Origin of the sequence: uncultured Pseudoteredinibacter sp. (genome assembly GCF_947500695.1) — a bacterium.
GTDB lineage: Bacteria > Pseudomonadota > Gammaproteobacteria > Pseudomonadales > Cellvibrionaceae > Pseudoteredinibacter.
The window spans coordinates 345477-576162 of the sequence record NZ_CANMSS010000002.1 but is presented as its reverse complement, the minus strand read 5'-3'; the positions used below and the strand labels follow the sequence as shown (position 1 = coordinate 576162).

Here is a 230686-nt window from a genome sequence, read left to right as displayed (position 1 = left end):
TAAGGTACTCGATACTTTGATGTTGTCTTATCCACCAACTTGAAATCATGTTCAAAAGTGTACCTCGTCCAAAGATTCCAATCTTCAAGCTGATCCATGTCAGTTTCAAAGCCACCCCAACGCTTATAGATCTCTCGGTGAAACAATACGCACTGTATTGGCAAGTAATTTCTATGCCACATAAGAGGGCGACAAAACTCTTGCTTGTATACTGTTCTAGAATCAAATTCTGTATAAGCAAGAGGCGTGACTGACTCTACATCAGTTGCCACCTCCCAAGCCGTGCCATAAATGCCTTTTGTCTGATTTTCTTGGGCAGACTGCACCATAACCTCTACATGATCACAAAAAAACTGATCATCATCATCTAAAAAGCCAAGCCATTCACCATTAGCCATTGCAAGCCCAATATTACCAGCCTCCGACCTTCCTACATTCTTACCAGTAGCATGGTAGCTAATATTTGCCTCAGAGAATTCTTTTTCAACAAGCTCTCTCGCAGTATCCTCTCCATCTTCAATTACTATGATCTCTAAATTGTTATAAGTTTGATTGACCAGACTTAACAAGGCTTCTCTCAAAAACTCCGGCCTCTTGTGCGTTCGCACAACAATACTGACAAGAGCTTCAAACTCACTAGCATTGCGACGTCGAAACTCAAAGAAAGCTCCCTCCCTATGTAAGGAATAATCCCAATGAACAAAGCTAGGTTTAAAGTTTTCACGAAAAGCTTTATTTGCACGCCGCAGCTTAGGCATTCGTTTTAGCATTCTCGGCACTAACAATGCCATCTGTAATCTTCGCCCAGGAAAAGACTGTGGCCGCCGGGCCTCATTCAAAACACCCAATACCCCAGCACGAATATCTGCCCAACTCCCATACTTCACTCGCATTAGGAGATTATTTAGGGTACCTTCGATGGCCTGAATCGGCTTAACCTCCCCTGCTTCAGAATATGTATCGTGATAGACAGCCGCCCTTGGAATATATTTTAATCTGTATCCACAAGCACGCAAACGCCATGAAAGATCTACATCTTCCGCATACATAAAAAAGTTTTCATCAAAGCCACCAACTTCTTGATATGCCTTACGGCGATACACAACAGCAGCACCCGAATTCCACTCGGTTTCCAAGCTTGATGGGTTGTAAACCTTCGGATGCTCATAAGGGATTTGTCGACACTCCCAAGCCACTACTGTTTCGTCTGAATTTTCAATTTGCCGAGACAGTTCAGCCAACATATCAGGCTCAGGAATAGCATCTTGGTTTAGCAAGAAGATCCATGGAGACGACGACCTTTCGGACAAGCGATTGTTTGCCCGGCCAAAACCCAAGTTTTCCTCGCTAACAATCAAGTTAAAGCTATTGAATCGCCCCTCAAACCCTTCTTTAAGCTGAGCTAAACCTAGCTTGTGATCTTGTTTTAATGAGTTATCCCAAATATGTATATTGATACCATCGAAACTATGCTGTTCTTGAGATAGAAGCGCACTAAAAATCTCATCTAAATCGCTTAATTTCGGATGAAAAACAACCAGAAATATATCCAGCGCTCCTATACTCACAATTTCAATCTCTCTTTAAAATATCTAACAAAGTAACCATATAAGTTATGGCAGATTCTTTTAATAGAATAGCTTGCCATATGAAATTCATATTTCAGCTTTTCTATCTCAACCGCTTTTCCTGCTAATTCCTGTTTTAGCTCTTCTTCCCTAGCTAGCAACTCGTTATATTCGGCATGCAGCTTGGCAATTGCTTCGTTTTGAGCTTCAATATCTACCATCAGCTTTTCTTGCCAAGCTCTATGCTCCCCCACCTGTTCGGCGAGAGCAGCTATTTCCTCATTAGAGTTCTTCAACTGAGATTGTAAAAACTCTTTCGTGTCAGCGAGCTTTTTAAGCTCTTGACGATATGGTAGCTGATCAACACTGAAATACTTCATTTGCTCCTGCAAAGCAAAAAAGTTCTCGTCATCCACCTTGCTTGAGATATTCATTCGCAAGCCCTCAATATAACTTTCAATTTTTTCTCGTTCCAGAGTACTTTCTGTTTGCCCTCTTTTAGAGTGCCCCTCTCTTTCAAGAAAAGCCAATGTACTTGCGACAGCTTCATCGCTAGCCAAAAGGTTAGCTGCGCAATAGTACATGCTAACACGCTCTGCCAGTGCCCCTCGATTATGTGCGATTACTGGGGCATCTATACACATTACATCTGAAAGGGCATAACAATAGGACTCTGGGACTCCAGGAGGAAAATAGATCAAATCAACCTTATAACTCGACAATATCGCCGCTAAACAATCAGGCTCATAGGCACCAGTGACAATGTAGTTCCGCTCAACATTTTTTCCAGTTACCTTTTCCGAGTACCCCACATGCAGCCAGTTTGTTTTCCCACCCGACTTAATGGATAGATCCTTCAATTGCTCAAAGTACTCAAAGCCCTTATGATTTCCAAGCGCCCCCACAATAGCAATCGTTTTGTTATCTGTTGAAAATGCTAACTCAACATTTTGTGCTATCTCCTCCTCTTCTTGAGAACTAAGCTTTTTCAACTGCAAAGGAGGGTCTGGGCATAAAATATCTTCGACACTACTTTTTCCAAGCAAGCCCTCATATACAGACTTTAGATACTCACTTGGAAAGTATATTGCCTTGGCGGCCTTTCTAATTTCAGCAAATTTGTCCAACCACCGATCATCTCTGAGGTCTGATATGCAACTAAAGTCCTTCTTTGCGACATCATCAAAAACACCTTCACTTACAAAGCTTAAATCATGATAAGTTATATACAAGTTTACTCTTTCAAGAGGGATGCGATTAAGCAGATCAATCGATTCTTCGTTTAACCGATGAAGGTGAATATTTTTAAACCCAAGGTCCTCAAGCAATAGCTCTTGGATCTGTTGTTGTGGAAAACACTGGCTTAAATCTAGGCTAACACTTGTCTCTATATCCTGAAGGTAACAGCCCGCCTCAGATATCAGCAATGCAAAGTGTTTAATATTCTTAGGAAGCTCCTTTACTAAGGAATCCACATACCGAAAGCTCCCCCCACCATCTAAGCCAAGTATATGCAGGACAGTTCTTTCAACTTTAAGATTATTTAATAAACTGCTCAATTGGCAAGCCGATAACAATCTAAGTTTATATTGTAGAGACTTATCATCTTGTAAGTATTTTTCTACTTCATCCACGTAATGCGGATGTAGGGTCAGCAACTTTCGCTCGGCCGCTTCTTTTCTTTTGGTCGACTCGATTGAGAAACTAACCTCTCCTTCGTGATGAACAAATACATCTTGGGCCATGATATTTCTTAGGCCATGGTCAAGACAGCGCATACAAAAGTCATTTTCCTCACCATAACCCTTACCAAAGCTATCTTCATCAAAATAACCTACTAGCTCTAAGGCCTCCCGCTTGATATACATGCAAAAGCCCACGCCCGTAGGGACATCCACAAGCACCGACTTGTTTACTTTGGCAGCAACATTATCAATTCTCTCTAGTGGAAATTCTCCATGAACATATAGGTTTTCAATAAGGGGGACCGAGCAAATGCTAGCGTTGTTTGAGAGTGGTGTAGCTGTAGCTATCTCATTACTTCTATATGAAGATGCTTGAATTCTACACAACCAATCATTACAAACTATAGTATCGCTATTTAGCAAAACCACATCACGATCGGTAGATCGCATCGCCTTATTAACACTCGCAACAAAGCCGAGGTTTTGAGTATTGCTAATTAATTCAATATTTTTGATTGTAGACTGCTTTCGGCAATAAGCACTTATCTTTTCTTCCGGCGAAGCATCATCAACTATAATTAGTCTAACCCCATCAAAGCTTAGCGATAGTTTTGCAGCCTCTATGCACCTTATCGTTTCTTCTAAACCACGATAAACCGGAATAATTATATCGACAGGGCATTGCAATCTGCTATGCATGCTGATTACCGCTTTTTGAACCGTAAAGTGACATTGTCATTCCACGACCAGGTTTGATTGATATTCCAAAGCTGCTCAGTTCTCTTAGAAAGGTTGTCAATTACACTTTGCTGGTATGAGAGCTTATCTTCCAATGCTTTGATGTTTTCCAAGTCATAGCTATTCACCACACCTAACTTGAATAGTATTTTCTGCCATAAGCTTCGCTTAGCCATTTTAGGTTTGCTTGATAAGCTATCGCCTGGCAAGGCCTCAGGTTCCTCTGGGAATGGATATATATTATGCGCCTGGTCGTGATAGCTACTCCACTCACAATCAAGGCCATACACTGAAGCCATCGTAGTAATAAGCTCTGGATGATAGAAGCGAACATGTTCAGGATCCCGCCAGAACCCTAGAAGTTGAGATCGAATCGACTCAGGGTCGGGAAAAGTGAGAACCGCGATGCCCCCACGTTTCAATCGATCAGCTACCAATTCAATTAACTTCTCTACCGCCTCTATAGGCAAATGTTCTACAAAGTGTGAGCAATATATGCCATCAACTTCATCTTTGGTCGTACGAAGATGCTCTAAAGCATCTTGGCATACGATCTCAAGCCCAGTGTCACATCCATAGTAAGCAACCGACTCGTTTCGCTCCACACCATAAGCATCAACTCCTCGCTCTTTCAACAACTGTAAAAACAACCCAGCGCCGCAACCCAAATCAAGTACTCGCTCGCAAGATAGAAAATGCTCAACATCATTCTCCTGCATTGCCATAAGTAAGGGGTGATCTCGCAAACAGAATTCGTAGATGCCATATTCGAAGGTGAGCCTGCTACCTTTGTGACTCAAAATGGGTATTTTTTCCTCCCAAACTGAGCATTCAAAGCCTTTCCAAGCTTCTTTCAACTCTGCATTCAGTGTATATCGTCTGGCCGCTTTGTTTATACAGGCCTCTAACCATGACCTATCGCCGGCGTCACTCAGTACAGCTGGTGGCGTATCCATAAGAACGATAGCTCTGACGCCCATTAGGTCGGCAACACGTATAAGGTCAATGGAAGCACCATTCACACCTACGATAAAAACCTGAGATGGTTTAGTCTGCAGGACTCTCTTCGCAAATAGCCGGTTTAATGCTTGCTGCCTGTAGACACCCGCAACAGGTTCGCATGATGCCTTGACCTTAATATGCTCGTCACACTCCCAAGCACTTAAGCCATTTGGAGACTCTTCATCAGTAAATTGATAATCCATATAGTGTAGCGTGCCACCTCTTGCTACACCTTCAGAGAACCTTTTTGATTGCGATACCATTAAGATACTATCATTACAATCAAGCATTCCCACTCCTACATTACATCAGCAAAACCGCTTTTCACACGGTCAAAAAACGCACCAGCAGCAATATAACTTAATATTGCCACGAACCCTGCGATCAACATTCCATTGCTGCTTGGCCAATTTCCAAGAACAACTATCTCTCTTGTAGATTCGATATAGAAACTTAAAGGGTTAATTTGCATAACTTTTGCAAATGACTCAGGCACAGCCTCGATTGGGTAAAAAATAGGGCTTAAAAAGAACAAAGCCGTGGAAAGGAAAGATGCAATATAAACTACATCTCTGATAAACACTCCAAGCGCAGAGACAAACCAAACCATGGCAACAAGTTGTACGGTAAAAATCAGGTATAACGGGATCAAAGCAAAAACGCTTAAACTGAGCCCACTCCCCCAAATAGCGACAAACAAGAATAATACCAGTAGGGACAATACAAAGTGAAAAAGTGAGGATAAGACAGACACCCAAGCTAAGGTATCAATCGGAAAGACCACTTTCTTAACAAAATTCTCATGGCGTAAGACGAGGCTCGGAGCTGACGTAAGCTGCTCTGAAAAATAAACATACACAACTAAACCACTGAAAAGAAGTGCAGCAAAGTTTTCATCCACCCCTGTTGATTGAGGCCAACGAGCTTGAAATATGACGCCAAAAACGAACATATACACAAGCAACAACAGCACTGGGTTAATTATGCTCCACAAAACACCCAACCAAGAACCGCGATAGCGAGATAGCACTTCCCTTTTTGCTAAGTTAATGATTAAGGAACGATGAGGCCAAATATCAAGCCAGCCCAACGTTATCGTATTCGGTTTAATCGAGGACAAATTTTACCCCTTTAGCCTCTCAAGCTTACAAAAGCCCATAGGGATACCAAATATCCCGTGAACCAGGTGATCATTCAGAACATTAATAACTAACGCGTCATGCAACCAACAATGTTGCACATGCTCATCTTGAGTTCCGGATGCCACTCCAACCGATAAAACATATTCATCTGTCGGCAAATAAGGCAAGCTAAGCCCAAACTTTGCACTATAGCTGCCCCCACCTTCAATATCAGTATTCTGGTCCAGCAATGCAAGATAGCTATTGTCACCGAATAAGATTTGGCCTTGCCGGTTCTTTAAAAGAAACCCAACAATAACCTTAGAAATTGATTCTGAAGTCCTGAAACAGACATCGACAACAACCTTGTGACCACCGACAGCATAACTCAGCTTGCTTCCTTGCTGATCACGTATACACACATCACTTATTTTGATTAAGCCCGTACCGAAAGAATTGCTCTTTATATTGAATGGCTGAAGCTTTATGTCGTTGCGGAGGTTTGAACCATTTAAAAACCTATCCCGAAAGTCCTTTCCATCCTCAAAATCGGGCAGCATTACCGAGCTCTCTTCTTCACGCTGTGAAATAGCCCCACTCACATCCTGTTGCTGTGCGTATAAATGCTCCAAGTAGCTTTCGGTAACTTCCTTTGCGCTTCCTTCTTTAACAAGCGTTCCTTTGTCAAGCCATATAGCTCTGTCGCAAAGGCGAGTTACAGCGCCCGCATCATGACTGACAAAAAGAATAGAACCCCGCTCTTTAAAATCTTCAAGGAAACGCATACACTTTTGAGAAAACAAGGCGTCACCAACAGCGAGAGCTTCATCGATAATCAGAATGTCGGCGTCAACATGTACGATTACTGCAAAAGCCAATCGGACATACATGCCCGATGAATAGGTTTTCACTGGCTGATCAATAAACTCACCTATACCAGCAAACTCACAGATTTTTTCATAACGTTCTTCAATTTGCTCATGAGTCAATCCATAAATCGAAGCGTTTAAAAAAACATTTTCCTTACCAGTAAACTCTGGATTAAAGCCAGCGCCCAGCTCTAATAGAGCAGCAATGCGGCCACGACATTGAATCGTGCCTTCACTTGGACTAAGGGTTCCCACAATTGTTTGCAACAATGTTGATTTTCCAGAGCCATTTCGCCCCACAATCCCAACTGTCTCACCCTTGTTCAAACTAAAACTAACGTCTTTCAGAGCTACAAATTTCGTTAACCATCCTATCCTCGGGGTAAAGAAAAAGCTCCAAAGACGGTAAATCGGTTTGCAGTAACTAACATACTCTTTGGATACATTGTCAACCTGTAAAACTCGCAGCTCATGCAAAGCAGCATCCTTTGGCATATTAGTCTGTCTTTCCTTGTATATGCTTATGCTTTGCTAAAACCCTCGAAATAATCTTTAAAGAAGGCTTGGTAGAGGCATTCTCAGCCAATTTGCTTATTCGATCAACTTTATATTTTTGAGCCATATCGTTTTTTAGGCTCTCAATTATTGAGCTTTTAACTTCAGCGAAAGGCTTTATCCCACCACCACGAATATCGCTAACTTTGATGATATGAAATCCAAACTCCGTTTTAACCGGCCCACTTATTTCGCCCTCCTGCATACTAAAGGCCTTTTCTTCAAACGCAGGAACCATTTTACCCTTTGCAAAAAAACCTAAGTCACCTCCATTTCGCCTAGCTGATGGATCTTGTGAGTGAGCCCTAGCCATTAGAGCAAAGTCATGCCCTTTCTCTGCCTTTCCCTTAAGCTCTAATATCTGCTTTAAAACCGATTCCTCATCTTTGTTTTGAGTTCTTAGTAGAATATGGGACGCTCTAACTTGTTTTTCAGTTTCAAATTGTCCCTTATTCTTTTCGTATACTTTCTGAGCCATATCTTCAAAATTCACATTTCTGATTAAGGCCTGCGCTTCAACATTCAAAAGCGCTTCCTTCAATGTTGAATTAACTTGAAATTCACCCAGCCATTTGACCTTTTCATTTTCAATATATGGATTATCTTCAGCAGTCTCTGCTAGCAATTTTGTCACATAAAGCAACTCGGCAATTTGGCCGACAGTAGCTTCATCCAGAGTTTCATATTTTTCCTTATAATTGACAAGCAGGTTATCTATGTAATTTCCCACTTCAGATTCAGTAATCCTTATTCCCTCACCCTCAAACATAACAGCATCCTCGGCATTGGAAAACTGTGAAATAAAAAAAATAAATACTGACAGCGCTAAAACTCTTATTTTCATACTAGTAACCATCACTTGTGATACACCCACCATTCTCCATCAATTTCGATCCACTTTTCTTGCAAAAATGTTGTCACGGGCATCGGTATTCTATGTGACTTAAATACTAACTTAATTGATACTTCGCAAACTGACTCTTCACAACTAACTTTTTCTATGTCTGCTGATTCCCATTGCCCACGCCCTCCATAACGAGCAGCATATTCTTTCTCAGTATTAACACTTCGAAAACTTGGCGTAGTAAAAGAAAGAGCCTTAGCCAGCCCTTCTCGCTTCTTATCTAAAAAGGCCTCAAAACGAGCTTGCGCTTTATCACGGACCACATCTTCAGGCGTCAAACTTTCTTTGACACTGCCTGCACACGCACCCAAAAACAAGGTCATGAAAACCAGATTTTTTTTATTAATTAAATTCACTTTCATTTGTCCTTATTTTGAAGGGTTACCTTCCAATAATGTTAAATCACTAATACGCGCACGCATCTCGCGGCTGATGTCGCGCATATCCTGTTCGTTAAATAAAACACGCGGAGTCAGAATAACCAGCAATTCTGTTTTCACCGATGTAGTTGATTTTTTACCAAATAAAGCACCCACAACGGGGATGCTATGTAGACCTGGAACACCACTTGAGCCGTTAGTTTTGTTTTCTCTGATCAAGCCGCCCAACACAACGGACTCTCCCGAGCGAATGGCTATTCGAGTTTGAAACTCACGGGTTTGAAAACTTCTCTGACCGGAAACTTCATCCTGGGCGCCAACATCTGTTACTTTTTGAGTAACATCCATAGTCACCATGCCACCAGCATTTACTGATGGTGTAACAGTCAGGTCGACACCAGTATCTTTAAATTCAATATTGCTTGTAACAATTCCGTTTGAAGTCGTTGAGCTTCCTGTTTGAACCGGGGTTTGACTACCCACTTTGATAGAAGCTTCATTGTTATCAAGCACCATGATCGAAGGTGTCGAGATTACATTTAGCAAAGAATCGGAAGCCAAGGCATTTAGAACAGCCTTAATGTCCCCGGTTGCATTCACCAGCGAGTATGAAAACCCCGGACGGGAAACAGCTGGCGCATTTTTGGAATTTGCCAAACTACCTAAGCCCGTATCTCCACCACCTAAACCACCACTAAATGACCACTCTAAGCCATACTCCAATGAGTCATTTAGAGTTACTTCGATAATACTGGCCTCAACCATTATCTGCGCAGGAGATACATCGAGCTTTAATAAAGCCTTTTCGATTTTTCGATACTCATTGCTAGTCGCATAAATAAGTAGTGCATTATTATCTTCATCGGCCACCACTTTGACATCGCCTGCGATGGATACACTAGAGCTTCCATTTCTACTTTTATTGGCTGTCTTGTTTTGCTGATTTTGATTACTACCGCTTTTGTTCGCAGAATCACTTACCGATTGACGATTAGAACCTGGTGCCACACCAGAGCGACTAGATGGGCTCGAGCCACCCCCAAACAATTGCCCCAATAGCTCTGCTATATGGCTGGCGGTTCCATTTTGCACAGGGTAAACATACAGCTGAGGCTCCGCCCCACTATCAGGTAATTTGTCTAAACGCTTAATCCAAGTTTCTACCTTTTCCAGCAACTTAGCCCTAGGGGTAATAACCAATAAACTACCTAGGCGCTCTAGCGGTATTAACTTTATTAGCTCGGAAGGACTCTTCGCAGTTTCCCCTGTACTTGCAATAATCTGACCCAAGGCCGCTTCAATCTCAGCAGGGTCGGCATACTCAATCGGGAAAACACCAACCGACATGCCTTTAAGCGTATCAATATCGAAAGAACTGATAATATCTAACCAGCCGGACATTTGAACACGGGTGCCTGCCATAATGAGTATGTTGCGAGCTGAGTCGATTCGAACAAAGGCCTTATCACCCGCTACTGGCTTAAGAATATCTGCCATTTCAGCGGCGCCAATATTTTGTAACGGAATTACTGTAGTGGAGTAACCAGCACCTTTGCTGTTATGGCTTTCAAACTGCGGAACCATAGTTTGCAGTGCTTTAGAGGCAGAAACGAAGTAACGATCATTTGGATCACGCACCATCAAGACACCATTGGCTTGCAATAGCGATTCTAGAACTTCTAACAGTTGGTCTCTGGGTATTGGACTACGAGTCCGAAGAGTAATCTTGCCCTTGATGGGGTGCTCTATCACGTAATCTAGCTTTAATGTGTCACCCAAAATAGCGTGCACAACATCAACCAAAGGAGCACCCTCGAAATTCATCTGCACAGCTTGACCATCTAATCGAATAGCTGAGCGTGCTGAGGGAAACTTCAGCTGTCGATCATTCCCCTTATAAATTGTTGCCTGAGATTCTTTCTTTTCCTCATCCTGAACCTCTACTTTCGGGGCCTCTTCAGCCACGTAGGGCTCATCTGACTGCAAAATTCGATCAAACGAGAACGGGCTTTGCTTATCATCATTATGGGCGCAGCCACTCAGGGCAATAATAGACGCCGCTAGCAATGAAACATGTTTTTTCATAGGTAATTGTCGCTTCTTACTACACTAGGGGCCACTTTAACCCACAGCGGTGTATTTAGAGGCCTAGATAGGCCATTTTTAGGGCGATTAGTCAAAGGGCGAGAGTATACCCTAAATGCATCCGCGGCGTGACTCCCCAACTCGGCTTTTGAGGGCTTCTACGCCATAGCTATTAGGTATTGAATTGATGGAAAGTTCACTGTGAGCAACAAAGCCTTCCAAGCGGGTAAAATCAGGGGTTAAACGGCTTCAATAGTACAGTTATTGTGCAGCCTACTTAGCAAGCAGCCTACCCGGAAGCCAGCGCAAGAAGCGAGCGACGATAAACCATGGCCAACTCGGAATAAAGCGACGCTTACACTTGCTCTCGATAGCATCGACTAGAGCCTTCGCGCCGTCTTCGGGGCCTACTAAAAAGGGGCGACTTGCTGCCCCTTGGTTAATTGGGGTATCGATATAGCCTGGTTTTAACAAAGTCACATCTATGTTTTCGTTCCAACACTCTAAACGCAGGCTTTCTGTGTAACTCGTTAAGGCTGCTTTAGAAGCACAATAGTCAGCCGCGCCAGGCAAGCCACGCTCGCCAGCAACTGAGCTAATGGCCACTAATTGACCGCCCCCGTCTTCTCTCAACAGCGCCACACCGTGATGGAGCGTTGCAAAAGCCCCAATAACATTCACTTCTATAGTGGCACGCACGCTATCGAAGCTACCTTTACCAATTGGAGCACTTTCACCGATACCCGCATTAGCAATAATAATATCTAGCCCAGCGAGATCATTTTTCGCCTGCTGTAAAATGGCCTGTTGAGCCGCTTCATCACAAACATCCAGTGCGTAGCAGTGTACAGAGACATCAGACTGCGTCTTTATCAGCTCAGCCAGCTCATTCAGCTTATCCAGACGGCGAGCGGAAAGAGCCAACTGATGACCTCTTTTGGCGAATTCTAGGGCCATATACCAGCCCAGACCTGAAGATGCGCCAGTGATATATATCTTTGCCATGCCTTTTAGCTCCTGCCTGTGTAGCTAATATCTAGCTGCTTGTTTGTTGCTGACTAAATTCAGCCATTTCAGCAACGGTAATTTTTGCCTCTGGAAAAAATGGATAGAAAACCGGCCAAACATGGGGTTGATCATTCCAAACACGTAGCTCGGCATCAACACCAGCATCTTGGGCTTTTGCAAAAAAGCGTAAGGAGTCATCTTCCAATACCTCTGTACTACCAACATAAATACGAATTGGCGGTAGGCCATTTAAATCGCCGTACAAAGGAGAGATCATCGGGTTTTGCTTATCTTCGTCACCAACATAATGATCCGCACCGTTTCGAATCATATCGCCAGTGAAAAAAGCACAGGCATCGCTATTCGCTTGCATGCTAGCTCCTGTACCGGCCAAATCGGTCCATGGTGATAACAACAATGCGGCCGCAGGCATGGCTAAGCCTAACTCTTTTATCTTTAATAGCAGCGCAGCACTTAAACCACCCCCAGCAGAATCTCCTGAGATAACAATTGATTCTGGCTTGATACCTTCATCCAATAAATACTGATACGCGGCAAGCGCATCATCTAAAGCCGCGGGGTATGGGTGCTCTGGAGCCAAGCGATAGTCCACACTAAAGACCTGCGCTCCAGCCTGTTCTGCCCAAGCCCTAGTCATATTGGCATGGGTCTTAATCGAACAAAAAACATAGCCTCCGCCATGCAAGTAGAGCACAGTATGGGAGCAGCTAGCGGACTTAGGTTTCTGCCACTGCCCTTTTACCCGGCCCCCTGCTTCATTAGCAGGCAACTCAACATCTTCACAAAGCACATTAGGCATAGCCTTAGAGCGGCTGGTTTTTTCGACCGCCGCGCGAATGCGCTCAGGCTCCCATGGCTTACTCGTATCTGCGAATTTTGCTTTAAAATTTTTACGAATCGTCCAACTAAAGAATCGCGATCGCCATGAAGGCGACTGTAAGCGAGCTTGAATAGGGCCCGGATCTAGTTTTGGAGATTCGTCATCTTTTAAGAAACGAGCAATAATTTTAGGGTAGGAAGCAGGCATTAAACGCTGGAAGAAGGATAATAGCTTCGCATCGTTACCTACCAACACTCTATGCTTGCGCTTACGCACCCCGCTAAGGATGATTTCTGCGGCCTTAGCAGGTGGCATAACTAAGTGTTTTTCATTGCTTCGCTTTAAAAGAGCCTCACGATCCTCTGCGCCCTCATCAAACTCTGCACTGTTGGCAATATTTGTATGTACACCACCCGGGTGAACGCTGGTTACATGCACACCAAAGTCGGAAAACTCTTGTCGGATAGATTCATTAAAACCACGCACCGCAAACTTACTCGCGCAATAATGAGTATTGCCCGGCATTCCAATAAGCCCGAACAGGCTAGAGATATTTACGAACACCCCTTGGCGCAGTTTTATCTGGGGTAGAAAAGCTCGAGTTCCATATACAACACCCCAAAAGTTAACATCAACAACTTTTTGAAAAGCTTCAGAGTCAGTATGTTCAAACCGGCCCATACGGGCAATACCAGCATTATTAAACTGCAAATCTGCCATTCCCAGCTGTTGCTCTACCTCTTGAGCAAAGCCTTGCCAAGCTTGTTCATCCGATACATCCAGCGACCAATGCTCGACAGCCTCGGCACCCGCATTGCGTGCCTCCTCGGCAACAGCAGCGAGATCATCTTGATTAATATCGGCCAAAGCCAATCTAGCGCCTTCTTTAGCCAGCGCTAAACTCAGGGCGCGCCCGATTCCAGATGCAGCACCTGTGATAACAGCAATTCGAGATTTAAAACTGATCATATGGGTTTCCAAGCTGTACTTATTATTGTTAATAGGCACACCATACCGAAAACCCAGGGGGCTGTTTAGCCTAGCTTTGACTTATCACGCAACATTTATTGCGACCGTCATTTTTAGCTTGATAGAGGGCTTTATCAGCACGCGAGAAAACGCTGTCGAGATCATCTTCCGTAGTAAATGCAGAAAGCCCGAAGGACACCGTTAGCCGTACTGGCTCATCACGAAATCGTAGTGGCGCGGCAGCGATCATCTCTCGGATTTCATTCAGCAGATTAAGCGCCCCGGGCTCATCAGTTTCTGGCAACAAGATAACAAATTCCTCACCCCCATAGCGGGCCATAAAATCAACTTGTCGCAAGCGCTGATTAATGGATCTTGCGACCAACTTTAAAACCCGATCTCCGACCTGATGGCCATAATTATCGTTGAAGGATTTAAAGTGATCGATATCACACACCGCCAACACCAGGCCATGGCCATAGCGCTTACAGCGTTCTATCTCTTCGGCCGCTCGCTGCAAATAAGCTTCGCGGTTTGGTAAACCCGTTAAAGAATCACTATGAGCTTTCTCACGCTCTTCGCGCAGGGCCTGCTCATGTTGCTGGGCCTCATCTTCTAGGTCTTTAACCTGTCCTAAGAGCTTGCGCATCTGCCCCAACAAACCTTCACCTTGCTCACTTTCACTGTGCTGGCTAAGTGCGCCGCGCAGCGTAGCAATATTGGCGTTAAGCATTCCTTTTAATTCATCAACACTTTCGGCGCTTTGTACCGTTTTTTCGATGGTATCGATTTCATTATTAAGTGTTTCTTGCAAACTATTTTGCGCATCACCTTGCTGCTGTTGAGTCTCAAGCGCCACCCCTAAGGACTCACCGAGTAAAGCCAGCTCGCCATTGAGTTGCGACAGGTAATTTTCGAAATTTAACTCTGCAGCCAAAAACGCCTGCATAATTAAGTCACGAATGTCCTCTAAGGTGGGCACTAACTCATACCAGTTTAAGCCCCTGGCGATTCGATTCTGAGCGCGTAGAGCTTTGGCCGCCACACAAGGCTCCGGCTGCAAGCCATCCAACAACTCTGTTAGCACTCGGGTGATATGATTGGAGATTCGGCTAAACGCAGGCTCATGCCTGGGCCTCTCTAAACTTGCCTCTAACTCAGCCTCGATTTCTACACGGCTTAAAAATTGCCCTTCTAGCTCTTCTTGTTGAAGCTCTGCAACTAAGGGCTGCTCATCAAGCGCATCTTCATCGGCATTCGACAACTCTACAGGCCGCTGCTGATCCAAACCCTCAGACTCTTCTTGAACACCCTCTTCAACCGGAGCGATTTGTCGTTTGTTTTTAAGCTTATCCCAAAAGCTACCGGGGCCTAGCGCCACACTTTCAATCACCAAGCTTTGCAGGTCGGCAAGCTCCGTCAGCATGGCGGAATATTGATGCTGTTGCTCTACCCGCGATTTCAGCTCACGGCGAAATCGTTTCAAGCCTTTATCAGCTGACTTATCCCTCGAGATCGATTGCAGCTGCTCACTAATGCCCTTTAAAGCCTCAAGGCTAACACCCGCCCGCTGATCACGCCGTGCATCATATGCCACTACACTGGAATCCAAGCGGCTGAGTAATGGGCCAAGCGGCTTAGGTTGAGAGCTTCTCAGCTGGCGGCGTAAATCATCCAAGCGCTTATCAAGCTCTTCATCTAACCCTGTTGCAGCAACACTCAAACGGCCCAAAGCTTTTTTCAAGCTGTCTTGCTGCTCGTCAAAACGCTTTTTTTGACGCTCATTGGAGTCGATTAGATTTAGATACTTCTCTTTCCAGTCTTGATCGCTGCTTGTCATCTGCTTGCCGTGGCCTATTGATCCATTTAAAAAGTATAGACGCCCTTATAGGCATAGATAGCGGCTGATCGCAGGAAAGATTGAGCAAGGGAAGCTGAGGAAAATAGCTGATGGGTGTTGATGAAGACTAACTTGCCCCTGTGAATTAAAGCCCCAGAAACAGAGTAGATATAGAAATTAGAAAGAATCATTGCTGCCAGCCCAAAAGCGACCGACAGCAACTGTTAAAAAGCGGCTTTACTTAGCGGCTTTTTCTTGGCGAATTTTATTGACCAGGAAGTCTGTGATCTTAAGCATATTGGCCTGACCACCCGCCTTACGAGCACTTACAACGTAACGACCGTCAACCACAATCTCTGGAGTACCAGAAATTTTCGCGCCACGAGAGCGAGAATGGGCGACGCGAACCTGAGTATTTACTCCAAAGGAGTTGAATATTTTTTCAAATTTCTTAGGGTCTACACCATGCTGCTCGAATATAGCTTTCAGTTCATCTTCATCAGACATATTTTTCTGATTAACAAAGATGCCATCAAAGATTGGCATATGAACCTTATCTAACACCTTCAGAGCTTTAGCCGTATAAAAAGCTTTAGCCAAAGCAACCTGTGCGTAGCCACGCTGGCCTTTATTCACTAATTGCCAAGCAACTGGAGTTTGTACCAGCTCCACATCATCAGCCAAACCCTTTTTCCATTGGGTGATTACAGGCTCAAATTTAAAACAGTGGCCGCAACTGTACGAAAAGTACTCATCCACCTGAATTTTATCACTACCGGTTTTTAGAGGGACCGCCAGTTCAATATAGTCTTTACCCGCCTCATATTGAGCAAAAGCCGACAGGGAAAACAGCATCGCAGCAAAAGCCAGAATGGCACGCATATTTCTTCTCCATAACTGTATAGATAGCATTAGACCGCTAATTTGATTCTAGTTCCAAGGCCTTAACAAAAACTGAAGACCATAAATCTTACAGGCAGCAAAAAGGCGGCCTATAGCCGCCTTCTCAAGAACGCTGGGTATCTTAGTTTAAGCCAGCGATATAGTTTGCCACAGCTTTGATCTCAGCATCAGTCATATACTGAGCAACACCGCGCATAATTTTAGTATCGCCATCGTTTACACGATCACCGTTGCGGAAAGCCTTTAACTGCTTTTCGATATAGTCAGCGTGCTGACCACTTAGGCGAGGATAGCCAGCTGGAGCATTACCTTGGCCGCGTGGAGAATGACATCCAGTACATGCCGGAGTGCCGGACTCCGTATTACCCGCACGGTAAACCTTGGCACCCAAAGCAATTGGGTCTTCAGAACGTAAACCTGACTGCAATTGCACCTCGATCTCTTTAGAGCCACTTAGCTGCATATTCTTGCTGCTAAAATAAGCCGCGATATCAGCCAAATCCTGATCACTCATAGCATCCAACATGCCTGTCATTTCTAAAACAGGTCGAGCGCCAGATTTGATGTCTTGCATCTGCTTAACTAGGTATTTTTCACCCAAATTAGCCAATTTAGGGAAATTCGGAGCAGCGCTATTGCCATCTTTACCGTGGCAAGCTGCACAGATAACAGTCTTGGCTTCGCCCGCTGCGGCATCACCTGCCGCGACGGTGACATTGGCAGTAGATAAGGCTGCGATGGATACTAAGGCGTATTTATATAGATTCTTCATTGGCTAATCCGTAATCCGGTTATGAATCGCCTCTTAGGCGAGACTATCACTTATAAACCTGCTGCAATGGCATGGCTTGACCCTATTGTAGACGGCAAGCTCGCACAGTGCGTAATTTGTCTAAGCTATCACCGCTGTTGCTATAAGAACAGCTAGCTATGGTGCTTTGCCATTGTCATATGGCGATAAAGTGGCAACTTGGTATCCTGCAGCTGACAAGCTACAATGCGCACCCTCACCGAGGCCAAAGCCGCGACATTATATACACAACTCATTGATAACACACTATTTATAAAGGGTTTTGCAGCCGTATATGGGCCAGATCAAGTACAGCGACGCTATTTTTACACAAAGTGCACCAAGTATTCGCCAATGTCCTAGCGACAGCGGTGCCGAGGTTGCATTCGCCGGCCGCTCAAATGCGGGCAAATCCAGCGCCATTAATACCTTGTGCCAGAATCACAAGCTTGCTCGCACGAGTAAAACCCCCGGCCGCACACAGCTAATCAATTTCTTTGCACTTACCGAAGAACAACGTTTGGTTGACCTCCCTGGCTATGGCTTTGCAAAAGTGCCTCTTGCCATGAAAAAAGAATGGGAGAAGCATTTATCTGAATACTTAGCAGAGCGACAATGCCTTAAGGGCTTAGTTTTATTGATGGATGTTCGTCACCCAATGCAAGAGTTTGACACCATGATGTTGAATTGGGCGGTTGAGGGTGAAATGCCCGTACATATACTTCTTACCAAAGCTGATAAACTCAAAAAAGGCCCAGCTCAAAACACCCTATTAAGAGTTCGTAAACATCTTAAAGAAGCCCAAGTAGACGACTTGGTGAGCGCTCAGCTATTCTCCTCTCTAAAGAAGACCGGCATCAAGGAGCTGGAAAGCACGCTGAATAATTGGTTAAAAATCGACCCGATTGAAAGCAGTAGCGAATCACCTGAAGAATAAAAGTTCCGCTGTACAAAATTTCGGCACAGTATTCATCCTAAAAAGTACTCATCATAGCCACTGTTTATTTGCATTTCTTAACAAATCCGGTAATCTCAAACAAGCGTCTAAATAATTTCATAATAAGGACGCAAAAAACATAAAGATTCTCGAAACTGGTAGTTAAAAACCAGTCAAATTCGCTAATAAACATAAAAATGAAGTTGCAACAGAGGATGTCACCATGACACTACACCACCGACCAACCCTGTTGGCTACGGCCATTGCTATGGCAGTAGGCGCAAGCTCTACCTTTGCACAGAACAGCACCGAGCTTGAAGAAGTCGTTGTATATGCTCAAAAACGTGAGCAATCCATATTAGAAGTCCCCGTTTCAGTATCCAGCTATAGTGCCGACTCACTAGATCAGGCCAAAGTTCGCGATATTAATGATTTAACCCAGGTTGCCCCTTCGATCAGCATCGATAACTCGACCGGCGCATCCGATACCTCTATCTACATCCGTGGTATGGGCACCTCCGGTAACAACGCTGGTTTCGAGCAATCGGTAGGTATCTTTATCGATGGTGTATACCGAGGTCGTCCCGGCTCTGCCATGTCAGATTATGTCGACATTGAAGGCATTGAAGTTCTAAAAGGTCCACAGGGAACCTTGTTCGGTCGTAACACTTCAGCTGGTGTTGTAAGTGTGCGTACTGCGGCACCTTCACATGAAGCAGGCGGCACCATGGAAGTTAGCCTAGGTAACTATGGCTATAAGCAAGTTCGCGCTTCCGCGACTGGCTCTTTAATTGAAGACAAGCTGGCCGGCCGTTTGTCTGGCTCTTGGCATGAGCGCGACGGTTACATGGATAACCCATTTACCGGTGAAGAAGCACAGAACCGTGATCGCTACAGCTTACGCGGTCAGTTACTTTGGGATGTCAGCGACGATGCAACCTTACGTGTAATTGTTGATAAATCTCACTCTGATGAAAACTGCTGTGCAGCCACTCCTCTTTTATATGGTCCGGCTCAGAACGCTATTGATTTTGTCGATGGCTCACAGTTCTCTCGCTTGCCAGCCAACCCTATTGACTATAACGGCTTACCTGGTGCGCAAGTTCGTGACGTATTCGATCACCAGTTTGCTTCCAATCAGCCATATGTCGATAAGATTGACGACCAGGGTATTTCCGCCGAACTAAACTGGGATTTAGGCGAAACAGCGCTTACTGTTATTGCTTCTAGCCGTAACTTCGAAAACTTCCAGGCGCTAGATGCTGATCACAACTCAGCTGACATCCTGACTCGTATTCAAACCTTTGATAACGATGAGAAGAGTTTAGAGATTCGCTGGGCTTCTACTGGCTCAAACACCATCGATTGGACGGTAGGTGCTTACGTATTTGATCAGGAGATCCAATACAACTCGCCACTACCTTTCGGTACCGATTTGCGTCCTTATGTGAACGCTCTAACTTCTCTGGATGCTGACCCATCCAATGCCGCCAACCTATTTACCTTGGCTGAAGTAGGTCAGGCCGCCCTAGGCAATATCTCGCCAGCCCAAATTGGCTCGCTATACTTCGGCGCCGATGGTAAAGGTGGCAGTGGTAATGACTATTCTGCAGAGAGTTTCGCATTCTTTGGTCAGGCCACTTGGAATGTAAACGACGATCTAAGCTTCACCTTGGGTCTTCGCTACTCCGATGAAGAGAAGCAAGCCGACTATATTCCAGACTTCAACAACCCTTGGTCTCGTATCGATTCACAGGAAATGTTTAACACCTACCTAGCAGCACTGGCTGTTCAAAATGGTGTATTCCCAATCGGCACTGATCCTGCCATCGTAAATGCTACCTTGGCTGGAATTCAAGCGGGTGCCTCTGCTGGCGACCCTGGTTCACAAGCGCTTGTTGGTGGTGCACAACAACTAGCTGCAGGCGCCCGAGGCGTTCAGCTGGTTGTACCATATGAGCCATTCACAGCAAATTATGATGATGACAACATCTCAGGCACATTAAGTGTGAACTACCAGTTTAATGAAGACATGAGTGGCTATGCTCGCTTCGCGCGCGGCTACAAATCCGGTGGCTTAAACTTAGATCGTGCTGGCCCAAGTACTACACCTGACAGCCAAGTAGTAAGCGACCCGAATGTTGTGGTTTTCCAGCCTGAACTAGTTGATACCTTTGAAGTGGGCTTCAAGTCTCGCTTAATGGACAACCGTTTGAGCTTGAATGCTGCTGTATTTGTGCAAGAGCTTGAAGATTATCAGTTCCAGAGCTTTACCAGCACCGGCTTTGTTGTTCGAAACGCAGCCAAAACCGAAGGTACCGGTCTAGAAGTAGACTTCGCCTTCAAGCCTAGCGACAACTGGTTTATTAGTGGTGGTGCGGTATGGCAAGACGTGAACTATGACGAGTTCCCAGACGGCCCAATTACCATTGCTCAAACTTTGGCAGGCCAAGCTGCGAATACCAATGACCTGTCAGGTCAACGCGTAGTTCAGTCTTCTGACTTCAGCGCTTCTTTATTGATTGCTTACAATCAGCCAATCTCTGAAAGTCTAGAATTCACGGCTAGCCTAAGCGGCAACTATCGCTCTGACTTCTTCCGTCAGTCTTCTAACGAACCGCTAAGTGAGCAGAACGTTAGCATTGTTAATGCCACCATCGGTATTGGCGAGCAAGACGGCGGCTGGGCACTTGAGATTTGGGGCAAGAACCTGACTGATGATGAAGTTTATGCGTCTTTCACTTCTACCTTCCAAACTAACAGCTTGAGCTCGTTTATTCAGCAGCCTCCTCGTACCTACGGTATGACGGCTAAATACAACTTCTAAGCCTTAGGCTCGAAGGACCCAAAACCCGGCCACCGCGCCGGGTTTTTTATGGTCTGGATGACCGGTCGAGATTTGCTCCTGCAATATCGACATTCACCACATCCATGTGGCTCGTATCCTGCGGGCGCCATGACTAATTCCTTTGGAAGGAATTTGGGCTTGGCCGTAGGCTATTCGCCCGGACGGCGAATATCAGCAAGCAGGAGCAGGATATGGTCTGGATGAGCGGTCGAGATTTGCTCCTGCAATATCGGCATTCACCGCATCCATGCGGTTCTACACGCCCACTCCATTTATCTCAGGTAATAAAAAACCCCGTACCAATCGGCCGGGGTTGCTTAAAATTCTAGCTAATACTGAAATTCAGTTAATCAATAGAGAGGAGAGTCACATTAACTGTTAACTATGACTGGCCTCATCAGGCAAAGTTCCAAAAAAGATGAAATATTTTTAATCTTTCTGCCATCCTACTTTTAGAAATTAATGAGCCTCATCCCAGTTATCTCCGACACCAGCTTCTACCAATAGCGGAACATCAAGATTCACCGCTGTGGACATAGCCTCTACCAAGCCCTCCGAGACCTTATCAAGGTCTGACTCAGCCACTTCTAGTACCAATTCGTCGTGAACTTGCATGATCATGCGGGCATCTAGGCCACTTTCTTCTAGCCATTCATCTACCGCGATCATTGCCAACTTTATGATATCGGCGGCTGTACCCTGCATGGGTGCGTTAATTGCCGTGCGCTCAGCAGCTTGACGGCGCATGCCATTGCGCGAATTAATCTCAGGCAAATATAAGCGTCGGCCAAATAGCGTTTCTACATAACCCTTTTCTGCGGCTAAGGCCCGAGTGTCGTTCATATAGTCCTGCACACCGGGGTAGCGTTCAAAATACAGATCCATATATTGCTGGGCATCATTGCGACCAATATGAAGCTGCTTTGCTAAACCGAAGGCCGACATACCGTAGATCAAACCGAAGTTAATCGCCTTGGCGCTGCGACGCTGTTCAGTACTCACCTGCTCAATGTCACAGCCAAATACCTCAGCTGCCGTTGCTCGGTGAACATCCAAGCCCTGAGCAAAGGCGTTCAATAAGCCCTTATCTTGGGATAAATGCGCCATGATACGCAGCTCAATCTGAGAGTAATCCGCCGCAACAATTTTATAGCCCTCTGGCGCAACAAAAGCCTGGCGAACTCGACGCCCTTCTTCAGTACGAATTGGGATGTTTTGTAAATTGGGATCCGATGAGGATAAACGCCCGGTTGCTGTAACCGCCTGATGATAGGAGGTATGTACACGGCCCGTCTTCGGCTGCACCATTTGAGGCAGCTTATCCGTATAGGTCGATTTCAGCTTGGAAAGACCACGATATTCCATTAATAGCTTTGGTAATGGGTAGTCCAGGGCTAGCTCTTGCAGCACCTCTTCTGCTGTTGACGGAGCGCCCTTTGGGGTCTTTTTGATAATAGGCAGCTCGAGCTTTTCAAAGAGAATGGCACCCAACTGCTTGGGTGAGCCTAAATTAAACTCTTCGCCGGCCAACTCAAAGGCCTCCTTCTCTAAAGCCTCCATACGCTCAGCCAGCTCTAGACTCTGCTTGCCTAAACGGTTGCAGTCTAGGTAGGCACCTTGGCGCTCGATCTTTGAAAGCAGTGGCACTAATGGCAGCTCTATCTTTTCAAATACCGAACGAGGGCCTTCATCTTGCTCTAACTGCGGCCAAATCGCCTGGTGAAGACGCAAGGTAATATCCGCATCTTCCGCCGCATAATGGCCAGCTTTATCGAGTTCAATTTGATTGAAAGTTAGCTGCTTGGCGCCTTTGCCGGCGATGTCTTCAAAATGAACAGTATCAACATCTAAGTGAGTTTTAGCCAAGGTGTCCATATCATGGCGGTTGGCCGTACTGTTTAAACAATAAGATTCCAACATGGTATCGAAGGCAATACCCTGCAAATCTACATCGTAGTTGGCCAGCACGCTTTTATCGTACTTAAGGTTTTGCCCAACTTTAGCTTTGCTTGGGTCCTCTAAAATAGGCTTCAGCAAAGTGAGTAAGCGCTCCCTATCAATCTGACCTGGAGCATCTAAATAATCATGCGCACAGGGGACATAAGCAGCTTTGCCCGGCTCAACCGAAAAGGAAACACCCACCAATTGAGCCTGCATATAATCAAGGCTATCGGTCTCGGTATCGAATGCAAATAGCTCTGCCGCTTGCAAAGCTTCCAGCCAGGGCGCCAGCTCTTCTTCGCTTAAAACTGTTTGATAATCCACTTCAGATATTTGCGGCGCAGCTGCTGTTGCTGACTCAGCACCTTCTCCAGCCTCATCTATTTCGGCAACCCAGCCTTTAAACTCCATCTCTTGGAACAAACTAAGCAACTCTTCGCTTTGTGGGGTTGATTGCTTTAGATCCGCTGGGCCAAAATCCATCTCTACATCTAGTTTAATGGTGGCCAGCTCGTAAGATAGAAACGCCTGCTCTTTATTGTCGATCAGCTTTTGCTTCATGGTTTTAGAGCCACGAAAACTTAGCTCTGCAATATCATCTAGGCGACCGTAAATATCTTCGAGGCTACCTAAACCCTGTAAAAGGGCCAATGCGGTTTTTTCACCAACACCTGGCACGCCTGGAATGTTATCGACCTTATCACCCATAAGAGCCAAATAATCGATAATCAGCTCGGGGGGCAAGCCGAACTTGGTCTCTACGCCAGCGATATCCATCACCGTCTCGGTCATGGTGTTTACCAAGGTAACATGCTTATTAACCAGCTGGGCCATATCCTTATCGCCGGTGGATACCACCACATCGATACCCGCTTCGGTGGCCTGCTGCGCTAGGGTTCCGATAACATCATCAGCTTCTACTCCGCTAATGGCGATCAGCGGCAAGCCCATGGCTCGAATAATCTGGTGGATAGGCTCAATCTGCGTCCGCAACTCATTCGGCATTGGCGGGCGATTCGCCTTGTACTCTGGGTAAATATCATCACGAAAGGTTTTGCCCTTCGCATCAAAAATGACAGCAACTTCACTGCCTTCATAATCCTTTTGCAGGCGACGTAACATATTGATTACGCCTTTCACCGCACCCGTATCTTGACCTTTAGAGTTAGTCAACGGTGGTAAAGCATGGAATGCGCGATATAAATAGGAAGAGCCATCCACCAAAACCAGTGGGGCCTGCTGCGTTTCAGACATACGGTGTCTCATCTTCGGACAAAGAGCGAAGCATACACTAGATTCGAAAAACATGGAGCCACAGCATTTCGAATGCTGTCTTTTTGCTTTTGTTACCCTTTGTTACGCCAAATATAGCTTTGAAGCTATAAAATATTGTTTGTACTTACTTACGTTACAGCCCTGCAATATAAACCTAACTAAACTTTACCATTGTCTTTACTAGCGCAATTATTGAACAGCCGCTACAATATGTAACACAAAGTAACAAAACGAATCAGCAGTTAGTAACACATGCTTTTTCGCCAGTAGATTTTGAATTCCAAGTGAGCAGTAGACCAAGCTGCTCACTTTTATTTTTGCCTTTTAAAAAGGAGGGCTACAGTATGAAAAAATTTGGTTTGTATGTTGCCCTAGCACTGTTTGTACCCAGTGTTATGGCCAAGGAAGTTGCGGTATCGAATATCGCCGTTGCCATTGCCGAAGCAGGCGCTAACTACAGTTGGGCGGTTGAAAAAATGAACGCCAACCCTGCTGAGTTAAAACTGCTAGAGCTTGAAGCACAGCACGAAGAGCTAACCAGCAAGCTACATGAAAAGTTGGAAAGCAAATTGGCATTACAAGAGGAGCGTCAGTTCCAAATGCCACCTAAGCAGTAAGATTTACTGTTACAAAAAGGCCAGCAAATGCTGGCCTTTTTTTATGCTTATTTTAGAAAGGGTATACAGTAGCAAAAACAGCCCCTATGGCTTAAAGCAGCCAGAAAGCTGAGTTAGCATAGCCTCCATCCAGGGGTGATAGAGCTGCTCAGCGCTACTATTGGCTAATGGGTCAAGCCATACTAACGGCAAACCTTCCTGCTCAGCTAGCCGCTTGGCGCGATTAGCCTCACTATAAGGCTCAGCCAATAAACAAGGCGCACCTCGCAGCTTCGAACGAAGCTCTAGTCGCTTCGCCAAGCTAATCCCCTTACCTTCTCCGGCAGTCGCCGCCGCTACGATATTAATATCAAAGGCTTCGGCAAGGTGAGAGTAACCATCATGGTAAACCGCGATCGACTTAGCGGCCAAAGGCTCACGCCAGCGCGCGAGCAATTCCTGTTGTTTCTCTTGATAAGCTTGCAATGAACTAGCTGGCAATGCCAACTGCTCAACAATCCCTTCCGCCATCAGCATGGCCTGGAAGGGGCTTAGCCAATAGTGGGGATCTCGGTGAAGATCTGTATGGGCTAGAAGTGGATCCTCGAAGTGAACATCAGCCACACCTATCTTCGCAATAGCGCGCTGTAAATAGGGCTCTAATGCAGGACCATTCCAAATCAACAAAGAAGCCGACTTAATTCGCCCTAAATCTGATATTTTCAAGGCATATTGATGCGGGTTGGCTCCCGCAGGCAGCAGCACCTCTACCTTAGCTCGGTCACCAAGTAATTCCCTTGCAATCTTCGCCAGCGGTTCAATACTAGCAAGCACTACTGGCTTTTCAGCTTCCGCCCAGCTTGCCGGCAATCCTAAACAAAACAGCAGCCAAAGCCGCTGTAAACTACTCCACATTGTAACCGCATACCTCAAAATTCATCGATGTGTTATATTGTAACACGATAAAATTGGACGTTTTGCCTATGCCCAGCAACTTGGATGCCCAAAGCATCGCCCCTCACCCAGATCACGACCACCAAGCCTGTATCGACTCAGCCTTAACGGCCGCTCGAGAACTATGTCGTGAGAAGCAGCAAAAGCTCACCAAGACTCGTGAGAAGGTTTTGCAGCTAATATGGGGCAGCCATCGCCCTATTGGCGCCTACTCCTTAATGGATGCGCTGGCAGAAGGGGAACAGAAGCGCGTTGCACCACCTACAGTGTATAGGGCTTTAGATTTTTTGCTTGAGCTTGGCTTAATTCACCGCATTAACTCATTAAATGCTTATATTGGCTGCCAAGATCCTAGCCATGAGCATCACTGTTACTTTCTAATTTGTACCTCATGCAATCTAGCCGTGGAAACTGACCCGGGCCCTTTCCAATCTGCCGTTGGTCAACTTAAGCAAGAAAGTGGCTTTGAAATACGCCAACAGAACATGGAATTTAATGGCTTATGCCCACACTGTCAGGAGCAGTCTGAGTGAGCAATGCACTCTTGTTAGAAGCCAACGGCCTTTCCATCTATAGACAAGGAAGAACCTTAGTCGACAATGCCAGTCTTCGCCTAGAGGCAGGCAAAGTTGTCAGCTTAATTGGGCCGAACGGCGCCGGCAAGACCACGCTTATTCGAGCGCTAATGGGCTTGCTTAAAATAGACAAGGGCCAAATAGAAAGCAGCCAAGGTTTACAAATCGGCTATATGCCACAAAAATTAAACCTAGACGCAAGCCTACCCATTTCAGTTAAGGGCTTTCTTTCCCTAAATCAGTCTAGTGCTAGCGATCACTTCCTACACTGCGCAGCAAGCTGCGATGTCGAATGTATTTTTGAGCGCCCCATGCAATCTTTGTCTGGCGGTGAGTTGCAGCGAGTTCTGCTTTGTCGTGCGCTGTTAAAAAAGCCGCAGTTACTGATACTCGATGAGCCGGCGCAAGGCCTTGATGTAAACGGCCAGGCCGAGCTTTATCAACTGATCACTCAACTTCGCGACGAAATCAATTGTGGCGTATTAATGGTTTCCCATGATTTGCATTTTGTCATGGCGGCCACCGACGAAGTGATTTGCCTGAATCAACATATTTGCTGCCATGGCCACCCAGAAAAAGTCAGTGCGCACCCTGAGTACTTGAAATTATTTGGCCAAAACCAAGCAGCCAATGTAGCGCTCTACACACACCACCATGATCATCAGCACGGTGTTCATGGTGAGCTTATCGAAACCTGTAATCACAAACACTAATATGCTGGAACTCTTACTCGCGCCAATTTTAAGCGGTGTTATCATCGCACTTTTAGCTGGCCCTTTAGGCTGCTTTATTATCTGGCGTCGCCTAGCTTACTTTGGTGACGCGCTGGCACATTCAGCATTACTTGGAGTGGCCCTTGGTTTAGTGCTACAAGTGTCCACCCAACTCGCTATCGTCGGCAGCTGTGCAATATTGGCCATTAGCCTTGCACAGATAAAGCAGCACGGTGAATTAAGCAGCGATACGTGGTTGGGCGTCTTATCTCACGGCAGCCTCGCCTTTAGCATCATCGCCATCAGCCTAGCTGGAGCTGGGCGCGTGGACCTATATGGTTATTTATTTGGTGATTTACTATCTGCCGATCTAAACGATGCTGCATTGATAGCTGCCTGCGCTTTAGTTTTAGGGATTTACTTATGGCGCTGCTGGGATTCCTTGGTTTGTATTTGCCTCAACGAAGATTTAGCGCTGGTCGAAGGCATTGCCGTTAATCGCCATAAACTTCTGCTGATGATTGCTATAGCCTTTATTACCGCAATGTCGATGAAACTGGTTGGCGCCCTACTAATAACCGCCTTACTAATTATTCCTGCAGCCAGCGCAAGAACATTTGCCAATAGCCCGGCTGGAATGGCGCTTATCGCAATGGCAAGCGCACTTGTGGCATTGATGCTAGGGATTTTTGCTTCCTATCAGTGGGATATACCAACGGGGCCCGCCATCGTAGCAGGGGCTTGTTTGCTATTCGCACTTAGTAAAACTTCGACACTTTTTAGTAAGTGACATTAAATTACCAGCGCTATTAATCAGCAGACTGCATTAGTACTTGCTGCTTAAGACAAGCTCTATTAGACTATTTTCTATGCGTCAGGGTGTCGCATAGAAACGGAGTTCTAAACGTCAAATATTAACGACTTTAGGCTTTCTTTATGAAAAGCGTTTCTGTGCTATGCCTATTTCTTATATGGGCTTACTCTTTTTGTTCTTTTGCACAGGCAAAAGACCAGCCAGCTTTACTTCGATTTAGCACTGTACATTACCCTCCTTTTGTAGTCTGCAATAAAGATAATATCGCTGTTGATGGCCTCGATGTGCGAATATTGTCTGCAGCAACTAAAAAGCTCAATATAGAGCTAATCATACATTGCACACCTTGGCGTAGAAGTTTACATGAAGTGGCCATTGGTAATCTGGACGGTGTCTTCCCGCTCTATATCACAGATGAGAGAAAATCTTGGGCGAATTTCATTATGACTCCGCTGCATTATGAGTCCTATGTACTAGCTAGTCATACAAACAAGCTGCCTAACATTAATAGCTTGGGAGACTTGTTCAATAAAAGACTAGGCTTACATGCGGGTTTTTATGTCAATGATAAATTTGAGCAAGCCGAAAAAGAAAAGCGCTTTTCACTTAAAGAGTTCAACAGTTTAGAGCTAGGGCTAAAAGCTCTACAAAGAGATAGAATCGATTATTACATCAGTAACATCACAACTCTTGGGCATGTTGCCACCCAAATGGGCATAGAGCAGAATCTTAAAATTGAGCCCAAAAGATTTACTATGCCTAAGCCAACCTATTTAGCGCTGTCACTGAAAAGCGTAAATGCTATGAACCTAGCCTCCAAATTAGCCGAGGCACTTGAAGAGCTTAGAGTAAGCGGCGAGCTATTACGTATAAATGATAAATACTTAGATGATGAGCTAAATATTAGTGATCGCTACTGCCCACAACATGTCGAAGCTGTCACCATCGATTGGTAGGTAAGTTTCATTCTAGCTAAATCTAATGGTGTGCTTAAAAAACCGTGATAATCACCACGTGGGTTTATGATGACGACTTGACCACCATGATCCACTGTATAGCTATCACCTTGCGGGACTTTCACAAATGGAACATTCAATTGATTACCCAGTTTCTTGAGCGTAATAAACTCTCCGGTTACTCCAATAAAATCAGGATTAAAAAACGGCACATACTCAGCTAATTTCTCAATCGAGTCCCTTGCAGGGTCAGCTGTCACCATAACAACCTGAGTTTGGTCTAATATATCACCATTGAGCTCTGTCACCAGCTGATTAAGTAGTGCCATAGTAGTTGGGCAAATATCAGGGCAGTGAGTGAAACCAAAAAACACTAAACTCCACTTGCCTTTTAAGCTATCACGATTAAATGCTTCACTGCGGTGATTCTGTAGCTCGAAATCACTGAGTATTCTCGGCTGGTCCAATACAAACAAGCCATTAATCCTCAACTCTTCCGTGCTTAGCACTCTCGGAGAGTTAATCTTGTGGATAAACATCATTAGCATAACCGCTATCGCGACGACTATCGCAACAACCGTTTTGATGATCCCAGACCTTTGCTCTTCCGTATGTAAACTTTCATTATTATCAGTGCTAACTTCGCTCACCAAGTGCTCCTCAATGTGGCTCAGATTTTTTCAGTATTTGGCCTTGTAAATACTAAATAATTATAAGTTTTACTAGGGTGCTATTACCATTCTTACTGGCAGAGCATAGTGATCAACAAGCATAACGACAAATAAACACATTAGATAAATTATCGAGTACTTGAAGGTTTGCATACCGGCATTTTTTCGCTCAGTGAATAGCATCACCAAAGCCCAGTAGATAAAGCCCAAACCTAAAGCTACGGCACCCAATAAATAAAACCAATTCAGCATGCCTGTCGCAAAGGGAAGTAAGCTGACAGCTAATAAAATAATGGTGTACAGCAGAATATGAATCTTGGTGTAGTGCTCACCATGAGTAACTGGCAACATTGGAATATCCGCTTTCGCATACTCATCTTTACGATGTACCGCTAAAGCCCAGAAGTGTGGTGGCGTCCAAGCGAATATAATCAACATCAACAATAATCCATGACCGCCAACCTCACCGGTTACCGCAGTCCAACCCAATAACGGTGGCGCAGCTCCAGCTATTCCACCAATCACAATATTCTGGGGGGTAGCGCGCTTAAGAAATAAGGTATATACCACAGCGTAACCTAGCAAAGATGCCAGCGTTAAATAAGCGGTTATGGCGTTGACATACAATAACAGTAAAGCCATGCCAGTAGCGCCCAATACAAACGCAAACAGAGCTGCGTTAAGCGGCTCTACCCGCCCTTTAGCAACTGGCCTATTCAATGTGCGAGCCATTTTTTGGTCGATCTGTCGATCCACAAGGTGATTCACAGTCGCAGCCGAACCAGCACAAAGAGCAATGCCGAGATTGCCGATCAAAAATATATCGAGCGGCACTGCACCAGGAACGGCCAGCAGCATCCCGATCACACTGGTTAGTATCATCAGCAATACCACACCAGGTTTGCACAGCTCGAGGTAGTCCCTCCAAGAGGCGTTTTGGGTTTTCGCAATTGCACCTGCACTCATTAGACTACCCTCGATTCGTTCAGTTGATTATTTTTATAGAGCTTATAAATGATGCTGATCAATACCAGCAGTAGCACAGCACCACCAATGTTATGGGCGACAGCGATCGTCAAAGGCAGAGCAAAGAAAACGTTGCTGAGCCCCAGGCCAACTTGGAAACCCAACACAGCCAGCAGCGCTAGCGCTGAGCCCAAGAAATGATTTTGCAAGAGCCTAAAGATAAACGCTAAAGATACTATCGTGACGATAACCGCTCCCAAACGGTGGGCAATATGGATCGCGGTTCTTGCCTCTATCCCTAAGATACCACCCTCATAATTTGGGCCAATCTCATTATTTAGAGAGAAACCTTTAGCAAAGTCTACTGACGGCCACCACTGCCCTTGGCATGTAGGCAAATCAGAACAAGCTAAGGCCGCATAATTGGAACTGACCCAACCGCCCAAAGCAATTTGCACCACCACCACACACAGCAACACAAAGGCCAGCTTTATAGGCCCTCTGTTCTGATACGCTTTTATATCAGTAAATCGATATCGAATACGCAGGCTTAACAGCCAAAGCAGAGATAGGGTACAAAACCCTCCCAATAAATGGGCGGTCACTACCTGCGGTAATAATTTAAGGGTTACAGTCCACATCCCAAAGGCGGCTTGTAAAGTCACCAGCGCGATTAATGCGACAGGTAATTTCATGGGTACATCAAGGCCGCTTTTTTTCGCCCTATAAGCAAAAATCGTTATCGCGACAATTAACAAACCAAGACTGCCTGCAAAATAGCGATGCACCATTTCTGGCCAAGTTTTTTCAGTATCCACCGGTGAATCGGGAAACAATTGAGCCGCTGCTTGTTTTTCCGCAGAGGTTTCCGGCCACATCAAATGCCCATAGCAGCCGGGCCAATCTGGGCAACCCAAGCCCGCATCAACTAAACGGGTAAACGCACCTAAGCCAACCACAACAAAAGCCAAGGCGACCGATGCTAACACCAGCCTATATTGCCAAAGTAAACCATGATTATTTGTTTGCATGGGGTCACCTACTCTTCATTTGTGAATTTCAGTACACGCTTTAAATCTTTCAGCAGCTGATTGCCTTCATGCTCCGTGTTGTAAGCCATCATTGCAAAGCCATCTTCATCGACGAGTAGATAGTGCTTCATAGAGTCGGTAGCGCTCGACAGCGAAGACTCACTTAACCATCGACTGAAATCGCTGGCTTCAACATTCATTACCCTCATACGAGGGTGTTCACGCAATAGACTTTCCACTGCTGTGTTGTCAGCCCCAAGAGACAATAACACTCGCTCAACTCGTCGGGCTTTCTCTCCAAGCCTAATATGTACCTGCCTAGTAATATAGAGATTGGATTCACATGCTTTATCACAATTTTGGCTATAGGGGATCACCAGCCGCCACTTTTTGCCAGTCGCTAGCAAGCTATGGCCATCGTTATCGGCTTTCGCCAAAACACTTATCTGTTTTGCAGGGCTCAGCATTACCCCTTCATTAATCGTACCGCTTGGCATGCCCAAACCGGTCTTATAAATTAACAATGCTGATATCATCGGCAGTGCAATAACAGCAAATAATAGAACAGCCTGCCAATTTCCTACTCGACTGGCCTCAGTGTTTTGAGAATCGGTACTTTGTACTTGTGCAACCATAAGATACTACTCAGCTCTTTGTCTTTATTGTTATATATCTGAGTCACTGGCTTTGCTGAAGCCAATCACTCTTAAAATATTCGTGCTGTAGATCAAATACATCAGCAACAGCGCCAATGCCATTGCGAACCACTGAACTGCATAGGCAGTATGCTTTTGCGGTAGGACATTTACCGCGGGCCAATCACTAGGTAACACTGCTGGGCTATCACTCTGTAAGCGAATGATATGATCCAGATCTGCCTCAGCAAGATCTTTCATCATTTCTTCGGTACTTACTCGACTAATTACTTTTGGCCAAGTCGAACTACTTTGATAATCGATCAAGACATTGTTACTATTTTTATGTACTCGACCAGTAATCGTCACTTCCTGTAGCGGCGTTTTAAGCTTGGGCAATTTTCGCCTGGCTAGATCGCCTTGTACCCAGCCTCGATTTACAAGAGCCACTTTGCCTTCGGTATGAAAAGGCATGATCACTTCAAAGCCTACTTTACCGCGATAGATTTTATTGTCTAATAACCAATACTGCTTTGAATTAAATTTACCTATCGCCTTAACAAGGCGACCGCTTTGTAAGCCTTTAGTTTCCCAACTAGTCGCTGGCAGTTGTTTTATTTCTGTCAGCTCCTTCAATATTTCCGTCTTTTCCTCTGCTCTATTTAGCTGCCAGAAACCAAGACTTATTAAAATTGGAAATAAGAGCAAAAAGATAAAGCTTAGCGGTATATTTAATTTAAATGTTAAACTTGTCACTAGTGTTTACCAACGGAGTGCAGACCAATGGCGATCAAAATTATTATAGTGGTACTGTTTATTGGCGTACTACTTTCTCTTTCAAGTGGGCTTTACTTTTTACTCAAGGACTTCGGCAGTACAGAGTCTCAGCGTCTTAGAGTAGCCTTGGGCGTTCGTGTTGTATTGGCTGCCGCCTTGCTTGGTTCTGTTTATTATGGAATATCAAGTGGTCAGCTGAGTAATCAAGCCCCTTGGGATAAGCGCCTGCATCAGCAAAACAACGCTGGTGCAGGTCACAATTAGCGATCAACCAAAAACATAAACATAAAGGAATAGACCAACCCAGACCACATCAACGAAGTGCCAGTACCAGCTTGCTGATTCGAAGCCAAAGTGGTCGCTAGATTTAAAATGACCTTTCAGCACTGATCTTAGCAACATAACTAACAACATAAATGTTCCCAAGGTTACGTGCGCACCGTGAAAACCAGTTAGTAAAAAGAAGGTCGCACCGTAGATGCCCGACTCAAGAGTTAAACCCATCTCATTGTAGGCATGCACATATTCTTCAATTTGAAGAATAATAAATCCAATGCCCAAAAGTACAGTCAATCCCAACCAAAGGTTGAATTGGCGACGATTATCTTTTTTCAATGCACCGTGAGCAATATGGCAAGTGACACTGGAAGTTAACAGTATCGCGGTATTCCAAAATGGTAACCAACCCAACCAATTGGCTAGACCTGGGTTACTCATGTTTTGCTCAGGGCCGCGCATGGTGGCTGAATCACCATTTGCCGCCATGTCCGGAGTGGTCATCACCGGCCACTCATGCTCATAACCAGGCCAGAGTATATCGTTTCCAAGCCCTTGTTCGCCTTCACCAGCCAACCATGGCCCCGCTAAACTGCGAACATAGAATAAGGCACCAAAGAAGGCGGCAAAAAACATGACCTCGGAAAAAATGAACCAAGCCATACCAATGACATAGGATTTTTTAAGCTGAGGGCTATTTAAACCTTGAATGTTTTCGCTGATAACAATGGAAAACCAATTCCAAAGCACAAAAGCAAACATGAGTGAGCCGCCAAAAAAATACATTGGCCCGTTGGCATTACCATTCAACCAATTTGCCGCGCCCCAAACCGTTAGGAACAAGCCTATCGATGCAAAGATCGGCAGCTTACTCTGTTCTGGAACATAATACTCTTCATGCTCTACAGCGTTATCTTGATTACTCGACATAATTTCCCCGCCTTTTCAGTTATTTATTGGGGTGGCCTTATTTTGGCCATTAGTTTTGGGCTAGCGTTTGTTCGGTTGCTGCCCCAGTAATATCAAAAATGGTATATGACAGTGTAATGGTATTAACCGATTTCGCGACACCAATATCCACTATGAAACGCAATGCCATTTCCGTACTCCCACCAGCCTCTAAAGGCTGATTGTTAAAACAGAAGCATTCCGTTTTATGGAAATACTCTGCCGCTTTGAATGGAATCACACTCGGAACTGCTTGTGCCACCATATCTTGCTGCGTAGGATTGCTAGCGAAATACTTAACCTCAACTTCTTCACCAGGGTGCACATAAATTTCACTTTGCATCGGCTTAAACTGCCAAGGCATAGATTCATTGTTGGTCGCTAAAAACTGCACCTTGACCTTTCGACTGGTATCCACTTCAGCCGAAATCGCCTGGTATTGGTTACCGGTCTTTCCATTCAGACCAGTGATTTCGCAAAACACGTCATATATAGGCGGCATAATAAACACAGCAAATATAAACATCGCGACTACTGTAAACAGTAGTCGCCAGGTTACTCGCATGTTTTCTCTTGCCGCCACAACCTTCTCCTTAGCTTACCTGAGGGGGTTTGCTAAAGGTGTGGTAAGGTGCTGGCGACGCAACAGTCCACTCCAATCCTTCCGGGTTCTCCCACACTTCATCAGTGGCTTTCTTACCGCCACGAATTGTTGCTATCACATTAAATAAGAACAAGATCTGGGCTGCACCAAATAAGAACGCACCGACGGACGAAATCATATTCCAATCCGCAAACATCATATTGTAATCAGGTATTCGTCTTGGCATACCAGACAAGCCAGCAAAGTGCATTGGGAAGAACGTCAGGTTCAAACCAATAAATGCTGTCCAGAAATGTGTTTTACCCATCGTTTCGTTGTACATATTTCCACACCATTTAGGCAGCCAGTAATAGACTCCCGCTGTGATCGAGAAAATTGCACCAGGCACTAACACATAGTGGAAATGAGCCACCACAAAGTAAGTATCGTGATACTGGAAATCCGCTGGTGCAATTGCCAACATCAGCCCAGAGAAACCACCAATGGAAAACAAGATTACGAAGGCTATCGAAAACAGCATAGGTGTTTCGAATGTCATCGAACCTTTAAACATGGTGGTTACCCAGTTAAACACCTTCACCCCTGTTGGCACGGCGATTAGCATGGTCATGTACATAAAGGCTAACTCGCCGGCCAGCGGCATACCCACCGTAAACATATGGTGTGCCCACACAACAAAGCTTAAAAATGCGATTGATGCTGTGGCGTAAACCATCGAGGAGTAACCGAATAGAGGCTTGCGCGCAAAAGTAGGAATAATTGCACTCACAATACCAAAGGCCGGAAGAATCATGATGTACACTTCAGGGTGCCCGAAGAACCAAAACACATGCTGGAACAAAACGGGATCACCGCCACCTGCAGCATCAAAGAAGCTGGTTCCAAAATGAATATCAAACAACATCATAGTAACCACGCCTGCTAGCACCGGCATTACGGCAATCAAAAGATAAGCCGTGATAAACCAAGTCCACACAAACAAAGGCATTTTCATATAGGTCATGCCAGGTGCGCGCATGTTCATAATGGTCGCAATAATATTAATTGCCCCCATGATGGAAGATGCACCCATGATATGCACAGCAAAGATAAAGAAGGTTACGCTCGGCGGCGCATAAGTTGTTGATAGCGGTGCGTAGAATGTCCAGCCAAAGTTAGGCGCTCCACCCTCCATAAATAGTGTGGAGGTCATCATTGCGAAAGCGAACGGAAGTATCCAGAAACTCCAATTGTTCATTCTTGGCAGTGCCATATCGGGTGCGCCAAGCATCATTGGAATCATCCAGTTAGCCAAACCCACAAAGGCTGGCATTACTGCACCGAAGACCATCACCAAACCGTGCATAGTGGTCATTTGGTTAAACAGTTCAGGCTCTACAATTTGTAGGCCAGGTTCAAACAACTCGGCGCGAATGACTAAAGCAAAAACGCCACCGAGAAGAAACATCGCGAAGCTGAACCATAGGTACATGCTGCCGATATCTTTGTGGTTGGTAGTGTACAACCAACGAGTAAAACCTTTTGCAGGGCCGTGTGCCATGACGCGCCTCCTTATTGTTGTTTTGCTTTAAGCACATCTATGGGCTGAATGGTATCGCCCATATTGTTGCCAAAGGCATTGCGTTGGAAAGTAACTACAGCCGCAAGGTCAACTTCAGAAAGCTGATCTCCAAAAGCTGCCATGGCGGGATTTGTGCGGCTACCATTGATAACCATATCCATATGCCCAGCGAGTGGCCCTGTGGCAACAGGGCTACCTTTGATTGCTGGAAATGTCGGTGGAATACCTTCACCATTAGCCTGATGGCAGGCGGCACACACAGTGTTATAAACCTGCTCACCTTTGCTGTACAACTCGTCAAAGCTGAACGTTTGATTGGCCATCGCTTTGAGTTTGGCCGCCATTTCTCTACGCTCAGAAATCCACTGATCGTATTCCTCTTGAGGAACTGCTTTCACCACAATCGGCATAAAGCCATGATCCTTACCGCAGAGTTCAGCACACTGACCGCGATAAATTCCTGGCTCGTCAACACGAGTCCAAGCAGCATTCATAAAGCCTGGAATGGCATCTTTCTTTACTGCCAAATCCGGTACCCACCAAGAGTGAATAACGTCGTTAGCCGTAATAAGAAAGCGAACTTTTTTATTGATAGGTATTACTAAAGGCTCATCAACCTCAAGTAAGTAATTTGGGTTTTTCTCTTTCAGGTTTTGAATTTCTTCAATAGGCGTACTTAACAAGGAGAAGAAACTGACATCCTGCCCGAGATACTCGTATTTCCATTTCCACTGATACCCAGTGATCACAACATCCATGTCTGCTTCTTCAGTGTCATAGATTTGTTTTAGGGTAGTGGTGGCGGGTATCGCCATGATAATGAGAATAACAAAAGGGATAACCGTCCAAATAATTTCCAGTGTTGTGCTTTCATGGAAATTTTCAGCCTTAGCACCTTTTGACTTTCGATGGGCAAGCATGGTGTAAAACATCACGCCAAATACCACTACGCCGATGCCAACGCACCACCATAGGATATTCATATGCAGGCCAAAGATATCACGACTGACGGTGGTTACACCTTCAGTCATATTGAGCCCCCATCGCTCGACTTCTTTTTCAGCCATTGACTGCATAGGAACAGCTGCCATCAGACAGACAGCCAGCAGCCGGCTTAACAAGCTGCGCGCTCGATATAACATTGCTTTTAATCTCCGTGTAGTCTTATACGTTTTTATTACTACTTCTGGAGATGCCCATGCGACTAGAACTAGCGACTTATCACTCGCTAACGGCACCCCCATTGGTCCGGAGCAGTTGTTGTGGCAACTACGACCAACTGGAGAACAAAGGTATTCATTCAGTGTCGGCTAAACACTGTTAACAACTTTAGTTGCTTTTTGGTTTATTATTTTATGTTGCTGCGTGGCTGTTAACTCGCTTCTATCTAAAAAATGAAGCGGAATACTTAACTCCCGGCAAACCCCAAACCGTTGCTTTCCAGAAGGCAGAACCAATGCTATGCGACAAATCGCCGCAACTACAGCATGGCCTAGAAGGCCACAGCCTAAACGCAATGTCAATGTTTGATATTTAATTAATTCCTTTAGAAAGGGCCTTTGATCTCGTTTTGCTATAGCGATCAAATTACATTCAACTTGTCTAATTATTGTATTTTTAACGATTATAATGACTAAATTTTGCACGTTTAAAGTGGTTCGGAGAATTTATTGTTAAATACACTTGCTCACCGTAAGGTTTTTAATCTTGCGATCCCCATGCTGCTTTCCAGCATCAGTGTTCCGCTATTTGGCTTGGTGGATACCGCTATTTTGGGTCATTTAGACACCCCTGATTACCTCGCCGCAGTGGCTGTTGGAGCATCCGTCGTTAGCTTTTTATTGTGGGCGTTTGGCTTTTTGCGTATGGGCACTACCAGTTTGGCCGCCCGCGCTTTTGGAGCTAATGAGCTGGATAAACTAAAACTCTTATTAGGGCAGTCGTTGGTTTTGGCTCTAGGTATTGGCCTACTTATAGTTTTGCTGTCACCTTTGCTGGTCCCTCTAGCGGTTAATTTGATGCAAAATGATCAAGCTCTGGGGGGGCTAAGCAAAGAATATATCCACATACGTTTATTGGCCGCCCCTGCCGTCTTGCTTTCCTACGGAATTATTGGCTGGTTTATTGGCTTACAGAATACTCGCGTGCCTTTATACATGGCGATCTCGGCGAATGCCGTCAATATCGTAGGGGATGTTATTTTAGTGCTATGGCTAGATATGGGCAGCCGTGGTGCTGCCATAGCCAGTTTATTTGGGGATCTAACTAACCTTAGTATTGGCCTGTATTTTTGCTTTAGACAGCTGCAACAACATTTCCCTGCTGGAGGCTTTACCTTAGCGGCACTGGCCCAAGCTGGACCGTACAAAGAACTATTACAAGTTAATAAGCATTTGTTTGTTAGAACCCTAATTCTTTTGGGCAGCCTTAGTTTTTTTACCGCTCAAGGGGCCGCACAAGGCCCTCTTATCTTGGCCGCCAATGCGATACTGCTGCAGCTGGTTCACCTAGCCTCCTATGCCTTAGATGGATTTGCCCACGCCACAGAAGCTTTAGTCGGCAAGGCTGTAGGGCAAAAGAGCCCCGAGCTGTTTAAGCAAGCTTGCTTAAGTACCGGTTGTTGGTCGGTCCTAGTAGCACTGTTTATATCAGCACTCTTCTATCTTGCACAGTCACCGCTTATCGCGCTATTTAGTGATGACCCTTTGCTTAGGCAACAGGTAGAGATCTATTACTCTTGGGTATTGCTCTTACCCATAGTGTCAGCGACATGTTATTTCTTAGATGGGGTGTTTATTGGAACAGCACACACCTTTGATATGGAAATAACTATGATTCTGTCCTCTTTTGCGGTCTTCCTGCCCCTCTGGTGGCTCAGCCAAGGCTACGCAAATCATGGCCTTTGGTTATCATTTTGCGCCTTTAATGGCGCTAGAGGCTTTTTTTTGGCATTGATGTTTTGCTATCGACAGCGTAATAATTGGGGCATGAGCAAATAATGGGAAATAAGTAGGAAAGTAATTGTCTATAATTACCAAAGCACGATATACGATATGAGCAGTCCATGACTTTACTCTGAATATCACCTCCACCATTTGATTTGTTTGAAATTGTGTCTATGTTTATCTGACTGATGTCGTCAGTACTAAGAATTACGAAAAGAACTGATAATGAATGACGAACTGGTTTCACTATCCGAATTAAGGTTAGCTATAGACGCTGCCTTTAGCGAGAGCAGCAATGATGTTAGCCTTCATCGCTTCCTCGCTAGTCGCGCGAAAACCATGCATCGCGGCATTGGCTTTGGTGATGGCGACCAGGTCGAGCTGCTGCAAGAGTTTGTTCACCGCTATATCAAACAGGTACCCGATGTTTTAGCACACTTCCACAAGATATCATTGGCAGCGGGTGTCGAAGACGAACTAGAAGCTTTTTTACATATTGCGATAGATTACTTTTTGCAACCTCTAGAAATAACGGCAAGCCACCGCGGCTTACTGAAAATCATGGACGCTGCCTATTTAGCCCATAGGCTAATTGAAGAAGTGAATGATCGTTTTATAGGAAATGCCGGTGTTTCGATATCACCCATCGATAACACCGAAGATAATGTAGTGATGCATTTTCTAATTGGTGAGAGCCTGGCGAACGAATTGGATCTTGCCGTTCATTATTCCGTAGAGATGCTGATTAGCCAAAATGCCCTGTTCAGCAAGCAATCCTTAATGCTCTACGTTGAAGCCCAAAAACAGAACCAAAGAAAACAGCAATCTGTCTATAAAGAAGAGAGTGCTATTCGCCTAGCTCTGAACCGCTATTAGTGCTTTTTCCCTAAAGGCTGTAATTCAATTACCTGAACCTCTTGGGCTTTTTCTACCTCAGTAACGTTTACCCGAGTTTCTAGCTCTCTAGCTTTAGTCTGAAAATGCATTTTATCCTTGAAGCCGCAAGCCACACACTCTCGCCAATCACTATCATCTTCTTTGTACATAACAACCTTATCCATTTGCGAACACTTTGGGCAAACGGCTCCGGCTATAAATCGCTTTTTCATATTAACTCCTAAGCCATGCCATTGTGACGTAACAAGGCTTCACTGCTTGGCCCTCTACCACGAAAGCGTTTGTACAAATCAGCAATGTCTTCACTACCACCACGACTTAAAATCGTTTCTAGAAACCATTGTCCAGCCTGCTCACTGAAAATGCCCTGCTCTTCAAAGTATGAGAAGGCATCAGCTGAAAGTACTTCAGCCCATTTATAGCTGTAATAACCGGCCGCATAGCCACCGGCAAAAATATGCGAAAAGCCATTTTGAAATTTATTGAACGAAGGCGGAATAATAAGTGCGACTTCTTTACGAACAGCATCCAGCACTTGCTGCGGATCCATTGGCGATTCTGCTAGGTAGTCTTTGTGCAAAAGAAAATCAAATAAGGCGAACTCTATTTGCCTCAGCATTTGCAAGCCAGCTTGAAAGTTCTTCGCAGATAGTAATTTATCTAAAAGATCTTTCGGCAAGATCTCGCCAGATTCATGATGCGAGGAAATCATCGCAATAGACTCAGCCTGCCAGCACCAGTTTTCTAAAAACTGGCTGGGCAACTCAACCGCATCCCAAGGTACACCATTAATTCCGCTCACCGCGGCTACATCAATGCTAGTTAACATATGATGTAATCCGTGACCAAATTCATGAAATAGCGTTGTTACTTCATCATGACTTAATAAGGCAGGCTTATCGGCTAGGGGCGCTGTGAAATTACACACTAAATAGGCAACGGGAAGTTGTATGTCATTATTATCTATACGGCGCACACGACATTCGTCCATCCATGCCCCGCCACGCTTTTTCTCTCGTGCATATAAGTCCAAATAGAAATACGCTAATACTTCCCCGCCTTTTTCAATTCGGTAGAACTTTACGTCTTGATGCCATAATTCATCGTTCGACTCTTCTTTCACCTCAATGGCGAATAGCTTACTGACAATATCGAACATGCCTTGAATAACATGGGGTGCTGGGAAGTAAGGTCTCAGGAGTTCATCAGAAATATCGTATTTTTCTTGTTTGAGCTTTTCACTGTAGAAGTTTAAATCCCATGCTTGCAATTCTTGCTCTAAGCCTTGCTCTGCGGCAAAGCCCTTCAATTCCTGCAGATCTGATTCAGCAACAGCACGGCTCTTGATCGCCAGCTCACGTAGGAAGTCTACAACCTCTTGAGTTTCTTTGGCCATTTTTTTAGCGATGGAAAGCTCTGCATAATTTGCAAAACCCAAAAGCTCGGCGAGCTCATGGCGTAAAGCCAAAGTCTCTGCAATTAAGGGGCTGTTATCCCAAGGACCAACCTGCGCATCAAGTCGAACCGTGTTTTCGCTAGCACGACTAACATAAGCACGATACATGGTTTCACGTAGCTTTCGGTTCTCAGCGTACTGCATAACAGCAAGGTATGAAGGGATATCGAGAGTGACCACATAACCACTAAGCCCTTTCGCTGTCGCGGTTTGCTTAGCGATCTCCAACTGCATCTTTGGCAAACCAAGCAACTCGGATTCATCTTCTGTGTGGTAATACCAAGCTTGATTGGCATCCATTACATTATTAGAAAACTGGGTACTTAGCTCAGATAAGCGCGACTTAATTTCTCCAAAACGGGACTTTGCCGCATCCGGCAAGCTCACCCCCGCCAACTTAAAATCCCTTAAGGCATGCTCGAGCGTAGCTTGTTGAGCGGCTGTCATATCTTTATACGCAGGGCTATCAGCAAGCTGTTGATAGGCTTTATAGAGCTCCGCGTTCTGCCCCAGGGCTGTGCTGTATTCGGTCAACTGCCCAATACATGCCTGATAAGCTTCGCGCAATTCATCATTGTTAACTACTGAGTGCATGTGGCTCACAGGAGACCAAGCTTTGGCCAAACGATCTCCTCGAGATTCTAGAGGCTCAATCAGGGACTGCCAGCTGATATCCGACCCCAAACCCGCCAGCTGAGCTTTCAGCTCGGTATTAGACTGTTCAATCAATGAACGAATGGCAGGCTCGATATGTTGATTTTCAATCTTGGAAAACGGCGGTAAACGGTGATCAGCTAATAGTGGATTGGCGCTCATAGAGGACTCATATCTTAAATCATGACAATCCCTCTATTTTAACTCAATTCATAAGAGGCTTGTTAACCCTTAGGCATTTGCTGATCATTCTAACTGCTAGCCAGGTATAGCGACGGGTTAATCCCCGTCCAGCGACGAAACGAACGTTTAAAGTTGTGTTTGTCATGATAATTTAGCTTTTGGGCAATTTCTTCGGTACTCAGCTGACCGGCATGCAAGTAGTAGATCGCCATATGACGTCGAACACTATCCAAGATAGTTTGGTAGCTGCCCCCTTCTACCTTCAAGTGGCGCTTAAAAGACGCAGGGCTTAGCTCTAAGCGCTCCGCTAGCTCCTCTAGGCCAGGAGCTTGGGATAGCTCGTCTTGCAAGCTCTGATAAACCCACAACGATAAACTTCTACTCGACTTCTCAGGTAGGTTTTTTTGTTTGCAAAGCTTGCATGCCAAATCAAAGCGAGCCCTTGACCCTCTGGGTAACTGTTCAGACAAGCTTGCTCTCGGGATAATAATGGCATTGATATGGCTGGCAAACTTTGGCCTCAGGCCATAGTGAACTAAAAACTGCTCTTGATACTTAGGCTCTTTAAAGGCATGCAAGCAGAACCAAGAAGAGGTATCGACACCCAACCAGCGAGAGAAGGAAAAAAAAGCACTGCTTATCGATTCGATCAAGAAATCATTAGCGTAATCATCAATATCAACTGGCAGTAATTGCAAATAGAGGTTTTGATCATCATAAACGCTTTTAAACTCTATCAGGGGCTGGGATAAAAACCCAAACTTCTGTAAGAATTCTATTAAATCAAGAAGCGTTGGTGAGGCAAGAATTGCGCTAGCGAATTGCGGGTGATTTCCCGGCAGTAGATACTGACCTAGCAGAAAGCTACCATCATCTGCACCAAAGCTGCGCTTGGCATTTTTAAAAATGGCCAATAGCTGTTGTGCTGATAGCATTGTACTGGCATCTTCGATATCCTCAGAGAATATGCTACTACCCTTTAATAGTTTATCCGGGTGTACTCCGCGACTCTGAGCGAGCTCTAACAAGCCCAGCAAGTTTTCTTGTGCGAGAAAACGCCTTTCTGCCAATGCATGATATAACTTGTGCATCAGGCAACCTTTAGCAAGCGCCTTTCTTTAGCCTTTGCTAAGCGATAGTTTGCACGCTCCAAAAGCTTATCTACAACGTCAGATTCTTCTATTGAAGCATCTAGACCGTCGGTTGCCACCGCGGTGCTAACAGTGTGAAATTGTGCACTGTCACTATTACGAGCTCTAAATGCAAAGTGGCGGCACACATCCTCTAACTGCTGAGCAACAAGCACTGCCATTTCTTGGCAGGTTGCCGGCATTACAATAGCAAAGCGATCACCAGCATAGCGACAAAGAAGGTCTCTTCGGCGTAAATTTAACAAGATCAACTCGGTCAATTCACTTAATAATCTGTCCCCTTCCGTGATTCCAAGCCTGCGATTAATGTTTCTAAACTCATCGATATCCAACATCAAAATAGATGTCGGCAAGCCTTCTGCACGAGCTTTTTGAAGTTCAATCGACAATTGAGTGCGTAGGTAATGAGCATCAGCCAGACCGGTAATCTTATCCAAGCGTCGATGATCTCGGCGACCTCTCTCGCGCTTGAGCAACTGCTCATTAAGTGCTTGTTGTTCACGGTACCAATGTAATAAGCCGATGCTCATTAGCAACATGCCAATCGGCATAGGAATTGACTCTACGGCGTGACTCCAAATAGTTGCATCAGGAAGGCGAATAAATTCATCCAATAAATCTTGTCCACTGGCAATTAAGAAGCAGCTAAAGCCCCAGAACAGCAAGCTCGTGACAGGACCATGAGGCCGGCTTGCCAACAGTACAATCAACCACACCATGCAAAGCCATACCGCCCCACCTTCACCAGCAATATCAAGCCAATCAACTTCTTGCCATTGTTTACTTTCACCTAGCGCAAGAGTAATTAATATCTGTGCGCTCAATAGCAGTAGAATTAACAAAAGCTTGCTTGTGTGTTTTTTTAGCTGTTGCAGCATGTCATTACCTTTTTCACTGATGACAATAAAACAGTTTCAGGTGACAGCTTTATGACAACAAGTAACCGCTCTATCTTAAGCTCTGCTCATTAGCTCATAGAAATTGAGACTTTTTGGATTTTCTTTTACGAAAAAGGCTATTTATACTGCTCTGGCGTTAGGAAAGATCGTGTTTTGAGTTGTTGCCGTAGTCCTAAAAGCTCAAGCTGCTTACAAAATAAGCGTTTCGATGCCCATAATATTGAGAGTACAGCCTTTCGACGACTTGACGTCACTAATCTGTCACATAGACTTTCTAACGTTCGCCCCAATTCCTTCGGGACTTTATTTAAGGGGAGCCACCATGGCCACAGTAGTACGCAAAGTCTTTAAACATAGTCAGCTTGCTCTGGCGATTACAGCAACAATCGGTGCAAGCAATCTAAGCTTTGCTCAAGACAGCGAAAAGTTAGAAGAAATTATCGTTTTCGGTAATGCCGCAAGTTTGAATCGCGCACTCGAGAAGCAGCGCATGGCCGACAACATTAAAAGTATTGTCAGTGCCGACTCTATTGGGAAACTACCCGACACTAATGTTTCTGAAGCTTTGCAGCGTGTGCCTGGTGTTTCCATTGAGCGTGACCAAGGTGAAGGCCGCTTCGTCAGTGTGCGGGGTCTTTCTGCTGACTTAAACTCTGTCAGTATTAATGGCATGAGCACGCCTTCACCGGAGTCAGATCGTCGTGCAGTGGCCTTGGATGTTATTCCCGCCGACCTCGTCGAAACCTTAGAAGTCACAAAGTCCATAACCCCAGATATGGACGCTGATGCCATCGGTGGCTCGGTTGAAGTCAAAAGTGTTTCCGGTTTCGATCGCGATGGCCTGTTCTACTCTTTAAGCAGCGAAGGCAGCTACGATGATCTTAGCGGTGAAAGCAGCCCTAAGCTTGCCGCCAGTGTTAGCAATATTTTTAGTGTCGGTAAAGGTAGCGAAAATCTTGCCATTGCGGGAGCGGTCAGTTGGTTTGACCGTGAGTTTGGCTCTAATAACAGTGAAACTGGTGGCAAGTGGGAAATCGAAGAGGGCGAAGCCAAACTAGAAGAGTTTGAACAACGCAATTACGCTATTGAACGCGAGCGCTTAGGAGCAGCGTTTAATATCGATTACAAAGTTAGTGAAAACCATCAAATATTTCTGCGAAGTTTATTTAGTGAATATACCGATACAGAGCAGCGTCTAGCGAATATTATTGAGTTCGAAGACCCTCTCGCGTCAGGAGAGCTGGGCAGCTTAAAAGAAGATGACTACATAGATGGCGAAGGCAATGAATTCGAAGACCGTCCTATCGCGGTGCGTGAGTTGAAACAGCGCCTAGAAACCCAGAAGATATTTTCGACGGTATTCGGCGGAGAATACAAGGCCAATGATTGGACCTTAGAGTACAATTTAGGCTACAGCAAATCAGAAGAAGTAGAACCAGAACATATCTCCGAAGCTAAATTTGTGGCTAATGTTGAAGGAGACGTTGGCTTTGAAGACTCTCAGCAACCAAAGCTAATTGCACCCGATACCTTCTACAACCCGAACTTATATTTTTTAGAATCTGTTGAGCTCGCCAAAGCCCAAGCTGAAGACGAAGCTAGCAGCTTTAAGCTTGATATATCTAAAGATATTAAGCTCGGCGCCTACCCAACAGAAATTAAATTTGGCGCCAAATTTAGCCAAAGAGAAAAACAGGTCGACGAAACGGTCAGCGAAATCGAGGAAATGCTCAACCCTTTAAGTGATTTTGCTAATAGTGATATCAATTACAAACTGCAGCGCTTTGGCCCAGGCATTAACTCTTCGGCAGTACTGGCCGCTGCACAAAATCAGGATCGCGAACTCAATATTGAAGAGTCTAACGCAGGTGATTGGGTAGTTGAAGAAGATCTGCAAGCTGTCTATGCCATGGCCACTATGGATATTGAGGATCTACGCTTAGTCTTTGGTGCACGTTATCAAGAGGTTGACTTCAAAGCGAATGGCTTTGCCTATGATGACGACGCTGAGGACGATCAGCAAATCACAGCGCGTCAAGCTAGCCGCAGCGACTCTCATTTTCTACCCGCGCTGCATTTACGCTATATCGTTAATGACAATACTCAACTTCGTGCCGCATGGACCAACTCAGTGGTTCGCCCTACTTTCGAACAAGCTCGTCCAGGTTATATTTTGGAAGACGATGGCGAAAAAGGTGAGTTCGGAAACCCCCAACTTAAACCCTGGGAGAGCAGCAACTTAGATGTAGGTATTGAGCACTATATGGGTTTTGCCGGTGTTGTTTCAGCATTCGCATTTTATAAAGATATCGATACTTTTATTTATGACACCATTACAGATCAACTGAGTGGATTTGAAAATATCGAAGAAGCTGAAATCGCGCTGAATGGTCAGGACGCAAAGCTCTATGGTGTTGAATTCGCCTGGTCTAAACAACTCAGTGAGTTGCCAGAACCTTTTAATGGTCTACTACTTTCTGCCAACTTAACATTGGCAGAATCTGATGCCGAGATCGATACCATCGAAGGCTCTCGCACTATTCGACTGCCACAGCAGTCAGATACTACAGGAAACTTTACCGTCGGTTACGATAGTGACAAATTAAGTTTACGCCTAGCTGCAAACTATAAATCTGATTACCTTGATGAAATTAATGCCGAAAGCCCCGTTAACGATATCATTGTCGACGACCACTTTCAGCTTGATTTTAGTGCACGCTACTTCATCAAAGACAATATCCAAGTGTTTTTTGAAGCCATTAATATCAATGACGAACCGTTTTACGCTTACGTAAGTCAGCCTCGTTGGAATGCACAATACGAAGATTATGGTCCGACCTTCAAACTAGGCGCTACGATTACTAATTTTTAATTGTCCAGTTTTTAGTGGTGTTGCCCAGCCCCCCTATAGCTGGGTGGCACTGCTAACTTTAAGTAGAATACTATGCATAAATTGATGATGTACAAAAACAGCTTTAACAAAACTCTCGCCTCCACCATAGCTTTATTAAGTTTGATCGCTTGTGCCGATCAATCTGAGCCAAAAAAATCCAGCATTAACCAGAAAAACACTGAGGTAGCTGCCAGCTATACGGTAGATTCCGCCCAACAAATTATTCCTCTTGATAATTATACGATCGCTATTAGCGAATCTTTTGGTTTGCGCTTATTAGATAGGTCTGGAAGCACACTTCATGAAATACAAGGGAAGTTTGAATTGGCTGACTTTCGCAAGCCAGGCGGATTTCTTCGCTTGCTGATAGTCGACAAAAATAAAAATACTCCAATTTTGTATACCCAAGTCGATGAAGAAATCCGTGAGCTCAACCGCTTTGCTAGCCCTGGCTTTAATATTGATGGTTTGTGCTTAAACGAGTTTGAGCAGCAGCTTTTTGCGTTTTATTTGGATGGTGAAGGCCGGGCTCAGCAGTGGCTAATTAACGATCGGGGCCCATCTCAACAGGTCCGCCAGTTTACGACAGCACCAGGAAGCTATTGTGCGGTCGATGATAGCGAACAAGCTCTTTATGTAAGTGAGGAATCTACCGGCGTGTGGGCCTATGAAGCTGAACCCGAAGCTGAAAGTGGGCGTGAGCTCATCGCTTTAAGTAGTGTTTGGGGTGGCATTCTTGGAAAAGATATTAGCGCTATCAGTGCAATCGATGGTGGCTTTGCAGCTCTATCTACAACTGAGGGCAGCGTTACTTTAGTTTCTGGTGGTGAATTTAAAGCTCGCTATCAGCTAGCTGGCGCCACCGAGGCTGAACAGCTAGCTCTCGCTCAAGACGGAGAACAGCTTAAGCTTGCAAGCGTGGATGAGCAAGGTCAAGTCTATTTATGGCAAGACAATATCGAACTGAAAAGCCACAGTGCTGAGAGCATGCCACAGCTTAAAGCAGACGGCGAAACTCAAGCCATGCCTCGTTATGGAGATGTCGCTGATGACCCAGCCATTTGGGTAAACCAAAATTCACCCACTGACCCGCTAATCTTGGGTACCAATAAAACTGCCGGCTTGCATAGCTATAGCTTAGACGGAAAAGAACAACAGTTTTTACGAACGGGCCGCTTGAATAATGTCGATATCGTCTATCAGATAGCATTGGATGACGGTAATTCTGATATCGCTGCTGCGAGCCTGCGTGACAATAATAGCATCGCCATGTTTCAGATCTCCTCAGATGGAGTTGTGCGTGAGGCCGGCCAGATTGCCACATCCATGCATGAAATTTATGGACTTTGCATGTTCCAAACAGATGGTAAAGCTTATGTTTTGGCCAATGATAAAAGCGGCCTCTACCAACAATATTTAGTAGGCGGCTCAAGCCGCAATATGACTGGGAAGCTGAGCCGTGAATTTAGCCTACCAGGCCAGCCGGAAGGTTGTGCGGTCGATGAGAAACATCAGCGCCTCTTTATGGGTGAAGAAGACGCAGGCATTTGGGTAATAGATAGCAATCCAGACAGCCAAAGCCAAGCTGAGCTCATCCACAAAGTGGGTGGCCCACTGAAAGATGACGTTGAAGGAATGGCTATCTATCAAGGCAAAGATAAAGACTACTTAGTGGTTTCTAGCCAGGGTAATAATAGCTATGCCGTTTACGATACGCTTGCACCTTACGAGTATCGCGGATCATTTAAAATTTCCATGGATCCATTAGCTGGGGTAGATGGAGCATCAGAAACTGATGGCCTCCATGTCACGAGCGCCAACTTAGGGGGTAGGTTCAGCGAAGGCCTACTCGTCGTACAGGATGGGCATAATGTACTACCGAGCGAGCCACAAAACTTCAAGCTGCTCTCTTGGTCTGCAATTCGTGAAGCCCTAAACCTGCAATAGCACAGCAGCTCCACACTTAGTGCCCCCTCCGCCATTTTGTTAACTTGAGGTTAACAAAATGGCCTCTTTCCTCGCTTGTTCCCTTTGCTGAAAACTTGTAGCGTAAGCTAATCGCCTTAGGGAACTATTATGAACAAAACCATCCTTAACAGTCTTTTAACCGCTCTTAGTTGCAGCGTGATTCCATTCCAGCAAAGCGCAACAGCCGAACCAACGCTGAGCTGGCAACCAAGCCAAGAGAAAAGCTCTAGCTATATTTTACGCTACGATAGTGTCCACCACCCTGTTATTGGCAAGCGAGGTATGGTTGTTAGCCAAAATATTACCGCCAGTGAAGTCGGGCGCGATATTTTGGCTAAAGGTGGTAATGCTGTTGATGCTGCTGTTGCCGTAGGCTTTGCGCTTGCCGTGACGCTACCAAGAGCCGGCAACCTAGGCGGTGGTGGTTTTATGCTAATGCACTCCGCAAAAAGCGGAGACACCCAGGCTATCGACTATCGCGGAGAAGCCCCCTCCTCAGTCACATCTGACGACTTTATCGAAGATAGCAAAGTGAACCGCAGTAAAACCAAACTCGGTCATACTGCCTCTACGGTGCCAGGCACCGTTGCAGGCTTGTTCGCTGCCCACCAAGCTCAGGGTAAATTACCTTGGGCAGATCTACTTAAGCCTGCTGTTAAGCTGGCTCGCGAAGGTATTACGGTAAGCCATGATCTCGCTTGGGCCCTCAAGGCAAAATCCTCAGTGCTCACTAAAAACGCTGAAAGCTGCCGAATTTTTTTCAAAAACTGTAGCGGCTATATGGAAGCAGGTGAAAGGTTTGTACAGGAAGACCTAGCAAAATCTTTAGAAAAAATTGCCAAGCACGGCGCCGATGCCTTCTACCAAGGAGACATTGCTGACAGTCTTGTTAAAGATATGCAAGCCAACGGAGGTTATTTTCAAGCGCAAGATCTAGAAAGTTATAAGGCTCGCTTAGTCAAACCATTGCAGACTTCTTATCGCGATCATCAAGTACTTACTATGCCTCCACCGGCAGGTGGCCTGCCTTTACTGCAGATTTTAAATATTCTCGAAAATTTTGATATCCGTAAAATGGGTGCCGGCTCTGCAGAAAACCTCCACATTTTATCGGAGGCTATGAAGCGCTCTTATGCTGATCGATTTAAGTATTTAGGTGATCCGCGCTTCAGCGATATTCCGGTTGAGCAGCTACTGGACAAATCTCTAGCCAAGCTACATAGCGAGAGCATAAACCTGAACAAAGCTAGCGACGCACGCAAAGTAAAAGCTAGTGTGTTACAAGGGCCTGCTCCCGGCCCAGATACCACTCACTACTCCATCGCCGACAGTGAAGGCAACGTGGTTTCTAATACTTACACCCTCAGCGCTTCCTTTGGCTCCGGTGTCACCATTAAAGGCACCGGTATTCTGATGAACAATCAGATTAACAATTTTGTTATCCGCCCCAGCCATGTTTACAAAAACCAGCAGCGTGAGCCGAATGCCATAGCTGGTGGTAAGCGCACCAAGAGCACCCAATCACCCACCTTGCTCTTTAAAGACGGTAAAGCCGTGCTTGCCACTGGTACACCTGGTGGACGACGCATTATCACGACTGTTGCCCAGCTGATTTCCAATGTGGTGGATCATCAAATGAACATTGCCGAGGCGACGGCCTACCCTCGTATTCATCAGGGCTGGGGAAAACGTGACTATAAGCTGGAATATGAACCTGGCTTTAGTCCAGATACCTTGGCCTTGTTGAAAGCCAAAGGGCATAAACTAAAAGCTGGCGCCACCATGGGTAGCACCCAATCGATTGCCATCACAGGGAATCAATTGCTTGGTGCCGCTGATAGCCGTCGTCCAGGGGCCAAGGCGATCGGGCTGTAACAATTCATTTACATCCTGTTACAACTTAGCACATAGCTGCAGCAGTTGGTTTACTCCTAGGCGCTACTATGAGGGTGCTGAATAGTGCCTATGGCAACAGCGTGAGAGTGTCATCCAATAATGCTGAACAATAATAAAGCCCGCGATAAGTGGAGCTAACTATACCGGAGAGTCCATATGTTTAAACCGCATCCTTTAAGTATTGCGATTATCGCAAGCTTAAGTGCAGGGACTGCAATAGCGCAAGAAAATGCAGCCCTAGAAGAAGTTATTGTTACGGGAACCCATATTAAAGGCGTTGATATAGCCGGCGCCCTGCCTGTTAGCCAGCTTAGTAAAGAAGACCTGGATTTAGCTGGCGCTTTAAGTACCGAAGAGCTTATTGGTGAACTACCCCAAGCCGGACAGGTTGAATTTAACAGCTCCAGCGAAGGCACCTCCTCTAACAATGTTCGCGGCGATGTAGCCTCCATCAACCTTCGCGGCCTAGGGGCAGACAGCACCCTAGTGCTCGTAAATGGTCGCCGCATGGTGCTCAACCCATCTTCTTCTACTCGTGACGGCGTACCGATTCAATTCGTTAACAGCGCCATGATCCCAGCATCTGGATTGGATCGCGTTGAAGTGTTACGCGATGGTGCCGCCGCTATTTATGGAACCGATGCAGTAGCCGGTGTTGTTAACTATGTACTCGATACAGACTATGAAGGTTTTGAAATCAAAACTCGTTATGGTTCTGGACATTCCGATAGCTTAGGCGAGACTTCTATCCAGTTCCGCGGTGGCTTCGAATTCAATGAAGGCGCTTCCAACCTAACCTTCTTCGCCAGCGACTTTAATCGCTCTGGGGTAACCGCCCAAGAAATTGATTACACTCAAAACAGTGATTACCGCGATACCGACCGCACTCCGGCCTTGTTCGTTGGTGATACCTCGTTGAGAAACCTGTCTACTTTTACTCCATGGGGTCAGTTTAATCTAGGTACCGTTAACAGTGATGGTAGCTTTTCACCTGTTGGGGTTTCTGGTGTTGCTCGCAGCAGTGATGGACGCTTTCACCTTCAGCCAGATACAGCCTCTGGTGGGGTGGAGTACAAAGACGGCTTAGCGATCGACGACGGCACGCTGAATAGCGATCTGCGTTACAACATTAATGATCTCCGTATGATCATTCCTAATCTAGAACGTCGCCAGTTCTTTACGACTTTTACCCATGAGTTTGATAGTGGGATAGAACTATTTTCAGAAGCTTCGTACTACGAATCTGAGTACGATACCTTTTTCGGGCCTAACGTTATTTCTGATGTTAATAAGATGTACATTCCAAAAACGGCCTATTACAACCCATTTGGAGCTGTTGGTAACCCGAACCGCTTGGCAGGTTTAAGTACAGATGATGTGCCTGAAGAAGGACTAGATGTAAAAATTGATCGCTTACGTTTGTACGATACAGGTCCACGTAAAATCGCCACTGAAAGTGATTCACACCGCTTCCTTGTAGGCTTCCGTGGTACTTGGGATGACTGGGATTGGGAATCAGCCGCTTATACTTCAGCTGCCAAAGCCGAAGATAGCCAGCTAAGTGTTAGTCGCAGTAAATTCTACGAAGCGGTTTCACGCTCAACACCCGATGCTTATAACCCATTTACCGGTGGTAACTTTGCCGACCCAGCCAATGGCGACCCAAGCAGTGGTGGCGACGCTTCTGAGTTTACCGTTAATGTTGAGCGCAAAAACAAAACCGAAATCAGTGGTATAGATTTTAAGGCCTCCACCCCTAACTTAGTGAGCTGGGCTGGCGGTGATATTGGCGCCGCTTTTGGTGTAGAACAGCGCCGCGAAACCTACCGTGATGATCGTGACCCACTACTTGATGGCACAGTAACCTTTACTCACCCTCTTAGCGGGGAGTTCTTTAGCAGTGATGTTATGGGTGTTAGTGCTACCCCAGACACCTATGGTGCTCGTGAAGTCTATTCCGCTTATGCTGAATTCCTAGTGCCTATGGTTAATGAGGGCATGGACATACCTTTAGTTAAAAGCTTAGATGCACAAATCGCAGTGCGCGCCGAAAGCTACTCGGATGTCGACGAAGATATTGTTAAACCAAAGTTTGCTCTAGCTTGGCGCCCTGCTGATTGGTTGCAAGTTCGCAGTGCTTTTTCTAAAGGCTTCCGCGCTCCTAATCTAGAAACGCTGAACCTAACCGTGCAGGAACGTTTCAATAATAACCAGAGCGACTTTTTGCGTTGCGCTGCCGGTCAAGCCGCCGGTACGCCAGAGACAGATGTTGATGCCTGTCAGCAATCGATTAATACTCGCCGCCTAGGTAACAAAGATCTACAAAGTGAAGAGTCTGAAAACTTAACCTTTGGCTTTGTTGTAGAACCTCTTGAAGGCTTGGTTTTTACTGCTGATTGGTGGCGTATTGAGCAAGAAGGTGTGGTTGGTTTATTCGGCCGCGATAACCACCTTATTCTTGATCAAATCATGCGCCTAAACGACAGCAGTAACCCTAACGTAATACGTGCAGCCGCTACTGCTCAAGATCAAGATGAAATCGATGCTTACAATGCGGCAAATGGCACCAGTTTAGAAGCCGTTGGCCAGCTTTTGCATGTCAATGATACCTTCTTAAATCTACAACCTCGCACAATTGAAGGTGCCGATTTTAGTGTTGCCTATGACACCGATGAGTTCAGTATCGGCAGTTTTACACTGAAGTTTGATGGTGCCTATATCGCAAAATGGGATCAAGAGGCCTCCCCACAGGTTGAAGAGATTCAAGCTGCTGTGAATTCCAATCCATTACTTACAGGCTCTGTATCATCTTTCAGTAGCGGTTCACGCATTCAAGATGAAGCGACACCACGCTGGCGTGCAAAAGCCAGTGTCACCTGGAGAAAAGACAACTGGCGCGCGGGTCTGAGTGCTCGCTATGTGGGTAAAGTTTACGACCCAGACGTTAAGCAAGATGACGACCCTAGTATTATTCTAAAGATTCCTTCTTGGACTACTGTAAATACTTATGTGAATTACAAGTTTGAAGAAGGCGTATTAGATAACACCAACATCCGTTTGGGTGCCAACAACCTATTTGATGAAGAACCGCCATTGTTTGATTCTTCTCGCGGTTATAGTCCGGCGCTTCATTCAGCCAGAGGTCGTTACGTTTATCTTGATGTAAGCAAGAAATTTTAGGGGCCCGATGGCCCCACCCCTCACTCTCGTATAGCAAATGAGGCGGCTACCCGCATGCTTGATCTCAACTGTCAGTGCAGTTTATACGAGTTTTTGCCCGTCTCTGCTACGGGCTTTTTTTCCTTTTTCTACTGATTGATTATGAAAATATCGATTAAAAAAGTTTGTTTACTAGCCTGCAGCAGCATTGCACTGTTCCATAGTCAGTTGCCTAGCGCCCAAGCTCAAAGTGCACACGGCTCAGAAGCCATTATCGACTTAGCAGGACAATTTCATCCCGTTATTGGACGTAAGGGTATGGTTTCTAGCCAAGAAGCCTTAGCCAGCCAAGTGGGTGTGGATATCCTCAGACAGGGCGGCAACGCCGTCGATGCAGCAGTTGCCGTCGGCTTTGCATTAGCGGTTACCTTGCCAAAAGCAGGCAATATCGGTGGCGGTGGCTTTATGCTAGTGCACGATTCAAAATCGACCGAAACCCATGCAATCGATTACCGAGAAACGGCTCCAGCAGCCGCTCACCGCGATGTATTCTTAAACAGTGATGGCAGTGTTAATAAACAAAGAGCTCGCAATAGTTTTCAAAGCGCTGGTGTTCCGGGTACCGTTGCGGGCCTACTTTTGGCTTTAGAGCAACACGGTACCATGAGCCCCAAGCAAGTCATTGCTCCTGCGATTAAACTCGCCCAAGAAGGCTTTGTAGTATCAGAAGAGCTCGCACTTGAGCTACAGCAACGCCATTCGCAGCTCAGCCGCTCTAAGGCCGGACAGAAGATTTTTTATAAACCCAATGGTCGCTTCTATAAAGCAGGGGAAAGACTAATTCAAAAAGATCTGGCCAATACCTTAAAAAAAATCGCTGAAACTAATGGACAGTCCTTTTACCAAGGCGAAACCGCCAAACTGATTGTGCAAGATTCAAAAAAACAGGGTGGCCTGATTCGTTTAGATGACCTGAAAAACTACCAGCCGGCACTAAGAAAAACTGCCAAGGGTAAATACCGAGGCTACGATGTAGTTACTATGCCCCCACCAAGCGCTAGCGGCATTCACATTATTCAAATGCTCAATATATTGGAAAATAGTCAGCTCCATGACATTCCCCACAACAGTGCAGCACATTTACATTTACTCAGCAGCGCCATGCAGTTTGCCTTTGCCGATCGTAGTGAGCATTTAGGTGACCCTGACTTTTATGATGTCCCTATTCAAACTATTACCAGCAAACAGTACGCTAAAAAGTTAGCCGATAGCATTGTTCCAATGCGCGCAAAGTCGGCCGCCGAAGTTAAGCCTCTGAACCTTAATCAATGGAAGGAAAGCCCCGATACCACCCATTACTCGGTTATCGACAAGTACGGGAATGCAGTGTCCAATACCTACACACTTAATTTCAGTTACGGTTCGGGTATTGTCGTTGAAGGTGCCGGTTTTATTCTGAACAATGAGATGGATGACTTTTCTGCCAAGCCCGGTGTACCAAACGCCTTTGGCTTGATTGGCCGTGAAGCCAATGCAATTAAAGCAGGCAAACGTCCCTTGAGTTCGATGGCACCGACGATTATCTTCAAAAATGATAAGCCGTTTATGATTACGGGTAGCCCTGGGGGCAGCAAAATTGCCAATGCAGTTTTACAAACTATAAGCAATGTTATCGATTATGATATGAATATTGCGCAAGCTTCCTCGGTACCACGTATTCATCATCAATGGCTACCTGATATCCTGAACCTCGAATCTGGAATCAGTGCCGATACCATCTCTATACTGAGCAATATGGGCTATACAACAAAACCAAGCAAAGGCATAGGTAGTACACAATCGATAGTAATAAAAAGTGGTATTGTTTACGGGGCATCTGATCCAAGAAGACCTGGCGCGGCAACGATTGCGGAATAAGCCAGACTTTGTAAACCGTCACTGATTGATGGCCAGAGCCCACATCTTTATGTGGGCTTTTAGGTTTCTATAGAACTGTATTTCAGAATTGTTCTAGAAAGCGATCCTTATCCTGCTCATTCATCCGCTCTCCCATTATTTTTCCTAGCAAGCCACTCTCTTCAATAAGGCCGTAGGCAGCTTTTAGCCTAGCGACAATTTCATCTGGGGTATCTAAGCTGGCCGCAATATAAAGCCCTTTTGAGATACCTTCTAGCTTTAGTGCCGGCACAAATTTTTCGCAATCAGTCTTTTCTTGCTCGCAAAGCGTTAGCAGGCCCGCCGAGCTAGACGCAAACAGCTCGACCCGTTTGCGTAGCAACTTATGGAAGTTCTGCCGATTAGAATTCACGGGCTCTAGGTTAGCTATACCTTGAGATTTCAAATAGACATGGTGCGCATGGAAATTAACTACGCCGACTTTGTAACGATTTACATCAGCTAAGCTATCCACGGAGATATCACTACGTTCCAGTAATCGAAATAAATAGTAATGAACTGGGGTTATTTGTCCTATCCAATGAAACTTATTTTCCCTTTCTGCGGTTCGAGCCAGTGGGTAAATGATGACATTAGATTCCGTTTCAGCTCTGCGGTAGGCTCTTTTCCATGGTGAGAAATATAGCTGATACTCAAAGTCCGATTGCGCTATGAGCTCATGAACCAATTCCGTCGCTTGCCCATCGGCTAAGTTATCATTGCTACGGAAAGTAATTGGAGTTCTTTCAGTTACTACATCTAGAGTCACTTGAGCTTGGCTGTTTGCTGCATTGAAACCGCCCCATAAGGCCACTAGAAATACAGATAAACTCAGTGTTCTAAGCTCCATAATTACATCTTATTCGGCTGATATTGATTTATAGCCCCTTGGGTTATTCTCATGGTTTTTATCCACAGGGCATATGTAGCGGGGCTCAATATACCATCATCGTCATCAAACTCGTCAAATAAATCCAGCATAGCCTGCAGACCAAAGTTTCCGGCTAGGCCCCTTAGTTTATGTAATTGCTCATTACTCAAGGGTTTTCCTACTAGTACCCCCTCCTCTGCCGAGATATTTTTACGAAGCTCCTGCAAGGCTTTTTCATACAGTTGTGCCGCCGGCTCAATACCTAAATTATTGAAATGTTCATGAATGACAGATTTGTTCAAAGCAATACTTTGTTTAGCGAAATCTTGATTAATACTGTTCAAAAGCTCGCCGTAGTCCACGGGCTTTTCAATTACGTCATCCATGCCAGCGGCATAACACTTTGTTTTTGTCTCGGGGTCGATATGTGCAGTCACGCCATAAATTGTGCCGCTATAATCAGCCTGTCTTAACTTTTCAGTTGCACTAATACCATCGAGCTCTGGCATATTGACATCCATAAGCACTAACTGGGGCTGCTCGGCTTCGCAAAGGGATATCGCTTCTAGGCCATTTTCGGCCACATAGACCTTATGCTTATTTTGTTCAAAATATATCTTGGCTAACTTTAAATTCATTTCTACATCGTCAGCCACCAAAACTCGCAGTGGGCTCATACTTGCAGTGCTGTCCTCCTGACTCAGGGCTGGCATTTTCTGGGCTATCTTGGCACTAACTTTAAACCAAAATTCTGCGCCTTCACCCTCTTGACTGTTAAAGTCTAGCTGCCCATCCATTTTGTCTACAATAGCTTTGCATATCGCCAGTCCCATACCCGCACCACCATAGAGAGCATGAATGCTTTTATCGGCTTGCTGGTAGGGGGAGAATATTTTTTCTTTGGCTTGTTCTGCTATGCCCACCCCTGTATCACTCACCAAAAACCTTAGTAAGCTACGACCATCTTTCTTTTCTAAACAACTAACCTCCAAATGTATTTCACCGTCGCGGGTAAACTTAATAGCGTTATTGATTAAGTTTAAAATTACTTGGCGCAACCTCTCTGAATCTAATTCATAGTAACGATCGACATTATTCGCAATTTGATAGCTAATCTGGTTCTGGTTCTTCTTAGCAGAAGAGCCCATTAAGAAGATAATTGAGCTAATCAGCCTTTCAAGATCAAACACTTTATCCACTAGCTCTAACTCACCTTGCTCATTACGGGTGTATTCCAGAGCATTGTTCATTAAGCCTAAAAGCGACTCACAAGCGTCATTGATTGAATCAACGTACTGGGCTTGAGCACTGGGTAAACCACTATCTGAAAGAAGCCTTAGCAATCCCAAAATGCCATTCATTGGTGTTCGAATCTCATGACTCATAACAGCTAAAAAGTCTGATTTTGCTTTACTGGCCTCAAGGGCTGATTGCTGCTCTTTTTTAAGTTCGTGGGTGCGCTCAAGTACTTGCGCTTCAAGGTTTTTGTTTGCGGCTAGAATTTGCTCATGCTGAGTTTCAATGGTTTTTAATTGCTGATTAAAAGCATTGAGCAACATACCAATTTCATCATCGCGATGTGCACTGGGGATATCGATATTTTTCAGCTTTTCAGGTTTGCTTGCTTGTTGGCTAGCTAGTAGCACTGATTTCGTAACACCAAAATAGAAAACCAGCATTATGCAAGCGGCGAGGATGATGTTGCGAATAATGCCGAATAGAAAGGTCAGCAATGAACGCTGTATAAAAGCTTGAGATTCATTTGCGGGATCTACTTGGATATATAGAACACCGACTTCCTCTGTAGCAGCATGCAGCAAGGAAACCTGTATATCTTCTAAGTCACCAAACAGCCAACGACCTACTCCCGAGACTTTTTCAGCTGCCTTGCTAGCATGCGCTAATGTGTTTTTATAATTGTCTTTGATACTCGCCTTAACAATAAACCTATTGTTCAAAAGCCCCGCAACGATTTCGCCCGCGGTGGCATCATCTAGATTATAGGCCGCGAATTGTGCCGATTTGATTGCGGTACTAAGAATACGCTCAACATCGTTATCGTGATTGTTCTTTTGTTGAAAGTAATCGGCCATCAACTGGCCACCGGTCAGCAATAGGCCAATTAAAAAAGCCACCAAAACAATATTTCTGGTTTGCTTATACGCCAAACGTTGGCGCAGTGGAGGTTGGCCCTTACTGAATGGCACAGTTATGACTCATTCGAGTTTATTTCCGCAATAAACAGGTAGCCTGCGCCATGAACGGTACTAATATACTTTGGGGATCCTTTATCGTCTTGTAGCTTTTTTCTCAGCCTTGCTACCATCACATCGATAGTACGATCTGTAGGATACCAATCACGGCGTTGCATTTTATTCATCAGCTGATCCCTACTCAGTACCATTCCTGGATTTGCTAGCAGGGCTGCCAATAGTTTGTACTCACCCTCGGTAAGACTTACCTCTTCCCCATTTACATGCATTAATAATCGACGGCCAGGCAAAAAAGACCAACAATCAAAGTTTATTTGCTCGGCTAAATCTTGGCTGTTATTGAGTGTTTCTTGATGCAGTCGTGATGCAAGGTTTTTAACCCGTACCATCAATTCCCGAATATTATAGGGCTTAGTGACATAATCATCAGCACCCAGCTCAAGACCCACAATACGGTCAATATCATCGGAGCGCTGGGTGACTAAAATAATCCCCATATTCGAGCGGCCCCGTATCTCCCTAGTTAGAGCTAAGCCATCGCCGTCTGGCAGAGTAATATCCAGCAACACAATATCTATTGTCTTTTGCGCTAGCAGTTCTCTTGCTTGACTACAGTTGTGAGCCTTATACACCTCATAGGGTGCTTGATTGAAATAGCTGTATAACAGCTCCATGCTCGCCAATTCATCTTCCACAATAAGTAAAGTGATGGCTTTGGAATTGGCTTTATTGGAAGGGTTCATGATTTATTGGTCTGCATTTTTAGAACTGTTCAAATTATAACCCAGACAAGTCTGGCGCCAATGTAAATCTCCAGTGTTTTTTGTAAACCAAAGATTATCCTATAAACTGCGGCGGATAATATTAGATATACAGCCTAGAGATAGCCCTATGAGTTCCGAGCCAAACAAAATCTATAGTACCGCCATTCGCAGCCACAAAGGCATCAGCCCAAGCCTGGGGCAACGAGTTATGATCGACCCCTCTGCCGTAATCATAGGTGATGTGGTTCTAGGTGATGACTGCTCGGTATGGCCCTGTGCAGTGATTCGCGGCGATATGCACTCTATCCGAATTGGCGATCGCTGCAGTATCCAAGACGGCTCAGTTTTACATATTACTCATGCTAGTGACTTCAACCCGGGCGGCTGGCCCCTGACCTTAGGCGACGATGTTACCGTAGGACACTCCGTCAATCTCCATGGCTGTACACTAGGCAGCCGAATCCTAGTCGGTGTTGGCTCTACCATTATGGATGGTGCAATCGTTGAAGATGAAGTCATCATTGGAGCTGGTAGCCTTGTACCACCTGGTAAACGCCTAGAATCCGGTCATTTGTACGTTGGCTCCCCAGTAAAGAAAGCTCGCCCACTAAAAGAAAAAGAGCGTAACTTCTTCCCTTACACTGCCGGGAATTATGTGAAGCTGAAGGATGAGTATTTAGCCGAGGCCGAAGATCAGAATAGCTAACGTATTCGCTAGCAGGGAATGCCGTTATTTGAAAAGGATAAACGTTCGAATACAAATAATAGTTTGAGAATGAAGCCGGCTCTATGAACCGGCTTCAACAAGATTAGCCCTTGCTGGCGATATACTGGTCGACTTGCTCTTCCAAGATACCTAATGGCAACATGCCATTGCGCAAAATAACATCGTGGAATTCACGAATATCAAATTTTTCTGCTAGCGCCTTCTTGGCCTTAGCACGCAATTGCATAATTTTGATTTGACCAATCTTATAGGCAGTCGCCTGTCCAGGCATAACAATGTAACGCTCGATGGCTTTTACAACGTCTAGTTCAGGACTAGGTGTGCTATCACGTAAATATTTAATAGCCTGCTCACGTGTCCACTTCTTAGCGTGAATACCAGTATCAACCACTAAACGACAAGCACGCCATAGCTCCATTGATAAGCGACCAAAGTCAGAATAAGGGTCCTGATAAAAACCAATCTCCTTTGGTAGCGTTTCAGAGTACAAACCCCAACCTTCGGTATAGGCTGTGTAACCACCTACCTTACGGAATGTTGGAATACCTTCTAACTCTTGAGCGATCGCCAGTTGCATATGGTGGCCAGGAATACCTTCGTGATAAGCCAAAGCTTCTAGCTCATACACTGCCATCTCATTCATATCAGCTAAGTTTACGTAGTAACGTCCAGGGCGAGAGCCATCTAAAGATGGACGCTGATAAAATGCACGGCCAGCCGAGTCCTCACGGAAAGGCTCAACACGGGTAACTACCAAATCAGCTTTTGGCTTAGTAAGGAATAGCTCATCTAAGCGGGACTTCATGACATCGATGGTTTTAACGGCATCATCTAAGTACTTCTGACGACCTTCATCGGTGTTGGGTAATTTAAACTGGGCATCATTGCGCATAAATTTGAAGAATGCCTGCAAATCACCTTTAAAACCGACCTTTTCTTTAATCGCACGCATTTCATCGTGAATACGAGCAACCTCAGAAAGGCCTAGCTTATGGATTTCATCCGCAGTCATATCTGTGGTGGTCATGTCTTTTAGGCGATACTTGTAATACTCTTCGCCTTTAGGAAACTTCCAAACACCATCACGCGTATCAGCGCGCTTTTCCTGACTTTCTAAGAAGCCAATCAAAGCAGCATAGGCATTTTTAAATTCACCCAATAAAGCCGCTTTCGCTTCTTTTCGCAATTTTGCTTTTTCTTCGTCAGTAGCTTCTAGCTTTTCAATTTTGCCTTGGATGTCTGCCCAAACTGGGTTGTCTTCTTTGGCGTCTTTTTCAAAAGGCTTACCGGCAATGATATTTTTACTGTCGCTGATCACCATCGGGAAAACAAACTTTGGCGGCACTACACCTAGTTTTTCGCTGCTTTGCATGCGCACAATAAGTTGATCAAAAAGTGGCTTGGCTTTTTTCAGGCGGGAGATATAAGCCTCAGCATCGCTAACATTATCAACGCGATGCATGTTGATCAGAAACGATGGAAGCTGGGACTGAAGGCCAAACATTTGATTAACTTGGTAGCCATAATCACGATAACGATCCGCAAAGATCTGATCTTTGGCCTGTTCTTCAAATAAGCGATAACTTAGCTTTTCTTGCTCGCCCAATTTGTCGAAATCAATTTTCTTAAGTTCGGCCAATTGCTTCTTAACAAGTGCTATATCTCGATCATCTTCCGCTGCGGAGATATCACCCCACTCGCCGTACTTTTCCTTCATACCTAAGTAAGTAAGGTACATCGGCTTATTAGCCAAAGATTCTTTAAATGAGCTTTCGAAAAACTCAGTAGCCTTTTCAGACTCGGTTTTTTCAGCAAGCGCCCATGTTGCGCTGCTTGCAGCTACGAGCGCTACCGCTAAGCGCGTCGCTTTAGTCATCAACTTCATGGTATTTCCTCATGACGAATGTGTAGTCTGGTTGAGTAATATCAGCCGCCATACACAGATATTGTTGTTTTACGGTAGTTAGACGAACAACGGCCAATGAAAATCATTGGCCGCTGATAAAATAGGAATTAAGAACTTTGGGGGGGTCTATACTTCAAAAATGCGAGTTCGGTCATTCCACACAACTAGAGCCGCTACAGCTAGCATGCTAAGACCTAAGCCCAGCAAAGTCGCCCAGTTTGCGCTTGGCTGGGTGAAAATTGAGGCAAAGCCCTGCAACATAGCCTGCAAAGGCAGGATCGCAGCAACGAGTACCGTCGACAAAATCGCGGCCCATACCACCAAGCGGTTTGGCTTGGCTTTTTCTCGGTCGGGCTTGGCTGGCAACTGAGCCATCAAAGCATCAGTAAAGCCATCATCCGCAATGTAGTCATTTTGGGCCTTCAGCTCTCGCTGAAGAAATAGTTCAAATTCTTGATCATTCATAGTCTTCATTCCCCCGCTACTTGAGCGGTTGCGGGTGCAGCCAAGATAGCCTTGAGCTTCTGTTTAGCCCGCTGAACATGGGATTTTACCGAACCCACAGGACACTGCAAGATTTCAGCAGCTTCACTGTGGCTCATCCCTTGAGTATAACACAGGTCAATGGTTTGCCTTTGAATATCCGGCAGCTGGGCTAGGGCTTGATCAAGGTCCCTGCTATTACCCACATGCTCTAAATCAGAGCCCGCTGCCGAGTGAACATTATCAATGTCCTCAAAAGTATCCTGGAAGTTGTTCTTCTTGATCTTCTTATAATCGAGGAAGGTATTATAAGCGATCCGGTATAACCAGGTACTCAGCTTAGCGTTTGACTGAAAACTGTCTAACTTACGGAAAGCCTTTAAAAAGGTTTCCTGGGCTAGATCATCAGCCAAGGCATCGTTCTGGCACCATTGGCGCAATGATGCGCGCAAGCCAGATTGATGGCGATTAACCAAGATAGCAAAGGCGCGTTGGTTACCCGCCTTTACTACGAGGTCAATCAGTTGTTGGTCGCTAAGCTCTATCACAAAGGTGGCCTAAGTTACTGTTTTTGTTATACGGATTGGCTGTTGTTTTCTTTTTCTTGCTGAGCTTGCTCAGTCTTCCAGATGTAAAGGTGAGCTACACCAATCAGCGCTGGGATTAAGCCTACCGCACCAACCTCACCGGCAACTGCACCTAAGAAGCCCATCAAGCCAACACCTACAGCGATCAGCATGACGCCTTTACTCTGAGTGCTCTTCTCAGACTTACCGGTTGCCTCTTGGAACATTTCAGGCGGAATCTCTTGGCCTTTCTCAAGCATCTTATCAATACTCTGATTGATCAGCTCGCGGCGCTTATGACGACCATACATAACCACACCTACGATCAATACCGGCATGCCAAAGATCAAAACAATGGCGACAACTGCCACTAAAGCTTCGAGAAAATCGCCGATTGAGTCGGTAAATGCATTTCCACCCTTTTTATACACCACCCGGGATTTGCTTTCGCTTTGGCGCTCGCTTTCCATTTCATCTTGGTGCTCGGCCTCTCTTTCAAGGACGATTTTGCCGTCTATCTCAACACCTTCTTTTTCTAGCTCATGGGCAATCTCTTTAAGGACGTTCTCGCCGATAAAAGAGCCCAAGTTGATGGTGACTTTCTTCTGCTCGTCGCTGCCATCACCGGTGCGGACCACAATTTCACCAGATTCAACATTGAGATCGATGGTTTTTTCAACATCACCATCTTTCACCACAATCACTTTACGGTGACTATCAGCTTCGCTTTCGGCCGTTACCGCCGCTGCACCCACTATGGTGCACATCATCAGCAGCGCGGCGAACAGCTGCTTTAGGTTTAAATGATTCATATTCATATTCCTCGTAGTGTTTCATTGGGCAGTGATCTTCTGCCCTGCTATTGCTAAGCGAATATCGCTTGGTATTGCTTAAGACGGCGCAAACAGCCGAATGGATGCAGGCGCCAGAAAAACTTTGAGATTAATTTAGCTAGACAGCAACTGCTGACGCAATTGAGCTAAGATTAGAGCGGTGTCGGGGCGCTTGCCACGCCACAAATAAAAGGATTCAGCGGCCTGTTCGACCAACATACCAAGACCATCAGCTTCAGCTCGAGCACCATTATTCTTGGCCCAGCTCATAAACATCGTGGGCTCTGCGGCGTACATCATATCGTAGCAATAGCAGCCCTCAGCGACCCTATTGGCCAGTGGCAAGCTATCGCCTTGCAGGCTAGCCGCACTGCCATTAATGATGATATCAAACTGGCCCGGCTCAATATCTGAAAAACCAGAAGTTGTAATCTTGCCAATATCGGCAAATTCATCGGCTAGCAGTTGAGCCTTAGAAGCCGTACGATTTGCTATATGCAGCGCCGCAGGGCTCAAGGCCAATAAAGGCTGAATGACGCCACGCACAGCCCCGCCTGCACCTAAAAGTAAAACCCTTTTGCCAGCTAAGGGCCAAGATAGGTTTTGCTCAATATCGCGCACCATACCTACACCATCGGTATTTTCGGCGCAAATACGGCCATCTTCCTGCAAAATCAGGGTATTACTGGCGCCAGCTCGATAGGCTCTAGGGCTAAGCTCATCAGCAAACTCCAGCGCATCCAGCTTAAAGGGTACGGTGACATTCATTCCCTTGCCCCCTTGTGCAAAGAATTTACCTGCCTCCTCTGCAAAATTTTGCGCGCAAATGGCTTCGTAGCTAATGGTTTCAGCACATTGCTCAGCAAATGATTGGTGTATCAGTGGCGATTTGGAATGGGCTATGGGGTTACCTAGCACCGCATAACGATCTATCGTCGAATTAGTCACGGTAACCTCGCTCAGCTGGCCAGCCAATCTCTATGGGGTAAAAACTTCTCTGTCAATTGCGCTTCAGCAGTGCCCGGCTCAGGCTGATAGTCATACTCCCAGCGCACCAATGGCGGCATAGACATTAATATCGACTCGGTACGGCCACCGGTTTGCAAACCAAACAAGGTGCCACGATCCCAGACTAGGTTAAATTCCACATATCGACCTCGGCGATACAACTGAAACTCTCGTTCACGTTCACCGTAGGGCTGATCTTTGCGGCGCTCTACAATAGGAACATAGGCCTTACTGTAGCTTTCACCCACTGCCTGCATAAAGGCGAAGCTCTTTTCAAAACCCCATTCATTCAGATCATCGAAGAACAAGCCACCTACTCCGCGAGCTTCATCGCGATGTTTAAGATAGAAGTAATCATCACACCATTTTTTGTAGCGCGGATAGACATCATCACCAAAAGGATCACAGGCGTCTTTGGCCGTTTGATGCCATTGGCGACAATCTTCTTCATCACCATAATAAGGGGTTAGATCATAACCACCCCCAAACCACCAAACCGGCTCGGCGCCTTCTTTCTCAGCAATAAAGAAACGGACATTGGCATGGCTAGTGGGTACATAAGGATTGCGAGGGTGAATCACTAAGGACACCCCCATGGCTTCAAAAGACCGGCCGGCAAGCTCTGGGCGATGAGCCGTTGCTGAAGCCGGCATCGCGGCCCCGCTCACATGCGAGAAGTTCACCCCACCTTTTTCAAAAATATTGCCGTTTTCAATGACTCGCGAGCGGCCGCCACCGCCCTCTTCGCGCACCCATTGATCTTGCTTAAATTCGGTGCCGCCATCGGCTTGGCTTAGATCGGCGCAGATTTTATCTTGCAGCGCCATTAGATAGGCTTTTACCGCCTCTTTATCAACCGAGCTCATAGATGTTTCTTCGTGTCATTATTGGGCTTGGCATAGTAACAAAAGCCCATGATCACTGCAGTTGGAAATATCTTTTAGCTATTAGAGCAGAGCCCAGCTAAGGCAAGGCTTAGGCGCGAATAATGTCGCCCGTGCGTAAATCACGAATGGTGGAAGGTTTGGCCTTGGTATTCACAAGCCCTGGAGCCAAGCCGGCAAGACAGCCGTGAAAGTAGCGCTCAGCATGCATAGCACTAATGGCCGGTGGTAAACCCTGGGGGTTTGCTGAGGTAGAAACAATCGGGCCGCCAAAAGCTCGGCAAAGGCCAGCGACAACCGGGTGAGCACTGACGCGCAAAGCAACAGAGTCAAAACGACCGCTAATCCAGTTTGGACAATAGCCATTAACAGGCACCAGCCAAGTATTAGGCCCAGGCCAAGTCTCTTCTAATTTAGCGTATTGATCACGGCAGATACCCGCAAGAAAAGGCTCGAACTGCTCAATATCGGCCGCAACCAAGATAAGCCCCTTGGCTTGGGCACGACCTTTTAAGAACAGGATATGCTCAACGGCCTCCTGCTGAAAAGGATCGCAACCTAGACCCCAAACCGCTTCGGTCGGATAGGCGATAACGCCTCCATCATGCATTTGCTCTGCAAGACGGCGAATACGAGGATTTAGGGCCCAGTTCACAGTCTAATTAGCGCTGAGCTAATTTTTCCTGCAAAGAAGCATCTTTAGCGATAACGGCATCAGCATTAGCTTTACGCTCGTCGATCAACTTCTGGTGCAACTCAGCGTCTGAGGTACCTAGGATCTGAGCCGCTAAATAAGCTGCGTTCTTAGCACCTGCTTTACCGATAGCAACGGTAGCTACTGGGATACCACCAGGCATTTGAACAGTAGACAACAATGCATCTAGACCGTCCAAAGAAGAGTTAATTGGCACGCCAATTACTGGCTTTAAGGTGTTTGCAGAAACAGCACCAGCCAAGTGAGCAGCCATCCCAGCGGCACAGATAAAGGCGCCAGCACCACGGGCATCAGCATCTTTAACATAAGTGTGGGTAGCTTCTGGGGTACGGTGAGCGGAGCTAACTTTAGCTTCGAAAGGTACGCCTAGCTTGTCTAGGGTATCGAAAGCGGCTTCCATAATAGGTAGGTCTGAATCAGAACCCATCAAAATAGCAACAAATGGTTTGCTCATCGGCTTAGTCTCTTGTGCGAAAAAGCGGCAAATTTACCCGAACTTTATGCCGTGCTCAAGCATTTTTGAAAAACTTAGCATTCTTCCCAAAGCCCCTATTTAACACGCTGATATAGCCCGGCCTGCTGGCAAATATGACCATTTAGCTCTAACTCCATCAGCTGTATCGAGATTTCCTCGACTCGCAGCCCGCTACTAAGCTGAATTTCATCAACACTAAGCGGGTCGTAGCCGATAAATTCCAATAGGCCATCACGACTAAGAATAGGCTCGGGCTCTTTCTCTGCTTCAGCTGTAGCCGTTTTAAAATCCAACTGACCTTGGATGGCCCCACTTAAATGTTGGGCGATATCTTCAGCACCTTCCACCAACACCGCGCCCTGCTTTAACAGCTTGTGGCAACCTCGGCTCAACGGGTTATTGATGGAGCCAGGTATTGCAAACACCTCGCGATTTTCCTCAAGGGCCAATGAAGCGCTGATCAAAGAACCGCTTCGCTCAGCGGCTTCCACGACTAGTGTGCCCAAGGCTAGGCCCGTCACTATGCGGTTTCGCTTAGGGAAGTTCGCCGCAATGGGAGGCGTACCAAAGGGGTACTCGCTTAGCACGGTGCCTCCTGAGTTAATAATCTGCTGACTCAAGTCTATATTGCGACGTGGATAGAGTTGATCGAGGCCACTACCTAATACCGCAATTGTCCTGCCGCCCGCGGCTAGACAGCCACGGTGCGCTGCAGAATCTATCCCGAGAGCCAGACCACTTGTTATCGCAATCCCTGCATCACTAAGCTCCCTTGAGATCTGCTCTGCTTGCTTAATTCCCGAAGGACTTGCCTTGCGACTGCCTACAATAGCTAGCTGTGGCCAATGTAGCACCTCCAAGCTTCCCTTCACAAATAACAGTTCTGGAGGGTCCGCTGTCTCCTGCAGCAGTTTCGGGTAATCAGCATCAATTGAGAGTAGCAAGCGTACCGATTGATCATCACAATAGCTTATTAGCTGTCTTAGTTTCGCTTCTAAGATTCCGCCTTTCTGACCTTGTTTATGGCTTTGTAGAAGAGAATGGGCCTCTTCCCCAATCCGCTGTATTTGCTCTTTAGTACTCAAACCAAAAAATTCATTTGCAGATTTTAGGCCGTGGATCGCACGACGTAGATACCGACCCTGCCAATGCTGACACATTAGCAACAAAATACGACTCTTACTTTCTGAGCTGTGCTCCATAATGACGACCTAATAAAGCAGGGTTTAATTTGGGCAAAAGCAGGCCGAGCTGGTGAAAAAAACACCCAAGCAAACTCCTCCCTTAGAGTGAAAACATAAACTGCCTCACATAAATTGAAACAGGCCAAATTTCTTATTAGTCTTAAAACCTTGAAATAGACTAAAAATAAGATCTAGATTCGCTGCCAGGCCCACTGTTGAAGGGTCAAAAAAAGAATTTAGTGTAAAAAGCTCATTCCGATGTGCACTGCTAAATAATGTCGTCTAGTATGAAAGTAGACGCCTTAAAGGAAGCTCCAATGCCTGAGTACAGTTTTCTAAGTAACGAAAAATCTAGCTTCGAGCCAACGCAGGTTCAAGGTGACCCATGGAAGGTTCTCGTTGTTGATGATGAGCCAGATATCCACACTATTACTGAGCTAGCACTAAGTGATTTTGAGTATCAAAACCGTGGTATTGAACTATTGCACGCAAATTCTGCGGCCGAAGCTAAAGAAATATTGCAGCAGGAGGACGATATCGGTCTGATATTGCTCGATGTTGTCATGGAATCAAGAGATGCCGGATTACTGCTGGTTATCTGGATTCGTGAAGAATTAAAAAACAACCAAGTCCGTATTGTTTTGCGTACTGGCCAACCTGGTGACGCTCCAGAGCGACAGGTGGTTCGTGACTACGATATCAATGGTTACAAGGAAAAGTCCGAGTTAACCGCCAATAAGCTCTACACAGTGACTTGTAGCTCCCTGCGTTCCTACCAAGACATCCATTCCCTAATGGCCCATGAAGCCGGCATGAAAAAGGTCATAGAATCTACCGGTGATATTTTCGGCAAGCGCTCCTTAGGCTTATTCGTTGAAGGTGTATTAGAGCAGATCTTTTCTTTAAGCAAGCTAGAGCGCAGTATGAACCTAGTCATTGAGGATAACTCAATTGCTATTCAGCGTAATCATGGTGACTATGAAGTGGTAGCCGCGACAGGCTGCTACCGCGGTATCAGCGATATCGACGTACGCGCTGAGTTTGGAACCACTGTTGAAAAGCTACTTGCTACCGATGAGCGCATTGTTAATCTTCCCAACAATAAGCTGGCTATTATTTTGCGTTGCCCGTTCTCCGACGCAACAGTCTTGCTGCTAAACAATATGACCTATAGCAGCGATGAGAAAAACCAGTATTCCTTGCTGAACCTATTTATCAGCAATGTGAATATCGCTTATGAAAACCTTTCATTGCAAGCCCAAACAGAGCGCACTCAAAAAGAGATTGCCTATCGATTAGGCGAGGCCATCGAAAACCGCTCCAACGAATCGGGTAATCACGTAAAGCGTGTTGCAATGACTTCAGAACTACTCGCTTTAGGCTGTGGCCTCTCAGCAGCCAAGGCGCAAATTATTAAGATTGCCTCACCTTTGCATGATATTGGCAAGATTGCCTGCCCAGATGCGATTTTGCATAAAGAAGGCAAGCTGGACGCCGATGAATGGGAAACCATGAAGCAGCATGCCCTTATCGGTGAGGAGATGCTGTCAGGATCTGACCTGGAGATTATCAAAACAGCCGCCAATCTAGCTGGTGGACACCATGAACGCTGGGAAGGTGGTGGCTATCCACGTAATTTATCTGGTGAGGACATTCCACTAGAAGCGCGAATTACCGCCGTAGCGGATGTTTTCGATGCGCTAGTTAGCAAGCGCTGTTATAAAGATGCTTGGACTATAGAAGACGCTTTAGAGCTCATTAAATCTGAAAAAGGTAAACAGTTTGATCCTAAGGTCGTAGATTCTTTGCTGGAGAATCTAGATGATATCTTAGAGATTTACAAAAACTATAAATAAAATAGCTACTATTAAAACCTATAAACAAAAACAGGGCTTTAAGTCCTGTTTTTTTATACTGCTTTTCGCCACCTCTATTTGCCGTTTCCAATACAACAAAGCAATGCCATAAAGCTTAATTCATTCCGAGATGCTCACAAGGAATTACCATGGTGAACACTACACCTTTTCCTAGCGTACTTTCACAGTGAATTTCGCCACTTAAACTTTCAGTAACAATATCCCATATAACACTCATCCCCAACCCCGTTCCACCACCGTCCCGGTTGGTTGTGTAGAAAGGATCAAAGATTTGTCGTTTTTGCTCTTCGCTGATACCTTTGCCAGTATCGCGATACACTATATTGAGTCTCTCATTCGAAACTTCAACTTCAATAGTTATCGCTCCTTGCTGCCCCTCTTCAAAAGCATGAATTAGCGAGTTCATAACCAGGTTGGTAAATATCTGGGAAAACCAACCTGGATGTGATTTCACAATGATATCTTTCGCTTGCTTTAACTCTACTGTAATACCGCGCTTACTATACTGGCTGCTGAGGCTCAATAAAATCTCATTGATATAATCGATAAGATTGAATCGGCTCGCATGTTCATTTGATTGATCTGCTGATATTCGTTTAAAGCTTCGAATCAAGTCAGCTGCTCTCAATAAGTTTTTAAAAGTAATTTCAGCCGCTTGCTCTGAAGAATCAAAATAGAATTCCAGCTCTTTTTGAGTCATCGATTGATTGTAGTAGTTTTTCTTTATCTGTTTTGTTCTATCGATAAAATGGCTCATACCAGTGATACTGATACCAACTGGAGTATTTATTTCATGGGTAATACCTGCAACCAAACTTCCTAAAGCTGCCATTTTTTCTGATTCGAGTAGACAGTTTTGTGCCTCCCAGAGTTCTTGCTTAAGCTCATTGATAGTTCTTTGTTGATCAGCGAGCTGGCTCTTTTTTTGGCCAACTTGATTTTGTAGCGCCTGGTTGATGCCAACCATAAGCTCATATTGCTTTAGACTTATAGAATCCTGATCTTTCGCATCTTTACAGTTATCATGAACTTTATGAAAAAGCTCATCACTTTCACAAAGCTTGCCGTTTATCGCCAAGATCTCTCCATAACTTTGATACAGGGCATCACATAACTGATGTTCGTCCTGCAATTGATAAATCTCCAGCAGATGCATTGCTTGGCGAATATAGTTCTCTGCAGCTAAGGGAGCACCAATCTCTCTGCAATATTCAGCGAACTGGTAGTTGTGCTCTAGAAGTTGTAGCTTAAGATTATTATCTTTTATTAAATGCTGCACCGGGTTTAAACAGCATATCCAATCTTCTAAACTTGAAGTTTCTAAACTTCTAAGCAATTCCCATAGAGATAAATGAGCTTCGAGCAGGTTTTCATCACCCCAGTATTCGCTGGTTATTCTCGATATAACGTTATCTTTAAAGAAAAACTCTTGATCAGAGCTGTACATTAAATTTTTTGATAAGACCTCACTAAAGGCCTGGCCCTGATCTTTACTGAGGGCTTTTAATATAGATATATTTGATGTTGCCATAGTGCGATAAACAAGCTCGGCATACTGCATTGTTGTTATCGCTTGTTGCGGCAGCGTGCTTAATCGATAGGTATAGAATTCGTAAATATTTACATCTTGCAATGTCTCTATTTTTTTCAGGTCTACCTTATCCACAGAGACATATCGGTCTATAATGTTTTTTTCCAGAATCAACAGGCAATAGTGCTTAAAAAGTTTTAAGTTACCTCGGCTAAACATTAGCAACATATCTGCTAGTCTTTTTACCTCAGTGGCATTGCTTAGACTTGGAAAACTGTTTTCACACAGTTCAATTGCTTCAGTTTCCTCTAGTGCAAATAGCTCTATGGTTTTACTGTTTACTGCATTAGGTCCAATAATTTCAATTCGTTCAATACGCCCAGGATTAAAAGCAAGAACCGCCAACATTTTTATCGGCGGTAATTCCCAGAGGGACTGCAACACTTGCAGGCTGTCAGGGTCTAAGTTTTCTGCGTCATCAATAATTACAGCACTTGTAAAACCGTTTTGACTCAGTGTATTAAAGAGGCTAAAGACGCTCTGCTGTATAAATCGACTATGTAAGAAGGCAGACTTTGTATCAATGTCTTCGGCCGGCAACAAAGCTTTAAACTCCGGTAGAACCTGACATATATACGCCCCCCCCAAAGGCAAGGCTTCAACAAGCTCATCCCCCCAATCCTTAAATTCTACATTGGATATAAGAAATTCTCGTAACTGACCCAGAAGCTGCTTGAGCCCGTAATATGGCCTATTCTTTTGAGAGGCTTTGCAAGTAATATGAATTACTGCGGTAAACTTGCTAGCAATATTAATTGCCGCACTTTGACAAAGAGTTGATTTACCATTTCCAGCGCTGGACTCAATACTAACAATACGAACACCTTCACCCGCTTTGCTAGCCTGTTGCATAATCTGTTCAATTTCGCTCGAGCGATCTACCTTGCAATGCAGCTTAGATAGCAAAGTTGGCTCATTATAGGGCTCGCTTTGAGCATGATTTCTGGTGAGTTGTTTTAGGCTTGAGATAATATCCAAAACTGTCTGGGGGCGCGCCAGCGGATGGATACAGAGCATACTCCGCAACAGATAAATTAGCGGCTTTGATACCCTTGAAGAGCTAAAGTTATTGATCGCTTTTATTTTATTATCTAAGTGTTCAAGGTATTCAGAACAATCCTTACTGGTTAATCCCCTTGGTATAAGCTCCTGCCCGCATAATACGAAATACCAACATAAGCCTAAACTAAAAATATCTGATAGCGGGCCTTGCAACTCAGCTATAAGTGCTTTTTGTTCCGGTGCCAAATAGCTATCTTGGCAAAACCTGTGCACATCTTCTTTGTTGGCGTATTGCTTGAGATCACTTTCTTTCGGTCGAATGTTAATTAAACTCAGGTTTTGAAAGTTTCTATCGCATAAGAATTTTTCTGGCCGTAGGCAGCTATGATACACACTCTCATCATGCAATTTAGACAAGCTTGTTGCCATATCAATTGCAAGGGGATAAAAAGCTTCTTCATCCAGCCCACCTTTTGGGATTAGACGAGTTAAGTCCAGCAAGCCCAAACTGGGTTCGTTGGCGATAACTGTATCTTCTACTTTCTCCATAAATCGGCTATTGCCCATCCAAAGCTATACCAGATTTCGCACGTACTAATTTAGCCTGCCAAAAATATATTCAGGCTTATTTATTTAACGCTAGCACATAAGCGCTGATTCTGTAGTCAGAAAAGACAATTCGATAAAGAAATATGACAGCTAAGAGAAAAAGACGCCGATATGGGTAGCCAGGCTACTTGAGCGGGCAAAGAGTTTGTTTATTTGAACGGTCTATATCATTGAAATAGTTTTGTTTTAGGTACAAATAAAAAACCCAGCTAATTGTGGCTGGGTTTTTTAAGGGGGCCATACGATCTTTGATTAAGGTGATCTTAACTCATCACCAGTACGAAGAGGTCTCTCGGCTTCTAATACAATACCGTATGACATTTTCTCGAATACACTAAACACCATAAGCAAACCCGACTTTTCCGCTGGCAGCTGGACTAACTCGTTAGTAACTCGATCGCGGATGGTGTCACCTTTTTTATAAATAAGTAAAACATCACCAACCTGTAACTCTTCTCTCGTACCTCTATTCAGAGCTACTACATCTAGCTTGCCAACCTGATTAACACCACCTTCAACACCAATTATTTCAGCTTTGGTATCTTGGCTAGGTGGTCTAGGGAAGAATGTCGAATCAATTGATCGTTCTACTGTTTTCAACAGGCGGTCACCCAATCTAACCTCTTGGGTGGTCCGCATAATATCAAAAGTGCCAATATCACCATTTAGAGCTCTTTGTTTGATCGATGCAATATCGATTGCCTGAACACCAAGCGGCTCTTTGGTTTGCGGATCTATGTATACCTCGCCCTGACGGTATACACCATAAGCTTTGGTTTCGCTGTCAAACTTACCGCGCGCATATAAGCTGTCCCCAGCACCTGTAACAATATGCTCATCACCCCCAGCCAAAACATAGGGCGCAGCATCCAATACACCCACATCTACTGCGCGACTACGGGATAAAAAGGAGTTAATGCGATCTAAGGGGATTGTTGTAATGGCCTTTTCTTTGGGAACAACGTGTATTTCAGGCCCCAATTTAGCTTTATAGGTACGCCCAGCCTCGCCTCTATCTAAAGTTAAACGCGGCTTGCCATCCAAATACACCAGACGAATACGATCACCAGGGAAGATTAAGTGAGGATTGGCAATTTGGTCATTGGCATGCCAGATTTCAGGCCACATCCAAGGATTTTCTAGAAAACGCGCCGAAATATCCCATAGCGTATCGCCCTTAACCACTGAGTAGGTGTCCGGGTGGCTATTCCTCAGGCGGGGCTCGTCAGCCCAACCGAGCAACGGTGCGGCCAAGGCAGACAGGCTGAACAAAGATGCCAGCAGTGTTTTTTTCATAGAAAATGCCCTTTGTAGTCGGCCCCTTTACAGATTCTCGGTATAATAAACCGCTCAATGCCTGCTTTTTGCCGATTTAAGTCGATGTTAAGTCACTAATATAGCAGCTTCGGCGGCAAGACGGCAGGTAAAGGGGACGATAAATCGTCCAATATTTGCTGCTTGATCATAATGTTAGCAGCGCTCCTTACATTTTTACTAGAAGTTTGTCACAGGCAGTTAACACGCTCACATGGCCATATTAGAGATATTAGAATTTCCAGACCCAAGGTTACGCACTACCGCCGAGGAAGTGGATGAAGTAAACGACGAAATACGCACCTTGGTGGACGACATGTTCGAAACCATGTACGACGCGCCAGGGGTTGGTTTAGCTGCCACCCAAATCAATGTGCACAAACGTGTTGTTGTTATTGATGTTAGCGAAGAACAAAACGAGCCGCTGGTATTTATTAACCCCAGTGTCGAAGTACTCGACCAAGACAGCTTGCACGACTACGACGAAGGCTGTCTTTCTGTACCAGGCTTCTATGAGACGGTTAGCCGTCCAGATCAAATTCGAGTAACCGCCCTAGACCGAGATGGTAAAAGCTTTAGCTTAGAGCCAGATGGCCTTTTGGCGGTTTGCATACAGCACGAGCTTGATCATTTAAACGGTAAGCTGTTTGTTGATTACATCTCCAATATGAAGCGCCAACGTATTCGTAAGAAGCTGGAAAAACAGCATCGCAGCCAAGCCTAAGTTCGCGGATTTAACATGCCATTAAAAATTGTATTTGCCGGTACGCCGGATTTCGCCGCTGCTCATCTGCAAACCTTGCTTGATAGCGAGCATGACGTTGTCGCCGTCTACACGCAGCCCGATAGACCTGCAAACCGTGGCAAGAGCCTGCATGCTAGCCCCGTTAAACAGCTGGCCCTGCAACACGATATTGATGTTTACCAACCACTGAACTTCAAAGAGGCAGAAGATCGAGCTGCCCTCGACGCTATCGGCGCCGACATTATGGTGGTTGTGGCCTATGGGCTCTTGCTGCCTCAAACTGTCTTGGATACTCCAAAATATGGCTGTATCAATGTGCACGCCTCCCTATTGCCTCGTTGGCGCGGCGCGGCGCCTATCCAGCGTGCGATTGAAGCAGGTGATAGCGAATCGGGTGTGTGCATCATGCAAATGGATGCTGGTTTAGATACTGGCCCGGTATTAGTCACACGCCGCTGCGAAATAGAGAGCGATGAAACTGGTGGCAGCCTACACGATAAATTGCTGGAAATCGGTGGCCCGGCACTCTTACAAGCGCTGGCAGCGATTGCTGACGGCAGTGCCTCTGCCCAAGTTCAGCCAAGTGAAGGCGTAAGCTATGCCCACAAGTTCAGCAAAGCCGATGCCGCGATTAATTGGCAGAAGTCTGCTCAGCAAATTGAGCAGACTGTACGCGCTTATAACCCCTTCCCTGTCGCCCACTGCGGATTCGAAGATAAAGGCAAGGCTCAGCGACTAAGAATCTGGCAGGCCAATGCTTTAGAGGAAAATATCACAGATCCAGCAGGGACAATTGTAAAGGTGGACCAAAACGGTATCTGGGTGGCTTGTGGTGACAATAAACAGCTACACATCAGCCAAATCCAACTGCCAGGCAAAAAGCCGATGAGCCTTAAGGACTTGTTAAATGGTCGTGCCGATCTCTTCAATGTCGGCGAGGCCTTGAGCTAAGCATGGCACTGGACACCCGTGCAGCCGCAGCAAAAGCTATTGCTCAAGTATTCAAACAACAGGGCTCTCTCGCCAGCGCCCTGCCGCCTTTGCTGAAGCAAGTTAAGCCCCAAGACAAGGGGCTGCTACAGGAGCTCTGCTACGGTAGCTTACGATACTTCCATCTGATCAATCAGCATTTGCAGAGCTTGTTAAAACAGCCGCTTAAGCCCAAAGATCAAGATATACAGGCGCTACTAATTATTGGCTGCTATCAGCTGGACTATAGTCGTATTCCCCCGCACGCAGCTGTTGCCAGTTGTGTCGAGGCATGTCGAGCACTAAAAAAGAACTGGGCCTGTAAATTAGTGAATGGTGTATTGCGCAGCTATCAACGCCTGGAAGATCGCGATATTAGCTCTCAGCCTTGGCTAGAGCAGAGCCACCCCAAATGGCTCTACAAACAAATCCAACAGGCTTGGCCAGATAAAGCCAATGCTATTCTTGAACAAAATAATCAGCACCCGCCTTTTAGTTTGCGAGTGAATCGCCAACGAGTAAGCCGTGACGATTACCTTAAGCTTTTAGACCAGCAAGGTATCGATGCTAGCGCCTGCCAATTCAGCCCAGATGGTATTACCCTAGCCAAACCCTGCCCTGTTGAGCAACTACCCAACTTTATGGGTGGCTGGCTAAGCGTGCAAGATGAAGCCGCACAATTCAGCGCCGGTTTACTGCAAATCGAAGACAATCAGCGAATATTAGATGCTTGTTGTGCTCCTGGCGGTAAAACAGGCCATATCCTTGAGTGTGCAAAAGGTATTTCCCTTACAGCGATAGATACAGAAGCAAAGCGATTAAAGCGTGTTGAAGAAAACTTACAACGATTGAGTTTGAGCGCGAAGTTAGTCTGCGATGATGCAGGCAATATTGATGCTTGGTTTGATGGTCAAGCATTTGATCGTATTTTGCTTGATGCTCCCTGTTCAGCTACAGGTGTCATTCGTCGTCACCCTGACATCAAGCTACTTCGCAAGCCAAACAACATTATCGAGCTGTGTGAAATACAACAAGCGCTGCTAGAAAAGCTATGGGCTACACTCAAGCCGGGTGGAATACTCGTTTATGCCACTTGCTCAATTTTACCGCAAGAAAATGAAGAGCAGATTTCAGCCTTTTTAGAGAAACACAGTGATGCACAAGAGCTAAAAATCGATGCACACTGGGGCTGCAAAGTGAGCCATGGCCGCCAATTATTTCCTCAGCCAGGTGGCCATGATGGTTTTTACTACGCACGTCTGCAAAAAACCGGATAAAAGGCGTAGAATTAGCCGGCAATGGCCTTATAAGCCGCAATGGATTAGCTAAGCTGTTCAACCTATGAAAATTATTATACTCGGGGCAGGCCAGGTCGGTGGAACACTCGCCGAAAACCTCGCCAACGAAGCTAACGATATTACTATTGTCGATACCGACGAGAACCGCCTTCGCGAGCTACGCGACCACATCGATATTGGCGTGGTTACTGGACATGCTTGCCACCCCGATGTTTTACTACGCGCAGGCCTTGATGAGGCCGATATGTTGGTTGCCGTTACCAATAACGACGAAATCAATATGATCGCCTGTCAGATCGCCTACAGCTTATTTAAGACCCCAACTAAAATCGCCCGAATTCGCGCCCAGTCCTATTTGAATAAACCCGGCTTATTTGCTGATGAAAATATCCCCATTGATGTTTTGATCAGCCCGGAGCAGCTGGTATCCAATTACATCTTCCGATTAATTGAGCACCCCGGCGCACTGCAGGTCGTAGATTTTGCCGACGGAAAAGTACAGCTGGTGGCCGTGCGGGCCTACCATGGCGGCCCATTGGTAGGTCAGGAGCTGCGCTTTTTGCGTCAACACATGCCATCGGTAGACACTCGCGTAGCAGCCATCTATCGTCGCGGTCGCGCCATCACGCCTGAAGGCTCCACGGTTATTGAAGTGGACGATGAAGTCTTCTTTATTGCCGCCAAGGTTAATATTCGAGCAGTGATGAGTGAGCTACGACGATTAGAGACTCACTACAAACGCATTATTGTCGCCGGTGGCGGCAACATTGGTTATCGCTTAGCTAAGAAATTAGAAAGCCGTTATGCCGTAAAGGTTATCGAGTTTTATGCTCAGCGCTGTAAGTTTCTTTCTGAACAGCTAGAGCGCACCATTGTTTTACATGGCTCGGCTTCTGACCAGGAAATGCTGCTGGAAGAAAATATTGAAAACACCGATGTGTTTTTAGCGGTAACCAATGACGATGAAGCTAATATTATGTCGTCCATGCTCGCCAAGCGCTTGGGCGCTCGAAAAGTTATGGCTTTAATTAGCAATCCTGCCTATGTCGATTTGGTGCAAGGCGGTGACATTGATATAGCTATCTCACCCCAACAGACAACACTGGGCAGTTTGCTTACCCATGTGCGTGAAGGCGATACCGTTAATGTTCACTCTTTGCGACGTGGAGCGGCCGAAGCTATCGAAATTATTGCCCATGGTGATAAAGAGAACTCAAAGGTTGTTGGTAAGGCTATTGAAGATATTGACCTGCCCGACGGAGCAACTATTGGCGCTATCGTGCGGGAGAGTAGCCGCGGCAGCGAAGTACTAATCGCCCATGATCACGTCATCGTAGAAGATGGTGACCACGTCATTCTGTTCTTAGTAAATAAAAAGTATACCCGCGATATCGAACATCTGTTCCAAACAGGTATTAGCTTCTTTTAGCGGCATAATAAATAGGCAATACACAAACAGCTATGCACTTTTCGGTTATCTTTCGTGTACTCGGTATTTTGCTCATGCTATTTAGCATGACCATGCTGCCGCCTATTTTTGTATCTATTTATTACAGCGACGAATCCCTAATCGCATTTATTTCAGCAATGGCATTAATTTTTGCCAGCGGATTTATGGTCTGGCTACCTAGCAATAAAACCAAACACGATTTAAGAACTCGTGACGGTTTTTTAATTACCGTTTTATTCTGGGCGGTGCTGGGAATAGCCGGTTGCTTACCTTTTATTTTCTCCGAGCAGCCGGGCTTGAGCTTTACCGATGCGATGTTTGAGTCGCTTTCGGGTTTAACCACTACCGGTGCTACGGTAATTACAGGCCTAGACGATCTTCCAAAGTCGATCTTATATTATCGCCAACAACTGCAGTGGCTAGGCGGCATTGGTATTATTGTAATCGCCGTAGCTATTCTACCCATGTTAGGCATTGGGGGCATGCAGCTGTATCGGGCGGAAACTCCTGGCCCCGTAAAGGACTCGAAACTTACTCCACGAATTACAGAAACAGCCAAGGCCTTATTTTTAATTTACTGCACCCTAACCATTACTTGCGCATTGTCCTATTGGGCTGCAGGCATGACCTTATTCGATGCAATTGGTCACGCCTTTTCGACCGTGGCAATCGGTGGCTTTTCCACCCATGACGCGAGTATGGGTTACTTTGATAGCCCAATTATTTTAATCGTATGCATGTTGTTTATGATCTTGTCGGGTGTGAATTTTGCGTTGCATTTTTATACCAGTCGCAACCGCTCCATTGCTCATTACTGGCAGGATCCAGAATTTAAATTTTATATCAGCTGTTTAGCTATAGGCATCCCTATCACCGTTGCCTATCTAGCCCACACCGATACCTACGATTTGGAAACCAGTGCCATTCACGGTAGTTTTGAGTTTATTTCAATTTTAACCACTACCGGTTTCGGCACAGCTGATTTCACTATCTGGCCAGGCTTTCTGCCTTTCTTTATTTTCCTATTTGCCTTTATGGGTGGCTGCGCTGGCTCTACCGGTGGCGGCATGAAAGTGATCCGCGTGCTACTGATCTGTAAGCAGGGTATTCGCGAAATTAAAAGGTTGATCAACCCTAATGCGGTTATCCCCATTAAGCTTGGTCAGACTTCGGTATCCGATCGCGTAGTGGAAGCCGTTTGGGGCTTCTTCGCTGTATTTGTGATCAGCTATATGATCATGTTTATCTTGTTGATGGCGACGGGTTTAGATTTTCTTACTTCGGTATCGGCTGTTGGTGCCTGTATATCAAACCTAGGCCCAGGAATGGGCGATGTTGCGTTAAACTACACCGATATTAATAACCCCGCTAAGTGGATACTGTGTTTTGCCATGTTATTGGGTCGCTTAGAGATTTTTACTTTATTGGTATTATTCTCACCGAGCTTCTGGCGCCGCTAGCCGTTTAAAAAGATATGACTATGAAAAAAAACTTATACACAGCCGCTATTGTTTTAGCAGCTTCCTCACTGGCTAGCACTGCAGCTTATGCTGATAACGCGCTCAACAAACTCCTGGAGCGAGCACTAAGTAAACAACTCCCTCAAGTATTGTTTGCCGCCAAAGATGTTCCCTGGGAATACGGGCATTACAATCTACATATTGCTAAAGCAGGCGAAGCTGATATTAGTAGTGCTAGCGAAACCATTACCGCACAGCTGCCCTTAAAGATAAGACTCAGTGGAAAGGTTAAGCAAAAGCTATTTGGTCAAGAAATCGATATCGCCTGCGACACTGAGTTTGAAACTCCTAGCGAGATGATTTTTAAGCCCTTGTTTGCAGAAAGCTTGAGCAGTGAATTAGAGATGGAAATTCCTATTCCAGAAACAGAGTTAAACTGCCAAGGCTTAAAGCTGCCCATCAAGTCAGCTCTTGAGCAGCTGATTGCCAAAGAAAAACCAAGCTGGGAAGCCGAAGCGACAGTAGAGTTAAATAAGCGCTTGGCTGAACTAGGGCTGTAAACAGAGTTTCAGAACTTTCATAGTACCGGCTGCACTAACTTTATAGTTCGGCAGCCTTATTTCTTATATAGACCGGGTATTCAACGCTGAGCAAAAAGCTTAGCTCATGTTGGTATAAGGGTCCTGATAGCCGTCTTCGAAGCATTTATAGCGCTTGTATTCCCATTGATACTGCTCAGGAAGCGCTGTAATGGCATCTTCTACACTGCGATTTAAAGCACGCAGAGATTTATCGCAATCTTCGCTATAAAGATCAGGACAAGACTTTTTAAAGACAAGCTTGAAACCACCAGGTACTCGTTCGGCATAACTCACCAAAGCTTCACAACCCGTTTTGCTGACCAAATTACATAATAATGTCATGGTGTATGCTGGGCGACCGAAGAACTCAACCAGCTCACCTGCACCATCGCCAGGTACCTGGTCTGGCAATATGCCGGAAATACCTCCCGCTTTAATCGCCTTTAATAGCTTCATGACACCGCGGCGATCTGTTGGCACCAGTGTGGCGCCCGATTTTTCCCGCGATTCTTGAATAATAGCGCCTACTTCGGCGTTTTTCGGTGGCTCAAACAAACTGGTAATTGGTCCAAGTGTGGCAGCGTACAGGCCAACCACTTCCCAATTACCTAAGTGCGGAGCGATGAGCACCATGCCTTTGCCCTTGGCCAAGGCCTCATCAACTAACTCGCAGCCTTCGGTTTCAATGACCTTGCTACGTAGCCAAGCCATATCCCGCATCCAAACAGCGGGCGTTTCCATCAGCATTACACCAGTTTCTTGCAAGCTACGCTTTGCAAGCTTCAAGCGCTCTTGCTCGGGCATTTCGGGAAAGCAGATCTCCAGGTTGCGCTTGGTGACCTTCGCTTCACGACCATTGATAACCCACAATAAACTCCCCATTGCCCAACCAATACCTCGGCTCATGCCTAGGGGCAATCGGGATATGGCGGCCATAAGAAAGTAAATGGGTCCTCGCTTGGGAGCGGGCGAGTTGCTGGCGTCTGTCATAGTTTCGCTGTACTTCAGGTGTATCAAGGGCGCAGCTTAACGTAAAGCGCTATAACTCCCAAGCGAAATAGGGCTTTTAGGGGCTTAGAGCCCTCTTCTGCCATAGAGTTATTGTGCTTGCAGCGATATAATCCGCCCTTTTGATTCATTCTGCCGGAGGCAATTTCGCGGTGTCCGACCCCAAAGCTGATACAAGTACTTTTCAAGGGCTAATTCTAGCCTTGCAACAATATTGGGCCCAACAGGGCTGTGTGGTTTTACAGCCTCTGGATATGGAAGTCGGTGCCGGTACCTTTCACCCTGCCACTACATTACGCGCAGTAGGACCAGAAAACTGGAATGCCGCCTATGTGCAGCCTTGCCGCCGCCCAACTGATGGCCGCTACGGTGAAAACCCTAACCGCCTACAACATTACTACCAATTTCAGGTGGTCATGAAGCCAAACCCTGAAAACTTCCAAGAGCTTTATCTGGGTTCTTTGGATGCCCTTGGCATCGACACCACTGTTCACGATGTGCGATTTGTTGAAGATAACTGGGAATCTCCAACGCTTGGTGCATGGGGCCTAGGCTGGGAAGTTTGGCTAAACGGCATGGAGGTCACCCAATTTACCTACTTCCAACAGGTAGGTGGCCTAGAGTGTATGCCGGTGATGGGTGAGATCACCTATGGTCTAGAGCGTATTGCCATGTATCTTCAAGGTGTCGATAGCATCTATGACCTAGTTTGGACCGTTGGCCCCCAAGGCCCTGTGACTTATGGCGATGTTTTCCACCAAAATGAAGTAGAAATGTCGCGCTACAATTTTGAAGAAGCCGATGTCGACTTCTTGTTCCAGTGTTTTGATAAGTACGAGGGCGAATCCGCTCGCCTGGTCGAAGCAGGCCTACCACTACCCGCGTATGAAATGGTAATGAAGGCTTCTCACACCTTTAACTTGTTGGACGCTCGCCACGCTATCTCGGTAACAGAGCGTCAACGTTATATCCTCCGTGTAAGAACTCTCGCCCGGGCGGTTTGCCAAGCGTATTACGATACCCGTAAAGAACTCGGCTTCCCGTTAGCTGAAGAGGGTTTACGCAATGAGTTTTTAGCCCGGGAGGAGGACGCCTAATGAAAAAAGATTTTTTAGTTGAACTGGGCACCGAAGAGTTACCACCAAAAGCGCTTAAAACCTTATCAAAGGCTTTTACCCAAGGTATCGAAGACGGACTGAAAGATTTAGAGCTTAATTTCGACTCTGTAAAATCCTATGCCGCGCCAAGACGTCTAGCTGTGGTAGTAAACGGGCTAGATGAGCAAACCGCTGTAAAAGAAGTTACCGTTTGGGGACCACCGGCCAAGATTGCATTCGACGCCGATGGCAACCCAAGTAAAGCTGCAGAAGCCTTTGCGAATAAAAACGGTATTGATGTTGCTGAGCTAAAAACCGAAAACGATGGTAAGCAAGATAAACTGGTTTACCGTAAATCCGCCGGCGGTGAATTAACCACCGGCAAGCTAGAAGGCATTATCCAAAACTCTCTAGCTAAGCTTCCTATTGCAAAACGTATGCGTTGGGGTGCCCGTCGTGATGAATTTGTGCGCCCAGTGCAGTGGCTACTCATTCTGTTCGGAAATGAATTGGTAGAAGCCGAAGTTTATGGCGTAAAAGCGAATCGTGAGACTCGCGGCCATCGCTTTCACTATGATCAAACTTTAATCATCGAATCTGCGAGCGAGTATGCTGATAAGTTAAACAGTATTGCCTATGTCAATGCAGACTTTGAATCGCGAAGAGAAACCATTAGACAGCAAGTTTTAGCCGAAGCCGATAAAGTAAACGGCCAAGCGATGCTTGATGAAGAGCTATTAGACGAAGTAACCGCACTCGTTGAATGGCCAGTAGCCTTAATGGGTAAATTTGAAGAGAGCTTTTTGGAGGTACCTTCCGAAGCTCTAGTTTACTCAATGAAAGAACATCAAAAATATTTCCCTGTGCAAAACGCCGCAGGTGAATTGATGCCTTACTTCATTACTATCAGTAATATTGAGAGTAAGGACCCGGCGCAGGTTATTTCGGGTAACGAAAAAGTTATTCGCCCTCGCCTAGCGGATGCGGCTTTCTTCTATGAAACCGATAAGAAGATCAGCTTAAGCGATATGCGCGAGCGCTTAAAGCCCATCGTCTTCCAAGCCCAACTCGGTTCTATTTACGATAAGACCGAGCGTGTTCGCAACCTAGCCCAAATGATCGCTCAACAAGTCGACGGTGACCTGGCGAAAGTACAGCGTGCCGCTGAACTATGTAAGAGTGACCTAGTCTCTGACATGGTGGGTGAGTTTGACAAGATGCAAGGTGTTGCCGGTTACTACTACGCTAAGCATGCTGGCGAAGATGAAGAAATAGCCCTAGCACTACAAGAGCAGTACCTGCCGAAGTTTGCTGGCGATAAATTGCCTAGCAGTAAAACCGGTACCATCATTGCACTGGCAGATCGCCTAGACACATTAAGTGGCATTTTCGGAATCGGCCAGAAGCCTACTGGCTCTAAAGATCCTTTCGCACTGCGTCGTGCTAGCGTAGCGGTTTTACGTCTGTTGGTAGAAAAAGAACTGCCTTTAGATTTGGCCCAGTTATTAAAGCTTGCCACTATTAATCACGGTGACAGCATTAAGGACAGTGACGCTTCAGTTGCAACCGCTCTTGAGTATATGCTGGAGCGCTTCCGCTCTTGGTACGAGGAAGAGCAAATCGCTGTAGAAGTCTTTATGTCGGTGAGTGCGAAGAACTTAACAGTACCTTTAGATATTAATCGTCGCGTTCATGCCGTACATGCTTTCAGTCAATTGTCAGATGCTGCTGCACTGGCAGCTGCCAACAAGCGTGTATCTAATATTTTAGCCAAATTGGATTCAGCTGTGTCCGATAAGGTTAATGAAGCACTATTGCAAGAAACGGCAGAGAAAAATCTAGCACAAGCTGTCGCTGAAAAAGCCGAACAAGTAGCACCTCTATTTGCCGCAGCTAATTATACTGAGGCCCTTAGTGCTTTGGCGGATTTGCGCCCAGTTGTCGATAGCTTCTTTGACGATGTGATGGTAATGGCTGATGATTTAGAGCTACGCAATAACCGCCTAGCCCTATTGAATAAGTTACGCCAGCTGTTCTTGCAAGTTGCTGATATTTCTCACTTGGTTCCGGCCAAATAAGGAGCCTTGGGTGAAGCTGGTCATTCTCGACAGAGATGGTGTAATCAACCACGACTCTGATGACTATATTAAGTCTGTAGAGGAGTGGCAGCCCATTGAAGGTAGCCTTGAAGCCATCGCAAAGTTATCTCGCCTTGGCTTCACGGTGGTCGTCGCGACAAATCAATCGGGCTTAGCTCGAGGTTTATTCGATCTTGACGATTTAGAAGCCATGCACAGCAAACTAAGCGATATGGTGGAAACTCGTGGCGGAAGTATTGCCGCGATTTTCTACTGTCCGCACGGACCTGATGATAATTGCAGTTGTCGCAAGCCCAAAACAGGCCTAGTTGATGCAATTGAAGTTGAATTTGATATTTGTGCAGATGATGTACCTTTCGTGGGTGATAGCCTGCGAGATCTAGAAACCGCACTGGCTAAAAACTGTCGCCCTATTTTGGTTAGGACTGGCAAAGGGGAAAGAACACTCGCCAAACTCGCCGAGCAGCCCTACCCCGGATTAGAAAATACGCCTGTATTTGAAGACCTTGCAGCAGCAGCTGCTTATATTGCAGATAATTTCGGTTAAGGATAGTAACTTTGATTGCAAAGCTACGCGCAATAATTTTTTATATCGGTTATGTTATCACTGGTATCTTATATGGTGCCCTGGCGCTACCGTTAATGTTACTTCCCTATTCATTACGTTCTAACTTTATAGTGAGTTGGAATCGCTTTTGTTTATTTTGGCTAAAGATCTGTTGCGGTGTGAGTATTGAGATAAGAGGCAATAAAGGCACACTAGAGCGCCCTTGTGTGATTTTGGCCAACCACCAAAGCAGCTGGGAAACACTTTTTTTACAGGCCCATTTTAACCCCGTTGCTACTATTCTAAAGCAAGAGCTTTTGAACATTCCTTTTTTCGGCTGGGGCTTAAGGGCCCTTCGCTCAATTCCTATCAATAGAGGCAATCCGAGGGAAGCCCTTAAAAAAGTCCGTCGCGAAGGCGTGTCTCGTCTTGAGGACGGTATTTCGGTTTTAGTCTTCCCTGAAGGCACTCGCAAAAAACCTGGTGAGCTTGGTAACTTCGCCCGTAGTGGCGCCGATATTGCCATTGCGGCTAATGTACCTATTGTGGCCGTCTCCCATAATGCCGGCGTGGCTTGGGCCCCACATCAACTCGCCAAAAAAGCTGGCATCGTCACAATCACAATTAGTGATATGATCAGCACTGAAGATCGCAATAGCAAAGAACTTACCCTAGAAGTACGAAACTGGATCGAGCAACACAGCGTCTAATAATATTATGGCTGTTCGCAGCCTAGCTTTGATCCATTTGTAATTCCAGCGCCCCAACGAAGGGGTGCTGCCCAATCATAAGGAGCCAGCTATGGGCTTGTCTTTTCGTAAAACTCTGATTGCGTCAGCCATCATTGCCGCCGGTACTTTGTCTCAAGGTATCTTTGCAAAACCTGTAAAAGTCACTGAAGTAGAAGGTATCAGCGAATATCGCCTCGATAATGGTTTACGGGTTTTATTATTCCCTGATGTCACTCAAGAGACCGTCACCGTAAATGTTACCTACCAAGTAGGCTCTAAGCATGAAAATTATGGTGAAACGGGTATGGCTCATTTACTAGAGCACCTAGTATTTAAAGGCAGCCCGAAACATAAAGACATTCCTAAAGAGCTGAGCGAGCACGGTGCTCGTCCAAACGGAACCACCTGGACCGATCGCACCAACTACTTTGAAACCTTTAACGCTACTGAAAAGAATATCGATTGGGCTTTAAGCATGGAAGCCGATCGTATGGTGAACTCTTTTATCGCGCAGAAAGATCTCGACAGCGAAATGACCGTTGTTCGCAATGAGTTTGAGCGTGGCGAAAACAGCCCATTCGGAGTATTACTTAAACGTCTACTCGCGGCATCTTACAGCTGGCATAACTATGGTAAATCTACCATCGGTGCCCGTTCTGATATCGAAAATGTATCGATTGATCGTTTAAAGGCTTTTTATAAAAAATACTATCAGCCTGACAATGCCACTCTGATTGTTGCAGGTAAGTTTAAGCTGAAATATATGCTGAATAAGGTAGAAGATGCCTTCGGCCCGATCCCAAAACCAAATCGAAGCTTACAACCACTTTACACTAAAGAACCAGCTCAAGATGGTGAAAAGCTTGTAACGATCCGTCGTGTTGGCGATGTTCAGCTTTATGCCACAGCCTATCATGTACCTGCAGGATCCCATGAAGATTTTGCAGCTTTAGAAGTGCTTTCTGGCATTTTAGGTGAAACTCCGCGCGGACGTTTACATCAAGAAATCGTAGAGCAAAAACTTGCCAGCAGAAGCTTTGGCTTTAATTTTCAGTGGGCCGAACCTGGCTTAATGATGTTTGGTATGGAGGTCGATCAATCCGCCGACTTACAAAAGACTATCGAAGCTAGCCATAAGGTTTTGGAAAACATTGCCAAAAACCCAGTGAGCAAAGAAGAAGTAGAACGCACCAAACGTAAGCTTATTAAAAACTTTGAGCTCGGCTTTAACTCCTCTGAAAGCGTTGCCTTAGAGTTAAGCGAATGGCTAGGTATGGGCGATTGGCGCCTATTGTTTTTAAACCGCGATCGAATTGAAAAGGTTACCGTAGAAGATGTTCAGCGTGTTGCTGAAAAATATTTAACTCGTAATAACCGTACTGCAGGACGCTTTTTGCCCGCCGAAAACCCTGAGCGAATTGAGATTCCCGCAGTTGCAAGCGTTGCAGATATGCTAAAAGACTATAAAGGTCGTAAAGCCGTTAGTGCCGGTGAGCTGTTTGATGCTTCCCCTGATAATATTGATAAGCGCACCAACAGTTACACTCTTGCCAACAATCTAAAAGTATCTTTGCTCCCTAAGAAAACACGCGGTGAATCCGTAGAGTTTTATTTAAGCCTTAACCTAGGCGATGAAAAGTCGTTAGTAAATAAGGCACAGATTGGTAGTGCTGCCGGAACCCTACTGATGCGAGGTACCAGCAAATATACCCGTGAGCAATTACAAGACGAGTTCGATAAGCTAAAAGCGGGTGTTTCAATCAGTGGTAGTGCCAGCTCAGTCAGTGCCCGGGTTAAAACCAAGCGCCAAAACTTAGCTAAAGCAATCGACTTGGTAGCACACGTTCTCAAAGAAGCTAATTTTGATGAGAAAGAGTTTGAGCAGTATAAGTCCACCGCCAAAGTCGACTTAGAGCAGCGCTTACAAAACCCTCAAGCCCTTGTCTTCCGTGAGTATAGCCGTCGCCACCGTCAGGTGCCTGAAGATCACCCCTATTATGTTCCTACCTTCGATGAAAGTATCAAGCGTTTAGACAATTTAAAGCTAAACGATATTAAAGCTTTCCATAATGAGTTTTACGGTAGCGCCAACGGTGAACTGGCGATAGTGGGTGATTTTGATGAGCAAACTATCCGCAAGGCGTTAAAGAAGCATTTTGCAAACTGGGAACCGAAAACTGGCTATACCCGTATTGCTCGTGACTTTAAGGCCGTTGATAGTAGCCCACAGCAATTCAACACCCCTGACAAAGAGAATGCTGTTTTTGCAGCCACCATATCTTTGCCGGTATCAGATAAGCATGCCGATAGCCCTGCTCTAGTTCTGGGTAACTATATGTTAGGTGGTGGCTTTTTGAACAGTCGATTAGCCACTAAGCTACGACAGGAAGACGGGCTGAGCTATAGCGCCGGTTCATTTTTTAACCAGGGTTCTATCGACGAGCGCAGCGCTTTAGGCATCTACGCGATATGTGCACCACAGAATCTTTCTAAAGTAGAAGCTGGCGTTAAAGAAGTACTCCAAAAAGTTGTGGACTCAGGGTTCACAGCTGAAGAAATCGCCAGTGCAAAATCTGGTTATCTACAACAACGTAAGATTTCTCGATCCAAAGATAATGAGCTTGCACCAATATTAGGCAGCAATGCCTACCTTAAGCGAGACATGCAGTGGTCCGAGGCTTTTGAAGAAAAAATCAACGCCTTAACAGCGGATGATATCCATAAGGTAATGAAGCGCTATCTCGAAATCGACAAGTTTGCCATTCTAACAGGTGCAGATTTCAACAAGACCGAGTAGCGATTAGGGCAGCCTTTCTATTACAGAGCCGCCTAATGGCGGCTCTTTTTTTGACCGTTCCTTGTTCACATCAGGACTTCTCAACCCTATAAGCCCCCTCTCCTAGTTAAATCCAAATCTTTTCTCACGTATCCAAAATTCTGATCTATTCTCTTTTATATTAATCTTTTTTGATAAATGCCGATAAAAAACCATACTTTGATGGATCAGGGAAGAAAATAACTAATAACTAGTACTGAGCAAGACCTTTAGCTAAGCACAGGGAAATAGTATTTGCTTGGCAACAGTACATTGAATGTAAGAGCAAGGGTCAATGTTTGTATTAAAATCCACGTATTATGAATTAGAGCTAGAGAATGAAACACTGCGAAAGCAGTTACGTCAACTTGAGCAAGAGTACCAACAGCTTCAGCCTCAAGCTTCAGAACAAGTAGAAGAAGACAATAGCGCACAAACCAGTGCCTTTGAGTCTATGTTACTAGCTTGTACCTTAGAGTGTTTGGGTCAGATAGAGCGCATTCGCGAGGCCGTATTGTCCTCCCATCAATCTATCGAAGCTGAAAGTCAATCCACTGACAAGATTAATGATTTACTCGATATTTCCAACGAGTCCTTAAATCAGATAGTCAGCGAAATGAAAGGGCTCACCAGCAATATGGGTGGAATGACTGAGAATATTTCAGGTCTTTCTGAGATGGCCGACAACATTAACTCTTTCGTTGAGACGATATCTAAGATTTCAGATCAGACAAACCTACTTGCGCTTAACGCTGCCATTGAGGCTGCACGCGCTGGTGAAGCGGGTCGTGGTTTTAGTGTTGTAGCGGATGAAGTTCGCTCACTTGCAAATAATACTAACACTTCAGCGAATGAAGTCTCTGAGTTAGTGGGCCAAATCATTCAATCAACTTCAGAAACGGTTCTATCGGTAAATACTATTCAGAACAGCAATAATGATTTATCAAACGGAGTTGCTCGTTTAAACGAAGATTACGGCTCCATCATCGGTTGCTGCAACACAATGAAGTCAACGATTAATAATGCTTCGTTAAGGACCTTTATACAGACTGTTAAGCTTGACCATATTGTTTGGAAAAGTGAAGTCTATGAAGTTGCTGCCGGTAAAAGTGATAAATCTATAAATGATTTTGCCAATCACCTTAGCTGCCGACTTGGCCAGTGGTACCAGAAAGAAGGCGCCAAAAAGTACAGCAATATAACAGCATTTAAAAACATAGACCCTCCCCATCAAAAGGTTCATGACAGTGGTTTAGCTGCATTGAAGGCCTTAGAAGATGACGATAAAGATAAAGCCATTACCTTTTTTGAGGAAATGGAGCGAGCCAGCCACCAAGTAATGGATTGCCTGGATGACCTCAGCCATCAGTGTGACTTTTAAACTGACGCTAAAATCATCTTAAATTAGGGTAGCCCTGCTAAAGTGCTACCTTTTTTGTATCTGTTATTATTTCCAATGAACTTGTGACCTTTTCTTTATAAAGAGGTGACCGCCATGTTTTCACTGCTGGTTAGTTTATCGACTCGATAGTCACCAATCAGTCAGCAGAGGAAAGATCATGTTTTCAATAAATCTAAAGAGCCTAGGTAAGGCAGCTGTTGTTACAGCAGGTATCGCACTGAGTATTTCAGCACAAGCACAACGAACTTTTGAGTACACCGTAAAAGTTACAAATATTACCAAGGGCATTTCTTTCACACCGGTACTTTCTGTAGCACACAATCACAACGTACGTTTATTTAATGTTGGCGAAGAGGCTTCACCCGAAGTAATTCGTATTGCTGAAGGTGGCGATATCGCTCCACTTCAAGATCAACTAAACGCAGACGATGGTGTTAGCGCTACCGCTCACAGCGAAGGCCTATTAAACCCAGGTGAGTCTGTGGAGATTACTTTGAGTTCGACTAATGCTTTCCCACGTCTTAGCTTGATCAGCATGGCGTTACCAACAAACGATACCTTGGTAAGCCTTTTGAATGCTCGCTTACCTCACTACCCAGGTTTCACACTCACTCACTTTATGCGCGCCTACGATGGCGGCAGCGAAGTGAACAGCGAACTTTGTGCTGATATCCCAGGCCCTCGTTGCGGCGGCGAGCCGTTCTCAGAAGATGACCAAGGTGAAGGTTACATCTATCCTAGCCCTGGCATCCATGGTGAGGGCGATCTAAGCAGAGCGGCTTATCAGTGGGCAGACCGCGTAGCCAAGGTAGAAATTACTCGAGTGCAGTAATACGGCAAACTGGAAATTAAGTTTTTCTCTTCGAAAAAAAAGGTGCCCAAGGGCACCTTTTTTGTTTGTAGCTAACAGTGTTGTTTAGACATCCAAATTGGCTACAGACAGGGCATTTGTCTCAATAAAGTCTCTACGAGGCTCTACTTGATCACCCATCAAGGTATTGAACATCTGGTCAGCGCTGATTGCATCTTCAATGGTTACTTGCAACATACGACGAGTCTCAGGGTCCATTGTGGTATCCCACAACTGTTCCGGGTTCATTTCTCCCAAGCCTTTATAACGCTGTACATTGTATCCACGCTTAGACTCTTTCATTAACCATTCGAGGCCAACTTTAAATTCTCTAGTCTCAAGCTTGCGCTCGCCTTTGGAGAAATATGCCCCCTCTTCCATCAAGCCATTTAAACGCTTACCAAGTTCCACCATTGATTGGTATTCACCAGACTGGAAAAAGTCATGCCCAAACAGGTAATCGGTATCGACACCATGTGCGGTAATCGTAAAAGTAGGAAGATAAACATGACGCTCGCTATCTTCAGTTACAGTAACGGAGTATCGGTGACTACCAGCTCGGTTTTCATCTTGCAGCTTGGTCAGTAAGGACTCACTCCAGGCTAGTACATCTACCTCATTAGTCAGTTGTTCCGAGCTAATGGCATCTTGATAAATCATCTGCTCTAAAACTTCAGCTGGGTAAAGCCTAGACAGGCGAGCTATTGTGGACATCACAGTTCGATAGGCAACAACTAACTCTTGCAGTGAGCCACCGGTAATACCCGGTGCATCTTGATTCACGTGCAAGGCACCTGTCTCCAGAGCCACATTAGTTAAGAATTCTTCTAGAGCAGCCTCGTCTTTCAAGTACTGCTCTTGCTTACCCTTACTAATTTTATACAGCGGAGGCTGAGCAATATAAACATGACCACGCTCAATGAGCTCTCTTGTTTGACGGAAGAAGAAGGTCAATAGTAGCGTACGAATATGCGAACCATCGACGTCCGCATCCGTCATGATGATAATGCGATGGTAGCGAAGCTTATCAGGGTTAAATTCTTCAGCGCCAATACCACAACCCAAAGCAGTGATAAGTGTTCCCACCTCCGCACTGGAAAGCATTTTGTCAAAACGTGCTTTTTCAACGTTTAGGATTTTACCTTTCAAAGGTAGGATAGCTTGAGTTCGACGATCGCGGCCCTGCTTAGCAGAACCACCAGCTGAGTCACCCTCCACTAGGTAAACTTCTGATAAAGCTGGATCTTTTTCTTGGCAATCCGCCAGTTTTCCAGGTAGTCCTGCAATATCCAGGGCGCCTTTTCGACGGGTCATTTCACGCGCTTTACGAGCAGCTTCACGTGCTTTCGCCGCCTCGATCATCTTGCCGACAACTGCTTTCGCTTCTTGTGGGTTTTCTAGCAAGTAATCGCTAAAGGCTGCTCCCATTTCTTGCTCAACGGCGCCTTTTACTTCTGATGAAACCAGTTTATCTTTGGTCTGGGAGGAGAACTTAGGATCAGGTACCTTAACGGATATAATGGCTGTTAAACCTTCACGAGCATCATCACCCGTTGTCGAAACCTTTTCTTTCTTACCCATTCCCTCTTTTTCGATATAGTTGTTTAGTCCACGGGTAAGCGCTGAACGGAAACCAGCTAGGTGCGTACCGCCATCTCTCTGTGGAATATTGTTGGTATAACAGAAAATACCTTCCTGGAATGAGTCGTTCCACTGTAAAGCCACTTCAACACCGATCCCGTCATCACGCTGGATATCAAAGTGCATGACTTGGTTTACTGTGTTTTTGTTCTGGTTTAGATACTCAACAAAAGCTTTTAGACCACCTTCATACTCAAAGACATCTTCTTTCGCTGTACGCTCATCTTTAAGAACAATTCGAACACCTGAGTTTAGGAATGAAAGCTCTCTCAGACGCTTTGCCAGCTGGTCATAGTTGTACTGTATATTGCTGAACGTCTCAGCTGAAGGCACAAAGTGTACTTCTGTACCGCTAACTTCAGTGTCACCCACGATCGTTAAGGGCGCTTGAGGCACGCCATGATGGTAAACTTGCTCGTGAATCTTTCCTTCGCGGCGGATAGTAAGCTTAAGCTCTGCAGATAGTGCGTTTACTACCGAAACACCTACACCGTGTAGTCCACCGGATACTTTGTAAGTATTATCATCAAACTTACCGCCAGCGTGCAGTACAGTCATGATAACTTCAGCTGCCGATACACCCTCTTCGTGCATTTCAGTTGGAATACCACGGCCATTATCTGAGACAGATATAGATTCATCAGGGTGAATTACGATTTTAATCTCGGAGCAATGACCGGCTAGGGCCTCATCAATCGAGTTATCAACGATTTCAAACACCATATGGTGCAAGCCGGTTCCATCATCCGTGTCACCAATGTACATACCTGGGCGCTTACGTACAGCATCCAGGCCCTTTAGTACCTTGATACTGGACGAATCATAAGATGATTCTTCTGACATAGCATACTCCGTTGTTGTATAGGCAAAGGGTTTACCTATATATCGAGCCTCTTAGACTCTTGTTTTACTTGTTCCACATCACCATGTTTCACGTGAAACATGGTGATCTTATCTTGTTCTGCTTCTTTCCATGCCTGCAATAGGCTTTCTAACTCTATCGCCGTGACGAAAACCTGAGCGCCTATGACATTTAACCAGCTTGCCAAACGACGCTGGTTCTCAGAGTCTAGTTCAGCTGGCAAGTCATCAACTAAATAAATGCACTGTTTACCGCTAAGTTCGCTGTAGGTCTTACCAATGGCGATCTTCAGAGCACAAACCAACAGCTTTTGCTGGCCTCTCGACAGCGCTTGATCAGCGGCATGCCCCGAAACCTTGATCTTTAAGTCTGCTTTTTGAGCCCCATACCAAGTGTAACCAAGCTTATAGTCGCGCTCTCTACCCATCTCAAGCTGTTGTTCAAGCGTTTTGTCTTTATCCCAACCCTTGTATAGCTCAAAAGTAACTCCCTCTAATGGGACAAAGTCACTTATAACTGTCTTTAAGTTGTCTTTTAAAAGCTCGAAACATTCCACCCTCATCGCCTCTAATCGATGTGCCTTATCGCACATCTCAAGCTCCCAGGGGCGAATTTCAAAGCCTTCTATTCTACCACGTCGTAGCAAACTATTCCGTTGTTTAAGCGCTTTTGAATAGCCCTTCCAAGCATCGTGAAACCCATGTTTCACGTGAAACACCAACCAATCTAAAAAAGAACGACGTTCCTTAGGACTACCTTCGATTAAAGAAAAACTGTGTGCATCAATCATTAAAGTAGGTAATAAAGAAGCTAAGGAGGAAGCCGAATTGACTGATCTACCATCGACTTTCGTTCGCGATTGACTACTAGAAGCGGTTCTTTCAAGACCGATTTTATGTATTGTTTCGTGGGAGCAAAGCTCTGCGAAAAGCGTAAGCGACTCACTACCGTGATTAATAAGGGGTCTAATTTTATGACTTCGAAAGGACCTGCCGCTACCCAATAGGTAGATAGCTTCAAGAACACTGGTCTTACCGCTACCGTTAGCGCCATAAATAAAGTTTAGACGAGAACTTGGATCCAGCTTCACTGAACCCAAGTTTCGAAGATGACTAATAGAAATTCGTTGAAGAGGCATCGAAAATCGACAGGGTACCTACTATAGGCGCATAGGCATTACGACATAAACAGCATTACTGCCTTCTTGGGCTTCCACCAGGGCAGAACTATTTGAATCGGATAAAGTAAATTTCACATTGTCTGATTGCAATACATTAACCACGTCCTGCAAATAGCTTACGTTGAAGCCGATTTCTAAACTATCACCGGCGTAATCTACCGTTACCTGTTCCTCTGCTTCTTCCTGCTCAGGGTTATTAGCGGTAATAGTTAGCTGTCCATCGCTTAGAAGTAGTCGTACGCCTCTATACTTCTCGTTAGATAAGATAGCGGTACGGGCGAAAGCTTGTTTTAACTCTGCACGCTCACCGATTACCGTCTTGTTACCATTCTTAGGCAGCACTCGCTCATAATCCGGAAACTTACCGTCTACAAGTTTAGAAGTGAAGGTATAGAATTCGGTAATAGCTCGTACATGGTTACTACCCAAGCTAACAGTTACTTCATCGCTGCTGTCATCGAGTAAACGAGAAAGTTCGACAACACCTTTACGAGGTAAAATAGCATGCTTGGTTTCAGGGCAACTGATAGCTATATCTTCTGTGCTCATCGCTAAGCGGTGGCCGTCGGTGGCCACAAAACGAAGCTTACCTTCACTAACTTCCCAAAGCATACCGTTTAAATAATAGCGTACGTCTTGTTGAGCCATCGCGAAGCCAGTACTGTCAATCAAAGTCTTAATAATTGACTGAGCACAGGAAAACTGAAGATCCTGAGCGGAGCCTTCAACATTAGGAAAATCATTAGCTGGCAAAGTCGCCAGACTAAAGCGGCTACGTCCGCTTTTTACAATAACTTTTTGGCCGTCTTCAATGAAGTCTATTAACGCTCCGTCTGGCAATGAGCGACAAATATCAAACAACTTACGAGCTGGAACGGTAATTTGACCAGATCCCCCCGCCTGCTCAAGTTGTACGCGACCAACAATCTCAACTTCTAAATCAGTTCCGGTTAGGGATAACTGATCCCCTTCTAAAACAACCAATACATTAGCCAATACAGGCAAAGTCTGCCTGCGCTCTACGACACCAGCCACTAACTGAAGGGGTTTTAAAAGAGCATCTCGAGAGATAGAAAATTTCATCAATTTATCCCAAATCCTAATGGTTTTATATTAGTTTTATATTAGTTTTATCTTATATAAATAACTTTGTATTAAGTCGTTAAAGAACGCAGTAGATTTTTAACATCTTCGCGAATGTCCGCGTCCTCTTCTCTTAACTCTTTAATTTTACGGCAGGCATGCAACACCGTGGTGTGATCCCTCCCGCCAAATGAGTCACCGATTTCTGGCAAGCTATGATTGGTTAGCTCTTTAGCTAAAGCCATAGCAACTTGCCGAGGCCTTGCGACTGAACGGCTGCGCCTCTTAGATAATAAGTCAGCAACTTTGATTTTATAGTATTCCGCCACTACGCGCTGGATATTATCAATACCAACCTGCTTATCTTGCAGGGCTAAAAGATCTTTTAATGCTTCCCTTACTAAAGGTACATCGATATCACGACCAGTAAACTGAGCATTAGCAATGACGCGCTTTAAAGCACCTTCTAATTCACGAACATTCGATCTGATTCGCTGTGCGATAAAGAAAGCAGCATCGTTAGGCAGCAACATATTTGACTGCGCAGCCTTTTTCATCAAAATCGCTACCCGCGTTTCAAGCTCAGGGGGTTCTACAGATACCGTTAAGCCCCAGCCGAAACGACTCTTCAAACGTTCTTCTAGACCTTGAATCTCTTTCGGATATCGGTCACAAGTGAGAATGATCTGTTGACCGCCTTCAAGCAAGGCATTAAAGGTGTGGAAAAACTCTTCTTGTGACCGCTCTTTACCCGCGAAGAATTGAATGTCATCAATAAGTAATGCATCGACAGAGCGGTAAAAACGCTTAAAGTCATTAATAGCATTAAGCTGCAGTGCTTTTACCATATCTGCAACAAACCGCTCCGAATGAAGGTATACCACTTTAGCGTGCGGGTTTTGTTCAACCAGGTGATGCCCTACAGCGTGCATCAAGTGAGTTTTACCTAAACCCACACCACCATAAATAAATAATGGGTTATAAGAACCACCAGGGTTTTCTGCCACCTGCCTTGCCGCCGCGAGACCAAGCTGGTTCGATTTACCTTCTACAAAGCTTTTAAAAGTAAAGCCCGCATTAAGATAAGTTCGGTGTTTAAGACCACCTTCTACTTCAATATCACTGCTAGGTTTAATGATTTCAGGGGCAGCTTCTGCCGGTCTTATTACTTGGTTGCTATCTTGAGCAGCTGAAGACGCGCCGGATAGACCAGCGTTAGGCGAAACAAGCTGAGAACTTGATGTAGAGTTATGAGCTGATAACTGCCCAGAAACATGGTTATGGTTATCGGAGCTTGCTAACTCAAGCTGTTCGACGGGCTCTGGCTCCTGTTGATACGCAGGAATACTTGGGCTAACCGGAACAGGGTTCATGGTCGGTGTTGCATTAGCAGTAGGTATTGGTTCAGGGGTTGACCTTTGGCTACGTCTCTGAAAACGGCTGGCTTGTCGATTGGCAACGACCACGCTTACGCTGATTCGCATCCCTTCTGAATAGTCATTGGCCAATTCAATAATGCGAGACAAGTACTTATCATTCACCCAGTCATGCACAAATCGATTAGGCGCCAGCAAGCAAAGGCCGCCAGCCTCATCATTTTGAACCTGCAACGGTTTTATCCAAGTATTAAATTGTTGCGATGGCAACTCCTGACTTAAGCTGCTTAGACATTTGTCCCAAATAAGGCCCGACAATGAATCCCCCAATAAACCTTTAGGTCTAACTCTTTCTAACAGTAGCGAAACCGAAAGAGAATTAAGCCACTAGTGCTTTGGCAGTTTGAGCAGCACTAGTAGATTTCAAAATATGTATATATAGAAGGAAGACTTTAAATCCACGAAATAATTGCGATCATATAGCTTGCATACGATACGCTTTGCTTTCAATCTAGCCTGGAAGCAGATGTGTATAAGTATTCCCAAACGCGCTGTGTTTGTTTAAATAACTAGAGTTAACCACAGCAATGTGCGTAGATTACATTATCAGGGGAAAGTTATCCACATAAAAGAAATCTATTTTAAGGCTTAACAAGAAAACCCTCGCAATATCAACAACTCCGCTAGGTATAAGAATAAGAGCTAAGAAAGAAGAACCCATCATTATCTGTGGATAAAACTGTTGAAAAATTGAATAAAGCCTGTATAAACGTCGTTTAAAAACTTGTACAAGAGGAAAAATTGATCATTTTCTAATTAAGCATTGCAATTTCTAGGAGTATCCATTAATATCGCGCCTCATTTTTCCACGAGCTCGGCTGTTCAATGGGTTTCAGTTAAGCTCTAAAGCCGACATGATTGAACACGGGTATTATCATGAAAAGAACATTTCAGCCAAGCGTATTGAAGCGCAAGCGCACTCACGGTTTCCGCTCTCGCATGGCGACCAAAAACGGTCGTAAATTGCTTGCTCGCCGTCGTAGCAAGGGCCGTAAAGTACTAGCTGCATAATCAGCTCAGATACTGCCCTGTAAACTGGAGTTTCCGCTTGTCGCAGCATTTAGATTTTGATAAATCCTTGCGGCTGCTGAACTCCAGTGACTTTAAGCCTGTCTTTGACTCGCCCTCTTTTCGCGCTTCTCATCAGCACTTTCTCATTCTCGTCCGTAAAAACCAATTAGACCGCCCTCGACTTGGCCTAGTAATCGCCAAAAAGAACGTACGCAATGCAGTTGATCGCAATCGATTAAAACGTCTAATTAGAGAATCTTTTCGGCTACAGCAACACCAATTACCGCCATTCGATGCTATAGTGCTCGCTCGCCGTGGCATGGACACATTGGATAATGCGGCGTTAACACGCCAGCTGAATAAGCAATGGCAAAAGCTGATTCGCAAAGCGACGAGTGAATAATGAAAGCACTGCTTTTAGGTTTGATAAAAATCTATCAATACCTTGCTAGCCCTTGGGTTGGCAACCAGTGCCGCTTTTATCCGACCTGCTCTCATTATGCGAAAGAGGCAATAGAAACCCACGGCAGTATAAAAGGTAGTTATCTTACCGTTCGCCGCTTAGCTAAATGCCACCCATGGCATCCTGGCGGCTTTGACTATGTGCCCGGTAAACCCTCAACTTCTCAAGACCAAGAATAGATATTATGGATTGGCAAAAGTATTTATTGATCATCGCAATGGCTGTGGTCTCTTATCTTTTGGTTCTGGAATGGAATGACTTCCAAGACCGCAAACAAGCAGCCAACAAACCCGTAGCAGCCAGCCAAGAGACTTTGGCCTCGCCTGTTGCGGCCAGCGAAATACCAACTGCTGCGCCTAGCAAACAAACTTTAGCGAGTGACCTGCCCAGCACAGTTGCAGAACAAGCTACTGTAGAAACTCCAAGCAGTTCCCAACTTATTCGTGTTAAGACCGATGCCCTCGATCTTATTATCGATACCCATGGTGGTGACATTGTTAAAGCAGCACTTCCACAACACTACGCTGAACTTAACCGTCCAGAACTGCCATTTGTTATCCTCAACCGTACTGCGGATAAAACCTACATTGCTCAAAGTGGCCTAATCGGACCAAACGCTACCGACACCGCTAAAGGTCGCCCGGTATTCCAAGCTGACCAGAGCGAATATGAGTTATCCCCAGGCAAAGACAATCTCGCAGTAGATCTTGTCTTGCAGCAGGGTGAAGTAACCATCACCAAACGCTTTAATTTCACCCGCGGTGAAAACCTAATCAATATTGAGTATTTGATTGATAATAAAAGCAGCAGCAACTGGAAAGGTAACTTCTACGCTCAAATCAAGCGAGATCGATCTCCAGTGGCTACTGGCAGCAGCGCCATCGGCTTACAACCTTATTTAGGCGCGGCATTAACTACTCCAGATGAAAACTACAAAAAAGTTGATTTTGATGACCTAGATGAAGAGTCACTAAAAGTAGAAATTGAAGGTGGCTGGGTTGCCATGGTTCAGCACTACTTTATTAGTGCCTGGGTTGCAGACAAAGAACAGAACAATACTTATACCTTGCGCCGAATTCGTAACAGCCAGATGTACACCTTTGGCTATACAGCTCCTCAAACACTAGTAGAGCCAGGTACATTAGGCGTAATCAACTCTCAGTTTTATGTAGGGCCTAAAGACGTTTACCGCTTAGAGGAAATTGCTCCACACCTAGATTTAACCGTTGATTATGGTTGGCTCTGGTGGGTGGCAAAACCACTCTTTTATTTACTGACTTTGATACAAGGTGTGGTGATTAACTGGGGTTGGTCGATTGTTGTTCTTACTATCTTAATTAAAGCTTTGTTCTTTAAGCTAACCGCTACCAGTTATCGCAGCATGGCGAATATGCGCAAGCTGCAACCTAAGATGCAACAATTAAAAGAGCTCTATGGCGACGATCGTCAAAAGATGTCCCAAGAAACCATGAAGCTCTACCAGAAAGAAAAGGTTAACCCCTTAGGTGGTTGTTTACCGATTCTAATTCAAATGCCTGTATTTATTGCTTTATATTGGGTGCTTTCAGAATCTGTAGAATTACGCCACGCCCCCTTTATTTTATGGATCGAAGATTTATCAGTGAAGGATCCTTACTTTATCTTGCCGCTGATTATGGGTGCTACCCAGTGGTTTATGATGAAGATGAACCCTACTCCGCCGGATCCAATGCAAGCTAAGATAATGAGCTATATGCCGATTGTCTTTACCTTCTTGTTTATGTGGTTCCCTGCGGGCTTGGTATTGTACTGGGTGGTTAACAACACCATTTCGATGATTCAGCAGTACATCATCACCAAACAAATTGAAGCAGAAGCCTAAGCTTTTCGCTTTACGGAAAGGGGCTTAGAGCCCCTTTTTTTATAGAGTTTTTTTGGAAAAAACAATGCAAGAGCCTTATCAATTTAGCGATACCATTGCAGCAATAGCAACGGCCCCCGGACGAGGAGGCGTTGGAATTATTCGAGTCTCAGGTAAACATGCGGCACAAATAGCGAAACAAATTTGTGCAAAAGAGCTAAGTCCAAGACATGCACACTACTGTGATTTTTTATCGAGTGAAGGTGAAGTTTTAGATTCTGGTATTGCACTTTTTTTTCCAAACCCCGACTCATTTACCGGCGAAGATGTATTAGAACTGCAAGGTCACGGTGGCCCCGTTATTCTCGATTTACTGCTCGCAGAGATTTGCAAACTCGGCGCTAGAATGGCTAAACCAGGTGAGTTTTCAGAACGCGCTTTTATCAACGACAAAATGGATTTAGCCCAAGCCGAAGCGATTGCCGATTTAATTGAAGCAAGCTCTGCACAAGCCGCTCGTAATGCTCTGCACTCTTTACAAGGTGTATTTTCAACACAAGTTCACGACTTAGTTGAAGCGCTGATACGCTTACGCATTTATGTAGAAGCGGCCATCGATTTTCCAGAAGAAGAAATTGATTTTCTAAGCGATGGCAAAGTTGCTGGCGATTTACAGCAGCTGCAAGAACAATTGGCAAAATTACTGGCCGAAGCAAAACAAGGCGTTTTAGTACGCGAAGGTATGAATGTAGTCATTGCAGGCAAACCCAACGCCGGTAAATCAAGCTTATTGAATGCCCTTGCTGGAACTGAAAAAGCCATTGTTACTGATATCGCTGGCACCACAAGGGATATTCTTCAGGAACAGATTCATATCGATGGTATGCCACTGCATATTATTGATACCGCTGGTTTACGTGAAAGCCCCGATGAAGTTGAACGTATTGGCATCGAGCGAGCCTGGCAAGCTATCGAAAAGGCGGATCGGGTATTGCTCATGGTTGACGGCCAGGCCGTTGATACAGCTTTTACCCCTTCTTCTATATGGCCAGAATTTACAGAAAAACTACCCAACCCAAATCAGCTTACTGTGATCCTTAATAAAGCCGACTTGAGTGAGCATGGCGTAGGGGTGCTACAAGAAGAAGGGGATAATAAACAATGCCTAGGAATTAGCGCCAAAACCGGAGCGGGCCTAGAAGAACTTAAACAGCATTTGAAATCCGTCATGGGCTATCAAGGCGCCAGCGAAGGAGGCTTTACCGCTCGTAGACGCCATCTAGATGCCATCGAAAGGGCACAAGAAGCCTTGGATAATGGCGCACTGCAACTGCACGATATGGGCGCAGGCGAACTCCTAGCCGAAGATTTGCGCGCCGCGCAGGAATCCCTAGGGGAGATTACCGGAACATTTACACCGGATGAGCTACTGGGACGAATCTTCTCCAGTTTTTGTATTGGGAAATAATAATAAAGCCTACTAGTGCCCTGTCTGTTCAAACCTGTGCAGGGCTTGCATCGTACTGATGCCTCACAAGGTATTCAGGCCCTCTTCCCCCTTGGGCAGTTACCACCCAGTCAACCTTCGTTTGACCAAACCCCAGAACTCTCCAAGAATTATACTCATTCGGCTAATCCCGTCTGAGACATAAGCTGCCTAGCGCTCCACTATGGCTTTTTAGACGGAATTTTTATCCCCCCTAAGTAGAAACATACTTTAACGTCATAAGCTTTCTAGGCTCGGCGCCTATCCATATGACCCCATAAGGAAGCAAGCTAGCATGGACGCAGCCTTTTGCGCCCCAAGACCAACAACCACATGGAATGGCGGTCGTTCAGACCAGCAAAATCTATTACTAAATAACACTAAAAAATCACCTAGTCATATCTGGCCAAAAAAAGTTATCCCAACTTACCCACAGATTTTTTGAATAACTACCGACACTTAGAATAGCTTATCCACAATTACTCACAGCTTTGCCACATAAGTGCCTAATTTTGAAGGTTTTTTGTTCGATCATTAGAGCAATTTTGTCAAATGTGAATAACTCATAGCAGAAAGCGTGCTCTAGCTCGGCGCAAAAATGTGGATAACAGCAGTTTGACCACAAGACCCAAAGTTATCCAGAAATCATTCGACCTTAAAACAGAGCTTTTACCTATGCCAAATAAAGGGTTCTATACACCGTTATCATATCTGTAAGATGCTGATTTAAAAGGAGTAAAGTGGCTTATCCACAGAAAAACGCCGCACTATATATAACAATAAACATAATCTTATATATCTATACATATATATAAATATTTATTTATCTACTTATATATTAATAATGAGTTTTAAATTTTAGAAAAATCAACTGTTTAAATAATAAACAAGTTTTGAACTCTGCTAGAAACATCCCTATAATGCCTGCCCTTTTTCTAACCCCTGCCCTTTGGGCAAAGGCGATACCGTGGATTACAAGAAGACCTTTGATGTCATTATTATTGGTGGTGGACATGCCGGCACCGAAGCTGCATTAGCAGCCGCTCGCATGGGTAGCTCTACCCTATTGTTAACCCACAATATTGATACCTTGGGACAAATGTCTTGTAACCCAGCTATTGGCGGGATTGGTAAATCACACCTAGTAAAAGAAATCGATGCGCTAGGTGGAGCAATGGCATTAGCTACCGACAGAGCTGGTATCCAGTACCGTGTTCTAAATAGCCGCAAAGGCCCCGCTGTTAGAGCTACTCGTGCACAAGCCGATAGAATCCTCTATAAAGCGGCGATTCGTGAAACCTTAGAAAACCAGAAAAACCTGCAAATATTTCAACAATCAGTTGATGACCTAATATTGCAAGGCGAAGAAGTCCGAGGGGTTGTTACCCAAATGGGCTTAAAATTTTATGCCCCTGCGGTAGTGCTAACTGCTGGGACCTTCTTAGGTGGCAAAATCCATATTGGCTTAGAAAATCATTCGGGGGGGCGAGCTGGTGACCCACCATCTATTGCCCTAGCAGATAGATTAAGAGAATTACCTCTACGCGTTGAAAGACTTAAAACTGGAACCCCACCGAGAATCGATGCTCGTAGTGTGAACTTTGAAGGCTTAGCTGAGCAATGGGGTGATAATCCAGCACCGATCATGTCCTATATGGGCAAAGCCGAAGATAAACCTGAGCAAACTTGTTGTTGGATTACCCATACCAACAGCAAAACCCATGACATCATCTTGTCCGGTTTAGACAGATCGCCGCTATATACCGGCGTCATCGACGGCGTTGGCCCACGATATTGTCCTTCTGTAGAAGATAAAGTTAAGCGCTTTTCTGATAAAGACTCCCACCAGGTGTTTATCGAGCCCGAAGGCCTTACCACCCATGAGTTATACCCAAACGGCATCTCCACAAGCTTGCCCTTTGATGTTCAGCTGGATCTAGTGCATTCCATTAAAGGCTTTGAACAGGCTCATATCACGCGCCCGGGTTACGCAATCGAATACGATTTCTTTAACCCGCAGGATTTACAGTACAGCTTGGAAACAAAACACATCAAAGGTTTGTTTTTTGCGGGTCAAATTAACGGCACCACAGGTTATGAAGAAGCTGGGGCTCAAGGCCTATTGGCTGGCAGCAATGCGGCGCTATTAGCTCAAGGCAAAGCGGCGTGGCATCCGCGTCGAGATGAAGCTTATCTTGGCGTTTTGATTGATGACCTGATTACCCTTGGTACTCAAGAGCCGTATCGGATGTTTACCAGCCGTGCCGAATACCGTTTGCTGCTGCGAGAAGATAATGCCGATGCTCGCTTGACCGAACAGGGGCGCAAACTTGGTTTAGTAGATGACAATCGCTGGCAGCACTTTTGCGATAAGCAAGAAGCTATCGCCCAAGAAGAGCAACGCCTAAAAAGCACATGGGTGCAGGCCGGTAGTGATGAGGCCAAACAGCTGGAGCCCAAGCTGAAGTCACCACTGGGGCGCGAGTATAGTTTGATGGATTTATTGCGCCGACCTGAATTGGAATATGGCGATATTGCCGAGCTGCCATATGCGAAACCCAATATTGCCGTCGAAGTATCCGAGCAGGTGCAGATCAGTGCGAAATACGCTGGGTACATTGAGCGTCAGTTGGTAGATATCGAAAAACTGCGCCAAAACGAAAATACCCTGATTCCTGCAGACTTTCCGTATGATTCGGTAGAAGGCTTATCCAATGAAGTTAAGCAAAAACTGAAGGAATCATTACCTGGAACCTTGGCCCAAGCTTCCAGAATACCTGGGGTTACCCCGGCTGCAGTTTCTCTGCTATTGGTTTATTTGAAGAAACATGGCCTATTGCGTAAGCAAAGTGCCTGATCTCGCCGCTAAAATCGAGGAAAATGGATAAAAATGTCCACGCAGCTACGAAATCGCTTGGAAACTGGAGTCACAAAACTAGGTTTAGAGCTAGATAGTGACCGCATTGATGGTTTATTAGCCTATATCCAATTGTTTGATAAGTGGAACAAGGCCTATAACTTGTCCGCTATCCGAAATATCGAGGATATGGTCTCTCGCCATTTGCTCGATAGCCTAGCAATCCTGCCATTTGTTGAAGGCCAGAGATTGATCGATGTAGGTACTGGCGGCGGCTTACCAGGAATACCCATGGCGATCTGCCACCCTGAGCGTGAAATTCACTTGCTGGACAGCAATGGCAAGAAAACGCGCTTTTTGTTTCAAGTAAAGACCGAACTGAAGCTGGATAATGTGCAGGTTCACAACTGTCGCGTCGAGAGCTACCTGCCAGAAATACTGTTTGATGGCGTTATGAGTAGAGCTTTTGCTAGCTTAGAGGATATGACTCAAGGTTGTCGGCACCTGCTGAAGGAAAATGGCCGCTTTTGGGCGATGAAGGGAATTTATCCCACAGATGAATTGAAGCCACTGCAAAAACACTATATCGTCGCTAACTCCCATGCATTAATGATTCCGGGTGAAGAAGGCGAGCGCCACTTACTAGAGATACACCCTCTCAAGTAGAGTCTCTCCCTATTGACCCGAATAGCGACAATACACTTGTTAGCGGCCACTTATTTGCCGTGACAAGTCATAAGGATAACGACATTGAGCACCCAAGGCCCCTGCCACCTATACGCTATTGCTAATCAGAAAGGTGGCGTAGGTAAAACGACAACCACAGTGAATCTAGCGGCTTCATTGGTAGCTACCAAGAAGCAGGTCTTACTGGTGGATCTAGACCCGCAGGGCAACGCCACCATGGGCTCGGGTATCAACAAAAATGAACTAGAGCTATCGGTATATGATGTTTTAGTGGGTGAAGCCACTGCCAAGGAGGCGTTGGTGGACTCTGAAGAAGGTGGCTACTCGGTTTTACCCGCAAATGGCGATCTAACCGCTGCCGAAGTAGAAATGCTGAGCTTGGATCAAAAAGAGCGCCGTCTGCAGTCAGCTTTGGAAAGCTTGAAAGATGAATTTGACTATATCTTGGTCGACTGTCCACCGTCTTTGAATATGCTGACTTTAAATGCTTTGGTAGCTTGCGAAGGTGTAATTATCCCTATGCAGTGTGAATATTATGCACTGGAAGGATTATCGGCACTGATCAGTACCATCAATCAGATTCAAAGTGCACTTAACCCCGAGCTTCAGATTGAAGGGATATTGCGCACCATGTACGACCCGCGTAACAGTTTGACCAATGATGTGTCGGCACAATTGGCAGACTTTTTTGGGGATAAGCTCTACCGCACTTGCGTACCACGTAATGTTCGATTGGCAGAAGCTCCAAGTTTTGGCCAGCCTGTATTGGTTTATGATCGTCAGTCAAAGGGGGCCATCGCCTATTTGGCTTTGGCTGGTGAGCTGATTCGCCGCAATGAAATCAGCCAAAGAGAATCGGCTGAAGCCTAAGACTAAAGTTGTAAAGCAAAAATAATTAAATAAAAACATAGATATTTGAGAAGTAGGAATCACAATGGCGGGGAAACGCAAAGGTTTAGGTAAAGGCTTGGATGCCCTATTGGGTAGTGGTGGTGCAAGCCAAGTTGAAAATGCTACACAAGCAATTGCTGCTGTTTCCTCCCCTGAGCCAGGCAAAGACGGAACCTTAAGCGAAATCCCCGTTGAGTTTATCCAACGCGGCAAATACCAACCTCGCCGTGATATGCACCCCGAAGCCCTCGAAGAGCTTAGTGAGTCCATTAAGGCGCAAGGAGTAATGCAGCCTATTGTTGTTCGCCCGATAGATTCTGGCAACGACACGGTTAAATACGAAATTATTGCTGGTGAGCGCCGTTGGCGAGCAACACAATTAGCCGGCTTGGATAAAATACCCGCTGTCATTCGAGAAGTTGCTGATGAAGCAGCTATCGCAATGGCATTGATTGAAAACATCCAGCGTGAAGATTTAAATCCAATCGAAGAAGCTATCGCTTTAAAGCGGCTGCAAGATGAATTTGAGCTAACCCAGCAAGAGGTAGCTGCGGCCGTTGGTAAATCTCGTACTACCGTAACCAATCTACTGCGCTTAATCAGTTTGTCTGAAGAAGTGAAAAAAATGTTGGAGCATGGTGATCTAGAGATGGGACATGCCCGAGCTTTACTTCCGCTGCCTAGTCATGAACAAAAAGATGTGGCAAGACAGGTAAGCTCAAAAGGTTTATCAGTCCGTCAAACAGAAGCTTTGGTTAGACGCATTCAACAGCTTGAGCAAAGTGAAGATAAATTTACCACAGATAAAGCCATAGACCCTGATATCAAAAAGTTACAGGATGGTTTGTCTGAAAAAATTGGCGTGCCAGTTATGGTTCAGCATGGTGCCAAAGGGAAAGGTAAGTTGGTGTTGAGCTATTCAAGTCTCGATGAGCTAGATGGAATTTTAAACCATCTTAATTATGAGGTGTAAGGACTAGAAATCTAGTTCTAATTTCTGGTTTTCATCGTTTTTCCGAGCCTTAACCCCCAAGGCTCGAGTTTCCTACGCATTAGATTTCCTTTTGACACTTGATTGTTTATCAATCTTGCGCAACTATTGTCTTTACACCTAAAAAAAATAATAAGTCTTTTAGATCAATTTGTGCCATTTTAGATTGGCTGTTTTTAGTATGTGAGGCCTACCAGAGAAGCTTAGTTTTTCATTATCAAGACAGTCTCCTAACAGAAAAACTAAGACAACAATAATGCTGCTTTGTGAGGGATCTATGAAACAGTGGTTTTTACCGATGCTACTGGGGCTATTGTTATGCTGTGGGAAGAGCCTAGCGGATAATGCTCTTGACATACACTTCTATCAAAAACCACTAAATGAATTACGTGGACATGCCTATGACGTGGAAGAGGATAAAAATGGATATCTTTGGGTTTCAACGGCCTATGGCATTAAACGTTATGATGGTCAGAATCTAATAGATTTCGTACCAAGCGGTGCCGAAGACTTAAAGTCACGCCAAACTCATGAGTTAACGATTGTAGACAACACTCTATGGATTAGCACGACTATGGGCGTTGCTAAAGTTGACCTAGATACTTATGAATATGCTCTTGTAGAAAAAGAAGATAAAAAACACACTATCAGCGACAACGTTATCTTAAACATGAAAAAAGATAATAGTGGTCGATTATGGATGACCTCGTACAACGGCGTTACTCTGTATCAAAAACATCTAAAGCAATTCACTCCATTTCCAATTAAACATGGCGATATAGATCCAAATAAAAAAATAATCACTACCAATATAGCCGATAACAACACAGGAAAAATATGGGTAGGTAGTGCCTATGATGGTCTATTTCTATTAGACCCTAAATCGGGAAATTTCGAGCGCTACTTATCGAGTTACACTGACCGCAATGGAGTAAAGTTTGAATTTACAAAAAACGCTAAAATTAGCGACTTGTATGTAAATGGAGAAGGGGTTCTGTTGATAAACGTTCAGGATAAATTGGTCAGTATCCTTGGAAATAAAATAATCGGAGTTCGAGACTTTAGTTACAAAGGTGAAAAACTTACGCCTAATATTATTCAAGACGACGCCGCTGGAAATATTTGGGTTACTTTTAAAAGCCGGGGCTTGGCCAAAATTGACGGTGATAGAACCGAGTACTTAGTGGAAGATGTTGAACAGAATGGATTGCCCAATAAAAAAATTTACAACTTTAGCAAAGATAGGTTGGGTAACCTAGTTGCTATTTATATTGATGACTACCCAAGGTTTTATAATTTAGTCAATGAAGAGTTTGAAAAAATAGATTTTAAGAAAAAAGGTCTGAACGAAGCTGTAGACAAAATTATCGAGGTGGAGAATAGTTATATCTATGCCTACGGAAACAATTCCATTTACAAGTATGATTATCCTAGTGGAGAGATTAGTTATATCTATCGTGGTAATCATCAAATAGATGATGCGATCTTTATAAACGACAAAGAGATTTGGGCTATTGTAGGTCGAGAGATCTTAAAAATAAATGTAGAAAACGGAAAAACAAATAACGTACCGAATAATGTGAACTATATAGACTACCATCCAGATATTGGTATATTCGGTATTATGGTTCGGTCGCTATTTATGATCGATAGAGAAACACTTGAGACTCAGTCGATTGAGCTTCCAAACGATGATAGTTCAATCTCAGAACCCTACGCGGACGCAAATACTGGTATCTGGTTTGTGGCCAGTAACAATATATTTTTCATTGATAAAGACAAACAACTAAAAGCTATTCCATACAAAAGCGAGTATAGCTATTCAGGGGCGCCGACTATTTTTCTTGACGGTACTCTTTGGGTTTTTGGTAATAATGGTTTTGAAAAGATCATACTGTCTGAAAAATCAGGGGGGTATGAGGTTATAGGATCTGAAAAATTTCCAGTACTTAAAAATAATATAATTGGTTCTGCAGTACGATCGCGTAAAAGCATTTGGTTTTCTAGTTTGGACGGAAAGAGCTTATTCAAACTAGACATAGCAAGCGGAAACTATAAATCCATAGGGGCGAGGTCTGGCCTTCTAGGTGGAAAGCCCACCAATAGCATCGCCTATTTTGGAAACTATTTATATTTGACGCAAGATAAATCAATTTACCGAATCAATGAAAGTACTGAAAAACTCTCTACAGAGAACCTTCCCCTAAAAGCAAGCAGCATTGTTATTCAAAACAACGACCAGAAAGAAAGACAAATCTATAATGTAAATGAAAAACTTACACTAAGCCCAGAGGATAAGTTTATTACCATAAACTTTTCTGATAACAGCGTTGAGAACCTAGGGGCGCTGGGGGTTCAACTAAAACTTGAGGGAAGAGATGAGGCCTGGCATAACGCTTCGGGAAATTATGCCAGCTACTCTTCGCTTAGCCCTGGTAATTATATATTTAAACTTAGATCAAAGTTTCTACGTCAGAAAGAGTACCAATTGGATATTGAAGTTCTCCCTCCTTGGTGGAGAACGGTTTGGGCTTATTGTCTGTATTTCTTGTTAGTTGGTCTTATATTGTCTTTATATTACTACCTTTTGTTACAGAAAAATAAAATTAGAAAAGAGTCATTTAACAAAATAAAAATATATGCGCAGGGCTTTGAACATGCTGCTGAAGGATTTTGCGTTGTTGATAAACGCGGTGAGATAAAAGCCAAAAACTTGGCTTTCGATAGCATCACAAGACCAGGTATAGAAAATCTATCGGAGCTAAGACCTAGGAGCTACGAATCAGAATACTTTAGTAAGCTTTGGCGACAGCTTTTAGAAACCGGCTACTGGTTTGGTCAAACCCATATTCGCGGACGATACGACGAAGAAGTAGCTGTGGAATGTGTGGCTAGTAAGGTAGAGCAAGATCATAACTATGAAAATCGCTATGTGATATTGATAAGCGATATCACGGTAAAACTAAGGCAGGAAGAAGAGCTACGAAGACTCGCTAATTATGATCGCTTAACGGGTTTGGCTAATCGAAAATTGTTTAATGAAAACTTAAAGCAAGCAATTAGAAATGCTGATCATCTTACCTTTAGCAAATTTGCACTATTTTTTATAGACATAGATCGATTTAAATCAATCAATGATTCTTTTGGACATGAATATGGAGATGAACTTCTAAAAGTTATCAGTCAGAGAATCAATTCCTGTATCCGTGAGCAAGATTCCTTGTCACGATTAGGCGGAGATGAATTTTGCGTGATTCTAGAAAATGTAGAAGATGTTACGCGCTTGGCTCAACTCGCGAAGAAAATCATTGAGGCTGTTGAGGCACCGATTGACTCCATAGAAGAAGGGGCAAGCATCAATGTTAGTATCGGAGTTAGTATTTATAAAACAGATTCATTAAGTCCCGAGACGCTACTAAGTCAAGCGAACGCCGCTTCACAAGTTGCTAAAGAATCTGGCGGAGGAAAATTCCAATTTTTTACTGAAAGTGTGAATTCTAGGTTACAAAATCATATTCGACTCGAAAATGATATGCGCAAGGCAGTTAAAAACTCCGAGTTTATCTCCTTCTTTCAACCAAAGATTTGCATGAAAAGCGGAAAGGTAATCGGAGCTGAGGCTCTAGTTCGCTGGCATAGAGATAAAGAAAAAATTCAGTCTCCAGATAGCTTTATAGAAGCCGCTGAAAAATCTGGAGTGATAAGCAAAATTGGTCGATTAGTTATAAAGGATGTTTGCTTACAGCTTCAAAGATGGTGGAAGGCAGGGATTAAAATACCTATTGCGGTAAATCTATCAGCACAGCAACTTATTCAAGATAACTTTCTTGAAATGATTGATGAAATTATCATGCAATATGATTTTGATCGGAATCTATTGGAGTTTGAGATAACCGAACACTTATTGATGAATGATCGAGAGAAATCAATTGCTGTACTAAAAACCTTACGTGACAAAGGACACTCCATTTATATAGATGATTTTGGTACTGGTTATTCCTCATTATCTTACCTTGCGGATTTTCCAATTGACTACTTGAAGATAGATCAGGTGTTTATTAAAGATCTCTTGCTTGATGAACGTAAAAAAAGCATCGTTCATACGATAGTCGAACTTGCTAACAACCTAAATCTGAAAGTGGTAGCTGAGGGGGTAGAACAGAAAGATGTGCATCAATACTTAAAGGCACTCGGTTGCCAGTATGCCCAAGGCTTTTATTACTGCCACCCATTGGCCTCGAAAGACTTGATAGCCACTGATTTATTTATATCGTCTTTCGGGGACCATATAGAGCCATCCTATGACGCTTGATATTCAAGTTAATTACCACGACATTTTACTAATACAAAAGTTAGAATTTAACCAAAAAGAGATGGCTGTCTGAGCAATATTTAACTTACTCTACTAGACTTGCTAGCTCCAGTGATTAATTAATGCAGTACACTGGCGGTAAGCGATTATGTCGAAGCTCTTTCATATCTTCCGTCTTTTTAGAAAACGCGGAAAAAGTAACCCATCCATTGGCTTAAACTACTTTGCCACTTGGTATCTATTATCTGATGCTCAGATGTTCTTGTGGTATTTTTGCATATCACTGGTTATAGCAGCAGGCTTCATTTTCTATTTTCAAAAATCAATACTATTTGAAAATAGAAAGCGCAGTAAAGTCCTTGAGGAAATCCAGCTATGCATAGATAACTCCTCTAGCCCCTTGGCCGTTGTTTACAGCGACGGAGAGATCCTTTATGCCAATAAGGATTTTAGAGAATTAGCTTCAAGAAATTTGGAAAATATATTTTCTTTTTTTGATAAAAATAGCGTAGCGAGAAGTCGGTACTCTGCAGAGCAGGCGATACAATCCAGGTTGTCATGGTTGGGGGTTGTAAAGACAGGTGAAGATAGAAGACTTGAACAAGCAAACTGCTTATGCACTATTACACCAATAAAAAAGCAGAAAAGTTATCTATTGGTTCAACTCGACAAACTGGAAAATAATACGATTAAAATAAGTGAAGGTTCAAGGCACTGCAAAAACTTTCAGCAATTGGACAAGTCTGGACTAAAAAAACAGCTAAAATCCTGGAATAGTGAAAAGACAAGGCCGTATAGTTATTCGGTCATGATGATTGAAATTGATCAGTTTTCCTATTTTAGGAGTGAGCTAGATGATGCACATTGCAAACTGATATTGCAGACTCTGATCATAAGGATTACCGCTAAACTGCCACAAGAATCCATTGTCTGCTGCTTGGAGAGCGATGAAATTTTCATTTTGATTTGGCATAAAGCCGAGATAATCAATATGAAGTCCTTTGCAAAGAAAGTGCAAGATGCTTTAGAGGCGGCTGTTGATATCGAAGGCAAGCTTTTATATTTTAGCGCTAACATAGGTATTAGCGGGCGCAGTGACAGTATAGATGAGGAATTAGTTTACCAATCCAGGCAAGCACTTCATGAAGCAAAAAATATAGGCCCTGCTTGTTATGCAACGTTTTATCCAAATCCAATAAACTTAGAACATCACCCAGTTTTTCAGCAAGCTAAACTTAAGCGAGGTATTGAAAAACTAGAGTTCACGGTACACTACCAAGCAAAAGTCGATTTAAGAAGCAGTCAACCAGTCGGGAGTGAAGCGTTGATTCGCTGGAGCCCCAGGAATACTGTTGCTCTTTCGCCAGAAGAGTTTATTCCCCTGGCGGAAAGGACGGGGCTAATTTCAAAAATTGGTCGTATTGTTCTAGAACAAGTCTGTGCGCAATTAGATCGCTGGGCCAACGAGGGAGCTGATCAGTTTGCTGTCGCACTCAATGTCTCCCCTTTTCAACTACAAAATACGGACTTTATCGAGCAACTCAATAGCACTTTAAATTTCTATGATTTTGATCGTCAACTACTGGAGTTTGAAGTCACCGAAAGCTTGTTGTTAAGAAATCCAAAGGCCGCTATCGAAAGCTTGTCGGAGCTACGTGCACTTGGGCATAAAATTTACATTGATGATTTTGGGACCGGGTACTCTTCGCTTTCCTATCTCGCGGATCTACCTGTAGATTGTGTGAAAATTGACCGCTCCTTTATTCGACAGATACCCTCCGATCGACGTCATATGCACATAGTGGAGACGATTGTGCAGTTGGCCCAGCAACTTGGTATTGAAGTGGTTGCCGAAGGGGTTGAGACTTTGGCTCAGTGTGATGCCTTAAAACGAGCTGGTTGCCATATTGGCCAAGGTTTTCTCTATGGTAAAGCTGTGCCAGCGAAGGTATTCACGCAGCAATATTTACAAAACAATGGCTTAGAAAAGGGAGCTAGACGATATTTGCTTTAGATAATAACGCTACAAGCATCATAATTTATATGAATATTCTGAATACACTGAGCTGAATTGCTGAGTGTTTTTTGAACGTGGTTTCCAGCCCTAAGGTCTTGCTGATTAGTAAGTATTTACATATCTGCAAATTGCCAATTTTAGGGGATTTAATCGCCTTGAATGCAAAGTCTCTTAACACTATAATGCGCGACGCCTAACTGCGCCCAAAATAAGCGCAGATAGAGGCATATTCGGTGCTTAATGTGGGGCTTATTGGAAAACGGCGTTGCCATCATGCATAGCAATACCATCGATAAACCCGCAATTTTGCGTGTGATGCTACAGCTTTTCCTGCTTAGTGGGGTGGTTTCCCTACTGGTGTATGGGGTTTGCCCTATTTTGGGGCAGTCCATCATGGCAGGTGCTTGTCTCTATATCATCCCGCAGAGCTATTTTGCCCTATATGCCTTTCGCTTCCGTGGCGCCCGAGCCAGTCGTTTGATTGCTCAATCGTTTTATCGGGGCGAAGTAGGCAAGTATGTATTAACCTTGGTTGGTTTTGCCTGTCTGTTTAACAGCCCGGTAAGCTGGTCAATCGCCACAGTATTCCTAGCCTATGGGCTTTGTTTGGTACTGGGCAATATTTTACAAACCCGGGTGATTAACCAGGTGCGTTGGTAAGACGAGGCAAAAGCCTCGGTTAGAAGTTCTAAAAGCGCTTTTAGGCTCAAGAGTGTTTTTACAACTTCTATCTTTTAGCTTTTAAATTTAAGGTGCTTGAGACATGGCAAGCGAAGGTCAAACTTCAACGGAGTATATCCAACACCACCTGCAAAACCTTGCTTATGGCAAGCTAGAGGCCGGTTACACCCGCGCTGATGGCTCTGTGGTTACCCAGGATACTTGGACTATTGCGCATTCTGCCCAAGAGGCAGCAGATATGGGTTTTTGGGCGATCCACCTAGATACTTTAGGTTGGTCAATTGCTCTAGCTCTGATTCTAGGTTTTGTATTCCGTAAGGCAATTGCGGGTGCGAATACCGGTACTCCAAAAGGTGTTCAAAGTTTCGTCGAGCTTATCGTCGATTTTGTTAACGGCACCGTTACCGACATTTTCCATCATAAAAATCGCGTGATTGCCCCGATGGCATTAACCATCTTTACCTGGGTATTCATGATGAACTTGATGGATTTGATCCCAGTTGACTGGTTGCCACAAGTGGCTGCCGCAGCCGCTGGCGACCCGCACTTCTACTTCAAAGTCGTACCGACCACCGATCCAAATGCCACTATGGGTATGGCCCTAACGGTGTTTGCTTTGATGGTGTTCTACAGCATTACCCAAAAAGGCTTTATCGGCTTTATTAAAGAATTAACTATGCACCCTTTTGCACCACCAACAAAAGGTGCGGCGATTGTGTTAGCGCCGTTGATGATTGCCATCAACTTTATTCTAGAAACCGTTTCTTTGATTGCTAAGCCTATCTCTCTTGGCTTGCGTCTATTCGGAAACATGTATGCTGGTGAGATGATCTTTATCTTGATCGCATTGATGTTTGGTGCTGGCGCGCTAATGGCAGGTATGGGCTTCTTCTTACAAATGGGTTGGGCAATTTTCCACATCTTGGTAATTACCCTACAGGCTTTTGTATTCATGGTTTTGACCATCGTATACATGGCCATGGCTCACGATGTAGAAGAACACTAAGCACTAAAAAGAATTCAGCGCAGCGCCTTGGCGATGCGCTAATAATTTAAACCTAAACTTTTAATTTTAAACTTAACTACTCTCTTAAGGAGAAAACAATGGAAGCACTTGGTTTAGTATATGTTGCAGCAGCTCTGTTGATCGGCTTGGGCGCTTTGGGTACCGCTATCGGTTTCGGTACTTTGGGTGGCAAGTTGCTTGAAGGTTCTGCGCGTCAGCCTGAGCAAGGTCCTGCTCTACAAGGTAAAATGTTCCTAATGGCTGGTCTATTGGATGCGGTTCCAATGATCGGTGTTGGTATCGGCATGTACCTGATCTTCGTTGTTGCTCCAGGTTTGGCTGCTTAATTCACCGCTTTTTGCTGAATTTAACTTTAACTAAGCAAGAGGTGTTAGTGTGAATATCAACCTAACTCTGATTGGTCAATCGGTAACTTTCATTGCGTTCATTTGGTTCTGCATGAAGTTCGTATGGCCTGCGTTGATTTCCGTAATGGAAGAGCGCGAAAAGAAAATCGCCGACGGCCTAGAAGCTGCTGATCGCGCGGACAAAGATTTAGAGCTGGCTCAGAAAAAAGCCGGTGAAACTTTGACCGAAGCGAAGCAACAAGCCGCGGAAATTATTGAGCAAGCTAACAAGCGTGCTAACCAAATTGTTGATGAAGCCAAAGATCAAGCGCGCGCTGAAGGCGATCGTTTGAAAGTGGCTGCTCAAGCTGAGATCGAACAGGAAGCTAATCGCGCGAAAGAAGAATTGCGTGCGAAGGTTGCTACCTTGGCCTTGGCCGGTGCTGAAAAAGTACTGGGCAATACTATCGATGCGAACGCACACAACGACTTGGTAGACAAGTTGGCGGCAGAGCTTTAAGCGAGGATTATCATGGCTGAACTAATAACGTTAGCCAGACCATACGCCAAAGCTGTATTCGAATTTGCCGATGCGGCAGGTGACTTGGCCACTTGGTCAAACACTTTAGCCGTATCCGCAGCGGTGGCCCAAGAAGGTGCCATGCAAAAAACCCTGGCAAACCCAAGCCTAACTGCAGCACAAAAAGCAGAAGTTTTTGTGAATGTATGTGGCGATGCTATTTCTGAAAAAGCGGCAAATCTTTTGCGTGTTTTATCAGACAATAAGCGTTTGGAGCTTTTGCCGCAGATTGCTGTTCTGTTTGAACAGTTCAAATCTCAAAGGGAAAAAGCAGTCGACGTTCACGTCGAAACCGCTTTCGAACTGTCTGGCGACTTGGAAGCAAAATTGGCGAAAGCATTGAGTGCCAAACTGGACCGCGAAGTCACTGTACAAAGCTCTGTTGATCAGGGTCTTTTGGGCGGTGTTGTGGTACGCGCCGGCGATACAGTAATCGATGGTTCGGTGCGAGGCCGTTTGGCTAAGCTGGCCGAAGCAATGAACTCCTAACACGTTTTAGGAATAGAGGAACAGAGCATGCAGCAACTGAATCCTTCTGAAATCAGTGAAATTATTAAGCAGCGAATCGACAATCTCGACGTTGCAACTGAAGCACAGAACGAAGGTACTGTAGTTTCCGTAACCGACGGTATCATCCGCATCCACGGCCTAGCCGATGTGATGTACGGTGAGATGATCGAGTTCGAAGGCGGCATCTACGGTATGGCATTGAACCTGGAGCAAGACTCCGTTGGTGCCGTAATCTTGGGCGCCTATGAAGGCGTTGCCGAAGGGCAAAAATGTAAGTGTACTGGCCGTATCTTGGAAGTACCTGTTGGTAAAGAGTTGCTAGGTCGCGTAGTTGACGCCCTAGGTAACCCAATCGACGGTAAAGGTCCATTAGGTAACAGCATCACTGAGCCGGTTGAAAAAATCGCACCTGGCGTAATTGAGCGTCAATCAGTAGATGAGCCTGTACAGTTTGGTTTGAAAGCGGTTGACTCCATGGTACCCGTGGGTCGTGGTCAGCGTGAGTTGATCATTGGTGACCGTCAGACTGGTAAAACCGCCATTGCCGTTGATGCCATCATCAACCAGAAAGGCAAAGGTATTAAGTGTGTTTACGTAGCCGTTGGCCAGAAAGCTTCTTCGGTAGCTTCTGTAGTACGTAAGTTAGAAGAGCACGGCGCAATGGAGCACACCATTGTTGTTGCCGCTACCGCTTCTGACCCAGCTGCGATGCAGTTCTTGGCACCTTTCGGTGGTTGTTCAATGGGTGAATACTTCCGCGACCGCGGTGAAGATGCCCTAATCGTATATGATGATTTGACCAAGCAGGCTTGGGCCTACCGTCAGATCTCTTTGTTGCTACGTCGTCCACCAGGTCGTGAAGCTTACCCTGGTGACGTTTTCTACTTGCACTCACGTTTGCTAGAGCGCGCATCTCGCGTTAACGCTGACTACGTAGAAAAATTCACCAATGGTGAAGTGAAAGGCCAAACCGGTTCTTTAACCGCACTGCCTATCATTGAAACCCAAGCTGGTGACGTATCGGCATTCGTACCTACCAACGTAATTTCGATTACTGATGGTCAGATCTTCTTGGAAACTGACTTGTTTAACGCCGGTATCCGTCCTGCGATGAACGCTGGTGTATCTGTATCTCGTGTTGGTGGTTCTGCACAGACTAAAGTGATCAAGAAGCTATCTGGTGGTATTCGTACCGCTCTGGCTCAGTATCGTGAATTGGCGGCGTTCTCTCAGTTCGCTTCTGACCTAGACGACGCTACTAAAGCCCAGCTAGATCACGGTGAGCGCGTAACCGAGCTAATGAAGCAGAAGCAGTACTCTCCTCTGTCTATCGCAGAGATGGGTGTTGTACTTTACGCTGCTAACGAAGGCTACTTGAACGATGTTGCTGTGAACAAAATCGGCGACTTCGAAGCCTCTTTGCTGTCCTACATGGGCGCAGAGCACGCTGACCTGATGAACAAGATCAACGATACCGGTGATTTCAATGGCGAAATCGAAGGCGGCTTTAAAGCAGCCTTGGATAAGTTCAAAGAAACTCAAACCTGGTAAATTAATCATGCCTTCAGTGGCCTAGGCTAACTGAAGGCTTTGTTCGAGGGCCGGTTATGGCAGGCGGAAAAGAAATACGTACTCAAATATCGAGTATTAAATCTACGCAGAAAATCACTAGCGCCATGGAAATGGTTGCGGCGAGTAAGATGCGTAAAGCCCAAGACCGCATGCAGTTAGGCAAACCTTACGCTCAGCGTATTCGTGACGTTGTTGGCCATATCGCCAACTCAACGCCTGAATATAAGCACACCTATATGGAAGAGCGTGAAGTTAAGCGGGTTGGATATATTTTAGTGTCTACCGACCGTGGCCTTTGTGGTGGCTTAAACATTAATTTGTTTAAAGCCTCTATTAAGTCCATGAAAGAGTGGGCCGACTTGGATGTGGGTATCGACCTGTGTTTGATCGGTGCAAAAGCCCAAGCATTCTTTAACAGCTATGGTGGCAATGTCGTTGCAGCAGTGCGCGACTTAGGTGAAGACCCAGCCATCGCCGATTTGATCGGTAGCGTAAAGACAATGCTTGATGCCTTCGCCGATGGCAAGATCGACAAGCTTTACTTAGTGGGTAATGAGTTCGTGAATACCATGACTCAAAACCCAACGGTTCAGCAGTTGTTGCCTTTACAAGCGCAAGAAGACACCGAGAAAAAACATGCTTGGGATTACATCTACGAGCCAGATGCACGTGAGCTACTAGACGGTCTATTGACCCGCTATGTAGAGTCTCAGGTCTATCAGGCGGTAGTAGAAAATGGTGCTTGTGAGCAAGCTTCTCGTATGATCGCAATGAAGAGCGCCACCGATAATGCCGGTGACCTTATTGACGATCTTGAGCTGGTTTACAACAAGGCTCGTCAAGCCGCCATTACCCAAGAGTTGTCTGAAATTGTGAGCGGTGCCGCGGCTGTATAAGCCGAAGCATCCAAGGAATTATTTTTTAAAGAGGATCCGGAAATGAGTAGCGGACGTATCGTACAAATTATTGGCGCCGTTATTGACGTGGAATTTCCCCGTGATTCCGTACCTAAGGTTTACGACGCACTGACCGTTGCTGAAAAGGGTTTGACCCTTGAAGTTCAGCAGCAGCTAGGTGACGGCGTGGTACGTGCAATCGCCATGGGCTCATCAGAAGGTTTGAGCCGTGGTTTAAGCGTTGATAACACCAGTGCCCCTATCTCTGTACCTGTAGGTACTGAGACTTTGGGTCGTATTATGGATGTATTGGGCAACCCTATCGATGAGTGTGGCCCAATCGGTGAGAAAGAGCGTAGTGCTATCCACCGTAAAGCTCCAGCTTACGATGAGCTGTCAGCCTCTAGCGATTTGCTAGAAACTGGTATTAAAGTAATCGACTTAGTATGCCCATTCGCCAAGGGTGGTAAAGTTGGTCTATTCGGTGGTGCGGGTGTAGGTAAAACCGTAAACATGATGGAGTTGATCAACAACATCGCTTTGGAGCACAGTGGTTTGTCTGTGTTCGCAGGTGTTGGTGAGCGTACTCGTGAAGGTAACGATTTCTACTACGAGATGCAGGAGTCTGGCGTTGTAAACGTTGAAGACCAAAGCAAATCTAAAGTAGCGATGGTTTACGGCCAGATGAATGAGCCACCAGGAAACCGCTTGCGTGTTGCCTTGACTGGTTTGACCATGGCTGAGAAATTCCGTGACGAAGGTAAAGACGTACTGTTGTTCGTTGACAACATTTACCGTTACACCCTTGCGGGTACTGAGGTATCTGCACTATTAGGTCGTATGCCTTCTGCGGTAGGTTACCAGCCAACTCTAGCTGAAGAAATGGGTGCTCTACAGGAGCGTATTACTTCAACTAAGACTGGTTCTATTACCTCGGTACAGGCTGTATACGTACCTGCGGATGACTTGACTGACCCGTCTCCAGCTACCACCTTTGCGCACTTGGATTCAACTGTTGTATTGAGCCGTGATATTGCTTCTAAGGGTATTTACCCTGCGATCGATCCACTAGACTCTACTTCACGCCAGTTGGACCCGCTGATCATTGGTCAAGAGCACTACGACGTAGCTCGTGGCGTACAGACTGTATTGCAGCGCTATAAAGAGCTGAAAGACATCATTGCGATCTTGGGTATGGACGAACTATCTGAAGAAGATAAGTTGACTGTATCTCGTGCTCGTAAGATTGAGCGTTTCTTGTCTCAGCCTTTCCACGTAGCTGAAGTATTTACCGGTGCACCTGGTAAGTACGTACCATTGAAAGAAACCATTCGTGGCTTCACTGGTCTTCTAGGTGGTGAGTACGACGATCTGCCTGAGCAGGCGTTCTACATGGTTGGTTCTATCGACGAAGCTATCGAGAAAGCCAAAAACATGTAATGGGCTTGGGGGTTAGAGAATGCTCTAGCTCCCTACCATACACCCGAAAGAGGCTAGAACAATGGCAATGACTGTCCACTGCGAAATTGCAAGTGCAGAAGAGCAGCTCTACTCCGGTTTAGTAGAAATGGTAATTGCTGCAGGTACAGAAGGTGATATCGGTGTCGCTTACGGCCACGCCCCATTACTGACGTCCCTACAGCCAGGCCCAATCCGCATCATCAAACAAGGTGGTGAGGAAGAGATCTACTACATCTCCGGTGGCTATTTGGAAGTGCAAGCCAGCCAAGTATCTGTATTGGCCGATACGGCATTGCGTGCTGATGATATGGATGAGTCCAAAGCATTGGCGGCGCAAAAAGAAGCTCAGCAAGCACTGACCAATCAGTCTGGTGAGTTTGACTACTCGGCGGCAGCCGTACAGTTGGCGGAAGCCTCTGCACAGCTACGTACCTTGCAGGCCATTCGCAAAAAACTGGGCAAATAAGCTCTATTTGCCCAGAGTTAAAAAAGCAGCTTCGGCTGCTTTTTTTTCCTCTGTAAGTTGAGTATTTATTGGCATTAAACTGTCAAACTCTCCGTGTACTGTAAACTGTTGCGGTAACTGCTTAAAAACTTAGTGGCAAATGAATTGGCGCTAAGGCAAAACAACAAGGAACCCCTATGTTATTAGACATCGTAATTCTCGCGGCCGGTAAAGGGACACGGATGAAGTCCAGCCTGCCGAAGGTGTTGCACAAGGTTGGCGGTCACAGCCTACTATCTCATGTACTGGGTGCAGCGAAGGCGCTTGAGTCCGACAATATCAATATTATTATTGGTCACGGTGCGGAAATCGTTAGAAGTGAATTCAGCGAAGAGTCGGTTAATTTTATCGAGCAAACCGAACAGCTAGGTACTGGCCACGCCGTACAACAAGCCCTGCCCTATCTACGTGACAATGCGACAGCCTTAATTCTTTATGGCGATGTCCCATTAACACCCACAGCGACTTTAAGGGAGCTGCTAGAGCAAGTTCGAGAAGACGCGATGTCCTTGCTGACTGTCGAGCTAGATGACCCTGCAGGTTATGGCCGCATTATTCGCAATGCACAAGGTAATGCCAGTGCCATCGTAGAGCAGAAAGACGCCAGTAAAGATCAGCTAGCGATTTGCGAAGTGAATACCGGCATTATGGCGGTACCAACGGCACTGCTTAAAGAATGGCTGCCAAACCTTTCCAATGAAAACGCCCAAGGTGAATATTATCTAACCGATGTGGTTGAAATGGCGAGCAGTAATCATATCGATATCAATATCGTACAAGCCGACGACGAGATGGATGTACTAGGTGTTAATAACCGAGTGCAACAAGCGGAATTAGAGCGCTACTATCAGTCTGTACAGGCGATGATTCTATTGGAAGAAGGCGTAAGCCTACTAGACCCAGATCGCTTTGATTGTCGCGGTGAGCTAACTGCGGGAAGCGATGTTACGATTGATGTTAACTGTGTCTTTGAAGGCAAGGTAGAAATTGGTAATAACGTTTATATCGGCCCTAACTGCGTTATCACTGACAGTAAAATTGGCGACAACACAACTATTAAAGCGAACAGTGTTTTAGAAGATACTGTGATTGCCGGCGACTCCGACATCGGTCCTTTTGCTCGTTTACGCCCCGGAACAGAGCTAGGCAAAGGCGCTAAAATTGGTAATTTTGTAGAGACCAAAAAAGCTAAAGTCGGTGAGGGCTCAAAAATCAATCACTTAAGCTATGTTGGAGATGCAGAACTCGGGACTGACGTTAATGTAGGTGCGGGTACGATTACCTGTAACTATGATGGTGTGAATAAATCAAAAACAACTATTGGTGATGGAGCTTTTATTGGCTCCAATACATCTTTGGTAGCACCTGTAACCGTCGCTAGCGAAGCTACTGTGGGGGCTGGCTCAACCGTTGCGAAAGATGTTGCAGAAGGTGAACTTGCTGTCGCAAGAGCTAAACAAAGAAATATAGCTAACTGGCAGAAGCCAGTTAAAAAATAAGCGCTCGGCGTGCATTAAAAAAGCTAAAACAAAACTAGAAAGTAGGAAAGACTATGTGTGGAATTGTCGGTGGGGTAACACAACGGAATGTGTTGGGTATTTTAGTCGAAGGTTTAAAAAGACTAGAGTATCGTGGCTATGATTCAGCAGGTGTCGCTTTGGTTGAACCCAATGGCGACTTGAGTGTTCGTAAAGCACTCGGCAAGGTCAGCGAGCTGGAAAAAGAGCTAGCTGACAACCCTACCCGCGGCAATCTAGGTATTGCACACACACGCTGGGCAACACACGGAAAACCTAGCCAAGCCAATGCCCATCCACATTACTCTGATCATATCGCGATCGTCCACAATGGTATTATCGAAAACCATGAACCTTTGCGCGAGCAATTAAGCGCTGATGGCTATGAGTTTATTACCGAAACCGATACCGAGGTAATTGCTCATTTATTGCATAAAGTTTACGAGCAAGAGCAGAATTTATTCACGGCCTTACAAAAAACCGTTTCACAGCTTGAAGGTGCCTACGGACTAGCGGTTGTTTCCAGCAAAGAGCCAGATCGTATTGTTGCCGCTCGCAGCGGCAGTCCATTAGTTATCGGTATCGGTATCGAAGAGAACTTCCTTGCCTCTGATCAAATGGCACTTCGCCAAGTTACCGATCGCTTTGTATATCTTGAAGAAGGCGATATGGTCGACGTGCGTCGAGAGACCTTCAGCATTGTTGATACATCCGGTGAAATCGTAGAGCGTCCAATTACCAAAATTGCCGAAGCCGATGAGGTTGTGGACAAAGGCCACTACCGACACTTCATGCAAAAAGAAATCTTCGAACAAGCTCGTGTTATTCGAAATACCCTGCAAGGTCGTATTGGGCAAAACAAAGTACTGGAGCAAGTCTTTGGTACCTCGGCCGCTGATATTTTTGATCAAGTGCAACGTGTGCAAATTATTGCCTGTGGTACCAGTTACCATTCTGGCCTAGTTTGCAAATATTGGTTAGAAGATTGGGCAGGCATTCCCTGTGATATCGAAGTAGCTTCTGAATATCGCTACCGCAAAGTAGTAGTTAGCTCAGGTACCCTATTTGTAACTATCTCTCAATCAGGTGAGACAGCCGATACTTTAGCGGCATTACGTTTAGCCAAAGAGTTAAATTATTTAGCATCACTGACTATCTGTAATGTACCCAATAGCTCATTAGCGCGTGAATCTGACCTGGTACTAATGACCCAAGCGGGACCGGAAATTGGAGTAGCTTCAACTAAAGCTTTTACCACCCAATTAGTTTCATTGCAGCTACTTACCATCGTGCTCGGTCGTCGCCATCAGCTAAGCAGCGAAAAAGAATCAGAGCTGGTAAAAGCCCTGCACAGCTTACCTTCATTATGCGAAGAAGTACTGGCATTGGACCCTGAAGTACTGGAAATGTCAGAGCACTTCTCAGAAAAGCATCATTCGCTTTTCTTGGGCCGTGGACCACAATATCCAGTGGCAATGGAAGGCGCCCTTAAACTAAAAGAAATCTCCTATATTCACGCCGAATCATATCCTGCAGGCGAGCTAAAACACGGTCCGCTAGCACTGGTTGATTCCGATATGCCAATCGTAGCAGTTGCCCCAAATAATGATTTGCTTGAAAAGCTAAAATCTAATCTAGAAGAAGTTCAAGCACGCGGCGGAATGCTATACGTATTTGCCGATAAAGATGCCGGCTTCCAAAACAATGGCAGCACTAAGGTGATTAACCTACCCCATGTACCAGCTAGCCTAGAGCCAATAATTTATACCTTACCGCTACAACAGCTTTCCTATCATGTCGCTGTATTGAAAGGTACGGATGTGGACCAACCTCGTAACTTGGCAAAGTCGGTCACTGTGGAGTAACTGCAAAGGGAGCTTAGGGTGAGGCTGTGGGTGAACAATAAAGTTGTTAATAAAACAATGAAGTTATTAACAAGCAATAGTTAGTCTATCTTTTCACCCTTATAGGAATGTCAAAACAGCAATTCCATTCTGATATTAAAGCAACAGCATCCACCGCTACTGGGCTGTACCCTTCTTTTTCACGAGATCTGTACCTATAAGCAAAGTAACTCATGAGATAGCATAATCAAACAGACCACACATACGTGGTAAAACAAGCCGAAGAGCAGTGACTATGCGTAAAACGCCAAGAGACTTTGTCCATATCGATGAAATGTGGGATGCCGATCCCAGTTGGGAGAGCTACTTTCTAAAGACCAGTGTATGGGTATATGCCGACACCTTCAGGGCGGAACTCGCCGGCGATAGCGACTATGCCAGAATTGTAATCCAGGGCGGAGACGACCTTATCTGGATTTACAGCGTCCCTTTAAACCAAAGCCAGCGGTTATTTGAAGTATTGGATAAAATTGAAAAGCCGGTAAAACAGGGCCAGCTTGAACTATTGGGGTTCAATCGGAGTGAAGAATTATAAAGGTGTTTGCAATACCGGCTGCACTATTCAGTGTAATTAGACGTGGGCATTTCCGTGAAGGTCGCGCTATTTAAAAGATAGCCTGAAGAACGGGCTCATCTCTCAGCACCGTTCGTAAATACCTCAATAGCAAAAATTGCTGATGATCAGGAAGTCGAGGCAAGTCTCGAAAAAGCAGCACAGTGTCGCCTGTCCTACTAATGAGTCGCCTCTACGAAAATCAAGTTACTTATGTGGCTGACTCAAAACCAACTCCACTCGCCTATTCTGAGCCCGCCCTTTCTCAACCTTATTAACAGCTATTGGAGAAAGTGGGCCTACCCCTTTTGCAATCAACCTTTTTTGGCTTATACCCATCTCTACAAGCGCTTTTACAACGGCTAGAGCTCGTTGTTCAGAGAGGTTTATATTGAGGCTAAGACTGCCAGTATAGTCAGTATGACCAACCACATAAGCGTTTATATTGGCATTAGAATTTAAATAAGCCGCGATCGCGGAGAGGGATTCCTTAGATGAATCTTTAACAATGGCCTTTGCGGTATCGAAGTGAATACCTTTTAAGACTATTCTACCCTGATTTTCGATACCTTGGCTGATGTCTTTAAGGTTTAGTTTTCCAAGTGCCATAGTGGCTTCTTCAAGAATAACGAGCTCGTAGCGCGTATAGTCTTTAAACTGGCCCGCTATAACGGCTACCCAATATTGATTACCTTTCTGATTTAAAGACGCGGTTAGCAAGCCAAATTTTTGATTTTCATGGGAAACAATATTGGCTCTATGATGGCCGAATACATGTAGTGGGTGATAGTCATCTTGGCCAATACATTCTTGGTTTATACATCTAAACTCAATTTTAGCCCCGGCATCCTGTAGAGCTTTTTCATAATTTCTCATGACCTGAATTGCGCCGGCACCAGCGGCTTGTTCATAGGCCAGTCGCTCGAGAGCCCCCTCTTTTGTATATTGCTTGGAAAAGGATTCGTTATTCAGGGGGGGAGCCAAAGGAAAAATAAATTGAGAGTGCTCTTCGGATTGTTTCTTCATCAGCGAGAAACCTGGATAGCGCTCTAGCAAGGGGTGATCTTCAGTGTTTGCGACTAGATTGCCACTGTGGGCAATTAAAGCAATAAAAACTAATAGACAAATTCGCATCTCTCAATCCTTTTGAGTGTAATGTCAAATTAGAGCCCAGTATAGCTAAGGCCACTATCTATATTGTTAATGACTGCTGTAAGTTTCACCATAGCCTATATTAGTGAAGGAGATCTTAAGAGCTAAGAGAAGGCTTAGCTCATACGCCAAGATTGGAAATTATGAGGCTTAGCTCTTATTAGCTCTCAACAGACGCCCCATTGGAATCTGTCCAAGCTCTTCACTATGCTTATTATCTTGCCAGGCAATATGACCACCCACCATTACCAGTGGTACCACATCATCTGAGCGATTTACGAGTTGATGGTGTTGATACTCATCACGTAGGACACGTTGAATATTGCCTTCACCGTCATAACTGCTTAGCGCTTTAGGGTCAATTAGAATCAAATCGGCTTTATCGCCGATATTAATACTGCCGCCTTCTACGCCAAATAAATCCGCTGCATCTTTACTCAGTCTTTTCACCATATAGCTAACATCCATATCGCCGCCTTGTGAGGCCAGTTGTAAACAACGTAGGTTTACATCATAGAAGGCCATATTATTTAGGTGTGCGCCGCTGTCGTTAAAACCGGGCATCAGTAATGGATCCATAATCAAATCGCGAGTGGTTTTAGGATCACGGTTTGCAGTGGTGGTGCACCAGCTTAATTCAAGATCAAAGGTTCTTAAGGTTTGCAATACAAAGTCGGCCTCGTCACTTACCCAGAAAAAATCCCTGGCGACAATGATGGCTTCTTCATCGCTTAAGCTTGCGACTTCAACGCCTCTTTTTATATCGAGTACTCTCTCGAATAGCTGTTGGAAGTCTTTACCCTGCCAGTATTCGATGGGGCAGCGCTCTACGAACATATCTTCCATACTGCGGTTAAAGGCGTAATCTTCCATGTTGATGATTCGCTTTAGCCTGGCGACATTAAAGCCAGATTTCCCTCTAAGCCACATCTCTTTAAAGGTTTTTATGTACTCTGGATCATTAAGAATTTTTAAACGGCTTTCTTTGTCTTCCAAATCGGTTTCGTTTAAGCGACGTAGCTCTGGAATCTCTTCAGCCAGTGGTGTCACGGCGCCGTCGGACCAGGTTTTAAAAGGCGCACCTAAGGCTTGTAGATGGAAATCACCTTTAAGCAGCTTAGAATTTAAACCTCGCGATAATAAACGGCCTAGCTTTAGAATTTTAAAATTGTTAAATACATCCAGTGCGGCTACCACAGTGGTTTTTAAAGGTTTGCCATGGAAAAAGGCACTGGACAACATAAAGGTTTTAAGTGTGCCTATGGCACTATCTTTTGGCGGTGTGGCTTGCCAGAGCGCATCTTTTTCTCGTAACACCGAGGTGAGTTCTTTAATCTCGTCATACTTGGCAAACTGCGTAGGAATAGTTTTATCACAGTGTGCCGCACTGGCTAGATAGTGGAATGGTAAGGCATCGGTAGACATACCCACATAACCCAGATCGACAGCCTCCGCTAAGGTATTTTTCATGGCGCTAAGTTCACTAGCGCTTGGATCACGACTAATACTGTCTTCAAAACCCATTGCATCAATACGCAGCATAGAATGTGGTAACAGGGTTGCAACATTAGGCCCGAGTTTTAAAGTATCTAGATGGTTTAAATATTCCTCTGGTGTTTCCCAGTCGACTTTATCGGCGCAGCTTTTCAATATAGATTTGGGCAGGTTTTCTACTCGTGCGAAGCAATCAACAATAGGATCGTTGCGTCCGTCTCTTTGGTTACCAAAGGCTAAGCCTAGGCTACAGTTGGCGATAACCACTGATGTTGTACCGTGACGGATAGATTCCGGTAGCCCAGGTGCAACCTCTAGCTCCAAATCATAATGAGTGTGTATATCGAATAAACCAGGCATCAACCATTGCCCTTCGGCATTTATTACGTTGGCTGCTTTAGTACTATCAAGTTCAGCTCCGCGTTCTATGATCTGCCCATCCTTAATGGCGACATCTTCGATGATGGGGGCTTTACCTTCGTTAAAGACTTTCGCGCCCTGTATTAGGGTGTCATAGGCTGAGGTTTGTTCACTCATTATATTTCTCTTTTTATAGTGTTTTTATGTTGTTGCTAAATGGGCTTAGAGTATTCAATTTCGATATTGCTTAACGGTGCTCGCATTCGAAATAACAGGCCAGCATCTTGGCCCCTAAGTCTAGGGTGTCTTCTTTGCTGCTTAAGGGTTGGCCGAATACATGGCGGTGGACTAAACCCTCTGCCATCGCAAATAGGTTATAGGCCACGGCTTCCGGGTTTTCTTTGTTGTGGGCCTTTACATAGGCCAGCACCTTTTCTTCCAACACGGCTTCAGATTTTAATAGTATCTCGTCAAGCAAGGGGTCGATAAATCGGCGTTGTTCCAGCACCTGGTGCAATTCTGCCTCGCTTTCATGGTAGTGATAAACAATTTCCAAAACCTTGCGAAACAGCACTTCGGTGGAATGCTCCAAAGGGTTTAAGCGGCTTTGCTTTGTTTCTAAACCGGGTACGGCATGGAAGATTTCATCGCGTTTAAGCTGGGCGATTACCCTTAACAACTCATCTTTGTTCTCAAAGTTTTGATAGAAGGTTCCTGTCGCTACGGCGGCATCTTCTGCGATTACCTTGGCAGTACTCTGCTCGTAACCACGACGAGCAAAGCTTTCTCGGCCTGCTTGAATCAGCGCGGCACGCTTTGCGAGCGCCCGTTTTTGGGTGGGGAGTGTTTTCATTACATAGCTTCTAGCAAGTATTAAGATTTAATCTAAATAAAACATGAACTGGAAGTCAAGTTCGATTATGTTTTAGACTAGAGCAACTAGAAAGGACATTCTCAACTATTAAAACACCATAAAAGCCGAGAAAATGACGATAAAAACCAATTACTTGAAGCTAAATGACGAGAAAATAACGAATACCATCAAAAGTTGGCGCCAAAAAGGCCAGCTGCGTCAGCTCTGTAATAGGCAGATATTTACTATAGATAGCCCATCAATTGAGGCTGAAAAAGCCACTGTTGTTCTCATTCATGGCTTCCCTACTTCCAGCTGGGACTGGTTGCCTATTTGGCAGGCACTCAATAAGCACTACCGCCTAGTAAGCCTGGATATGTTGGGTTTTGGCTTCTCTGAAAAACCCAATCACCGCCGCTATACCATTCATGGTCAAGCCGATTTGTTTGAAGCTCTGATCGATGAGCTTGGGCTGAAGGAATATCACATACTGGCCCACGACTATGGTGATACCGTGGCCCAAGAGCTGCTGGCACGCCAATATGAAGCTAAGAGTAGCGGGCAATGCTTGTCTTGTTGTTTTCTAAATGGTGGCTTGTTTCCAGAAACCCATCGAGCACTGCTTACCCAAAAACTATTGCTCTCCCCTATCGGGGCTTTTGTAAATCGCTTTAATGGTTACGCTAGCTTTAAGAAAAACTTCAGCAGTGTTTTTGGTCCACAAAGCAAACCCAGTGAATTTGAGTTACAAGTGTTTTGGCAGTTAATCAACGAGAATGACGGCAAGCACCTTTTCCACAATTTGATTACCTATATTAATGATCGCAAGCAGCATCGCGAACGCTGGTTAAAACCACTGCAAGATTCAGCTATCCCATTGGCCTTAATTAATGGCTCAGTCGATCCCGTTTCAGGCAAGCATATGGTCGAGCGCTATAAGGAGCTGGCTTGTCGCTTGGACTATTTAAAAGAGTTAGCGGCCATTGGTCATTACCCGCAAGTAGAGGCCCCACAAGATGTTGCAGAGGCGTACTTAGAGTTTATGGCTCAAATTTCAATTGGGTCGAGTGAAAACGAATGAATGAGATAGAGCTATCCTCAAGCTTCGAACTTCCCTGCGGACAAAAGATAAAAAACCGATTTTTTAAATCGGCTATGAGCGAGCAGTTAGCCGATCATGAGCATAACCCTAGTGAAGGCCTCAATGCCTTATATAGCCTTTGGGCACAAGGCGGTGCGGCTGTAGTTCTTAGTGGCAACATCATGGTAGATCGCGAGCACCTAGGTGAACCTCGTAATACAGTTTTAGATGCCCATAGTGATCTCGAAAAGTACCGCGCTTGGGTGCAAGCAGCCTCTGCAAATGATACTCGGTTTTGGGCACAGCTAAATCACCCAGGCAAACAGTCACCCAAATTTTTACAAAAACTTCCAGTAGCCCCATCGGCTGTTGCTCTTGAAGGCTCATTGCAACTGAATTTCAACAAGCCACGAGCCCTTAAGGAAGATGAAATATGGCAAGTGATTGCGCAGTTTGCTAATAGTGCGGCTTTATCGAAGCAGGTGGGCTTTCAAGGTGTGCAAATTCACGCGGCCCATGGTTATCTAATCAGCCAGTTCTTATCGCCCCGCCATAATATGCGGGATGATCAATGGGGTGGGCCTTTAGAAAACAGAATGCGCTTTCTGCTAGAAATCTATCGCGCCATTCGAAAGGAAGTGGGCGATAGCTTCCCGGTAGCTGTAAAGCTTAACTCCGCTGATTTTATGAATGGTGGCTTCAGTGAAGGTGACTCTATTACTGTAGCTCAAGCATTAGCCAAAGAGGGTATCGATCTTATAGAGGTTTCAGGTGGCTCCTATGAAGTACCTGCTATGGCTGATGGAATACAAAAAGAAAGCAGCAAAAAACGCGAGGCGTACTTTTTAGACTATGCAAAAGAGCTACGTCAATCTGTTGATAGCCCCGTTGTATTAACGGGTGGTTTTCGCTCGGCATCAGCAATGAATGAAGCTCTAGCCGAAGAAGCTTGCGATTTAATTGGTATTGCACGCCCTCTTGCGGTAGAGCCCGATCTTCCCAACAGAGCTATGGCCGATAATAATTACAAGATTCATCTTCGCCCTCTCTCCACAGGAATTAAAAAGCTAGACGAGATGATTTTATTGAATATGAGTTGGTACGAAGCCCAGTTTGATAGAATTGCAAAAGGCCAATCGCCAAAGGCGAATTTGAATGAGTGGTATGCTGCCTGGAAGGTTTTTAAAAACCTCGGGGTTTATGCGTTTAAAAAGCGACGAGCTTAAAGCGTAAGCTGCTTTTTACAGCCCATATCTTTTCTTGAACGCTTTGAGGCCATCATCGCTAAAGCGCAGCGCTCTTGAGTTTAAATCTCGTTTGGCCCACTTTCGTTGTATAACATCGCTAAGTACCCATTTGCCAATACTACCGGCCAGATGACTTTTACGTTCGCTCCAATCTAAGCAAGGTTTACAAAGCGGTCTTTTGAGGCCGGCCAATTCGCTTAGGTCGGCGCCGAGATCGAAAAAGAACTGCCTTCCTTCCTCGCTCAATGTTGATTCTGATATGTTATCTTTTATGAATTGTTTATCGACTAAAGATTCATAGAGCTGTGTGGAGAGCTCCCCTGCCATGTGGTCGTAGCAGATACGTGAGGCTCTCAGGTTTTTATCTTTGGGGCCAGTAAAGACCGACTCTTCAGAGAGCGAGCTGCTGATATTAAGCATATTCTCAATTAGCCCGGCCACTTCCTCCCCTTTCAATTGAAAGTATCGATGACGTCCCTGTTTTCGAACAACAAGCAAACCACTTTCAACAAGCTTTGCCAGGTGGCTGCTGGCAGTTTGAGCACTTATATCGGCCTCTAGTGAAAGCTCGGTTGCTGTTAGAGCTTTGCCCCCCATTAATGCAATCAGCATTTTGGATCTGGCCTGATCACCGACAAGACTTCCTATAGTTGCAATATTGGGTTCCACGTTAAGGTCTCTATGTTTTATGGTTATCTGTTCTATAACAATTAATCGTACAGCTATTAGTTCGATGGCTATCGAAGTATTGGCTAAGTTTAGTAAGTAAAGTGCCTAAAGATTAACAAAGAGGCAACTGTTTTGAAAATTACCTGTTTTATTGAATACCAGATCGATCCAAACAAAATCGGACTTTTTGAAGATTACGCCAATAATTGGGCAGAGATTATTCCACAATGCGGTGGCGAGCTAGTTGGCTATTTTACCCCTCATGAAGGGACAAATAATATTGCTTATGGTTTGATATCTTTCGATTCCCTAGCGGACTATGAGCGATATAGATCTGTACTGAAAGAATCCGAAACAGGCAAAAGCAATTTTGATTTTGCCAGTAAAGAGCAGTTTATACTTAGTGAAAAGCGAACCTTTCTAAAGGTAATTCCCGCCACCTATCAAATTCAGAAAAAGGTCTAGGCCTTATGATCGCTGTATTATTTGAAGTTAAACCAAAAGCTGGTGCTATGGTCAGCTATCTTGATCTTTCAGAAGCACTAAAGCAATCATTGGGGAAAATAGAAGGCTTTATCTCTGTAGAGCGTTTCCAAAGCCTGGTTGAACCAGAGAAATATCTTTCATTATCTTACTGGGAGAATGAATCAGCAATCAAAGAATGGAAGACAAACCTTAAGCACCAGTCCGCCCAGAAAAAAGGAAAAGAAGAGCTATTTAATTTCTATCGAATTAGAGTAGCGACGGTACTTAGGGAATATGACTCAGAGAGTTAGGCTTCCCCTGTGTATTAAGGTCTCGAAAACATGGCCCAGAGGTTAGTAAATTTTAAGCGAGCTGCCTACTTCGATATTCGCTAGGAGAAATATCGGTCCATTTTCGAAAAGCGTTGGTAAAGCCACTGTTTTCCCGATAGCCCAGTAATAAGGCGATATTGGTTATTGGGAATTCCTGGTTCTTAAGTAGCTTCTGAGAAATATCCAGTCTTACTTCATTAAGTAGTTTTTGAAAACTACTGCCTTCTGCCTGTAGATGGCGTTGCAGTGTGCGTTCATTCATATGCATCAGCTTTGCGACTGATTTTATATTGGCGTTGCCATTGGGTAGCTCTTGAATGATAAAGCGACGAACCTGCAGGCTATTCCACATGGAATCTTTTTTGTAACGCAGGCGGCTTTCGGCCAGTTGGGATATTTGATCAACTAAACGAGGGTTACTTGGTTTACCTGTGTGTAAGGCATCATCGTTACGGAAGGTCAGCTTTATCTTGGGCTGATTAAAAACGATGTTCTCACCAAAAACCTCATGCAGTGCCTCTAAGTCGTCAGGCTCTGGGTAATGGAGTTCTGCTTTAATGGGGGTAAAATTATCCTGGTAGCTTTTACGCCCTAGATTCACCCAACCGGATAAAATAGCATCAGTAAGATAACGATCCTGTAATAGTTCTGACGAAAGAGGCTGCCATTCAAAGCTCGTCGATCCTTCTTGATAATGAACCTTAGAGTTGCCGGTATGCATCAGCACACGCCGAATTGGGATCATTGTCTCGAAGGCTTGAGCAAAACTTTCACAGCAACCTACTAGTACCCCAAGTAAACCAAATGAACTCGGACTGGTGCTCATGCCGAAAGTTAAACCAATATTAGGGTTGTTTGCTTGCTGATCAATTCGCTGGAATAAGGAGAGTAAAGCACTGAGTGGCACATGTTTATCGGCATCGGCTATGTCCTGTTCTTTCAAGCCACACTGGGCTACTAGAGCTTCGCTATCAAGCCCTAGTTTATTAGCTGTATTTAACAGTGTTTTGAAATAACTGACTTGTACCGTCCAGTGTTTATTCATTGTCTTTATTTGTCGTTCTTAATTCGTAACTTAGGTGGCTTAAGGCAGCCTTAACTGACTTAGCTTACACTCCTGCCCATATTGCCTAGTATAAAGACCGCCCAACAACATGCTAGGGCCAGCGATGCTTTTTGTCGTAAATTCGCAAGCGCGTTAGCCAATTGGCTGGATAATGCCACCCACTAAAACAATAGAAATAAAGTGGAGCACCGCGAATGAAAGCCATCACTGTATCAAGCTGCCTATGCCTTAGCACAGCAATAGCCTTAGCCAACACAACCTTTGTACAAGCCCAAGCTCTGGAAGAAGTCATCGTTACCGCACAAAAGCGTAGCCAAGATTTGCAAGATGTACCTGTGGCGGTTACGGCCTTATCGGAAGAATTTATTAAACAAACCGGTATCGATGATATGAAGGGGATTGCTCTTCGTACACCAGGCTTTAGCATGGGTAACTTTACCGCGAGCCAACCGCAGCTGTTTATCCGAGGCATTGGTAGTAACGGTGATGGGGCAGCCAACGGTGAATCTTCTGTAGCGGTTTTCCTAGATGGTGTCTACATCAATCGCAGTGCTGGCGCCGCTACAGAAATATTTGATTTGGCGAGCATTGAAGTATTGCGTGGTCCACAGGGAACACTGTGGGGCAAAAACGCTATCGGTGGTGCAATTAACTTAAGCTCTAAAAAACCTGCGGACGAGTTTACTGTTAATCTTGAATTAGGCGCAGGCAATTTATCCCAACGCAGTTATCGCGGACTTATCAGTGGCCCTTTAAGCGAAGACCTTAGCGCAAAAGTAACTTTCAGCAAAAAAGACCGCGATCCATACATGGAAAGCGTCGTTGATCCTAGCGTTAAAACTATGGACGTTAACAGCGATAGTGTAAGAGCTCAGCTACACTATGCACCGGAATCCAATTTTGAAGCGATGCTGACATTGGATTATGCGACGGATAAAAGAACCGGTGTAGGTACCAGGCCATCACGTGAATACGGCTTAATAGGCCAAACCTTGGCTGAGATGCCCGAAGTAGGTTTCCATCAAAACCACCTGGAAGATCCAGGTTTTCAAGATTCCGATACCAAGGGTATTTCCTTGAAAGTAGATTGGGATTTAGAAATCGGCACCTTAACATCTATCACGGCTTATCGTGAAGGTAATGCCGGCTTTGATAACTATTTACTGGGTGTCGGCCCGCAAACCTTTGGCTATCTAACGCTGAATAACTTTATGGATGAAAACACCGAAATGCTCAGCCAAGAGTTACGCATTGCCGGTGATAGCGATAATCTTAAGTGGCAGGCGGGTGTTTATTTAAACAATGAAAAAACCCATCGCTTAGAAGGCGGTGAATTCTTTAGTACGGTATTGCCTGCAGCTGCGCTAGTTACCGCCTCGGCAGATCAAAGAAATGAAACCTCAAGTGTGGCGCTTTTCACCCAAGGTACTTACAGCATAACTGAAGATTTAGATTTAACCTTAGGCCTTCGTTATACCCGTGAGGAAAAAGACTTCAGTAATATCGGCACCCCAGGTACAGCTTATGTTAGCGAGCCTTATAATGTTGCCGAAACAGAAACCTGGTCGGCAGTTACACCTAAGCTTATTGTTAACTATCACTTAAATGATAGCAGCATGCTGTATTTTAGTGCAGCTACCGGCTTTAAAAGTGGTGGTTTTGATGGCGTAGTGGCAACCGAGATTGCCGCGAAAACACCGTTCGATGAAGAAGAAGCACTAAACCTAGAGATCGGTTTGAAATCCATGTTGCTGGATGATCGCGTACGCTTGAACGCGGCCTTGTTCAACGTTGATTATGAAAACCTACAAGTTCTACAGACCTTCGATTGTGGTGGCTGCTCAGTACCGCCACTGGTTACCAAGAATGCCGGTGAAGCCGAATCTCGCGGTTTAGAGCTAGAATTAACCCTAGCCGCTACAGATAACTTACAGCTTTCAGCGACCTATGCCTACTTAGATACTGAGTACAAAAAGTTAGATGGTAATCTTGAGCAGTACGAAGGCAATAAGCTTCGAAATGCACCAAAGAATGCCTTTAGCTTAGCGGCAGTATACGAAAAAGATCTTGCCATAGGCGGCGCTATTAATGGCCGTATTGAATACATCTCGAAAGATAAAGCCTATCAAGATATCGAAAACTTTGAATACTCCGCGATACCGAGCTACGAGCTAACTAATATGCGCCTAGCGTATATGAGTGACGATGAGCAATGGGAAGTTGCAGCTTGGGTGAATAATGCCTTGGATGAAGAATACTTTATCCACAATTATCAAATCGCTCCGTTTGGTGCCTTCCCTCTTCCTGGTTTGCCAAGAACTTATGGTTTAACAGTGTCTTGGTCTAATCTGTAAACCCTTACAGCACATGTTTAAAGTGAAACTTTGAGCATGTGTTTTTTTGATCAAGGTTTGTAGAGCTGATGGCGATATTGAGAAGGCGAAACCTTATGCCGCTGGCTAAACGCTTTTGAGAGTGCTGAGCTATCGGCAAAGCCACATTCGCTGGCAATTTGTTTAATGGGGATGGTCTTGTCGGCCAATAATGACTTGGCTTGTTCTAAGCGAAGCTCATTAAATAAACGTGCTGGCGATAGCTGGAAGCTCTGTTGGCAAAGGCGGTGTAGGCTGCGAACAGAGGTGGCCATAAAATCGGCCATTTGCTCTACGCTGATGCTTGTGGCTAAATTTTCCTGTAACCATTTTATAAGGTTCAGTAAGCTGCTACTGGCAGCTTTTTCTTGCAAGCTAATTGGCATGGAAAGCTGTGGTTGGTGCCCTTCTCGAAACATAAAGGCTAATAAATTTTTGGCCACCTTTAAGGCTAGAGATCGATCGTGATCTAGGGTGAGCAAAGCGAGGCTCATGTCGACGCCTGCTAATACTCCCGCCGATGTCCATAAATGACCATCGTTAACATAAAGGCTGTTCTCCAACACGGTGCTATCAGGGCAAAGATTTTGTAAGTGAGACAGGGCCGCCCAATGGCTGGTAATCCGTTTTCCTTCCAGCAAGCCTGCCTTGGCTAATAAAAGACTACCGCTGCACACTGAGCATAGTCGTGTTGCTTTTGGTGCGTTTTCGCTGATCCAGTGCATGAAATTAGAGTTTTCGCTCGCAGCGAGAAGTGGCTCGGCGTTGGCCCCTGGGATCAGCAAATAATCAATTGGTGCTTGGCATGCAGTTAGGGGCTCACAATGAATCGGTAGGCCGGAGGAGCTACTTAGCCTGCTTTGCTCGGCAATATATCGAATCACATAAGCCTGATAGCCAAGCTCTTCATTAGCTTGGGCAAACACGTCAGCCGGGCCGGCGACATCAAGTAGCTGAAAACCTGGGTAACAGGCTATATAGATTATTTTGGCAGAATTTGACATCTGTTTATCATAACGGCCAGTTTTTCATATTGCTATGGTGTCTTTTAAATCAAGAACGTAAAGGAAGGCCGCATGAAGATACTGATGTTGATATACCCAGGAATGACACCACTGGATTTTTTAGGGCCTTTGCAAGTGTGGTCGCAATGGCCGGAGGCAGATATTCAGGTGGTGTGGCAGCGCAAGGAAGTGGTTTCTACCGATACGGTAGCGGGCATTATGCCCAGCCATAGTTTCGAAGACTGTTTTGCCGAGCCCGATATCGTCTTTGTACCCGGCGGCGGCTTGCCGACACTAGAGCTGATGGAGAACCAAGCGGTGCTGAAGTTTTTACAGCAAAAAGCACAAAAAGCGAGCTGGGTTTGCAGTGTTTGCACCGGTTCCTTAGTGCTGGCAGCCGCGGGCTTACTTGCCGGTAAGCGAGCGACAACTCATTGGGCAGCCCTTGATGCTCTTGCCACTATGGGTGTGGAGGTTATTAAAGAGCGCTATGTAATTGATGATGGGGTCGCCAGTGGCGGCGGTGTTACCGCTGGCATTGATTTTGGCTTGGCTATGCTAGATACCGTAGCTGGCCGTGATGTTGCCGAAGCTGTGCAGCTGGCCTTGGAATACAATCCGCAAGCGCCCTTTAACTCTGGCACGCCAGAGCAAGCGCGCCCGGAAATTGTCGATATAGTGTTAAATCGCTATTTGAGTATGACGCAAACGGCTTAGGCTAAGGAGATTGTGAGAGGTGGGGTCAGATCCCAAGGGATCTGACCCCTTTGCGTTTGCTTTGTTGTGGGGTTATCTGAGGCGAACTGCAGTTCCGCTGACGCTGACCATCATCATGCTGCCACCCTGGCCAACGACCTCATAATCAATATCGACACCAACAATCGCATCTGCCCCTAGGCTTTGTGCTTTGGCTTCCATTTCTTGAAAGGCGATTTCACGTGCTTTACCCATTTCCTGTTCATAGGCATTAGATCGGCCACCTACTACATCGCGCACCATGCCAAAGATATCTTTGAAAATATTGGCACCTAGGATGGCCTCGCCGACTACGATATCTAAATACGTATCGATGTTGCGGCCTTCAATATTGGTGGTAGTGGTCTTTAACATGGTCGACTCCTTAAATGTCTGATTCCCCATTTTAGACGGCGAATCGCGGCATTTAGAGTCAAGATCACATAAGTTTACACTTGGGCTAACCGGCTCGTTTTAATTCGGTTAGTAATTCACCACTTTTGAAGATCTGGAAGGGAGCTTTACCGAAGCGCAATTTGCCGCGTTTACGTTCGACCAGCTTATTGATGCCGATAAGGTCTGGCATGGTGTCTCCCAGCTGCTTTCTAAGGCGATACAGCTGAATATTGATATGGGCTAAATCCATGCCCATTTCGCGGCATAGAAGATCATTATCAATCCAGCCTTGGTCATAATCATTCAGGCCTTTGGCTTCGTCTAGGGCCCGGCAGCGGGCTAGATGGAGAAGAACATAATGGTGACTGCGTTCACCGAGGTCACACAGGTTACCGCCATTACTTAGTGCAAGACTGGTGTTTTCTTCATCTTGGGTGGTATTAAAGCGGAATAGGAAGTTATCCACAGCCCAATCGGCATCGATAACGACGGTAGGTGAATTGGACTTATCAGTGAGGTGCAGAACCCAACGTAAATCCCCTAGGCTGATTTCATCGCCGTGTTTAAGCTCTTTTACCTGTGAGCTTTCATCTAACGTTTCCAGTAGCCACTGGTGATTATCAGGGGACAGGTGCAACGCTAACTTCGGGTTTTCATCATCGGGTAGCAGCATTAGCTCACGTAGGGGGATGGCACCTACTTGGCTATGTTGAGGCACGATAAAACTGTCAGGTGCTGAGGTGTCTTCAACTAAGAAACGCAGCTCTTTGCTAACAAACTGAATCAGCTGTCCAGCTTGGATTGGGTAGTTTTGCTGGCTTTCGATCTTTTTACCATCAACCCAAACACCGTTGCGACTGATGTCTTTTAATAACCATTGGCTGCCATCCCATTCAATCGAAGCGTGAATCTTCGAGATTTGAGGGGAATCCAAAAAGGTATCTACCTTATCTTCACGACGACCAAAGGTGTGATGTGGTAATAGGTGACAAAGCTGTTTGCTTTGTACATTGATCAGGCTAGCCATATTGTTATTGCATTTTTCTTAGTTAACACAGGCGGCTCCCATCTACAGCTCTTCTGGGTGGCAATTAGGCTAAAGTCTACCAGAGTCACTATATAAACGGTTAGTGATATGAGTGCCGTGTTTCTCATTTTGATGCGCTATATAGCTAAAAGCCTTTAACTTATGGTTAAAGGTCATTTTGTTTCCTTGTTTTCTTGGTTTACCATCCTCCACCTTGTTTTACTAAGGTATGAGAATCATGGATCTTCAGGCGATCAACCAAGAATTAGCCTCGGCAAGCCCTGCTGAGATTGTTAAGTGGGCACTTGGCTTAGGTAAAAAATCGATATTAACAACTAACTTTGGCCCTGGTGAGGCTTCTATCATTCATGCTGTTTGTGAGCAGGATGCCAAAGTACCTGTGGTTTGGATTGATTCGGGTTATGCCTTAAAAGCGACTTATCAGTTTGCGGATAAAGTAATCAAACGCTTTGATTTAAATTTAGATGTTTATACCCCAAAGGTTAGTGCGGCTCGCCGCGATGCCGTCATGGGTGGAATACCGATGGTGGATGAACCAGAGCATGCTGAGTTTACGGAGCAGTTTAAGTTAGAGCCGTTTAATCGCGCAATGTCTGAACATCAGCCTGAGGTTTGGTTCACCAATTTACGCAAGCATCAGACGGCATTGCGACAGACTTTAGATATTGTGTCTATGAGCAGTGATGGCGTTATTAAGGTTTCCCCATTCTTTCACTATGACGATACAGAGCTAGAGAAATACCTACAAGATAATGATCTTCCCAATGAAGAAAAATATTACGACCCGACTAAGGCATTGGCGAATCGAGAATGCGGTTTACATACTCGATAAAGCTAGCTATTTAGTAAGCTTGGTAGCAAGCCACAAAAAGCCTGCGATAATTTAGCGGGCTTTTTTGTGGGGGTGATGTTTGTACCTTTTAAGTATGTAATATCGTTACACCTGGCTCAGTGAGATCAAGAATCTTGGCTGTGCTACTTAGCTCAAGTACGACGGAATTGAAATTGCTGGCTTCGTTGATTGTTAAGCTAACATCATCAGGTTTTGCATCGTTTAAGAGATCGGTAGTCGCCATTGTTCTGGGGATTTTGCAGTATATCTTTTAAAGGCACGAGAAAAAGCACTAAGCTCACTGTAGCCAATTAATTCCGAAATTTCAGTGAGAGAGATATCAGAGTTAAGTAGTAGTTCTTGGGCAATATCCATCCGTGTTTTAAGCACGAGCTTTTTAAAGCTCAGCCCCTCTTTTAATAAGCCTCTTTGTAGTGCACGCGGATGCATTTTGAGTAGTGCAGAAATTTTATCCAAATCGGCATTGCCGCTGCTGAGTCCCTGTTGAATTAGTTTGCGGACAACAGGTTGAAGATCAGCACCTAACTCAAATGTTTTCTTAAGTTGCTCGGCATGGCTTTGTAGAATATCCAGTAGTTCTTCGTCTGAACTTTGCAGCGGTTTATAAAGATCTGGCTCTGGAAAACAATAGCTATCGGCCTCGCGATTAAAGTAAACCGGTGTGCCAAATAGACGTTCATAGGGCCCTGGCCCGGGTTGGCTAAACGAAAAGCTAACAGATTGAGGGCGCCAAGAATCTTTTAATAATAACTGCCCTAAAACAAAGGCTCGTGTCAGGGTAAAAAAGCGGTGTTGCCTAGTATCAAACTGAAAAGGAGCGTTGTACAGGCGATGCACAATGGCCAGACCCTCTTCTACGATGAGCTTAAAGGTAGTGACCTCTGACTCTAACCCCCTATAGCGGTCTGAAAGCTCTTGGGCCGCAGCCAGATTTGGACTTCGCTTTATTATCTGCAAAAAAGTATCGAAGGGTGCATTTTCGTGCATTTTAGCGCATAAAACCCCGAAATAAGGGCAGTTATAGCGCTCTGCACCTAGGTTGAGTAGGCGATTAAAGTCGATAAAGGCAAATAGATCGTTTGGTCTTTCTAGCAGTGTCGGATCTAAACCTACCTCTTCGAATAAGGGGCGGTGATCACCACCTAAGCTGCGTACAGCTTGGTCGAATCCAAATAGATTACTCGCTCTAACCTGTAGGGGGCTGATGATTTGGGTTGTCATGGTCTTAATTGTCAAGTGGTGGTGTTTAAATGTCAAACGTTACAGCCTTAGCTTGCTTAAGATTCAAAGCTATCAAATTGTCGATTGCAGTCGCAGTGATTACGCCAAAGCCTTATTGATAACAATAATGAAAGGAACCCAGCATGCGCCTTACAGCTAAAGCCCTTATCGCCCTAGCTATCAGCGGTATCGCTCTTTCGCCTACCCAGTTAATAGCAAAACCCGAAATTACCATTACCGATAAAGCGGGCAAGCCATTAGCAACCGCTATGGTTAGCCGTATTTTGGAAAATAAGCCAGCTCAGGATTTAAGTGATAACGGCTATAGTCCCCATGGCGTATCTAACAAAATAGCCTTGGAACATAACCGCTTTAGTAATAGTGGCGGTAAAGTGCTCTTCGATAGCCTGGCTGATGATATAGGCACAGTGAGTTATCGGGTACGTAAACCAGGTTTTAAAGATCAGCTGCTAACTCAACAAAATGCCGATGCTGAATTAACCGTCGCTTTAGAAGCGATTGTTGATCCCAAAGAGCTGGCCGAATCCAAGCCCAGTAACGTTTGGATTAATAATATGGACTTTGAGGGTGACAAAGATCTGAAGAAACATTTTCAGTTAAATTGTGCTTTCTGTCATCAGCAGGGTTCTTCATTTATGCGCGCTGAGCGCAGCCCCGAGCAGTGGCTGGAGATTATTGAGCGCATGCAAAAATATGGCGCACGGGTGGCTGATGAAGACAAAGAGCGTTTAGCTGGTGTTTTAAGTCGACAGTATAAAAAGCTTAATGCCAATACAGACAAGCTAGCTGAGCCTCGCCCTTGGTCCGATAAGTTAGCAGGTGTTGAGATTATTGAATACCCCATTGGGGATGCGTTCTCCCAGATGCATGATTTCCTGGTACACCCTAATGGTTTTGTCTACGTGGGAGACAATCTGCAAGATCGCATCTACGAGGTGAACCCAGAGACAGGTGACTACAAGGTTTATGTAGTACCCCACGAAAAAGATGCCAAGCTTGGTGGCATTCTAGGAAACCGCTTCGGCGCCATGTTCCCTAAGTTGTACAACTATATGGGTGTGCACTCTTTTGCTGTTTCCCCTAAAGATGGCCATATTTTTATTACACCATCTATGCAGCAAGCCTTGATCGAATTTAATCCTCATACCAAAGAATTCACCACTCACAAGATGGATGACGGCTACTACCCGCATACCATCCGTGCTGATGGCAAAGGCCGAATCTGGTTTACTTTGGCTGTGTCTTCACAAGTGGCTAGTTGGGATAGAAACAAGAAGGAATTTAAAGTTTACGATTTACCGGCGCGTTCATTTAAGGAGTGGATGATTATTAAATCTATCCCCTTTATTTTGAGCATGGATGTTGAAGATCGACCACTGCCGAAAGTAGATCGTAAATCGACAGGTGTACCTATGCCTTATGGCATTGACGTAGCACCTGATGGAAAAATTTGGTTTGCTCGCCTGTATGGTGATGATATTGGCTTTATCGACCCAGAAACCGATGAGGTTTCTATGATTCAAACGCCTTTTAAAGGGCCGCGCCGCTTAAGGGTAGATGCTGATAATAACCTGTGGATTGTCGCCTTCCAGGATTCGCAATTGGCTAAATACGATCCGAAAGCGAAAAAATTCACTATGTATGATTTGCCGGTAGTGAATGAGCTGCCTTACTCGCTCAACATCGACCGTGAAAGAAAAATGGTTTGGGTGAATGGCAACCAGTCCGACACAATATTTAGTTTTGATATCGATAGTGAAGAATGGTTAGTTTATCCGCTACCACGCAAGCGTAGCTTTACCCGTGATATCGAAGTCGGTGAAGACGGATCTATTTATACCTCCAACTCACACTTCCCTAGCTGGCAGATTGAAGATGGTCAGCCAACCTTGATTCGTGTAATGCCAACGGATGGAAAAAGGGTAGCTGCAAATAAAACTGAAGTTGCTGTGAAGTGATTGGCTAGTCTTTAAATAGGATAACGAATAATGAAAAAAGTTTTATTGTTAATAAGCCTGTGCTTCAGCCAAATTATCTGGGCGGCGGAATCTCCATTTTTAGGTATTGGTGTCGCGGTTAATGATATCCCAGAAAAACTCTCCCATTACCAAACTATTCTGGGAATTAAGCAGTGGCAATATATCGATCTTAATACCGAGGGCGGTGCTATTCGCCTGGCTAGAGGTGAGTTCAAAGGTAAGAGCGTTGATTTAATGCAGCCTCTATACGGTAAAACCAAACTTGCGGAGTTTATTCAACAGCGTGGCGAAGGTATTTTTCATCTCTTGGTTGATCAGAACTACCTAGAAGATAAAGCCGCCTACAAACTTACTGCTTTAGAGAAAGCATCGTCCGATATTAGTCATATACCTAATGCTAAGCCCTACCAACAACAATGGTTGGATAGTTACGATGCTTTGGGTGTGAATCTAAGTTTTGCGCCTGCGCCTCCAACAAAGCAACATTACTGGGGTGTTGCTGATTTAGATTCACTTAAAAAAGACGCTCCGCTCAATACCGCGAGCATTGCTCAAATTGGTATTGTCATCGAATCTGCTGAAAAAACTGCTTTGCAATGGAAAAAGCTTCTAGGTTTATCACCGTGGGTCTTCGTAGACTTTAAACCACCAATGACCACTAGTGGCCAGTACTTAGGCGCTGCGGGCTCTGGATATAGCGAGGTGCATGTGGGCTATGGTCAGTGGTTCGATCTTCAAATCGAGCTACTGCAGCCGGTAGCTGGCCCTACTCCCCACAGAGACTACTTGCGCCGCTATGGCGATGGCGCACACCATTTCAGCTTGGGACGTTTGCTAGAGCATGATCAACTACTGCAATACTTGCAGGAAAATGATATCGCCCTTCAGATGCAATCGGATAATGGCGGCCCAAATCGCACCGCCAGTTATATGGGCAGTGAAAAACAATTGGGCTGGGTTTTAGAGTTTACTAAGGCCTTTAAAGGCCTTGGCAGCTTAAAAATTGTAAAGCAAATCCAATAAAGCACTGCTGAATACTAGAACGAGTTTTGTATGTATCGTTGTTTAATTATTAAAGCGGCCTTTAAAGCGACACTTAAGGCGACATTGTTGCTTGTTTGGGCTGGTGCAGCTCAAGCGGAAAAAAATGCTGAGGAACAGTGGCTGCACTATCGGGCAAATGAAGGCGCCTCGGCGTTTTCCAGTCTGAAGAAAATCAACAGCAGTAATGTGGACGAGCTGGAGCTAGTCTGGCAATTCAGAACCGGCGACAGCGAGAAGATGGCTGAACATATGGGCCGCACCTCCACCCAAGTTACTCCAATTCTTTTGCCTAAGGAAGCTGGTGGCCATTTAGCATTTTGTACGCCTTTCAATAGGATCATTGCTCTTGATCCAAAAACTGGGCAGCAGCGTTGGTCCTTCGATCCTAAGGTAAATATGGCGGGTACGCGTCCTATGCGCTGTCGAGCGGTTACCTATTGGCAACATGCCAATACACAAGAGCGCGAGAAATACTGCGGCCGGCGTTTATATGTCGCCACCCATGATCGTCGTTTAGTTGCCATCGATGCCAAAGAAGGTTCTTTGTGTAAGAGCTTTGCCAAAAACGGTGAACTGCTTTTATACAATGAGAAATCTGGCTACCAGCCAGATTATGTAAATAATTCTTCTTCGGCAGTTGTGGTTGGAAATAATATTGTTGTGGGCTCGGCGATTATTGATTTCGCTGAATCTCATGCGCCCCAGGGTACTGTTGTTGCCTTCGATGCATTGAGTGGTGATTTTCGTTGGAGCTTTGATCCAATTCCGAAAAGCAATGATCACCCTATGGCGAAAGATTGGCCTCGTGTTGATGGTAAAAACCCACAGGATTTCGCCGGTGGTGCTAATGCTTGGGCTCCGCTTTCTGTCGATAATGAACGTGATCTGGTTTTTATTCCTACCAGTAGCCCGTCGCCAGATTTCTACGGCGGTATGCGCCCGGGTGACAACCGCTATGCTAATTCGGTTGTGGCATTACGTGGTGCTACCGGTGAGGTCATTTGGCATCAGCAGTTGGTGCACCATGATCTTTGGGATTACGATGCGCCTGCGGCACCGGTATTGGTAGATATTAATCAAGGTGGTAAAAAGCGCGCTGTTGTTGTTCAGGTGACCAAGCAGGGTTTGGTGTTTACTTTTGATCGTGAAACTGGTGAGCCTGTGTTTGGCCAGGAAGAGCGCCCTGTTCCGCAATCGAAAATTGCAGGTGAGTACAGTTCGCCAACTCAGCCTTTCCCGCTGAAGCCGCGTCCGCTTATTGATGCCAATATCGATCCGAAGAAAGATGCTTTTGGTATGTTGTGGTTCGACAAAAATGCCTGTGAGAAGCGTTTGGCGTCTTTGCACAGTGAGGGGCTTTTTACTCCGCTGTCTTTGCAGCGTACTTTGATGTTGCCGGGTAGTTTGGGCGGTGCTAACTGGGGTGGTGCGAGTTTTTGGCCTAAGCGTAATCTTTTGTTTGTGAATTTAAATACGGCGCCTTTTGAGGGTGAGTTGCGTCCTATTAACCCGAATAATCCTGGCGATCATATTGTGGCTCATGGCAGTGAGATGAAGGTCACGATGAAGGGTTCTCCCTATATGGTCATTACGGATACGGTGACCTCGCCTTTGGGGGCGCCCTGTACGGAGCCGCCTTGGGGCAAGATGGTAGCTATTGATATGGGCTCGGGTGAGGTTCGTTGGGAATCTGCTTTGGGTTCAATTCATGATATGGCGCCCTTTCCTGTTCCTTTTGATATTAATTGGGGTACGCCGAATCTTGGTGGTTCGATGACGACGGCTGGTGGTTTGACGTTTATTGCGGCGACGATGGATAAGCGTTTTCGGGCTTACGATAGTTTAACGGGCCGTACGCTGTGGACGACGAAGTTGCCGGTGGATGCGACGGCGGTGCCGATGACTTATGAGTTGGATGGTAAGCAGTATGTGGTTTTGGCTGCTGGTGGGCATAAGATGTTTAATCGTGGGACGGGTGATTACATTTTGGCGTATGCATTGCCGGATTAAATCTAACGCGTTACCTAGAGTGTCTTCATTGGATAAACCGGTTTGAAGTAGGGATGAGATTCACAAAACTCGCCGTGAACCCATGGACTCAAACCGTCCGGGTTTTCGGCCTGCGGCCAAGCCCAAATTCCCTCCGGGGGAATTGGTCATGGGGGCTCCCCAAAAACGTCCCTGTTTTTGAGGGTTTTGTAACTCACCACCCCACTTCAAACCTTACTAACGTGAATTTTTCGAAGCCCCGAGTTTTAACTAACACTATAAATAAAACAGCTAATAAAAAGAGAAGAACAATGAAAATCATAAGCCGATTAGCCTATACGATCAGTGCGGCGCTAGGTGTGAGCCTGAGTAGTGGTGTTTTAGCTGCTGATTTAAGTAATGCTCAAAAGGGCGAGCAGTTATATAAAAAACACTGTGCAGCCTGTCATGAGCAAGGTGTGGATAAAGCGCCTAAGGTGGAAGATTTAAAACGACTCAGTCAAAGCCAAATTATGATGACGATTTCGATTGGTCGTATGCAGCCACAAGCGGCGGCTATGTCTAAGGATGAGCGTAGTTGGGTTTCGGAGTATTTATCGGGTGGCGGTGAGGTTGATAATACTTGGTTAGAAGCAAATCGCTGCGATAAGTATCCTGTAGTGACAGAAACAGGTAGTAAGGTGATTAGTGCGGACTGGGGCTTTGGTGAGTTTAATAATCGCTTGCAGACCGAGAGTGAGATTACGCCGGAGAATGTGCATAAGCTGAAGTTAAAGTGGGCCTTTGGTTTTCAGAAGGTCAATGATATGCGCAATCAGCCGGTGTATACCGAGGATGCGCTTTATGTGGGCAGTAAAAGCGCCCATGTGATGGCGCTAGATCCGGAAACCGGTTGTATTAAGTGGCAACAGCAAACCGCGGCGGGTGTTCGCTCTAGTTTGGTGCTGGGTGAAATCGCTGGTGAGCGTGTGTTGTTTTTTGCCGATGAGTTAGCCAATGTTTATGCAGTGCGAGCGAAAGATGGTAGTCGGATTTGGAAGGAAAACTTAGGTGTGTTTCCTACCTCTTTAATTACCGGTACGCCCTCTTTTTATAAAGGTAAGGTTAAGGGCCAAAAAGAAGAAGTTTCCCAGTTAATAGTGCCTATCTCCTCTTTTGAAGTGGCCGCTGCGGGCATGCCGGGTTATCCCTGCTGTCGTTCTCACGGTATGGTAATTGCGCTTGATGCTAATACCGGTAAAACCCAGTGGCAGTGGCATGCAACTGAGCAAGCGAAGCCTTTGGGTAAAACCAAAAGTGGTGTGCCGATGTTTGGGCCGTCTGGTGCAGTGGTGTGGACGACGCCGACTATCGATGCTGAGCGTGGTTTGATTTTTATTGGTACCGGCGAGAATACGTCCAAGCCTGCTACGGATACCAGTGATTCGGTTGTCGCTTTGGAAATGGCTACGGGCAAGATGCGTTGGAAGTTTCAAGCTTTGGCCAATGATATTTGGAATGCGGCATGTTTAAACGGTGGCGAAGCTTGCCCGGAGGATATGGGGCCAGATTTTGATTTTGGTGCGCCGATGATTCTTCATAAGATGAGCGATGGTCGTCCGGTATTGTTAGCTGGGCAAAAGTCTTCTGAGGTGTTTGCTCTAAACCCAGATACCGGTAAGTTGTATTGGCGTAATCGTTTAAGTATGGGTACGACCAACGGTGGTATTCACTGGGGCATGACGGTTTACAAGAATTCGGTTTATGTTCCGTTGGCCGACCCTGAGCGTGATATTCCAGGTTATACACCCAAGCCTGGTTTGTATCGTTTGAATATCGATAACGGTAAAGTTGAATGGGCTAAACCCGTGAGCCGTGGTTGTGATTTCGATATGGAGTATGCACCTAAGATTGGCTTGGAGCAGGTACGCAGTGGTAAAAAGCGTAAGCTAGAAGATCGCTATGCCTGCTCTTGGTACTACGGCCTTTCAGCGGCACCAAGTGCTGTTCCTGGTTTGGTTTTTGCCGCAGGTTTAGATGGTAAGCTTTCTGCTTATCGCATGAAAGATGGTGAAATCCTTTGGCAAAGCAAAACGGCTGTACCTTTTAAAACCGTTAATGGTCTATCTGCCCATGGCGGTGCTATCGATGTAGATGGTGCGGTGTTAGGTAAGGATAAGCTCTTTATTAATTCCGGTTACAGTATGTTTGGCCAGCTACCAGGCAATGTGCTGTTGGCTTTTGAGCTGGAAAAATAAGCACTGACTATGAAGCCTGTTGTTGTTCTATTGATATGCTTAAGCTACGCCACCTTGCGCTATATTGTGTTTGGTGACGTCGCTATAGAGCAGTGGCCTGTTTTTATTGTTAATAAAAGTGTTAGCTTTTTTGTGGCTGCCGGCATGGCGGCCTCAGCTTATTATTCTTGGCGCCTTAAAAGAATCAGCTTGTTAAATACTATTTCTAGCGATGAGCTTTATTCTAAATATGAAGCGAAGCAATCAGCTATCTGGGGCCGTTGGGCGTGGCATGCTTTGATTTTGCATGTCTTGCTTTCTATTGGATTACTGAACCCTGCGTATTTTTCGAAGTTCTATGATGGCGCAAAACTCAATTTACTAGGTAACATCATGTTGCTTGCGGGTGCATTGGGTAGCTATGCGTTCTATCGCTTACAGTCAGAGCGCTTAAACAACCTGATTAAGATGTTGGCTTCTTTGGCCTTATTGGGGCATTTTCTGCCCATGTGCAGCTCTTGGGCGAGCCCTGAAAAGTGGCCGGCCTATTTTCCGCCGATCTCTCTTTTAAGTGCTCTGCTAGCGGTTTATGCAGCGCTAGGGTTTTGGAGTTCTATCAGTAGTCGCCGCTAAGCATTCACAGCGGCGACTATCGATTTAAACGTAGGGATATTATTTGTGGTTACTTTTTACGGTTCGAGTGATTGAATTAATCGAGCGTAAAATAATACCGCCAATCTCATATTCTCGATGCTAATTCGTTCGTTATTTCCATGGAAGCCGCTGATATCTTCTTTACCGATAACCATAGGATTAAAGCGAAAGCTGTCTTTTGCAACTAGTTGGTAGTATTTGCTGTCGGTGCCGCCTACGGTAATGCTAGGGGTAACAATAACGTCGCCGAAGTTTTCTCTACTGGCATTCGCAAGCAGTTTAAAACCTTCGCTTTGGGTGCTGGCTACGGGTGATGCTTCCTGAGCTTCTTTGCTCTGTATCTTGACCCTTGGGTCATCGATGACCTTTTCTACATGATCAACTACATTTTCTACGCTATCACGGGGGTGCAGTCGAAAATTAATATTCGCCGATGTGTAAATAGGCAAGACGTTTTCTTTTACTCCGCCGCTGATCATAGTCGGTGCGGTGGTTGTGCGCAGCATGGCATTGGCAAAAGAGATTTCGCTCATCTGCTTTTCTAGAGCGCTATTAAATAACCAGCGGTTGGCAAAAAAGAATCGCTGTCTAAAGGGCATATAGCGTGACAGCACATCAAACATTTCGGCGCTTACACCTTCTAGGCCACCTTCCATTGGAGCATTTTGTACACGGCTTACGGCCTGAGATAGAACGCCAATCGCGGTTTGTTTAGGTGGAACTGAGCTGTGGCCACCCTCCCCTTGTACAGAAAGCTCAATATTTAAATAACCTTTTTCGGCAACGTTAATGCTGGCCACTGGCATGGGCATGCCATCGATCATATCGCTCAATACGAAGGAGCCTTCATCTAAGCTCCAGGCCAGTTTGATATTATTTGTCTGTAAATATTCAGCGATGGCTTTTGAGCCTTTTTCACTGCCTATCTCTTCATCGTGGGTAAAAGCTAGGTACACAGTACGCTTGGGCGAGATACCTTGTTTTAACATCAAGCTGGTTGCTTCCAATAAAGCGATTACGGCGCTTTTGTCGTCCAATGCGCCACGACCCCAGATGTGGGTGCTATCGACATGCCCACTAAAAGGCGGTTGCTGCCAGAGTTTAGCGGTACCGGGAATCACTGGAACCACATCATAATGCGCTGATAAGAGCACGGGCGAGTTGGTGCTCTGGCCTTCCCAGCGCAGTAATAGGGTGTAGTCGTTAAGGACCGTTAGCTCTAGCTGTGCAAAAACCTCGGCGTAGTTAAGCTTGAGCCAGCTAATAAACTCATTGAACTCAGGGCCGGGCTTATGTTCCCTAGAATAAGAAATCGTCTTTATCTGGATAGCTTCGGAAAGACGTTGGGAAATAGCCTCTATATCGAGCTGCGCACTATCTAGTTCTGCTGTGGCCGCTGCTGACTGCTCAGGAAGCTGGTCTTGCGAATCGGCTTGGTGAAGCCAAGTACGTACTATGGTCAGGGAGAGTACGCCCAGTATTATTACCGCCAGAAGCGTCAATAGTTTTTTCATTTTCTAATCCTTAGCTTTACAATCGCCTTTTACACCGATCTATATCAAAGGCGCTGCAGTGATGAGAGCTAGGCAGTATCTCAAATAGAGCAGGCTCAATACAGAGTGAGAAGTGCATGAGGACTATGTAAAGTTGTCAAGGCTAAGAGCACAATGACTAATTCAATGAATGCTTCTATGAAAAAGGCCATTAGCCGATATATACAGGGCAAGGATCACAACAAGCCCAATTTATTAAAGCAGGCCTTCGCGCCGCATGCGACGTTGAGTATGCGGGTGAAGAGCGAGAACATAAGCTTCCCGTCAAACACTCGGGGCTTAGCGGCTATCACCCAGCTATTGGTGAGCGATTTTAATAAGCAATATGAGAATATCTATACCTACTGCATCACTGATACCCTGCGAGAGGCAGACCAGAGCCTGAGCTGCGGTTGGCTGGTTATTATGACGGAAAAGGCCACCGGCAAAGTACGCTTTGGCTATGGCGATTATCACTGGGAGTTTTCAAGCTCAGGGCCGCACCTATTGGCTGATCGTTTGGAAATTATCATTGATGTGATGAGTGTTTTAGATGAAGGAACAAAAGAGCCCTTCTTAACGTGGACCGAGGCACTGCCCTACCCTTACCTTTCACTGAGCGAACTGCTCAGTAATAGCCCGGCACATGAAGCGGTTGAAGCCTTAGAGGCTAAGTTATTAGTTAAGAAAAAATAGAACAATAAAGAGAAAAAGAGATATAAAACATGAAATCACTGGCGATATCTTGGGTCGGTTTGTTTGCAGAAGATGTAAAAAAGCTTAGCGATTTTTATCAGCAGGCTCTGGGCTTGTCCTTGAGAAGTTACCGCGATGATTGCGCCATAATGCAGACTGAGAATGGCGACTGCTTTGAGATATTTGATGGTGGCAAGGCTAGCGGGCAACGTAAAACAACTGAACAGCAATCAATGGTTTTAGCCTTTGAAGTCGATGATATACATATCGCCATTGAGCGTATGCAATCGATGGGCTATAAAGCCGATTCAGAATTAGGTCAATATGGTGGGCATCGCTGGATCTACTATCTTGACCCAGAGGGTAATCGCTTTGAAATAAAGCAATCGGGCGAATTACCAACAGATTAGGAAAGACTATGACAATATGGGTAGACGCCGACGCTTGTCCGGTAGCCATTAAAGAGATTTTATTCAGGGCTGCGAATCGCTCAGAAACTGATTGCTGCTTAATCGCCAATCAATATATCCCTGTACCTAAATCTAAGTTTCTTAGCAGTGTTCAGGTATCTCACGGTTTTGATGTTGCCGATAATGAAATCGTACAACGCTGTGTTGAAGGCGATCTTGTAATTACCTCTGATATCCCTCTAGCCGCCGAAGTTATCGAAAAAGGCGCAAAGGCGTTAAGCCCGCGTGGTGAGCCGTACAGCAAAGCCAATATTGGTGCTCGACTAAATATGCGCGACTTTATGGACACCATGCGAGCCAGTGGTATCCAAAGTGGTGGCCCGCCACCTTTGGGGCCAAAAGAAAAGCAGGCTTTTGCCAATCAGTTGGATAAGTATTTGGCTAAGCTTAAGAGGTAATATCCGAGACTGCGGCTACTTTTCGGCAAAGCGGGCTTCTCCTGAAACAGGAAATGATTTTCGAATAATTTTCTAACGGGTAGTCGCAGGGTTCATTTGGGGGTTGTTAAGAGTTGATTCTCGTAGGTAGAGCCATAACGCGATACGCTAATACTGATCCATTAGGGATGTGTATACCTTATAGTGATGGCGTAAACTGTGGCTCGGGTCTATTAATAATAATGGATAGAAGTTAGTAGCTCTTCTTCAGGTTACTGATGTACAGGAAAGGAAAATGGGTTTTAGCGCTAATATTTCTCAGTGTGGAGTTTATGAATTGGTAATTGTGTACTCATTTTGTACCGCTTTTATAACCTTTACCATTAGCTTTATCTGGTTGCAATTTCTGTTAAAAGAAGAGTATAACAACTGGGTATTTCCTTGGGTTGTGCATGCTTTCAATAAAAATGCTTACCGTCACCCTGGTAACTTTATTCGATACATTTTCCTTGGTTCAATTATTATTATGGTGATGTTAGTTTTCCCAATAGTAGGTGCAGCTGGTGTAAACGGGAACCAGTGTATACAGCTTACTTGGTAAAACCAGGAAGGCACCTACCTTTGTCTTTGGCGATTGCTTTTAACAACTGGGTGTGAAGCCTATGCTGGAATGAGTAATTGATATTCTCGTGCAGAATTAGCGATTAAGGCTGGCGCATACAGATGCTTGACAACTGCTCAATACTCAACCAATATCCACCTATGAACAAAATACTTAGCACTCAAGCCGTCATTATTACCATCATTATCAATCAATGGTGGGTTGGCTAGTGCATAACTAATTCTTAAACCCGCCCAAGAGGCGGGTTTTTTGTTTCTGCCTCCTGGGTTTATATACGGAGGCAATATGGCTAAACAAATAGGTACTCTGAGTTTTTTCTGTGGAAAGATGGCGGCAGGGAAATCTACACGAGCTAAACAAATCGCAGAGCAATGCCAAGCGGTGCTTATATCGGAAGATCTATGGCTGGAAAAATTATACCCTGCTCAGGTGCGTTGTTTATCGAGCTACATTGAGTATTCAACACGCCTGAAGCCTATAGTGAAAGAGCTAGTGCAATCTATATTGACTACAGGAAGCGATGTTGTACTGGATTTTCCGGCAAATACTGTAAATCAACGCAATTGGTTTCGGAGTATCTTTGCAGAGATCGCTGCGCCGCATCAACTCTTCTATCTGGCTCGCTCCGATCAGCACTGTCTAGATCAGTTGGCTACTCGCCGTAAAGCTCAGCCTGAGCGAGTTGAAACAGATACAGAAGATATGTTCTGGAAAATGCACTCCTTCTTTGAAGAACCTTCCCTCGAAGAGAGCTTTAGCTTGCTGGTTGAGGGGCGTAGTTAATGTATGGCTATAAGCGGTACAATAAGGGCTGTGCCTACTTTAAAAAGAGTAAGTTGTAATGACGGTAGAGGAATTTTCAAAGGAAAGCACCTTCTTATCTAAAACCTTTTCAGATCAAGATTTTTCTGGAATCAGTTTAGAAGGGAAGGAGTTTGATGATTGCACTTTTAAAAACTGTAACTTTAGTGAAGCGGACTTTTCGAGGGCCAGTTTTATAGAGTGTGAGTTTAATAGCTGCAACCTCAGCTTGATTCGGGTCGATGCTTGCAAGTTTTCCGATGTGTCATTCAACTTATGTAAGATCATTGGGGTGAATTGGAGCAAGGTGCATTGGCCTCGAATTATGTTTGAATCGCCTATTAGATTTAATCAGGTAGTGCTAAACGATAGCTCATTCTATGGAGTGTCTTTACCTGGATTGATCATCGAAGACAGCAAATTGCATAATGTCGATTTTAGAGATGGTGATTTTACAGACGCCAAGCTTTGTTATTGCGATTTTACTGGGAGCTTGTTTCAACACACGAATCTAAGCAGCTGCGATATGACAGAATCAAGCAACTACGATATTAACTTGAGTGAGAACACGACATCGGGCGCAAAGTTCAGCCGCTTCGAGGCCATACGGTTGCTGGACCATTTTGATATCGAATTGGTTGATTAGATAGCTTGAAGCTGTGTTTACGGCTGAAGGATGTACTAATTGTGTGGCTCAGGGGTTCCTCGCTGTCATATCAATAAGCTGGGCAGGAGTCTGTCTTGTCTGGGCAAATTGACAGGTTTGAATTGTCGCTCTATACCTTAATCCAGACCTAAAATTCAGGTCTGATTTATATTGAAGTATTAGAATGCTCCGCGATATTGGTTGAGCTACGCGACTTATGAAGTAAAGCTTGCTCAGCGACACAAAAGCGTCATATAAGCTCGTATATACTCGCGCCGCTTGCTGGATTTGTCTTAGGAAATTGTTTTGCGAAAAGTGCTCATTACCGGAAACTCAGGTTCTGGAAAATCAACATTAGCTAATTATTTGGCGACTAGCGAGGGGCTGGGCTATCTGGACCTAGATACTGTCGCTTGGTTGCCCGAGTTGCCCCCCAAACGCATGCCATTGGATGAATCCATGGGCTTGATTACTGAATTTGTAGAGCAGCATGAGGGCTGGGTAATTGAAGGTTGTTATGCAGATTTGTTGGAGCTCTTAGAAGAAGACGCCAATGAGCTGATCTTCCTAAATTTACCTATTGAAGATTGTGTGGCCAATGCTCAAGCTCGCCCCTGGGAGCCCCACAAATACTCCAGCAAAGCATCCCAAGATAAAAATCTAGAGATGCTCACCCAGTGGATACATGATTATGGCCACCGGGATGATGCATGCTCTCTTGCCGCGCATCGGGCTTTTTATGAGCGTTTCGATGGCAAGAAAACTGAGCTGACTGGGCGCCCGGCTATCCGTACTGAAAACGAGCAGGCCGCTAAGCCAGAAGCTCTTGTGAGTTAGCCAAATGCAGGAGTGCGGCTCAGGCAGAAACCTTGGCCGATAGCTCTTTGAAATAGCTTAGTGCGATAGCGGCATTTTTAGTGACCCCTAGTCGCAAGCGCTCTTTCCAGTCGGCATCTGGGCTGGCTTCAAAAATATTGTGTAGCTGACGTCGTAAGGCGCGAATATGCTCAACGGTGCGGGCGCCTTTGCTAAAGTCTTTAGTGCGCTTTTCCAGCAGGAAATTACCCTTATTTTGCCCACGTACTAACAGTGCAGATTCGGGCTTACCAATCTTTTTAGCACTGGCTGCAACATAGCGTATCGCTAGGCCGATTCGTCGATCATCGCTTTGATTCGGATCGGAGCCATGCACCAACATAAAGTGGTGTAAGGACATTTGCCCTGGCTCTAGCTCCATGTATACCTGCTTTTCAGGCTCCAGCTCGTTCTCTGGGATTGCTTGGCCGCGGGTCAGTAGATTGTCTTTGGCATAGGTATTCACTTGGGAGCGCTCACTAGTATGGCTACCCGGCTCTACCTTCATTACACCCGATTCAGCGGTAGCGGGACTTAATGCTATCCAGGCAGTAACCACATCATCGGCATCGACACCCCAGTAAGCGGCATCTTGGTGCATAGACACATAGCTGCCGGTGCCCGCTTCCTTGGTGAATAAATTGCTCATATAGCAGAGAATATCCGGGCCAATTAAGGCCTCTACGGCATCCAGTACTTTGGGGTGGTGTACCAACTCGTCGGCCCAGTCGTACAACAGATAGGTTTTATTACATTGGATGCGATCCATAGGTTTGCCCTGCAGCTCTTCCATGGCTTCCAATTTGGCGCGGCTTAGGGCGGCCTCTTCTGGGTTTAGAATAGTCACCGGGCAGATATAACCCTGTTCTTTGTACTGTGCGACTTGAGTGGGGTTTAAAGTGCTCATGGCTATCTCCTAAGCGCTGATCAAGGCTGTTATTTCATTGGCCGTCAGGCCGGCACCGATAAGTGCGCAAACCATTAATACCGCCAAGGCCCCTAAGCGCTCGCGAGTCCCGCCATTTGGATCCATGCGGGTAAACAGCATGGCGTATAAGTTGCCGGCCATAAATGACCAAGCCAGTAACATCAAGGCGAGCCCAAAACCACTATCCAGATTAAATGCGCTGAAGGCTAATAAGCCACACACTGCATAGTCATCCACGGACAGTGGCCAGTATTTATCGGTTTTAACAAGGACTAAGGTTTCACCAATAGTGAGAACAATGGCAATAAAAAGGGCAAAGTAAAATAGAAAATCTGTCATCTGATCCACCGGCTAGTATTCACTTTTATATTTATGGGAAACATTGTTTCCCATGTGTGCCAGTGTGTCAATAGCTAAAAAATAAAGCCTCTTAATCTAAAGGTGATTTTGCAAGGGTTAAACTAATAGGTCTTTACAACCTGTGTTCACCAAGAAGGTGTCAACTTGAGTTTGTTCGCTATCGTCAAGTCTTTGATATTCCTGACGAATCCAGTTTAAGCATTTGCTTTGATAGGGGAAACTCGCTTGCTTCCAAAGCTTGCCATCAATCTGAGTCTGCCATTCTAAATGGTGATGTTTGATCGCTTCAGCGTTGGCCAGTAAGGCGGGTACATAGGTTTTTGCCAGCTCCCTTAAAATATCCTTTAAGGTTTCAGGAAGCTCATCAAGCTTACTCCACTGAAGCTTGTCAGCCTCTAAGCCACTTTGGTCTTCCATTATGCTCACCCAGGCCACCGTTCTTGGGGATAAATCATAAGCAATAGCGCGGGGAGTTGGGTCGAAACCAATAAGTTGGCTGAGTTGACCGAACAAAGCGAAATCAGCTGAGCTAGGTTTATTACCGAGAAGGTACGGTAGCTGGGCAAAGTGAGCTTCTAAAAGCTGCAGTAGGCGGCGAAAACTCGCATCAATTACCGGAGCGGTAATTTCATTGGAACCGACGTATCCTAGTCGCCCAATTTGGCGTTCGCTAAAAAACGCCTTGAATTGCAGCAAGCTATCTTCCGCTAGGGTGACGCCCATTGATAGTGGTAGCTGAGTTCCGGCGTTATCGGCATCTTCGCTAAAGTGCCAACGATAGTGGAACATAAATTTAGTGCACCATTCGTCAGCATAGTCTTCCAGTAAATAATTAATAAAGTTCAGTGCCGGGTCGTCAGGTAATACAGAGCGTTCCCTAGATAGCTTTTCTAGCCGTCGAAGAATAGGTGTGGAATCACAAACGGCCTCTGCTTCACCGTTTTCATTATCCAAAATAAAAGTAGGCATAAAGGCGAGCTTGGGCTTTGGAATCCCAAGTTTGTCTAATTCAGCACTTGGGTCACCCCAGGTAATCGCGTGTTCAATACGACGATAACGCAATAAGGACAGCATCTTGCGGGTGTATGGCGAGCCAACATTACCAATAAGTTGGATGGGCTTTGACATGGTGATTCCCCTGAATTGTATAGCTCTATTGTTTCAGCTATTACCATGAGCTTCCAGGGTGTTTATGTCGATAAATTGTGTTTATTTATCCGGCCAGCCTATTTGGCGAATGCCTTGTCCTACCCAAGGGTCAACATTCAGGTCTTGATCCTGAGCTTGCTCTGCTTGTAAAGCTTGTAAGTTGCTTTGAGTAAAGGCTGTTGAACGGCGGCTTGTTTGATCGACATTGATTACCATACATTCATTGAGAGACACTAGCTCCCGAGTTTTTTCGGTCATCATTTTGTGGAGGTAGTGTACCTTATTGTGATCAAAACCTAATAGCTGGGTTTCGATAATAAAGCGCTCGCCTAAACGTAGCTCTTTTCGATAACACAAGCGAGACTCAATAGAAAAGATGGTATGACCATCATCTAAATCACTGACGCCGCCAATATTCAGATCGCGATAGTAATTCTCGGTGGCAAGATCAAAGACCACTAAATAGTAGCCCATGTTCATATGTTGATTAAGATCTATCCAAGCCTCTTCGACTTGACCACGGTAACTCTCTTTCACCCTACCCCCTTTAAAACTTGTTGAATGCGCATCGCTTAGCTGAGTTGACTCCAGCTGTTTAGCATATGCTCTGCACCCATTAAGCTCAAGGCTGTAACTGTGTAGGTAGGGTTCACAGCTCCGCTACTGGGGAACAAGCCGGGCCCGGCCACGAATACATTGGCTACATCATGTAGCTGCCCATATTTATTACATACGGAGTCTTTGGCAGTTTTCCCCATAATGGTACCGCCCATAATATGCATGCCGGCTCGTGGTCCGGTCCAGCTTTCGCTGGCGCCGGCCGCTTTAAAGACTTCTAAACCTTCTTTCACCATATGCTCGGTAAGCTTGGCAACACGCGGATCGATATCGTGATGAGCTTTCGCAAGCGCTAAGCCACTGCTGTCTTTTTTGCCGCTCAAGGTTATCCGGTTTTCGGCTGATGGAATATCGTCACAAATACCCACCATGGTGCCGAAGTGTTTACTCGCCTGCTGCATAAAGCGATCTAGCTTTTTACCAAATAAATCCGCCCGTGAAGTTGCAATACCCAGTAGATCATTAGGTTTACAGGCATTGGCGATGAGCCACTGATAACTGCCGTAACTTTCAGGTATTGCTTGTTTGTTAGCGTAGCCATCTTGGCAAATTAATTGGCCGCCACTCAAGCCCATATGGGGCTGGGTTTCTTCTTTAAATACGCCCCAAATAGTATGAGCTGGGTGCGTCATTAAATATCGGCCCAGTAAGTCGTGATTATTGCCTAAACCTTGGGGGTGTTTGCTGTGCTGAGAAAGCCAGAGTAGACGAGCGTTCTGCACAGTAAACGCTGCGAGCACAACAACTTGTGCTTTTTGGATAAAGATCTCGCCATTGGAGTTTTGATATTCAACGCCAGTAGCTTTATCCCCCGCTTCATTGAGTAAGACTCGACGAACCAAGCAATTGTTAAGCACTTTTGCGCTAGCAAGCTTTGCTTCAGCCAGCGTGGTAACAAGTGGGTTAGCCAATGCACCTGTTGGGCAGCCAGCATCACACCAACCATCAAAAATACAGGATTGGCGATTGCCTTGTGGAATTGAATTTACCGCGTAGGGTATTGGCGCGGTGTGCAGGCCTTTAGCTTTAAAGCCTTTGGCGATGACGTTTCCTTGATTCAAAGTCGGCAACGCGGGCATTGGATAATCATCAGCGGCTGGGCGCCAGCGCTCTGCCTTAGCATCACCGCTTAAGCCGATATGTTTTTGAATGCGGTCGTAAAATGGACGTAACTCGTCGTACTGGATCGGCCAATCAAGACCAATACCATATTGGCTTTGAGTGTTGAAGTCGTTCTCGTGCAATCGTGGCCACACTCCATAATGGTGTACTGCACTGCCGCCGCTACCGAAGCCGGAATTAAAATTCTGTCCTATTTTATGATTGCCACTTTCTTCAACAGGACTGCCGGCCCATTTAAGCTTTCGCGCCCAAATCTGAGAGCTTTGCAAGTCACTCAATTTTTTTTCTGGGCCGGCTTCTAAAATTAACACTTGCTTGCCGGCTTTAGCGGCCGTCGCTGCAAATAGGCTCCCCGCGGCACCGGAGCCAACCACTAAAACATCTACTTCATCACTTTGAATTATTGTACTCACAGTATTACCAGGCTGTTGTTGGTTTTATATGGGCCATATAAGGAACGCCGAGTTTTGCAAAACCTGGCTCGGTGCCGTATACAACATCTACCGCATCAGCACGCAAAACAAAATAGAAAAAAGAGGCTGGCGGTCCCTGCCAGCCTTCGAGAGCATCGCTTGCCATATTAGAAATAAAACTTTCTATCTCACTATCACTCAGCTGCACGATGGGTTTGCTAAAATTTTTAAGTGAAGCTGCTTGAGCAGCGTTCAGACCTGCTTGATAAAAATTACTAAAAGGTGGTGCTACACCAAGATAACGGATCATCAATAAGCAATCTGCTTGCCCGTCTCTTTGTAACTGTTGATCGATAAAATGCGCGACCCCAGCTTTTTCTGCACCAGTAGCTAGCCCTTCTCCTAGCCTAGCCAAGTCCTGTGCATCGGGTTCACTGAAAACTTGATAGGGAATTTTTAACTCAGCAGCTTGTGAACAGCTTAAATTGACGAGGCTGCCAGCGACATTGAAACCAAATACCAGCGCACTGGCTTGGAGAAATTTTCGGCGTTTAATCATGGTTCATGCTCACATCCTAGATAGGCTAATCTGAAAAAAGATAATGCCAGTGAGTGTAAGAATGCTATACGTTATTATTGTTTGAGGTAATGGGGCTTGCTTGTAGCTAAGCCCCATTTAAGCTTTATTAAAAACGATATTTTACATTAACGCCAGTCCAGCGTGGGTCACGGTAAGAAACTTCGTTACAACCACACAGCGTTGCTAGGTCGAAGCCCTGCACACCTGCACGCTCGTCGGTGACGTTACGCAGGATAAGAGACGCTTCCCACTTATCGTCTGCGCTTGCCCAACCAAGACGCGCATTGGTCATGACGTAGCTATCGAATTTATCAGCGTCAAAATTACGCAAATTGTAATAGAACTCGTCCGAATAGCTGACATCAGCCGCTACATGCATCATGCCACCCATTGCTTCCCACTCATATCGTACTAAAGCGGTAGCCTGAACTTCCGGCGCATAAGTTGGACGGACATCGCGTGGTGGTAATGGAGAGCCAGAGCGCAGTAATACGTCTTCTACAGTGGCATCCAAGTATGAAGCGCTTAATAAAATATCCCAACCTTCTGCAGGGCTAGTAATTAGCTCAAGCTCGATACCTTTGTTGACGGCATCGGCATTGATAACGACACCGCCTACACCCACAAACAAAAATGCTTGATAGTCGCTGTAATCATAATAATAAGCCGATCCGTTTAGGCGGGTATTGCCATCACCCAGAGTCGCCTTAAAACCGGCCTCGTAGGCCATTAAAATCTCTTCGTCGTAAGGTAGTGCAGCTTCGCCGCCTGAGCCTAAGTAGGCACCAAGTAATGGCGCATTAAAGCTACCCGCTTTCACTCCACGATTAATACCAGCATAAATCAGTAGATCATCTGTTGGGCGGTAATCTAATTGCACTTTACCGGTCCATAGCGTGTCAGAGCTTTCTAAGTCATGGTTAAACGGAGAACCAGCGCCAAAGGCGTTTGGAATTGGGGAGCCCTGGTTAACTGTATGATTGCCTTCAGAAAGATAAACACCGATTTCAACATCGTAATCTTTCTTTTCTTCCATCACACGTAAACCTGCGGTCAGCATAAGTTGATCGCCGATATCGTATTCTACCTGACCAAATACGCTGTAAGAGTTAGTCTCCAGGTTTGCTTGCACACCGATATCTACAGGCGGAAACAAAGCATCAACGATACTGTTTACAGGGGCCTTCAAGCCATTGTCGGAATGGTTGTCGATATTCAGATAGAACAAACCGGCAACCCAGCGACTGCTTTCACTTTCACCATTAAAGCGAATCTCTTGTGAGAAACTACTGGCATCAACGCCGGCGTAGTTGGCAAGCTGGTTTATTGGCGCGGCGTCGACATCAATAAATAATAATTTTTCATAATCTTTGTAGTCGGTTATCGCCGTCATAGTGACGTTTTCGTTTATTTCTTTAGCGATATTAAAATTTAGGCCCCAAGTATCAGTAGAGCCTTGGTCTTCAAAAGCAAAGTCTCCTGAGAAAGTGAAATCAGCGCCGTCTTGATCGACGTAGCCAAAGAAATCACCGCCGGGTACAGGGCGACCCGCTAAACCAATAGCGCCACCGGGAATAAACTGGTCACCATCGATAACATCCGCTCCACCATCGCCATCACCTTGAATCGTTAAGCGAGTTTCGCCAGCCGGCGTATCAATCACATTAATTAGCTCACCATTGGCATCAAGCACTGCAATGGTGGATTTTGATTGGTATGGGCCGGTACTGCTTTTTGAGCTAGCGTAGTTAGCTGAAAAGTTTATCGTGGTGTCGTCACTGGCTTCGTAAGTAAGGTTAAGACGTGCGGCTTTGGTATCGTCGCCACCTAGATCTGCACCAGCGCCGTTACCTGGAGATCCGCCACCAGGCAAATCTGAATTGGCACCCTGTGGGTAGAGATTTTTTAGGTAGCCGTCTTGCTGATTAGTTTTGAAGGCAACGCGAGCGCCAAGCTTTTCAGTCAAAGGGCCGCCTACAGCACCTTCTAAGGTCCACTTATTGGCGTTAGCTGGTGTATCGTACTGACCAAAAGTCAAATCAATATAACCTTCAACTTCCTCCATATTGGCTTTGCGCGAAATGTAATGCACCAATCCACCGGTAGCGTTGCGGCCAAATAAAGTGCCCTGTGGGCCTTTCAAAATTTCCACTCGATCAACATCAAATACAGCGAAAGTCTGTGCCTGTGCGATCGCTAGATAACCCTCATCGAGATAGACCGCATTTGGCGCTTCAACGATATCGTTAAAATCATTTTGGGTTACACCACGAATGGTGAACTGGGTATTCTGGCCGGCCATGTTGCCGGAGATATGTACCCCTGGGCTAAATGTAGCGATATCGTGGCTTTGAGTTACCCCAAGGGCTGACATCTGGTCACCACTGAAGGCGGTTACAGCAATGCCTACATCTTGTAGGCTTTGCTCACGTTTCTGAGCGGTTACGGTCACCTCTTCAAGAACAGAGGCTTGGCTAGAGTAACTAATGACGGCGGTACTGAGTAAAGCGATGGTGGAACTAAGGGCGTTCTTTTTGAAAGTCATCGTGCTGTCCTATTTTGGATGCTCTGGTTTTTATTATGTTCTGGCATTAACGCTGCCTGGATTCAAAGCAATTTGAATATAAATTACAGGTTAATTTAAGCGTTACAATATTAATTTAAACATAAGTGTTTTATATGTAAACAACTAATTTTTAGCTATTTGCATTTTTGGCCCGCTCTAAATATATGAATTTTCATGGGTTTTTGGTGGTTGGGTGATTGCTGGAACTTACAGCCGATGGAAAACAGCTGTCGCTGAAGGTCCATGATGCGGACATTATTGAGTAAAACACTATGAGAGTTCGAACGAAGTAACGCGGGTTTACTCGATGATTAATTGTCTAATTTGACAGTCCCTTATAGATTTACATCCTAAAAAATAACTAAAACCTGAGATAAAGAAATTAAAAATAAGAAATATATATAAGTAGAATATTCGCTATAACTAATGTCCTCTAAATCATCCGCCCGTCGCAAAAAATAACGCAAAATTTGCCGCGCCAACTATTTTATAAGTACCCAAATTTAGGTACATTCTTTATACATTCTGGCACTTTAGTGCCAGCTGTTGACGCTCTAACATAGGCAAAGCATGACGCGCCCTGAAGCTAACACCCACGCATCAAATGGATTTGTTGTTAATAATCAAAATAGCACTGGTGAGGTCTTTGCTGAGGTAGACCAGCAGTGGTTAGCTTGGCAATGCCAAATGTTGGCATCGTGCACCTCCGCGTCGCTTCTGAAATACCCTGTAAAAAATAATGGCCAACTAGAGTGTGTAGCTAGTTGGCCTCAGTCCGCTCCTGAACCAACGCTTGTTGAACTGCAAAATCAGCTTGGTGCGGAGCCTGGGTTGTTCAATAAAGCCAATTGCTGTGAGATAGCGGGAGTGTCACAAGACCTGATTGCCTGCTCCATCAAAATTTCTAAGCAGGAATACATGCTATGGGTTCTTTCCGAACATCGACCGGCAAGTCAGCGACAAGCTATGATTCATTTGTTGCAGTGGGGCGGTAATTGTCTCGCTATTCTAAAAGGTCAACAGCACAAGTCTAATGCTAGACTTATGTATGTAGAGTCTTTAGTTAGCTCGGATAATCTTGAACACTGCCTGTTAGAACTCTGTAAGAACATTAGCCAGCAGTTTGACTGTGAGTCTGTCTACTTGCTGAATACTGGCCGTACCACAGTCACTAGTGCCTTAAGTTATCCACCCACAGATGTACTGCCCAATAGTGATTTAGATCTTCAGCTCAAAAAAATACGAGATGAATCTTTTGCTCAACAGACTCTGATAAGTTTCCCATCTATTAACGATACTCCAAATTTCAAGCGCGAACATCAAAGGTTTGGTCAAAGTAACCAGAGTGCGCTCTGCTCTGTTCCATTTATTGAGAATGGAAATCGTATGGCAGTTTTACTTTTGCAAAAAAAAGAAGTGTTTACATCAGCGGAAATTGCAAGTATTTCGTTGTTACCAAACATTTTAAACCACGCTTTGGAAAATCGAATAAAAGGCCACAATGAAAAAAAGTCTGCCAAAACAATATTTTCAAAAATAGCTAACTTAAGAGCTATAGCAATAGCGTGTATGCTTTTTATAACACTGATGATAGCCGGAAATATTGATTCAACACTAGAAATCAAAGCTGCGGCTGAAGTAGAGGGAAGGAAAAAGCAACTGATCGTAGCACCTCATGACGGCTATATTAAAGAAGCTTTTTATCGTAGCGGAGATACAGTGAAAGCCGGTGATATTTTGGCTCAGCTAGATGACCTAAACCTAGACCTAAACAAGAAGCAGCAACTAGCGAATATGGCATCGCTGAAAAGCCAATATCAAGCGGCCTTATCTGAAAGGGATAGGGTAAAACTGGCTCGTATCAGAGCTCAAATGGATAGAGCTCAGGCAGAGTTAGACATTATTGACTATCAATTAAGCCAACAAAAGCTCAGCGCAGCCTTTGACGGTGTAGTATTACAGGGGGATATGAGCCAACGTATTGGAGCCCCGGTTAAAGCTGCAGAGGTTTTGTACGAACTTGCGGCAATAGATGACTATAAAATTGCCTTGTACGTCAGTGAGTACGACATAGCCGAACTGACAACCGCTAGAAAAGGTAAGATAAGATTCACCGCCTTTCCTAATAAGGTTTGGGGCTTCAGCTTGCTGTCGTTGCACCCTGTCTCTGAAATTCGAGATCAAAAAAATGTTTTTAGAATAGAAGCAAAACTGGATGATGATAGTAATGAACTAAAACCTGGCTTACGCGGGTACGCTCAAATCACTACTGGTGAACACTCCCTGTTATGGGTATGGACGAGAAATACAATAACTCGTATGCGCTTGTGGTTTTGGCAAGGAGCTGGATGGTAGATGGAAACCACCCCGTTTTTCGAAGATCTGGCAAGTGAAATCTCACAATGGAACAGAATTGCGAGTTATAAACCAAAACTCTATGCCCACATAGAGGTCAGTTTTCATGAATTTCGTGGCGAGCCTTGGTACGTCCTATCTGATTCCGCGAGAAAGCAATCTATACGAGTAAACAAAAAAACTTTTAGTATTCTTAGCCAGTTTGATGGTGCGAGAAGTGTAAAAGATATTTATAGTTATCTGAGTAGCTACAAACAAGAAGAAAGCTACAGTCAATCGGATATGATTGAAACTATATCTCAATTACTGGAGCTTAAAATTTTAGCTCCAGGGGTAAACCTCAATACTTCTGACTTTCTTCAGCAAAAGAAACGTGAGAGTCAAAGCGACAAGGTCGCAAGTATATTTAACCCTCTGGCTATAAAAGTACCTCTGTTTAACCCGAATCGCTTATTTGAGTGGTTCACAGAAAAAATGCCATTTTTAATGTCAAAGCCACTCCTATGGGGAGGTTTTGTTTTTATGGTGCTTGTTTGTCTGCTTTCAGCAGCCAACTACACCGATATAAAAAGTGATATTTACGACGCAGAAAACTATTTGGGAAACAATGCTTTACTGCTTATATTGAGTTATATTTTTCTAAAATTTATTCACGAATTGGCACACGGCGTGTGCTTGAAATGGTATGGCAAGCCCTCCGTAGAATGCGGATTGACCGTGATGGTGTTTATGCCGATTCCCTACGTCGATGCAAGTTCTGCATGGAGTTTAAGTAGTAAATGGCAGCGAATAATCATCAGTTTAGCTGGTATTTACACTGAACTCTTACTTTCTTGTATGGCTTTGAGTATCTATTTACTTAGCTCGAATGAACTTATCCAGCATGCTTGCCTTGGTGTGGCTTTGGTGGGTTTCTCTTCCAGCATTTTATTCAATGCAAACCCACTTCTTAAATTCGATGGCTATTTTGTACTTGAAGATTCTATCGAAATACCTGATCTCTTTGATAGGTCTAGAAAATACTGCAAATCCTTTTACAAAAGGTTGTTGTTTGCAAAGCCAGTAGTATCCAACGAACCTGAAGATATAACAAAGATATTGCTGATATATGGCCATAGTTCGATAATATTTAGACTTTTATTGTCATATGTAATTGCCCTATATCTTATCGATGCGTTTTTCTTGATTGGCGTAATATTAGCTAGTTTTCTAGTCTATCAACAGCTCGTTAAACCTCTAATTGACTTCTTTAACTTTCTTGTTAATGAAGCTTTGGGGGGAACAGGGTCAAATATAGCCCTGTTTAGAATCGGATTTCTTGTGATAAGCGCTTTACTTATCGTTTTTTACCTACCGATAAACAACAGCAAAACCATTCAGGGGGTAAGTTGGGTTGATCACAGTTCAAAAATAATTGCACCGCAGTATTCGCGCCTGAACTCAGTCTATGTGAGCGATGGATCAGAAGTGTCCACTGGTGATTTGTTGTTCCAGCTAGAGTCAGAAGATCTAAAACGTAAAATTACCCTGGAAAGGTCAAAGTTGAAAATTCTGGAAACAAACTATTTTGCATCATTTAAAGAAAGAAAACAGGACCTAGATTTTTCTGAAGAAATTAAAGCTCAAAAAGAGAAGCTAGAAGCCTTGAAAAGTTTGCTGAAAAAGCTGGACGTAAAAAGCCACAATAATGGGACGATAGTATTCGCCGATGACTATCTTTTGCAAGGACGTTGGCTGGAAAAAGGTGAGTTAATCGCTTATGTACTCGAAGATAGGGATATTTTGATAAGGGCAGTAATTAATCAAGATTATTTAGAGTTAATTAAGACCAGGCTTGAGTCAATAACAGTTAGATTAGCGAGCCGACCCTTTGAAGAACATCGAGGCGAACTGAAAAAAATACTCCCGAAGGCAACTTTAAACCTACCCCATGGCGCATTATCTTATCAAAACGGGGGGCAAGTAATATCCAAATTTGATGAGACTAAGGATAGCTACACAAGCAATAGAGAGATCATTGTTTTGGAGGTGGCGCTACCGTCGGTTCCGCAAAAGCAAATTGGAGATCGTGCATATATAAAGTTGAACTTTGAAGCAAGCTCTCTATACGAGTTGTTTACTAGGAAGTTTAAACAAGTATTTTCAGAGAAATTACTAATAATATGAAGATGAAGAAATTTATAGCAATCATTATGTCGATCCCGTGCGTGGAAGCTGTGGCGCAGTTTAAGCTGCTGGACGAAGAGTTTGATTGTATGTTAGAGCCAAGTCTTATAAGTGATATAGGAAGCTCAGTCCCCGGAGTGCTAGATAAAGTAACGGTAGATAGAGGCCAGACTGTTAGTCGAGGACAGGTTATTGCAAAGCTAGAATCCAGTGTTGAACAAAAAGCTATGCAGCTTAAGAGGTTTCAAGCGAACTCAAAAACTTCCATGAGCCTACATCGATTGATGTCAGAGTTTGGTAATCGAACAGATCAACGTAACAGTGTACTTGCGAGTACTTCGGCAATATCTGAGCAAGATTTAGATCAAATCAGAACTGACTCTAAAATAGCGGAGCTTCGTCTAAAACAAGAAAAAGAAAACTACCATCTTGCACAACTCGAGTACGATCAAGCGAAAGCTATTGTTGATAGAAAAACGGTATTGAGCCCTATCGATGGCGTTGTTATGGAACGATATAAGTCAGTTGGTGAGTTTGTCGATGAAAACCCTATTTTAAGGGTAGCTCAGCTCAATCCATTGCACGTGCAGGCAATATTGCCGGTAGAGCTCATGGGGAGTCTGGCTATTGGTCAGCTCGCTTCAGTAGGCTTAAGTGTGGATGACTATCAACCTAACTATGAAGCAAAGATTAGTTTACTAGATCGTGTCGCGGATGCGCCCAGTTCGACATTCAGCGTTCGACTGAGCTTACAAAATGATGAACTTACTATTCCAGCTGGTGTTAGATGTAGAGTAAGGTTTTCTACAGTTATCAAACCAGAGACGCATATAGCAGAAACAAATAGACAGGGGCCAAAAGAAAAAGTGTCTGTTGCACAAAACCGTGCCGTATTAAATTCTTTGACAGCTGAAAAGGGTGAAAAATCAATTGATAATCTGGCTGCTGAAAAGTCGTCAAAGCTTATAACAGGCGAAACCACTAACACAGTGGCTGAAATACAGCTTGTCAAAACAGATTCGAGACCAGAGCAAATTGACTCCGCCGAAATTTGTCATCGATTTGGTCCATTTAAAACTACTGATGAGCTGAAAGAAGCAAAACAAGCTTTAGAAGATTATGGCCTTGAGGCTAAGTTGAAAGCCCAAGCTTCAGATATTCAATTTATGGTTCTAAGCACAGGTAACAGATATCGCCTCCCAGATGTAAGAGAGCTTAAGTCTAGGGGGTTGAGCGATATGTTTTTGATCGGTAAAGGTGATCACTCGGGAAGAATCTCTTTTGGTTTGTACAGCCAGGCATCTGCGGCAAAGTCTAGGTTAGAGGAATTAACGGCAGGGGAAGTAAGTTCTGAGATTGTAGAGCGATATAAAACAAGGGATTTTTTGGAAGCTACTGCCCTAAACAAAATTCAGAAAAGTTGGTTGTCCACAATCGTAAAGAATTCAGATGTTCCAGTTAGTAAATGTCCATTGTAGGCATCGATATGAAAATAACGAAAAGCTGCACACACAAGAAGGCAATTATTGAGCCGTTAGGAAAAAGGCTCCTGTACTCTGCTGATACGGCTTTTTCTGACTTGCTAATGTCGCCGAGTGAGGATAGGGATCATCAGCTTGTTACCGAGGAAATGCTAGACTTGATAACTGCTGATGATAGTAAAAAAGAACTGGTGCTTATCAACAGCGATGTAGCAGACATAGAAATTATTATTGATCAACTAGAAAGCAGCCCGAGAAATCTTGAATATCTAGTGATCGATGTTGCACAACAAGGCTCAAGCTTTGTGGGTCAGTATATAGCGTCAATGAACAATATTGATGCTATCCATCTTATCGGCCACGGAGAGCCTGGTAGTTTTCAGCTGGGCTCAGACACCATCAGTCAAGAATTCATTACTTCAAGTGCAGAAGAAATATCAAACTGGCAAGCGTCCCTATCTGAAAACGCGGCCATTCACTTATACGGCTGCGATATTGCATCAGAAAATAGCTATTTCGTCGATAGCTTGGCAGGAATTATAGGGCGTCCAGTATTTGCTAGCGAGGATACTACCGGGTTTTCAGAACTTGGCGGCGATTGGGTTCTAGAATATGGGAAAGACCAGCCTGCTTACAAGAATCTTTTTGATGAAAATTTCGCTCAGGTTTACGCCTCTGTTCTGGCGCCTAATACGAGCCCTACTTTTGATGTCCCAGATGGTCAATTGCTGGTAAATACTAGCGGGGGTATAGACATTATTAATGATGGTCTGGTCCAGGCTGATGGCAAAATCGTGGTAATGGGCCATGCCAATGATGGAAACTGGGATTACCTATTATCTCGTTATAACAGTGATGGCACGTTGGATGAGACATTTGGAACCGATGGTGCCGTACGATTGGATCTTGGCTCAGGACGGGAGCAGGGATTCGCGCTTGCTCAACAAGCAGACGGAAAGTTAGTTCTTGTCGGTAGTAAAGATGGACTTGATAGTAGTGGAAGTGACGTTTCTGATGACTTTGTCGTAGCTCGATTGAATACTGATGGGAGTTTAGATAATGGCTTTGGTAACTCTGGGTATATTCAGGTAAATTTTGCTGACGAAGGCGACTATCCTAGAGATGTCATAATTCAATCGGATGGCTCGATAGTAGTAGTCGGTGAAGTAGGGAGGGATGTCGGTGTACTCAAGTTGAACAGCAATGGTCAGCTTGATACTGGTTTTGGCACGAACGGTAAGCTTACTATCGATGTTAGTGGCAATACTGATTTAGCGAAGGCGGTTACTCAACTGGACGATGGTAGCCTGGTGATAGTCGGACACTCTATCGATACTAGCTATGACTTTCTGATGATAAATCTGTCACAAGACGGTAGTGCGGGTCCTAACTTTCATATTGTACGGCAGGATTTGGGTTCCAATAGTATTGATGCTTTCTATGCTGTTACTCAGCAAAACGATGGAAAAATAGTCGTTGCTGGTGCTTCGACGCTCAATGGTCACTACAACTCGACATTGGTACGAACGAACCTGGATGGCAGTTTTGATTCCTCATTTGGAAATAATGGTGTAGCCAATGAACCTGTGCTCTTAAGTAGCGATTATGCTAAAGATGTAGAGATACTTCCCGATGGTAGCTACATTACCGCCGGTTGGATTGGTAATGATTTCTCAGTTGTTAAATACAATTCGGCGGGTGCCTTAGACACTAGCTTTGCGAACGGCGGCGTCTATAAATCTCCGATTGGAGGTTACTCTGTCGCTGAAGCTGTCGAAGTTTTGCCAGACGGTAGCATTATTGCGATAGGACACTTCTCGGAAAACTCTGAATCCAAAACATTGGTATTTAAACTTGATGCAAATGGTGTCTTAGATCAAAGCTTTGCACCGAGTAGTACCATCAATGATAAGCCGACCTATGTAGAAGGTGCGGTACCGATAGTATTAGATTCAAGTATCGATATTGTCGATACGGAGCTTGACTCCCTTAACTCCGGCCAAGGTAATTATGCTGGTGCTAGTCTAACAGTAGAGCGTGTTGGAGGCGCTAACGCAGAAGATCTACTGGCGATTGCTGGGGCCAGCCTGATTAAGAGTGGCCAAGTAATAGCGACAGTTGATAACTCTATAGCGGGTAGAATCTCTATTAGCTTTACCGATGCCAATGGCGAAACTCCTACATCGCAAGATGTCGATGCCATATTCAGCCAAATCACCTATGCGAACAATTCTGATGCTCCACCTGCGAATATTCAACTCTCGTGGACCTTTAGCGATGGCAATAGTGGTGCGCAGGGTAGCGGAGGTGCGGCCACGGTGGTCGAGCAAAGTACAGTAAATATCACGGCTGTTGATGACCGTCCTGTTAACTCGGGCACCCCATTAGATGATGTTACCGCCTTTCTTAATCAGGACTTAGCTTTGGACCTAAGTGGTTTAGAGGTTAGTGATGCCGACTACGCAGGTGAACTTGTTAGAGTTGTTTTAAGTTCAACAAACGGAGAATTTAGTGGCCTCGCTGGAACCGGAGTAAGCGTCCAGACCTTCGCCAATGGGTTTATTGTCAACGGTAATATTAACGATGTTAATGCCTACCTAAATACGGTGGGAAACGTAACGTATAACAGTGATACTGCCGGCAATGATCAGATCAATGTGAGTTTTATTGTTGGTACTGTCACAGTCTCAGACGTAGACAGCTTTAATGTAGACGTTCTTGAGAATACCGCCCCAGTTGTTATAGCACCAACAACTATCTCGGTAGATGAAGATAGCGCTTCAAATTCGGTTACTGGCTTATCCATCACGGACGATGCTAGCAATGGCAATATCGAGGTGGAGCTAACTACAACAGGTGGATCACTAAATCTGGATCTTAATGGCCTCACCGTAGTCGCTGGAAGTAATGACTCTACAACGATTACAGTGATGGGCAGCTTGCCGGATGTAAATACAAGCTTGCAGACACTTAACTACAGCCCTGCTAATAATGTTTTTGGAGCCTCGGTTGATAGTATCGCTATCAGTGTAAACGATTTGGGCAGTAGTGGTGGGCCAGCTCTGACCACTACCGGTCAGATTGTAGTTGATATTAATGCTCAAAATGACGCGCCCACGGGTAGTGGCAATTACTCAGACACCCTATTGGTTACAGAGGGACAAAGTACTAATATTGATTTCACAGGGTTTACTGTCGATGATCTTGAAGGCGGAGATTTAACGCTGACTTTGAGGCCAATAAGTGGTGGTCAGCTGAGCTTTAATAATACTGCTAATGTATCGATAAATCATAATACAGCGACCAATGTCTACTCGATAATAGCAGATAAAGATACCTTAAATTCCTTCTTGTCCTTGGTAGATAGCATTCAGTATAGCCACCCAGATCTAAATCTGAGTGGTAGCAATGTTGACCGAATCTCTATACAAATTACCGATCAAGATATATCGGCTGGAAATTCGGGCATAACAGTAGTTTTACAAGCCATCGATGTAAGTATACAAGCGGTAAACAATGCGCCGACGATTTCTCTTTCGGATAATTACACGCTGGATGAAGACTCCACTTTAAATATTACAGATATACAAATCGCCGATTCAGATGCCGGTAACGCGGATGTGAGTGTCACCATTGAAGCACATTATGGCAGTTTGTCGCTTTCTCAAGTTACAGGTGTTAGTAGTAACGGAAGCCTAGTGACTCTGCAAGATGGCAGTACGATATATAGGCTCATTGTAGTGGGCTCTGTCGATGCTATTAATAATGTTATTGGTAGCCTGCAATATACGCCCGATCAGGACTTTTATGGTAATGGCGCTGATTCTATAAAAGTTAAAGTCGATGACCAGGGAAATACCGGCGGCCCCGCTGGGACAGCTTCTAAGGTTGCGACGCTAAATATAATACCCACTCCAGACCCAGCTACAAATACCGGAGCTGTACCCAGTACACTTGTTGTAACTGAAGACCAATTAAGCACCCTGGATTTAAGTTCGCTTGAGTTTGCAGATCCAGATTGGGACGTCGCTACTTCGCAGTATACCTTGACCTTAAGTACTTCTGCAGGAGGAAACTTAAATGTAAATAGTGCACTGCCTGTTAACATTCAAAATAGCGGGTCCAACTCAGTAACAGTCTCAGGCAGCTTGGCTGAGCTCAATCAACTATTGAACGAAACAACGGCGATTACCTACTTGCACGGTGTAGAAAACACCAATGGTTTAGCCGCAGATAGTTTGTCGATAAGTCTAGAGCAAGTAAGCTCGGACAATTTGGCTGCTCAGCAGATAGCGAATATCGATATCAACATAGCGGCTCAAAATGACGCCCCTTCAATAACAGTTCCTTCTCAAATTTCTGCAACAGCCGATCAAAATCAACCATTGGTTGGCATTAGCATTGCAGATGTAGATGCAGGCTCTGAAACTGTTTCGATTAGGGTTGCTGTCGAAACGGGTAGTTTATTCCTGGCTCAAACAACAGGATTAACAGTTGTATCGGTGGTGTTTACAAATGCCAATGGAGAGACAGTAAATGGCACTGAACTAGGCGGTAGTATTGCGGATATTAACCAAGCGCTAAATAGTTTGAGTTACACGGCTGCGAGTAATGTAGTGGGTGCAGGCGCCGACTCATTAAGTATCGTTATTAATGACGGCGGTAATACCGGTGGTGCAGCATTAGAGGCAAGTCGCGTAATAGATATTGATGTATCCCCTCAAGCCAGCAACCCAAGTAACAGTGGCACCCTACCCGCAAACTTAATGGTTGTTGAAGACACCTTAAGCCCACTGGGTCTAAGCAGTGTAGTGTTGGCAGACCCTGATGGTAGTGCCAGTAACTATCAGCTAACACTGAGCACTAATAATGGTCAGCTCCAAGTTAGTGGCGCGACTGGTTTGACGGTTAATCTTATAAGCCCTGGTACAGTGCAGCTAAGTGGCAGTATAAGCGATTTGAATACGTGGTTATCAAATAGTAGCGGATTGCTGTATCAGCATAATACAGAACACAGTTTTGGTGATGCGGCTGATAGTTTGAGTTTAAGTATCAGTGAAGGGCCTGGTTTCAGCACGAGCTTTGATTTGGGCTCGAGTGCTATCAACATAAGCGCCATTAATGATTTAGCGACGCTATCCACGCCTAGTTCAATTAATCTGCCTGAAGACGGCAGTCAGGCGGTTACAGGTATTGTTATAAATGATGTGGATAGCGATAGCTTTCATATAGAACTTAGTGTTCAGCAGGGCAGTTTAAACATCGTTGGTCTAGATGTGGGGCTGCTTAGCGGTGGTAGTAACGGCAGTGACTTTATTCGATTAAGTGGCAATCAATCTGACTTACAGCAGGCACTTAACAACTTAAATTATAGTGGCCCTGAAAACTTAAATGGTAACCAAGCCGATCAGATCACTGTGAAGCTCAGTGAAGAAAACGGCGGCACGATTGATAATGTGCTCAGCCAGAATATCGATGTCAATATCAGCACCGACAATGATGCCCCAGTCATTACTGCACCAACCTCTGTCTCGGTTACCAGCGGTGATTCGATAGTCTTAAATGGTATTAGTATCAGCGATGCTGATGCGGGCAGTGCTCAAGTCAATGTCAGTGTGGGTATTGCCCAAGGAACACTACAACTTGGGCAGTCTACAGGAGTTACTGCAAACCCTGTAAGCTTCACAGATGGAAGTGGCAATACGGTAACAGGTATCGAGCTGACGGGTAGCATAGATGATATCAATAATGCACTGGCGAGTCTAAGTTTGGCTACGCCAAGTGGCTTAAGCACTGCTGTCACAGAAACCCTCACTATTATTGCCAATGATTTGGGTAACAGTGGCGGTGTTGCTCAAGAAGCTGCAGCAACGGTATCCGTAACGATTAATGCTGCAGCTATTGGGGCTGACCCTAATAACGTTGGCAGTTTACCTAATCGATTTACTGTTGTAGAGGATGTGCTGAGTCCTTTGGACTTGAGCGCAGTTGAAATTCAAGATGCTGACAATAGCGCTAGTACTTATCAGCTTACTATTCAAACATCCAATGGTGATTTAAACGTAAGTGATGCCACAAATTTAACTGTAGTATTCACTAATGTGGGGACTGTTCAGCTAAGTGGTGCCCTTGTAGATATCAATAACTGGCTAAACAATAGTAGCGGCCTGAGCTATATGCACAGCATAGAGAATAGCTATGGCTCAGCCGCGGACAGCATCAGTTTATTCATAGCTGAAGGTCCGAATTTCACTACAGAGATTAGTTTGGGTTCGGTAGTTGTTGATATTACGGCGGTAAACGATGTAGCCACTATCACTGCCGATACCTCGATAAGTTTATTTGAAAGTAGCAGTAGAGATATAGCCCTAAGTCTAGCTGATGTCGATGGTGAAAATTTCAATGTTCAGATAAGCAGCCAACAAGGCGAAATCTACATAAAAAACTTAAACTCGACTCTGATTACTGGCGGCGAAAACAATAGTAAACAAATCAGTCTTAGTGGCAACCTAGCTGATATACAGGCAGCGCTAAGTAATTTGAGCTATATTAGCCCATCAATATCAGCCAATACCTTACAAGATCAAGTAACAATAAGTGTCACAGAAATAAATTCCGGGTTCTCGGTTAATACAATAAATGAATCAATTAATGTTTTGATTCTCTCTAGTAATGACGCGCCACAAATCAGTGGCCCAAGTACGATAGAAATTAATACGGAATCTCAACATATTACAGGAATCACAGTAAGTGACACTGATGCCGGCCTGTCAAATTTAGAGCTTAGCATATCTATTAGCAGCGGGAGTTTGAATATTAGTCCACAGGGGCAAGCTTCGATACAGCCCGCCTCAACAGAAAAAGCCATTGTCCTGCAAGGTACAATTACTGATCTGAATGCGACCCTTCAAAGTTTGATTTACGAAAATAGCTTCGAGCATCTAGAAGGTGACAGTCTTGAAATCTCGATAAACGATTTGGGGTCGACTGGTGGCCAAGCAAAAAGTGATAGTTTAATCATTAACCTGGACCTAAACCCTACGAATGTAGCACCATTGAGCGAAAATAGCCTTATTGTAATCGATGAGGATCAACGCTATACCCTATCTCTGAATCAGTTTACATATATAGATAAATATAATGATTCATTAAGCGTGATTGAAATTGATAGTGAAGCTATATCCGGACAGCTCTTCTTAAACGGTGAAAAGATATTAGCTAAGCAAACTATTGATCCTCAAGAAATTATCGACGGAAACTTAATTTACCAGCCAGCTAAGGATCAAAACGGAATCGCTTTAGATAACGTTAAATTCCGTGTGGCTGACAGTTCCAATGAATGGTCAGAGACTTACACTATTCAAATTGATGTTGAAGCAGTGAATGATCAGCCAAGCAATACCGGAGCTTCACTAGCAGACAGAGAAGAACAAGCCCTTAGTTGGTTTGATGTCAGTTTGGAAAAAATAACAGCCTACGATATAGATGCGTACGATACAGAGTTACAGCTAAGGATTGCACTCGTAGGAAGTGGTGAGCTTGAGGCGGAGACAGGCCTGAATCTTACCTTGATAGAAGAGTCACCACAAACTATTGTACTGAGTGGAACATTAGAAGCGATAAATACTTTCCTTGATGATCAGACATCTCTAAAGGCTAGGTCTACAGATAATATCGAACAAAATATACAGATTGTTGTGGAAATCAATGATATGGGTAATACCGGTAAGGGCCAGAGTGATTGGGTTTCTTTGGCTGAGACAAACATATCAATAGAACCTTTTTTGGCACCGGTTGTTGAATTAACGCCAAATTTTAATGAAGATCTATCTCAAGAGATTCCCGTAGAGCATAAAAATGCTATTCCACCACTAGATCAAATTGAAAAGCCTGATAGTGAGAACGCTCAAGAAGAAAAAGTTGATCCACAAGAGCATGTAAGCACTGACTTAGACCCAGAGCTTAAGCTTGTCGCTACTGGTTTTGATATAGATGGAGTGGAAGCAGTTATTGCCACCCCCTCATCTTTTGATGATCAAGAGTTTGATAGAGATAATCAACAAGAACAATATGATCAACTAACGAGCAGGTTGGCTTTGAGCAAGGCTATGGCACAGGATGTTGCCGATTATAACAAAGCCGCCTATCAGTTTAAAAGCGATGGTGACCTGGATAGAAATAGTACTAACACCGAGAATACCCAAGAGGTGCCTTCTGCAGCGAAAATTGGACAGGTATTTGGCGCTGGAGCTGGCTTGGGTTTACTTTGGTGGCTTTCGAGGGCAGGTTCTCTACTAGCGGCAATGATATCAATTCGCCCTCTTTGGAATGAAATTGATCCGTTACCAATCTTGAGCAAAAATAAATCAGCTTCAAAGGAACGCGCTGAGGTGCTCAAGGATGAAGAGAGCAAGGATGAAGAGAGCAAAGATGATTAAAAAGAGCGTAGAGAAGATAATAAAAGAGCCTATTTATAGGATTAGCTTTGGCTTGGCTCTGTTAAGTTTGGTGCTTTTTTTTGTAGCTGATAGTTTGGGGATCAAGCCCCACACTTCTGTGGATTTAAATAAAGCTCAAAGATCTTTTGAAAGGCTTGCTGTACATGAAATAGCTCAAACTATCATATCGGGTGATTCAAATTTAGCAAATGCAATTGCTAAGACTGAAGAAAGTGTAGCCGTATCTTATGCCATACTATTAGATCCTTCTGGCGACGTTTTAGAAGTCTATGGGGATTACAAAAATACAACTGATAGCGCAACTTACAATGTGCCGTTGGTACTTGCCAGTTGGATCGGAGATGGTGAGCTCAAAATCGGTTTTGAGCAGGCCTCTGAAAGCAGTCGATTTGACCAGGCCTTAATGTTTATAGGCTTTATAGTTTTAAGCGGGTTTTTTATATATATTCTTTTTTTGCGTCGTGTAATGGAAGGCATAAACCCTGAAAGTGTGATCCCTGAGAGAGTTAAAATCGCACTAGATACGTTGTCTGAAGGCTTAATGATTGTCGACACAGACAATAAAATCGTGTTCGCTAATGAGAGCTTTTGCAAAACAGTGCACTTACCAATGGAAAAGCTTCTCGCCAAACAAAGTCAACAGTTGGCATGGGAAGTCGATGAAGCCAATAGAGAAGTAGGCCTGCCTTGGTTAAAGACTCTAGCTAATGGCGAGAGTGTACGTTCAGTAATGCTGTCATTTGTTGGGAAATCTGGACTAAAAACCCCCCTTTCTACTAATGCTTCTGCCATCCTTGGGGTCAATGGAGAGCTCATGGGAGCACTGGTCACAATCGATGATATATCAAAAGTCGAAAAAACAAATCAAGAGTTAACCAGATTAATATCTGAACTCGATAAAAGTCAGCGTGAAATTAATAGGCAAAATAAAGAGCTAAAATATTTAGCGACGAGGGATTCCCTGACGGGGGTGCTAAATCGTAGATCACTTATGCAGAATCTCGACGCAAGCATGATCTCTGCCTATGATTCCCATGAGCCTATATGTTGTTTAATGATTGATATTGATCACTTTAAGCGAGTGAATGACAACTACGGGCACTTGGAAGGTGATAATGTCATTAAGCTTTTGGCCAATACCCTAGTAAAGCACAGCAGGCCTAATGATCTCGTTGGTCGTTATGGAGGCGAAGAGTTCTTACTTATCCTTCCTGGCTCTAACGAAGAAGCCGGTTTTGCTACTGCTGAACGCATCCGTGCAGCGATTGAAACTAGCCACCATAGTCAGCGCGATAATCATATTCCAGTTACGGCTAGTTTTGGTATCAGCTGCTGTTTTACTGGTTCTGAAGATGTAAGAATCGACGCCGCGGAGTTTATTGACCGAGCGGATATGGCTCTTTATAAGGCCAAACAAACGGGGCGTAATAAGGCTATCTGCTGGTCTAAAGATTTAGAGCATAGCTCAAGGTCGGAAAGTTCAAACATTAAAAAAGAGGCCATCAAGTCAAAGCCTAGACTTGAATATAAAGTCGCTAGCTCCGGAACGACTGAAGTAGCAAAGAAATCACTTGTTGGAAGTTCCTTAGGACGAACTGTAGAGACTACAGTTTTCTTGGATAGAATCAGTCAAGCTTTAAAGTCCTCGAAGCGTGGAGAAGATACTAATGCCATCGTAGTTTTTAACTGTGATGAAATTCAATATGTGTATGAAACCATGGGGATCAGCCACGCCGAAAACTTAAGCGATAAACTACTTAGTAGAATAAGCAAAATGCTTAGGGAAACTGATACAGTTGCGATTAGTGACGATGAACGTGGCAACTTTAGTGTTTCACAAATTAGTACTAATGATGTTGTTGTACTTCTTCCTGGAGTGGCCGCTGAAACAGATATTAGCAATATCATGCATCGGATTTTTGTGGACCTCAAGCGCCCGGAACATGTTAATTCTCACGATGTATTTCTTGACTGTTACGCGGGTATTTCAATTGCAGGTGTAGATGGTGACAACCCTGAGGATCTCATTCGATTTGCCAGTCAAGCGATGTTAGAGGCTAAACGAAGCAAATTGAAACAACGGTTTTTATTCTTCTGCCAGGAAATTGATGCTAACTGTAGGCGCCAGTTTACTTTGGAGTCTGATCTATATAAAGCTATAGAACAGGAGCAGTTCTTCTTGCACTACCAACCTAAAGTTATTGTAGGTTCGGGGCAGGTATACGGCTTAGAAGCTTTAATACGCTGGAAACACCCTGATTTGGGGATTGTATCCCCTGCCGAATTCATTGGATTATCGGAAAGAATTGGATTAATAGGATCTATAACTGAGTGGGTAATTCGAAAGGCGGCAGAAGATTTCCATCACTGGCAATCGTTGGGCCTAAGTGTCGATAAGATTGCAGTGAACCTGTCGGCAAGCGAGTTTCATGACCAGAAACTCGCTACTAATCTAATAACCTTGCTGGATGAGGTAAAAATTCCAAAAAACAATATCGAGTTTGAGATTACGGAAACAGTTCTTATTTCAAACAAGTATGCAGCGGTTTGTTTAATGGAAACACTATCTGAGGCAGGCATTCAAATTACGCTTGATGATTTTGGCGTTGAGTATTCTTCGTTGGCGTATATTAAGCACTTCCCTATCGAGTCTATTAAAATAGATCGCTCTTTTATTAGCGAGTTAAACACAGATCGTTGTAATGCCGCTATTGTTAAATCAATGATTTCACTGGCCAAAAGTTTGGGTTTATGTGTGATTGCTGAAGGTGTAGAGACAGAAGAACAACTAGCTTTCCTACATGCTTTAGCTTGCGATAAAGCGCAAGGATTTTTCTTGGAAAAGCCAATTTCTGCTGAACAAGTGATCAAGCTTTTAAAGAATAAAACACTTTATGATAGCAATAAGCTTTACTACGAAAGCGAAGACATTATTCGCCCTTATGTCGGTGATTCTGTAGAGCCACTTAGCGGTATTATCTAAGTGGCTCTTCTTTGTTTTGAAGCTACTTCCCGGGTGTGCTGTCATCCGGACATTGTACCAGCTCTACTTCTTTGAGGTCTTGATCACATAAATTTTCAAGGCTGTGTAATTGGGCTGTTTCGTCTGGGCGCTTACTACCACCACCAAAGACTAAGAGGTCACCTTCTAATAGACTATCTACGCTTCCTTCGTCACCTTCACCTCCCGAGGCTGTTGGGCCAAGTGGAAGGCCTAGGCCACTAGGCCCAGAAATCTGCGGAGGAATTGCTCCTCCAGGGGCGACAGGGTTATTTGCGCCTTCGCCGTTATTTGAAGCAGCGCTAATCTCTAAGTTACCGTCTACATAATTGATATCATAGTTTTGCGAGTCAAAGCCGGAAATACTGATGCTATAGTTCCCAGGGCTTGCAGCTCCTTGGGAGCTGCCTCCGTAGCTAGCTTCTCCGTTTAAGTTGGCTATCGATTCTCCATTCACAAAGCCAGTAGCGGTAAATCCATTGCCACCAGAGTACGTCGGCCCCGACTCTTTGCTGTCATCGTTTGCAAGAATGGTAAGGTCTGTCGGTGTAACGTCTGCTGTACTATTGCTATCCGTATTGCTTAATACATAGTTGCCGGCGTCTGTGCCAGAAAGCTCAATGTCAGTACTACTAACATTAATACCGGTAGCTGCATTGGCATCGTCAAAGTTATTGCTAGTCGAGGACGCGCTAACGGTATCGCCCTCTTCTAAGCCCGTGAGATTAAAATCTACAGTTGCAACAGTTGTACCGTCGTATATTTTATCGCTTGCTGTTGTGCTTACCGAAATTTCCTTTGCAAATATATCGGCGCTGTCAGTACTACTATCGCTTACTAAAACATAGTTTCCACTATCCAAGCCCGACAGCACCAAGCCTTCCGTGGTCACTGTCTTGTTAGAGCCCGCATTTTTATCGTCAAATGCACTACCGCTGGCACCTACCAGCACCGTATCACCCGCAATAATACCGTCCAGCTCTAAGCTCACGTCAGCCTGGGTACTACCATCATAGATTTTGTCACTTGCTGTGCTGTTAACGGTAATTGTTTTAGCGTTGATATCTGCACTTGCGTCAGTATTGGCAATGGTAATATTGTAGTTGCTTGCATCATTGCCTGATATGTTCAGATCACCGAAGCTCACGGCCTTGTTTTGACCAACATCTTTGTCATCAAAGTTTGCAGTACCGCTACTGATACTGACATCATCTCCGACGATAATTTCGCCGTTACTATCAATATTAAAGCTGGCGATAGCTGTGCCGTCATATTCTTTATCGGCTACACTCACATTGACACTGACATCTTTTACATTGATATCGGCTGTGTCTGTGATGGTGGTATCAGCTAGGACATAATTCCCGCCATCGTCACCCGATAAGGTGATTCCCGTTGAGGTAACAGTTTTGTCGACTCCCACGTTTTTATCACCAAAGCTATCGGATGATGAACTTACGTTTACAGTATCTCCGCTGATGACTCCAGAAAGCTCTAATTCAACGTTTGCCGATGTGTTGCCATCGTAGATTTTATCCGCTGCCGTGCCGGTGGCGGTGATTTGTTTAGCGGTAATATCCGCTGTGACATCGGTATTGGCGATGGTGATGTTGTAGTTGTCTTGGTCATCCCCACTGATGGTGAGATCGCCAAAGGTAACGGTTTTTCCGTCTCCAACATTCTTATCAACAAAGTTCGCATTGCTGCCGGCGATGGTGACATCGTCGTCACTAATGATGGTGCCGCTGCTATCGATATTAAAATCAGCAGTGGTGGTGCCGTCATAGATTTTGTCTTCGACGGAGGCGGTTACGGTGACGTCTTTTTTAAAGATGTCCGCCGTATCGGTGAGTGTAGTTTCGGCTAAGACATAGTTGCTGCCGTCTGCTCCACCCAAGGTCACGCCGGATGAGGTAACGGTTTTACCGTTACCAGCGTTCTTATTGTTAAAGGTGTCGCTGCCAGAACTTACGGTGACGGTATCGCCGGTGAAGACGCCGCTTATAGCAAGATTCACATTGGCAGTATCGTTACCGTCATAGGTTTTGTCATCAGCAGTACTGCTAGCGGTGATCTCAAACGGGGTGATATCGGCTTGAACCACAGCCGTGCTGTTGGCAATTTCATAGTTGCCTGCATCAGTGCCGCTTAGGCTATAACCGCCAATGGTGACATCTTTGTCATCGGCGACATTTTTATCGACGAAGCTGCCGCTGGCGCCGGTGAGGCTAATGTTATCGCCGGCGATAAAGTCGGTAGTGCCTGCGGTGACATCAGCATTAACGGTGCTGTCGTAAATTTTGTCGGCCGCTGTACCGGTAACGGTGATTTGTTTGGCGGTGATGTCGGCAGTATCAGTAACTGTTGTATTGGCAAGCACATAGTTAGTGCTATCGCTACCGGACAATGTGACGCCGCTTGAAGTTACGGTCTTATTTTCGGCGACATTTTTATTGTCAAAGGTATTATTGTTTGTTGTCGCACTTACTGCATCCCCGCTTATAACACCTGTAAGCGAGAAGTCCACGGTAGCACTATCATTGCCATCGTAAACTTTGTCATTGGCGCTTGCAGAAGCACTAATTTCCTTTGGGGTAATATCCGCTTGAGCGTTGCCTATCGAAACGGTGTAATTTCCTGAATCATCTCCGGTAAGGTTTATGCTGGATATATTTACGGTTTTGTTATCGCCCACATTTTTATTTAAGAACTCAGCGGTACCGCCATTAGCAGTTACATCATCTCCCGAAACCAGGCCATTGATATTTAGAGAATTAATAACAGCGCTAGTGTTGCCGTCATAAATTTTATTGTCTACAACAGCAGCAATCGTTAGCTGCTTTGGATCAATGGTTAAGGTTATTGGGGCTCCCGCTACGTTAATGTTGTACTGAGATGAATGAATATTGTAATTTAAGTCTAATCCGCTATAGCTTCCTACATTTTCCGAATTAGTACTTACAGTATTGCCTTCAACCAAAAGATCACTTGCTAAAACACTGTAAATGAAACTTAAGCTTGTCGATCTAGTTTCCCCATTGTAGGTGAATGATGTGCCTCCATTGCTTAAGATGGTAATGCCCACATTTCGATATAGAGAATTGATTCCAGGAGTGGTATTGCCTTCTGATATACACCAGATGCCAGCACCGCCGCAGGCAGAAAAATCGAAGCCTTGATAACTGCTTTGCGAATTGAGCAATGCCTCCGTACTTAAACCGATACTATTACTGATGTTAGCCGAGCCGCCTATTCCTCCGCTGTTATCCAAGGCATTCCAAAAGCTATTACTGATCGAACTATCGGCACTGGAATCACCAACTAGCCCGAAGCTGCCGGCAGCGTTGACTTCGCCTCTGGCGTAGCTAGTGTTTATTGAAGAATTATTCGTTAGTGTGCCAATTAGTCCTCCTGCACTTGAACTAGAGGCTTCAATATCACCTACTGCATAGCTATCGCTTATTTGACTGTTATTAGCATTGCCGATAAGGCCGCCAATATTATCGTCACCGCTGATGCTTCCGATGCTGTAGCTGCTACTGATGGAGCTGTTAGTGAATAGCCCTGCTAGCCCACCAACACTATTGCCAGAGCTAACATTCATCAAGGAGAAGCTGTTTTGAATGCTGCCATCTTCTGAATTGCCGATTAGCCCGCCGGCGCGGGATTCGGTATTACTAATGCTACCGTAGGACTCGGAATTATTAATGTGGCTGTTTTGACCAAAACCAATTATGCCACCGGTCTCACCCGTATTTTTAATCTGGCCATTGAATAAGGCATTATTTACAGTGGTATCTTTGGCTCGCCCGATGATACCTCCGTGTCGCCTACGCTCGCCTTCGATATTCCCTGTATATTCAGCGCCATTAACCGTGACTCTTATGCTGTAACCAATAATACCGCCGGTTGCTTGTTCACCATCGATAACTTGAGAACTACGGACGTTATTTAGAACTACATCCGTAGCGATGCCAAACCAGCCGCCCACGCGGTAATCACCAGTCACGCTATTGTTTAAAGAAATATTGCTAAATGTGGAACTGGGAGTGCCGTTGTTTGAAGTTAGGTAGCCAACTAGGCCTCCGATAGCTTGCCGACCATCTCGCCCTGTGACTGAGCCATTTGCAGTAATGTCGTCGAACTGTAGGTTTTTGCCTTGACCTAAAATGCCACCGCTGCTTTTGCCACCAGAGATATCGCCGCTAAATTGAACGGATTGCAAATTAAGCTGATCAGAGAATCCGACTATACCACCTACGTATTTTGCCGAATTAAGCGCAGTGATATTTGCATCTACTTGAGAGTTACTGATACTGCTTCCAGTCGCAGAACCCGTTAAGCCACCAATATTCTCACGTAGATTGTCGGCTTCCCTTACGGTGATATTGCCGCTGTAGCTAGATGAATCGATGGTGCTGCCATCGGCATTACCGACCAGCCCTCCCAAACTGTTTGCGTGTGCTGAAATATCACCTGCGAAACTGCTATCGCTTATTGTCGATGATGTCGCTCGTCCTGCCAGTCCTCCAACTTGTGAGCGATTCTTACCCGCCGAGCGTATGTTGCCCTGGCTATGCACATTACTGACAAATGAGTTATTCGTCGCGCCTATTAGTGTGCCGACATTAGTGCGGCCAACGATATCAGCATTTTCGATGCTGAAGTTTTTGAAATAGCTACCGGATGCAGCTCCCTGGCCAATTAGCCCGATATTACTCTCAGAATTACGATCTATGGTTAAGTTATCAATCTTGTGTCCAAGACCATTGATTCCACCTGCAAAGTTAGCGATTGGATCAAAGTTTTTGCCTGTCCCATCAATATCGTCACCAAGCACATAGTGACCATTTCCAATGGCTTCAAGCTCGTCTATCGCTGATTCAGCTGTAGCAGAGCCAACACTGGAATTATTACCATTAATGACTTGGAACTGTACACCATCTTCTAGATAAACAGCATCTGCACCGGATAAGGTAATGGTGACATCGTCCGCAAGTTGAATTTTGTTGTTACGAGCAAATGTATCAAAATCAAAACCGCTTCCGAGAGATTGACTCCAGTCATTAGTTACTGAATCAAAACTTAAGCCGCTATACAGTTCAATGCCGGAGTTATCACCACTGCTGCTAATATTGGCATTTATATTTATTTCGTTCTCAGCCTGTAGGGTCAATACGGAGTTATCCGAACTCCAGCTGATCTCAGCATTGACGGAAATGTCGCCATTTCCACCAGGGCTGCCTTCATTGGTGGTTTGAATGCGCACGTTTCCACCTGAATTTAAAGTACTGCTAAGGGTATTGGCATTAACGTCTGCGTCTGCGGCGTTGGAGATGACAATATCGTTGGGATCAATTAGCCAGTTGCCATTTTCGTCTTGCCCGCTCAGATATACTTTTGTGTCTTGCGAAATATTCACTTTAGCTGCTGAGGTTTCTATAAAGCCGCCGCTGCCATCGCTGCTTGAAACGTCTAGTGTTCCGCTATTCTCTAATGTGCCGCTCCTCATATCAGCCAGTAAAACAATCTTTCCGTCTTTTTCTGCTAAGCCTTGAGCTTGTACAATGCCTTCGTTGTTTACTGTTGCAGCGCTTAGTTCATTAGCCGCTTGGGCTAACATTAGTATTTGTCCACCGTTCGCTTCTATTATCGACTTGTTTTCTACTAACGCATCATAGGTGCCGCGATCGACCTCTAAATCCAATAAGCCCCCAGCGCCGAAACTCAAAACAATACGATCACCCGCCGCCATAGCGACGTTTGCTCGCCCAGAATCGGATGTGTTTGCAACTAGATAGCCTTGATTTGAAACTTGATTGCCTAGAAGGGCAATGGTGCTAGCATGAATACTTCCCTGATTGATAATTTTAGACCGGTTATCATCGCTGTTGGTGAACAGCAAGGTACCATCCATAAAATCATTATCAGTGATATCCAGTGTAGAAGCGACAATGGCGGCAGCATTGACTTGAGACCCTGGTGCGAAAGTAACGCCATTTGTATTAACTAGAAAAATTTGACCGTTGGCATTGAGTTGGCCGAATATCTGGCTGGTATTGGAGCCAAAAATTCTATTTAAGGCTACTGAGCTTTGATTGGGTTGATTGAAGTTGACAGTCTCATTGCTATCAATATCGAAGCTATTCCAATTAATAACCGTACGTTGACTTTCTTGGTCAACGGTCATGACGCTGCCGCTTTCTGATATTTGTGCGCTGCCTTGTACGATTGTCCCCCCGGTTGGTAGCGCCAAAACCAGTTGGCCGTTTGCAAGAAGAATAATTGTACTAATCGATTTGGCGAGGGTGCGTTTTGTGCTACCGCTACTATTACGCTTCTGCTTTGCTTGTTCCCCGGCGACTTGCCATTGGCCCAAAGAAAAGTTCCAGATGTGCTGAAAAGTACGGTTCATGATGATTCCCTCTTCTATTGTCTTGCCTTGGCGAAAGCAGCCTTCCGAGCCGCTTTTGATAGGCCGAGGATTAGTTAGTATCTAGAATTGCCAAATGATTTGGGCCCAAAGCCTTGGGGTTTTATCTTCGTCGCTAAGTGGTGCGCTATCGGTTCTCCATGCACTACTCAAGCTTAAGAACCAATCTTCGTTCGGTCGCCACTGCAGAGCCAAGCCCGCACCAGAGAGCTCGCGATCGTTGTTGATATCACCTGGCAGAGGATCGATATATCTTTCGCCCATAGCGGCTTCAAAAAAAGCAGATAATAGCCATTGAGGGCTATAGTGATAAAAAATCTCTGTTGAAATGAGAGCGCCTTGATCGACTAGCGATTCGCCTTGGGGGTAGGCGCGAATACCTTGTGGCCCGCCTAATAGCAATTTTTCGCTACTGTTTAGATTATCTTCTGAGAACTGTGCGATGCCTTTTACTTGTAGGCGCCAGCTATCGTTCAACCAGCGACTGTGCTGTCCGGTGAGTAATAAATGGGAAAAGTTATCTTTTATATTGTAAAGGTCAGAGCTGTCTGCAAGCATGTCATCGCTAACATCGCCTAGCGCAAGGCTTGCGGAGAACTGGCTGAAATTCGATTCTTCATCGATATAGTCTCCACTGATACTAAGTTCGACGGAATCTATTTCTCGGTCACTAAACTGGCCAAGATTATTGTTGCTATCTTGATAGGTGGCGCGCCTAAAACTAATCGCACTATTTAAGTTATAGCTCAGGCTGTGTACCCAAGGGTGTTGATAATTGATGTCGAACTGAGTGTTGTCGCCTTCTGCTCCAAGTGCTTTAAATTGCTTTTGCAATTCATAGTCACTGCGCTGAACGCCAAGATTGATTCGGCCGCCGTAAGTACCGACAGGTAAGCCAGCTCTAAGCTGTGCAAATTGATAACCCTCTTCGCTGCTAGCAAGCCGCATTTGAAGATATTCGCCATAGCCAAAGGCATTGTTGCTTTGGAGTAAAGTGCCAAGGCGAGTAGCATTGGTGAATCGGTTGCCGAGGTTATCGAGTGATATATTGCCGTTAAAAATTGGCTTATCGGTAGTGGCAAGTTTTAATACGCTACCACCTAATTTTTCACCAGGAATAAGTCGAGCTTTGGCTTTTACGCCAGGCAAGTCATTTAAAAGGCGTAGCTGCTTTTCAAGTTCATCCGTTTTAAGGCTAGCGTCTTGCTGAATTCGATCGATAAATCGACGTGTGACTTTGGGCTTTAGTCGGCCTTCGTTCTCAACGATAATTTCTTCAATCTTTCCTTCTAAAACAATAATCACCAATTCGCCATTGGCTATACTCTGTGCGGGAAGATAGGCCCAGGCTGTAAAATAGCCTTTGTCGCGATATTGCCGAGTTACACGTAGAGCAATTTGCTTTAGGCTCGCGAAGTCATGCTGCTTTCCAATCTCGTCTTTTAGATTTTCAAGAATGTCGTCTTGGCTAATTTGCCTTGCGCCTTCGATGCGAATTTTTCGAACCTTAACCAAAGGCCCTTGGCTCGCTGGTTCTTCCGCTTCATCATTAAATTGTTCGAATACACTTTCTTTTGCCTTAGATTTTATTTCAGGCAAAGATTCGTTTTGTTTATTGAGGCTGCCCGACGTAGGCAGAACTTGTTGTGCGTATAGGGAAAAACTAGAAAAAGTACAAAGTGTCCCTACCGTAAAACAGCCAATCATTTTGCTGTATGAGGAAAACATGTGAGATCGCTCCATGACTCCATTTTTAATGGTTAGTCAAGGAATACTCTCACAGCGGTTTTGCTTAAACAAAGCCGTCCAAGCAAAACCAGCCAAACATTCTAAGGAGGGATTATTTGGCTCTGTCTTCAGGCTGAATTCGAAGTGATCGGAGGCCCTGCTTTAGTTTGAATAAGTGGTCGTGAAGTTCAGGGCCTTTGCGTTGCGCTACACCGATAGCTAAAACGTCGATGATGACCAAGTGAGCAATTCGAGAAGATAGCGGTGTATAGATCTCGATATCTTCTTCGACATCGACTTCGATAGGTATGCTGGCATTTTTTATTACAGGTGTGCCGCTTGGTGCTAGACCAATCACAATTCCACCCATAGCTTTAACCATTTCCATCGAGTGCAATAGCGCTTTTGTTCGCCCGCTTTGAGAGATCGCTACTACCACATCACCAGGCTGCATACTCATCGCTGACATATTCTGAATATGATGGTCCGAGTGCGCCGCTGTAGCCAATTGCAAGCGGAAGAATTTATGCTGGGCATCTGCAGCTACCGCACCTGAAGCGCCAAAGCCATAAAACTCCACTCGATTGGCAGCACATAAGGCGCTAACCGCTTGGTCGAGAATTTCCGGGTTTAAACGATCGCGAACCTGTAGCAGGGTATCTACTGTGGAATCGAAAACCTTTTGGGTAAACTCCTCCACCGCATCAGTTTCAGTAACGGCAATTTGACCAAAACTCGGGCTAGATGCCAGTTGCTGGGCCAGCTGCAGCTTAAATTCCTGAAAGCCATCACAATCAACCGCGCGGCAAAAGCGTACTACGGTAGGTTCGCTAACCTCAGATTTGGCCGCCAGATCGACGATTCGCATATGAATTATGTCGCCCGGGTGGCTAAGCACATACTCGGCCACTTTGCGCTCGGATTTGCGCATGTCATCTAAGGCTTCGGAGATTCGTTGTGTTAATTCAGCTGGCTTCACGGTGATTTCAGCTCCATCCTACGTTCAATATTGCTGTTATTGGGCTTTTTATCGTTCTATTTAGTAACGGGTTTTTAAGCTCTGGAAAATAGTAGCCAAGATATGTAGTAAATACAGCAAAAATATGTAATTTTTCTACATAAGCTGATGTATAGCAGCTAAAAGCCCCCATAACTGCCTGAAATACAAACAATTAGACCTTATTGGTGATCTCGTGAAGCGAACTTTTATGCAAAAAGCCCTAGTGGGCGTGGCGTCCTTAATAGCCCCTGTGGCGCTAATGGCTGCGCAATTTAGCCCGGAAAATCTTCAGCAGGCCAAGGCCCTAGCTGAGAAGGCAGGAAAGTCTGAGTTGGCCTATGAGCTTGATGAAAGCCTCAGTACAGAAGTGGGCCCTCGCCGCGTGGGAACGCCAGGTGACAAGGCCGGAATCGACTGGGCGGTAGCCAAGATGAAAGCTCTGGGTTTTGATCGGGTTTGGACTGAGACAGTTACCACACCGGGCTGGGAGCGCGGTGAGATCAGTGTTGAGGCGGTATCGCCTTTTCCTCAGCGTTTGGTAGCCATTGCATTGGGTGGAAGCGTGCCAACTCCCGCTGAAGGTATTGAGGCCGAAGTGCTCGCGTTTGAAAGCCTCGAAGCACTAAAGCAAGTAGAGGATGAGAGCCTTAAAGGTAAGATTGCCTATATAGGCTATCAGATGAAGCCTTCCATTGATGGCGCCGATTATGGCGTAGCGGGTAAGCAACGTTACTTGGGCTCAGAAGTAGCAGCCAGCAAAGGTGCTTCGGCTGTACTTATTCGCTCAGTGGGTACGGATAATGACCGTATCGGCCATACTGGTGCCCAAGGCAGCAAGTCTACTATCCCGGCAGCGGCCCTTTCGATTCCCGACGCAGACTTGTTGGAGAGCATGCTAAAGCGCAGTGAGCAGGTTACGCTAAAAGTGAAGATCAGTTCAAAAACGACCCCAGACGTGCAAACTGCCAACGTGATCGGCGAAGTTACCGGCACTGAGCGTCCAGAAGACTTTGTCGTTTTGGGCTCTCATTTAGACAGCTGGGATGTAGGTACTGGCGCTATTGATGATGGTATGGGTGTAGCCATTACCATGGCCGCTGCCAAGCATATTATCGATAGTGGCAAGAAGCCGAAACGCTCTATTCGGGTGATTTTGTTTGGCGCCGAAGAAATCGGCCTGATAGGTGTGAAACAGTACTACGAGAAAAACAAAGGAATCTTGGGCAATCACATCATTGGTGCTGAGTGGGATTCCGGCACCCGCATGATTCATCAGCTGCGCCCAGGTGTGGGTGAGCAGTCTTTAGCGGCTATTAAGCAAATGGCGGAGCTATTAAAGCCGTATGGGGTGGCACTGCATCCTTCAAACTCCGCAAAAGGTCAGTCGGATATTTCCGTATTGGGTAAAGCGGGCATGCCAGCTATCAATTTTGATTCGGATTTAACCGACTACTTTGACTACCACCACACTGAAAATGACACCATGGCGAATGTCCCGCCAGAGACCATGCGTCAAGCTTCCGCTGTGTACACCGCTTTTGCATGGTTAACCGCCAACAGTTTGATTGATTTTCGAAAGTAACTTGATGCTGCTTGGTAGTTCTACCGGGCTCTGAGCCGTTGCTTTTCTCGCCGCACAGAGGGCGAGAAAAGCAATTGATCTAGATTGGGTATTTCCCGAGCAATAATGCGATAATGCCGCCGACTATGGGGCTAGCCCCATCGCTTTATTGGAGAATGTTATGACTACCCGTATCGAGGCCGTTGATTACCAGGCCCCAGATGCTCAAGCCCGCTTTGTGCAATCCCTAAAAGACACCGGTTTTGGTGTACTCAAAAACCACCCTATCTCAAAAGATCTGGTGAGCTCTATTTATAGTAATTGGAAGCAATTTTTTGATGGTTCCGAGAAAGAGCAATTTCAATTTAATGTGGATACCCAAGACGGCTTTTTTCCTAAATCGGTTTCCGAGGTGGCCAAGGGTCATGAAGTGAAAGACATTAAAGAGTACTTTCACTATTACACTTGGGGCCAGTGCCCTGCGGAATTAAAAGACGAAATTCACAGCTACTATGAACAAGCCAATAGCTTAGCTCGTGAGTTGCTTACCTGGGTAGAGGGCAATAGTCCTGTGGATGTAGCTAGCCACTACAGTGAGCCGCTGACCGATATGATCGATGGCAGCCAAAAGACCTTATTGCGTGTTCTACACTACCCTGAGTTTCAAGGCGATGAAGAGCCCGGTGCTATTCGCGCAGCGGCCCATGAAGACATCAATTTGCTGACAATTCTTCCGGCCGCAAATGAGCCAGGTTTGCAAGTGTTGACCAAAGAAGGTGAATGGCTAGATATTCCTTGTGAGTTTGGTAACTTGATTATTAATATTGGCGATATGCTGCAAGAAGCGTCGGGCTATTATTTCCCATCGACCACCCATCGAGTCATCAACCCTGAAGGCAGTGATAGCCGCCGCGCGCGAATCTCCCTGCCATTGTTTTTACACCCACGCCCTGAAGTAAAATTATCTGAGCGTTATACCGCTAAAGAGTACTTGCAAGAGCGCCTAAGAGAACTGGGTGTAATGTAAAAACGGCAACAGTGGGCTACACTGCTGAGCAACCTTAATAGTTTATTTAGGAAGCTTATGGAATCTCCAAAATACGCAGGCTTTTGGATACGCCTTGTAGCCCATATTGTTGATGGTTTTGTATTCTCTTTGATTATTGTTCCTCTGGCATTGTGGCTGGTAGATTTTGATTTAAGCCGCTACAGCGAACAGGGCAGTGGCACCTCTATCGTAAGATTTGTGCTGCCGATGTTAGCCGTCTGGCTATTTTGGTACTACAAGTCAGCTACTCCGGGCAAAATGATTTTTCGTATTAAAATTGTTGATGCCCAAACTCTTGGCCGCCTTGGCATTGGTCAGACGATTGGCCGCTATTTTGCCTATATGGTCTGCATCATTCCTTTGTTCTTGGGCTTTATCTGGGTCGCATTTGATCCACGTAAACAGGGCTTCCACGATAAGTTGGCAGGAACTTTAGTGATTATTGAAGAGCCTAAGCAAAACGAAAACCGTTAGATTCCTCGTCTAACGCAGTAATAGGTCACTTACGCAGTACTTAAATTCTAAGGCCTTATCAATAGGAAGCTTGCATGCGACTAGAGTTAAAAATACCGCCACTATTGTTGATGTTTATTTTTATAGGCTTGGTATTTCTACTGCATTTGTTTTTGCCAATGCTATCGATTGGTTTTTCAGCCCAGGCGGGCCTAGCGGCTTTATTATGCTTTATGGCGGCTGGTATTTGTGCAGTCGCGGTATTGCAGTGTCACTTCGCAAACACCACCGTTGATCCTCGAAACCCAAGAGCAACGAGCGATCTTATCTGCAGCGGGGCATTCCGCTTAAGCCGCAACCCAATGTATCTGGGCTTTACTGTGTTTATCGCTGCGGCGGTTCTGCTGACAGGAAGCCTGCCCGCGATTGCGGCCGTTCCATTGTTCATTTGGTATATGAATCGCTATCAAATTAGCCCGGAGGAAAGGCAGCTACAGAAGAAATTCCCCGAGGCTTTTGCACAATACCAAGCGAAGGTACGCCGCTGGCTCTAATCCTCGTCTTCGGCACCTTCGCGCCAACGCAAATCATCTAATGGGTAGCCCCCCATCCATTTAGGGGTATCCATTACGATTCTCGTATCGATACGCTGAATGCCTACATCTTGAGCAAGTAGCTCTTCACACAGCTCATTGAGCTCGGCGACTGTAGAGCAGACAGTGAAAGCCATGTAGTCAGAGCCACCTGACATTCGCATACAATCAATAATATTGTTGTGCTCTTTCATGGCCTTCTCGAAGCGCCTTAAAGTGGGCTGCTCGTGATGGCTCATGGTGATGTCCAGATAGGCTGTCACGTTTTCACAGATCTTATTAAGGTTCACTACAGTGAGATAGCTATGGATATAACCGGCTTCTTCTAAGGCTTTGGTTCTTTGTAGGCAGGCACTCGGCGAAAGCCCGACATCATTAGCTAAATCGATATTGCTGATGCGCGCATTATTCTGAAGAAAGGTCAGGATTCGTCGATTTAAACGATCGAGTTTGATACTGCGTTTCATGGCTTTGCCCTCATTGCTACAGGCTTAGACTAGCGGGCTTTTCCCTTAGGGGTCAACTCTTGGCGATATGCAGAATAGGCTTTGGTAGCGAGGATTGATAAAAAATATCCTGCCGCTTAGTGCTGTGCTAACAAAATCATATGCAGCGCTATCTTGATACCGTATGACTATCGATTAGTTAGCTTAGGTATGATGAGAAGGTAAGCGATGAAGCTACGTGTAGCAACAGATGTTGGGGGCACATTCACCGATTTGGTGTATATCAGTGAAGGTGAAATCCATGCGGTAAAGAGCGATACGGTATACCCCAACTTTGATCAAGGGGTTATTAATGCTGCGGCCAAGGCCAAACTCAATTTGGCCGATGTGAGCTTCTTTGCTCATGGCACTACTGTTGTTATTAACGCCCTAACAGAACGGAAGGGCGTGAAAACTGCTCTTATTACTACTTCAGGTTTTCGTGATGTTTTAGAAATTGCCCGTGGTAATACGCCGGATATATTCAATAACTACTATCGCAAACCGGAACCTTTTGTGCCGCGTTATTTGCGTCGTGAGCTATCTGAGCGAGTAGATTATCAAGGGCAAGTATTGCAGCCGCCGCGTTTAGAGCAGCTGGATGATATTGTCGGAGATTTTCAGCAAGAAGGGGTTGAGGCGATAGCTCTGTGCTTCCTCCACGCATATTTAAACCCACAGCATGAGCAATTAGCAGCCAATTATCTGCGCGATAAATGGCCTACCGTCAAAGTGATTTGCTCCCACGAAATATGTTCAGAGTGGCGAGAGTATGAGCGCAGTAGCACTACGGTGTTATCGGCTTATGTTTTACCTCCTGCGCAAAACTATCTGGATACTCTAAAAACCCAACTGTCGGCAAAAGGACTAGCGAGTGATCCATTTATCATGCAATCAAACGGCGGCATTGCGACACTACAGGCGGCTAAAAATAATCCGATTAGCCTCGTAGAATCGGGGCCGGTTGGAGGAATGTTAGGCGCAGTTGCCTACGGCCAGTTAATCAATGAAGCCAATATTATGGCCTTGGATATCGGCGGCACGACAGCTAAGTGCTCCTTAGTTCACAATGGCCGAACCCGTATTACTACAGAATATATTATCGAAAAAACAGCTAGTACCGCGGGTTACCCCATTAAAACACCGGTAATTGATATTGTAGAAATTGGTAACGGTGGTGGCAGCATTGCTCATCTTGATGCCGCGGGCTCACTGCGGGTTGGCCCTGAGAGTGCAGGCTCTACCCCTGGACCTGTCGCCTATGGTCGTGGTGGTAAGCAGGCGACCACCACGGATGCCAATCTTTTCACTGGCAAGATTAATCCTGAAAATTTTGCTGGCGGCGAGATTAAACCTGATATGCAAGGGGTCGAAGCCGCATTTCAAGCATTAGCCGAGCCCTTAGGCGTAAAAGCTATCGATGTTGCGCATGGTGTTATTCGTATCGCCAATGCCAATATGGTAAATGCTCTAAAACTGATTTCAGTTAATCGCGGCTATGATCCTAGAGACTTCGCCTTGATGGCTTTCGGTGGTGGTGGTGCGATGCATGCTTGTGCGTTGGCTCGTGAGCTCAACGCTCGAAAGTTGATTATTCCCCCTATGGCGGGGGTCTTTTCGGCATTTGGGATGTTAATGATCGACTTGCGTCGTGATTATATTCGCACTCAGCGATTAGAACTGAAGGTAGATGCGCTCGATGATATTCAACAAGCCTTTGCACAACAGATAAACAAAGCTGAGTCAGATTATCAGAATGATGGCTTCAGCACTGATAAGTTATTCCACGAATTATTTATCGATGCCCGTTACCAAGGCCAGGAACACACCGTAAAAGTCAAAGTGGACAGTTTGAATCAAGAGCCAAAAGAATCGATCGCTAGTATATCTGCACAATTCCATAAAGCTCATGAGCAGGAATATAGCTTTCAATTACCTGACTCAGATATCGAAATTGTTAATTTCCATTTGGTCAGCTATGCCGTTTTAGACAAAGCCAATTTAAAAGGGCAAAACAAGGTGGGCGCTGATGCGAGCGCAGCATTGATTGAAGATCGCGCAGTTGACTATGACGATCTAGGGGTTCATCAAGCATTCGTTTATCAACGTGAAAAGCTTTGTCATGGTATGAGCTTTGAGGGGCCTGCCATTATTGAAGAGAGTACTACAACGACAGTTGTTGAGCCTGGAGCTCGAGTTGAGGTCGACGGTTTTGGCGGATTGCATATTTACTTGGAGGGCAGAGCGTGAATCAAGCGATGGATATATTTACAATAGAGGTGATTAAAAATGCTCTTGTCGCCATCGGTGAGGAAATGTTCCTCGCGCTAAAACGAAGCAGTAAAAGCCCAATTATCTACGAATCACTAGATTATGGTATTGGCATTACTGATGCTAGGGGCCGTTTGATTGCCCAAGGTAATGGTATTCCAGGTTTTATTGGGACTTTGGATGGGGGTGTACAAACACTGTTGGCAAAGTTTTCCAATGATGAAATTTATCCTGGCGATGTATTTATTTTAAATGACCCTTATGCCGGTGGTGGAACACATTTATCGGATGTCTGTATGATTCGACCAGTGTTTTACAAGCAGCGGCTACTAGCTTGGACGGCCAACAAAGCCCACTGGACTGAAATTGGCGGCAAGGACCCAGGCAGTTATAGCGCCGATGCCAGTGAGGTTTATCAAGAAGGTCTGCAGTTTCCGGGTATTAAAGTTTTTGATCGGGGGGTTGCTAATCAAGCGCTACTGGATTTAATAGAAGCGAATGTCCGCTTGCCCGATATGACTCTTGGTGATTTGCATGCCTGTGCAGCTTCATTGCAGGTAGGTGAACAGCGATTTCTTTCGGTTGTTGAGAAGTATGGTCAAGATATTACCTTGCAAGCCATCGATAGCTTATTGGATCATGGCGACCGAATGGTGTGCGAGCGCTTTAAAGCGCTACCCAAAGGTAGTTGGTGTGCAAAAGATGTTATCGATGAAGATGGTGTTGGCAATGGCCCTTTTAAAGTCAAAGTAAAAGTTACCATCAGTGATAATGAATTTATACTGGATTACAGCGGAACTGATGCGCAAGCACCGGGGCCAATTAATTGCTCTATGGGTGTTTTGATCTCAGCGGCTAGAGAAGTATTTATGGGGGTGGTACAGCCCGATGTTCCCGCCACAGAAGGCTGCTTTCGTCGTTTAAAAGTTATTTGCCCAGAAGGAACATTGCTTACGGCGAAGCGCCCTGCTCCAGTTTCTTCTTATTTTGAAGCTATGGTTTGCGCAGCAGATGTTGCGCGCAGAGCGCTTGCATCAGTTTTGCCGGGGGTAGTTACCGCTGGACAATTTGGTTCGGTATGCACAATTAATCTATCTGGCCGCCTGCCTAGTAGCGATGAAAACTATCTATTGGTTGAGCCTTTGGTTGGCGGTTGGGGTGCTGGCGTGGACAAACATGGAGAGTCCGGTCAGTTTTGTGTTGGCAATGGCGAGACTAGTAATATACCGGTAGAAATTCTCGAAGCCCGTTATGGCATCCGTGTTGAACGTTATAGCTTTGATACGGATTCGGCGGCAGGAGCAGGAGAATATCGAGGTGGCTTAGGTGTTGTGCACGAATATCGAGTTCTAGCAGCACCGGCTGATATTTCTAGCTTCTTTGGTCGTGCCGAAACGGCCCCATGGGGTATTGATGGTGGTAGAGATGGTTCTTGTAATCGAATTGAAGTCTACGATTCAAGTGGAAACCTAAAAGGCTGCTTCGCAAGAACCAGTCGTTTCGAGTTGTCCGAAGGTGATCTTATAAGATTAATCACTGGCACAGGTGGCGGCTGGGGCGATCCGAAAAACCGTTGTAGGGATTCGCTATTGGGCGATATAAAAAATGGTTACATCAGCCAAGAGCATGCTGAACAGGCTTACAACCATACAATAGCTTAGCGTTGAGAATATTCTATGAGTTTTTCTGCAATTCGAGTCGAGAACTTAAAGCCTGGTTTAAATGGAACTATTTGTGCGCTAGTCGGGTATTCCGTTATTTTCTTGTTGCCCTCATTTGTAGAATCTGCAGCGCAGGAATACAAACTTAATGAGCAGCAGCTCGGTTGGCTAGGAGCGGCAGATACTGCAGGCTTAGCCATATCCACAAGTATCATGGCTTTTGCTCTGCACAAATTTAATTTGTCTCGCCTTCTTTTATTAGGTTTATGTGCGGCCGTTCTTGGCAATATTCTAAGCCTATTCTCGAAGGAAATAGTAGATCTGCTTTGGTCCCGCCTAATAGCCGGCCTTGGGGAGGGCTTATTAGTAGTGTTGGGCATGTACTGCTTGGCAAAAACACATGATACTAATCGATGGTTCGCTATTTATACGGCTGCAGCTGTGATTCTTCAGGCTATAGGTTTGTTTCTACTTCCTCGGCTTATCGAACATTGGGGCTTTGTCGCGGTGATCTATAGCTTTATGTTGTTATTGATTGCGCCGCTGCTATGTTTAAGGCCCTTATCAAGATTCTTAAAGGAGCTAAGTACGCAAGCTGAAAGCGATACAGATAATAGTTGTTCAACTGTACTCGACATCTATAAAAAGCCCTTATTTTTATCTTTGTTAGCCGTGTTATTTTTCTATATTAGTATTGGTACTTTCTGGACCTATGCCGCAACCATAGGAACCTCCGCAGGTTTTAGTTTTGAATGGGTTTCCGAAGCCTTAAGCCTCTCTATGATTGGAGGGCTTGCCGGTGCACTTTTGCTGGTGTACTTGGGGCCATCGGCTAAAAACTATCGTATTTATGTAATTTCTGCCGCTTTCATGGTTGGCAGCTTATTAGCGCTGTTACTTAATTTCAGCGATAACCTCTATTTGGTCGCATTGATAGTTTACAGCATTGTCTGGAGTATTATTGCTTCCAAGCTCTACTCGGATGTTGCAGAAGGCGATTCATCAGGGCGATTTATTACCGCTTGTCAGCCCTTAATCAACATTGGTTTTGCTCTCGGACCTCTGCTAGCCTCCCAGTGGGTTTTGGAGCATGGCAATAGTAGTGTCATCTATATCGCAGTCGCCGCGCTGCTGTTTAGTATGTTATGTATTTATCCTTTGGTTAAAAATCTATCCCAAACTGTAGGAAACTTAACTTCTTCCAGCTCTGAAAAAAGAGCTGATCTATGAATCCCAAGGTTTCAATACAATCTTCGAAAGGCCAAATGGTATTCGAGTTATTTGCAGATAAGGCAGCTATATCGGTTGCTAATTTTTTAAATTATGTTGACGCCGGGCTTTTTGATGGCAGTAATTTTTTTCGTATAGTTATCGAAAGCCACCCTCAAACTGAAGATCCCGTTAAAATCGAAACGATTCAAGGTGGTTTAAATATCGATCATCCAGATCTAATGGATAGCATCCCGCATGAATCAAGCGAAAAAAGTGGCTTGTCTCACTTTCGTGGTAGCTTGTCCATGGCACGCTACGAGGTAGGCAGTGCAAATGGTAGCTTCTTTATTTGTTTTCGCGACGAACCGGCCTTAGATTTTGGAGGCGCACGTCAGCCAGATGGCCAGGGCTTCGCTGTGTTTGGCCAGTTATTAACAGGCTATGATGTGCTGGATGCCTTGTACGATCGGGCCGAAGAAGGTGAATATCTAAAATCTCCTGTTCTAATAGAGTCTATAGAGCGAATAAAAATTTAATTAAGCCTATACCGCGAGAATGCCACCCACCGACTGTTCAGCATCAGCAAAATAATTCATAGCTTTTGGGTCTACCCAGGGTGCTTCCAAACTATGTTTATTACTGGTATGCCAGCCAAATAGCTGCTTATTGTTAGCGGCTAATTTAGCTTGGCTAAGCGCAGCCAGTGCTGGATCAATAACTGGGACCGCTATGTGTTTTTGCAGCTCTCTATACATACCTAAATTTGCAGAACAGCCAAGGATGATGGATTCGGCGCAGTCTTGTTCTATGGTTTGTTGGGCCAGTGAGATAAAGTTTTCTAAGCTGCCCGGCTGATCTGTCAAGTAATCGCTGACTCTATTGTTGCTGCTTTTCAAGGAGGCGACAAAATGGTTGTAACCGTAACGTTGAATATTATCTGAAATGCAATGGCGCCATTTATCTCGACCAATAATAATACTGCACTTGTTGGAAATCTGGCTTGCGCACAGCAATGAACTTTGACAAGGAGCGGTAAGCACCATTGATTGACAAACTTCCCGAGCGGCATGCAAAAATGGATCGTAAAAGCAACCGATAATCGCAGCATCGTAAGCCTCTTGTTCGGCCCAATAGACAGCCTTGATCAGATCAGCTGCTACTAAGGCTTCATAGCTATGATATTCCAAATTATCCCATGGTAGGCCCTGGCGCAGCGATATGACATCAATCTCACAAGCCGAGTCCTTCATGCACTTAAACTCTTCGCAGAGTACTGGCAGAAATTCTGTGCTGCTTACCGGATCGATATAACACAATCTGATTTTTGACCCTTGCTTGAGTTTTGTTGAAGTCTCTGACACGGTTTTATCCTATTGAATATTTATTGCCTTACAAAAAAAGCCGCAGGTAGTGCGGCTTCAAGAGGGTTTGCAGATTTTTACAACGCCTACCTAAGGCTGCATAGGTCAGCCTTAGTGGAAGTTAAAGCTCACTTCGATCCCATAGCTGCGTGGTTGTTGGCGATAAAATTGAGCACCTGCATAAAAGTTAGCCGCGGAATAGATTACATCGCGACTATCAGCAAGATTTTTACCCCATAGCGATACTTCCCAATTTTCCGCACTGTCGCCAATGCTGAGACGAGCTGAGCTATTATTTATAGGTCCATATATGCCACTTGGATCGGCTAAGGCTGCGGCCTGCTCTTCCACTCGGCTGAAGCTGGTAAAGGCTCGAGCATAGAGATCATCACTTAGCTGCCAGCGATAAGCCATGGCAAGGTTGTAACTCCACTGAGGCGCCTGTGCCAAAGTTGTACCCGGGGTAACCGGAGTAAACAAAGTTAAACCACGTAGGCTAGTTGGCGCTACGGTCACCTCAGCATCTAAATAGGATATCCCTGCGCGAATATCTAGGCCTTCAAGTGGTAACCACTCTAATTCGATCTCCGCTCCATCAATCTCGGACTCTGGAATATTATCTAGGGTAACAATGAAGATATTGTCTGCTGTGGCACCAAGCAACAAAGATTGGCGATTATCATAGTCGTAATGAAAGTAAGCACCATTTAAACGTAGGGTTTGATCCAGTAAATCGGCCTTAAAGCCAAGTTCGTAAGAAAATACTTCTTCTGGCTCAGTGTAACCCCAAACTTCGGCGGCTAGAGCAGGGCTTCCGTAGAATACGCCCGTTTTATAACCAGTAGCGACATTGATATAAAGCAAAGTGTTGTCATTTAAGTCATAGTCCAAGCCAACTCGATAAGAAACGTCGGTTTCGGTACGACTGTCGTTGAGCGATGCGATCTCAGCGCCAACTTCGGTGAAAATAACATTACCATCTACATCGATGGTATTGCCGTTAAAGCTACGCTCGTCGCGGGAGTATCGTAAGCCTACAGAAAGATGGAGTTGATCGCTCAAATCGGTCTCAGTGTGAATAAAAGCACCAAGAGAATCTGTTTCTTGAACATAATCCGCAGCAGCCTGAGAGCGCGCAGGAAATACTCCAAAGGGTACTGCCGAGTCACTTATATCCCTCACGGAGATTTCATCATTGGAAAAACTGATGCCGGCAACCCAGCTGAAGTTATCATGCGCATCTGAGCTTAAACGAAACTCCTGTGAATACTGACTGACTTCACTGTCTTGAAAGAAATCAAAAGTGGGAAAGGGGTCGCCATCGAGATTATCAACGACCTTGCGCTCATAGTCGTCCCAGGCGGTTATTGAAGTCAGAGTCATACTGTCGAACTCGTACTGCAGGTTCAACGATGTGCCAACACCTTGCTCATCGCGCATTACATTTAAATCACCGACTCGAACTTTATCAGCAGCTTCGCTGCCTGTAGCAATATCAAAACCGGACGGGGCAAACGGCCCGCCTGTGCTTTGTGGTGACTCAGGTGTGGAGTCGTCTTTTGAGTAATGAATATTAAGCAGGCCTGATAGGCGTTCACTCATGTCGAATGCAAACAAGCTACGCATTGCAAATCGATCGACCAAGCCAAATTCCCGTCCGGTATCGATATCTTGTTGCCAACCTTGGTCGGACTTTTCATAGTCAAAGGCTACACGAGCTCGGACATCATCACTCAAAGATCCGCTAACGAAACCGCCTGCGCTTGAGGTGCGCCAATTGCCATAACCCAGGCGAATAGAGGCTTCAAATTCTTCAGTGGGTTTATTGGAAATAAAATTGATGGCACCGCCTGTGGTGTTCTTACCATACAAGGTGCCCTGTGGCCCTTTTAGAACTTCTACTCGTTCAATATCGAAAAGCTGCCCGCTAAGCAATGCGGGAGAGCTGGCAAAAACCTCATCGGTATATACCCCAACACCGCTATTATTGTTGATATTAAAATCATCCAAACCGATACCGCGGATCGCAAAAATAGGCGTGCCGCCTGAAGTTGCATTGGCCGTACTGAGGCCAGGTGTGAAAGAAGCAAGGTCTTTTGGTGAGTTCAGGTTCATATCTTTCACCTGTTCACCATTAAAGGCACTGACAGTTACGCCTATATCTTGTACAGACTGCGCACGCTTCTGAGCCGTTACAACCACTTCTTCAAGGGTTTGTTGAGCCTGTAGCTGACCGCTTATGGCCAGTGGTAAAGCGGCTAGTAAAAGATTGCTGATTCGCATCGCTTGGTTTCCCCTCATCATTTTTATCATCTGGCAATCTTGTTAGATGCCTATTGATGGATTTCTAAGCAGTCTATCAACAGGCCGCGAAACAAGACGCGTTACTCGGGGGTGGTCGATAAACATTATGCGGTAATCCCAGTTGGCGCTGAATATCATGCGGTGCGCTTAGTTATGTGAGGTTTTACATCCTGCAATCTACAGCTCGAGTCTGTTAGACTAGGGCCATGGACGTATCCCCTATTTTAGATCAATTAAACGATGCTCAGCGTCAGGCGGTTTCAGCGCCGGCGGGCAATCAACTCATTTTGGCTGGTGCAGGCTCGGGTAAGACCCGAGTGCTGGTACATCGTATTGCCTGGCTTATTCAAGTTGAGCGGGTGTCACCATTTTCTATTATGGCGGTGACCTTTACCAATAAGGCAGCGCGAGAAATGCGAGGCCGTATTGAAGAGCTCTTGGGCCTTAATCCGCGTGGTATGTGGGTTGGTACCTTTCATGGTATTGCTCATCGCTTATTGAAAGCACATTGGCAGGAGGCGAAGCTACCGCAGAATTTTCAGATTCTTGATAGTGATGATCAGCTGCGTTTAATAAAACGTGTCAGCCAAGGCTTGCAGCTTGATGAAGAACGCTGGCCTGCGAAGCAAAGCCAGTGGTTTATTAATCACAATAAAGACGAAGGCTTGCGCCCAGATTATATTCAAACCCACGGCGACCCCCACCAAGAAACTTTGGTACGAATCTATCGCAGCTATGAAGAAGCTTGTCAGCGTGGCGGTATGGTTGATTTTGGTGAACTGTTGCTGCGAGCCCACGAGCTTTGGCTAAACAATCCTCGTTTATTACAACACTACCAAGATCGTTTCCCATTTGTTTTAGTGGATGAATTTCAAGATACCAATACTATTCAGTATGCCTGGCTTAGAGTGTTGGCCGGTGATCGCTGTGCAGTGACGGCCGTGGGTGATGATGATCAGTCTATTTACGGTTGGCGCGGCGCTAAGATCGAAAATATTCAGCGTTACAGCCAGGATTTTCAAGGCGTAGAAACAGTCCGCCTTGAACAAAACTATCGCTCCACTCGCACCATTCTAGATGCAGCCAATGCTGTTATTGAAAACAATGCGGGTCGCTTGGGTAAAACACTGCGTACTGATGGTGACGACGGTGAAAAGATTTCGCTTTATGCTGGTTTTAATGAGCAAGATGAGGCTCGCTTTATTGTTGAGCGTATCGAAGATTGGCAGCGCAAAGGTAATAACTTAACGAACTGTGCCATTCTTTATCGTTCCAATGCCCAGTCCCGCATCTTGGAAGAAGCTTTGCTCCGCGAAGCGGTCCCCTATCGCATATACGGTGGCCAGCGTTTCTATGAGCGTTTAGAGATTAAAAATGCTTTGGCTTATATGCGCCTTATTATTAATCGTAACGACGATGCGGCCTTTGAACGGGTAATTAATACGCCTACTCGTGGTATTGGCAGTAAGACCGTTGATGGCGTTCGTTTGTTTGCTCGCGAGCAAGGTTGCTCCATGTGGGATGCTGCTGAGCAGATGGTCAACAATAAGGGCCTTACAGCGCGAGCTGCCAATTCTGTTGGTGCCTTTTGTGCGTTACTCAATGAATTGGACAATCAAACCCAAGAGCTTAGTTTAGAGAAAATCGCATCAGCTGTGATTAATAGCTCAGGCTTGATTGAGTTTCACGAAAAAGAAAAAGGTGAAAAAGGCCAGGCTCGTGTAGAAAACCTGCAGGAACTGATCAATGCCTGTCGTGCGTTTAATCCGGAAAATGATGAGTTAAGCCCACTAGAAGAATTCCTAGATGGCGCTGCATTGGATGCCGGTGAGGCACAAGCCGATGAGTTTGAAGATGCCGTTCAGTTAATGACATTGCACACCGCGAAAGGCCTAGAGTTTCCTTTAGTCTTTATGGCGGGTGTCGAAGAGGGTTTGTTTCCCCATCGCATGTCAGCCGAAGAGCCGGGGCGCTTAGAGGAAGAGCGACGTCTTTGCTATGTGGGCATCACCCGGGCAATGCAAAAGCTCTATATTAGCTATGCTGAAAGCCGTCGTATGTATGGCTCCGAGACCTTTAATCAGGTATCGCGTTTTGTTAAAGAGATCCCTGATGGTCTAATTGAAGAGGTTCGCCTTAAAACGGCAATTAGCCGCCCTGTAAGCTTTGGAAGCAATTATGGAGATGCTGCCCAGAGTCGATCGCGAACTGGGCAGCGCAAACTAGCTGGGCGACTTTCTGATGACGGTGGTGATTCCGGCTTAAGTTTAGGGCAACGAGTTTTGCACCCAAGCTTTGGTGAAGGCATTATTCTGCATTTTGAAGGCAATAAAATTCAGATTAATTTTGACGATGCTGGTACCAAGTGGCTAATCGCTGGCGCCAAGCTAGATCCAATCTAGCCCCGCTCATTAAATTACATACTTTATAGTCCTGCTACAGCTTTGTGGCAGGGCTTATTGGGTAATAAACGAGCTTTGCCGCATTTTCCATTGAATACTAACTCTATACCTATTACCCGCTCCTATTGGGTCAATTCAATTCGTCTAAGCAACAGAATAATAAACTGCGAATCGAGTTGTATCGCCATTTTCTAATTTACTCAAGGGGGCTCCATGAGTGCTAAGCAAGATTATGGTTTACCAGAAAGTGTGAAGATCATTAAACATGCCGGTGGAATAGAGCTAAAGCGTTACTGGCGCAGCTGGAGGTCAGTGAGTTACCTAGCTTTTGGCATTTTATGGTTTGGCTTTCTGTATCGAGAAGGGCCAATGGCCTTACAAGACATCCCTTATGCAGAGCATCTTCAGGTATTGCTACTATCGGTAGGCGGTATCATTGCCTATTACGGATTGGCTCAAATATTTAATTACAGCTCAGTTCGTACCTTCTCTGATCGCCTAAAAATAACACACCGTCCTTTACCTTTGCTGCTAGGTAAAACCTTTAAGCGAGCCGATATCAAACAGCTCTATGTCAATCGACATCACCGCCGAGGCGAAAACGGCACCATTATTACTTACGAGCTGCGTTTGCTGAGTCATGGCGGCAAGGATTACTGCTTACTTAAAAATGTGCCTGAAAAACAGAGTGTGAAATATATAGAGCAGGAGATCGAACAATATTGGGGAATTAAAAACGAAGCTGTGAAAGGCGAGGTATCGAACTAGCGCTTTGGCATAGCTTGGCTGTACCAGCTACACAAACTGAAGGCAAAAAAAACGGGCCAGAGGCCCGTGCTTAAGCAGTTGTGTTCTTTACAGATATGGCAGGTGGATAGGCCTAGCGGCCAAATAACTTACCTGCCAAATTGAGTGCGCCAGAAACGCCCCCAACCATATCCAATAGGCTACCATCATTTGAGGATTTATCCACAATATTTGGTATTGCCTCCTGCAAACCGCTAATCGCCTGATCTTCATTCAGTGATAGTTGGGATGCGAAGTCGGTGATTTTATTTTGTCCTAAAATCTGGGTCAACTGATTTGCTGAAATTCCTTCATTAGAACCATTACCCAGCCAAGATTGAGCAATATTCAACATATCACCAGCGTCCATATTAGAAACTAAAGAGCCAATATCGACTTTGCCATTACCGTCGGATAGTAATCCAGTCAAAGCCGGTAAAATAGCGCCTAGGTCTAAGTTTTGGCCTTGCTCTGACAATTTACTCTGAAATAGCTGTGCGCCGATTTGTAAAATACTATTGATGTCCATGGTAAACACCTTTTATGAAGCTTAGGTTAACAGCCCGCAGCTAGTCTTGCTTTGGGATACGAATTTTTTGACCTGGATAGATCAGGTCAGGGTCTTTAATCACTTCGCGGTTGGCTTCGAAGATGGCCTGATACTTAGCACCATTACCATAGAACTCAGAGGCTATTTTCCAAAGAGAGTCACCGGATTGGATTACATAGTATTGAACGTCTTCGACAGCTGGCTCCGCAGCGGGTTCACCTTGTACGGTCATTTCTTCCGCTTGTACTGAGCTAATGCCTAGAGCATTGCCCACCATTAAGATGGCCTTTTCGAAGGCGCTGGGTGATTCAGCCTCACCACTTACTTTGGCTACGCCACCTTCTACTTGGACTTTAAGGTCTTTTACACCAGGGTTGTCACTTTCAACATGTTCTTTGAGCTTATCACCAGCTTCTTCCTCGCTGCCGAACAGTTTTTTACCCAGGTCGCTGGCAAAATCAAATAATCCCATTTCTATTTACCTTTGTTGTGATGATGGGGGTTCCCCCTAAAACAGCGCCTTTTAAGCGCAAATTTAAAATTAACTTACTTTAAAAGTGAACCGAGTACGCCACGAATCAGCTTACGGCCAATACTTGAGCCGATGCTGCGGGCGATGCTTTTCATAAAGGCTTCACCGACGCTTTGGCGGTTGCTGCTTTTACGGCGGCTAGGTCGCGAGCTTTGCTCTTCTTGTTCTGCGGCCGCCTCTTCACGAGCATTTTGTTCCGTACGTCGCTGTAGCATCTCTCTGGCGGAATCGGGATCGACCGAATCCTGATACTTACGGTGGAATGGGTTGCCATTGATAAGCTGCTGTCTTTCTTGCTCGCTTACCGGGCCCATTCTTGATTCCGGTGGGCGCACCAACACCCGTTCAACCTGGCTGGGTACACCACCTTCTTGCAGCACAGAAACAATGGCTTCGCCGATACCTAGCTCGGTAATCACCTCAGCGGTATCAAAGTTTGGGTTAGCCCGAAAGCTCTGGGCCGCAGCTCGCACAGCTTTTTGGTCTTTAGGTGTGTAAGCCCTCAATGTGTGCTGAATACGATTTCCTAGTTGCCCAAGAATATCCTCTGGAATATCAGCGGGGCTTTGGCTAACGAAGTAGATGCCTACGCCCTTAGAGCGAATTAGGCGGGCGACTTGCTCGATTTTTTCCTCTAAAGCACGAGAGGCATTTTTGAACAGCAAGTGCGCCTCATCAAAGAAAAACACCAGTTTAGGTTTGTCTGGGTCGCCGATCTCAGGAAGGCTTTCAAACAGCTCAGATAGCAGCCATAAGAGAAAAGTGGCGTAGAGGCGTGGGCTTTGAATGAGTTTATCGGCGGCCAAGATGTTAATGATGCCTTCACCGCGACGGTTGTGGCTAATAAAGTCATCCAGCTCTAAAGCGGGTTCGCCAAAGAATAAATCGCCGCCTTCTCTCTCGATCATGATCAGGCGTCTTAAAATCGCATTTACTGAGGCCTTGGAAACCTTTAAGCCAACGCCTAAGTCGCGGCTGTTATCGCCAAGGTATTCCAGCACAGCACGTAAATCGTTTAGATCTACCAGCAGTAAACCTTCATCGTCAGCGAATTCAAAGGCTAGGGTCATGACACTTTGCTGGGTTTCGTTAAGATCCAGAAGCTCAGAAAGTAACTGTGGTCCCATTTCTGAAATGGTCGACCTGACCGCTGTACCCTGTTTGGCAAAGACATCCCATAGATTTACAGGGAAAGGTAAATGCTCAAAGTCTTCAATGCCTATTTTATCAATGCGCTCTTGAATTTTAGGGTGGGCGCTGCCTGCTTGGCCGAGACCTGCTAGGTCACCCTTCACGTCGGCCATAAACACTGGTACGCCCAGCTTGCTAAAGCCCTCGGCAAGAATCTGCAAGGTTACCGTTTTACCACTACCTGTTGCCCCTGCTATGAGGCCGTGTCGGTTGGCGTAACGGGGATCGATACTGACTTGACCGTTGTCGCTACCGCCAACCAATATCCCTGCTTCTTTCATTTTTGCCGATTCCTTATCGCGTTATAAAGGCCATAACTTAAAGCAAACGGCCAGCGGGATCAAAGGAAATAATTTCAGCCAATTCAGCAAAAATTCAGATAGCAGCTAACAAGCTAGAGGCCAGAGAGTTCGCTATCTGTAGCTGTGCGAAGTACACTGGCAGTTGCCTCTTAGAAAGCTTGTGTTGGCGAGTATGCAGTGAAGCTTTTTGGGTGCGGGCGTTTCATCTAAGCGGGCGTTAGAGTGGCAAAACTTGATCGCCTTTTAATCAATTTAATGGAGTAGAACATGGCTAAGTTGTCAGATATTGAAGGTATTGGTGAAGTATATGCGTCCAAATTAGAAGCGGCTGGCGTCACTTCTTTGGAAAATCTATTGGAAAAGTGCGCCCAGAAATCTGGTCGTAAGGATGTCGCTGAAGCTTCAGGCTTGAGCGAAAAGCAAATTCTGAACTGGGCTAACCGTGCGGATTTGGCGCGAGTTAAAGGCGTCAGCACTCAATATGCCGATTTGTTAGAGTTTGCCGGTGTAGACACTGTGCCTGAATTGGCCCAGCGTAATGCCGAAAACCTTGCGGTAAAAATGGCTGAAGTTAATGAAGAAAAGAATCTAGTTCGCCAAGTGCCTTCAGCGTCACAGGTTGCGGATTGGGTGGCTCAGGCTAAAGATCTTCCTCGCGCCATTCACTATTAAGTTGTTCTTGGGGGTGTCTGTCACCCCCGTTTCTCTTGTATCTAAGTCTTCCTTAGCGCCTTTCTATAGCCTTGTTTGTTGATATCTATTACCCTAATTGCAAACGATAACGACATAGCGCCTTTCAAATGACTAAAAATGTGTATTGGTCCCCGCTGATCATCATTCTTCTGCTGCTAGCTTTAGTTGCGGCTATCTCGCAGCTTGTTATAAAAAAATCTGATCAAACACCTCAGCAGCAAGCTACCACTGCTAGCCATCAAAAGCACTATGAGTGGAGAATGGTGACGACCTGGCCTAAAGGCTTACCGGGCTTGGGCTTAGCTGCAGAGAATTTTGCTCGCATTGTCGAACAGTCCAGCGCTGGCCGTTTGAAGGTTAAAGTATATGGAGCTGGTGACCTGGTGCCGGCACTTGGGGTTTTCGATGCTGTTTCCTCAGGCAGTGTAGAAATGGGGCACGGTGCGGGCTATTACTGGAAGGGTAAGATTCCGGCGTCACCATTTTTTACCTCTGTGCCTTTTGGTATGAACGCCCAGGAAATGAACGGTTGGTTATTTTATGGTGGAGGTTTGGAGCTATATCGTGAAGCGTATGCTCCATTTAATCTTATGCCTTTCCCCGCTGGCAACACGGGTGTGCAAATGGCGGGCTGGTTCAACAAGGAAATTAATAATATCTCCGATATTAAAGGCACAAAAATGCGTATTCCTGGTTTAGCTGGGGAGGTTTGGAACCGCGCAGGAGGTGTTGCAGTAAACATTCCGGGGGGGGAGCTGTACACCGCACTGCAAACTGGCGTTATTGATGCCACCGAATGGGTGGGCCCATACAATGATTTGGCCTTGGGTTTTCACCAAGTAGCTAAATACTATTACTACCCAGGTTGGCATGAGCCAGGCCCGACTTTAGAGCTTTTGGTTAATAAAGAAGCATTTGAATCTCTACCGGCTGACTTACAATCGATTGTAGAAACTACCGCTAGAGCCATTAACCAAGATATGTTGGATGAATACACGGCTCGCAACAATGCCGCTTTGAAAACCTTAATCAACGAGCATGGCGTACAGTTGAAACAATTGCCCAAAGAAGTGCTTGCTGAACTTCGTAAACACGCCGATGAAATGTACGGTGAGTTTGCAGAAAAAGATCCTTTTTTCGCCAAGGTGTATAAAAACTATCGCGAATTTGCCGATCAGGCGGCGCAATATCACGATATTTCCGAACAGGCTTATTACCAAGCAAATTAAAACTCTTGCGGGCAGATGAGATTAAGCTGCCCTCGCTTTGCTACCGTTGGTCGCGTCTATTCAATGGGCTGGCTGCTGCTGTTGTCTAAGACAGTGGCGTAGTACTCACTTTCTAATTTTTCTGCTGGCGCTTAAAACCTCTCCAAACTAGAATGCTTATTAGTAGCAATAAGGCGGTTTTATTGCTGAGCTAGATAGTTAGATTGAGATTGCATGGAAAGCCAGGAAATTTTCTCTGCGGAGAATATTGAGTTTATGGGAGTCCTTTGGGCTGCCAAAAGTTTTAAAGAGTGTTTTGAGTTGTTGGCCACCAAACTGCAAGAGTTTGGTATTCGTCATATCTTTTACGGTATGGGGGTTGGCCGCTGTGATCGAATAGAAACCACCTTTGGAACCCTATCTAATCACCCCCCTGAGTTTTTAGAGTTTTACTCTCAAGCCGATGTTTTTGAGCACGATGAAGAAGTTCAGTGGGGAGCCCATAAAACTGAAACTCTAATTTGGGGTGAAGAAAAAGCTAAGGAGTTCGATTCGCCGGGTGCGCAAAAAATGGCCAAGTTCCAAGTGAAATATGGTGTGAAGCATGGCTTAACGATTCCCCTTCCGAATACTCACCCAGCTGTTTTTGCGGCTATTGGGCTGAGTGCAACAGGGATGGACCCGGATGAGTTTGAAAAGCGAGTATTGCCAAAACAAAAACAAATAGAGTTGTTGTGCCGGGTTTTTGCGCGAATCACCGAATACCACAATATTTATCAAGAGCTCTCAGGCCCAGGTCGTTTACAGTTTCCACAACTAACCGACAGTGAACTTGAGGTTCTTAGCCTTATTTCCAAAGGGCTGGAGCTAAAGCAGATCGCCGATATTCGAAATACCGGGATTGATAATATCAATATTTTTTCCCGTAACATTCGAAAAAAGCTGAAAGCAGAGAATCTTCCTCAGGCTATTTATAAGGCTAGCGCCCTGCGAATCATTTAATTCGCAGGGCTCAATTTGCTCTGCATCAAGCTATTTCGGCTCAACTACTTCGGCTCAACTACAGTTATCTGTAGTACTACCTTAAGTTATGAGGCTCTATACTAAATCCGTGTTTTGCCGGCACACAGCACTGACTTAGTGTTAGCTAGTACTTAAGTATCCAAGGACTGGACTTAGAATATCGTCACAATATTCGAAGTATTGGCGCTTTAACGCATTGGAAGCTGGGCTGTGATAGTTCGTCACAAGCTATTGCAGCCCCTTGTCATCCGTTTCCTCGTTAATCTGCTCCTAAGGCTTTCCCATTGTCTCTATCTTCAAGGCTATTACTGGTTATAATGCTATGTAGCAAGGTAATCCGAGTTTTAAGCTCGAGTGCTCTTAAACAACAATAGCAATAAAAAACAAAGGTAGCTTATGCCCTTGGCCATTCGGGTTTGTGCCTATCTGGCAGATTTGTTGGATAGCGTTTCTGATTTTATCGGTCGCAGCGTTTCTTGGCTGACTATCATCATGGTAGTGATCAGCTGTATTGTCGTGGTGCTGCGATATGTCTTTGAGGTGGGCGCTACAGCATTGCAAGATAGCGTTACTTATATGCATGCTACGGTTTTTCTTTTGGGGGCCGCCTACGCATTAAATCATTCGGGCCAGGTTAGAGTGGATGTTTTTTATCGCAACTTTAATCGTCGCCAAAAAGCTTGGGTTGACGCTATTGGCAGTATTGTCTTTTTGTTGCCAATGTGCGGTTTGATTTTCTTCACCAGCTTGGATTACGTAGAGCAATCATGGGCAGTAAAAGAAACTTCTAGAGATCCCAGCGGGTTACCTTTTGTTTATCTGTTGAAAACCCTACTGCCTTTAGCTGCAGCCCTATTGGCAATGCAGGCGATAGCGGAGTGTTGCCACGCCTTAGCGACTTTGATGAATCCACACTCTGAGCAGGATGGCGAGGTGGACCATGCTTGAGCTAATTCCCCTATTCATGTTCGCCGCGGTTTGCCTTGCTTTGATGGCGGGTTACCCAGTTGCCTTTACGCTTGCGGGCGTTGCACTGATATTCGCCTCAGCTGGGATCCTTGCTGGCCATTTTGATGCCAATCTTCTACTCACAATGCCGGATCGCCTGTTTGGCACCATGAGTAATATCACTCTGATTGCTGTGCCCTTATTTGTTTTGATGGGAGTGATGCTGGAAAAATCTCGCCTCGCTGAAGAGCTATTGGAAAATATGGCCAAGCTTAGTGGTAGTTTGCCCGGGGGCTTGGGCATTGCCGTAGTGATTGTGGGGATGTTGCTAGCGGCCAGCACCGGTATTGTAGGTGCAACGGTGGTAACCATGGGCTTAATGAGCTTACCCACCATGCTTAAGCGTGGTTATAGCCCTAGTTTTTCCACCGGTACAATTTGTGCGACAGGCACCCTTGGCCAAATTATTCCGCCGTCAATCGCTTTGGTTTTATTGGGTGATACGCTGTCAACGGCTTATCAGAAAGCTCAGTTGAGCGCTGGAGTATTTAACCCTAAGCCGGTTTCTGTGGGAGACTTGTTTGTCGGTGCGCTGATACCTGGGCTGATCTTGGTGGTGATGTATCTTTTATACGTGTTTGTCAGCGCCAAACTAAATCCGGAAATAGCGCCCGTTCCAGAAGAGACTGAAGACGTAGATCGTCGCGAGGTTCTTTTAAGTTTAGCGCCACCGGTGTTATTGATTGTTTTGGTGCTGGGCTCAATTATTTCGGGCATAGCAACACCTACCGAAGCTGCGGCCGTTGGTGCCCTAGGTGCTACTTGCTTAGCGTATTTTAAAGGGCAACTGAACTGGAGTCGCTTGGCGGAGGTGTGCCACTCGACCACTTTAGTTACCGCCATGGTATTCACCATTTTGATCGGTGCTTCGATTTTCTCTTTGGTGTTTAGAGGCTTTGGTGGCGAGGAGCTGATTGAACAGTGGTTCTCTGGGTTGGGTGGTAATGTCGCACTAGCTGTATTGATTGTGATGGTGTTGATCTTCTTGCTGGGCTTTATCCTCGACTTTATCGAAATCACTTTTGTAGTGGTGCCTATTATCGGCCCGGTTTTATTGGCCATGGGGGTGGACCCGGTATGGCTGGGGGTGATGATTGCGATCAATCTGCAAACATCGTTCTTAACGCCGCCCTTTGGCTTTGCCTTGTTTTACTTGCGAGGGGTGGCGCCAGAGGAAGTGCGTACGGCGGAAATTTATCGTGGCGTTATTCCATTTATTATGCTGCAATTGGCGCTGCTTTGCGCCTTGGCCCTGTGGCCAGAGCTGGCGACTTATTTGCCTGAGGCCTTAAACGCCAAAGACTGATTAATGCCAGAGCGCGAACGAGCAAGCACATTTGATAATATTTAAAAGAATTAGATAAGGTTTACATAGCGATGAGTTCCTTGGACGAAGAACCAACCCCAACGGGCAAATTAACCCTGCAAACTCTAACGATGCCTGCGGCCACCAACCCAAATGGAGATGTTTTTGCCGGTTGGCTAATGTCTCAAATGGATTTGGCTGGGGCGATTTTGGCTCAGCAAATCGCCAAAGGACGTTGCACTACGGTAGCTGTGGGCAGCATGGCCTTCCTACGTCCTGTGCCAGTTGGTGCCACGGTGAGTTGCTACTCGGAAGCCTTAGAGGTTGGCCGTTCTTCGATTCGCACCTTGGTGGATGTTTGGTTGACTGATGTTGAGAGTGGTGAGTGCAGCAAAGTTACCGAGGGTGAATTTGTTTACGTAGCCATAGATGATAAGGGCCGTACCCGACCCATTCGACTCTGATTTATTCAGCTATTGGCAACTGCTATTCGTTAGCAAGCGCTGTAGCTCAATCTCTCCGCTCAAGCCTAAGCTCGGCATATCGTATAGGGCGGTGCCTTTCTTACAGCTTTCTAGATTGAGCTCTAATGTACCGACCTTATTGGTGTCTACAGTATTAGTGGCATCAAAGCGGCCGTTGCGAGACTGGTATAAGTCCAAAACTGCTTTGCGGCCCGAGTATTTTCCTTGGGCTGTAAACCAGCGTTGTTCCGCTCCCGGAATTTGACCATTATCACTGCCAGCTTGGTCGTTATAGGTAAACCAAGCAACAAACAGCTGTTTGCTCACATCATCTAGGTCTATTAGCATCCCCTGCCCACTGCTGGCCGGCTCATACCAGCTGCCCATGCTTTTGGGAGAAAAGCTGTGTTGGGAAACGTTATCGATCCAGTCGTACATCGTTTCGGCAATTGTTGAACCACTCTCAAGCGTTACTGTAAAAGGATCGATGGCAACAAAACCGTGCCCCCCACCATCGATAACATGATATTGATAATCAAGCCCCACTTCCTCCGCTCGTTGGTCTAGTAGCACCGAGTAATTGAAGGAAACAATAATGTCGTTGCTGCCGTGCACTATAAATAATGGAGCTTCGCCTTTATCTACGCTTTGGACAGCTTGCGTTGAATTGTTCAAAGGCAACAGGGCGCCGCCCCAGTAATCGACAACAAAGCTGATTCGATTTCTATCTGGCAGCTTGATACTAAAGTCGTCGCTGATGTAAGCGAGATTAATGGCTGTAATCGCGCCAGCGGAGCTTCCGATGATTCCAATATCAGAAATTTTGTAAAAGTCTTCTTGGCTAATTAGCCACTCAAAAGCCGTGATGCTGTCGTCTAGCGCTGCTTGTGCCGCAATCTGTTGTTCTAAGGGAATGGCCACTCCGCTTTGGGTGGGAAGGTGAGAGACGCGGTCTGAGGGGATAGGCTTATCCCCCTGCAGGCGATAATTGATAACGGCTGCTACATATCCTTTTAACACCAAGTCGCGGGCCATGTTGACTAAGGTCGGATCTTCCTTGCTGCCGGTCTGAAATGACCCTCCATGTATCAGAATGACTGCGGGGCGCTTTTCAATTGGCAAGCTGGGGTCGTCAACACCAGGGGTATATAGATCCAAAAGCAATTGTTTAGAACCATTTTCAGTTTCAGCTCGGCCATACACAATATCCGATTGCACTACCACGGCAGGTGGCACTGGGCTTAGCGCCAACGCGAATTGGCTGAAAATTAGACAAAGGCTGGTGAATATGATCCTTTTGAGGGTCGACAAGTTAGCTCTCCTTAGCGAATGTTCATTCGTCCTACATTATGGGTAACTAATGTAATACTACTGCAATATGGCCTCAGCAACTATATATAGGGTCTCAAAAAGCAACAACATACAATTTGTGTACTTGTATATTTAAACGCCAGCTTTGTAACACTTCTGTCATATTTCATTCATAGAATTGTCACCCGTTAAATCTAGTATCGCCCTTGATTGAACATTCGGCTCAGTAGCCAGTTCATTAACATAGCGCGCATACAGCAAACAGCGCTTCGACTAGAAAAACACGATCCTCAGGAGGATAACGTGAAAAAGACTCTCATGACCGCAACACTGGCTGCTGCAGCACTGGCTGGTACTCAAGTAGCTTCTGCTGCCCGTGATTACATCACTGTAGTAGGTTCTTCAACTGTATACCCGTTCGCAACTGTTGTTGCTGAGCGTTTCGGTAAGTCTACCCAGTTCAAAACTCCTAAAATCGAATCTACTGGTTCTGGCGGTGGTTTGAAGTTGTTCTGTCAGGGCGTTGGTACTCAGCACCCAGACGTAACTAACGCTTCTCGTCGCATCAAGTCTTCTGAAGTTGATCTATGTGCTTCTAACGGCGTTAAAGACATCGTTGAAGTTCTAATCGGTTATGACGGCATCGTAATTGGTAACGCTAAAGCAGCTGAAACCATGAAGCTAACTCGTCGTGATCTATTCTTGGCTTTGGCTAAGCAAGTTCCAAACCCAGACGGTTCTGAGAACTTGGTTGATAACCCATACAAAACTTGGAAAGACGTAAACCCAGCGCTTCCAGCTCGCGCAATTGAAGTTCTAGGTCCTCCACCAACTTCTGGTACTCGTGACGCTTTCGCCGAATTGGCAATGGAAGGTGGTTGTAAGAAGTTTGGCTGGATCAAAGACATTAAGTCTCAGTCCAAAAAATTGAAGAAAGCTGGCCAGAAAGCTGAAGCTAAAGCCATGAAGAAGAAGTACAAGGCTATCTGTCACAGCGTTCGTGAAGACGGTCCTTACATCGAAGCCGGTGAAAACGATAACCTAATCGTTCAAAAGCTAAACGCTAACAAAAACGCTTTGGGTATCTTCGGTTTCTCTTTCCTAGACCAGAACTCTGACATGATCCAAGGTTCTTTGGTTGACGGCAAGCAGCCTACTTTCGAATCTATTGCTGACGGTTCTTACCCAGTATCTCGTCCGCTTTACTTCTACGTTAAGAAAGCTCACATCGGTGTAATCCCAGGTATGAAAGAGTACTTGGCTGAATTCACCAGCGAAAAAGCTTTCGGTGAAGAAGGTTACCTAACTGAGAAAGGCATGATCCCACTAGGTGATTCTAAGCGCTCTCAGGTTGCTGCTGATGTTAAAAACTTGAAGAACCTAAGCATGTAATTCGGTTCGGAAAGCAGCGAATCGATAGCCCAGCCTAGTGCTGGGCTATTCGTTTCTACCCTAAACCTTGAAGTTATATAGTGAATAACTTTTGGGTAAATAAAAAGAAATGGGTGCTTTTCGATTTAGGCTTTTGGTGTGCAAGGATGCACTGTAGTCCAAGAGTCTAAATCTGAAAGTACCCGAACCAACGATTGCAGAGACTCGGTGATATGGACACCTCAACATTATTTGCCTTTTTAGCACTGCTAATGGCTGGCGCATTTATGCTAGGGCGCGGTCGCTCGCTTGCTCAAGCTTCTAACGCTGGCGGTGTGCGCGCCTTAAACTCCCTGCCTTCTTACTATGGCATGCTTACCCTGTTGTGGTGTGGTATTCCAAGTTTGGCGGTTTTGGGGGCTTGGATTATTTTTGATGATTTAATTATCCATCAGCTACTTATCCAATCTCTACCAGAAGAAATTCGTAACTTAGAGTCAACTGAACTAAGTTTGCGCATTAATACTATCGAGAATATGGCAGCTTCCGGTATGGGAGCGAATGCAGAGCCTTATATTCAAAACGCGATTGCAACTTTAGAGCGTTTGCAAAAAACCAGTGGTTACGCCTTAACTGGTGTGGCACTACTTGTCGCAGTTATGACAGGTTTGTGGGGTTGGACTCGCATTCAGCCTCAGCTTAAAGCACGCAACCAAGTAGAAAATGCTTTTAAAATTATTCTTTTGGGCTGCTCCTGCTTAGCGATTTTAACAACAGTCGGTATTGTGCTTTCGGTTCTATTTGAATCGATTCGATTCTTCAGCATGATTCCTATTACCGACTTTGTCTTTGGTTCCGAGTGGAGCCCACAGATGGCGATTCGCGCCGACCAAGTGGGTGGCTCGGGTGCCTTCGGTGCAATTCCGCTATTTGTTGGTACCATGCTGATTTCCTTAATCGCTATGATCGTAGCGGTGCCGGCGGGTTTGATGGCGGCAATTTATCTTTCAGAATATGCCAGTTCTAGGGTTCGTTCATGGGTAAAACCGGCCTTAGAGATCTTGGCTGGTATTCCAACGGTTGTTTACGGTTTCTTCGCAGCATTAACCGTTGCCCCAATGATTCGCGATACCGGTGGTGTTTTGGGGCTTAGCGTTTCTTCAGAAAGTGCTCTTGCTGCAGGTTTAGTCATGGGCATCATGATTATTCCTTTTGTATCGTCTTTATCGGACGATGTGATCAATGCAGTACCGCAATCTTTGCGTGATGGTTCTCTCGGTCTTGGATCTACACAATCAGAAACTATTCGCCAGGTAGTAATCCCAGCAGCCTTGCCGGGTATTGTCGGTGGTATTTTGCTGGCGGTTTCGCGCGCGATCGGTGAAACCATGATTGTAGTGATGGCGGCGAGCTTGGCGGCTAATTTAACTGCGAATCCGCTTGAGCCGGTAACTACTGTGACAGTGCAAATTGTTACCTTGTTGGTTGGTGATCAGGAATTTGATAGTCCGAAAACACTGGCGGCATTTGCCCTGGGCTTAATGCTCTTTATCGTGACTTTGGGCTTGAACTTCCTTGCCCTTCACGTAGTGAAAAAATATCGCGAGCAGTACGACTAAGCGTCGGCTCGATTGTCCTACTGACTTGCTAAAGAGTGAATAACACAATGAACTCAACAGAAAAAATGAACACCATCGATTTGGTGAACAAGAACCTAGCCAAGCGCTATCGAGCTGAGAAGCGTTTTAAGGCTTACGGTATTGCTTCAATTGGCTTCGGTTTGCTTTGTTTGGTGTTTTTGTTTACCGATATTATTGGTAAAGGTTACACCGCTTTCGTGCAGAGCTATATCCAGTTAGAAGTGAACTTGGATGCTGACACCCTAGATATCAGCGACCCAAGTGACCCGAACCAAATAGCTGGCGCGAACTATATGGGTGTGGTTAAAAAAGCACTGCGAGAGCGCTTTCCTGATGTAAGTGGTCGTCGTGATAAGCGTAAGCTGTATAGATTGGTGAGTAATGGTAGTGGCTTTGATTTACGCAAAATGTTGGAAGCCGATCCTTCAATTTTAAACACAAAGCAAACCATTTGGCTGATAGCTGACGATGATATCGATACCTACATTAAATCAGCCTCAAAAGATGGCAAAGTGTTCACTGGCCGTGTAGACGAGCAGGCTCAAGGCTGGGTGAAAAGCTTAATCGATAATGATGAAGTTGAAACTCGTTTTAACACTGTCTTCTTCACCAATGGTGATTCCCGCGAGCCTGAACAGGCAGGTATTCGTGGTGCCATCATGGGTTCTTTGTTCACCATGTTCGTAACGCTAATTTTGTCCTTCCCAATTGGTGTAGCTGCGGCGGTTTATTTGGAAGAGTACGCACCAAAGAATAAGTGGACAGACTTAATTGAAGTTAACATCAACAACCTTGCAGCCGTTCCTTCAATCATCTTTGGTTTGCTAGGTGTGGCGATCTTTATTGGTATGTTTGGCATGCAGCGCTCACTGCCTTTGGTGGGTGGCATGGTGCTTACTTTGATGACCTTACCGACTATCATCATCTCAAGTCGCGCCGCGATCAAAGCTGTACCCCCTTCAATTCGTGAAGCGGCTTTGGGTATTGGCGCTTCTAAAATGCAAATGATCCTACACCATGTATTGCCATTGGCAATGCCGGGTATGTTGACTGGCGCCATTATTGGTCTGGCCCAGGCTTTAGGTGAAACGGCACCGCTACTGATGATTGGTATGGTGGCCTTTATTGTGGATATCCCTGGCGGGGTAGCCGATCCGGCAACTGTATTGCCGGTACAGATTTTCTTGTGGTCTGACAGCCCTGAGCGCGCGTTTGTTGAGCGTACCTCGGCTGCTATTATGGTGCTGCTTGGCTTCCTAATCATTATGAATGCCCTGGCAGTCTGGTTGCGTAAACGTCTGGAGCGCCGCTGGTAATCCCGGCCTTACAGCAAAGAATGAATACAGGTGATACTATGGAAGCCACTGCAAGTGTAGATAACGCCGCGCAAGCGGAAGAAAGCAAGTTAAAGACTATGAAAGAAGAAGTTATAGCGCAGCCTAGCGTAGATGATGTCCAAGGTACGGTAGGTACCCCATTTGTTGAAAACGCTAAGATGTCCATGCGCGATGTGAATGTTTATTATGCCGAGAAGCAGGCCATCTTTAACGTTGGCTTGGATATTGGTAAAAATGAAGTCGTCGCCATGATTGGCCCATCCGGCTGTGGTAAGTCTACTTTTTTACGCTGCTTGAACCGCATGAATGACACCATTGATATCTGTAAGGTTGAAGGCTCCTTAACGCTTGAAGGCCAAGATATCTACGATCCTAAGTTGGATGTTGTACCACTGCGCGCTCGTGTGGGTATGGTCTTTCAGAAACCAAATCCATTTCCTAAGTCTATTTACGATAACGTAGCTTACGGCCCTCGCATTCATGGCTTAACTAGCCGCAAAGCCGAGTTGGATGAAATCGTTGAAACGAGTTTACGCAAAGCCAGCTTGTGGGATGAGGTTAAGGATCGCTTGCAGGCACCGGGTACCGGCCTTTCTGGTGGTCAGCAGCAACGTTTATGTATTGCACGTACAATCGCCGTTAGCCCAGAAGTGATCTTGATGGATGAGCCTTGCTCCGCGCTTGATCCAATTGCAACGGCTAAGATTGAAGAGTTGATTGCTGAGTTGAGTGAAAACTTTACTATTGCCATCGTTACTCACTCTATGCAGCAGGCTGCACGAGTATCTAATCGCACTGCTTACTTTCACTTAGGTAAGTTGATCGAAGTAAACGACACTGAAAAGGTGTTTACTAACCCAGAACATGAACTGACCGAAGCTTACATCACTGGTCGATTTGGTTAATTGCTGGTTGAGCTAAGATATAGGAGCTTAAACGATGGATAATCTAAACTTAGACCAGCATATTTCTGGTCAATTTAACGCTGACCTAGAAGAGTTGAAGACTCAGCTGTTGGAAATGGGTGGTGTTGTACAGCAGCAAATTATCGATGCTGTAACGGCTATCGAACAAGCCGACAGTGAGTTAGCTGAAAAGGTTATGGTCATTGAAGACGATGTTGATATGCGAGAAGTGCGTCTAGACGAAAACTGCACAACAGTTTTAGCTCGACGCCAACCAGCAGCTTCAGATCTACGTATGGTCTTGGCGGTTTCCAAAGCGACCCGTGACCTTGAGCGCATGGGTGACGAAGCCCAGAAAATCGCCAAAATGGCGATTGCGCTGAATGAGGAAGGTCAGGCCCCTCACGGTTATGTAGAGCTTCGCCATATTGGTGACATTGTTGAAAAGATGGTGAATTCAACTTTAGATGCTTTTGCGCGTTTTGATGTTGATGCAGCGGTAAAAGTTGCTCGTGACGATAAAGCCGTTGATCGTGAGTATAAGTCAGCTATGCGAGAATTAGTGACTTATATGATGGAAGATCCTCGCTCAATTGGTCGCGTAATGAATATCATTTGGGCTTTACGCTCTTTAGAGCGTATCGGTGATCACGCTCGAAATATTGCTGAGCATATTGTGTATTTGGTAAAAGGCTTAGATGTTCGCCATACCTCGGTTAAGGAAATGGAACGCCAGGTAAAAGACGCTTAAATCTTTCTACACTTAAGCCCTGCTGCACTTCATCAGATTTTGGCGCATGAAGCAGCGGGGTTTTTTGTCCTTATTGACCAATATCATTAAAAAGTGTGGGTGATTTGGGCGACATAGCCTATACTTTCTGACAATCTACCGTGGCTTAATTGAATTTATCAAGCGACCTGAATTAAACACTAGCTTGAGTCATGGTATCTACAATAGCGATTGCCTGAGTTATAGAGTTTTCCCATGTCACAACATACGGTTAAAGATATATTGCAGTCCGTATCCCCTGGCGATCAGGAATTCTTCCCTTCTATAGTTAAAGCGCTAGCGCATGCATTAAATGCGGATATGGTATTTATTGCGCGTATTGATAATGAAGAAAATAAGTCCGAAACCTTAAGTGTATATAGCCCAAGTAGTGACGTAGATAACTTTGAGTATGATCTAGAGAATACTCCCTGTTGCCAAGTGGCAAGCTCTGGAAACTTAGTTTGTACCTATAATGGTGATGTGCAGAGGCATTTCCCCGACGATGAAATGTTGGTGGATATGGGTATAAACAGCTATTTAGGGACACCTTTAAAAAATGCTGATAATGAAGTAATTGGCATTTTAGTCGCTCTATTCTCTGGTGGCATTCCCGATTTAAAGCAATCCGAGCTCATGTTTAACCTTTTTTCAGGTTTAGTCTCAAGAGAACTTGTGGTTGTAGAAAATATGCGTCAGCTAAGCGTAGCCAATCAGGTCTTTAGTAGCTTAGATGAAGCGATTGTAATCTTTGATCCTGACATGAAAATTCGTTTGGTAAATCGTGCTTATGAAAGAATCAGTGGCTTTGATCATGACGAGTTAATTAACAAGGACATTCATTCCACCGAATTTTTGGGGCGTAATAAGCAACTGCTATACACCATTACCGAGTCAATGGAGACTGTTGGTAGTTGGGTGGGTGAAATCAACGGTCGTAGAAAGGATGGTGTTTACTATACGGTGCAAGTGCAAATCACGACCAGTAAAAATAGCCGCGGTTATATCGAGAACTATATTGCGGTTCTCAGTGACATCACCAGCAAAAAGCACGCTGAAAAAACTATTCATTTGCAAGCCAACTATGACAGCTTAACCGGTTTGCCGAATCGGCAATTGTTTAACGATAGATTAGACCAAGCGATTCGTCTATCTAAAAGAAAAAACAAAAAATTCGCTGTAGTCTTTATGGATATCGATATGTTTAAGTCTATCAATGATAGTCTTGGGCACTCTTGGGGCGATGTGCTGTTGGCGGAAGTTTCCTTTCGCTTAAAGCGCGCACTGCGGGCAAGCGATACCATCGCGAGATTTGGCGGCGACGAGTTTACTTTTATTATTGATCCGATAGAAAAAGTTGCCGATGCGATTGTTGTACTAGATCAAATAGTAAAAACAATGCACGAGCCTTTTACCCTGCAATCTAATCGTGTTTTTGTGACAAGTAGTCTTGGTGTGGCTTTATATCCTGATGATGGGTTAGATCGTGAGCAATTGATCGCTCATGCAGATCAGGCTATGTACAGTGCTAAAAATCTAGGTCGTGATCAATATCAATTCTTTACTTCTGATATGCATAGGGCTGTAGAAGAGAAGCTTGCTATTAAAAATGCACTACAAGAAGCTATTATAAATCGAGATGTTGATGTTTGTTTCCAATGGATAAAAAATGAAAACTGTCCCGAACAAATAAAGTTGGAAGTTTTAGCGCGCTGGAAGCACGAAAGTGAACACATTTCACCTGATGTATTCATTCCTGTAGCGGAAGAATTTAATCTTATCTCAGATTTAGATGATGTTATATTGGAAAAGGCTTGTTTTGCTGGCTTTCAGTTGCAACAGCTTGGTATTGATAACTTTATGTTATGCACCAATCGTTCACCTATCGAGCTGGCCAAACGAGGCAACCCTGTACAGCGCTGGCGAAAAATTATCGAGTCTTATGGTTTGAGGGTCGAGCAGTTCAATATAGAGGTTACTGAAAACATTTTGGCTAAAGATAGTGATGGTCACTTTGACGTGCTTTATCAACTAGCTGATGCCGGTTTTTCAATATCCATTGATGATTTTGGTACCGGCTATTGCTCCTTGGGTTATTTAAACAAATTCCCGATTGATACTATTAAAATTGATAAAAGCTTTATCGATGAGCTGGGAAAAAGTGACCAACAATCGGCTATTGTCGATGCCATTATGGCCATGGCGAATGCTCTCAATAAGCAGGTTGTTGCTGAAGGAGTCGAGTGTCAGCAACAATATGATTCGCTTAAACGCTTAGGTTGTAAACAATATCAGGGTTATATGTTCAGCAAACCCCTTAACTTCGAACAACTTGCTAGTTTTCTGGCTGATCAAAACCGCATCGTCTCGGTTGACGTAAATCGTTGAGTTTTATCGCTTATCATTCGTTTATTTAGTGTTAAAGGCTGCGATGCAGTCATATAATTCTGGCTGTATCCGAATGAGGCGATGAAAATGGCAGTTATATCCTGGTGTAAAAAGCAATCTTTGATCTTGGCGATTACTTCAATGACTAGCTTTGCGGCTCAAGCCGAGCAGCTTTTTAATGATAAGCAGGCAGAAGCCATGGCCAGCCTTGCCTCCAGCTGTATTCACAAAGAATTCCCTAATGTGGTTAAACACTATTTTCTTGGCCCGCAGGATGTGCGCAGCCCCAAAGAATTATATCCGACTTTCTTTGGTTGCTTAGATTGGCATTCTTCTGTTCATGGCCATTGGTTGCTAGTGCGCATGTTGCATAAAGCTGGCGATCAACTAGATGCTAAAGCGATTCGGGAGCAATTAGAGCAGAGTTTTAAACCAAGCAATCTAGTGGGTGAACTCGCCTATTTTAATCGCCCCAATTCCGGCACGAGTTTTGAGCGCCCTTATGGCTTGGCTTGGTTTTTACAATTAACGACAGAGCTTCGCCAATGGAATGACCCTCAGGCGAAAGAGTGGTTGCAGCGTTTATTGCCTTTAGAGAGAAAGATCGTTGAGAACGTTTCTGCTTGGTTGCCAAAGTTGGCTTACCCAATCCGTGTGGGTGAGCACAGTCAAACCGCTTTTGCCTTTGGCCTAATGCTGGACTGGGCTCGCGAAGCGAAAGATAAAGATTTCGAAAACTTACTGAGTTCAAGAATCAAAGACTATTACCTAAAGGATGTAAACTGCCCGCTGGCTTACGAGCCCTCTGGACAAGATTTCCTTTCGCCTTGTTTGGCGGAAGCTGATTTAATGCGTAGGGTTATGAGTCAAGCCGAATATACTAAGTGGCTAGCTGAATTTTTCCCTTCATTACCAAAAGATAACAGTGCAGACTGGATGCCGGTCGCTCGAGTAACGGATCGCAGTGACGGGAAATTGGCCCACTTGGACGGCCTTAATTTAAGTCGTGCTTGGATGTTAGAGGGGATTGCTAGTGCACTGCCACAATCCGATGCAAGGCGTGCCGCTGTAGTTGCTGCTGCAGAGGCTCATAAAGCTGCCAGCCTTCCTGTTGTGATGGGCGACCTACATTATATGGGGAGTCATTGGTTGGGAAGTTTTGCGACCTATTTGATTAGCCAGCGCGGAATAGCATCCAACTAAGAGAGGTACTGCGGAGTATCGCGATTTGCGAGACTCCGCATTCTCAGTTACTTCTAGTCCTATCTTCTTGGGGCTTGATTAGATTGAGGATATATCTGCTGCATTCTTTGCTGCGCTTTCTGCCCCAACTCTCCACCGGATGCGGCTGCAAACTGATAATATTCATAGGCCTTTCGGCTATTGCCCTGCTTCAGCTCCAACTCACCCAGATGAAAAGTCGCGTACTGTGTTGGCAGCATGCTTAGGCTGGTTTCAAAATCGATTTTTGCTTGGGCTTCATTGCCTAGGTTTTTATTTACAATTCCGCGCCCCACATAAGGCCCGAAGTAGTTCGGGTTTATATCGATTGCTCGGCTAAAGGCATTTAGCGCTGACTTGCTGCGTTTTTGATTGAGTAATAGCTTGCCTTTGGTATCCCAGAACAAGGCTTCCTTCGGCTGTTTGCGAATCGCTTGTTCGGTAAGGCTCAGTGCTTTGTCGAGCTGCTTTTGATTGGCAGCCGCCAAAGCATCTTGATGCAGTTTATAGGCAGCTGCGTCCTTACGTAATTGTCGCATAGCTCTATCAAAAGCGGCTTTATTACGGGTTCCTGGTGGCATTTGCCGTGCTCGCTCCCGATTAGCTGCAACACGCTCCTCGGAAGGTGGGTGGCTGGCGAACAAATTATTTAACCAGTTGCTCTGGCGGCCCTTGGAAAGTTTGACAAAGGTTTCTTGTAGTTCAACAGCACCTTGCGGGTCATAACCAGCTGTTACCATATACTCCATGCCATAGGCATCGGCTTCAAGTTCTTGGCCGCGGCCATAACTTGCTTGAAAAGCCTGTGAACCCAGCCCAATACCCTGGTGTATTAAACCGCGATAGCGGCTCTGGCTGGCAGCTGCCGCTGCGAACTGGGCTCCAATACCCATCAACTGCCGTTGGCTCATTTGCTGGGCACTGTGGCTGGCCGCAGCGTGAACGATTTCATGTCCCAATACGGCGGCTAGTTGGGCCTCGTCTTCTAAATGGATAAGTAGCCCACGGTTAAAGGCTATTTTGCCACCTGGTAAGGCCCAGGCATTGGGCACATCATTATTGAGCACGACAAATTCATAGGGCAGATTGGGGCGATCGCTTAGTTTGGCGAGCTTCTGCCCCACTGAGTTTACATAACGGCTTAGCTCTGGATCGACTTCATAGGCTCCGCCTTGGCTTTGTTGCGATGGCCCATATTGTTTTTGACCCAAGGAAATCTCTTGGGAGGTCGACATTAAATTGAGTTGGCTTTTTCCTGTTACCGGGTTAGTGCTGCAGCCGACTACCGCAGTCGCTAGGGCTAATACGCCCAGTAGCTTCGCAAATCCTTTATTCACCGTGACACCTCCAAGAGCTTGATTCAGGTATAATGCCGCTCATTCTAGCAGCCTGATAGGCTGACATTAAGCGGTAGAGCCTTAACCCTTACTTAATTGGAAGGTCAGATAAAGGGGCCATATAGCCTACTCTACAGCCAGCTCCACAAGTTTGAGAGAAAGAAGATCATGCAAGCCCTGCAAGTAATAGAGCTTTTTGCCGGTTTAGATGCAAATGGCCAAGCGGTTATCGAACGCATGCCGGTTAAGGTAAGTGAAGAAGACGATAGCTGCCAGTTGGTAAAATCCCCTGCTTTTGTAAAGGGAATAGCCAGTGGCGACAAGATTAAACTACGTCCTGGTAGTCAGGATTTCGAATTGCTAGAGCGCAGTGGAAACCTCTGTATTCGCGTTTTAAGTCGAGCTGACATATCACCCATTGCAGAAGCCTTGGCACCTGAATTGGAAAAGCTAGGTGGTGAGCTTGATACAGAAACCGAGCGTATGCTGGTGTTTAGCATCCATGTGAGTTGTGGTTTTAAAGCCATTGAAGCTTTAATCAATAAATACGTCGATGGCCAAAACAGTGTATGGCTATATGGCAATGTTTACGATCCGCAAGATGGTGAGACACCACTAAATTGGTGGCAGCCAATTTTGGATGAAAACTAAGAGCTGGGATGTCATTGCAAAGCTAAGCTTTAGCAATCGACATCATTAGCTTATTTAATTGTTCATGTGGTCGCCTAAACTGGATAATGACCGCTAATTAGATCAAACGAGGACTGTGTATGTTAATGGTAGTATCACCGGCTAAAAATCTGGATTATGAAACGCCGGCTAAGACCAAGCAGTTTACCGAGTCTGATTTTCTAGATCAGGCAGAGATCCTGATGGAAGATCTACGTGAATTGGCACCTCACCAGCTTTCTGAGCTAATGAGCATTAGCGATAAATTGGGCACCTTAAACTACGATCGCAATCAACAATGGGGCCAACCTTTTACTACGGATAATGCCAAACAGGCGGTTCTGGCCTTTAACGGTGATGTGTATACAGGTTTAGATGCGCCGAGCTTTAAGGCTGATGATTTCAAATTCGCTCAAAAACACTTACGAATTTTGTCTGGCCTATATGGTTTATTACGTCCGCTGGATTTAATGCAGCCTTATCGTTTAGAAATGGGAACCAAATTCGAAAATCAGCGTGGTAAAAACCTCTATGAATTTTGGGGGGAAATCATTACCGACGCATTGAATGCTCAACTGAAAAAAGTAAAAAGTGATGTGGTGTTGAATTTGGCATCCAATGAATACTTTAAGTCAGTGAAACCTAAGTTGTTAAATGCCACTATCATGACGCCGGCTTTTAAGGACCTTAAAAACGGCCAGTATAAAATGATTAGTTTTTATGCCAAAAAGGCACGAGGGCTAATGGCAGCCTATGTGATTAAGAATCGTATTACCGATATTAATGACATTAAGAAGTTTGATAGTGAAGGTTATAGTTTTAATAAAGAGCTATCGACTGATAAACAATGGGTTTTTACTCGGGATCACGCCGAGTAAGATATTCTTTGTTTGGGTGCAAGGGTTCTGAATGGCCTTGCACCTACCCTCCTTACCTACTCTGTAAGTGTAAATTATTGTATTAAACACTTTAGCTTTATTTCCTTTTCCCGCTTGGCCAATTAAACTAATTTTGACTGCTTAGTAGAATTACCCAAAGGTACTCTAGCCATGGCTGAACTTAATAATGACAAACCTTTTTCCCAAGCTTGCGAGAACAATCAAGAGCCTATTTTTAACATATTAAAAGATGTGTTTTCAGATAAAACCAGCATCTTAGAGATCGGCAGTGGTACGGGGCAGCATGCTGTTTACATGGCTCCCCGTATGGCGCACTTGCAATGGCAAACTAGCGACTTATCTGAAAATGCTAAGGGCATCAATCGTTGGATTAATGACGAACAAGCCGCTAACGTACTCCGCCCTCTCGAATTGGATATCGCAAAGCATTGGCCCAACCCAGACCTTGTTAGTAACTTTGATGGCTTATACAGTGCGAATACCTGCCATATTATGCCCTGGGAAACGGTACAGAGTTTCTTGGCTGGTATGGAGTCAATGCAAGAAGGATCACGGCTAGCAATTTATGGCCCCTTTAAATATGGCGGCGATTACACCAGTGAAAGTAACGAGCGCTTTGACCACTGGCTAAAGGCCCAAGAAGCACATCGAGGCATTCGAGATTTTGAAGCGGTAGCTGAGTTGGCCAATAAGTCAGGATTCGATCTTTTGAAAGATCATAAAATGCCAGCTAACAATCAGCTGTTGATTTGGCAAAAGCGATAATTAGTAGCCGCTCAGAGCTACTCTAGGCTCTGAGCGGAAAACATTAAGATTTAGAGCTGTGAACGAAACAGCTTTGTTGGCTTAGTTTTTATCTTCACTATTTTGTATCCAGCCTCTTGGATTTCTATAAAACTCGGTTTTCCATTGATCGAGCTTTGAATGCAAAAACTCTTTCTTCTCCGGTAGGCTTTTTGCTAAGTTGTAGGCTTCGCCGGGGTCTGTCTGGAGATTATAAAGGAGTGGCCATGTGCCCAAAGTGGCAACACTTGTAGAACTATTGGCCGGCTTATAATCTCTAGAACCAGCTAGGCCACCT

General features: G+C 45.1%; 179 protein-coding genes (2 of these 179 only partly in view). 103 read left to right on the top strand and 76 right to left on the bottom strand.

The genetic code is table 11. The features are described from left to right. From Q1A08_RS06115 to Q1A08_RS06055, 13 genes are all read right to left on the bottom strand, one after another. A protein-coding gene (locus Q1A08_RS06115) for a glycosyltransferase family 2 protein (RefSeq protein WP_299770886.1) crosses the window boundary here: on the bottom strand, positions 1 to 1568 show its 5' portion. The gene continues 211 nt to the left of window position 1, outside the view; the window shows 1568 of its 1779 coding nt (coding positions 1–1568); its start codon is at positions 1566 to 1568; its stop codon lies off the left edge, out of view. Continuing rightward, the gene (locus Q1A08_RS06110; RefSeq protein WP_299770884.1) at positions 1565 to 3940 is read right to left on the bottom strand and encodes a glycosyltransferase; all 2376 of its coding nucleotides are present in this window, start codon (positions 3938 to 3940) and stop codon (positions 1565 to 1567) included. The genes Q1A08_RS06115 and Q1A08_RS06110 overlap by 4 nt, the downstream gene beginning before the upstream one ends. A 17-nt stretch (positions 3941 to 3957) precedes the next feature. Next, the gene (locus tag Q1A08_RS06105) at positions 3958 to 5283 is read right to left on the bottom strand and encodes a class I SAM-dependent methyltransferase (protein ID WP_299770883.1); all 1326 of its coding nucleotides are present in this window, start codon (positions 5281 to 5283) and stop codon (positions 3958 to 3960) included. Positions 5284 to 5291: 8 nt separating this feature from the next. Continuing rightward, entirely contained in the window at positions 5292 to 6083 is a 792-nt protein-coding gene (locus Q1A08_RS06100; RefSeq protein WP_299771110.1) for an ABC transporter permease, read from the bottom strand. Between the two features lie 33 nt (positions 6084 to 6116). Beyond that, positions 6117 to 7478: an ABC transporter ATP-binding protein gene (locus Q1A08_RS06095; RefSeq protein WP_299770881.1), complete on the bottom strand. Its 1362-nt coding sequence runs from the start codon at positions 7476 to 7478 to the stop codon at positions 6117 to 6119. Between the two features lies 1 nt (position 7479). Continuing rightward, the gene (locus Q1A08_RS06090) at positions 7480 to 8382 is read right to left on the bottom strand and encodes a peptidylprolyl isomerase (RefSeq protein ID WP_299770879.1); all 903 of its coding nucleotides are present in this window, start codon (positions 8380 to 8382) and stop codon (positions 7480 to 7482) included. 11 nt (positions 8383 to 8393) lie between these two features. After that, positions 8394 to 8798 (bottom strand): hypothetical protein, encoded by a 405-nt coding sequence (locus tag Q1A08_RS06085; protein ID WP_299770877.1) that lies wholly within the window; start codon positions 8796 to 8798, stop codon positions 8394 to 8396. 12 nt (positions 8799 to 8810) lie between these two features. After that, entirely contained in the window at positions 8811 to 10907 is a 2097-nt protein-coding gene (gspD, locus tag Q1A08_RS06080) for a type II secretion system secretin GspD (protein WP_299770875.1), read from the bottom strand. 273 nt (positions 10908 to 11180) lie between these two features. Next, a complete protein-coding gene (locus tag Q1A08_RS06075; protein WP_299770873.1) occupies positions 11181 to 11912 on the bottom strand; it encodes an SDR family oxidoreductase in 732 nt (243 codons plus the stop codon). A 31-nt stretch (positions 11913 to 11943) separates the two neighbouring features. Further along, complete coding sequence (locus Q1A08_RS06070; RefSeq protein ID WP_299770871.1) at positions 11944 to 13725, bottom strand: SDR family oxidoreductase; 1782 nt, start codon at positions 13723 to 13725, stop codon at positions 11944 to 11946. 70 nt (positions 13726 to 13795) lie between these two features. Beyond that, the gene (locus Q1A08_RS06065) at positions 13796 to 15565 is read right to left on the bottom strand and encodes a GGDEF domain-containing protein (protein ID WP_299770869.1); all 1770 of its coding nucleotides are present in this window, start codon (positions 15563 to 15565) and stop codon (positions 13796 to 13798) included. 237 nt (positions 15566 to 15802) lie between these two features. Continuing rightward, the gene (locus Q1A08_RS06060) at positions 15803 to 16447 is read right to left on the bottom strand and encodes a thiol:disulfide interchange protein DsbA/DsbL (RefSeq protein WP_299770867.1); all 645 of its coding nucleotides are present in this window, start codon (positions 16445 to 16447) and stop codon (positions 15803 to 15805) included. A 142-nt stretch (positions 16448 to 16589) separates the two neighbouring features. Next, on the bottom strand, positions 16590 to 17240 hold the full coding sequence (locus tag Q1A08_RS06055) for a c-type cytochrome (protein ID WP_299770865.1): 651 nt from the start codon (positions 17238 to 17240) through the stop codon (positions 16590 to 16592). Between the two features lie 313 nt (positions 17241 to 17553). Here Q1A08_RS06055 and yihA point away from each other — a divergent pair, with 313 nt between their 5' ends. Together yihA and Q1A08_RS06045 are read left to right on the top strand one after the other, a co-directional pair. Next, positions 17554 to 18195, top strand: a complete 642-nt coding sequence (gene yihA / locus Q1A08_RS06050) for a ribosome biogenesis GTP-binding protein YihA/YsxC (RefSeq protein WP_299770863.1) — start codon at positions 17554 to 17556, stop codon at positions 18193 to 18195. A 223-nt stretch (positions 18196 to 18418) separates the two neighbouring features. Further along, complete coding sequence (locus Q1A08_RS06045; protein WP_299770861.1) at positions 18419 to 21022, top strand: TonB-dependent receptor; 2604 nt, start codon at positions 18419 to 18421, stop codon at positions 21020 to 21022. Between the two features lie 480 nt (positions 21023 to 21502). Here Q1A08_RS06045 and polA read toward each other — a convergent pair whose 3' ends face one another. Beyond that, positions 21503 to 24238: a DNA polymerase I gene (polA, locus tag Q1A08_RS06040; RefSeq protein WP_299770859.1), complete on the bottom strand. Its 2736-nt coding sequence runs from the start codon at positions 24236 to 24238 to the stop codon at positions 21503 to 21505. 365 nt (positions 24239 to 24603) lie between these two features. Here polA and Q1A08_RS06035 point away from each other — a divergent pair, with 365 nt between their 5' ends. Next, positions 24604 to 24876, top strand: a complete 273-nt coding sequence (locus Q1A08_RS06035; protein ID WP_299770857.1) for a hypothetical protein — start codon at positions 24604 to 24606, stop codon at positions 24874 to 24876. Positions 24877 to 24960: 84 nt separating this feature from the next. Here the strand turns inward: Q1A08_RS06035 and Q1A08_RS06030 are convergent, their stop codons facing one another. Next, complete coding sequence (locus Q1A08_RS06030; protein ID WP_299770855.1) at positions 24961 to 25770, bottom strand: metal ABC transporter substrate-binding protein; 810 nt, start codon at positions 25768 to 25770, stop codon at positions 24961 to 24963. Between the two features lie 68 nt (positions 25771 to 25838). On the opposite strand from Q1A08_RS06030, the gene Q1A08_RS06025 reads away from it, so the two are divergent. From Q1A08_RS06025 to Q1A08_RS06010, 4 genes are all read left to right on the top strand, one after another. Next, positions 25839 to 26342, top strand: coding sequence for a Fur family transcriptional regulator (locus tag Q1A08_RS06025; RefSeq protein WP_299770853.1), 504 nt, complete (start codon positions 25839 to 25841; stop codon positions 26340 to 26342). After that, complete coding sequence (gene znuC / locus Q1A08_RS06020; protein ID WP_299770851.1) at positions 26339 to 27097, top strand: zinc ABC transporter ATP-binding protein ZnuC; 759 nt, start codon at positions 26339 to 26341, stop codon at positions 27095 to 27097. Before Q1A08_RS06025 ends, znuC begins: the two co-directional genes overlap by 4 nt. Position 27098: 1 nt before the next feature. Then, on the top strand, positions 27099 to 27887 hold the full coding sequence (locus Q1A08_RS06015; RefSeq protein ID WP_299770849.1) for a metal ABC transporter permease: 789 nt from the start codon (positions 27099 to 27101) through the stop codon (positions 27885 to 27887). Positions 27888 to 28033: 146 nt separating this feature from the next. Beyond that, positions 28034 to 28867, top strand: a complete 834-nt coding sequence (locus Q1A08_RS06010; RefSeq protein ID WP_299770847.1) for a transporter substrate-binding domain-containing protein — start codon at positions 28034 to 28036, stop codon at positions 28865 to 28867. Here the strand turns inward: Q1A08_RS06010 and Q1A08_RS06005 are convergent. The 5 genes from Q1A08_RS06005 to Q1A08_RS05985 form a co-directional block, all read right to left on the bottom strand. Next, the gene (locus Q1A08_RS06005) at positions 28825 to 29517 is read right to left on the bottom strand and encodes an SCO family protein (RefSeq protein ID WP_299770845.1); all 693 of its coding nucleotides are present in this window, start codon (positions 29515 to 29517) and stop codon (positions 28825 to 28827) included. The genes Q1A08_RS06010 and Q1A08_RS06005 overlap by 43 nt on opposite strands. 72 nt (positions 29518 to 29589) lie before the next feature. Next, positions 29590 to 30504 carry a heme o synthase gene (gene cyoE / locus Q1A08_RS06000; protein ID WP_299770843.1) on the bottom strand — a complete coding sequence of 305 codons (915 nt, stop codon included), beginning with the start codon at positions 30502 to 30504 and terminating at the stop codon, positions 29590 to 29592. Further along, on the bottom strand, positions 30504 to 31535 hold the full coding sequence (locus Q1A08_RS05995) for a COX15/CtaA family protein (protein ID WP_299770841.1): 1032 nt from the start codon (positions 31533 to 31535) through the stop codon (positions 30504 to 30506). The genes cyoE and Q1A08_RS05995 overlap by 1 nt, the downstream gene beginning before the upstream one ends. Before the next feature lie 8 nt (positions 31536 to 31543). Beyond that, positions 31544 to 32170, bottom strand: a complete 627-nt coding sequence (locus tag Q1A08_RS05990; RefSeq protein WP_299770839.1) for a hypothetical protein — start codon at positions 32168 to 32170, stop codon at positions 31544 to 31546. Between the two features lie 30 nt (positions 32171 to 32200). Beyond that, a complete protein-coding gene (locus Q1A08_RS05985; RefSeq protein WP_299770837.1) occupies positions 32201 to 32926 on the bottom strand; it encodes an SURF1 family protein in 726 nt (241 codons plus the stop codon). 27 nt (positions 32927 to 32953) lie between these two features. Between Q1A08_RS05985 and Q1A08_RS05980 the strand changes: the two genes are divergently transcribed. Next, a complete protein-coding gene (locus Q1A08_RS05980; RefSeq protein ID WP_299770820.1) occupies positions 32954 to 33211 on the top strand; it encodes a DUF2909 domain-containing protein in 258 nt (85 codons plus the stop codon). Positions 33212 to 33214: 3 nt separating this feature from the next. Here the strand turns inward: Q1A08_RS05980 and Q1A08_RS05975 are convergent, their stop codons facing one another. From Q1A08_RS05975 to coxB, 4 genes are read right to left on the bottom strand one after another with little or no spacing between them, the layout of a single operon-like run. Beyond that, positions 33215 to 34153, bottom strand: coding sequence for a cytochrome c oxidase subunit 3 (locus Q1A08_RS05975; RefSeq protein ID WP_299770819.1), 939 nt, complete (start codon positions 34151 to 34153; stop codon positions 33215 to 33217). Between the two features lie 49 nt (positions 34154 to 34202). Then, positions 34203 to 34754, bottom strand: a complete 552-nt coding sequence (locus tag Q1A08_RS05970; RefSeq protein ID WP_299770817.1) for a cytochrome c oxidase assembly protein — start codon at positions 34752 to 34754, stop codon at positions 34203 to 34205. Between the two features lie 10 nt (positions 34755 to 34764). Next, complete coding sequence (gene ctaD, locus Q1A08_RS05965) at positions 34765 to 36315, bottom strand: cytochrome c oxidase subunit I (protein WP_299770815.1); 1551 nt, start codon at positions 36313 to 36315, stop codon at positions 34765 to 34767. An 11-nt stretch (positions 36316 to 36326) separates the two neighbouring features. After that, positions 36327 to 37427 (bottom strand): cytochrome c oxidase subunit II, encoded by a 1101-nt coding sequence (gene coxB / locus Q1A08_RS05960; protein WP_299771109.1) that lies wholly within the window; start codon positions 37425 to 37427, stop codon positions 36327 to 36329. Positions 37428 to 38006: 579 nt separating this feature from the next. On the opposite strand from coxB, the gene Q1A08_RS05955 reads away from it, so the two are divergent. After that, positions 38007 to 39335, top strand: coding sequence for an MATE family efflux transporter (locus Q1A08_RS05955; protein WP_299770812.1), 1329 nt, complete (start codon positions 38007 to 38009; stop codon positions 39333 to 39335). 171 nt (positions 39336 to 39506) lie between these two features. Further along, the gene (locus Q1A08_RS05950; protein WP_299770810.1) at positions 39507 to 40157 is read left to right on the top strand and encodes a hypothetical protein; all 651 of its coding nucleotides are present in this window, start codon (positions 39507 to 39509) and stop codon (positions 40155 to 40157) included. On the opposite strand, the gene Q1A08_RS05945 is transcribed toward Q1A08_RS05950, so the two are convergent. The 4 genes from Q1A08_RS05945 to Q1A08_RS05930 form a co-directional block, all read right to left on the bottom strand. Then, complete coding sequence (locus Q1A08_RS05945; RefSeq protein ID WP_299770808.1) at positions 40154 to 40390, bottom strand: YheV family putative zinc ribbon protein; 237 nt, start codon at positions 40388 to 40390, stop codon at positions 40154 to 40156. The two genes, Q1A08_RS05950 and Q1A08_RS05945, sit on opposite strands and share 4 nt — an antisense overlap. An 8-nt stretch (positions 40391 to 40398) precedes the next feature. Further along, positions 40399 to 42450, bottom strand: a complete 2052-nt coding sequence (locus tag Q1A08_RS05940) for a M3 family metallopeptidase (protein WP_299770806.1) — start codon at positions 42448 to 42450, stop codon at positions 40399 to 40401. 89 nt (positions 42451 to 42539) lie between these two features. Continuing rightward, positions 42540 to 43562, bottom strand: coding sequence for an AraC family transcriptional regulator (locus Q1A08_RS05935; protein ID WP_299770804.1), 1023 nt, complete (start codon positions 43560 to 43562; stop codon positions 42540 to 42542). Continuing rightward, positions 43562 to 44500 (bottom strand): diguanylate cyclase, encoded by a 939-nt coding sequence (locus tag Q1A08_RS05930; RefSeq protein WP_299770802.1) that lies wholly within the window; start codon positions 44498 to 44500, stop codon positions 43562 to 43564. Before Q1A08_RS05930 ends, Q1A08_RS05935 begins: the two co-directional genes overlap by 1 nt. A gap of 343 nt (positions 44501 to 44843) precedes the next feature. Here Q1A08_RS05930 and Q1A08_RS05925 point away from each other — a divergent pair, with 343 nt between their 5' ends. The 5 genes from Q1A08_RS05925 to ggt (Q1A08_RS05905) all read left to right on the top strand — a co-directional run bounded on the left by Q1A08_RS05925 (position 44844) and on the right by ggt (Q1A08_RS05905) (position 56354). Continuing rightward, entirely contained in the window at positions 44844 to 47393 is a 2550-nt protein-coding gene (locus Q1A08_RS05925; protein WP_299770800.1) for a TonB-dependent receptor, read from the top strand. A 72-nt stretch (positions 47394 to 47465) separates the two neighbouring features. Beyond that, on the top strand, positions 47466 to 49361 hold the full coding sequence (locus tag Q1A08_RS05920; RefSeq protein ID WP_299770797.1) for a phytase: 1896 nt from the start codon (positions 47466 to 47468) through the stop codon (positions 49359 to 49361). A 129-nt stretch (positions 49362 to 49490) separates the two neighbouring features. After that, entirely contained in the window at positions 49491 to 51257 is a 1767-nt protein-coding gene (gene ggt, locus Q1A08_RS05915; protein WP_299770795.1) for a gamma-glutamyltransferase, read from the top strand. 177 nt (positions 51258 to 51434) lie between these two features. Continuing rightward, positions 51435 to 54458: a TonB-dependent receptor gene (locus Q1A08_RS05910; protein ID WP_299770793.1), complete on the top strand. Its 3024-nt coding sequence runs from the start codon at positions 51435 to 51437 to the stop codon at positions 54456 to 54458. Between the two features lie 141 nt (positions 54459 to 54599). Next, a complete protein-coding gene (gene ggt, locus Q1A08_RS05905; RefSeq protein WP_299770791.1) occupies positions 54600 to 56354 on the top strand; it encodes a gamma-glutamyltransferase in 1755 nt (584 codons plus the stop codon). An 82-nt stretch (positions 56355 to 56436) separates the two neighbouring features. Here ggt (Q1A08_RS05905) and Q1A08_RS05900 read toward each other — a convergent pair whose 3' ends face one another. From Q1A08_RS05900 to Q1A08_RS05890, 3 genes are read right to left on the bottom strand one after another with little or no spacing between them, the layout of a single operon-like run. Then, positions 56437 to 57222, bottom strand: coding sequence for a transporter substrate-binding domain-containing protein (locus Q1A08_RS05900; protein ID WP_299770788.1), 786 nt, complete (start codon positions 57220 to 57222; stop codon positions 56437 to 56439). Between the two features lie 2 nt (positions 57223 to 57224). Then, positions 57225 to 59450: a response regulator gene (locus tag Q1A08_RS05895; RefSeq protein WP_299770786.1), complete on the bottom strand. Its 2226-nt coding sequence runs from the start codon at positions 59448 to 59450 to the stop codon at positions 57225 to 57227. A 2-nt stretch (positions 59451 to 59452) separates the two neighbouring features. Then, positions 59453 to 60199, bottom strand: a complete 747-nt coding sequence (locus tag Q1A08_RS05890; protein WP_299770784.1) for a response regulator — start codon at positions 60197 to 60199, stop codon at positions 59453 to 59455. Positions 60200 to 60347: 148 nt separating this feature from the next. Between Q1A08_RS05890 and Q1A08_RS05885 the strand changes: the two genes are divergently transcribed. Further along, positions 60348 to 60926: a gamma carbonic anhydrase family protein gene (locus Q1A08_RS05885; RefSeq protein ID WP_299770782.1), complete on the top strand. Its 579-nt coding sequence runs from the start codon at positions 60348 to 60350 to the stop codon at positions 60924 to 60926. A 103-nt stretch (positions 60927 to 61029) separates the two neighbouring features. Here the strand turns inward: Q1A08_RS05885 and Q1A08_RS05880 are convergent, their stop codons facing one another. The 9 genes from Q1A08_RS05880 to dprA all read right to left on the bottom strand — a co-directional run bounded on the left by Q1A08_RS05880 (position 61030) and on the right by dprA (position 69019). Then, positions 61030 to 62832 carry a DUF885 domain-containing protein gene (locus tag Q1A08_RS05880; RefSeq protein WP_299770780.1) on the bottom strand — a complete coding sequence of 601 codons (1803 nt, stop codon included), beginning with the start codon at positions 62830 to 62832 and terminating at the stop codon, positions 61030 to 61032. A gap of 147 nt (positions 62833 to 62979) precedes the next feature. After that, complete coding sequence (locus tag Q1A08_RS05875) at positions 62980 to 63318, bottom strand: DUF5056 domain-containing protein (protein WP_299770778.1); 339 nt, start codon at positions 63316 to 63318, stop codon at positions 62980 to 62982. Between the two features lie 5 nt (positions 63319 to 63323). Continuing rightward, positions 63324 to 63884: an RNA polymerase sigma factor gene (locus tag Q1A08_RS05870; protein WP_299770775.1), complete on the bottom strand. Its 561-nt coding sequence runs from the start codon at positions 63882 to 63884 to the stop codon at positions 63324 to 63326. 26 nt (positions 63885 to 63910) lie between these two features. Continuing rightward, positions 63911 to 64714 carry a DUF6249 domain-containing protein gene (locus Q1A08_RS05865; protein ID WP_299770773.1) on the bottom strand — a complete coding sequence of 268 codons (804 nt, stop codon included), beginning with the start codon at positions 64712 to 64714 and terminating at the stop codon, positions 63911 to 63913. 135 nt (positions 64715 to 64849) lie between these two features. Continuing rightward, complete coding sequence (gene aroE / locus Q1A08_RS05860) at positions 64850 to 65683, bottom strand: shikimate dehydrogenase (RefSeq protein ID WP_299770771.1); 834 nt, start codon at positions 65681 to 65683, stop codon at positions 64850 to 64852. Between the two features lie 11 nt (positions 65684 to 65694). Next, positions 65695 to 66609, bottom strand: a complete 915-nt coding sequence (hemF, locus tag Q1A08_RS05855; RefSeq protein ID WP_299770769.1) for an oxygen-dependent coproporphyrinogen oxidase — start codon at positions 66607 to 66609, stop codon at positions 65695 to 65697. 109 nt (positions 66610 to 66718) lie between these two features. Then, positions 66719 to 67282 (bottom strand): Sua5/YciO/YrdC/YwlC family protein, encoded by a 564-nt coding sequence (locus tag Q1A08_RS05850; protein ID WP_299770767.1) that lies wholly within the window; start codon positions 67280 to 67282, stop codon positions 66719 to 66721. A gap of 7 nt (positions 67283 to 67289) precedes the next feature. Continuing rightward, positions 67290 to 67796 carry a 5-(carboxyamino)imidazole ribonucleotide mutase gene (purE, locus tag Q1A08_RS05845; protein WP_299770765.1) on the bottom strand — a complete coding sequence of 169 codons (507 nt, stop codon included), beginning with the start codon at positions 67794 to 67796 and terminating at the stop codon, positions 67290 to 67292. A 95-nt stretch (positions 67797 to 67891) separates the two neighbouring features. Then, positions 67892 to 69019, bottom strand: a complete 1128-nt coding sequence (gene dprA, locus Q1A08_RS05840; protein ID WP_299770763.1) for a DNA-processing protein DprA — start codon at positions 69017 to 69019, stop codon at positions 67892 to 67894. A gap of 299 nt (positions 69020 to 69318) precedes the next feature. Between dprA and Q1A08_RS05835 the strand changes: the two genes are divergently transcribed. Then, positions 69319 to 70857, top strand: coding sequence for an HD domain-containing phosphohydrolase (locus Q1A08_RS05835; RefSeq protein WP_299770762.1), 1539 nt, complete (start codon positions 69319 to 69321; stop codon positions 70855 to 70857). Positions 70858 to 70972: 115 nt separating this feature from the next. On the opposite strand, the gene Q1A08_RS05830 is transcribed toward Q1A08_RS05835, so the two are convergent. After that, complete coding sequence (locus Q1A08_RS05830; protein WP_299770759.1) at positions 70973 to 74038, bottom strand: ATP-binding protein; 3066 nt, start codon at positions 74036 to 74038, stop codon at positions 70973 to 70975. Positions 74039 to 74332: 294 nt separating this feature from the next. After that, a complete protein-coding gene (locus Q1A08_RS05825) occupies positions 74333 to 75376 on the bottom strand; it encodes a LysM peptidoglycan-binding domain-containing protein (protein ID WP_299770757.1) in 1044 nt (347 codons plus the stop codon). 232 nt (positions 75377 to 75608) lie between these two features. On the opposite strand from Q1A08_RS05825, the gene def reads away from it, so the two are divergent. From def to Q1A08_RS05795, 6 genes are all read left to right on the top strand, one after another. Further along, positions 75609 to 76118, top strand: a complete 510-nt coding sequence (def, locus tag Q1A08_RS05820) for a peptide deformylase (RefSeq protein WP_299770754.1) — start codon at positions 75609 to 75611, stop codon at positions 76116 to 76118. 15 nt (positions 76119 to 76133) lie between these two features. Next, positions 76134 to 77090 carry a methionyl-tRNA formyltransferase gene (gene fmt / locus Q1A08_RS05815; RefSeq protein WP_299770753.1) on the top strand — a complete coding sequence of 319 codons (957 nt, stop codon included), beginning with the start codon at positions 76134 to 76136 and terminating at the stop codon, positions 77088 to 77090. 2 nt (positions 77091 to 77092) lie between these two features. After that, positions 77093 to 78385 (top strand): 16S rRNA (cytosine(967)-C(5))-methyltransferase RsmB, encoded by a 1293-nt coding sequence (rsmB, locus tag Q1A08_RS05810; protein ID WP_299770751.1) that lies wholly within the window; start codon positions 77093 to 77095, stop codon positions 78383 to 78385. 64 nt (positions 78386 to 78449) lie between these two features. After that, entirely contained in the window at positions 78450 to 79835 is a 1386-nt protein-coding gene (gene trkA / locus Q1A08_RS05805) for a Trk system potassium transporter TrkA (protein WP_299770749.1), read from the top strand. A 32-nt stretch (positions 79836 to 79867) separates the two neighbouring features. After that, positions 79868 to 81316, top strand: coding sequence for a TrkH family potassium uptake protein (locus tag Q1A08_RS05800; RefSeq protein WP_299770747.1), 1449 nt, complete (start codon positions 79868 to 79870; stop codon positions 81314 to 81316). A gap of 20 nt (positions 81317 to 81336) precedes the next feature. Continuing rightward, the gene (locus Q1A08_RS05795) at positions 81337 to 81876 is read left to right on the top strand and encodes a hypothetical protein (RefSeq protein WP_299770745.1); all 540 of its coding nucleotides are present in this window, start codon (positions 81337 to 81339) and stop codon (positions 81874 to 81876) included. A gap of 99 nt (positions 81877 to 81975) precedes the next feature. On the opposite strand, the gene Q1A08_RS05790 is transcribed toward Q1A08_RS05795, so the two are convergent. Then, complete coding sequence (locus Q1A08_RS05790) at positions 81976 to 82833, bottom strand: lysophospholipid acyltransferase family protein (protein WP_299770743.1); 858 nt, start codon at positions 82831 to 82833, stop codon at positions 81976 to 81978. Positions 82834 to 83057: 224 nt separating this feature from the next. Between Q1A08_RS05790 and glyQ the strand changes: the two genes are divergently transcribed. The 7 genes from glyQ to Q1A08_RS05755 all read left to right on the top strand — a co-directional run bounded on the left by glyQ (position 83058) and on the right by Q1A08_RS05755 (position 92428). After that, on the top strand, positions 83058 to 84002 hold the full coding sequence (gene glyQ / locus Q1A08_RS05785) for a glycine--tRNA ligase subunit alpha (RefSeq protein ID WP_299770740.1): 945 nt from the start codon (positions 83058 to 83060) through the stop codon (positions 84000 to 84002). After that, complete coding sequence (gene glyS, locus Q1A08_RS05780; RefSeq protein ID WP_299770738.1) at positions 84002 to 86080, top strand: glycine--tRNA ligase subunit beta; 2079 nt, start codon at positions 84002 to 84004, stop codon at positions 86078 to 86080. The genes glyQ and glyS overlap by 1 nt, the downstream gene beginning before the upstream one ends. 10 nt (positions 86081 to 86090) lie before the next feature. Further along, a complete protein-coding gene (gene gmhB / locus Q1A08_RS05775; protein WP_299770736.1) occupies positions 86091 to 86648 on the top strand; it encodes a D-glycero-beta-D-manno-heptose 1,7-bisphosphate 7-phosphatase in 558 nt (185 codons plus the stop codon). A 179-nt stretch (positions 86649 to 86827) separates the two neighbouring features. Next, a complete protein-coding gene (locus Q1A08_RS05770) occupies positions 86828 to 87358 on the top strand; it encodes a lysophospholipid acyltransferase family protein (RefSeq protein WP_299770734.1) in 531 nt (176 codons plus the stop codon). Between the two features lie 91 nt (positions 87359 to 87449). Next, positions 87450 to 90176: a pitrilysin family protein gene (locus Q1A08_RS05765; protein ID WP_299770732.1), complete on the top strand. Its 2727-nt coding sequence runs from the start codon at positions 87450 to 87452 to the stop codon at positions 90174 to 90176. Between the two features lie 313 nt (positions 90177 to 90489). Continuing rightward, positions 90490 to 91575: a methyl-accepting chemotaxis protein gene (locus Q1A08_RS05760; RefSeq protein ID WP_299770730.1), complete on the top strand. Its 1086-nt coding sequence runs from the start codon at positions 90490 to 90492 to the stop codon at positions 91573 to 91575. Positions 91576 to 91753: 178 nt separating this feature from the next. Beyond that, the gene (locus tag Q1A08_RS05755) at positions 91754 to 92428 is read left to right on the top strand and encodes a spondin domain-containing protein (RefSeq protein ID WP_299770727.1); all 675 of its coding nucleotides are present in this window, start codon (positions 91754 to 91756) and stop codon (positions 92426 to 92428) included. A gap of 84 nt (positions 92429 to 92512) precedes the next feature. Here the strand turns inward: Q1A08_RS05755 and gyrB are convergent, their stop codons facing one another. From gyrB to dnaA, 4 genes are all read right to left on the bottom strand, one after another. Continuing rightward, positions 92513 to 94930 (bottom strand): DNA topoisomerase (ATP-hydrolyzing) subunit B, encoded by a 2418-nt coding sequence (gene gyrB, locus Q1A08_RS05750; RefSeq protein ID WP_299770725.1) that lies wholly within the window; start codon positions 94928 to 94930, stop codon positions 92513 to 92515. A gap of 35 nt (positions 94931 to 94965) precedes the next feature. Continuing rightward, positions 94966 to 96087, bottom strand: a complete 1122-nt coding sequence (gene recF, locus Q1A08_RS05745; protein WP_299770723.1) for a DNA replication/repair protein RecF — start codon at positions 96085 to 96087, stop codon at positions 94966 to 94968. A gap of 21 nt (positions 96088 to 96108) precedes the next feature. Beyond that, positions 96109 to 97212: a DNA polymerase III subunit beta gene (dnaN, locus tag Q1A08_RS05740; RefSeq protein ID WP_299770721.1), complete on the bottom strand. Its 1104-nt coding sequence runs from the start codon at positions 97210 to 97212 to the stop codon at positions 96109 to 96111. Positions 97213 to 97283: 71 nt separating this feature from the next. Continuing rightward, the gene (gene dnaA, locus Q1A08_RS05735) at positions 97284 to 98906 is read right to left on the bottom strand and encodes a chromosomal replication initiator protein DnaA (protein ID WP_299770719.1); all 1623 of its coding nucleotides are present in this window, start codon (positions 98904 to 98906) and stop codon (positions 97284 to 97286) included. Between the two features lie 618 nt (positions 98907 to 99524). Here dnaA and rpmH point away from each other — a divergent pair. The 23 genes from rpmH to Q1A08_RS05620 all read left to right on the top strand — a co-directional run bounded on the left by rpmH (position 99525) and on the right by Q1A08_RS05620 (position 126717). Continuing rightward, a complete protein-coding gene (gene rpmH, locus Q1A08_RS05730; protein ID WP_166851970.1) occupies positions 99525 to 99659 on the top strand; it encodes a 50S ribosomal protein L34 in 135 nt (44 codons plus the stop codon). Between the two features lie 37 nt (positions 99660 to 99696). Further along, positions 99697 to 100062, top strand: a complete 366-nt coding sequence (gene rnpA / locus Q1A08_RS05725; RefSeq protein WP_299770714.1) for a ribonuclease P protein component — start codon at positions 99697 to 99699, stop codon at positions 100060 to 100062. Then, the gene (gene yidD / locus Q1A08_RS05720) at positions 100062 to 100301 is read left to right on the top strand and encodes a membrane protein insertion efficiency factor YidD (protein ID WP_299770713.1); all 240 of its coding nucleotides are present in this window, start codon (positions 100062 to 100064) and stop codon (positions 100299 to 100301) included. The genes rnpA and yidD overlap by 1 nt, the downstream gene beginning before the upstream one ends. 5 nt (positions 100302 to 100306) lie before the next feature. After that, a complete protein-coding gene (gene yidC, locus Q1A08_RS05715) occupies positions 100307 to 101983 on the top strand; it encodes a membrane protein insertase YidC (RefSeq protein WP_299770711.1) in 1677 nt (558 codons plus the stop codon). Between the two features lie 64 nt (positions 101984 to 102047). Then, on the top strand, positions 102048 to 103430 hold the full coding sequence (mnmE, locus tag Q1A08_RS05710; protein ID WP_299770709.1) for a tRNA uridine-5-carboxymethylaminomethyl(34) synthesis GTPase MnmE: 1383 nt from the start codon (positions 102048 to 102050) through the stop codon (positions 103428 to 103430). Positions 103431 to 104415: 985 nt separating this feature from the next. Further along, positions 104416 to 106305 (top strand): tRNA uridine-5-carboxymethylaminomethyl(34) synthesis enzyme MnmG, encoded by a 1890-nt coding sequence (gene mnmG, locus Q1A08_RS05705; RefSeq protein ID WP_299770707.1) that lies wholly within the window; start codon positions 104416 to 104418, stop codon positions 106303 to 106305. A 33-nt stretch (positions 106306 to 106338) separates the two neighbouring features. Beyond that, positions 106339 to 106971, top strand: a complete 633-nt coding sequence (rsmG, locus tag Q1A08_RS05700; RefSeq protein ID WP_299770706.1) for a 16S rRNA (guanine(527)-N(7))-methyltransferase RsmG — start codon at positions 106339 to 106341, stop codon at positions 106969 to 106971. A gap of 84 nt (positions 106972 to 107055) precedes the next feature. Beyond that, positions 107056 to 107862, top strand: a complete 807-nt coding sequence (locus Q1A08_RS05695) for a ParA family protein (RefSeq protein WP_299770704.1) — start codon at positions 107056 to 107058, stop codon at positions 107860 to 107862. Between the two features lie 64 nt (positions 107863 to 107926). Continuing rightward, the gene (locus tag Q1A08_RS05690; protein WP_299770702.1) at positions 107927 to 108856 is read left to right on the top strand and encodes a ParB/RepB/Spo0J family partition protein; all 930 of its coding nucleotides are present in this window, start codon (positions 107927 to 107929) and stop codon (positions 108854 to 108856) included. Between the two features lie 295 nt (positions 108857 to 109151). Beyond that, a complete protein-coding gene (locus Q1A08_RS05685; RefSeq protein ID WP_299770699.1) occupies positions 109152 to 113186 on the top strand; it encodes an EAL domain-containing protein in 4035 nt (1344 codons plus the stop codon). A 148-nt stretch (positions 113187 to 113334) separates the two neighbouring features. Further along, the gene (locus Q1A08_RS05680) at positions 113335 to 115200 is read left to right on the top strand and encodes a GGDEF domain-containing phosphodiesterase (protein WP_299770697.1); all 1866 of its coding nucleotides are present in this window, start codon (positions 113335 to 113337) and stop codon (positions 115198 to 115200) included. Between the two features lie 243 nt (positions 115201 to 115443). Then, the gene (locus tag Q1A08_RS05675; protein WP_299770695.1) at positions 115444 to 115863 is read left to right on the top strand and encodes an ATP synthase subunit I; all 420 of its coding nucleotides are present in this window, start codon (positions 115444 to 115446) and stop codon (positions 115861 to 115863) included. A 103-nt stretch (positions 115864 to 115966) separates the two neighbouring features. Beyond that, entirely contained in the window at positions 115967 to 116890 is a 924-nt protein-coding gene (gene atpB / locus Q1A08_RS05670; RefSeq protein ID WP_299770693.1) for a F0F1 ATP synthase subunit A, read from the top strand. Positions 116891 to 116988: 98 nt separating this feature from the next. Next, positions 116989 to 117237, top strand: a complete 249-nt coding sequence (gene atpE / locus Q1A08_RS05665) for a F0F1 ATP synthase subunit C (RefSeq protein ID WP_166851939.1) — start codon at positions 116989 to 116991, stop codon at positions 117235 to 117237. A 49-nt stretch (positions 117238 to 117286) separates the two neighbouring features. Further along, on the top strand, positions 117287 to 117757 hold the full coding sequence (locus Q1A08_RS05660) for a F0F1 ATP synthase subunit B (RefSeq protein ID WP_299770688.1): 471 nt from the start codon (positions 117287 to 117289) through the stop codon (positions 117755 to 117757). A gap of 12 nt (positions 117758 to 117769) precedes the next feature. After that, positions 117770 to 118306 carry a F0F1 ATP synthase subunit delta gene (locus Q1A08_RS05655; RefSeq protein WP_299770685.1) on the top strand — a complete coding sequence of 179 codons (537 nt, stop codon included), beginning with the start codon at positions 117770 to 117772 and terminating at the stop codon, positions 118304 to 118306. A 27-nt stretch (positions 118307 to 118333) separates the two neighbouring features. Next, on the top strand, positions 118334 to 119878 hold the full coding sequence (gene atpA / locus Q1A08_RS05650; RefSeq protein WP_299770683.1) for a F0F1 ATP synthase subunit alpha: 1545 nt from the start codon (positions 118334 to 118336) through the stop codon (positions 119876 to 119878). A 56-nt stretch (positions 119879 to 119934) separates the two neighbouring features. Next, positions 119935 to 120795 (top strand): F0F1 ATP synthase subunit gamma, encoded by an 861-nt coding sequence (atpG, locus tag Q1A08_RS05645; protein WP_299770681.1) that lies wholly within the window; start codon positions 119935 to 119937, stop codon positions 120793 to 120795. 42 nt (positions 120796 to 120837) lie between these two features. Beyond that, complete coding sequence (gene atpD / locus Q1A08_RS05640) at positions 120838 to 122235, top strand: F0F1 ATP synthase subunit beta (RefSeq protein WP_299770679.1); 1398 nt, start codon at positions 120838 to 120840, stop codon at positions 122233 to 122235. Between the two features lie 61 nt (positions 122236 to 122296). Further along, positions 122297 to 122722 carry a F0F1 ATP synthase subunit epsilon gene (locus tag Q1A08_RS05635; RefSeq protein ID WP_299770677.1) on the top strand — a complete coding sequence of 142 codons (426 nt, stop codon included), beginning with the start codon at positions 122297 to 122299 and terminating at the stop codon, positions 122720 to 122722. A gap of 176 nt (positions 122723 to 122898) precedes the next feature. Beyond that, entirely contained in the window at positions 122899 to 124260 is a 1362-nt protein-coding gene (gene glmU / locus Q1A08_RS05630) for a bifunctional UDP-N-acetylglucosamine diphosphorylase/glucosamine-1-phosphate N-acetyltransferase GlmU (RefSeq protein WP_299770675.1), read from the top strand. 53 nt (positions 124261 to 124313) lie between these two features. Further along, positions 124314 to 126143, top strand: coding sequence for a glutamine--fructose-6-phosphate transaminase (isomerizing) (gene glmS / locus Q1A08_RS05625; RefSeq protein ID WP_299770674.1), 1830 nt, complete (start codon positions 124314 to 124316; stop codon positions 126141 to 126143). Between the two features lie 274 nt (positions 126144 to 126417). Further along, entirely contained in the window at positions 126418 to 126717 is a 300-nt protein-coding gene (locus tag Q1A08_RS05620; protein ID WP_299770671.1) for a hypothetical protein, read from the top strand. Positions 126718 to 126942: 225 nt separating this feature from the next. Here Q1A08_RS05620 and Q1A08_RS05615 read toward each other — a convergent pair whose 3' ends face one another. From Q1A08_RS05615 to Q1A08_RS05605, 3 genes are all read right to left on the bottom strand, one after another. After that, positions 126943 to 127869, bottom strand: a complete 927-nt coding sequence (locus Q1A08_RS05615) for an OmpA family protein (RefSeq protein WP_299770669.1) — start codon at positions 127867 to 127869, stop codon at positions 126943 to 126945. Between the two features lie 168 nt (positions 127870 to 128037). Next, positions 128038 to 129918 carry an amidohydrolase family protein gene (locus Q1A08_RS05610; protein ID WP_299770667.1) on the bottom strand — a complete coding sequence of 627 codons (1881 nt, stop codon included), beginning with the start codon at positions 129916 to 129918 and terminating at the stop codon, positions 128038 to 128040. A 70-nt stretch (positions 129919 to 129988) separates the two neighbouring features. After that, entirely contained in the window at positions 129989 to 130594 is a 606-nt protein-coding gene (locus Q1A08_RS05605) for a TetR/AcrR family transcriptional regulator (RefSeq protein WP_299770665.1), read from the bottom strand. Positions 130595 to 130727: 133 nt separating this feature from the next. On the opposite strand from Q1A08_RS05605, the gene Q1A08_RS05600 reads away from it, so the two are divergent. Then, a complete protein-coding gene (locus tag Q1A08_RS05600; protein ID WP_299770663.1) occupies positions 130728 to 131675 on the top strand; it encodes an alpha/beta hydrolase in 948 nt (315 codons plus the stop codon). Next, entirely contained in the window at positions 131672 to 132901 is a 1230-nt protein-coding gene (locus Q1A08_RS05595; RefSeq protein WP_299770661.1) for an NADH:flavin oxidoreductase/NADH oxidase family protein, read from the top strand. The genes Q1A08_RS05600 and Q1A08_RS05595 overlap by 4 nt, the downstream gene beginning before the upstream one ends. A 15-nt stretch (positions 132902 to 132916) precedes the next feature. Here the strand turns inward: Q1A08_RS05595 and Q1A08_RS05590 are convergent, their stop codons facing one another. Continuing rightward, positions 132917 to 133591, bottom strand: coding sequence for a winged helix-turn-helix domain-containing protein (locus Q1A08_RS05590; protein WP_299770659.1), 675 nt, complete (start codon positions 133589 to 133591; stop codon positions 132917 to 132919). Between the two features lie 132 nt (positions 133592 to 133723). Between Q1A08_RS05590 and Q1A08_RS05585 the strand changes: the two genes are divergently transcribed. Continuing rightward, positions 133724 to 134056: an NIPSNAP family protein gene (locus Q1A08_RS05585; RefSeq protein WP_299770656.1), complete on the top strand. Its 333-nt coding sequence runs from the start codon at positions 133724 to 133726 to the stop codon at positions 134054 to 134056. A 5-nt stretch (positions 134057 to 134061) separates the two neighbouring features. After that, positions 134062 to 134367 carry an antibiotic biosynthesis monooxygenase gene (locus tag Q1A08_RS05580; RefSeq protein ID WP_299770654.1) on the top strand — a complete coding sequence of 102 codons (306 nt, stop codon included), beginning with the start codon at positions 134062 to 134064 and terminating at the stop codon, positions 134365 to 134367. A gap of 52 nt (positions 134368 to 134419) precedes the next feature. Here the strand turns inward: Q1A08_RS05580 and Q1A08_RS05575 are convergent, their stop codons facing one another. Continuing rightward, complete coding sequence (locus Q1A08_RS05575; RefSeq protein ID WP_299770652.1) at positions 134420 to 135433, bottom strand: AraC family transcriptional regulator; 1014 nt, start codon at positions 135431 to 135433, stop codon at positions 134420 to 134422. A gap of 215 nt (positions 135434 to 135648) precedes the next feature. Between Q1A08_RS05575 and Q1A08_RS05570 the strand changes: the two genes are divergently transcribed. Next, on the top strand, positions 135649 to 137808 hold the full coding sequence (locus tag Q1A08_RS05570) for a TonB-dependent receptor (protein WP_299770650.1): 2160 nt from the start codon (positions 135649 to 135651) through the stop codon (positions 137806 to 137808). A 50-nt stretch (positions 137809 to 137858) separates the two neighbouring features. Here the strand turns inward: Q1A08_RS05570 and Q1A08_RS05565 are convergent, their stop codons facing one another. After that, entirely contained in the window at positions 137859 to 138830 is a 972-nt protein-coding gene (locus tag Q1A08_RS05565; RefSeq protein WP_299770648.1) for a helix-turn-helix domain-containing protein, read from the bottom strand. Between the two features lie 72 nt (positions 138831 to 138902). Between Q1A08_RS05565 and Q1A08_RS05560 the strand changes: the two genes are divergently transcribed. Further along, positions 138903 to 139547, top strand: a complete 645-nt coding sequence (locus tag Q1A08_RS05560; protein ID WP_299770646.1) for a DJ-1/PfpI family protein — start codon at positions 138903 to 138905, stop codon at positions 139545 to 139547. 72 nt (positions 139548 to 139619) lie between these two features. Here the strand turns inward: Q1A08_RS05560 and Q1A08_RS05555 are convergent, their stop codons facing one another. After that, a complete protein-coding gene (locus Q1A08_RS05555) occupies positions 139620 to 139940 on the bottom strand; it encodes a heavy metal-binding domain-containing protein (RefSeq protein ID WP_299770644.1) in 321 nt (106 codons plus the stop codon). An 85-nt stretch (positions 139941 to 140025) separates the two neighbouring features. Then, positions 140026 to 140988, bottom strand: coding sequence for an FHA domain-containing protein (locus tag Q1A08_RS05550; protein WP_299770642.1), 963 nt, complete (start codon positions 140986 to 140988; stop codon positions 140026 to 140028). A 238-nt stretch (positions 140989 to 141226) separates the two neighbouring features. On the opposite strand from Q1A08_RS05550, the gene Q1A08_RS05545 reads away from it, so the two are divergent. Next, entirely contained in the window at positions 141227 to 141841 is a 615-nt protein-coding gene (locus Q1A08_RS05545) for a phosphoadenosine phosphosulfate reductase family protein (protein ID WP_299770639.1), read from the top strand. Positions 141842 to 142063: 222 nt separating this feature from the next. Here Q1A08_RS05545 and Q1A08_RS05540 read toward each other — a convergent pair whose 3' ends face one another. Then, the gene (locus tag Q1A08_RS05540) at positions 142064 to 143083 is read right to left on the bottom strand and encodes an AraC family transcriptional regulator (RefSeq protein ID WP_299770637.1); all 1020 of its coding nucleotides are present in this window, start codon (positions 143081 to 143083) and stop codon (positions 142064 to 142066) included. 143 nt (positions 143084 to 143226) lie between these two features. On the opposite strand from Q1A08_RS05540, the gene Q1A08_RS05535 reads away from it, so the two are divergent. From Q1A08_RS05535 to Q1A08_RS05515, 5 genes are all read left to right on the top strand, one after another. Next, the gene (locus Q1A08_RS05535; protein WP_299770635.1) at positions 143227 to 145062 is read left to right on the top strand and encodes a lyase; all 1836 of its coding nucleotides are present in this window, start codon (positions 143227 to 143229) and stop codon (positions 145060 to 145062) included. Positions 145063 to 145092: 30 nt separating this feature from the next. Then, positions 145093 to 146106 carry a VOC family protein gene (locus Q1A08_RS05530; protein WP_299770633.1) on the top strand — a complete coding sequence of 338 codons (1014 nt, stop codon included), beginning with the start codon at positions 145093 to 145095 and terminating at the stop codon, positions 146104 to 146106. A gap of 30 nt (positions 146107 to 146136) precedes the next feature. After that, positions 146137 to 148137 (top strand): pyrroloquinoline quinone-dependent dehydrogenase, encoded by a 2001-nt coding sequence (locus tag Q1A08_RS05525; protein ID WP_299770632.1) that lies wholly within the window; start codon positions 146137 to 146139, stop codon positions 148135 to 148137. A gap of 290 nt (positions 148138 to 148427) precedes the next feature. Continuing rightward, complete coding sequence (locus Q1A08_RS05520; RefSeq protein ID WP_299770629.1) at positions 148428 to 150353, top strand: PQQ-binding-like beta-propeller repeat protein; 1926 nt, start codon at positions 148428 to 148430, stop codon at positions 150351 to 150353. A 9-nt stretch (positions 150354 to 150362) separates the two neighbouring features. Beyond that, a complete protein-coding gene (locus tag Q1A08_RS05515) occupies positions 150363 to 150965 on the top strand; it encodes a hypothetical protein (RefSeq protein WP_299770627.1) in 603 nt (200 codons plus the stop codon). A 56-nt stretch (positions 150966 to 151021) separates the two neighbouring features. On the opposite strand, the gene Q1A08_RS05510 is transcribed toward Q1A08_RS05515, so the two are convergent. Next, a complete protein-coding gene (locus Q1A08_RS05510; protein WP_299770625.1) occupies positions 151022 to 152500 on the bottom strand; it encodes a M20 family peptidase in 1479 nt (492 codons plus the stop codon). 153 nt (positions 152501 to 152653) lie between these two features. Here Q1A08_RS05510 and Q1A08_RS05505 point away from each other — a divergent pair, with 153 nt between their 5' ends. From Q1A08_RS05505 to Q1A08_RS05475, 7 genes are all read left to right on the top strand, one after another. Continuing rightward, the gene (locus Q1A08_RS05505; protein ID WP_299770623.1) at positions 152654 to 153214 is read left to right on the top strand and encodes a hypothetical protein; all 561 of its coding nucleotides are present in this window, start codon (positions 152654 to 152656) and stop codon (positions 153212 to 153214) included. A 29-nt stretch (positions 153215 to 153243) separates the two neighbouring features. Then, positions 153244 to 153624, top strand: coding sequence for a VOC family protein (locus tag Q1A08_RS05500; RefSeq protein WP_299770621.1), 381 nt, complete (start codon positions 153244 to 153246; stop codon positions 153622 to 153624). Between the two features lie 8 nt (positions 153625 to 153632). Next, positions 153633 to 154082 (top strand): YaiI/YqxD family protein, encoded by a 450-nt coding sequence (locus Q1A08_RS05495; RefSeq protein WP_299770619.1) that lies wholly within the window; start codon positions 153633 to 153635, stop codon positions 154080 to 154082. Positions 154083 to 154356: 274 nt separating this feature from the next. Then, positions 154357 to 154662: a hypothetical protein gene (locus Q1A08_RS05490; RefSeq protein ID WP_299770617.1), complete on the top strand. Its 306-nt coding sequence runs from the start codon at positions 154357 to 154359 to the stop codon at positions 154660 to 154662. A gap of 306 nt (positions 154663 to 154968) precedes the next feature. Continuing rightward, positions 154969 to 155466, top strand: a complete 498-nt coding sequence (locus tag Q1A08_RS05485; RefSeq protein WP_299770615.1) for an ATP-binding protein — start codon at positions 154969 to 154971, stop codon at positions 155464 to 155466. A gap of 58 nt (positions 155467 to 155524) precedes the next feature. Continuing rightward, the gene (locus tag Q1A08_RS05480; RefSeq protein ID WP_299770612.1) at positions 155525 to 156130 is read left to right on the top strand and encodes a pentapeptide repeat-containing protein; all 606 of its coding nucleotides are present in this window, start codon (positions 155525 to 155527) and stop codon (positions 156128 to 156130) included. Between the two features lie 315 nt (positions 156131 to 156445). Then, positions 156446 to 156967: an AAA family ATPase gene (locus Q1A08_RS05475; protein WP_299771107.1), complete on the top strand. Its 522-nt coding sequence runs from the start codon at positions 156446 to 156448 to the stop codon at positions 156965 to 156967. Between the two features lie 19 nt (positions 156968 to 156986). On the opposite strand, the gene Q1A08_RS05470 is transcribed toward Q1A08_RS05475, so the two are convergent. The 7 genes from Q1A08_RS05470 to Q1A08_RS05440 all read right to left on the bottom strand — a co-directional run bounded on the left by Q1A08_RS05470 (position 156987) and on the right by Q1A08_RS05440 (position 164700). Continuing rightward, positions 156987 to 157892: a phytanoyl-CoA dioxygenase family protein gene (locus Q1A08_RS05470; RefSeq protein ID WP_299770610.1), complete on the bottom strand. Its 906-nt coding sequence runs from the start codon at positions 157890 to 157892 to the stop codon at positions 156987 to 156989. 9 nt (positions 157893 to 157901) lie between these two features. Then, complete coding sequence (locus Q1A08_RS05465) at positions 157902 to 158252, bottom strand: hypothetical protein (protein ID WP_299770608.1); 351 nt, start codon at positions 158250 to 158252, stop codon at positions 157902 to 157904. 117 nt (positions 158253 to 158369) lie between these two features. Further along, the gene (locus Q1A08_RS05460) at positions 158370 to 159401 is read right to left on the bottom strand and encodes a glutathione S-transferase family protein (RefSeq protein ID WP_299770607.1); all 1032 of its coding nucleotides are present in this window, start codon (positions 159399 to 159401) and stop codon (positions 158370 to 158372) included. Positions 159402 to 159482: 81 nt separating this feature from the next. Next, a complete protein-coding gene (locus Q1A08_RS05455; protein WP_299770605.1) occupies positions 159483 to 159959 on the bottom strand; it encodes a thioesterase family protein in 477 nt (158 codons plus the stop codon). 35 nt (positions 159960 to 159994) lie between these two features. Further along, positions 159995 to 161575: a GMC family oxidoreductase gene (locus Q1A08_RS05450; protein WP_299770603.1), complete on the bottom strand. Its 1581-nt coding sequence runs from the start codon at positions 161573 to 161575 to the stop codon at positions 159995 to 159997. A gap of 4 nt (positions 161576 to 161579) precedes the next feature. After that, complete coding sequence (locus tag Q1A08_RS05445; RefSeq protein ID WP_299770601.1) at positions 161580 to 162134, bottom strand: gluconate 2-dehydrogenase subunit 3 family protein; 555 nt, start codon at positions 162132 to 162134, stop codon at positions 161580 to 161582. A 127-nt stretch (positions 162135 to 162261) separates the two neighbouring features. Further along, entirely contained in the window at positions 162262 to 164700 is a 2439-nt protein-coding gene (locus tag Q1A08_RS05440) for a TonB-dependent receptor (protein ID WP_299770599.1), read from the bottom strand. 852 nt (positions 164701 to 165552) lie between these two features. On the opposite strand from Q1A08_RS05440, the gene Q1A08_RS05435 reads away from it, so the two are divergent. Genes Q1A08_RS05435 through Q1A08_RS05415 form a run of 5 tightly spaced genes read left to right on the top strand, consistent with a single transcriptional unit; the run spans position 165553 to position 182165 of the window. After that, positions 165553 to 167076: an efflux RND transporter periplasmic adaptor subunit gene (locus Q1A08_RS05435; RefSeq protein ID WP_299770597.1), complete on the top strand. Its 1524-nt coding sequence runs from the start codon at positions 165553 to 165555 to the stop codon at positions 167074 to 167076. Beyond that, the gene (locus Q1A08_RS05430; RefSeq protein ID WP_299770594.1) at positions 167077 to 169242 is read left to right on the top strand and encodes a biotin/lipoyl-binding protein; all 2166 of its coding nucleotides are present in this window, start codon (positions 167077 to 167079) and stop codon (positions 169240 to 169242) included. It begins immediately after the preceding gene. Then, positions 169239 to 170720: an efflux RND transporter periplasmic adaptor subunit gene (locus tag Q1A08_RS05425; RefSeq protein WP_363323490.1), complete on the top strand. Its 1482-nt coding sequence runs from the start codon at positions 169239 to 169241 to the stop codon at positions 170718 to 170720. The genes Q1A08_RS05430 and Q1A08_RS05425 overlap by 4 nt, the downstream gene beginning before the upstream one ends. 8 nt (positions 170721 to 170728) lie before the next feature. Continuing rightward, entirely contained in the window at positions 170729 to 179161 is an 8433-nt protein-coding gene (locus tag Q1A08_RS05420) for a DUF4347 domain-containing protein (protein WP_299770591.1), read from the top strand. Next, positions 179154 to 182165, top strand: a complete 3012-nt coding sequence (locus tag Q1A08_RS05415) for an EAL domain-containing protein (protein WP_299770589.1) — start codon at positions 179154 to 179156, stop codon at positions 182163 to 182165. The genes Q1A08_RS05420 and Q1A08_RS05415 overlap by 8 nt, the downstream gene beginning before the upstream one ends. A 22-nt stretch (positions 182166 to 182187) precedes the next feature. Here Q1A08_RS05415 and Q1A08_RS05410 read toward each other — a convergent pair whose 3' ends face one another. The 3 genes from Q1A08_RS05410 to hexR all read right to left on the bottom strand — a co-directional run bounded on the left by Q1A08_RS05410 (position 182188) and on the right by hexR (position 191323). After that, positions 182188 to 188598 (bottom strand): YDG domain-containing protein, encoded by a 6411-nt coding sequence (locus tag Q1A08_RS05410; RefSeq protein WP_299770587.1) that lies wholly within the window; start codon positions 188596 to 188598, stop codon positions 182188 to 182190. Positions 188599 to 188679: 81 nt separating this feature from the next. Further along, complete coding sequence (locus tag Q1A08_RS05405) at positions 188680 to 190344, bottom strand: POTRA domain-containing protein (RefSeq protein WP_299770585.1); 1665 nt, start codon at positions 190342 to 190344, stop codon at positions 188680 to 188682. Positions 190345 to 190456: 112 nt separating this feature from the next. Then, positions 190457 to 191323, bottom strand: coding sequence for a transcriptional regulator HexR (gene hexR, locus Q1A08_RS05400; RefSeq protein WP_299770583.1), 867 nt, complete (start codon positions 191321 to 191323; stop codon positions 190457 to 190459). Between the two features lie 229 nt (positions 191324 to 191552). On the opposite strand from hexR, the gene Q1A08_RS05395 reads away from it, so the two are divergent. The 4 genes from Q1A08_RS05395 to Q1A08_RS05380 all read left to right on the top strand — a co-directional run bounded on the left by Q1A08_RS05395 (position 191553) and on the right by Q1A08_RS05380 (position 194960). Further along, a complete protein-coding gene (locus Q1A08_RS05395) occupies positions 191553 to 192926 on the top strand; it encodes a M20/M25/M40 family metallo-hydrolase (protein ID WP_299770581.1) in 1374 nt (457 codons plus the stop codon). A gap of 160 nt (positions 192927 to 193086) precedes the next feature. Beyond that, entirely contained in the window at positions 193087 to 193932 is an 846-nt protein-coding gene (locus tag Q1A08_RS05390) for a 2OG-Fe(II) oxygenase family protein (protein WP_299770578.1), read from the top strand. A 57-nt stretch (positions 193933 to 193989) separates the two neighbouring features. Beyond that, the gene (locus Q1A08_RS05385) at positions 193990 to 194427 is read left to right on the top strand and encodes an RDD family protein (RefSeq protein WP_299770576.1); all 438 of its coding nucleotides are present in this window, start codon (positions 193990 to 193992) and stop codon (positions 194425 to 194427) included. Between the two features lie 74 nt (positions 194428 to 194501). Then, complete coding sequence (locus Q1A08_RS05380; RefSeq protein ID WP_299770574.1) at positions 194502 to 194960, top strand: isoprenylcysteine carboxylmethyltransferase family protein; 459 nt, start codon at positions 194502 to 194504, stop codon at positions 194958 to 194960. Here Q1A08_RS05380 and Q1A08_RS05375 read toward each other — a convergent pair. After that, positions 194957 to 195466 (bottom strand): Lrp/AsnC family transcriptional regulator, encoded by a 510-nt coding sequence (locus tag Q1A08_RS05375; protein WP_299770572.1) that lies wholly within the window; start codon positions 195464 to 195466, stop codon positions 194957 to 194959. The two genes, Q1A08_RS05380 and Q1A08_RS05375, sit on opposite strands and share 4 nt — an antisense overlap. 207 nt (positions 195467 to 195673) lie before the next feature. Here Q1A08_RS05375 and Q1A08_RS05370 point away from each other — a divergent pair, with 207 nt between their 5' ends. The 4 genes from Q1A08_RS05370 to Q1A08_RS05355 are packed head-to-tail and all read left to right on the top strand — an operon-like array spanning position 195674 to position 201164. After that, positions 195674 to 197734, top strand: coding sequence for a hydantoinase/oxoprolinase family protein (locus Q1A08_RS05370; RefSeq protein WP_299770570.1), 2061 nt, complete (start codon positions 195674 to 195676; stop codon positions 197732 to 197734). An 8-nt stretch (positions 197735 to 197742) separates the two neighbouring features. Then, positions 197743 to 199416 carry a hydantoinase B/oxoprolinase family protein gene (locus Q1A08_RS05365; protein WP_299770568.1) on the top strand — a complete coding sequence of 558 codons (1674 nt, stop codon included), beginning with the start codon at positions 197743 to 197745 and terminating at the stop codon, positions 199414 to 199416. Positions 199417 to 199431: 15 nt separating this feature from the next. Next, a complete protein-coding gene (locus Q1A08_RS05360) occupies positions 199432 to 200646 on the top strand; it encodes an MFS transporter (RefSeq protein WP_299770566.1) in 1215 nt (404 codons plus the stop codon). Beyond that, positions 200643 to 201164: a peptidylprolyl isomerase gene (locus Q1A08_RS05355; protein WP_299770564.1), complete on the top strand. Its 522-nt coding sequence runs from the start codon at positions 200643 to 200645 to the stop codon at positions 201162 to 201164. Before Q1A08_RS05360 ends, Q1A08_RS05355 begins: the two co-directional genes overlap by 4 nt. Positions 201165 to 201170: 6 nt before the next feature. Here Q1A08_RS05355 and Q1A08_RS05350 read toward each other — a convergent pair whose 3' ends face one another. Together Q1A08_RS05350 and Q1A08_RS05345 are read right to left on the bottom strand one after the other, a co-directional pair. Further along, on the bottom strand, positions 201171 to 201989 hold the full coding sequence (locus tag Q1A08_RS05350; protein ID WP_299770561.1) for an aspartate/glutamate racemase family protein: 819 nt from the start codon (positions 201987 to 201989) through the stop codon (positions 201171 to 201173). A 111-nt stretch (positions 201990 to 202100) separates the two neighbouring features. After that, on the bottom strand, positions 202101 to 204272 hold the full coding sequence (locus Q1A08_RS05345) for a TonB-dependent receptor (protein WP_299770560.1): 2172 nt from the start codon (positions 204270 to 204272) through the stop codon (positions 202101 to 202103). A 227-nt stretch (positions 204273 to 204499) separates the two neighbouring features. Between Q1A08_RS05345 and uvrD the strand changes: the two genes are divergently transcribed. Together uvrD and Q1A08_RS05335 are read left to right on the top strand one after the other, a co-directional pair. Then, complete coding sequence (gene uvrD / locus Q1A08_RS05340) at positions 204500 to 206695, top strand: DNA helicase II (RefSeq protein ID WP_299770558.1); 2196 nt, start codon at positions 204500 to 204502, stop codon at positions 206693 to 206695. A 213-nt stretch (positions 206696 to 206908) separates the two neighbouring features. After that, complete coding sequence (locus Q1A08_RS05335; protein WP_299770556.1) at positions 206909 to 207463, top strand: hypothetical protein; 555 nt, start codon at positions 206909 to 206911, stop codon at positions 207461 to 207463. A 112-nt stretch (positions 207464 to 207575) separates the two neighbouring features. Here the strand turns inward: Q1A08_RS05335 and Q1A08_RS05330 are convergent, their stop codons facing one another. The 3 genes from Q1A08_RS05330 to Q1A08_RS05320 form a co-directional block, all read right to left on the bottom strand. Then, positions 207576 to 208010, bottom strand: a complete 435-nt coding sequence (locus Q1A08_RS05330) for a YidB family protein (protein ID WP_299770554.1) — start codon at positions 208008 to 208010, stop codon at positions 207576 to 207578. A 40-nt stretch (positions 208011 to 208050) separates the two neighbouring features. Next, positions 208051 to 208503 carry a peptidoglycan-binding protein LysM gene (lysM, locus tag Q1A08_RS05325; RefSeq protein WP_299770552.1) on the bottom strand — a complete coding sequence of 151 codons (453 nt, stop codon included), beginning with the start codon at positions 208501 to 208503 and terminating at the stop codon, positions 208051 to 208053. A gap of 74 nt (positions 208504 to 208577) precedes the next feature. After that, the gene (locus Q1A08_RS05320; protein ID WP_299770550.1) at positions 208578 to 210035 is read right to left on the bottom strand and encodes a helicase HerA-like domain-containing protein; all 1458 of its coding nucleotides are present in this window, start codon (positions 210033 to 210035) and stop codon (positions 208578 to 208580) included. A gap of 288 nt (positions 210036 to 210323) precedes the next feature. Here Q1A08_RS05320 and Q1A08_RS05315 point away from each other — a divergent pair, with 288 nt between their 5' ends. The 6 genes from Q1A08_RS05315 (at position 210324) to Q1A08_RS05290 (ending at position 215758) form a co-directional block, all read left to right on the top strand. Then, positions 210324 to 210728, top strand: a complete 405-nt coding sequence (locus Q1A08_RS05315) for a DUF4332 domain-containing protein (protein ID WP_299770549.1) — start codon at positions 210324 to 210326, stop codon at positions 210726 to 210728. A gap of 128 nt (positions 210729 to 210856) precedes the next feature. Beyond that, positions 210857 to 211978, top strand: a complete 1122-nt coding sequence (dctP, locus tag Q1A08_RS05310; protein WP_299770546.1) for a TRAP transporter substrate-binding protein DctP — start codon at positions 210857 to 210859, stop codon at positions 211976 to 211978. A gap of 213 nt (positions 211979 to 212191) precedes the next feature. Continuing rightward, entirely contained in the window at positions 212192 to 212959 is a 768-nt protein-coding gene (locus Q1A08_RS05305; RefSeq protein ID WP_299770544.1) for an autoinducer binding domain-containing protein, read from the top strand. Positions 212960 to 213376: 417 nt separating this feature from the next. Further along, on the top strand, positions 213377 to 213928 hold the full coding sequence (locus Q1A08_RS05300) for a TRAP transporter small permease subunit (RefSeq protein WP_299770542.1): 552 nt from the start codon (positions 213377 to 213379) through the stop codon (positions 213926 to 213928). Then, positions 213921 to 215294 carry a TRAP transporter large permease subunit gene (locus Q1A08_RS05295; RefSeq protein ID WP_299770540.1) on the top strand — a complete coding sequence of 458 codons (1374 nt, stop codon included), beginning with the start codon at positions 213921 to 213923 and terminating at the stop codon, positions 215292 to 215294. The genes Q1A08_RS05300 and Q1A08_RS05295 overlap by 8 nt, the downstream gene beginning before the upstream one ends. Before the next feature lie 71 nt (positions 215295 to 215365). Beyond that, positions 215366 to 215758: an acyl-CoA thioesterase gene (locus tag Q1A08_RS05290; protein ID WP_299770538.1), complete on the top strand. Its 393-nt coding sequence runs from the start codon at positions 215366 to 215368 to the stop codon at positions 215756 to 215758. 9 nt (positions 215759 to 215767) lie between these two features. On the opposite strand, the gene Q1A08_RS05285 is transcribed toward Q1A08_RS05290, so the two are convergent. Next, a complete protein-coding gene (locus Q1A08_RS05285) occupies positions 215768 to 217069 on the bottom strand; it encodes an alpha/beta hydrolase (protein ID WP_299770536.1) in 1302 nt (433 codons plus the stop codon). Positions 217070 to 217387: 318 nt separating this feature from the next. On the opposite strand from Q1A08_RS05285, the gene Q1A08_RS05280 reads away from it, so the two are divergent. The 7 genes from Q1A08_RS05280 to Q1A08_RS05250 all read left to right on the top strand — a co-directional run bounded on the left by Q1A08_RS05280 (position 217388) and on the right by Q1A08_RS05250 (position 226682). Continuing rightward, positions 217388 to 218461 carry a PstS family phosphate ABC transporter substrate-binding protein gene (locus Q1A08_RS05280; protein ID WP_299771105.1) on the top strand — a complete coding sequence of 358 codons (1074 nt, stop codon included), beginning with the start codon at positions 217388 to 217390 and terminating at the stop codon, positions 218459 to 218461. Positions 218462 to 218673: 212 nt separating this feature from the next. After that, positions 218674 to 220059: a phosphate ABC transporter permease subunit PstC gene (gene pstC, locus Q1A08_RS05275; RefSeq protein ID WP_299770534.1), complete on the top strand. Its 1386-nt coding sequence runs from the start codon at positions 218674 to 218676 to the stop codon at positions 220057 to 220059. A 47-nt stretch (positions 220060 to 220106) separates the two neighbouring features. Then, a complete protein-coding gene (pstA, locus tag Q1A08_RS05270) occupies positions 220107 to 221396 on the top strand; it encodes a phosphate ABC transporter permease PstA (protein ID WP_299770532.1) in 1290 nt (429 codons plus the stop codon). Positions 221397 to 221575: 179 nt separating this feature from the next. Beyond that, positions 221576 to 222322: a phosphate ABC transporter ATP-binding protein PstB gene (gene pstB, locus Q1A08_RS05265; RefSeq protein WP_363323498.1), complete on the top strand. Its 747-nt coding sequence runs from the start codon at positions 221576 to 221578 to the stop codon at positions 222320 to 222322. Positions 222323 to 222356: 34 nt separating this feature from the next. Continuing rightward, positions 222357 to 223073: a phosphate signaling complex protein PhoU gene (gene phoU / locus Q1A08_RS05260; protein WP_299770530.1), complete on the top strand. Its 717-nt coding sequence runs from the start codon at positions 222357 to 222359 to the stop codon at positions 223071 to 223073. Between the two features lie 234 nt (positions 223074 to 223307). After that, positions 223308 to 225479 carry an EAL domain-containing protein gene (locus Q1A08_RS05255; protein ID WP_299770527.1) on the top strand — a complete coding sequence of 724 codons (2172 nt, stop codon included), beginning with the start codon at positions 223308 to 223310 and terminating at the stop codon, positions 225477 to 225479. 87 nt (positions 225480 to 225566) lie between these two features. After that, positions 225567 to 226682 carry a DUF2891 domain-containing protein gene (locus Q1A08_RS05250; protein ID WP_299770525.1) on the top strand — a complete coding sequence of 372 codons (1116 nt, stop codon included), beginning with the start codon at positions 225567 to 225569 and terminating at the stop codon, positions 226680 to 226682. A 59-nt stretch (positions 226683 to 226741) separates the two neighbouring features. Here Q1A08_RS05250 and Q1A08_RS05245 read toward each other — a convergent pair whose 3' ends face one another. After that, a complete protein-coding gene (locus Q1A08_RS05245) occupies positions 226742 to 228037 on the bottom strand; it encodes a M48 family metalloprotease (protein WP_299770523.1) in 1296 nt (431 codons plus the stop codon). A 168-nt stretch (positions 228038 to 228205) separates the two neighbouring features. On the opposite strand from Q1A08_RS05245, the gene Q1A08_RS05240 reads away from it, so the two are divergent. The 3 genes from Q1A08_RS05240 to Q1A08_RS05230 all read left to right on the top strand — a co-directional run bounded on the left by Q1A08_RS05240 (position 228206) and on the right by Q1A08_RS05230 (position 230370). Further along, positions 228206 to 228688, top strand: a complete 483-nt coding sequence (locus Q1A08_RS05240; protein WP_299770521.1) for a DUF4265 domain-containing protein — start codon at positions 228206 to 228208, stop codon at positions 228686 to 228688. 119 nt (positions 228689 to 228807) lie between these two features. Then, positions 228808 to 229584: a peroxide stress protein YaaA gene (gene yaaA / locus Q1A08_RS05235; protein WP_299770519.1), complete on the top strand. Its 777-nt coding sequence runs from the start codon at positions 228808 to 228810 to the stop codon at positions 229582 to 229584. 171 nt (positions 229585 to 229755) lie between these two features. Further along, positions 229756 to 230370 (top strand): DUF938 domain-containing protein, encoded by a 615-nt coding sequence (locus Q1A08_RS05230; RefSeq protein WP_299770517.1) that lies wholly within the window; start codon positions 229756 to 229758, stop codon positions 230368 to 230370. A gap of 81 nt (positions 230371 to 230451) precedes the next feature. Here Q1A08_RS05230 and Q1A08_RS05225 read toward each other — a convergent pair whose 3' ends face one another. Further along, positions 230452 to 230686: the final stretch of a sulfatase gene (locus Q1A08_RS05225; protein ID WP_299770515.1), read on the bottom strand. It continues 1364 nt past the right edge of the window; only the last 235 of its 1599 coding nucleotides appear in the window; its start codon lies off the right edge, out of view; the stop codon is at positions 230452 to 230454.

Bases quoted from the DNA above. Each gene is read 5' to 3' on its own strand.
- Q1A08_RS06105 (WP_299770883.1), bottom strand. From the start codon at position 5,283: ATGCTTGATTGTAATGATAGTATCTTAATGGTATCGCAATCAAAAAGG.
- Q1A08_RS06095 (WP_299770881.1), bottom strand. From the start codon at position 7,478: ATGCCAAAGGATGCTGCTTTGCATGAGCTGCGAGTTTTACAGGTTGAC.
- Q1A08_RS06090 (WP_299770879.1), bottom strand. From the start codon at position 8,382: ATGAAAATAAGAGTTTTAGCGCTGTCAGTATTTATTTTTTTTATTTCA.
- gspD (WP_299770875.1), bottom strand. From the start codon at position 10,907: ATGAAAAAACATGTTTCATTGCTAGCGGCGTCTATTATTGCCCTGAGT.
- Q1A08_RS06075 (WP_299770873.1), bottom strand. From the start codon at position 11,912: ATGGCAAAGATATATATCACTGGCGCATCTTCAGGTCTGGGCTGGTAT.
- Q1A08_RS06070 (WP_299770871.1), bottom strand. From the start codon at position 13,725: ATGATCAGTTTTAAATCTCGAATTGCTGTTATCACAGGTGCTGCATCT.
- Q1A08_RS06065 (WP_299770869.1), bottom strand. From the start codon at position 15,565: ATGACAAGCAGCGATCAAGACTGGAAAGAGAAGTATCTAAATCTAATC.
- Q1A08_RS06060 (WP_299770867.1), bottom strand. From the start codon at position 16,447: ATGCGTGCCATTCTGGCTTTTGCTGCGATGCTGTTTTCCCTGTCGGCT.
- Q1A08_RS06055 (WP_299770865.1), bottom strand. From the start codon at position 17,240: ATGAAGAATCTATATAAATACGCCTTAGTATCCATCGCAGCCTTATCT.
- yihA (WP_299770863.1), top strand. From the start codon at position 17,554: ATGGGCCAGATCAAGTACAGCGACGCTATTTTTACACAAAGTGCACCA.
- Q1A08_RS06045 (WP_299770861.1), top strand. From the start codon at position 18,419: ATGACACTACACCACCGACCAACCCTGTTGGCTACGGCCATTGCTATG.
- polA (WP_299770859.1), bottom strand. From the start codon at position 24,238: ATGTCTGAAACGCAGCAGGCCCCACTGGTTTTGGTGGATGGCTCTTCC.
- Q1A08_RS06035 (WP_299770857.1), top strand. From the start codon at position 24,604: ATGAAAAAATTTGGTTTGTATGTTGCCCTAGCACTGTTTGTACCCAGT.
- Q1A08_RS06030 (WP_299770855.1), bottom strand. From the start codon at position 25,770: ATGTGGAGTAGTTTACAGCGGCTTTGGCTGCTGTTTTGTTTAGGATTG.
- Q1A08_RS06025 (WP_299770853.1), top strand. From the start codon at position 25,839: ATGCCCAGCAACTTGGATGCCCAAAGCATCGCCCCTCACCCAGATCAC.
- Q1A08_RS06015 (WP_299770849.1), top strand. From the start codon at position 27,099: ATGCTGGAACTCTTACTCGCGCCAATTTTAAGCGGTGTTATCATCGCA.
- Q1A08_RS06010 (WP_299770847.1), top strand. From the start codon at position 28,034: ATGAAAAGCGTTTCTGTGCTATGCCTATTTCTTATATGGGCTTACTCT.
- cyoE (WP_299770843.1), bottom strand. From the start codon at position 30,504: ATGAGTGCAGGTGCAATTGCGAAAACCCAAAACGCCTCTTGGAGGGAC.
- Q1A08_RS05995 (WP_299770841.1), bottom strand. From the start codon at position 31,535: ATGCAAACAAATAATCATGGTTTACTTTGGCAATATAGGCTGGTGTTA.
- Q1A08_RS05990 (WP_299770839.1), bottom strand. From the start codon at position 32,170: ATGGTTGCACAAGTACAAAGTACCGATTCTCAAAACACTGAGGCCAGT.
- Q1A08_RS05980 (WP_299770820.1), top strand. From the start codon at position 32,954: ATGGCGATCAAAATTATTATAGTGGTACTGTTTATTGGCGTACTACTT.
- Q1A08_RS05975 (WP_299770819.1), bottom strand. From the start codon at position 34,153: ATGTCGAGTAATCAAGATAACGCTGTAGAGCATGAAGAGTATTATGTT.
- ctaD (WP_299770815.1), bottom strand. From the start codon at position 36,315: ATGGCACACGGCCCTGCAAAAGGTTTTACTCGTTGGTTGTACACTACC.
- coxB (WP_299771109.1), bottom strand. From the start codon at position 37,427: ATGGCAGCTGTTCCTATGCAGTCAATGGCTGAAAAAGAAGTCGAGCGA.
- Q1A08_RS05950 (WP_299770810.1), top strand. From the start codon at position 39,507: ATGAATGACGAACTGGTTTCACTATCCGAATTAAGGTTAGCTATAGAC.
- Q1A08_RS05945 (WP_299770808.1), bottom strand. From the start codon at position 40,390: ATGAAAAAGCGATTTATAGCCGGAGCCGTTTGCCCAAAGTGTTCGCAA.
- Q1A08_RS05940 (WP_299770806.1), bottom strand. From the start codon at position 42,450: ATGAGCGCCAATCCACTATTAGCTGATCACCGTTTACCGCCGTTTTCC.
- Q1A08_RS05935 (WP_299770804.1), bottom strand. From the start codon at position 43,562: ATGCACAAGTTATATCATGCATTGGCAGAAAGGCGTTTTCTCGCACAA.
- Q1A08_RS05930 (WP_299770802.1), bottom strand. From the start codon at position 44,500: ATGCTGCAACAGCTAAAAAAACACACAAGCAAGCTTTTGTTAATTCTA.
- Q1A08_RS05925 (WP_299770800.1), top strand. From the start codon at position 44,844: ATGGCCACAGTAGTACGCAAAGTCTTTAAACATAGTCAGCTTGCTCTG.
- Q1A08_RS05920 (WP_299770797.1), top strand. From the start codon at position 47,466: ATGCATAAATTGATGATGTACAAAAACAGCTTTAACAAAACTCTCGCC.
- ggt (WP_299770795.1), top strand. From the start codon at position 49,491: ATGAACAAAACCATCCTTAACAGTCTTTTAACCGCTCTTAGTTGCAGC.
- Q1A08_RS05910 (WP_299770793.1), top strand. From the start codon at position 51,435: ATGTTTAAACCGCATCCTTTAAGTATTGCGATTATCGCAAGCTTAAGT.
- ggt (WP_299770791.1), top strand. From the start codon at position 54,600: ATGAAAATATCGATTAAAAAAGTTTGTTTACTAGCCTGCAGCAGCATT.
- Q1A08_RS05900 (WP_299770788.1), bottom strand. From the start codon at position 57,222: ATGGAGCTTAGAACACTGAGTTTATCTGTATTTCTAGTGGCCTTATGG.
- Q1A08_RS05890 (WP_299770784.1), bottom strand. From the start codon at position 60,199: ATGAACCCTTCCAATAAAGCCAATTCCAAAGCCATCACTTTACTTATT.
- Q1A08_RS05885 (WP_299770782.1), top strand. From the start codon at position 60,348: ATGAGTTCCGAGCCAAACAAAATCTATAGTACCGCCATTCGCAGCCAC.
- Q1A08_RS05880 (WP_299770780.1), bottom strand. From the start codon at position 62,832: ATGAAGTTGATGACTAAAGCGACGCGCTTAGCGGTAGCGCTCGTAGCT.
- Q1A08_RS05875 (WP_299770778.1), bottom strand. From the start codon at position 63,318: ATGAATGATCAAGAATTTGAACTATTTCTTCAGCGAGAGCTGAAGGCC.
- Q1A08_RS05865 (WP_299770773.1), bottom strand. From the start codon at position 64,714: ATGAATCATTTAAACCTAAAGCAGCTGTTCGCCGCGCTGCTGATGATG.
- hemF (WP_299770769.1), bottom strand. From the start codon at position 66,609: ATGAGCTCGGTTGATAAAGAGGCGGTAAAAGCCTATCTAATGGCGCTG.
- purE (WP_299770765.1), bottom strand. From the start codon at position 67,796: ATGAGCAAACCATTTGTTGCTATTTTGATGGGTTCTGATTCAGACCTA.
- dprA (WP_299770763.1), bottom strand. From the start codon at position 69,019: ATGGAGCACAGCTCAGAAAGTAAGAGTCGTATTTTGTTGCTAATGTGT.
- Q1A08_RS05835 (WP_299770762.1), top strand. From the start codon at position 69,319: ATGCCTGAGTACAGTTTTCTAAGTAACGAAAAATCTAGCTTCGAGCCA.
- Q1A08_RS05830 (WP_299770759.1), bottom strand. From the start codon at position 74,038: ATGGGCAATAGCCGATTTATGGAGAAAGTAGAAGATACAGTTATCGCC.
- Q1A08_RS05825 (WP_299770757.1), bottom strand. From the start codon at position 75,376: ATGAAAAAAACACTGCTGGCATCTTTGTTCAGCCTGTCTGCCTTGGCC.
- def (WP_299770754.1), top strand. From the start codon at position 75,609: ATGGCCATATTAGAGATATTAGAATTTCCAGACCCAAGGTTACGCACT.
- fmt (WP_299770753.1), top strand. From the start codon at position 76,134: ATGCCATTAAAAATTGTATTTGCCGGTACGCCGGATTTCGCCGCTGCT.
- rsmB (WP_299770751.1), top strand. From the start codon at position 77,093: ATGGCACTGGACACCCGTGCAGCCGCAGCAAAAGCTATTGCTCAAGTA.
- trkA (WP_299770749.1), top strand. From the start codon at position 78,450: ATGAAAATTATTATACTCGGGGCAGGCCAGGTCGGTGGAACACTCGCC.
- Q1A08_RS05800 (WP_299770747.1), top strand. From the start codon at position 79,868: ATGCACTTTTCGGTTATCTTTCGTGTACTCGGTATTTTGCTCATGCTA.
- Q1A08_RS05795 (WP_299770745.1), top strand. From the start codon at position 81,337: ATGAAAAAAAACTTATACACAGCCGCTATTGTTTTAGCAGCTTCCTCA.
- Q1A08_RS05790 (WP_299770743.1), bottom strand. From the start codon at position 82,833: ATGGCCGCCATATCCCGATTGCCCCTAGGCATGAGCCGAGGTATTGGT.
- glyS (WP_299770738.1), top strand. From the start codon at position 84,002: ATGAAAAAAGATTTTTTAGTTGAACTGGGCACCGAAGAGTTACCACCA.
- Q1A08_RS05765 (WP_299770732.1), top strand. From the start codon at position 87,450: ATGGGCTTGTCTTTTCGTAAAACTCTGATTGCGTCAGCCATCATTGCC.
- Q1A08_RS05760 (WP_299770730.1), top strand. From the start codon at position 90,490: ATGTTTGTATTAAAATCCACGTATTATGAATTAGAGCTAGAGAATGAA.
- Q1A08_RS05755 (WP_299770727.1), top strand. From the start codon at position 91,754: ATGTTTTCAATAAATCTAAAGAGCCTAGGTAAGGCAGCTGTTGTTACA.
- gyrB (WP_299770725.1), bottom strand. From the start codon at position 94,930: ATGTCAGAAGAATCATCTTATGATTCGTCCAGTATCAAGGTACTAAAG.
- recF (WP_299770723.1), bottom strand. From the start codon at position 96,087: ATGCCTCTTCAACGAATTTCTATTAGTCATCTTCGAAACTTGGGTTCA.
- dnaN (WP_299770721.1), bottom strand. From the start codon at position 97,212: ATGAAATTTTCTATCTCTCGAGATGCTCTTTTAAAACCCCTTCAGTTA.
- rpmH (WP_166851970.1), top strand. From the start codon at position 99,525: ATGAAAAGAACATTTCAGCCAAGCGTATTGAAGCGCAAGCGCACTCAC.
- yidD (WP_299770713.1), top strand. From the start codon at position 100,062: ATGAAAGCACTGCTTTTAGGTTTGATAAAAATCTATCAATACCTTGCT.
- yidC (WP_299770711.1), top strand. From the start codon at position 100,307: ATGGATTGGCAAAAGTATTTATTGATCATCGCAATGGCTGTGGTCTCT.
- mnmE (WP_299770709.1), top strand. From the start codon at position 102,048: ATGCAAGAGCCTTATCAATTTAGCGATACCATTGCAGCAATAGCAACG.
- rsmG (WP_299770706.1), top strand. From the start codon at position 106,339: ATGTCCACGCAGCTACGAAATCGCTTGGAAACTGGAGTCACAAAACTA.
- Q1A08_RS05690 (WP_299770702.1), top strand. From the start codon at position 107,927: ATGGCGGGGAAACGCAAAGGTTTAGGTAAAGGCTTGGATGCCCTATTG.
- Q1A08_RS05685 (WP_299770699.1), top strand. From the start codon at position 109,152: ATGAAACAGTGGTTTTTACCGATGCTACTGGGGCTATTGTTATGCTGT.
- Q1A08_RS05680 (WP_299770697.1), top strand. From the start codon at position 113,335: ATGTCGAAGCTCTTTCATATCTTCCGTCTTTTTAGAAAACGCGGAAAA.
- Q1A08_RS05675 (WP_299770695.1), top strand. From the start codon at position 115,444: ATGTGGGGCTTATTGGAAAACGGCGTTGCCATCATGCATAGCAATACC.
- atpB (WP_299770693.1), top strand. From the start codon at position 115,967: ATGGCAAGCGAAGGTCAAACTTCAACGGAGTATATCCAACACCACCTG.
- atpE (WP_166851939.1), top strand. From the start codon at position 116,989: ATGGAAGCACTTGGTTTAGTATATGTTGCAGCAGCTCTGTTGATCGGC.
- Q1A08_RS05655 (WP_299770685.1), top strand. From the start codon at position 117,770: ATGGCTGAACTAATAACGTTAGCCAGACCATACGCCAAAGCTGTATTC.
- atpA (WP_299770683.1), top strand. From the start codon at position 118,334: ATGCAGCAACTGAATCCTTCTGAAATCAGTGAAATTATTAAGCAGCGA.
- atpG (WP_299770681.1), top strand. From the start codon at position 119,935: ATGGCAGGCGGAAAAGAAATACGTACTCAAATATCGAGTATTAAATCT.
- atpD (WP_299770679.1), top strand. From the start codon at position 120,838: ATGAGTAGCGGACGTATCGTACAAATTATTGGCGCCGTTATTGACGTG.
- Q1A08_RS05635 (WP_299770677.1), top strand. From the start codon at position 122,297: ATGGCAATGACTGTCCACTGCGAAATTGCAAGTGCAGAAGAGCAGCTC.
- glmU (WP_299770675.1), top strand. From the start codon at position 122,899: ATGTTATTAGACATCGTAATTCTCGCGGCCGGTAAAGGGACACGGATG.
- glmS (WP_299770674.1), top strand. From the start codon at position 124,314: ATGTGTGGAATTGTCGGTGGGGTAACACAACGGAATGTGTTGGGTATT.
- Q1A08_RS05620 (WP_299770671.1), top strand. From the start codon at position 126,418: ATGCGTAAAACGCCAAGAGACTTTGTCCATATCGATGAAATGTGGGAT.
- Q1A08_RS05615 (WP_299770669.1), bottom strand. From the start codon at position 127,869: ATGCGAATTTGTCTATTAGTTTTTATTGCTTTAATTGCCCACAGTGGC.
- Q1A08_RS05610 (WP_299770667.1), bottom strand. From the start codon at position 129,918: ATGAGTGAACAAACCTCAGCCTATGACACCCTAATACAGGGCGCGAAA.
- Q1A08_RS05605 (WP_299770665.1), bottom strand. From the start codon at position 130,594: ATGAAAACACTCCCCACCCAAAAACGGGCGCTCGCAAAGCGTGCCGCG.
- Q1A08_RS05600 (WP_299770663.1), top strand. From the start codon at position 130,728: ATGACGATAAAAACCAATTACTTGAAGCTAAATGACGAGAAAATAACG.
- Q1A08_RS05595 (WP_299770661.1), top strand. From the start codon at position 131,672: ATGAATGAGATAGAGCTATCCTCAAGCTTCGAACTTCCCTGCGGACAA.
- Q1A08_RS05580 (WP_299770654.1), top strand. From the start codon at position 134,062: ATGATCGCTGTATTATTTGAAGTTAAACCAAAAGCTGGTGCTATGGTC.
- Q1A08_RS05575 (WP_299770652.1), bottom strand. From the start codon at position 135,433: ATGAATAAACACTGGACGGTACAAGTCAGTTATTTCAAAACACTGTTA.
- Q1A08_RS05570 (WP_299770650.1), top strand. From the start codon at position 135,649: ATGAAAGCCATCACTGTATCAAGCTGCCTATGCCTTAGCACAGCAATA.
- Q1A08_RS05565 (WP_299770648.1), bottom strand. From the start codon at position 138,830: ATGTCAAATTCTGCCAAAATAATCTATATAGCCTGTTACCCAGGTTTT.
- Q1A08_RS05560 (WP_299770646.1), top strand. From the start codon at position 138,903: ATGAAGATACTGATGTTGATATACCCAGGAATGACACCACTGGATTTT.
- Q1A08_RS05555 (WP_299770644.1), bottom strand. From the start codon at position 139,940: ATGTTAAAGACCACTACCACCAATATTGAAGGCCGCAACATCGATACG.
- Q1A08_RS05550 (WP_299770642.1), bottom strand. From the start codon at position 140,988: ATGGCTAGCCTGATCAATGTACAAAGCAAACAGCTTTGTCACCTATTA.
- Q1A08_RS05545 (WP_299770639.1), top strand. From the start codon at position 141,227: ATGGATCTTCAGGCGATCAACCAAGAATTAGCCTCGGCAAGCCCTGCT.
- Q1A08_RS05540 (WP_299770637.1), bottom strand. From the start codon at position 143,083: ATGACAACCCAAATCATCAGCCCCCTACAGGTTAGAGCGAGTAATCTA.
- Q1A08_RS05535 (WP_299770635.1), top strand. From the start codon at position 143,227: ATGCGCCTTACAGCTAAAGCCCTTATCGCCCTAGCTATCAGCGGTATC.
- Q1A08_RS05530 (WP_299770633.1), top strand. From the start codon at position 145,093: ATGAAAAAAGTTTTATTGTTAATAAGCCTGTGCTTCAGCCAAATTATC.
- Q1A08_RS05525 (WP_299770632.1), top strand. From the start codon at position 146,137: ATGTATCGTTGTTTAATTATTAAAGCGGCCTTTAAAGCGACACTTAAG.
- Q1A08_RS05520 (WP_299770629.1), top strand. From the start codon at position 148,428: ATGAAAATCATAAGCCGATTAGCCTATACGATCAGTGCGGCGCTAGGT.
- Q1A08_RS05515 (WP_299770627.1), top strand. From the start codon at position 150,363: ATGAAGCCTGTTGTTGTTCTATTGATATGCTTAAGCTACGCCACCTTG.
- Q1A08_RS05510 (WP_299770625.1), bottom strand. From the start codon at position 152,500: ATGAAAAAACTATTGACGCTTCTGGCGGTAATAATACTGGGCGTACTC.
- Q1A08_RS05505 (WP_299770623.1), top strand. From the start codon at position 152,654: ATGACTAATTCAATGAATGCTTCTATGAAAAAGGCCATTAGCCGATAT.
- Q1A08_RS05500 (WP_299770621.1), top strand. From the start codon at position 153,244: ATGAAATCACTGGCGATATCTTGGGTCGGTTTGTTTGCAGAAGATGTA.
- Q1A08_RS05495 (WP_299770619.1), top strand. From the start codon at position 153,633: ATGACAATATGGGTAGACGCCGACGCTTGTCCGGTAGCCATTAAAGAG.
- Q1A08_RS05490 (WP_299770617.1), top strand. From the start codon at position 154,357: ATGGGTTTTAGCGCTAATATTTCTCAGTGTGGAGTTTATGAATTGGTA.
- Q1A08_RS05485 (WP_299770615.1), top strand. From the start codon at position 154,969: ATGGCTAAACAAATAGGTACTCTGAGTTTTTTCTGTGGAAAGATGGCG.
- Q1A08_RS05480 (WP_299770612.1), top strand. From the start codon at position 155,525: ATGACGGTAGAGGAATTTTCAAAGGAAAGCACCTTCTTATCTAAAACC.
- Q1A08_RS05470 (WP_299770610.1), bottom strand. From the start codon at position 157,892: ATGAGCACTTTAAACCCCACTCAAGTCGCACAGTACAAAGAACAGGGT.
- Q1A08_RS05465 (WP_299770608.1), bottom strand. From the start codon at position 158,252: ATGACAGATTTTCTATTTTACTTTGCCCTTTTTATTGCCATTGTTCTC.
- Q1A08_RS05460 (WP_299770607.1), bottom strand. From the start codon at position 159,401: ATGTCAAAGCCCATCCAACTTATTGGTAATGTTGGCTCGCCATACACC.
- Q1A08_RS05445 (WP_299770601.1), bottom strand. From the start codon at position 162,134: ATGATTAAACGCCGAAAATTTCTCCAAGCCAGTGCGCTGGTATTTGGT.
- Q1A08_RS05440 (WP_299770599.1), bottom strand. From the start codon at position 164,700: ATGACTTTCAAAAAGAACGCCCTTAGTTCCACCATCGCTTTACTCAGT.
- Q1A08_RS05430 (WP_299770594.1), top strand. From the start codon at position 167,077: ATGGAAACCACCCCGTTTTTCGAAGATCTGGCAAGTGAAATCTCACAA.
- Q1A08_RS05425 (WP_363323490.1), top strand. From the start codon at position 169,239: ATGAAGATGAAGAAATTTATAGCAATCATTATGTCGATCCCGTGCGTG.
- Q1A08_RS05420 (WP_299770591.1), top strand. From the start codon at position 170,729: ATGAAAATAACGAAAAGCTGCACACACAAGAAGGCAATTATTGAGCCG.
- Q1A08_RS05415 (WP_299770589.1), top strand. From the start codon at position 179,154: ATGATTAAAAAGAGCGTAGAGAAGATAATAAAAGAGCCTATTTATAGG.
- Q1A08_RS05410 (WP_299770587.1), bottom strand. From the start codon at position 188,598: ATGAACCGTACTTTTCAGCACATCTGGAACTTTTCTTTGGGCCAATGG.
- Q1A08_RS05405 (WP_299770585.1), bottom strand. From the start codon at position 190,344: ATGTTTTCCTCATACAGCAAAATGATTGGCTGTTTTACGGTAGGGACA.
- Q1A08_RS05395 (WP_299770581.1), top strand. From the start codon at position 191,553: ATGCAAAAAGCCCTAGTGGGCGTGGCGTCCTTAATAGCCCCTGTGGCG.
- Q1A08_RS05390 (WP_299770578.1), top strand. From the start codon at position 193,087: ATGACTACCCGTATCGAGGCCGTTGATTACCAGGCCCCAGATGCTCAA.
- Q1A08_RS05385 (WP_299770576.1), top strand. From the start codon at position 193,990: ATGGAATCTCCAAAATACGCAGGCTTTTGGATACGCCTTGTAGCCCAT.
- Q1A08_RS05380 (WP_299770574.1), top strand. From the start codon at position 194,502: ATGCGACTAGAGTTAAAAATACCGCCACTATTGTTGATGTTTATTTTT.
- Q1A08_RS05375 (WP_299770572.1), bottom strand. From the start codon at position 195,466: ATGAAACGCAGTATCAAACTCGATCGTTTAAATCGACGAATCCTGACC.
- Q1A08_RS05370 (WP_299770570.1), top strand. From the start codon at position 195,674: ATGAAGCTACGTGTAGCAACAGATGTTGGGGGCACATTCACCGATTTG.
- Q1A08_RS05365 (WP_299770568.1), top strand. From the start codon at position 197,743: ATGGATATATTTACAATAGAGGTGATTAAAAATGCTCTTGTCGCCATC.
- Q1A08_RS05360 (WP_299770566.1), top strand. From the start codon at position 199,432: ATGAGTTTTTCTGCAATTCGAGTCGAGAACTTAAAGCCTGGTTTAAAT.
- Q1A08_RS05355 (WP_299770564.1), top strand. From the start codon at position 200,643: ATGAATCCCAAGGTTTCAATACAATCTTCGAAAGGCCAAATGGTATTC.
- Q1A08_RS05345 (WP_299770560.1), bottom strand. From the start codon at position 204,272: ATGCGAATCAGCAATCTTTTACTAGCCGCTTTACCACTGGCCATAAGC.
- uvrD (WP_299770558.1), top strand. From the start codon at position 204,500: ATGGACGTATCCCCTATTTTAGATCAATTAAACGATGCTCAGCGTCAG.
- Q1A08_RS05335 (WP_299770556.1), top strand. From the start codon at position 206,909: ATGAGTGCTAAGCAAGATTATGGTTTACCAGAAAGTGTGAAGATCATT.
- Q1A08_RS05330 (WP_299770554.1), bottom strand. From the start codon at position 208,010: ATGGACATCAATAGTATTTTACAAATCGGCGCACAGCTATTTCAGAGT.
- lysM (WP_299770552.1), bottom strand. From the start codon at position 208,503: ATGGGATTATTTGATTTTGCCAGCGACCTGGGTAAAAAACTGTTCGGC.
- Q1A08_RS05320 (WP_299770550.1), bottom strand. From the start codon at position 210,035: ATGAAAGAAGCAGGGATATTGGTTGGCGGTAGCGACAACGGTCAAGTC.
- Q1A08_RS05315 (WP_299770549.1), top strand. From the start codon at position 210,324: ATGGCTAAGTTGTCAGATATTGAAGGTATTGGTGAAGTATATGCGTCC.
- dctP (WP_299770546.1), top strand. From the start codon at position 210,857: ATGACTAAAAATGTGTATTGGTCCCCGCTGATCATCATTCTTCTGCTG.
- Q1A08_RS05305 (WP_299770544.1), top strand. From the start codon at position 212,192: ATGGAAAGCCAGGAAATTTTCTCTGCGGAGAATATTGAGTTTATGGGA.
- Q1A08_RS05300 (WP_299770542.1), top strand. From the start codon at position 213,377: ATGCCCTTGGCCATTCGGGTTTGTGCCTATCTGGCAGATTTGTTGGAT.
- Q1A08_RS05295 (WP_299770540.1), top strand. From the start codon at position 213,921: ATGCTTGAGCTAATTCCCCTATTCATGTTCGCCGCGGTTTGCCTTGCT.
- Q1A08_RS05290 (WP_299770538.1), top strand. From the start codon at position 215,366: ATGAGTTCCTTGGACGAAGAACCAACCCCAACGGGCAAATTAACCCTG.
- Q1A08_RS05280 (WP_299771105.1), top strand. From the start codon at position 217,388: ATGACCGCAACACTGGCTGCTGCAGCACTGGCTGGTACTCAAGTAGCT.
- pstC (WP_299770534.1), top strand. From the start codon at position 218,674: ATGGACACCTCAACATTATTTGCCTTTTTAGCACTGCTAATGGCTGGC.
- pstA (WP_299770532.1), top strand. From the start codon at position 220,107: ATGAACTCAACAGAAAAAATGAACACCATCGATTTGGTGAACAAGAAC.
- pstB (WP_363323498.1), top strand. From the start codon at position 221,576: ATGTCCATGCGCGATGTGAATGTTTATTATGCCGAGAAGCAGGCCATC.
- phoU (WP_299770530.1), top strand. From the start codon at position 222,357: ATGGATAATCTAAACTTAGACCAGCATATTTCTGGTCAATTTAACGCT.
- Q1A08_RS05255 (WP_299770527.1), top strand. From the start codon at position 223,308: ATGTCACAACATACGGTTAAAGATATATTGCAGTCCGTATCCCCTGGC.
- Q1A08_RS05250 (WP_299770525.1), top strand. From the start codon at position 225,567: ATGGCAGTTATATCCTGGTGTAAAAAGCAATCTTTGATCTTGGCGATT.
- Q1A08_RS05240 (WP_299770521.1), top strand. From the start codon at position 228,206: ATGCAAGCCCTGCAAGTAATAGAGCTTTTTGCCGGTTTAGATGCAAAT.
- yaaA (WP_299770519.1), top strand. From the start codon at position 228,808: ATGTTAATGGTAGTATCACCGGCTAAAAATCTGGATTATGAAACGCCG.
- Q1A08_RS05230 (WP_299770517.1), top strand. From the start codon at position 229,756: ATGGCTGAACTTAATAATGACAAACCTTTTTCCCAAGCTTGCGAGAAC.